204 protein-coding genes, 4 tRNA genes, 3 pseudogenes and 2 riboswitches are annotated in these 224,239 nt (G+C 72.5%); of the genes and pseudogenes, 89 read left to right on the forward strand and 122 right to left on the reverse strand.

Annotation, left to right across the window (positions count from 1 at the left end):
- Positions 1 to 274: 274 nt before the first annotated feature.
- Positions 275 to 448, forward strand: a pseudogene (locus tag CK485_RS29510) (DUF6274 family protein); the annotation flags it as partial.
- 307 nt (positions 449 to 755) lie between these two features.
- Here the strand turns inward: CK485_RS29510 and bldC are convergent.
- On the reverse strand, positions 756 to 962 hold the full coding sequence (bldC, locus tag CK485_RS09010; protein WP_109448844.1) for a developmental transcriptional regulator BldC: 207 nt from the start codon (positions 960 to 962) through the stop codon (positions 756 to 758).
- Between the two features lie 501 nt (positions 963 to 1,463).
- On the reverse strand, positions 1,464 to 2,399 hold the full coding sequence (locus CK485_RS09015) for a hypothetical protein (protein ID WP_109448846.1): 936 nt from the start codon (positions 2,397 to 2,399) through the stop codon (positions 1,464 to 1,466).
- Between the two features lie 177 nt (positions 2,400 to 2,576).
- On the opposite strand from CK485_RS09015, the gene CK485_RS09020 reads away from it, so the two are divergent.
- Together CK485_RS09020 and CK485_RS09025 are read left to right on the forward strand one after the other, a co-directional pair.
- Complete coding sequence (locus CK485_RS09020) at positions 2,577 to 3,689, forward strand: Glu/Leu/Phe/Val dehydrogenase dimerization domain-containing protein (RefSeq protein ID WP_241968242.1); 1,113 nt, start codon at positions 2,577 to 2,579, stop codon at positions 3,687 to 3,689.
- A gap of 502 nt (positions 3,690 to 4,191) precedes the next feature.
- Positions 4,192 to 4,443, forward strand: coding sequence for a DUF3073 domain-containing protein (locus tag CK485_RS09025; RefSeq protein WP_109448850.1), 252 nt, complete (start codon positions 4,192 to 4,194; stop codon positions 4,441 to 4,443).
- A gap of 82 nt (positions 4,444 to 4,525) precedes the next feature.
- Here the strand turns inward: CK485_RS09025 and purM are convergent, their stop codons facing one another.
- The 7 genes from purM to purS form a co-directional block, all read right to left on the reverse strand.
- A complete protein-coding gene (gene purM, locus CK485_RS09030; RefSeq protein WP_109448852.1) occupies positions 4,526 to 5,596 on the reverse strand; it encodes a phosphoribosylformylglycinamidine cyclo-ligase in 1,071 nt (356 codons plus the stop codon).
- An 86-nt stretch (positions 5,597 to 5,682) separates the two neighbouring features.
- Positions 5,683 to 7,200 (reverse strand): amidophosphoribosyltransferase, encoded by a 1,518-nt coding sequence (gene purF / locus CK485_RS09035; protein WP_109448854.1) that lies wholly within the window; start codon positions 7,198 to 7,200, stop codon positions 5,683 to 5,685.
- 225 nt (positions 7,201 to 7,425) lie between these two features.
- Positions 7,426 to 8,607 (reverse strand): amidohydrolase family protein, encoded by a 1,182-nt coding sequence (locus CK485_RS09040; protein WP_109448856.1) that lies wholly within the window; start codon positions 8,605 to 8,607, stop codon positions 7,426 to 7,428.
- A 105-nt stretch (positions 8,608 to 8,712) separates the two neighbouring features.
- A complete protein-coding gene (locus CK485_RS09045; RefSeq protein WP_109448858.1) occupies positions 8,713 to 9,516 on the reverse strand; it encodes a sterol carrier family protein in 804 nt (267 codons plus the stop codon).
- 61 nt (positions 9,517 to 9,577) lie between these two features.
- Positions 9,578 to 11,827, reverse strand: a complete 2,250-nt coding sequence (purL, locus tag CK485_RS09050) for a phosphoribosylformylglycinamidine synthase subunit PurL (protein ID WP_109448860.1) — start codon at positions 11,825 to 11,827, stop codon at positions 9,578 to 9,580.
- The gene (purQ, locus tag CK485_RS09055) at positions 11,824 to 12,492 is read right to left on the reverse strand and encodes a phosphoribosylformylglycinamidine synthase subunit PurQ (protein WP_241968425.1); all 669 of its coding nucleotides are present in this window, start codon (positions 12,490 to 12,492) and stop codon (positions 11,824 to 11,826) included. Before purQ ends, purL begins: the two co-directional genes overlap by 4 nt.
- A 62-nt stretch (positions 12,493 to 12,554) precedes the next feature.
- Complete coding sequence (gene purS / locus CK485_RS09060; RefSeq protein WP_109448864.1) at positions 12,555 to 12,800, reverse strand: phosphoribosylformylglycinamidine synthase subunit PurS; 246 nt, start codon at positions 12,798 to 12,800, stop codon at positions 12,555 to 12,557.
- Positions 12,801 to 13,136: 336 nt separating this feature from the next.
- On the opposite strand from purS, the gene CK485_RS09065 reads away from it, so the two are divergent.
- The 7 genes from CK485_RS09065 (at position 13,137) to CK485_RS09095 (ending at position 17,198) form a co-directional block, all read left to right on the forward strand.
- On the forward strand, positions 13,137 to 13,454 hold the full coding sequence (locus CK485_RS09065; protein ID WP_109448866.1) for an Lsr2 family protein: 318 nt from the start codon (positions 13,137 to 13,139) through the stop codon (positions 13,452 to 13,454).
- 221 nt (positions 13,455 to 13,675) lie between these two features.
- Positions 13,676 to 13,747 (forward strand) — tRNA-Gly (locus CK485_RS09070).
- A gap of 68 nt (positions 13,748 to 13,815) precedes the next feature.
- Positions 13,816 to 13,888 (forward strand) — tRNA-Gly (locus CK485_RS09075).
- A 966-nt stretch (positions 13,889 to 14,854) separates the two neighbouring features.
- Entirely contained in the window at positions 14,855 to 15,229 is a 375-nt protein-coding gene (locus CK485_RS09080) for an ATP-binding cassette domain-containing protein (protein ID WP_241968243.1), read from the forward strand.
- The gene (locus CK485_RS09085; RefSeq protein WP_241968244.1) at positions 15,178 to 15,723 is read left to right on the forward strand and encodes a response regulator transcription factor; all 546 of its coding nucleotides are present in this window, start codon (positions 15,178 to 15,180) and stop codon (positions 15,721 to 15,723) included. Before CK485_RS09080 ends, CK485_RS09085 begins: the two co-directional genes overlap by 52 nt.
- Positions 15,724 to 15,742: 19 nt before the next feature.
- Positions 15,743 to 15,815: transfer RNA gene (locus CK485_RS09090), tRNA-Gly, on the forward strand.
- 123 nt (positions 15,816 to 15,938) lie between these two features.
- Positions 15,939 to 17,198 carry an MFS transporter gene (locus CK485_RS09095; protein ID WP_109452667.1) on the forward strand — a complete coding sequence of 420 codons (1,260 nt, stop codon included), beginning with the start codon at positions 15,939 to 15,941 and terminating at the stop codon, positions 17,196 to 17,198.
- A 21-nt stretch (positions 17,199 to 17,219) separates the two neighbouring features.
- Here the strand turns inward: CK485_RS09095 and CK485_RS09100 are convergent, their stop codons facing one another.
- The 4 genes from CK485_RS09100 to purD all read right to left on the reverse strand — a co-directional run bounded on the left by CK485_RS09100 (position 17,220) and on the right by purD (position 23,465).
- Complete coding sequence (locus CK485_RS09100; protein ID WP_109448870.1) at positions 17,220 to 18,122, reverse strand: phosphoribosylaminoimidazolesuccinocarboxamide synthase; 903 nt, start codon at positions 18,120 to 18,122, stop codon at positions 17,220 to 17,222.
- An 83-nt stretch (positions 18,123 to 18,205) separates the two neighbouring features.
- Entirely contained in the window at positions 18,206 to 19,786 is a 1,581-nt protein-coding gene (locus CK485_RS09105) for a N,N-dimethylformamidase beta subunit family domain-containing protein (protein WP_109448872.1), read from the reverse strand.
- A 216-nt stretch (positions 19,787 to 20,002) separates the two neighbouring features.
- On the reverse strand, positions 20,003 to 21,892 hold the full coding sequence (locus CK485_RS09110) for a hypothetical protein (protein WP_241968245.1): 1,890 nt from the start codon (positions 21,890 to 21,892) through the stop codon (positions 20,003 to 20,005).
- Between the two features lie 322 nt (positions 21,893 to 22,214).
- Entirely contained in the window at positions 22,215 to 23,465 is a 1,251-nt protein-coding gene (gene purD, locus CK485_RS09115) for a phosphoribosylamine--glycine ligase (protein ID WP_109448876.1), read from the reverse strand.
- Positions 23,466 to 24,082: 617 nt separating this feature from the next.
- Between purD and CK485_RS09120 the strand changes: the two genes are divergently transcribed.
- On the forward strand, positions 24,083 to 24,787 hold the full coding sequence (locus tag CK485_RS09120; protein WP_241968426.1) for an SLATT domain-containing protein: 705 nt from the start codon (positions 24,083 to 24,085) through the stop codon (positions 24,785 to 24,787).
- A 106-nt stretch (positions 24,788 to 24,893) separates the two neighbouring features.
- Here CK485_RS09120 and CK485_RS09125 read toward each other — a convergent pair whose 3' ends face one another.
- From CK485_RS09125 to CK485_RS09140, 4 genes are all read right to left on the reverse strand, one after another.
- On the reverse strand, positions 24,894 to 25,541 hold the full coding sequence (locus CK485_RS09125) for a hypothetical protein (protein ID WP_109448880.1): 648 nt from the start codon (positions 25,539 to 25,541) through the stop codon (positions 24,894 to 24,896).
- Positions 25,542 to 25,653: 112 nt separating this feature from the next.
- Complete coding sequence (locus tag CK485_RS09130) at positions 25,654 to 26,367, reverse strand: GntR family transcriptional regulator (RefSeq protein ID WP_109448882.1); 714 nt, start codon at positions 26,365 to 26,367, stop codon at positions 25,654 to 25,656.
- A gap of 206 nt (positions 26,368 to 26,573) precedes the next feature.
- Complete coding sequence (locus CK485_RS09135; protein ID WP_109448884.1) at positions 26,574 to 27,935, reverse strand: aspartate aminotransferase family protein; 1,362 nt, start codon at positions 27,933 to 27,935, stop codon at positions 26,574 to 26,576.
- Between the two features lie 242 nt (positions 27,936 to 28,177).
- On the reverse strand, positions 28,178 to 29,461 hold the full coding sequence (locus CK485_RS09140) for an adenylosuccinate synthase (RefSeq protein WP_109448886.1): 1,284 nt from the start codon (positions 29,459 to 29,461) through the stop codon (positions 28,178 to 28,180).
- Between the two features lie 224 nt (positions 29,462 to 29,685).
- Between CK485_RS09140 and CK485_RS09145 the strand changes: the two genes are divergently transcribed.
- Positions 29,686 to 30,474, forward strand: a complete 789-nt coding sequence (locus tag CK485_RS09145; protein ID WP_241968427.1) for a diacylglycerol kinase — start codon at positions 29,686 to 29,688, stop codon at positions 30,472 to 30,474.
- A gap of 75 nt (positions 30,475 to 30,549) precedes the next feature.
- On the opposite strand, the gene CK485_RS09150 is transcribed toward CK485_RS09145, so the two are convergent.
- The 11 genes from CK485_RS09150 to CK485_RS09200 all read right to left on the reverse strand — a co-directional run bounded on the left by CK485_RS09150 (position 30,550) and on the right by CK485_RS09200 (position 40,117).
- Positions 30,550 to 31,782: a cytochrome P450 gene (locus CK485_RS09150; RefSeq protein ID WP_109448890.1), complete on the reverse strand. Its 1,233-nt coding sequence runs from the start codon at positions 31,780 to 31,782 to the stop codon at positions 30,550 to 30,552.
- Positions 31,766 to 32,509, reverse strand: coding sequence for an alpha/beta hydrolase (locus CK485_RS09155; RefSeq protein ID WP_109448892.1), 744 nt, complete (start codon positions 32,507 to 32,509; stop codon positions 31,766 to 31,768). Before CK485_RS09155 ends, CK485_RS09150 begins: the two co-directional genes overlap by 17 nt.
- Positions 32,506 to 33,756: a kynureninase gene (kynU, locus tag CK485_RS09160; RefSeq protein ID WP_109448894.1), complete on the reverse strand. Its 1,251-nt coding sequence runs from the start codon at positions 33,754 to 33,756 to the stop codon at positions 32,506 to 32,508. Before kynU ends, CK485_RS09155 begins: the two co-directional genes overlap by 4 nt.
- Positions 33,749 to 34,603: a tryptophan 2,3-dioxygenase family protein gene (locus CK485_RS09165; protein WP_109448896.1), complete on the reverse strand. Its 855-nt coding sequence runs from the start codon at positions 34,601 to 34,603 to the stop codon at positions 33,749 to 33,751. The genes kynU and CK485_RS09165 overlap by 8 nt, the downstream gene beginning before the upstream one ends.
- A 190-nt stretch (positions 34,604 to 34,793) precedes the next feature.
- Entirely contained in the window at positions 34,794 to 35,207 is a 414-nt protein-coding gene (locus tag CK485_RS09170) for a DUF3151 domain-containing protein (protein ID WP_109448898.1), read from the reverse strand.
- A 156-nt stretch (positions 35,208 to 35,363) separates the two neighbouring features.
- Positions 35,364 to 36,386, reverse strand: coding sequence for a class II fructose-bisphosphate aldolase (fbaA, locus tag CK485_RS09175; RefSeq protein WP_109448900.1), 1,023 nt, complete (start codon positions 36,384 to 36,386; stop codon positions 35,364 to 35,366).
- Positions 36,387 to 36,584: 198 nt separating this feature from the next.
- Positions 36,585 to 37,124 carry an orotate phosphoribosyltransferase gene (pyrE, locus tag CK485_RS09180; protein ID WP_109452669.1) on the reverse strand — a complete coding sequence of 180 codons (540 nt, stop codon included), beginning with the start codon at positions 37,122 to 37,124 and terminating at the stop codon, positions 36,585 to 36,587.
- 39 nt (positions 37,125 to 37,163) lie between these two features.
- Positions 37,164 to 37,979, reverse strand: a complete 816-nt coding sequence (locus CK485_RS09185; RefSeq protein WP_109448902.1) for an aldose epimerase — start codon at positions 37,977 to 37,979, stop codon at positions 37,164 to 37,166.
- A 9-nt stretch (positions 37,980 to 37,988) separates the two neighbouring features.
- The gene (locus CK485_RS09190; protein WP_109448904.1) at positions 37,989 to 38,810 is read right to left on the reverse strand and encodes an SRPBCC domain-containing protein; all 822 of its coding nucleotides are present in this window, start codon (positions 38,808 to 38,810) and stop codon (positions 37,989 to 37,991) included.
- Between the two features lie 119 nt (positions 38,811 to 38,929).
- Positions 38,930 to 39,472 (reverse strand): DUF2617 family protein, encoded by a 543-nt coding sequence (locus CK485_RS09195; protein WP_109448906.1) that lies wholly within the window; start codon positions 39,470 to 39,472, stop codon positions 38,930 to 38,932.
- Between the two features lie 372 nt (positions 39,473 to 39,844).
- A complete protein-coding gene (locus tag CK485_RS09200) occupies positions 39,845 to 40,117 on the reverse strand; it encodes a hypothetical protein (RefSeq protein WP_109448908.1) in 273 nt (90 codons plus the stop codon).
- A 223-nt stretch (positions 40,118 to 40,340) separates the two neighbouring features.
- On the opposite strand from CK485_RS09200, the gene CK485_RS09205 reads away from it, so the two are divergent.
- Together CK485_RS09205 and CK485_RS09210 are read left to right on the forward strand one after the other, a co-directional pair.
- On the forward strand, positions 40,341 to 41,501 hold the full coding sequence (locus CK485_RS09205; protein ID WP_109448910.1) for a pyridoxal phosphate-dependent aminotransferase: 1,161 nt from the start codon (positions 40,341 to 40,343) through the stop codon (positions 41,499 to 41,501).
- Positions 41,502 to 41,792: 291 nt separating this feature from the next.
- The gene (locus CK485_RS09210; RefSeq protein WP_109448912.1) at positions 41,793 to 43,016 is read left to right on the forward strand and encodes a hypothetical protein; all 1,224 of its coding nucleotides are present in this window, start codon (positions 41,793 to 41,795) and stop codon (positions 43,014 to 43,016) included.
- Between the two features lie 43 nt (positions 43,017 to 43,059).
- Here the strand turns inward: CK485_RS09210 and CK485_RS09215 are convergent, their stop codons facing one another.
- From CK485_RS09215 to CK485_RS09225, 3 genes are all read right to left on the reverse strand, one after another.
- On the reverse strand, positions 43,060 to 43,590 hold the full coding sequence (locus CK485_RS09215) for a YbjN domain-containing protein (protein WP_109448914.1): 531 nt from the start codon (positions 43,588 to 43,590) through the stop codon (positions 43,060 to 43,062).
- Between the two features lie 123 nt (positions 43,591 to 43,713).
- Positions 43,714 to 46,377, reverse strand: coding sequence for an AAA family ATPase (locus tag CK485_RS09220; RefSeq protein WP_109448916.1), 2,664 nt, complete (start codon positions 46,375 to 46,377; stop codon positions 43,714 to 43,716).
- Positions 46,378 to 46,516: 139 nt separating this feature from the next.
- Positions 46,517 to 46,882, reverse strand: a complete 366-nt coding sequence (locus tag CK485_RS09225; protein ID WP_199239296.1) for a PPOX class F420-dependent oxidoreductase — start codon at positions 46,880 to 46,882, stop codon at positions 46,517 to 46,519.
- Positions 46,883 to 46,940: 58 nt separating this feature from the next.
- On the opposite strand from CK485_RS09225, the gene CK485_RS09230 reads away from it, so the two are divergent.
- Entirely contained in the window at positions 46,941 to 47,372 is a 432-nt protein-coding gene (locus CK485_RS09230) for a pyridoxamine 5'-phosphate oxidase family protein (protein WP_109448920.1), read from the forward strand.
- Positions 47,373 to 47,443: 71 nt separating this feature from the next.
- Here CK485_RS09230 and CK485_RS09235 read toward each other — a convergent pair whose 3' ends face one another.
- The 5 genes from CK485_RS09235 to dnaK form a co-directional block, all read right to left on the reverse strand.
- Complete coding sequence (locus CK485_RS09235) at positions 47,444 to 48,898, reverse strand: hypothetical protein (protein WP_109448922.1); 1,455 nt, start codon at positions 48,896 to 48,898, stop codon at positions 47,444 to 47,446.
- Between the two features lie 207 nt (positions 48,899 to 49,105).
- Complete coding sequence (locus tag CK485_RS09240) at positions 49,106 to 49,558, reverse strand: helix-turn-helix domain-containing protein (protein ID WP_109448924.1); 453 nt, start codon at positions 49,556 to 49,558, stop codon at positions 49,106 to 49,108.
- Between the two features lies 1 nt (position 49,559).
- Positions 49,560 to 50,738: a molecular chaperone DnaJ gene (gene dnaJ / locus CK485_RS09245; RefSeq protein WP_109448927.1), complete on the reverse strand. Its 1,179-nt coding sequence runs from the start codon at positions 50,736 to 50,738 to the stop codon at positions 49,560 to 49,562.
- A 51-nt stretch (positions 50,739 to 50,789) separates the two neighbouring features.
- Complete coding sequence (grpE, locus tag CK485_RS09250; RefSeq protein WP_109448929.1) at positions 50,790 to 51,455, reverse strand: nucleotide exchange factor GrpE; 666 nt, start codon at positions 51,453 to 51,455, stop codon at positions 50,790 to 50,792.
- A complete protein-coding gene (dnaK, locus tag CK485_RS09255) occupies positions 51,452 to 53,317 on the reverse strand; it encodes a molecular chaperone DnaK (protein WP_109448930.1) in 1,866 nt (621 codons plus the stop codon). Before dnaK ends, grpE begins: the two co-directional genes overlap by 4 nt.
- A 327-nt stretch (positions 53,318 to 53,644) precedes the next feature.
- Here dnaK and CK485_RS09260 point away from each other — a divergent pair, with 327 nt between their 5' ends.
- Together CK485_RS09260 and CK485_RS09265 are read left to right on the forward strand one after the other, a co-directional pair.
- Complete coding sequence (locus tag CK485_RS09260; RefSeq protein ID WP_109448932.1) at positions 53,645 to 55,918, forward strand: (Fe-S)-binding protein; 2,274 nt, start codon at positions 53,645 to 53,647, stop codon at positions 55,916 to 55,918.
- Between the two features lie 149 nt (positions 55,919 to 56,067).
- On the forward strand, positions 56,068 to 56,640 hold the full coding sequence (locus CK485_RS09265; RefSeq protein WP_109448934.1) for a Uma2 family endonuclease: 573 nt from the start codon (positions 56,068 to 56,070) through the stop codon (positions 56,638 to 56,640).
- A 15-nt stretch (positions 56,641 to 56,655) separates the two neighbouring features.
- On the opposite strand, the gene CK485_RS09270 is transcribed toward CK485_RS09265, so the two are convergent.
- Positions 56,656 to 57,978 (reverse strand): MFS transporter, encoded by a 1,323-nt coding sequence (locus CK485_RS09270; protein WP_199239297.1) that lies wholly within the window; start codon positions 57,976 to 57,978, stop codon positions 56,656 to 56,658.
- A gap of 79 nt (positions 57,979 to 58,057) precedes the next feature.
- Between CK485_RS09270 and CK485_RS09275 the strand changes: the two genes are divergently transcribed.
- Positions 58,058 to 59,038, forward strand: a complete 981-nt coding sequence (locus CK485_RS09275) for a Yip1 family protein (protein WP_109448936.1) — start codon at positions 58,058 to 58,060, stop codon at positions 59,036 to 59,038.
- A 50-nt stretch (positions 59,039 to 59,088) separates the two neighbouring features.
- On the opposite strand, the gene CK485_RS09280 is transcribed toward CK485_RS09275, so the two are convergent.
- The 8 genes from CK485_RS09280 to CK485_RS09315 all read right to left on the reverse strand — a co-directional run bounded on the left by CK485_RS09280 (position 59,089) and on the right by CK485_RS09315 (position 68,585).
- Positions 59,089 to 60,132, reverse strand: a complete 1,044-nt coding sequence (locus CK485_RS09280; RefSeq protein WP_241968246.1) for a transketolase C-terminal domain-containing protein — start codon at positions 60,130 to 60,132, stop codon at positions 59,089 to 59,091.
- Positions 60,129 to 61,184 (reverse strand): thiamine pyrophosphate-dependent dehydrogenase E1 component subunit alpha, encoded by a 1,056-nt coding sequence (locus CK485_RS09285; RefSeq protein ID WP_109448938.1) that lies wholly within the window; start codon positions 61,182 to 61,184, stop codon positions 60,129 to 60,131. Before CK485_RS09285 ends, CK485_RS09280 begins: the two co-directional genes overlap by 4 nt.
- A gap of 97 nt (positions 61,185 to 61,281) precedes the next feature.
- Positions 61,282 to 62,211 (reverse strand): SRPBCC family protein, encoded by a 930-nt coding sequence (locus CK485_RS09290; RefSeq protein WP_109448940.1) that lies wholly within the window; start codon positions 62,209 to 62,211, stop codon positions 61,282 to 61,284.
- On the reverse strand, positions 62,208 to 63,428 hold the full coding sequence (locus tag CK485_RS09295) for a nucleotide disphospho-sugar-binding domain-containing protein (protein WP_146214512.1): 1,221 nt from the start codon (positions 63,426 to 63,428) through the stop codon (positions 62,208 to 62,210). Before CK485_RS09295 ends, CK485_RS09290 begins: the two co-directional genes overlap by 4 nt.
- Before the next feature lie 75 nt (positions 63,429 to 63,503).
- Positions 63,504 to 64,910 carry a DHA2 family efflux MFS transporter permease subunit gene (locus CK485_RS09300; RefSeq protein ID WP_109448944.1) on the reverse strand — a complete coding sequence of 469 codons (1,407 nt, stop codon included), beginning with the start codon at positions 64,908 to 64,910 and terminating at the stop codon, positions 63,504 to 63,506.
- Positions 64,911 to 65,010: 100 nt separating this feature from the next.
- Positions 65,011 to 65,985 (reverse strand): zinc-binding dehydrogenase, encoded by a 975-nt coding sequence (locus CK485_RS09305; RefSeq protein ID WP_109448946.1) that lies wholly within the window; start codon positions 65,983 to 65,985, stop codon positions 65,011 to 65,013.
- 206 nt (positions 65,986 to 66,191) lie between these two features.
- On the reverse strand, positions 66,192 to 67,085 hold the full coding sequence (mca, locus tag CK485_RS09310) for a mycothiol conjugate amidase Mca (protein WP_241968247.1): 894 nt from the start codon (positions 67,083 to 67,085) through the stop codon (positions 66,192 to 66,194).
- Positions 67,086 to 67,151: 66 nt separating this feature from the next.
- Positions 67,152 to 68,585 carry an MDR family MFS transporter gene (locus CK485_RS09315; protein ID WP_241968248.1) on the reverse strand — a complete coding sequence of 478 codons (1,434 nt, stop codon included), beginning with the start codon at positions 68,583 to 68,585 and terminating at the stop codon, positions 67,152 to 67,154.
- A 218-nt stretch (positions 68,586 to 68,803) separates the two neighbouring features.
- On the opposite strand from CK485_RS09315, the gene CK485_RS09320 reads away from it, so the two are divergent.
- Entirely contained in the window at positions 68,804 to 69,484 is a 681-nt protein-coding gene (locus CK485_RS09320; RefSeq protein WP_109448948.1) for a TetR/AcrR family transcriptional regulator, read from the forward strand.
- A gap of 130 nt (positions 69,485 to 69,614) precedes the next feature.
- The gene (locus CK485_RS09325; RefSeq protein ID WP_158288194.1) at positions 69,615 to 70,337 is read left to right on the forward strand and encodes a hemerythrin domain-containing protein; all 723 of its coding nucleotides are present in this window, start codon (positions 69,615 to 69,617) and stop codon (positions 70,335 to 70,337) included.
- A gap of 149 nt (positions 70,338 to 70,486) precedes the next feature.
- Here the strand turns inward: CK485_RS09325 and CK485_RS09330 are convergent, their stop codons facing one another.
- Positions 70,487 to 72,091 (reverse strand): FAD-dependent oxidoreductase, encoded by a 1,605-nt coding sequence (locus tag CK485_RS09330; protein WP_109448952.1) that lies wholly within the window; start codon positions 72,089 to 72,091, stop codon positions 70,487 to 70,489.
- Positions 72,092 to 72,343: 252 nt separating this feature from the next.
- Here CK485_RS09330 and CK485_RS09335 point away from each other — a divergent pair, with 252 nt between their 5' ends.
- The 3 genes from CK485_RS09335 to CK485_RS09345 all read left to right on the forward strand — a co-directional run bounded on the left by CK485_RS09335 (position 72,344) and on the right by CK485_RS09345 (position 75,645).
- Positions 72,344 to 73,162 carry a hypothetical protein gene (locus CK485_RS09335; RefSeq protein ID WP_109448954.1) on the forward strand — a complete coding sequence of 273 codons (819 nt, stop codon included), beginning with the start codon at positions 72,344 to 72,346 and terminating at the stop codon, positions 73,160 to 73,162.
- Positions 73,159 to 73,941 (forward strand): SDR family oxidoreductase, encoded by a 783-nt coding sequence (locus CK485_RS09340; protein WP_109448956.1) that lies wholly within the window; start codon positions 73,159 to 73,161, stop codon positions 73,939 to 73,941. Before CK485_RS09335 ends, CK485_RS09340 begins: the two co-directional genes overlap by 4 nt.
- A 159-nt stretch (positions 73,942 to 74,100) precedes the next feature.
- Positions 74,101 to 75,645, forward strand: coding sequence for an MFS transporter (locus CK485_RS09345; protein WP_109448958.1), 1,545 nt, complete (start codon positions 74,101 to 74,103; stop codon positions 75,643 to 75,645).
- 186 nt (positions 75,646 to 75,831) lie between these two features.
- Here the strand turns inward: CK485_RS09345 and CK485_RS09350 are convergent, their stop codons facing one another.
- The 5 genes from CK485_RS09350 to CK485_RS29015 form a co-directional block, all read right to left on the reverse strand.
- Positions 75,832 to 76,863, reverse strand: coding sequence for an aldo/keto reductase (locus CK485_RS09350; protein WP_109448960.1), 1,032 nt, complete (start codon positions 76,861 to 76,863; stop codon positions 75,832 to 75,834).
- Between the two features lie 84 nt (positions 76,864 to 76,947).
- The gene (locus CK485_RS09355) at positions 76,948 to 78,153 is read right to left on the reverse strand and encodes a cytochrome P450 (protein ID WP_109452679.1); all 1,206 of its coding nucleotides are present in this window, start codon (positions 78,151 to 78,153) and stop codon (positions 76,948 to 76,950) included.
- Between the two features lie 160 nt (positions 78,154 to 78,313).
- Positions 78,314 to 78,535 (reverse strand): ferredoxin, encoded by a 222-nt coding sequence (locus CK485_RS09360; RefSeq protein WP_109448962.1) that lies wholly within the window; start codon positions 78,533 to 78,535, stop codon positions 78,314 to 78,316.
- 406 nt (positions 78,536 to 78,941) lie between these two features.
- Complete coding sequence (gene dcd / locus CK485_RS09365; RefSeq protein ID WP_109448964.1) at positions 78,942 to 79,517, reverse strand: dCTP deaminase; 576 nt, start codon at positions 79,515 to 79,517, stop codon at positions 78,942 to 78,944.
- Positions 79,518 to 79,540: 23 nt separating this feature from the next.
- Positions 79,541 to 79,714, reverse strand: coding sequence for a hypothetical protein (locus tag CK485_RS29015; RefSeq protein ID WP_241968249.1), 174 nt, complete (start codon positions 79,712 to 79,714; stop codon positions 79,541 to 79,543).
- Between the two features lie 152 nt (positions 79,715 to 79,866).
- On the opposite strand from CK485_RS29015, the gene CK485_RS09370 reads away from it, so the two are divergent.
- A tRNA-Gly gene (locus CK485_RS09370) sits at positions 79,867 to 79,940 on the forward strand.
- A gap of 324 nt (positions 79,941 to 80,264) precedes the next feature.
- On the opposite strand, the gene CK485_RS09375 is transcribed toward CK485_RS09370, so the two are convergent.
- Together CK485_RS09375 and CK485_RS09380 are read right to left on the reverse strand one after the other, a co-directional pair.
- On the reverse strand, positions 80,265 to 80,828 hold the full coding sequence (locus CK485_RS09375) for a GNAT family N-acetyltransferase (protein ID WP_109448966.1): 564 nt from the start codon (positions 80,826 to 80,828) through the stop codon (positions 80,265 to 80,267).
- Between the two features lie 439 nt (positions 80,829 to 81,267).
- Positions 81,268 to 81,729, reverse strand: coding sequence for a GNAT family N-acetyltransferase (locus tag CK485_RS09380; protein ID WP_199239299.1), 462 nt, complete (start codon positions 81,727 to 81,729; stop codon positions 81,268 to 81,270).
- Between the two features lie 485 nt (positions 81,730 to 82,214).
- Here CK485_RS09380 and CK485_RS09385 point away from each other — a divergent pair, with 485 nt between their 5' ends.
- From CK485_RS09385 to CK485_RS09410, 6 genes are all read left to right on the forward strand, one after another.
- On the forward strand, positions 82,215 to 82,802 hold the full coding sequence (locus tag CK485_RS09385; protein WP_109448970.1) for a hypothetical protein: 588 nt from the start codon (positions 82,215 to 82,217) through the stop codon (positions 82,800 to 82,802).
- 90 nt (positions 82,803 to 82,892) lie between these two features.
- Complete coding sequence (locus tag CK485_RS09390) at positions 82,893 to 84,116, forward strand: histidine kinase (RefSeq protein ID WP_146214513.1); 1,224 nt, start codon at positions 82,893 to 82,895, stop codon at positions 84,114 to 84,116.
- Positions 84,113 to 84,802, forward strand: coding sequence for a response regulator transcription factor (locus tag CK485_RS09395; RefSeq protein WP_109448974.1), 690 nt, complete (start codon positions 84,113 to 84,115; stop codon positions 84,800 to 84,802). The genes CK485_RS09390 and CK485_RS09395 overlap by 4 nt, the downstream gene beginning before the upstream one ends.
- Positions 84,803 to 85,182: 380 nt before the next feature.
- On the forward strand, positions 85,183 to 85,734 hold the full coding sequence (locus tag CK485_RS09400) for a hypothetical protein (protein WP_109448976.1): 552 nt from the start codon (positions 85,183 to 85,185) through the stop codon (positions 85,732 to 85,734).
- A 331-nt stretch (positions 85,735 to 86,065) separates the two neighbouring features.
- Entirely contained in the window at positions 86,066 to 87,349 is a 1,284-nt protein-coding gene (locus tag CK485_RS09405) for a histidine kinase (protein ID WP_109448978.1), read from the forward strand.
- A 49-nt stretch (positions 87,350 to 87,398) separates the two neighbouring features.
- Complete coding sequence (locus CK485_RS09410) at positions 87,399 to 88,091, forward strand: response regulator transcription factor (protein WP_109448980.1); 693 nt, start codon at positions 87,399 to 87,401, stop codon at positions 88,089 to 88,091.
- A gap of 75 nt (positions 88,092 to 88,166) precedes the next feature.
- Here CK485_RS09410 and CK485_RS09415 read toward each other — a convergent pair whose 3' ends face one another.
- On the reverse strand, positions 88,167 to 88,478 hold the full coding sequence (locus CK485_RS09415; protein WP_109448982.1) for a helix-turn-helix domain-containing protein: 312 nt from the start codon (positions 88,476 to 88,478) through the stop codon (positions 88,167 to 88,169).
- A gap of 174 nt (positions 88,479 to 88,652) precedes the next feature.
- Between CK485_RS09415 and CK485_RS29515 the strand changes: the two genes are divergently transcribed.
- Entirely contained in the window at positions 88,653 to 89,450 is a 798-nt protein-coding gene (locus CK485_RS29515) for an STAS domain-containing protein (protein ID WP_241968250.1), read from the forward strand.
- A 30-nt stretch (positions 89,451 to 89,480) separates the two neighbouring features.
- Here the strand turns inward: CK485_RS29515 and CK485_RS09425 are convergent, their stop codons facing one another.
- On the reverse strand, positions 89,481 to 91,667 hold the full coding sequence (locus CK485_RS09425) for a UvrD-helicase domain-containing protein (protein ID WP_241968251.1): 2,187 nt from the start codon (positions 91,665 to 91,667) through the stop codon (positions 89,481 to 89,483).
- A 326-nt stretch (positions 91,668 to 91,993) separates the two neighbouring features.
- On the opposite strand from CK485_RS09425, the gene CK485_RS09430 reads away from it, so the two are divergent.
- From CK485_RS09430 to CK485_RS09445, 4 genes are all read left to right on the forward strand, one after another.
- Entirely contained in the window at positions 91,994 to 93,118 is a 1,125-nt protein-coding gene (locus tag CK485_RS09430) for an NADH:flavin oxidoreductase (RefSeq protein ID WP_109448984.1), read from the forward strand.
- A 357-nt stretch (positions 93,119 to 93,475) separates the two neighbouring features.
- Complete coding sequence (locus tag CK485_RS09435) at positions 93,476 to 93,685, forward strand: hypothetical protein (RefSeq protein ID WP_109448986.1); 210 nt, start codon at positions 93,476 to 93,478, stop codon at positions 93,683 to 93,685.
- 28 nt (positions 93,686 to 93,713) lie between these two features.
- Positions 93,714 to 94,205: a hypothetical protein gene (locus CK485_RS09440; protein WP_146214514.1), complete on the forward strand. Its 492-nt coding sequence runs from the start codon at positions 93,714 to 93,716 to the stop codon at positions 94,203 to 94,205.
- A 126-nt stretch (positions 94,206 to 94,331) separates the two neighbouring features.
- Positions 94,332 to 94,979, forward strand: a complete 648-nt coding sequence (locus CK485_RS09445) for a DUF998 domain-containing protein (RefSeq protein ID WP_109448989.1) — start codon at positions 94,332 to 94,334, stop codon at positions 94,977 to 94,979.
- A gap of 39 nt (positions 94,980 to 95,018) precedes the next feature.
- On the opposite strand, the gene CK485_RS09450 is transcribed toward CK485_RS09445, so the two are convergent.
- The 4 genes from CK485_RS09450 to CK485_RS09465 all read right to left on the reverse strand — a co-directional run bounded on the left by CK485_RS09450 (position 95,019) and on the right by CK485_RS09465 (position 98,051).
- Positions 95,019 to 95,867 (reverse strand): MIP family channel protein, encoded by an 849-nt coding sequence (locus tag CK485_RS09450; protein ID WP_241968428.1) that lies wholly within the window; start codon positions 95,865 to 95,867, stop codon positions 95,019 to 95,021.
- Between the two features lie 442 nt (positions 95,868 to 96,309).
- The gene (locus CK485_RS09455) at positions 96,310 to 96,864 is read right to left on the reverse strand and encodes a restriction endonuclease (protein WP_241968252.1); all 555 of its coding nucleotides are present in this window, start codon (positions 96,862 to 96,864) and stop codon (positions 96,310 to 96,312) included.
- A 226-nt stretch (positions 96,865 to 97,090) separates the two neighbouring features.
- Positions 97,091 to 97,549: a pyridoxamine 5'-phosphate oxidase family protein gene (locus CK485_RS09460; RefSeq protein WP_109448993.1), complete on the reverse strand. Its 459-nt coding sequence runs from the start codon at positions 97,547 to 97,549 to the stop codon at positions 97,091 to 97,093.
- A gap of 49 nt (positions 97,550 to 97,598) precedes the next feature.
- Positions 97,599 to 98,051 (reverse strand): nuclear transport factor 2 family protein, encoded by a 453-nt coding sequence (locus CK485_RS09465; RefSeq protein ID WP_109448995.1) that lies wholly within the window; start codon positions 98,049 to 98,051, stop codon positions 97,599 to 97,601.
- A 169-nt stretch (positions 98,052 to 98,220) separates the two neighbouring features.
- Here CK485_RS09465 and CK485_RS09470 point away from each other — a divergent pair, with 169 nt between their 5' ends.
- From CK485_RS09470 to CK485_RS09480, 3 genes are all read left to right on the forward strand, one after another.
- Positions 98,221 to 99,687 (forward strand): cellulase family glycosylhydrolase, encoded by a 1,467-nt coding sequence (locus tag CK485_RS09470; RefSeq protein WP_109448997.1) that lies wholly within the window; start codon positions 98,221 to 98,223, stop codon positions 99,685 to 99,687.
- Positions 99,688 to 99,765: 78 nt separating this feature from the next.
- Positions 99,766 to 101,715 carry an APC family permease gene (locus tag CK485_RS09475; RefSeq protein ID WP_109448999.1) on the forward strand — a complete coding sequence of 650 codons (1,950 nt, stop codon included), beginning with the start codon at positions 99,766 to 99,768 and terminating at the stop codon, positions 101,713 to 101,715.
- A 129-nt stretch (positions 101,716 to 101,844) separates the two neighbouring features.
- Positions 101,845 to 102,396, forward strand: coding sequence for a hypothetical protein (locus tag CK485_RS09480; protein WP_241968253.1), 552 nt, complete (start codon positions 101,845 to 101,847; stop codon positions 102,394 to 102,396).
- A gap of 513 nt (positions 102,397 to 102,909) precedes the next feature.
- Here the strand turns inward: CK485_RS09480 and CK485_RS09485 are convergent.
- Positions 102,910 to 104,841: pseudogene (locus tag CK485_RS09485) on the reverse strand (APC family permease); the annotation flags it as partial.
- 496 nt (positions 104,842 to 105,337) lie between these two features.
- Between CK485_RS09485 and CK485_RS09490 the strand changes: the two are divergent.
- Entirely contained in the window at positions 105,338 to 105,958 is a 621-nt protein-coding gene (locus CK485_RS09490; RefSeq protein ID WP_109449005.1) for a superoxide dismutase, read from the forward strand.
- A 122-nt stretch (positions 105,959 to 106,080) separates the two neighbouring features.
- Positions 106,081 to 106,839, forward strand: coding sequence for a precorrin-4 C(11)-methyltransferase (gene cobM, locus CK485_RS09495; protein ID WP_109449007.1), 759 nt, complete (start codon positions 106,081 to 106,083; stop codon positions 106,837 to 106,839).
- 81 nt (positions 106,840 to 106,920) lie between these two features.
- Here the strand turns inward: cobM and CK485_RS09500 are convergent, their stop codons facing one another.
- Positions 106,921 to 108,069, reverse strand: a complete 1,149-nt coding sequence (locus CK485_RS09500; protein WP_109449009.1) for a cobalt-precorrin-5B (C(1))-methyltransferase — start codon at positions 108,067 to 108,069, stop codon at positions 106,921 to 106,923.
- Positions 108,070 to 108,080: 11 nt separating this feature from the next.
- On the opposite strand from CK485_RS09500, the gene CK485_RS09505 reads away from it, so the two are divergent.
- Complete coding sequence (locus CK485_RS09505) at positions 108,081 to 108,848, forward strand: cobalt-precorrin-6A reductase (RefSeq protein WP_109449011.1); 768 nt, start codon at positions 108,081 to 108,083, stop codon at positions 108,846 to 108,848.
- 14 nt (positions 108,849 to 108,862) lie between these two features.
- On the opposite strand, the gene CK485_RS09510 is transcribed toward CK485_RS09505, so the two are convergent.
- The 7 genes from CK485_RS09510 to CK485_RS28470 all read right to left on the reverse strand — a co-directional run bounded on the left by CK485_RS09510 (position 108,863) and on the right by CK485_RS28470 (position 115,338).
- Positions 108,863 to 110,524 (reverse strand): precorrin-2 C(20)-methyltransferase, encoded by a 1,662-nt coding sequence (locus CK485_RS09510; protein ID WP_109452687.1) that lies wholly within the window; start codon positions 110,522 to 110,524, stop codon positions 108,863 to 108,865.
- 8 nt (positions 110,525 to 110,532) lie between these two features.
- Positions 110,533 to 111,159, reverse strand: a complete 627-nt coding sequence (locus CK485_RS09515) for a precorrin-8X methylmutase (protein ID WP_109449013.1) — start codon at positions 111,157 to 111,159, stop codon at positions 110,533 to 110,535.
- On the reverse strand, positions 111,156 to 112,376 hold the full coding sequence (locus tag CK485_RS09520; RefSeq protein ID WP_199239300.1) for a hypothetical protein: 1,221 nt from the start codon (positions 112,374 to 112,376) through the stop codon (positions 111,156 to 111,158). The genes CK485_RS09515 and CK485_RS09520 overlap by 4 nt, the downstream gene beginning before the upstream one ends.
- Before the next feature lie 131 nt (positions 112,377 to 112,507).
- The gene (locus CK485_RS09525) at positions 112,508 to 113,287 is read right to left on the reverse strand and encodes an aminotransferase class IV (RefSeq protein WP_109449017.1); all 780 of its coding nucleotides are present in this window, start codon (positions 113,285 to 113,287) and stop codon (positions 112,508 to 112,510) included.
- A 166-nt stretch (positions 113,288 to 113,453) separates the two neighbouring features.
- Positions 113,454 to 114,623 carry a methyltransferase domain-containing protein gene (locus CK485_RS09530; protein WP_342673471.1) on the reverse strand — a complete coding sequence of 390 codons (1,170 nt, stop codon included), beginning with the start codon at positions 114,621 to 114,623 and terminating at the stop codon, positions 113,454 to 113,456.
- Entirely contained in the window at positions 114,620 to 114,751 is a 132-nt protein-coding gene (locus CK485_RS30040) for a hypothetical protein (protein ID WP_275124597.1), read from the reverse strand. Before CK485_RS30040 ends, CK485_RS09530 begins: the two co-directional genes overlap by 4 nt.
- A gap of 305 nt (positions 114,752 to 115,056) precedes the next feature.
- Positions 115,057 to 115,338 (reverse strand): hypothetical protein, encoded by a 282-nt coding sequence (locus CK485_RS28470; protein ID WP_146214515.1) that lies wholly within the window; start codon positions 115,336 to 115,338, stop codon positions 115,057 to 115,059.
- Positions 115,339 to 115,658: 320 nt separating this feature from the next.
- Here CK485_RS28470 and CK485_RS09535 point away from each other — a divergent pair.
- Positions 115,659 to 116,138 (forward strand): annotated as a pseudogene (locus tag CK485_RS09535) (transposase); the annotation flags it as partial.
- Between the two features lie 188 nt (positions 116,139 to 116,326).
- Here the strand turns inward: CK485_RS09535 and CK485_RS09540 are convergent.
- Both CK485_RS09540 and CK485_RS29520 read right to left on the reverse strand, forming a co-directional pair.
- Positions 116,327 to 116,737 carry a recombinase family protein gene (locus tag CK485_RS09540; RefSeq protein WP_241968254.1) on the reverse strand — a complete coding sequence of 137 codons (411 nt, stop codon included), beginning with the start codon at positions 116,735 to 116,737 and terminating at the stop codon, positions 116,327 to 116,329.
- The gene (locus tag CK485_RS29520) at positions 116,731 to 116,961 is read right to left on the reverse strand and encodes a hypothetical protein (protein WP_109449021.1); all 231 of its coding nucleotides are present in this window, start codon (positions 116,959 to 116,961) and stop codon (positions 116,731 to 116,733) included. The genes CK485_RS09540 and CK485_RS29520 overlap by 7 nt, the downstream gene beginning before the upstream one ends.
- 172 nt (positions 116,962 to 117,133) lie before the next feature.
- Here CK485_RS29520 and CK485_RS09550 point away from each other — a divergent pair, with 172 nt between their 5' ends.
- Positions 117,134 to 117,889: a DUF6879 family protein gene (locus CK485_RS09550; RefSeq protein ID WP_109449023.1), complete on the forward strand. Its 756-nt coding sequence runs from the start codon at positions 117,134 to 117,136 to the stop codon at positions 117,887 to 117,889.
- 15 nt (positions 117,890 to 117,904) lie between these two features.
- Positions 117,905 to 118,765, forward strand: a complete 861-nt coding sequence (locus CK485_RS09555; protein ID WP_109449025.1) for a helix-turn-helix transcriptional regulator — start codon at positions 117,905 to 117,907, stop codon at positions 118,763 to 118,765.
- A 273-nt stretch (positions 118,766 to 119,038) separates the two neighbouring features.
- Here the strand turns inward: CK485_RS09555 and CK485_RS09560 are convergent, their stop codons facing one another.
- Positions 119,039 to 119,251 carry a DUF397 domain-containing protein gene (locus tag CK485_RS09560; RefSeq protein WP_109449027.1) on the reverse strand — a complete coding sequence of 71 codons (213 nt, stop codon included), beginning with the start codon at positions 119,249 to 119,251 and terminating at the stop codon, positions 119,039 to 119,041.
- Positions 119,235 to 120,065 (reverse strand): helix-turn-helix transcriptional regulator, encoded by an 831-nt coding sequence (locus tag CK485_RS09565; RefSeq protein ID WP_109449029.1) that lies wholly within the window; start codon positions 120,063 to 120,065, stop codon positions 119,235 to 119,237. Before CK485_RS09565 ends, CK485_RS09560 begins: the two co-directional genes overlap by 17 nt.
- 285 nt (positions 120,066 to 120,350) lie before the next feature.
- Here CK485_RS09565 and CK485_RS09570 point away from each other — a divergent pair, with 285 nt between their 5' ends.
- Positions 120,351 to 120,650, forward strand: coding sequence for a hypothetical protein (locus CK485_RS09570; RefSeq protein ID WP_109449031.1), 300 nt, complete (start codon positions 120,351 to 120,353; stop codon positions 120,648 to 120,650).
- A gap of 401 nt (positions 120,651 to 121,051) precedes the next feature.
- Positions 121,052 to 121,906: a phosphotransferase gene (locus CK485_RS09575; protein WP_109449033.1), complete on the forward strand. Its 855-nt coding sequence runs from the start codon at positions 121,052 to 121,054 to the stop codon at positions 121,904 to 121,906.
- 236 nt (positions 121,907 to 122,142) lie between these two features.
- Here the strand turns inward: CK485_RS09575 and CK485_RS09580 are convergent, their stop codons facing one another.
- From CK485_RS09580 to CK485_RS09590, 3 genes are all read right to left on the reverse strand, one after another.
- Positions 122,143 to 122,541, reverse strand: a complete 399-nt coding sequence (locus CK485_RS09580; RefSeq protein WP_109449035.1) for a nuclear transport factor 2 family protein — start codon at positions 122,539 to 122,541, stop codon at positions 122,143 to 122,145.
- A gap of 14 nt (positions 122,542 to 122,555) precedes the next feature.
- Positions 122,556 to 123,404 (reverse strand): alpha/beta fold hydrolase, encoded by an 849-nt coding sequence (locus CK485_RS09585; protein WP_109449037.1) that lies wholly within the window; start codon positions 123,402 to 123,404, stop codon positions 122,556 to 122,558.
- Positions 123,405 to 123,475: 71 nt separating this feature from the next.
- Entirely contained in the window at positions 123,476 to 123,946 is a 471-nt protein-coding gene (locus tag CK485_RS09590) for a helix-turn-helix domain-containing protein (protein WP_109449039.1), read from the reverse strand.
- A gap of 183 nt (positions 123,947 to 124,129) precedes the next feature.
- A riboswitch (cobalamin riboswitch) is annotated at positions 124,130 to 124,250 on the forward strand.
- Positions 124,251 to 124,278: 28 nt separating this feature from the next.
- Between CK485_RS09590 and cobN the strand changes: the two genes are divergently transcribed.
- The 4 genes from cobN (at position 124,279) to CK485_RS09610 (ending at position 133,381) form a co-directional block, all read left to right on the forward strand.
- Positions 124,279 to 127,884: a cobaltochelatase subunit CobN gene (cobN, locus tag CK485_RS09595; protein ID WP_109449041.1), complete on the forward strand. Its 3,606-nt coding sequence runs from the start codon at positions 124,279 to 124,281 to the stop codon at positions 127,882 to 127,884.
- A gap of 128 nt (positions 127,885 to 128,012) precedes the next feature.
- On the forward strand, positions 128,013 to 128,738 hold the full coding sequence (locus tag CK485_RS09600) for a hypothetical protein (RefSeq protein WP_109449043.1): 726 nt from the start codon (positions 128,013 to 128,015) through the stop codon (positions 128,736 to 128,738).
- 8 nt (positions 128,739 to 128,746) lie between these two features.
- Entirely contained in the window at positions 128,747 to 132,718 is a 3,972-nt protein-coding gene (locus tag CK485_RS09605; RefSeq protein WP_109449045.1) for a DUF6531 domain-containing protein, read from the forward strand.
- Between the two features lie 123 nt (positions 132,719 to 132,841).
- A complete protein-coding gene (locus CK485_RS09610) occupies positions 132,842 to 133,381 on the forward strand; it encodes an SMI1/KNR4 family protein (protein ID WP_241968255.1) in 540 nt (179 codons plus the stop codon).
- A 12-nt stretch (positions 133,382 to 133,393) separates the two neighbouring features.
- Here the strand turns inward: CK485_RS09610 and CK485_RS09615 are convergent, their stop codons facing one another.
- The 4 genes from CK485_RS09615 to CK485_RS09630 form a co-directional block, all read right to left on the reverse strand.
- Positions 133,394 to 134,155, reverse strand: coding sequence for a class I SAM-dependent methyltransferase (locus CK485_RS09615; protein WP_109449047.1), 762 nt, complete (start codon positions 134,153 to 134,155; stop codon positions 133,394 to 133,396).
- An 18-nt stretch (positions 134,156 to 134,173) separates the two neighbouring features.
- The gene (locus CK485_RS09620; protein ID WP_109449049.1) at positions 134,174 to 134,527 is read right to left on the reverse strand and encodes a DUF742 domain-containing protein; all 354 of its coding nucleotides are present in this window, start codon (positions 134,525 to 134,527) and stop codon (positions 134,174 to 134,176) included.
- A 58-nt stretch (positions 134,528 to 134,585) separates the two neighbouring features.
- Positions 134,586 to 135,008: a roadblock/LC7 domain-containing protein gene (locus tag CK485_RS09625; protein ID WP_109449051.1), complete on the reverse strand. Its 423-nt coding sequence runs from the start codon at positions 135,006 to 135,008 to the stop codon at positions 134,586 to 134,588.
- 279 nt (positions 135,009 to 135,287) lie between these two features.
- Complete coding sequence (locus CK485_RS09630; protein ID WP_146214516.1) at positions 135,288 to 138,077, reverse strand: nitrate- and nitrite sensing domain-containing protein; 2,790 nt, start codon at positions 138,075 to 138,077, stop codon at positions 135,288 to 135,290.
- Between the two features lie 529 nt (positions 138,078 to 138,606).
- Between CK485_RS09630 and CK485_RS09635 the strand changes: the two genes are divergently transcribed.
- The 4 genes from CK485_RS09635 to CK485_RS09650 all read left to right on the forward strand — a co-directional run bounded on the left by CK485_RS09635 (position 138,607) and on the right by CK485_RS09650 (position 142,222).
- The gene (locus tag CK485_RS09635; RefSeq protein ID WP_109449055.1) at positions 138,607 to 139,410 is read left to right on the forward strand and encodes an ABC transporter ATP-binding protein; all 804 of its coding nucleotides are present in this window, start codon (positions 138,607 to 138,609) and stop codon (positions 139,408 to 139,410) included.
- A gap of 11 nt (positions 139,411 to 139,421) precedes the next feature.
- The gene (locus tag CK485_RS09640) at positions 139,422 to 140,351 is read left to right on the forward strand and encodes an ABC transporter permease (protein WP_241968256.1); all 930 of its coding nucleotides are present in this window, start codon (positions 139,422 to 139,424) and stop codon (positions 140,349 to 140,351) included.
- A gap of 126 nt (positions 140,352 to 140,477) precedes the next feature.
- A complete protein-coding gene (locus tag CK485_RS09645) occupies positions 140,478 to 141,539 on the forward strand; it encodes an ABC transporter substrate-binding protein (protein ID WP_109449057.1) in 1,062 nt (353 codons plus the stop codon).
- A gap of 125 nt (positions 141,540 to 141,664) precedes the next feature.
- Positions 141,665 to 142,222, forward strand: a complete 558-nt coding sequence (locus tag CK485_RS09650; RefSeq protein WP_109449059.1) for a hypothetical protein — start codon at positions 141,665 to 141,667, stop codon at positions 142,220 to 142,222.
- Between the two features lie 48 nt (positions 142,223 to 142,270).
- Here CK485_RS09650 and CK485_RS09655 read toward each other — a convergent pair whose 3' ends face one another.
- Positions 142,271 to 143,530: a lipase family protein gene (locus tag CK485_RS09655; RefSeq protein ID WP_109449061.1), complete on the reverse strand. Its 1,260-nt coding sequence runs from the start codon at positions 143,528 to 143,530 to the stop codon at positions 142,271 to 142,273.
- A gap of 270 nt (positions 143,531 to 143,800) precedes the next feature.
- Between CK485_RS09655 and CK485_RS09660 the strand changes: the two genes are divergently transcribed.
- Positions 143,801 to 144,358 carry a DUF488 domain-containing protein gene (locus CK485_RS09660; protein WP_109449063.1) on the forward strand — a complete coding sequence of 186 codons (558 nt, stop codon included), beginning with the start codon at positions 143,801 to 143,803 and terminating at the stop codon, positions 144,356 to 144,358.
- A gap of 13 nt (positions 144,359 to 144,371) precedes the next feature.
- On the opposite strand, the gene CK485_RS09665 is transcribed toward CK485_RS09660, so the two are convergent.
- From CK485_RS09665 to CK485_RS09675, 3 genes are all read right to left on the reverse strand, one after another.
- Entirely contained in the window at positions 144,372 to 144,902 is a 531-nt protein-coding gene (locus CK485_RS09665) for a DUF309 domain-containing protein (RefSeq protein ID WP_109452697.1), read from the reverse strand.
- 105 nt (positions 144,903 to 145,007) lie between these two features.
- Positions 145,008 to 145,436 (reverse strand): hypothetical protein, encoded by a 429-nt coding sequence (locus CK485_RS09670; RefSeq protein ID WP_109449065.1) that lies wholly within the window; start codon positions 145,434 to 145,436, stop codon positions 145,008 to 145,010.
- A gap of 9 nt (positions 145,437 to 145,445) precedes the next feature.
- Positions 145,446 to 146,087, reverse strand: a complete 642-nt coding sequence (locus CK485_RS09675; RefSeq protein WP_109449067.1) for a helix-turn-helix domain-containing protein — start codon at positions 146,085 to 146,087, stop codon at positions 145,446 to 145,448.
- Positions 146,088 to 146,376: 289 nt separating this feature from the next.
- On the opposite strand from CK485_RS09675, the gene CK485_RS09680 reads away from it, so the two are divergent.
- On the forward strand, positions 146,377 to 146,748 hold the full coding sequence (locus tag CK485_RS09680; protein WP_109449069.1) for a hypothetical protein: 372 nt from the start codon (positions 146,377 to 146,379) through the stop codon (positions 146,746 to 146,748).
- On the opposite strand, the gene ssuE is transcribed toward CK485_RS09680, so the two are convergent.
- The 4 genes from ssuE to CK485_RS09700 form a co-directional block, all read right to left on the reverse strand.
- On the reverse strand, positions 146,743 to 147,300 hold the full coding sequence (ssuE, locus tag CK485_RS09685; protein ID WP_109449070.1) for an NADPH-dependent FMN reductase: 558 nt from the start codon (positions 147,298 to 147,300) through the stop codon (positions 146,743 to 146,745). The genes CK485_RS09680 and ssuE overlap by 6 nt on opposite strands.
- A 454-nt stretch (positions 147,301 to 147,754) precedes the next feature.
- Entirely contained in the window at positions 147,755 to 148,756 is a 1,002-nt protein-coding gene (locus CK485_RS09690; protein ID WP_109449071.1) for an NADPH:quinone reductase, read from the reverse strand.
- A gap of 131 nt (positions 148,757 to 148,887) precedes the next feature.
- The gene (locus tag CK485_RS09695; protein WP_109449072.1) at positions 148,888 to 150,411 is read right to left on the reverse strand and encodes an APC family permease; all 1,524 of its coding nucleotides are present in this window, start codon (positions 150,409 to 150,411) and stop codon (positions 148,888 to 148,890) included.
- A 111-nt stretch (positions 150,412 to 150,522) separates the two neighbouring features.
- Positions 150,523 to 151,008 carry a hypothetical protein gene (locus CK485_RS09700; protein ID WP_241968257.1) on the reverse strand — a complete coding sequence of 162 codons (486 nt, stop codon included), beginning with the start codon at positions 151,006 to 151,008 and terminating at the stop codon, positions 150,523 to 150,525.
- Positions 151,009 to 151,295: 287 nt separating this feature from the next.
- On the opposite strand from CK485_RS09700, the gene CK485_RS09705 reads away from it, so the two are divergent.
- Positions 151,296 to 151,559 carry a hypothetical protein gene (locus CK485_RS09705; protein WP_109449074.1) on the forward strand — a complete coding sequence of 88 codons (264 nt, stop codon included), beginning with the start codon at positions 151,296 to 151,298 and terminating at the stop codon, positions 151,557 to 151,559.
- 25 nt (positions 151,560 to 151,584) lie between these two features.
- On the opposite strand, the gene CK485_RS09710 is transcribed toward CK485_RS09705, so the two are convergent.
- Positions 151,585 to 152,085, reverse strand: a complete 501-nt coding sequence (locus CK485_RS09710) for a DUF6344 domain-containing protein (protein WP_109449075.1) — start codon at positions 152,083 to 152,085, stop codon at positions 151,585 to 151,587.
- Positions 152,086 to 152,665: 580 nt separating this feature from the next.
- Between CK485_RS09710 and CK485_RS09715 the strand changes: the two genes are divergently transcribed.
- The 3 genes from CK485_RS09715 to CK485_RS09725 all read left to right on the forward strand — a co-directional run bounded on the left by CK485_RS09715 (position 152,666) and on the right by CK485_RS09725 (position 155,735).
- Positions 152,666 to 153,547, forward strand: coding sequence for an LAETG motif-containing sortase-dependent surface protein (locus CK485_RS09715; protein ID WP_109449076.1), 882 nt, complete (start codon positions 152,666 to 152,668; stop codon positions 153,545 to 153,547).
- Positions 153,548 to 153,751: 204 nt separating this feature from the next.
- Entirely contained in the window at positions 153,752 to 154,195 is a 444-nt protein-coding gene (locus tag CK485_RS09720; RefSeq protein WP_241968258.1) for a hypothetical protein, read from the forward strand.
- Positions 154,196 to 154,199: 4 nt separating this feature from the next.
- Positions 154,200 to 155,735 carry an ATP-dependent DNA ligase gene (locus tag CK485_RS09725; RefSeq protein ID WP_109449077.1) on the forward strand — a complete coding sequence of 512 codons (1,536 nt, stop codon included), beginning with the start codon at positions 154,200 to 154,202 and terminating at the stop codon, positions 155,733 to 155,735.
- A 64-nt stretch (positions 155,736 to 155,799) separates the two neighbouring features.
- On the opposite strand, the gene CK485_RS09730 is transcribed toward CK485_RS09725, so the two are convergent.
- Positions 155,800 to 157,233: a hypothetical protein gene (locus CK485_RS09730; RefSeq protein WP_109449079.1), complete on the reverse strand. Its 1,434-nt coding sequence runs from the start codon at positions 157,231 to 157,233 to the stop codon at positions 155,800 to 155,802.
- A 228-nt stretch (positions 157,234 to 157,461) separates the two neighbouring features.
- Positions 157,462 to 157,758, reverse strand: a complete 297-nt coding sequence (tatA, locus tag CK485_RS09735) for a Sec-independent protein translocase subunit TatA (protein ID WP_109449081.1) — start codon at positions 157,756 to 157,758, stop codon at positions 157,462 to 157,464.
- 237 nt (positions 157,759 to 157,995) lie between these two features.
- On the opposite strand from tatA, the gene CK485_RS09740 reads away from it, so the two are divergent.
- The 4 genes from CK485_RS09740 (at position 157,996) to CK485_RS09755 (ending at position 163,182) form a co-directional block, all read left to right on the forward strand.
- Positions 157,996 to 159,729, forward strand: a complete 1,734-nt coding sequence (locus CK485_RS09740) for an ABC transporter ATP-binding protein (RefSeq protein WP_109449083.1) — start codon at positions 157,996 to 157,998, stop codon at positions 159,727 to 159,729.
- Positions 159,730 to 159,782: 53 nt separating this feature from the next.
- A complete protein-coding gene (locus tag CK485_RS09745; RefSeq protein ID WP_109449085.1) occupies positions 159,783 to 161,693 on the forward strand; it encodes an ABC transporter ATP-binding protein in 1,911 nt (636 codons plus the stop codon).
- Positions 161,694 to 162,037: 344 nt separating this feature from the next.
- Positions 162,038 to 162,289, forward strand: a complete 252-nt coding sequence (locus tag CK485_RS09750; RefSeq protein ID WP_146214517.1) for a hypothetical protein — start codon at positions 162,038 to 162,040, stop codon at positions 162,287 to 162,289.
- 65 nt (positions 162,290 to 162,354) lie between these two features.
- A complete protein-coding gene (locus CK485_RS09755; RefSeq protein ID WP_109449089.1) occupies positions 162,355 to 163,182 on the forward strand; it encodes a putative RNA methyltransferase in 828 nt (275 codons plus the stop codon).
- Here the strand turns inward: CK485_RS09755 and CK485_RS09760 are convergent.
- Together CK485_RS09760 and CK485_RS09765 are read right to left on the reverse strand one after the other, a co-directional pair.
- Positions 163,142 to 163,903, reverse strand: coding sequence for a rhomboid-like protein (locus CK485_RS09760; RefSeq protein ID WP_199239301.1), 762 nt, complete (start codon positions 163,901 to 163,903; stop codon positions 163,142 to 163,144). The two genes, CK485_RS09755 and CK485_RS09760, sit on opposite strands and share 41 nt — an antisense overlap.
- A gap of 98 nt (positions 163,904 to 164,001) precedes the next feature.
- A complete protein-coding gene (locus CK485_RS09765; protein WP_241968259.1) occupies positions 164,002 to 165,201 on the reverse strand; it encodes a putative sulfate exporter family transporter in 1,200 nt (399 codons plus the stop codon).
- A gap of 94 nt (positions 165,202 to 165,295) precedes the next feature.
- On the opposite strand from CK485_RS09765, the gene CK485_RS09770 reads away from it, so the two are divergent.
- The 3 genes from CK485_RS09770 to CK485_RS09780 all read left to right on the forward strand — a co-directional run bounded on the left by CK485_RS09770 (position 165,296) and on the right by CK485_RS09780 (position 168,458).
- On the forward strand, positions 165,296 to 166,255 hold the full coding sequence (locus tag CK485_RS09770; protein WP_241968260.1) for a LysR family transcriptional regulator: 960 nt from the start codon (positions 165,296 to 165,298) through the stop codon (positions 166,253 to 166,255).
- Between the two features lie 152 nt (positions 166,256 to 166,407).
- Positions 166,408 to 167,115, forward strand: a complete 708-nt coding sequence (locus CK485_RS09775) for a FadR/GntR family transcriptional regulator (RefSeq protein WP_109449093.1) — start codon at positions 166,408 to 166,410, stop codon at positions 167,113 to 167,115.
- 56 nt (positions 167,116 to 167,171) lie between these two features.
- Positions 167,172 to 168,458 carry an MFS transporter gene (locus tag CK485_RS09780; protein ID WP_241968261.1) on the forward strand — a complete coding sequence of 429 codons (1,287 nt, stop codon included), beginning with the start codon at positions 167,172 to 167,174 and terminating at the stop codon, positions 168,456 to 168,458.
- Between the two features lie 80 nt (positions 168,459 to 168,538).
- On the opposite strand, the gene CK485_RS09785 is transcribed toward CK485_RS09780, so the two are convergent.
- From CK485_RS09785 to CK485_RS09805, 5 genes are all read right to left on the reverse strand, one after another.
- Complete coding sequence (locus CK485_RS09785) at positions 168,539 to 169,258, reverse strand: ABC transporter permease subunit (RefSeq protein WP_109449103.1); 720 nt, start codon at positions 169,256 to 169,258, stop codon at positions 168,539 to 168,541.
- 13 nt (positions 169,259 to 169,271) lie between these two features.
- A complete protein-coding gene (locus CK485_RS09790) occupies positions 169,272 to 170,189 on the reverse strand; it encodes an ABC transporter ATP-binding protein (RefSeq protein WP_109449105.1) in 918 nt (305 codons plus the stop codon).
- On the reverse strand, positions 170,186 to 171,100 hold the full coding sequence (locus tag CK485_RS09795) for an ABC transporter permease subunit (RefSeq protein WP_109449107.1): 915 nt from the start codon (positions 171,098 to 171,100) through the stop codon (positions 170,186 to 170,188). Before CK485_RS09795 ends, CK485_RS09790 begins: the two co-directional genes overlap by 4 nt.
- A 17-nt stretch (positions 171,101 to 171,117) precedes the next feature.
- Positions 171,118 to 172,047, reverse strand: coding sequence for an ABC transporter ATP-binding protein (locus tag CK485_RS09800; RefSeq protein ID WP_109449109.1), 930 nt, complete (start codon positions 172,045 to 172,047; stop codon positions 171,118 to 171,120).
- A gap of 104 nt (positions 172,048 to 172,151) precedes the next feature.
- Complete coding sequence (locus CK485_RS09805) at positions 172,152 to 172,871, reverse strand: GNAT family N-acetyltransferase (RefSeq protein ID WP_109449111.1); 720 nt, start codon at positions 172,869 to 172,871, stop codon at positions 172,152 to 172,154.
- A gap of 706 nt (positions 172,872 to 173,577) precedes the next feature.
- Here CK485_RS09805 and CK485_RS09810 point away from each other — a divergent pair.
- Together CK485_RS09810 and CK485_RS09815 are read left to right on the forward strand one after the other, a co-directional pair.
- Entirely contained in the window at positions 173,578 to 174,474 is an 897-nt protein-coding gene (locus CK485_RS09810; protein ID WP_109449113.1) for an LLM class flavin-dependent oxidoreductase, read from the forward strand.
- Positions 174,475 to 174,975: 501 nt separating this feature from the next.
- Positions 174,976 to 175,833, forward strand: coding sequence for a Cof-type HAD-IIB family hydrolase (locus tag CK485_RS09815; RefSeq protein ID WP_109449115.1), 858 nt, complete (start codon positions 174,976 to 174,978; stop codon positions 175,831 to 175,833).
- 113 nt (positions 175,834 to 175,946) lie between these two features.
- On the opposite strand, the gene cydD is transcribed toward CK485_RS09815, so the two are convergent.
- The 4 genes from cydD to hisC form a co-directional block, all read right to left on the reverse strand.
- On the reverse strand, positions 175,947 to 179,648 hold the full coding sequence (cydD, locus tag CK485_RS09820; protein WP_109449117.1) for a thiol reductant ABC exporter subunit CydD: 3,702 nt from the start codon (positions 179,646 to 179,648) through the stop codon (positions 175,947 to 175,949).
- A 52-nt stretch (positions 179,649 to 179,700) separates the two neighbouring features.
- Positions 179,701 to 180,708, reverse strand: a complete 1,008-nt coding sequence (gene cydB, locus CK485_RS09825; RefSeq protein WP_109449119.1) for a cytochrome d ubiquinol oxidase subunit II — start codon at positions 180,706 to 180,708, stop codon at positions 179,701 to 179,703.
- A 61-nt stretch (positions 180,709 to 180,769) separates the two neighbouring features.
- The gene (locus CK485_RS09830) at positions 180,770 to 182,350 is read right to left on the reverse strand and encodes a cytochrome ubiquinol oxidase subunit I (protein ID WP_109449121.1); all 1,581 of its coding nucleotides are present in this window, start codon (positions 182,348 to 182,350) and stop codon (positions 180,770 to 180,772) included.
- A 380-nt stretch (positions 182,351 to 182,730) separates the two neighbouring features.
- Positions 182,731 to 183,828, reverse strand: coding sequence for a histidinol-phosphate transaminase (gene hisC / locus CK485_RS09835; protein WP_109449123.1), 1,098 nt, complete (start codon positions 183,826 to 183,828; stop codon positions 182,731 to 182,733).
- A 529-nt stretch (positions 183,829 to 184,357) separates the two neighbouring features.
- On the opposite strand from hisC, the gene CK485_RS09840 reads away from it, so the two are divergent.
- The 4 genes from CK485_RS09840 (at position 184,358) to CK485_RS09855 (ending at position 188,948) form a co-directional block, all read left to right on the forward strand.
- On the forward strand, positions 184,358 to 185,458 hold the full coding sequence (locus CK485_RS09840; RefSeq protein WP_109449125.1) for a LacI family DNA-binding transcriptional regulator: 1,101 nt from the start codon (positions 184,358 to 184,360) through the stop codon (positions 185,456 to 185,458).
- Between the two features lie 585 nt (positions 185,459 to 186,043).
- Positions 186,044 to 187,057: a metallophosphoesterase gene (locus tag CK485_RS09845; RefSeq protein WP_109452702.1), complete on the forward strand. Its 1,014-nt coding sequence runs from the start codon at positions 186,044 to 186,046 to the stop codon at positions 187,055 to 187,057.
- A gap of 216 nt (positions 187,058 to 187,273) precedes the next feature.
- Positions 187,274 to 188,335 carry a hypothetical protein gene (locus tag CK485_RS09850; RefSeq protein WP_342673472.1) on the forward strand — a complete coding sequence of 354 codons (1,062 nt, stop codon included), beginning with the start codon at positions 187,274 to 187,276 and terminating at the stop codon, positions 188,333 to 188,335.
- 271 nt (positions 188,336 to 188,606) lie between these two features.
- Entirely contained in the window at positions 188,607 to 188,948 is a 342-nt protein-coding gene (locus tag CK485_RS09855) for an SH3 domain-containing protein (RefSeq protein ID WP_109449129.1), read from the forward strand.
- A 253-nt stretch (positions 188,949 to 189,201) separates the two neighbouring features.
- Here CK485_RS09855 and CK485_RS09860 read toward each other — a convergent pair whose 3' ends face one another.
- The 6 genes from CK485_RS09860 to CK485_RS09880 form a co-directional block, all read right to left on the reverse strand.
- On the reverse strand, positions 189,202 to 189,852 hold the full coding sequence (locus tag CK485_RS09860) for a class F sortase (protein WP_109449131.1): 651 nt from the start codon (positions 189,850 to 189,852) through the stop codon (positions 189,202 to 189,204).
- 128 nt (positions 189,853 to 189,980) lie between these two features.
- On the reverse strand, positions 189,981 to 190,133 hold the full coding sequence (locus CK485_RS29525) for a hypothetical protein (RefSeq protein WP_241968263.1): 153 nt from the start codon (positions 190,131 to 190,133) through the stop codon (positions 189,981 to 189,983).
- 22 nt (positions 190,134 to 190,155) lie between these two features.
- Complete coding sequence (locus tag CK485_RS09865; RefSeq protein ID WP_241968264.1) at positions 190,156 to 190,944, reverse strand: hypothetical protein; 789 nt, start codon at positions 190,942 to 190,944, stop codon at positions 190,156 to 190,158.
- Between the two features lie 332 nt (positions 190,945 to 191,276).
- Positions 191,277 to 193,037 carry a phosphomethylpyrimidine synthase ThiC gene (gene thiC, locus CK485_RS09870; protein WP_109452704.1) on the reverse strand — a complete coding sequence of 587 codons (1,761 nt, stop codon included), beginning with the start codon at positions 193,035 to 193,037 and terminating at the stop codon, positions 191,277 to 191,279.
- A riboswitch (TPP riboswitch) is annotated at positions 193,032 to 193,169 on the reverse strand. (Overlaps the previous gene by 6 nt.)
- A gap of 133 nt (positions 193,170 to 193,302) precedes the next feature.
- On the reverse strand, positions 193,303 to 193,518 hold the full coding sequence (locus CK485_RS09875; protein WP_109449133.1) for a DUF5326 family protein: 216 nt from the start codon (positions 193,516 to 193,518) through the stop codon (positions 193,303 to 193,305).
- 183 nt (positions 193,519 to 193,701) lie between these two features.
- Entirely contained in the window at positions 193,702 to 194,019 is a 318-nt protein-coding gene (locus tag CK485_RS09880; RefSeq protein ID WP_109449135.1) for a cupin domain-containing protein, read from the reverse strand.
- A 46-nt stretch (positions 194,020 to 194,065) separates the two neighbouring features.
- On the opposite strand from CK485_RS09880, the gene CK485_RS09885 reads away from it, so the two are divergent.
- Positions 194,066 to 194,446, forward strand: a complete 381-nt coding sequence (locus CK485_RS09885; protein ID WP_109449137.1) for a phage holin family protein — start codon at positions 194,066 to 194,068, stop codon at positions 194,444 to 194,446.
- Between the two features lie 65 nt (positions 194,447 to 194,511).
- On the opposite strand, the gene CK485_RS09890 is transcribed toward CK485_RS09885, so the two are convergent.
- Genes CK485_RS09890 through CK485_RS09910 form a run of 5 tightly spaced genes read right to left on the reverse strand, consistent with a single transcriptional unit; the run spans position 194,512 to position 197,595 of the window.
- Positions 194,512 to 194,934 carry a hypothetical protein gene (locus CK485_RS09890; protein ID WP_109449139.1) on the reverse strand — a complete coding sequence of 141 codons (423 nt, stop codon included), beginning with the start codon at positions 194,932 to 194,934 and terminating at the stop codon, positions 194,512 to 194,514.
- Positions 194,935 to 195,720, reverse strand: a complete 786-nt coding sequence (locus CK485_RS09895) for a methyltransferase domain-containing protein (protein ID WP_199239302.1) — start codon at positions 195,718 to 195,720, stop codon at positions 194,935 to 194,937.
- Positions 195,717 to 196,490 carry a DUF2071 domain-containing protein gene (locus tag CK485_RS09900; protein WP_199239303.1) on the reverse strand — a complete coding sequence of 258 codons (774 nt, stop codon included), beginning with the start codon at positions 196,488 to 196,490 and terminating at the stop codon, positions 195,717 to 195,719. The genes CK485_RS09895 and CK485_RS09900 overlap by 4 nt, the downstream gene beginning before the upstream one ends.
- A 44-nt stretch (positions 196,491 to 196,534) precedes the next feature.
- On the reverse strand, positions 196,535 to 197,254 hold the full coding sequence (locus CK485_RS09905) for a DUF3419 domain-containing protein (protein ID WP_109449141.1): 720 nt from the start codon (positions 197,252 to 197,254) through the stop codon (positions 196,535 to 196,537).
- Positions 197,251 to 197,595 carry a DoxX-like family protein gene (locus CK485_RS09910; protein WP_158288196.1) on the reverse strand — a complete coding sequence of 115 codons (345 nt, stop codon included), beginning with the start codon at positions 197,593 to 197,595 and terminating at the stop codon, positions 197,251 to 197,253. Before CK485_RS09910 ends, CK485_RS09905 begins: the two co-directional genes overlap by 4 nt.
- 257 nt (positions 197,596 to 197,852) lie before the next feature.
- Between CK485_RS09910 and CK485_RS09915 the strand changes: the two genes are divergently transcribed.
- The 3 genes from CK485_RS09915 (at position 197,853) to CK485_RS09925 (ending at position 200,794) form a co-directional block, all read left to right on the forward strand.
- The gene (locus CK485_RS09915; protein WP_109449145.1) at positions 197,853 to 198,998 is read left to right on the forward strand and encodes a cystathionine gamma-lyase; all 1,146 of its coding nucleotides are present in this window, start codon (positions 197,853 to 197,855) and stop codon (positions 198,996 to 198,998) included.
- Between the two features lie 255 nt (positions 198,999 to 199,253).
- Complete coding sequence (locus CK485_RS09920; protein ID WP_109449147.1) at positions 199,254 to 200,189, forward strand: LysR family transcriptional regulator; 936 nt, start codon at positions 199,254 to 199,256, stop codon at positions 200,187 to 200,189.
- A 104-nt stretch (positions 200,190 to 200,293) separates the two neighbouring features.
- Positions 200,294 to 200,794, forward strand: a complete 501-nt coding sequence (locus CK485_RS09925) for an NUDIX hydrolase (protein ID WP_109449149.1) — start codon at positions 200,294 to 200,296, stop codon at positions 200,792 to 200,794.
- Positions 200,795 to 200,875: 81 nt separating this feature from the next.
- On the opposite strand, the gene CK485_RS09930 is transcribed toward CK485_RS09925, so the two are convergent.
- The 3 genes from CK485_RS09930 to CK485_RS09940 all read right to left on the reverse strand — a co-directional run bounded on the left by CK485_RS09930 (position 200,876) and on the right by CK485_RS09940 (position 205,065).
- Positions 200,876 to 201,862: a pyridoxamine 5'-phosphate oxidase family protein gene (locus tag CK485_RS09930; protein ID WP_342673473.1), complete on the reverse strand. Its 987-nt coding sequence runs from the start codon at positions 201,860 to 201,862 to the stop codon at positions 200,876 to 200,878.
- A gap of 48 nt (positions 201,863 to 201,910) precedes the next feature.
- A complete protein-coding gene (locus tag CK485_RS09935) occupies positions 201,911 to 203,620 on the reverse strand; it encodes a globin domain-containing protein (protein ID WP_199239304.1) in 1,710 nt (569 codons plus the stop codon).
- An 812-nt stretch (positions 203,621 to 204,432) separates the two neighbouring features.
- Entirely contained in the window at positions 204,433 to 205,065 is a 633-nt protein-coding gene (locus tag CK485_RS09940; RefSeq protein ID WP_109452714.1) for an HAD family phosphatase, read from the reverse strand.
- Positions 205,066 to 205,238: 173 nt separating this feature from the next.
- On the opposite strand from CK485_RS09940, the gene CK485_RS09945 reads away from it, so the two are divergent.
- From CK485_RS09945 to CK485_RS30050, 4 genes are all read left to right on the forward strand, one after another.
- The gene (locus CK485_RS09945) at positions 205,239 to 205,664 is read left to right on the forward strand and encodes a MerR family transcriptional regulator (protein WP_109449151.1); all 426 of its coding nucleotides are present in this window, start codon (positions 205,239 to 205,241) and stop codon (positions 205,662 to 205,664) included.
- Complete coding sequence (trxA, locus tag CK485_RS09950; RefSeq protein ID WP_275124599.1) at positions 205,661 to 206,062, forward strand: thioredoxin; 402 nt, start codon at positions 205,661 to 205,663, stop codon at positions 206,060 to 206,062. The genes CK485_RS09945 and trxA overlap by 4 nt, the downstream gene beginning before the upstream one ends.
- Before the next feature lie 339 nt (positions 206,063 to 206,401).
- A complete protein-coding gene (locus tag CK485_RS30045; protein WP_275124635.1) occupies positions 206,402 to 206,866 on the forward strand; it encodes a DUF2268 domain-containing putative Zn-dependent protease in 465 nt (154 codons plus the stop codon).
- Entirely contained in the window at positions 206,817 to 207,176 is a 360-nt protein-coding gene (locus tag CK485_RS30050; protein ID WP_275124600.1) for a DUF2268 domain-containing putative Zn-dependent protease, read from the forward strand. Before CK485_RS30045 ends, CK485_RS30050 begins: the two co-directional genes overlap by 50 nt.
- An 81-nt stretch (positions 207,177 to 207,257) precedes the next feature.
- Here CK485_RS30050 and dnaB read toward each other — a convergent pair whose 3' ends face one another.
- Positions 207,258 to 208,799: a replicative DNA helicase gene (gene dnaB, locus CK485_RS09960; RefSeq protein WP_109452716.1), complete on the reverse strand. Its 1,542-nt coding sequence runs from the start codon at positions 208,797 to 208,799 to the stop codon at positions 207,258 to 207,260.
- A 470-nt stretch (positions 208,800 to 209,269) separates the two neighbouring features.
- On the opposite strand from dnaB, the gene CK485_RS09965 reads away from it, so the two are divergent.
- Complete coding sequence (locus CK485_RS09965) at positions 209,270 to 210,646, forward strand: MATE family efflux transporter (protein ID WP_241968265.1); 1,377 nt, start codon at positions 209,270 to 209,272, stop codon at positions 210,644 to 210,646.
- Positions 210,647 to 210,896: 250 nt separating this feature from the next.
- On the opposite strand, the gene rplI is transcribed toward CK485_RS09965, so the two are convergent.
- From rplI to rpsF, 4 genes are all read right to left on the reverse strand, one after another.
- Positions 210,897 to 211,343, reverse strand: coding sequence for a 50S ribosomal protein L9 (gene rplI / locus CK485_RS09970; protein WP_109449157.1), 447 nt, complete (start codon positions 211,341 to 211,343; stop codon positions 210,897 to 210,899).
- Between the two features lie 17 nt (positions 211,344 to 211,360).
- Positions 211,361 to 211,597, reverse strand: a complete 237-nt coding sequence (gene rpsR / locus CK485_RS09975) for a 30S ribosomal protein S18 (RefSeq protein WP_014143881.1) — start codon at positions 211,595 to 211,597, stop codon at positions 211,361 to 211,363.
- A 41-nt stretch (positions 211,598 to 211,638) separates the two neighbouring features.
- Positions 211,639 to 212,214, reverse strand: a complete 576-nt coding sequence (locus CK485_RS09980) for a single-stranded DNA-binding protein (protein WP_109449159.1) — start codon at positions 212,212 to 212,214, stop codon at positions 211,639 to 211,641.
- 77 nt (positions 212,215 to 212,291) lie between these two features.
- Complete coding sequence (gene rpsF / locus CK485_RS09985; RefSeq protein WP_109449161.1) at positions 212,292 to 212,582, reverse strand: 30S ribosomal protein S6; 291 nt, start codon at positions 212,580 to 212,582, stop codon at positions 212,292 to 212,294.
- 334 nt (positions 212,583 to 212,916) lie between these two features.
- Between rpsF and CK485_RS09990 the strand changes: the two genes are divergently transcribed.
- The 3 genes from CK485_RS09990 to CK485_RS10000 all read left to right on the forward strand — a co-directional run bounded on the left by CK485_RS09990 (position 212,917) and on the right by CK485_RS10000 (position 215,520).
- Positions 212,917 to 213,225, forward strand: coding sequence for a hypothetical protein (locus tag CK485_RS09990; RefSeq protein ID WP_109449163.1), 309 nt, complete (start codon positions 212,917 to 212,919; stop codon positions 213,223 to 213,225).
- A 90-nt stretch (positions 213,226 to 213,315) separates the two neighbouring features.
- A complete protein-coding gene (locus CK485_RS09995) occupies positions 213,316 to 214,434 on the forward strand; it encodes a peptidoglycan bridge formation glycyltransferase FemA/FemB family protein (protein ID WP_109449165.1) in 1,119 nt (372 codons plus the stop codon).
- Between the two features lie 54 nt (positions 214,435 to 214,488).
- Positions 214,489 to 215,520 (forward strand): alanine racemase, encoded by a 1,032-nt coding sequence (locus tag CK485_RS10000; protein WP_109449167.1) that lies wholly within the window; start codon positions 214,489 to 214,491, stop codon positions 215,518 to 215,520.
- A 101-nt stretch (positions 215,521 to 215,621) separates the two neighbouring features.
- Here CK485_RS10000 and CK485_RS10005 read toward each other — a convergent pair whose 3' ends face one another.
- A complete protein-coding gene (locus CK485_RS10005) occupies positions 215,622 to 217,097 on the reverse strand; it encodes a glycosyltransferase 87 family protein (RefSeq protein WP_109449169.1) in 1,476 nt (491 codons plus the stop codon).
- Positions 217,098 to 217,230: 133 nt separating this feature from the next.
- Positions 217,231 to 219,975 carry a transglycosylase domain-containing protein gene (locus CK485_RS10010; protein WP_109449171.1) on the reverse strand — a complete coding sequence of 915 codons (2,745 nt, stop codon included), beginning with the start codon at positions 219,973 to 219,975 and terminating at the stop codon, positions 217,231 to 217,233.
- 484 nt (positions 219,976 to 220,459) lie between these two features.
- Between CK485_RS10010 and CK485_RS10015 the strand changes: the two genes are divergently transcribed.
- The 4 genes from CK485_RS10015 to CK485_RS28480 all read left to right on the forward strand — a co-directional run bounded on the left by CK485_RS10015 (position 220,460) and on the right by CK485_RS28480 (position 224,212).
- Entirely contained in the window at positions 220,460 to 221,086 is a 627-nt protein-coding gene (locus CK485_RS10015) for a PadR family transcriptional regulator (RefSeq protein ID WP_109449173.1), read from the forward strand.
- Positions 221,087 to 221,141: 55 nt separating this feature from the next.
- Entirely contained in the window at positions 221,142 to 222,224 is a 1,083-nt protein-coding gene (locus CK485_RS10020; protein WP_109449175.1) for an inositol-3-phosphate synthase, read from the forward strand.
- Between the two features lie 78 nt (positions 222,225 to 222,302).
- Positions 222,303 to 223,574 carry an MFS transporter gene (locus CK485_RS10025; RefSeq protein WP_109449177.1) on the forward strand — a complete coding sequence of 424 codons (1,272 nt, stop codon included), beginning with the start codon at positions 222,303 to 222,305 and terminating at the stop codon, positions 223,572 to 223,574.
- 119 nt (positions 223,575 to 223,693) lie between these two features.
- Positions 223,694 to 224,212 (forward strand): hypothetical protein, encoded by a 519-nt coding sequence (locus CK485_RS28480; protein ID WP_146214519.1) that lies wholly within the window; start codon positions 223,694 to 223,696, stop codon positions 224,210 to 224,212.
- Positions 224,213 to 224,239: the final 27 nt, after the last annotated feature.

Below are 224,239 nucleotides of genomic sequence, written 5' to 3' on the forward strand. Positions count from 1 at the left end.
CTAGACACAGCAACCCCGCCAGGACCCCCGGCGTCGCCCGCCTCCAAGGACCACGCCCTACAGCCGAGGCCGGAAGGCCCTCGGCGGACCGCTGAAGGCCCTCGCCCTACCCGGAATGACGGGCCGTGCCGTTTCCGGGCCCCCGCCCGCAGCCTTCTTTCCGGGGATCTCCCGTGCGGGCCCGTAGGAGCCGCCTCCCGCGTCCGTCTTGACGCTCTCCCCGGTCGGGGATTCCCTGGGGACAGGAAGCCGTGGCGGAAGGCTGTGGGGCCGTATGGCGGCTGCTGCGGGACGACGGGAGGCCGGGCGGACTCCCCCAACTCCCCCGCGCGCGCCCGCACATGACGTGCGGGCGCTGCTGCGGGCGCATCTGGCCGCCGCTGCCGGGCAGGGGCATCTGACGCGGCACTGCCCGGTCTGCCACCGGCTGCTGCGGCTGGCGATGGAGGCCTCCCGTGACGGGACGCGGGATCGCTGAACGCCATTACCGCACCCGTACGTCAGGGCGCAAGTACGCCTCACGTGACGGGAGTCACGTGAACTGCCCGGAACCGGGCGTACCGATCGCCCCTCCGAACCCCCGTCAATTTAATATGTGAAATTGCACTCTTGCGCACAAAAAGATCGCGTCGGACCCGGCGGAGTCCGACGCGATCAAGCGGCCGCCCTGTTGGGGACAGGGGCCGGGAAGTGCGATGGGTGCGCACCGGGCTGGGGGACCCGGATCACCCGACTTCGGGGCGTTCTACGGTGTCTCAGCTCTCGGTACGCTGCTGCGGGATACCCGCGAGCAGAGCCCTGACCTCCGCCTCGCGGTAGCGGCGGTGGCCGCCGAGCGTGCGGATCGACGTGAGCTTGCCGGCCTTGGCCCAGCGCGTGACCGTCTTCGGGTCCACGCGGAACATGGTGGCGACCTCAGCGGGGGTCAGCAGCGGCTCGGCATCAGGGGTGCGAGCGGTCATGAGCGGCCTCCTCGGGAGAACCGAACCATCACGGTTCTTTCCTCTAAATTCTGCACCTTGACCCGCGTTGCCCGAAATGGCAGACGCGAGCCGAGTCGGTAATAGGACGAACGGCTTGTCCTCGGCACTACAACTACACCATCTGTCCAGCCGTGTCGGCCAAACCGATGGAATTGCCCTCTCAGGTGTTCAAGCTCGGCGGATGCCGATGGACCGGGCCATAACGGACAGTCACACGTGCGTGACGATCAGTCACAGCGCGATCATGGAGCCCGAGAGCCCGCAAGAGAACGCAAGTTGTCCTATTTTGGCACGAGGGCTGGGTATGGAAGCAAGAGTCAGGAACGTGCTTTCCATCACGCTTTCCGGCCGCTTGTCCCGGGCTCGCCCCATTGACCCGGAACGGGATCAAGGACCCCGGTCCGGCAGGACTCCCGGGGCACCGCCCCGGATAAGCGTTCGGTAAGGGTACACATCCGCCCTGGGTGGTCGAACCCGGGTTCAGCTCGCGAACTGGAGCTCGCGGACGCTCCGCCAGAAGTCGGTGAGGAGGCCGTACGCCTCGCCCGCCCGCGCGCCGTCCCCCTCGCGCAGCGCCGCCAGGCCCTCCGCCACCCGCGCCGCGCTGCGGTCCGCGGCCAGCCGCTCGGGCGGGATGACGTGCACCAGACCGCCGTAGTCCAGTTCGACGAGCGAGCGGGGGTGGAACTCCTCCAGCCAGCGCCCGGTGTCGGTCAGCGCGTCGATCAGCGGGCTGTCGTCCAGGCTGTCGCGCAGCACCCGCAGGGCCCGCGCCACTCGCCGCCTGGCCTGCACCATCTGCGTGCGGTACCGCATGACCGGCGCGATGCGCTGCTTCTGCCCCGCGGCGCCCGCGGGCCGGTCCCCCTCCGCCGGGGGACCCGCCCCCTCCGGGCCCTCCGCCGCCGCGTCCGGCTCCGTGCCCGGGTCGTAGTGCCGTTCCGCGTCGTCGAACAGGGCGAACCACCGCACCGGCACGTGCCAGGTCGCCGTCCTGATCCACGGGCGGGCGTCCGGATTGCGCTCGCGCCAGCGCTGGTAGTCGGCGGCGGCCTGGTGGCGCACGACCTCCGGCAGCATCGCGTCCAGCGCGGGGCCGGGCAGCCGGTCCGCCAGATCCTCCAGCGCCATCCAGCCGCGCAGCCGGGTCCGCCAGGGGCACACGACCACCACGTCGTCCACCACGGCCACGAACGCCTCCCGGCTCTCGTGCACCGGGACGGCGACCGGCGGCACCGGCACGAGGCCCGCCAGCGACTGGCGCAACTCGTCCTGGGCGCTGGGGTGTCGACCGCCCGCCGCGTAGCGCTTCCAGTGGCCGCGTTCAGGCTCGGGGAAGGCCGCGAGCGGCTCGTAGACCCGCAGGTACGACGCGTACGGGACCGGAGCCCCGGAAAACCCTGACGACGCCGACAAGCCCTCTCACGCTCCCCTTCAGGTCGCGGTCACCCGCATCGTGTCACGCCCGTACCCCCCATGGGGGTGATCCATCACACCACGGGTTCCGGGGCGCGGAACTGGGCCTACCCTTGCGTCAACCGGCTCTCCCCTACCCTCCGGAGAGCCCTCTCACCGACCTCGGGAGTCACCACCGTGACCGACGTCCGTCCACCGCAGACCGTGGTCTCCAAGCTGTTCCGATCGGAGCAGGGGGGACACGAGCAGGTCGTGCTCTGCCAGGACCGCGCGAGCGGCCTCAAGGCCGTCATCGCCCTCCACTCCACCGCCCTCGGCCCGGCCCTCGGCGGCACCCGCTTCTTCCCGTACGCGAGCGACGAGGACGCCGTCGAGGACGCCCTCAACCTGGCCCGCGGCATGAGCTACAAGAACGCGCTCGCCGGGCTCGACCACGGCGGCGGCAAGGCCGTGATCATCGGTGACCCGGCCGTCGACAAGTCCCCCGAACTGCTGCGCGCCTACGGCAGGTTCGTCGCCTCGCTCGGCGGCCGCTACGTGACCGCCTGCGATGTCGGCACCTACGTGGCCGACATGGACGTCGTCGCCACCGAGAACCCGTGGACGACCGGCCGCTCCCCGGAGAACGGCGGCGCGGGCGACTCGTCGGTGCTGACCGCCTTCGGCGTCTTCCAGGGCATGCGGGCCTGCGCGAAGGCCAAGTGGGGCGAGCCGACGCTGCGCGGGCGCGCGGTGGGCGTGGCGGGCGTCGGCAAGGTCGGCCACCACCTGGTGGAACACCTGCTGGAGGACGGTGCGCGGGTCGTGATCACCGACGTGCGCGACGACGCGGTGGCCCGGGTGCGCGAGCGGCACCCCGAGGTCGAGGCCGCCGCCGACAACGCCTCGCTGATCCGCGCCGGTCTCGACGTCTACGCCCCCTGCGCGCTGGGCGGCGCCCTCAACGACGAGAGCGTGGCGGCCCTGACCGCGACGGTGGTCTGCGGCGCCGCCAACAACCAGCTGGCCCACCCCGGCGTCGAGAAGGACCTCGCCGACCGCGGCGTGCTGTACGCGCCGGACTACGTGGTGAACGCCGGCGGCGTCATCCAGGTCGCCGACGAGCTGCACGGCTTCGACTTCGACCGGGCGAAGGCCAAGGCGACGAAGATCTACGACACCACGCTGGCGATCTTCGAGCGGGCCGCCGCCGACGGCATCCCGCCGGCCGCCGCGGCCGACCGCCTGGCCGAGCAGCGGATCGCCGACCGCGCCCCGGCCGAGACCTGGCTGCGTCCCACGGTCGCCTGACGCCGTCCGTCCGGCCCGCGGCCGTCCACGGCCGGCCCACGCGCTCAACGCCCGCGTAGACCGGCCGTACGGAGGGCCTGAGGGCGGCCGGACGCGGGCCGGACGGACGACCTCCGTAGACCCGCGTAGACGGCCGTAGAACGCCGTAGAGCGCCGCGCGACGAGTGCTGGGCGTCCCTCCCGCGTCACCCGCCGTACACCCCGCGCGGCGGGTCGCGAAAGGGTGCGCGTGGTAGGGGTCACGCAGGGACGCGCGTGACCCGTACCACGCCCCGCCCGCGATCTCCGGGTGGAAGAAGGTAAAATCGCAGCTGACCAGCCAGGACGGGGCCCGTAACGGCCCCTGCTTCGACGCGCGTCGTGCGGGCGACGTACCGTGCGGGCGCGGAAGCAGGTACCGTTGAAGCCCTACGGTCCGGTCTTCGCCGAGAAGGCCGTTCCAGATCAGATACGCGTGTCAAGACTCGGGGCCGTCGAGCCCCGCCGTTGAGGGGGTCGAGCCATGGGGCGCGGCCGGGCCAAGGCCAAGCAGACAAAGGTCGCCCGCCAGCTGAAGTACAACAGCGGCGGAACGGATCTCTCACGTCTGGCCGAGGAGCTGGGCGCATCGTCGAGCCGGCCGGCGAAGCCGGAGCCGGTACAGGACGATGAGCTGGAAAACGACGACCCGTACGCACAGTACGCGGATCTCTACAACGACGAGGACGACGAGGACGAGAGCTCCGAGCACTCGTCGCAGCGCCGTCGCGCTTGACGCTCTCCACGTCTCGCTCACCCGGTCCGGGGCCTGCCCCGGACCGGGTTTCGTCGTCACCTGCCGCGCGGGGCACGGGGCGCTACGCCGCGTAGTCGCCGGTCAGTCCGACAGCCTCCCGGTGGTCGCCGCGTTCGGTGATCTCGCCGGCGACCCAGGCGCCGACTCCACGGTCACCGAGCGTGGCCAGCGCCGCGTCGGTGGAGTCGGCCGGTACGACCGCGATCATGCCGACGCCCATGTTCAGCGTCTTCTCCAGCTCCGGCCTTGCCACCTCGCCGAGCCTTCCGACCAGGTCGAAGACCGGCCCCGGGGCCCAGGTCGAACGGTCCACCACGGCGTGCAGGTGGTCGGGGATCACCCGGGCGAGGTTGTTGGCGAGGCCGCCGCCGGTGATGTGCGAGAACGCGTGCACTTCAGTGGTCCGGGTCAGCGCCAGGCAGTCCAGCGAGTAGATCCGGGTCGGCTCCAGCAGCTCCTCGCCCAGCGCGCGTCCGAGTTCCGGCACCTCGCGGTCCAGCTCCCAGCCCGCCCGGTCGAAGAGCACATGGCGGACGAGCGAGTACCCGTTCGAGTGAAGACCGGAGGACTCCAGTGCGATGACGACGTCACCCTTTCGGATGCGTTCGGCACCCAGCAGCCGGTCCGCTTCGACCACTCCGGTGCCCGCGCCCGCCACGTCGAACTCGTCCGCGCCCAGCAGCCCCGGGTGCTCCGCGGTCTCGCCGCCGACCAGCGCGCAGCCCGCGAGCGAACACCCTTCGGCGATGCCCTTGACGATGGCGGCGACCCGCTCGGGGTGCACCTTGCCGACGCAGATGTAGTCCGTCATGAACAGCGGTTCCGCGCCGCACACCACGAGGTCGTCCACGACCATGCCGACCAGGTCGTGCCCGATGGTGTCGTAGACGCCCATGCGGCGGGCGATGTCGACCTTGGTGCCGACGCCGTCGGTCGCCGAGGCCAGCAGCGGCCGCTCGTAGCCCTTGAGGGCGCTGGCGTCGAAGAGGCCGGCGAAGCCGCCGAGGCCGCCGACGACCTCCGGGCGGGTGGCCTTCCTGACCCATTCCTTCATCAGCTCGACGGCGTGGTCGCCCGCCTCGATGTCGACGCCCGCCGCGGCGTAGCTGGCACCCTGCGTGGTCTCTGACATGGCCAATGAGATCTTTCGTTTCGTGAAGGAAGTCGCGGTACGCGGCCGGTCGCGATCCGGTCCCGGCCGCGACCGGTCCGGGTCGGCTACGGGCGGCGCAGCGCGTCGGCCGCCGACGGACCGCCGGCCAGCTCGGTCTCCAGCAGCTGCTTGCCCAGCAGCTCCGGGTCGGGCAGCTCCATCGGGTACTCGCCGTCGAAGCAGGCGCGGCACAGGTCGGGCTTGGCGATGGTGGTCGCCTCGACCATGCCGTCGATGGAGATGTACGCCAGCGAGTCGGCGCCCAGCGACTTGCCGATCTCCTCGACCGACATGCCGTTGGCGATCAGCTCGGCGCGGGTGGCGAAGTCGATGCCGAAGAAGCACGGCCACTTCACCGGGGGCGACGATATGCGCACGTGGACCTCGGCGGCGCCCGCCTCGCGCAGCATCCGCACCAGGGCCCGCTGGGTGTTGCCGCGCACGATCGAGTCGTCCACGACGACCAGGCGCTTGCCCCGGATGACTTCCTTGAGCGGGTTGAGCTTGAGGCGGATGCCGAGCTGGCGGATGGTCTGCGAGGGCTGGATGAAGGTCCGGCCCACGTAGGAGTTCTTCACCAGGCCCGAGCCGTACGGGATGCCGCTCGCCTCGGCGTAGCCCACGGCGGCCGGGGTGCCGGACTCCGGCGTCGGTATCACCAGGTCGGCCTCGGCGGGCGCTTCCTTGGCGAGGCGGCGGCCCATCTCCACGCGGGAGAGGTAGACGTTGCGCCCTGCGATGTCGGTGTCGGGGCGGGCCAGGTAGACGTACTCGAAGACGCAGCCCTTCGGCCTCGCCTCGGCGAAGCGGGAGGAGCGCAGCCCGTTCTCGTCGATGGCGACCATCTCGCCGGGCTCGACCTCGCGCACGAAGGAGGCGCCGACGATGTCCAGGGCGGCGGACTCGGAGGCGACGACCCAGCCGCGCTCCAGACGGCCGAGGACCAGCGGGCGGATGCCCTGCGGGTCACGGGCCGCGTACAGCGTCTGCTCGTCCATGAAGACCAGGCAGAACGCGCCCTTGACCTGCGGCAGCACGCGGTGGGCGGCGTCCTCGACGGACAGCGGCCTGCCGTCGTCGTCCGCCTGCCCGGCGAGCAGCGCGGTCACCAGGTCGGTGTCGTTGGTGGCGGCCACCTTGGTGGCGCGGCCGTCGCCCTGCGGGAGCGCGGCGACCAGTTCGGCCAGCTCGGCGGTGTTGACCAGGTTGCCGTTGTGGCCCAGGGCGATCGAGCCGTGGGCGGTGGCCCGGAAGGTCGGCTGGGCGTTCTCCCACACGGAGGCACCGGTGGTCGAGTAACGGGCATGCCCGACCGCGATGTGTCCCTTGAGGGAGCCGAGGGAGGTCTCGTCGAAGACCTGGGAGACCAGGCCCATGTCCTTGAAGACCAGGATCTGGGAGCCGTTGCTCACTGCGATACCGGCGGATTCCTGTCCGCGGTGCTGCAGGGCGTACAGCCCGAAATAGGTGAGCTTGGCGACCTCTTCGCCCGGAGCCCAGACACCGAAGACGCCGCATGCGTCCTGGGGGCCCTTTTCGCCGGGAAGGAGATCGTGGTTGAGTCGTCCGTCACCACGTGGCACGTCACCGAGTCTAGGGCAGGTCGCGGATTCCCCAGAACCCACCGGCTGCGACCGGCTCGCGGCACGCTGTCGCCTTACCGCCCCCACCTGGGGTTTTGCGGGGTGGGCGGGGCGGGGTGCCGGGGCGGGGGGTGAGGCGAGGATCACGTCCGCGACGCCCCCGCGGTCCCGTCGGCACCGGGTCCTCCAGCGCAACCGGGCCCCGTCCCACCGCCCCTCGGCGCCTCAGACCTCGCGGCCGTGGGCCAGGACCAGGCGGACCCGGCCGAGCGCGGCGACGTCGGTGAGCGGGTCGCCGTCGACGGCCAGCACGTCGGCGCGGTGGCCCGCGGCCAGACGGCCGGTGACGTCGGCCACGCGCAGCGCGTCGGCCGCGTCGGCGGTGGCCATGTCCACCAGCCGGGGCGCGGGGACGCCGAGGTGCGCGTAGAAGGCGAGGCTGTCGGCGAGCCGGTCGAACTCCGCGCGCGGCACGCCCGCGTCGGTGCCCGCGATCAGCCGCACGCCGGAGTGCGCCATCCAGCGCACCGACGAGAACAGCTCGGCGGCCCGCTCGGGCCCGACGCGTTCGGCGAAGGCCCGCCAGTTGGGGCTGGCGGCGGTGCACACATGGATGCCGGCGGCCTTGATCCGCTCCAGCAGCTCCTCGCGGCGGTCGAAGCCGCCGTCCGGACCCATCCAGGTGCAGTGCTCGATGGTGGCCACCCCCGCCGCCACGGCCGCCTCGATGCCGGCGGTGCCGTGCGCGTGGACGGCGACCGGCAGCCCGGCGCGGTCCGCCTCCTCGACGACCACGCGCAGGTCGTCGGCGGTGAACTGGGCCTGCCAGATGGCGGGGCCGCCCTTGGTGAGGCCGCCGCCGGTGGCCATCACCTTGATGACCTCGGCGCCCGCGTCCGCGTTGCGCCGTACCAGGGCGCGCAGGGCGTCGGGGCCTTCCGCCTCGCCGCCGAGGAACCAGCAGTGGCCGCCCGGCGAGGTCAGCGGGGTGCCCGCGCTCACCACGCGGGGCCCGGGCAGCCGCCCCGAGTCGATCGCGGCGCGCAGCCGCAGCGCGAGGTGGCTGCGGTCGCCCAGGTCGCGCACGGTGGTGACGCCCGTGGCGACCGCCCGGGCGGCGCGCTCGGCCATGCCCTTGAAGACGGTCTCGTCGTCCGCGTCGCGCAGCGCGCCCACCGGGTCGGCGCTCGCGTCGAAGGCGAGGTGGACGTGGGCGTCGATGAGGCCGGGCAGCACGGTGCCGCCGGGGAACCGGCGCACCGGCGCGTCCGGCGCCGCCCGCTCGACCTCGGCCCGCGGTCCCACGGCGGCGATCAGGCCGTCCCGTACGAGGACCGCGCCGTCCGTCACGCACGCGCCGTTCCGGCCGGTGACGACCCGGTCGGCGGTGATCAGCAGTCCCCCCATGAGCCCCGTCCCTCCCTCACGCGGTGCGTGGCCACCAGCTTGCCACGGCGGCCGGACGCGTACGGGCGGAACGTCAGCCGAGTGGAACGTGAGCAGAGCGCGGGGTCAGGCCAGCACCGGCAGGTACTGCGACAGGTCGGCGCGTTCACCGCTCGCGGAGACCTCGGCGGCGTCCAGCGCGCCGTCCCACGTGGTGCGTCCGGTCGCCAGCCGCAGCCACGTCACCGGATCGGTCTCGACCACGTTGGGCGGCGTGCCGCGGGTGTGGCGGGGGCCGGCCACGCACTGCACGGCGGCGAACGGCGGCACCCGCAGCTCGACGGAGTTGCCCGGCGCCTTCTCGGCGAGCGCGTCCGCCAGCAGCCGGGTCACCGACGCCAGCGCCCGCCGTTCCAGCGGCACGTCGGCACCGGTGGCCGCCGCGAGGTCGTCGGCGTGCGCCACGAGTTCCACCAGCCGGGTCACCGCGAAGTCCGGCGCGGTCATCACCCCCGGCATCACGCGCACCGTGCGGTCCGGCACCGTGCCGTCCGCCAGGGCGGCGTGCAGGGCGCGTACGGCGTCCTCCAGCCGCGCGAGCGGATCGGCGGTCGCCGACGCCGCCGCCCGGGTCTCCTCGTCCAGCCGCGCCGCCAGCGGCCCGGTCGCGCCCGCCCACGCGACGAGCGTCAGCCCGGCCGGGCCGGCGGGCGGCTCCTCGCCCAGCACCCTGGGCAACGCCTCGGTCTCCAGGCAGAAGTGGACGACCAGGTCGCGCACGGTCCATCCGCCCAGCCGCGTCGGCAGGCCGTACGCCCCGGCGTCCAGCCCCCGTACCGCCGTCAGCACCGCGTCCGCCTGCGCCCGCAGCGCGGCGGCGGTCTTCACCGGATCGTGGACGCGGGCTCTGCGGCGGGAACGCGGTGGCATGCGGTGAGGGTACGCGAGAGGCGGCGGCCCTCGAAGGGACCGCCGCCTCCATGGCACATGACTACCGCAGCAGCCCCGGGATCGTTCCCTCGTAGGCCTCGCGCAGCTCCGCCAGCGGCAGGGTGAACTCGCCCTGCACGTCCAGCGCGTCGCCGTCCACCACGCCGATGCGCGTGGCGGGCAGGCCGCGCGCGCCGCACATGTCGGTGAACCGCAGTTCCTCGCTGCGCGGCACCGCGACGACCGCGCGGCCCGCCGACTCGGAGAACAGCAGGGTGAAGGCGTCCAGGCCGTCCGGCACCACGACACGGGCGCCGTTGCCACCGCGCAGGCAGGACTCGGTGAGCGCCTGCGCCAGGCCGCCGTCCGACAGGTCGTGCGCCGCGTCGATCATGCCGTCGCGCGAGGCGGCGATCAGGATCTCGCCGAGCAGCTTCTCCCGGTCCAGGTCGACCGCGGGCGGCAGGCCGCCGAGGTGGTCGTGGGCGATCTGCGCCCAGGCCGAGCCGCCGAACTCCTCGCGGGTGTCGCCCAGCAGGTACAGCAGCTGGCCTTCCTCCGCGAACGCGATCGGGGTGCGGCGGTTGACGTCGTCGATGACGCCGAGCACCGCGACGACCGGGGTCGGGTGGATCGCGGTCTCGCCGGTCTGGTTGTACAGCGAGACGTTGCCACCGGTGACCGGGGTGCCCAGCGCCAGGCAGCCGTCCGCGAGGCCGCGGGTGGCCTCGGCGAACTGCCACATGACCGCCGGGTCCTCGGGCGAGCCGAAGTTGAGGCAGTCGGAGACCGCGAGCGGCCTGGCGCCGGTCGCCGCCACGTTGCGGTACGCCTCCGCCAGCGCCAGCTGCGCGCCGGTGTACGGGTCGAGCTTGGCGTAGCGGCCGTTGCCGTCGGTGGCCACCGCGACGCCGAGGTCGGTCTCCTCGTCGATCCGGACCATGCCGGAGTCCTCGGGCTGGGCGAGGACCGTGTTGCCCAGCACGAACCGGTCGTACTGGGAGGTGATCCACTCCTTGGACGCCTGGTTGGGGCTGGAGACCAGCTTCAGGACCGTCTCGCGCAGCTCGGCGCCGGACGCCGGGCGCGGCAGCCTGCCCGCGTCGTCGGCCTGGAGCGCGTCCTGCCACTCGGGGCGGGCGTAGGGCCGCTCGTAGACCGGGCCCTCGTGAGCGACGGTGCGCGGCGGGACGTCCACGATCTGCTCGCCGTGCCAGTAGATCTCCAGCCGGTCGCCGTCGGTGACCTCACCGATGACGGTGGCGATGACGTCCCACTTCTCGCAGATCTCCAGGAAGCGGTCCACGTGGCGCGGCTCGACGATCGCGCACATCCGCTCCTGCGACTCGCTCATCAGGATCTCCTCGGGGGAGAGCGAGGAGTCGCGCAGCGGCACGCTGTCGAGGTCGACGCGCATGCCGCCGGAGCCCGCCGAGGCCAGCTCGCTGGTGGCGCAGGACAGCCCGGCGCCGCCGAGGTCCTGGATGCCGGTGACCAGCTTCTCGGCGAAGATCTCCAGGGTGCACTCGATGAGCAGCTTCTCCTGGAACGGGTCGCCGACCTGGACGGCGGGGCGCTTGGCGGGCCCCGTCGCGTCGAAGGTCTCCGAGGCAAGCACGGAGACACCGCCGATGCCGTCGCCGCCGGTGCGGGCGCCGTAGAGGATGACCTTGTTGCCGGTGCCGGACGCCTTGGCGAGGTGGATGTCCTCGTGCTTCATCACGCCCACGCACAACGCGTTGACCAGCGGGTTGCCCTGGTAGCAGGGGTCGAAGACGACCTCGCCGCCGATGTTGGGCAGGCCCAGGCAGTTGCCGTAGCCGCCGATGCCCGCCACGACGCCCGGCAGGACGCGCTTGGTGTCGGGGTGGTCGGCGGCGCCGAAGCGCAGCGGGTCCATGACGGCGACCGGGCGGGCGCCCATCGCCAGGATGTCGCGGACGATGCCGCCGACGCCGGTGGCCGCGCCCTGGTAGGGCTCGATGTACGAGGGGTGGTTGTGCGACTCGACCTTGAAGGTGACCGCGTAGCCCTGGCCGACGTCGACGACGCCCGCGTTCTCGCCGATGCCGACCAGCATGGCGTCCGACTGCGGGGCCTTCTCGCCGAACTGGCGCAGGTGCACCTTGCTCGACTTGTACGAGCAGTGCTCCGACCACATCACGGAGTACATGGCCAGCTCGGCGCCGGTCGGACGGCGGCCGAGGATGCCCACGATGCGCTCGTACTCGTCGGGCTTGAGGCCGAGTTCGGCCCACGGAAGCCGCGTGTCCGGGGTCTCGGCGGCGTGCTTGACGGTATCGAGAGTCATGCGCTGACCAGCTTCTTCAGGATCGAGGCGAAGAACCCGAGCCCGTCGGTGCCACCGGTGCCGACCAGCGGCTCGACGGCGTGCTCGGGATGCGGCATGAGGCCCACCACGTTGCCGGCCGCGTTGGTGATGCCCGCGATGTCGCGGAGCGAGCCGTTGGGGTTGCCGTCCACGTAGCGGAAGACGACCCGGCCCTCGGCCTCCAGTTCGTCGAGCGTGCGCTCGTCGGCGGTGTAGCGGCCGTCGATGTTCTTGAGCGGGATGCTGATCTCCTGGCCCGCGGTGTACGCGTTGGTCCAGGCGGTGTCCGCGTTCTCCACCCGCAGCCGCTGGTCGCGGCAGATGAAGTGCAGGTGGTTGTTGCGCAGCATCGCGCCGGGCAGCAGGTGGGTCTCGGTGAGGACCTGGAAGCCGTTGCAGATGCCGAGGACCGGCAGGCCCTCCTTGGCACCCTCGATGACCATGTCCATGATCGGCGAGAACCGGGAGATGGCCCCGGCGCGCAGGTAGTCCCCGTAGGAGAAGCCGCCCGGCAGCACGACCGCGTCGACCCGCTGGAGGTCGGGGTCGCGGTGCCACAGCGGCACCGCCTCGGCGCCCGCGAGGCGGACCGCGCGCAGGGCGTCGCGGTCGTCCAGGGAGCCGGGGAAGGTGATGACGCCGATCCGCGCACCGGCGAGGCCGCCCGTGGGGGCCGCGTCCGGGGTCGAGGCGGGTGACGTGCGGGTCACGATTCGACCTTCACGACGAAGTCCTCGATGACCGTATTGGCGAGGAACGATTCGGCGATCTTGTGAATGCGGGCGAGGGCGTCGTCGTCGACCGGCCCCTCCACCTCAAGTTCAAAGCGCTTGCCCTGTCGGACGTCCAAGATCCCCTCGAAGCCCAGGCGCGGAAGTGCGCGCTGCACCGCCTGGCCCTGGGGGTCGAGGATTTCCGGCTTGAGCATGACGTCGACTACGACGCGTGCCACTGGCACTCCCGGTGGTGTGGTGCTGCGTGAAGTGCCTTCAGCGTACCCGGCCGAAAAATCTACGCGCATAGATATCCTCGTGGGCCCATCACGGTTACGCATCGGCCGGGGTAACCTCTGGGGCATAACGAGGGGAAAACCGTAAGGTCCCGATTGCGGGGCGAGAGGCCGGGAGAATTCTTCACCGCTTCCGCACGCGATATCTCTTCGTGCCCAAATGAAAAGTATTGACGCCGACCCGTCGGCTGCGGTACATACCCGCACGTCAACGCGGGTACCGCTGGGGTCACAGGACTCCGGCGGCAAGCCGTTTGCCGAGCGAAAGGACCGATATCCATGGCGCAGCGCGTGGTGGTCACCCTCTCCGACGACATCGACGGCGGCGAGGCCGCGGAAACGGTTTCGTTCGGCCTCGACGGTAAGGCGTACGAGATCGACCTCTCCGCCGCCAATGCGGACAAGTTGCGCAATGCGCTGACGCCTTACCTGGAGGCCGGCCGCCGCCGCAGTCGCTCCGGCAAGACCTACCAGCGCACCTCCGTCGCGCCCGACCCCGCGGCGGTCCGCGCCTGGGCCCGGTCCAACGGCATGGAGGTCCCGCCGCGCGGGCGCATCCCCAAGCGGGTCTACGAGGCGTTCGACGAGGCGAGCTGAGGCCGCGCCACGAACGCGGCACGAACGCGGCACGAACGCGGCACGAACGCGGCAAGCACCGGACGGCCCCGGCGGCCAGCCGCCCCCGCGATGGGGCGAGTTGGGCCGCCGGGGCCCCGGGCGGGGCGCTGGGGAGGGCCGATTGGACAGCGGCCCCGGGTGATCCGCTAGAGTCTGGAGCACGCCAGGGGGCGAGGCCGGAAGGTCGAGCCACCGACAGTGCGGGTGTAGCTCAGTAGCAGAGCGCCCCTTTTCCAAAGGGGAGGCGCAGTGTGCAATTCCTGTCACCCGCTCCGACTGCCTCTCACCATCGGGTAGAGTGGGCAGCGCGCCGGGCGGTGAGAGCCGCTCGGAGGCGAATGCGGACGTAGCTCAGTTGGTAGAGCGCAACCTTGCCAAGGTTGAGGTCGCGAGTTCGAGCCTCGTCGTCCGCTCAAGGGAACGGCCCCGGTCCTTCGGACCGGGGCCGTTTGCGTAGGAGGCCGCCCGCCCCTGGCGGGCGACCCGCCGGGTGGCAGCTGATGCGGTCCGGGGACGTTCTGGTCCTGCGGGCGTTCCGGCCCGGCAGGCGTTCCGGCCCGGCGGACGTTCCGGCCCGGCGGACGATTCGATCCGGCGGGCGTTCCGGCCCGGCGGACGTTCTGGCCTGGCGGACGTTCTGGCCCGGCGGACGATTCGATCCGGGGACGTTTACGTTCTGACGGGCGCTTGATCGGATGACGTTTGGCTGGCCTTCGTCGGGGCTGTGAAGGGCGGGCGGCTGGGCGTATACCGGGGCGCGAGAGCAGCGCAGCAAGCAGGACGGCGGTTGCTTGCGGTCGTTCGCGACCTCCGAGGGGTCAACTCCCCCTACGAAGCGGCCTGTTGGGGGGTTACGGGTTCGGGTGGGCGGTGGCGGAGTGTCACGTCTGCGCCGCTGCGCGGCTTGGGGGCAGGAGGGGAGGGCCAGGCGCTGTGCGCCGTGCTGAAGGCCGTGCGCTGCGCCCCGGCACGTCCTCCGCGGAATCGCTTGTCACCCCGTTGCCGATGACAAGGTTTTTCGGCACGCCTGGTTGACGGAAACCCTTGTCACCGGCAAGGGGGTGACAACTAATCCGCAGACCCATCACCCGCGACCCGGCCCGGCCCCGAGTCGGGCGCGCAGCGCACGGCCGTCAAGCGGAGCGCGCAGCGCAGGAGCCCTCCCCTCCTGACCCTCAAGCCGCGCAGCGGCGCAGACGCGACACTCCGCAACACCACCCCGACCGCCCAGCACACGTCCACCACAGCGAGGCGCGCAGCGCCGGGCCCTCCGCCGCCGCGTCCACCGCCCGGCCGGTTTCACCCCCGATGACAAATGTCATCCGCATCGATGACACACCGCACCCCCCGCAGCCCCAAGCCGGCGGGACGCTGGACACATGGACGACGTGATCGAGGTCTCGGGGCTGCGGCGGCGGTACGGGGCCGGCGGGGGCGGCGGGCACGAGGCGGTGCGGGGGGTTTCCTTCGGCGTTCGGCGCGGGGAGGTGTTCGCGTTGCTGGGGACCAACGGGGCGGGCAAGACCTCCACCGCGGAAGTGCTGGAGGGGCTCGCGCCTCCCACCGCGGGGCGGGTGCGGGTGCTGGGCCACGATCCGTACCGCGAACGCGCCGCCGTACGGCCGCGGATCGGCGTGATGCTCCAGGAGGGCGGCTTCCCGGCGGAGTTGACCGTCGCCGAGACCGCCGCGATGTGGGCGGGGTGCGTGAGCCGGGCGCGGCCGTCAGGGAGGCACTGGAACTGTTCGGGTTGAGGGGGCGGGGCGCGGCGCGGGCGCACTGCCCGGACGTCGCCGTGCTCGACCTGGAGATGCCGGGCGGCGACGGTGTGACGATCGCCACTTCCCTGCGGGCCGAACTGCCCGGCTGCCGGGTCATGATCGTCACCGGTCACGGGCGCCCCGGGCACCTCAAGCGGGCGCTGGCCGCCGGGGTGCGGGCGTTCGTCCCCAAGACGGTCTCCGCCCAGCGGCTCGCCGAGATCATCCGCACCGTGCACGCCGGAGGCCGTTACGTGGACCCGGAGTTGGCGGCCGACGCGATCAGCGCCGGGGAGTCGCCGCTGACCGCGCGGGAGGCGCAGGTGCTGCGGCTGGCCGCCGACGGCGCGCCGGTCGCGGAGATCGCCGAGCGGGCCGCGCTGTCGCCCGGAACGGTCCGCAACTACCTGTCGTCGGCCGCCGCGAAGCTCGGCGCCGGCAACCGTCACGCGGCCGCGCGCATCGCACGCCGCAGAGGTTGGCTATGATGGTCCCGCAACACCGCCTGCGGACGTAGCTCAGTTGGTAGAGCGCAACCTTGCCAAGGTTGAGGTCGCGAGTTCGAGCCTCGTCGTCCGCTCTGGGAACGCAAGGCCCGGTCGGCTCCCGCCGCCGGGCCTTCGTCGTACGCGCGCCCGCCGACGGCCTCGGCGCACAAGATCAACCCGTTGACATGGGCCTGACGCCGGTCTACGTTCCGCAGATGCTGAGTACGGTACGGGAGCAAGCGCGCGGCCTGACCAAGGACCAGCGCAACGCGTTCCTCGCCGCCTATCTGGGCTGGACGATGGACGCCTTCGACTACTTCCTCGTGGTCCTCGTCTACAGCGAGATCGCCGACGACTTCCACGTGTCGCTGACAACGATGGCGTACCTGACGACGGCGACCCTCGTGATGCGCCCGGTCGGCGCGTTCGTCTTCGGCCTGTGGGCGGACAAGCGCGGGCGGCGCGTGCCGCTCATGGTCGACGTGGTGTTCTACTCCGTGGTCGGCTTCGCCTGCGCCTTCGCGCCCGACTACGCGGTCCTGCTGGTGCTGCGGCTGCTGTACGGGATCGGCATGGGCGGCGAGTGGGGGCTCGGCGCGGCGCTGGCGATGGAGAAGATCCCGCCCGCCAAGCGCGGCTTCTGGTCCGGCATGCTGCAAGGCGGTTACTCCTTCGGCTACTTGCTGGCCGCCGTCGCCTTCCTGTTCATCGAGCCGTCCTTCGGCTGGCGGGGGCTGTTCGCGTTCAGCCTGGTGCCGGCGCTGGTCGCGCTGTGGGTGCGGAGCAAGGTGGGCGAGTCCGAGGTGTGGCAGCGCAGCGCCCGGCTGACCACGACGCGGCCCGGCGAGGTCTTCCGCGACCCGGTCATCCTGCGGCGGTTCGTCTACCTGGTGCTGCTGATGACCGCGTTCAACCTGATGTCGCACGGCACCCAGGACATCTACCCGACCTTCGTCAAGAAGGGCCTGGGCATGTCCGCGGACACCTCGATCGTGATCGCCATCGTCTACAACGTCGGCGCGATGATCGGCGGCCCGCTGCTCGGCGCGTACTCCGAGCGCCTGGGCCGCCGCCGTACCGTGATGATCGCGGCGGCGGCCGGGGTGCTGGTCGTGCCGCTCTTCGCGCTGTCGACGACGGCCGGGTGGCTGGCGTTCAGCTCGTTCCTGATGCAGCTGTGCGTGCAGGGCGCGTGGGGTGTGATCCCGGCGCACCTGAGCGAGCTGAGCCCGGACGCCATCCGCGGCTTCTACCCCGGCGTGACCTACCAACTCGGCAACCTGATCGCCGCGTTGAACCTCCCGATCCAGGAGGCGCTGGCCACGCACTACAGCTACCCGACCGCGCTGATGCTCACCGTCTTCCCCACCCTCGCCCTGGTCATCGTGCTCAGCGCGATCGGCAAGGAGGCGCGGGGCATCGCCTTCGGCACGGCGGCGACCCGCGATCGGGCACCGGAGACCACGACGGGGTGACGCCCACGGCCGCGTGGGGCGTCACGTCCAGGGCGTGCCGGTGAGCCGCTCGTACGCCTCGACGTAGCGGGCGCGGGTCTGCTCGACGACCTCGTCCGGCAGGGGCGGCGGGGGAACGTCCGCCTCGCGGTCCCAGCCGGAGGCGTCCGAGGTGAGCCAGTCGCGGACGAACTGCTTGTCGAACGAGAGCTGCGGGCGGCCCGGCTCCCAGGAGTCGGCGGGCCAGAAGCGCGAGGAGTCGGGGGTGAGGACCTCGTCGCCGAGGACCAGGCGGCCGTCCGCGTCGCGCCCGAACTCGAACTTGGTGTCGGCCAGGATGATGCCGCGTTCGCGGGCGATGTCGCGGGCCCTGCCGTACACCGCGAGGGTCTGCTGGCGCAGCTCGGCCGCGGTCTCGGCGCCGACCCGGCGGGCGACCTCCTCGTAGCTGACGTTCTCGTCGTGCTCGCCGACCTCGGCCTTGGTGGCCGGGGTGAAGATCGGCGCGGGCAGCTCGGAGCCGTCCACCAGGCCCTCGGGCAGCGCGAGCCCGCAGACCGTGCGGTGGGCGTCGTACTCGGCGAGGCCTGAGCCGGTCAGGTAGCCGCGGGCGACGCACTCGACGGGGACCATCGCCAGGTCGAGGCAGACGGTGGTGCGGCCCTCCCAGTCGGCGGGGGCGCCGTCGGGGACCTCGGTGGAGATGACGTGGTGCGGGACGATGTCGGCGAGCTGCTCGAACCACCACAGCGACAGCCGGGTCAGCACCCGTCCCTTGTCCGGGATCGCCGTGGGCAGCACCCAGTCGTACGCCGACATCCGGTCGCTGGCGACCATGACCAGGCGGCCGTGCGCGTCCCGGTAGAGGTCGCGCACCTTGCCGGTGTGCAGATGCACCAGGCCCGGCACCTGTACGGGCTCGGGCTTCTCGACGAATCCGGACACGCTTCCTCCATGTGTGTTGCTCCCAACTGCCTCGATTCTCCGTCAACGGGTGGGCACCGGCGGCGGGCGGGGTGGCATACGGGTCAGTCGCGCTTGCAGATGCGGTCCAGCAGGTTCGCGGTGGCGCGCTGGACACGGGGGTCGACGTGGCCGGGGCGGTCGAGCGCCGGGGACCAGGCGAAGGTGCCGGAGGCGAAGACGTAGGCACCGCTGGGGGCGCGGTAGAGCGAGGTCTCCTGGTGGACCCGGTGTCCCGAGGTGTCCTCGTACGGGGAGTGCGCGAGCAGGATGCGGTCGGTGTAGCGGGGCAGCGGGGTGCGCGGGAAGTAGCGGTCGGCCTCACCGGCGACCAGCCCGGGCAGTTCGTCGCCCTCGCCGGTGCCCGCGGCCTGCCACAGCCAGTGCTCGGCGTTGCGCACCACCAGCGGGGACGGCTCGGGCACCCGGCCCGCGTACTGCACGCCCATCAGCAGCTGCTCGGGGTCGCCGGCGTCCCGCCACAGGGCCGTGCGGCCGCGGGCGTCGCTGCGGCGCTTGCGGCAGGTCAGCAGGTGGTCGGGCTCGCCGGTCGGCGCGGCGGACAGCTCGACCTGCCAGTACATGGTGTTGGCGGACAGGAAGACCAGCGAGGTCCCCCCGTCCCGGGCGCGCTGCGCGGCCTGGCGCATCGGCACCGACCAGTACTCGTCGTGTCCGGGGAAGACCAGCCCCCGGTAGGCGCCGGGGTCGACGCGTCCGGCGTGCAGGTCGCGGGTGTCGGCGTAGGCCAGGTCGTAGCCGTAGCGCTCGGCCCAGCGGATGAAGTCGTAGGCGTGCCCCACGTGCAGCGGCAGGCCCGCGCCCGCGTAGGGGCGGTCGAAGGAGACGGTGACCGCGGCCTCCTCCTCCCCCAGCAGCCGCCCGCGTTCGTCCCAGGCGTGGTAGAGGCTCGCGCCGGTGCGGCCGTCCTCGGGGTAGAGGTTGTACGCCTGCCAGGTGACGTCGGGCAGCAGGAGCAGCAGGTCCGCGGGTTGCGCGCTGCGCACGGTGAACGGGACGTGGCTGCGGTAGCCGTCCGCGGTGGTCAGCACGGCCACGTAGGCGCCGCTGTTCCAGTACGACGGGATCTGCAGCCGCCACGACAGCCACCAGTGGTGGCACGAGACGGTGCGCCCGGCGGCGAGCGGGGGCGGCTGGACGATGCCGGACAGTCTGGGGCTGGTGGTGATGTGGGCGGCGCCGTCCCCGCCGTAGTGCCCGATGCGGTAGACGTCGACGCTGAACTGCTGGGGCGGGTTGACGGTGACGTGGAAGTCGACCGAATCGCCGGGGACGACCGAGCCGGACGAGGTGAAGCCCTTGATCTGCAGACCCACGTCGTCGGCGGTGCGGGGCCCGGAGTGGTGGCGGCGCCCGGCGCGCTGGACCGGCAGCCCGCGCGCGTCGCGGACGACGGGCACGCCTCGCGCGCCGTGTGCTCCCGATGCGCCCTGCACACCACTTGCGGCGGGCACCGGGGAGTCGTCGATGGCGGCCAGGTCCACGTACCAGGGCAGCAGTTGCCCGCTGTCGTCGAGGTAGTGCTCCCGGCCGCGCAGCCAGGGAAGGGGGCCCTGCCCGAAGGGGTCGGTCACGGCATGCGCCAGCGCCCCTGAATCCCAGCGCCGGATCTGCTCCGTCTCCACGAATGTCCCCTCCTCCACGGAAGCTCCACACAACTGGCTGTACGCTCCCAGCACATCACACAACGCGCCGTGTCCGTCACCCTTCGTGGCTAATTATCGGAACACATTGGCGATCGAAGGGTGGTTTCCGGTCACTCGTCCGAGGCGACGCGAATCGTCTGACAACAGGATGAAACGACCGCGCGGGCCTGTCGTGCGGCAGGACGCGGTACGGCGTCAGGCCAGCCGGACGGGCTTCTCCAGCCGGACGCCGACCTCGCCGAGCCAGGCCCGCAACGGCCCCGCGTCGCCGTGCTCCACCAGCCGCAGCACCGGGTGTGACAGATCGGACCTGCGGGCACCGGCCACCATCAGCGTCGGCCCGTCCAGCCAGTCCATCCCGGGCAGCGCGCCCGCGGTGTCCACGGCGGCGCAGCAGATCATCGCGGTGACGTGGTCGGTGAGCAGCTCGCGGCCGGTGCGCGGCGGCAGCAGCCGCCAGACCGGGGTGAACGGCTCGCCGTCCGGGCCCGCGCCCGCCTCCCACTGCGGCGCGCCGTCCGGCACGTGCGCCGCGTCCGCCAGCTCGCGTATGCGCTCCTCGCGCTGCTGGTGGGCGCTGATGCGGGCCGCCAGCTCGTCGCTGCCGCCCTGCGCCAGCCGGTCCAGCACCCTGGCCAGCGTCGCCTTGCCGGGGCCCGGCCCGTCCCCCACCGGCCGATCCACCGCGAGCGAGGCCGCGAGGCCGGCCGGGCCGGGGAGCCCGCCGGGGCCGGCCGGGTCGGCGGACGCGGAACCGGGCGGCGACAGCTCGTCCAGGACGCGGTGCAGCCGGGCTGCGTCGGTGCGCCATATGCGGTCCACCACTTCTTCCGGGTAGGCCTCCCAGCCCACCGGCGACCAGTCGTGGCCGGTGGCGGCCGGGCCGCCGTGGAAGAGCCGGGCGGCCAGCAGCGAGGCCGCCTCGTCCACGGAACCGGGCTCTTCCAGCAGGTCACAGGCGGGGCGCTCGCCGAGCCTGGTCTCGAACCCCTCCGCCAGCCGGTCCCGCCGGGACAGCTCGGTCAGCGCCGCGACCACACCCGCGTCCAGCCGGGACGGCCAGCGGCCCATCCGCCAGGCGGGCAGCGCGACCCTGGTCAGCAGCCGGTCCCAGCCCGCGTACGCGAGGCCGACCTGCTCCTGGGCGACGATCCGCAGGCCGTAGTCGACGGCCTGCGCGGTCTCCGACGCGAAGGCGGCGACCGCGCGCTCCATCTCGGCGACGTGCCCGCGGCAGCGCCGCAGCAGCAACCGGGCGGTCCAGCCCGCGAAGGCGGCGGCCGGACCGCGCAGCGCCGCGGCCACGTGTCCCAGCGGGCCCGGCCGCCGGGGGCGGTCGGCGGCGCAGACCGCCACGGCCGCGTCCAGGCCGCGCACGAACCGGCGAGCCGCGGCTATGTCCGGGTCGGCGGCCGGGCCGGTGCCCGCCACGACGGGGGCGAGCAGGGCGCGCAGCTCGGCGACCCGCATCCACCACATGAACGGCGAGCCGATCACCAGCACCGGCGCGGGCGCCGACCGCCGGGCGGCCTCACCCTCCTGCCGGCCGCGGGCGCGATCGCCCTCCTGCCGGTCCCGGGCACGACCTCGCTCCTCAGGCGCGGCAGGGCCGCGTCCGGCGAGGGCCGAGCGATGGCTGCGGTCCTCCAGCCAGCTGTCGCAGTCGGGCGTCAGGGCTATCGAGGAGGGAACGGGCACGCCGAGCCGTCCGGCCAGGTCGCGCACCATGCGGTACAGCTCGGGGGCGGACTCCTCGGCCACCGGGACGGTGGGACTGACGGCGGGGGCCGACCGGGCGATCACGGCCGCCACACCGGCCGCCGCGGCCAGCGCGACCACCGCCAGCACGACGAACGCCCAGCTCACCGCGGCCCATCCGGCGCCGGAGACCCGCCCGCCGGCGGCCGCCACCAGCAGCACCACCGCGACCGCCGCGGGCAGCAGGGCGGCCGCCAGCGCGGCGCCCCGAATGCGGAGCACCGCGAGGGCGCGGGCACGCGCCGCGTCTTCACCGGACACCGAGCTGTTCACCCCCAAAGCGCAGACAGCTGAGTCGTCAGCGGACGCCGACTGGCGTTGCTTCATTCCCCCACTGTGGCACCGCCCACTGACATCGCAATGCCGGTGCGGCCAGTTGCCTTAAGCCCCGCGGTGAGGGCCGGGCAAGCGTCGCGGTGGTGGCCGGTCCGCTTGCCGGGCACCCTAGTTGGGCCCCGTGCCGCCGTCAGCCGGAAAGCCAAGACCTCACTCGATGGAATGGCTTTGGGGAGAGGAGGGCAACCGTGTGCGTTCGGGCCACGGCCGCGAAGTCCGCGTGCCGGGAACCTCGCGGCGCCCGCGCCGGGAACCCACGGTGCCCGGCCGACCCGTCGCGCGACCGGCGCCCGGGCCCGCGCACGACGCCGGTTCAGCCCTCCGCGGCGGCGCGTGCGATGTCCGTACGGTGGTGCGAGCCATCGAGACGGAGGCGGGCCACTCCGGCGTAGGCGCGCTCGCGAGCTTTGGCCAAATCCGATCCCGTCGCGGTGACGGAGAGTACCCGTCCGCCCGCGCTCACTACGCGCCCGTCGTCGTCCCGCCTCGTACCCGCGTGGAGTACCCAGGTACGCGAATCGTCGGAGGCGAACTCGTCAAGTCCCTCGATCACGTCACCCGTGCGGGGCGTGCCGGGGTAGTTGTGCGAGGCGATCACCACCGTGACGGCTGCGTCGGGGGACCAGCGCAGCGGGGGCTCGTCGGCGAGGCGGCCGGTGGCGGCGTTGTGCAGCACCCCCGCCAGCGGCGTCTTGAGGCGGGCCAGCACCACCTGGGTCTCCGGGTCGCCGAAGCGCGCGTTGAACTCGATCACCCGCACGCCGCGCGAGGTGATCGCGAGACCGGCGTACAGCAGGCCGGAGAACGGCGTGCCGCGACGGCGCAGTTCGTCGACGGTGGGCTGGAGCACGGTCTCCAAAACCTCGTCGACCAGCTTGGGATCGGCCCACGGCAGCGGCGAGTAGGCGCCCATGCCACCGGTGTTGGGGCCCTCGTCGGCGTCGTAGGCGCGCTTGAAGTCCTGCGCGGGCTGGAGCGGCAGCACCGTGTCGCCGTCCGTGATCGCGAACAGCGAGACCTCGGGGCCGTCGAGGAACTCCTCGATGACGACCCGGCCGCAGGCGAGCGCGTGCTCGCGGGCGGCGTCGAGGTCCTCGGTCACCAGGACGCCCTTGCCCGCGGCGAGGCCGTCGTCCTTGACCACGTACGGCGGGCCGAAGGCGGCCAGCGCGGTGTCGATCTCCTGCGGGCTCGCGCAGACGTAGGAGCGGGCGGTCGGCACGCCGGCGGCGGCCATCACGTCCTTGGCGAAGGCCTTGGAACCCTCCAGCCGGGCGGCCTCCTTCGACGGCCCGAAGCAGGCGATCCCCCGCTCGCGCACCGCGTCGGCGACCCCCGCCACGAGGGGGGCCTCGGGGCCGACGACGACGAGGTCGGCCTCGAGCCGGGCGGCGAGGTCCGCGACGGCGGCGCCGTCGAGCGCGTCCACCGGGTGGGACTGCGCGATCGGCTCGGTGCCTGCGTTGCCGGGGGCGCAGTGCAGCGCGGTGACGTGGGGGTCGAGGGACAGAGCGCGGCACAGGGCGTGTTCGCGGGCGCCGCTGCCGATTACCAGTACCTTCACGGGGGCCAGCCTACGGGCAGCGCGCCGCCCGGCCGCGCGCGGGCGCCGGTCCGTACCGCCCTCGGCGCCGCCGCCCCACGGCGCGCCGCACCCCTGCCGCCGCGCCCCCTTCTGTCCGCCCTCCTGTCCGCCCCCGCGTCCCGCGCCCCCTGCCCCCGCGTCCCCCTCCCCCTTGCCGCCGCGTCCCGCTTTCCCGCCCCGGCGTGGTCGCTCCTTCGGGTGATGCGGGGAGCCGGTCGCGGGCCTCGTGACGTCGTACGTTGCGGGCGGGCGGGGCGCTCGGCAGGACCGGGCGTCAGCCGTTCGGCGGTAGATCGACGGTAAGAAGAGGGATTCGTGTCCGTGGTGCGGGCGGTGACGGGGCCGCGCCGGCGGGAAGGCCGAGAGGGAGTTCGCGGGTGAGCCAACCGGACAAGCACCCCGAGGGAGCCCCCCGGGAACCGGGCCCGGACGGCGGCCCCGGCCTCGGCCACGGCACGGGCCACGGGACGGGCGACGGCGCGGCGCCCGACGGCGGAACGGGTCCCGGGACGCAAGCGGGCGCGGGCCCCGCGGTGAGGCCGGGCTCCGGGCCGGGACCCGGGTCCGGCGCGTGGCCGGGTGCGGGGCCGGGCGCCCTGTTCGGACGCGGTCTGACGCGCGGTCCCGGGGACCTGCGCGGCGCGCCGTTCCCGGTGGGCGACTGGGGCGATCCGGCGGCCCGGCTGGAGGAGCTGTACCGCTGGGCGGAGACCGGCGCCCTGCACACCGTCGACTGGTACCTCGCCGACCGGGTGTGGAAGCGCGCCGGAGCGCGCGCGGCGCGGGTGACGACGATCGTGGGCGCCGGCGCCACCGTGGTTCTGCCGCTGCTCCAGCTCGCCGGTGTAACCCGCGACGTGACCGCCTGGGGCTACCTCGGGCTGCTGGCGGCGGCCGTGAGCGCGGGGCTCGACCGCTGGTTCGGGCTGACCTCGGGCTGGATGCGGGACGTGGCGACCGCGCAGGCGGTGCAACGGCGGCTGGAGGCGCTGCGGTTCGACTGGGCCTCGGAGAGCGTACGGGAGGTGCTGGGGCCCGCCGAGGGCACCGCGAGCGAGGCGGCCGAGCGCTCCCTCGGGTTGCTGCGGCGGTTCTGCGAGGACGTCTCGGAACTCGTGCGGGGCGAGACGGCGGACTGGATGGTGGAGTTCCGCGCCGGAGCCGCTCCCTTGCACACGCAGTCCCTGGCCGGCTGGGGGCAGCGCGAGGCCGTCCGGCACCCCAGCCGTCTGCCGCCGCTGCCGGGCGGCCGCCCGAGCATGCCCCGCCAACGGCCGCCGGAGGGCCCGGGACGACCGTGAGCTGGCTCTCTCCACGGTGAACGCTCCACGGTGAACGGTGCACGCCGCGGGTGCCCACCTCGGCCCGAACGAGAGGGCCCCGCCTCGGCCGAGTCAGGTGCGCGCCTCAGCTGAAGACGATCATCGAGCTCTGCGCCAGGCTGCGGGTGGCCGCCGCGTGCAGGCCCAGCCACACGTGCCGCTCCCGCGCGAAGGGCCCGTCGTCGAACGGCACGGCGGCGGGCTCGTCCAGCCCGGTGGGGCGCTCCGGCGGCACCGGGGGCGCCGGGGGGTTCGCCGGGTCGATGCCGATCGACGGGGCGACCGCCTCCAGTTCGCGCAGCAGCCCGTGGCTGGAGCCCAGCGGCCCACCGCCCGCGAGCAGTTCGTCGTTGGCGACCGGGGCGGCGAAGTCCAGCGGCACGTAGGCGCCCGCGTGGTCGTAGTGCCAGACCAGGTGCGACTGCTGGGCGGCGGTCTCGAACATCTCCAGCAACTGCTCGTAGTCGCCGCCGAGTTCACCGACCGGGGTGACCTCAAGGCCGCACAGGCCGAGCATGTGGGCGCGGCGCAGGAAGTGCAGCGCCTCGTAGTCGAAGCCGGCGACGGGCGCGACGTCGCCGGAGAGCCCGGGCATGTAGCCGTGCACCGGAACCGGGGGCAGCCCCGCCTCGCCGAGCGCCTTGTCGTACGCCGCGATCTCCTCGGCGAACGGGTTGTCAGGACTGTGGCACAACACGTCCACCAGGGGAACCAGCCACAGGTCACAGGCCACGAGCGCTCCATCCGGTCGGTCCGGCGGCCTAGCGTAGCGTCGCGGTTCGCGCCGCGTCAGGCGGAACGGACACCAGGGATCACGGGGGACGCGTACCCGGGATCAGCGGAGATCAGGCGTCACGGCGCTGGGCTGCCGGGCCGGGACCCGAGCGCTCCACGAGGCCGTCCACGACGGTCAGCGAGTGCTCGTTGTAGGCGGCCATGATGCGCCGCGCGGCGCCGTGGTCGCCGTCGCGCACCGCGTCGGCCAGTTCCTCGTGACCGGTCCAGCACACGCCCGCCAGGTCCGGCACCCCGCGCAGGTAGGGGACGGCGAAGACCCAGGACTGCCCGCGCAGCCGGTCGAGGAACTCGCTGACGTGCACGTTCCCTGCGAGCATGCCCAGCTCCCGCCAGAACCTGAGGTCGCAGCCGACCAGCACGTCCAGCGTGCCGGCCCGGGCGGCGCCCGCGGCGGCCTGCGCCCGTCTGCGCACCGACTCCAGCGCCTCGGCGCGGCGGCACCAGGAGTCCGGGTCCTCGGCCATCGTGCGCAGCAGGCCGTCGGTGACCAGCGTCCTGGCCCGCACCAGGTCGCGGTAGTCGTCGTGGGTGAACCGCCGTACCTGGAAGCCGCGGTGGTGCTCGACGTCCAGCAGACCCTGCGCCGCGAGGTCGACCAGCGCCTCGCGCACCGGCGTCGCGGAGACCCCGTACAGGTCGGCGATCTCCTTGACGGTGAAGTGGCGTCCCGCGCCGAGGCGTCCGGTCAGCACCTCCTCGCGCAGGGCTTCGGCGATCTGCTGCCGCAAGCTGCTGCGCCGCAGCGGCCCGCTGCCGGGCATGCCGTCGTCTCCTCGGATAGGCGGTCGCGGGGGCGTTTCCCCGCCGCCGGACAACATACGGCACCCGGCCGCCGGTGAGCGGGCGCGCGCTCCGGGGCGCACGCCCGCTCACCGGCCTCGGACCGGTTCTGGGCGGTCGGTCGCGGTCGTCGGTCACGCGGCCGGTCGGTGGCCGTCGTGGCCGTCGTGACCGCCGCGGTCGCCGGCTACGCGGTCGTCGCCTCGTCGGCGACGGTCAGGGCCGCGTCCAGCGCCGCCAGGCCCTCCTTGACCTCCGCCTCCGTCACCGTGCACGGCGGCACGACGTGGGTGCGGTTCATGTTGACGAACGGCCACAGCCCGCGTTCCTTGCAGGCCGCCGCGAAGCGGGCCATCGGCGCGTTGTCGGCGCCGGAGGCGTTGTAGGGCACCAGCGGCTCCCGGGTCTCCTTGTCCTTGACCAGGTCGAGTGCCCAGAAGACGCCCATGCCGCGCACCTCGCCGACGCTCGGGTGGCGTTCTGCCAGGTCGCGCAGGGCGGGGCCGATGACGTTCTCGCCGATGGCGGCGGCGTTCTCCACGATGCGCTCCTCGCGCATGGCGTTGATCGTCGCGACGGCGGAGGCGCAGGCCAGCGGGTGGCCGGAGTAGGTGAGGCCGCCGGGGTAGGGACGCTTGGCGAAGGTGGCCGCGATCTTCTCGGAGATGGCGACGCCGCCCAGCGGCACGTAGCCGGAGTTGACGCCCTTGGCGAAGGTCATCAGGTCGGGGGTGACGCCCCAGTGGTCGGCGGCGAACCACTTGCCGGTGCGCCCGAACCCGGCCATGACCTCGTCGAGGATGAAGACGATGCCGTGGCGGTCGCACAGTTCGCGCACGCCCGCGAGGTAGCCGGCCGGCGGGACGAGGATGCCGGCGGTACCGACGACGGTCTCCAGGATGATCGCGGCGACGGACTGCGGTCCCTCGAAGGCGATCAGTTCCTCCAGGTGCGCCAGCGCGCGCTCGCACTCCTGCTCCTCGCTGTCCGCGTGGAACGGCGACCGGTACAGGAACGGGCCCCAGAAGTGCACGACGCCCGCCGACGCGGTGTCCGAGGGCCAGCGGCGCGGGTCACCGGTGAGGTTGATCGCGGTGGAGGTGGCGCCGTGGTACGAGCGGTACGCGGACAGCACCTTGGGGCGGCCGGTGTGCAGCCGGGCCATGCGCACCGCGTTCTCCACGGCCTCGGCGCCGCCGTTGGTGAAGAAGATCTTGTCCAGGTCGCCGGGGGTCAGCTCGGCGACCAGCCGGGCGGCCTCGGAGCGCACGTCGATGGCGAAGGCCGGCGCGAAGGTGGCCAGCCGGCCGGCCTGCTCCTGGATCGCGGCGACGACCTTGGGGTGCTGGTGGCCGATGTTGGTGTTGACCAGCTGGGAGGAGAAGTCCAGGTAGCGGTTGCCCTCGTAGTCCCAGAAGTACGAGCCTTCGGCACCGGCGACCGCGAGCGGATCGATCAGCTCCTGCGCCGACCAGGAGTGGAAGACGTGGGCGCGGTCAGCGGCCTTGACCGCCGCACCGGTGGCCGGATCTACGTGAGGGGTGGTCATGCCGACCAGCGTAAGGACACCGGCCCTGCCGGGGGAACGGTCACCTTGTATGGCCCGCGCCTCCTCCACCGACATGTTGTCAGCGCCGCGAGCCCCCGAGCTGCCCGCGGGCGGGGGCGGCGGCCAGGGTCCGGGGCGGACCGGAACGGCCGCCCGCGCGGGCGGGAACGTCCTCCCGCGCGCTCGCCAAGAGCGCGCGGGAGGAATCGTCCCCGCACGGGCGGACCCCGGCCTTCCGCTCCTTACAGGAACGAGTTGATCTCGATCGTCTCGTCGCGGCCCGGGCCGACGCCGATGGCCGAGATGGGGGCTCCGGACATCTCCTCCAGCGCCTTCACGTACGCCTTCGCGTTCTTCGGGAGGTCGTCGAAGGACTTGGCCTTCGTGATGTCCTCCGTCCAGCTGGGGAGGGTCTCGTAGATCGGCTTGGCGTGGTGGAAGTCGGTCTGGCTGTACGGGAGTTCCTCGACGCGCTCGCCGTCGATCTCGTACGCGACGCACACCGGGATGTTCTCCCAGCCGGTCAGGACGTCCAGCTTGGTGAGGAAGAAGTCGGTCAGGCCGTTGACGCGGGTCGCGTAACGGGCGATGACCGCGTCGAACCAGCCGCAGCGCCGGTCGCGGCCGGTGGTCACGCCGCGCTCGCCGCCGATCCGCCGCAGCGCCTCGCCGTCGTCGTCGAACAGCTCGGTCGGGAACGGGCCCGCGCCGACGCGCGTGGTGTACGCCTTGAGGATGCCGATGGTGCGGGTGATCCGGGTCGGGCCGATGCCGGAACCGGTGCAGGCGCCGCCCGCGGTCGGGTTGGAGGAGGTCACGAACGGGTACGTGCCGTGGTCCACGTCCAGCAGCGTGCCCTGGCCGCCCTCCAGCAGGACGACCTTCTCCTCGTCCAGCGCCCTGTTGAGCACCAGCGTGGTGTCCGCGACGAAGTCCTTGATCTGCTCCGCGTAGCCGAGGTACTCCTCGACGACCTGGTCGGCGGTGATCGCCCGGCGGTTGAAGATCTTGACCAGGATCTGGTTCTTGTCGTCGAGCGCGGCCTCGATCTTCTGGCGCAGGATCGACTCGTCGAACAGGTCCTGGACCCGCACGCCCACCCGGTTGATCTTGTCCGCGTAGGCCGGGCCGATGCCGCGGCCCGTGGTGCCGATGCGGCGCTTGCCGAGGAAGCGTTCCGTCACCTTGTCGATGGTCTGGTGGTACGGCGTGATCAGATGGGCGTTACCACTGATCAGCAACTTGGAGGTGTCCACGCCACGAGCCTGGAGCCCGCTCAGCTCGGAGAGCAGGACCGCCGGGTCGACGACGACTCCGTTGCCGATCACCGGGGTGCATCCCGGCGAGAGGATCCCGGAGGGGAGCAGGTGGAGCGCGTACTTCTGGTCGCCCACCACGACCGTGTGGCCGGCGTTGTTGCCGCCCTGGTAGCGCACCACGTAGTCGACGGAACCACCGAGCAGGTCGGTGGCCTTCCCCTTGCCCTCGTCACCCCACTGAGCACCGAGCAGCACAAGTGCGGGCACAGGCGTACACCCCTTCCGGGCGGGGCATGTCCAACGTGCGTAAGAGCCGTCGAACCGGTGCCCCGGAATAGACGAAGCCCCTGGCGCAAAGGCGCAAGGGGCTCTTGCACCGAGATTTTACCTGAGGAAGGACCAAGGTGTCGGCTCAAGCCTCGGCCGGGCAGTCTCCGCCAGCGCCACACGGGTGCCCCCTGCTCGTGGTCATCGACCCGGTGGCCCGCACGATGGACGGCGAATCGGTACGGATCGCGAAGGACGTCCTGCGCGCCGGGGCGCCTTCGCTGAAGTTCTGTTTCCCCGACTCCACCGGCGAACTGGCGAAAATCATCGAGCACCGGGGCCGCCGCAGGCCCGTGGTGATCGGTGACGACACCGCACTGCTGCGCACCGTACGGCTGCTGCACCGGGAGGGCGCGCTGGCCGAGGCGGCGCTGTCGCTGGTCCCGGTCGGCCAGCGGGCGGCGCTGTCGCTGGCCAGGTCACTGGGCGTGCCGCTGTCCGCGGTCGCGGCGGCCCGGGCGGCGCTGGACGGCGCGGAGCGCACCTTCGACGCCCTGGTGGACGACAGCGGCGGCATCGTGGTGGGAGCGTTGCGCATCCCGGGCGTGTCCGGGGCGCCGGCCGTCGCGCCGCCGGAGCACTCCGGGTGGCTGGAGCGCGGCGCCCGCACGCTGGTGCGGGCCCTGACCGCGCCGCTGCCGGGGGTGTCGGGCGGCGGGCACCGGCTGCGGGTGGAGGCGGACGGCGTGGTGCTGGCCGACCTGGACCGGCCGGTGCGCGAGGTGTCGGTGCGCTCGCCCGCGGGCGGGATGGCCGAGGTCGTGGTGCGCGGCACGGACCCGGCCTTCGACGACGAGGGACCGCTGCCGGTGCGGGCGCAGGCGGTCACGGTCTCCGGCCGCGACTTCCGCTACCGCGCCGACGAGGCGGCGGGCGGCCCGGTGCGCAGGCGGACCTGGACGGTGCGGGAGAACGCGTGGCGCCTGACCCTGCCGACGACCGCCGCCGGATAGCCCCCCGGGCCGGATGGCCTCCGGGCCGGCACCACGGTCGGCGGCCTCGTGGGGCCGGGCCCGCGCGCGACCCCCTCAGAGCTCGACCAGCAGCTCCCGCAGGCCCCTGATGACGTACCCCGGCTTCCACTCCGGCTCGCCCGCGAGCCTCAGGCCCGGCGCGCGGCGCAGCAACTCGCCGAAGGACGCCGCCAGTTCCACCCGGGCCAGCGGCGCGCCCAGGCAGTAGTGGATGCCCGCGCCGAACGTCACGTGCGGGTTGTCGGCCCGGGTGAGGTCCAGCGTGTCCGGGTCGGCGAACCGCGCCGGATCGCGGTTGGCGGAGCCGAAGAGCAGCGCGACCTCACTGCCGCGCGGCACGAGGGTCCCGCCGATCTCGATGTCGTCCAGCACCCAGCGTTCGAACATCTGCAACGGGGTGTCGTACCGCAGCAGTTCCTCTATCGCGGTCGGCAGCAGCGCGTGGTCCGCGCGCAGCGCCGCCAGCTGTTCCGGGTGGCGCAGCAGGGTCCACCAGCCGTTGGCCGTGGTGTTGACGGTGGCCTCGTGCCCGGCGTTGAGCAGCAGCACGCAGGTGGACACCATCTCCTGCTCCGACAGTGTCTCCCCTTCGTCGTACGCGGCGATCAGCGCGCTGATCAGATCCTGACCGGGGTCAAGGCGGCGGGCGGCGATCAACTCGCGCAGGTACGCGGAGAACTCGGCGCTCGCGGTGACCGCGGCCCGCGCGGTCGCCTCGTCCGGGTTCAGCTCGAACATCCCGCAGATCGCCGCCGACCAGGGCCGCAGCAGGTGCCGGTCGGGCTCGGGCACGCCCAGCATCTCGGCGATCACCGCGACCGGCAGCGGCTCGGCGACCCGGGCCAGCAGGTCGCCGCCGCCGTCCGCCACGAGTCCGTCCACCAACTCACGCGCCAGCCGCTCCACCACGGGACCCAGCTCGCGCACCGTGCGCGGGGTGAACGCCTTGGAGACCAGCCGCCGGATGCGGGTGTGGTCGGGCGCCTCCAGGTCCAGCAGCCCGTTGCCGTTGAGCACGTGGAACGGCTCGTGGGCGGCGGGCGGCGCCTCGCGGCCGAACTCCTCGTGGGTGAAGCGGTGCAGGTACGTCCGGCCGAGCCTCCGGTCCCGCAGCAGCGCGGCGACGTCCTCGTGGTGCGGGACCAGCCACTGGCGGCTGGGCTCGTAGTACAGCGCCCGGCCGCGTTCGCGCAGCCGGGCGTAGACCGGGTAGGGGTCGGCGACGAACGCCGGTGACCACGGGTCGAAGCCCGCGTCCGCGACGCCCTCGTCAGCGCGTGTGGCCATCTGCGTGCCCTCCTTGCGTCAGCTCCGCCAGCGCCGCCAGCAGTTGCGGGTACGACGCCGAGCCCGGCGTCAGCGGGCCGAAGTGCTCCGCGCCCGGCAGTTCCCGCAGCACGCCACCGCGCGCGGCGGCGTAGCGGCGCGAGACCTCCACCGGCACGTCCGTGTCCTCGGTGCCGTGCAGGATCACCACCGGCGCGGGCGGCGGCGGCAGCAGCGCCGGGTCGAAGGGGGCCGGATCGCCGTCGGGGCCGATCAGCTCGTCCACGGCGCCGTCGCTCAGCCGCGTTTGCCGCGCGTACGTGAGGTCGGCGAGGGGGGCCACCGCGAGGACCCCGGTGGTCCGCGCCGGATCGCGCCGGGCCGCCCACAGCGCGAGGTGGCCGCCTGCCGAGTGCCCCAGCAGGATCTGCGGCGCGCCGTCCCAGGCGGTCCGCACGACCTCCGCGACGTCGTCGAAGGTCCCGGGCACACCGCCGCCCCCGCCGACCCTGCGGTACTCCGCCAGCGCGACCGCGTACCCGCGCCCGGCCAGGTCGGTGGCGGCCGGCGTCAGGTACGAGCGGTCGTAGCGCTCGCGCCAGTAGCCGCCATGGAGCACGGTCAGCCGCCGCCCGGCGCCACCCGCGGGGCCGTAGTAGTCGATGACCTGCGAGGGGTGCGGTCCGTAGCGCAGCGAGCGCCGCGGCGCGACCGGTTCCGTCGCGAACGGCGGCGCGCTCTCGGTCATCGCACGACCTCCCCCAGCACCCGTGCCGCCCGCAGCACGTCCGCGTACCGCGTGTACAGCGGCGTGAAGCCGAAGCGCAGTATGTCGGGGCGGCGGTGGTCGCCGACCACGCCGCGCCGGATCAGCTCGGTCATCACCGCGCCCGCCCGCGGGTGCCGCAGCGATATCTGGCTGCCGCGCTCCGCGTGCGCCGCGGGCGTGACCGGCTCGACCTGCCCTGCGGGCACCAGCGCGGCCACGCAGTCGAGGAAGAAGTCGGTCAGGGCCAGGCTCTTGTCCCGCACCTGTTCGACCGCCACGCCGTCCCAGACGTCGAGCGCGGCGTCCAGCGCCATCATCGACAGGATGTCCGGGGTGCCGACCCGGCCGCGTGTCGCGCCGTCGGCGGGCGTGTAGCCGGCGGCCATGCCGAACGGGTCGGCGTGCGAGGTCCAGCCGGGCAGCGGCGAGTCGAAGCGCGGTTGCAGGTCGCGCCGCACGTACAGGTACGCGGGCGAGCCCGGGCCGCCGTTGAGGAACTTGTAGGTGCAGCCCACCGCGAGGTCGACGCCGTGCGCGTCCAGCCCGACGGGCAGGGCGCCCGCGCTGTGGCACAGGTCCCACACCGCGACGGCGCCCGCCGCGTGCGCGGCGGCGGTGGTGCCGGGCAGGTCGTGCAGCCTGCCGGTGCGGTAGTCGACGTGGTTGACCAGCGCGACCGCGGTGCGCGGGCCGACCGCGTCCGCCATCGCGGGGGCCGCGACGGGGCGCACGGTGTGGCCGGTGAGGCGGGCGGCGGCGGTCGCGATGTAGCCGTCGGTGGGGAAGGTCGCCTCGTCCACCAGGATCTCGTCGCGCTCGGGACCCGCGAGGCGGGCGGCGGCGACGACGGCTTTGAAGACGTTGACGCTGGTGGAGTCGCCGACCACGACCTGGCCGGGCGCGGCGCCGATCAGCGCCCCGACCCGGTCGCCGATCCGTTCTGGCGCCTGCCACCAGCCGCTCTGGTCCCAGGAGCGGATGCGCAGCGAGCCCCACTCGCGCTCGATGACGTCCAGCAGCCGGGGGCCGACGCCGGACGGCAGCGCGCCCAGGGAGTTGCCGTCCAGGTAGGTGACCTCGTCCAGGGTGAAGCGCTCGCGGACCTTCGCCAGCGGGTCGCGGGCGTCGAGATCCGCGGCGCGGGCGGTGAGGGCCGCTTGGTCGCCGCGAGCCGCCGCCGGCTCAGGAGTGGCCGCGGGCTCAGGAGTGGCTGCGGGCTCAGACATGGCTGCGCGCCGTCCACAGCTCGGGGAAGACGTTCTTCGAGGCGCGCTTCTCCAGCCACGCCACGCCCGCGGAGCCCCCGGTGCCGGTCTTGGCCCCCATCGCGCGCCGGGTCGCCACCAGGTGGTCGTTGCGCCAGCGCCAGACCAGCTCGGCGACCTCGGTCAGCACCTCGCCGAGCCGCACCAGGTCGCTGTCCTGGTCGCCGGTGTAGATCTCCTGCCAGGCGCGCTCGACCTCGGGGTCGTGCTCGTGGCGGGTGGTGAGGTCGGCGGGCACGGAGATCCGGTAACCGCGGCGGGCGAGGAAGCGCAGCACCTCGTCGTACAGGCTCGGCTGGTGCAGCGCCTTCTCCAGTTCGGCGTGCACGCGCGGCGCGCCCCGGTGCGGGACCAGCATCGACGCGGACTTCTCGCCCAGCAGGAACTCCAGCCTGCGGTACATCGCCGACTGGAAGCCCGAGCCCTCGCCGAGCGCGGCGCGGTAGGAGTTGAACTGGGCCGGGGTCAGGTGCGCCAGCGGCTGCCAGGAGGCGTTGAGCGACTGGAGTTCGTACACGCTGCGCCGCAGTGCGGCCATGGCGGTGGGCAGGTCGTCGGCGGCGAGCGCGGCCGACGCGGTCTCCCACTCGTGGACGAGCACGGTGAACCACAACTCCATGACCTGCGTGGTCACCAGGAAGACCATCTCGCCGGGGTCGTCGGAGAGCGGGTGCTGCAGATGGGTGAGGACGTCGGCCTTCACGTAGTCCTCGTACGGCGTGGTGCCCTGGAAGTCCAGGTTCGGGTCCACGGCTGCGCCCTGCGGGCCCTCCGGGCCGGTGGCGTCGGGCAAGGGACGATGGGACATCGCTGTCTCCTCGATCGTGCTACCGGGTAGCGGTCCGCCCCTTCCGTCGTCGGCATCGGAGCCCCGGTCCCCTCGGGCCACAGCGGCGTACCGGACGCTGCGCCGGGCCCACCCGCATCATTGTTCGATCTCCGCGCCACGGCAAGACCTGTCCGGTGAGCCGGTCACCGGACAGGTCGGCGAAGAACGCTCAGGTGAGCGTGTCCGCGGCGGTCGGCGAGGAGTCGCGCAGGAAGGCGGAGCAGCGCTCGTACTCCTCGTCCTCCCCGATCGCCTGCGCGGCACGGGCCAGCGCGTGCAGGGCGCGCAGGAAGCCCCGGTTCGGCTCGTGCTCGAACGGGACCGGGCCGTGGCCCTTCCAGCCGTTGCGCCGCAGCGCGTCGAGGCCGCGGTGGTAGCCGGTCCTGGCGTACGCGTAGGACTCGACGACGCGGCCCGCCTCGAAGGCGTCGTCGGCCAGCTGCGCCCAGGCGAGCGAGGACGCCGGGTACTTCGCGGCGACCTCGGAGGGCGCGGCCCCCGAGGCCAGCAGCTCGCGCGGCTCGGGGTCGTCGGGCAGGTGGGTCGGGGGCGGGCCCCCGAGCAGGTTCTCGTGAATCGACATGTGTTCCAGTCTGCCGCGTCCCGCCCGTCGCGTGTCACCCACCGGCCACATGGACCGGACCCCGGCGGGGACCTGCGGCGGCCCGGCCGCCGCATGCGCGGCGGTCCCGCCCCCGGCCTTGCCGGAAGCGGGACCGCCGCGGGGCGAACGCGGGCGTCAGCCGATCTTCTTGCCGGCCGAGCGCAGGTTCTCGGTGGCGGTGACCACGCGGGCGGCCATGCCGGCCTCCGCGGCCTTGCCCCAGGTGCGCGGGTCGTAGGTCTTCTTGTCGCCGACCTCGCCGTCGACCTTCAGCACACCGTCGTAGTGGGTGAACATGTGCGCCGCCACCGGGCGGGTGAAGGCGTACTGGGTGTCGGTGTCGAGGTTCATCTTGACGACGCCGTTCTCCAGCGCCTCGTTGATCTCCTCGATCGTGGAGCCGGAACCGCCGTGGAAGACGAAGTCGAACGGGCGCTGCTTGCCGTACTTCTCGCCCACCGCTTCCTGGAGCTCCTTGAGGATGGAGGGGCGCAGCACGACGTTGCCCGGCTTGTAGACGCCGTGGACGTTGCCGAACGAGGCGGCCAGCAGGTAACGGCCCTTCTCGCCCAGGCCGACCGCCTCGGCGGTGCGGAACGCGTCGTCGACCGAGGTGTACAGCTTGTCGTTGATCTCGTGGCTGACGCCGTCCTCCTCGCCGCCGGTCGGCGTGATCTCCATCTCCAGGACGATCTTCGCCTTGGCGGCCTCGGCCAGCAGCTCCTGGGCGATGGCGAGGTTGTCGGCGAGGTTCTCCGCCGAGCCGTCCCACATGTGCGACTGGAACAGCGGGTTGCGGCCCTTGGCGACCCGCTCCTGGGAGATCGCGATCAGCGGACGCACGTAGCCGTCCAGCTTGTCCTTCGGGCAGTGGTCGGTGTGCAGCGCGATGTTGACCGGGTACTTCTCGGCGACGACGTGCGCGAACTCCGCCAGCGCGACCGCGCCGGTGACCATGTCCTTCTTGTACTGACCGCCCAGGAACTCCGCGCCACCGGTGGAGATCTGCACGATGCCGTCGCTCTCCGCCTCGGCGAAACCGCGCAGGGCGGCGTGCAGCGTCTGGGACGACGTCACGTTGATGGCCGGGTAGGCGAACCCGCCTGTCTTCGCCCGGTCGAGCATCTCGTTGTAGACCTCGGGGGTTGCGATGGGCATGTGTCCGCTCCTTGAGGTGTGCGGGTACGTAGTGCAGACGTGACGTCGTCGTCGCCCACATCTTCCCAGACTCCCCACGATGGTCCACACAGCCTCTAGCACACAAACGAGGGTGCGGCCGCCGTTTCACGTGAAACAACGACCGCACCCTCGTTGACGCAGGTCAGCGCCGGTTGACGGTGACCCGCGGAGACCGGGTCAGCCCAGGCCGAGGTCGGCCAGGTCGTACGCCGTGACGTACGGCAGACCGGCCTTCTCGATCGCGGGGGCGGCGCCGCGCTCGACGATGACCGCGACGGCGACGACCTCGGCGCCCGCCTCGCGCGCCGCCTCGACGGCGGTGAGCGGGGAGCCGCCGGTGGTCGAGGTGTCCTCCACCACCAGCACGCGGCGGCCCTTGATGTCCGGGCCCTCGATGCGGCGCTGCATGCCGTGCGTCTTCTGGGCCTTGCGGACCACGAAGGCGTCCAGTCCGCGGCCCCGGGCGGCGGCGGCGTGCAGCATCGAGGTCGCGACCGGGTCGGCGCCGAGGGTGAGCCCGCCCACCGCGTCGTACTCCAGGTGGGCGGTCGCGTCCAGCATGACCTGCCCGACCAGCGGGGCGGCCTCGCCGTCGAGCGTGATGCGGCGCAGGTCGATGTAGTAGTCGGATTCCAGCCCCGAGGAGAGCGTCACCTTGCCGTGGACCACGGCCTTGTCCTTGATCTGCCGCAGCAGGGCGTCACGGGCGTCAGTCATGGTCACGAGGTTATCCGCTCCCGTGTCGCGGTCGCCGCGCTAGCCCAGCCGCTCCCAGGTGAACGACGCCGTGATCTCCAGCGGGTCGATCTTGGTGACCAGCCGGGGGCAGGTGTTGAGGCCGTTGGGCGGGCCGGACTGCGGCTCGACGCAGACCGCCTCGGGTTGCTCGTCGTAGACCACGACCCACGGCGTGGGGCTGGTGACCCGCAGGCGCAGCTGCTCGGGCCAGGTCAGCGCGACATCGACGCCGTCCGGCATGCCGAAGCAGTCGTCCCAGGGGCCGGGTCGCGGCTCGATGCGGTCACCGGTGGGCAGGTGGTCGGCGCCGCGCTCCTCCTGCCAGACCGGGGAGAAGTCCAGGGCGACGTCCTTCCCGCCGAGGTTGCGGCGGAACCACGGGTGCCAGCCCGCCTGCGCGGGGAAGGAGTCGTCGGCCGTCTCGACGCCCATCGTCAGGCGCAGGCTGTCGGGCGTCAGCTCGAAGGACTGCACGACGCGGCCGGGGTACGGCCACGGCTCGGCGAGTTCGTACGAGAAGGCGGCCTCGTTGTCCTCCAGGGTCGGCAGCCGGTCCCACGCGACGTCCCGGCCGGTGCCGTGGATGGCGTGGGGCGCGGCGTTGACGGGGAGCTGGTGGGTCACGCCGCCGTTGCGGAAGCGGCCCTGCGCGGTGCGGCCGCACCACGGCACCATGGGGAAGCAGCCGTAGTGGTCGCCCTGGCGCAGCAGTTCCAGGCCGCCGACCCGCAGGCTCGCGATGCGGCAGCCCGCGGCGGGCAGGATGGTCACCTCGGCGTCGCCCGCGGTGAGGCGGACGGAGGGCGCGCCGGACGCCCCGGGAGTCTCGGTCATACCGCGAATCTACCGGCGCCGCCGCAGCACCCGGCCCACCACGACCGCCGAGGCGAGCAGTGCCGCCGCGGCCGGGGCGGCCCAGCGCAGGGTGTCGGTCGCCGAACCGGTCTCCGGCGCGGGCACGGGGGCGTACCGCCCGCGCGGCGGCGCGTGGTCGACCTCTTCCGCGCTGCGGCCGATCATGGTGCGGCGGGCGTGCGCGGCCTCGGCGGGCGGCTCGTCGCCGTCGCCGCCGGTCGTGCGCAGGTCGTCCTCGATCTCGGCGACCGTCTCCGGTACCTCGACCCCGAGCACGGCGACCCCGTCGTCGTCCTCGCCGTCCGCCCCGTCCTCCGCCTCGCCCTCGCCGGAGGCGTCGGCCCCGGCCGGGTCCGCGGGCTCGGGCAGGGTGACCGGTTCGGCCTGGAGGTCGGTGGTCAGGTCGCTGACGAAACGGTCCAGCAGGCGCCGCCCGGAGGCCTCCGTCGTCGCCTCGTCGTACTCCGTCAGCCGGCCGTCGGCCTGCACGGCTCCCGAGAAGTCCATCCGGGTGCCGCCTTCGGCCGGGTCGAGTTCGATGACCAGGGCCACCTTGATCGCGCCGGTGCCGCGCGCCTCGGTGCCCTCGCCCTCGATCTCGAAGCCCCCGTCGCAGGCGGCGATGCGCAGCGAGCCGCGGTACGTGATCGTCGAACCGCCTATCCGCAGCCGCAGCCGCCCCGCGAGCGTGCCGGCCGAGGAGGCACCGTCGCGCTGCAACGCGGACACGCAGCGCGCCACCCGGTCCGGCTCGGTCAGCGCCTGCCGGACGACCTCCACCGGGAACGGAACGAACGCCTCATGCTCCATACCGGCTGAGCCTACCCACTGGTTCACGGCTCAGGCAGCGTCCGCGCCCCGCGTTCCGGCGTGCCGCGCCGCCGCCCCGTTCTGCGACCGCCGGCCGGCGCGGCGGCGGCCGGTCCGGCTCAGGCCAGCCCCGACACCCGGGTCCGGGTGGCGACCAGCCGTCTTTCCTGCGGGTAGGCGTGCCAGGTGCGCCACTGCACCTCGGCGCCGCCCTCGGGCCCGCGCTGTACGAGCATCGCGGTGAACGCGTTGGGGTCACCGGGGAAGCGTCCGGCCAGGCCGTTGGGGTGTTCGGCGACCAGCGCCAGCAGTTCCTGGGCCCGTCCGGCGAACGCGCCGCGCGGCAGGGTCTCGACGCGGGCGGCGAACTCGTACTCCCAGTCGCCCACGCGTTCGGCCACGCCGAGCGGCAGGGGTGTTCTGCTGCCCGGCAGGCAGGCGACGGTCTCGGAGCAGCCGCCGCCCGAGGCCTCGACGAGCACCTGGTGGGAGGCGCCGAGCAGCCGCATCTGCACCTGGACCCGGGAGGTGCGGGAGGCACCGAGGTCCAGGTCGAGGTCGAGGTCGACCACGGCGAGCGCCGGCAGCGGTTCCTTGCCCAGGCGCCAGGCCAGGTCCCCGGCGCGGGTATCGGTGTAGGCGGTCTGGAGGGTGGTGAGCATGGGTCGGCTCCGCAAGCACGCAGTGCAGTGGTGAGTGGGCCGGCCCGCCCCTGTTCCCTCGCTGTCGAGGGGGTGTGTGAACGGACCCAGGGAACGTCCGCCGGCTCGGTGTCCACGGGGGGTGAAGTCCACGGGGGTCTGGAGAACACGGAATCACGAAACCGGCCGTGCACACAGCTTCTTTACCCATTCACGCCCGGTTTTACATCCGCACGGGCACGTACCAGTTCACGTGTTCACCCGCGCGTCGGGCGCGATCGGCCGTGCCCCGGCGCGCGCATATGCGCGAGGCGATTCAACGGCGTTGCCGCGCAAGCGGTTTGTGCCCCCGACGGCCCTCGGGCCGACCCCCGCCGCCCCCTCGTTCGGCCCTCAGTGGTGGCCGCCTCCGCCGCCGCCGTGGCCGCCGGAGAAGCCGCCGCCGTGGTGGCCGCCGCCGAAGATCCCGCCCCCGTGGTGGTGGCCGTGGTGGTGCGTGCCGGTCCGCGTGCCGGCGTCGGCGCCGGGCAGCCAGGCGCCGTCGTCGAGGCCCGGGTCCGACGAACCGCGTCCGCCGCACCGCCGCTGGTCCGGCCGCCGCGCCGAGACCGCCGCCAGGATCACCGCGCACGCCACGCAGCCGATGATGACGAGTCCGAAGCCCATGGGGCACCCCCGTTCCGATCGCCGCCCGCCGCGCCCCCCTGGTGCAGGGGCGGGCGGTGTGTGCCGGACCACATTCCCCACCGGCCGCGGGGTAAAGCGGAGTTGAGCGGTTCCAGAGGTTCGGCGGGCGGTCCGGGCGCGGTGTGCCGTGGTTGTCCGGGGCCCGCCGGGTGCCGGAGGATGGCGCCGGATCCACGAGGACCCCAGGGACCAGGGAGCGGGCATGGCGGGCAGGCCGGTGTTGAATCGCAGGCTGGACGGGCACGGAACCACGATCTTCGCGGAGATGTCGGCGCTGGCGGTGGCGACCGGCGCGATCAACCTGGGCCAGGGCTTCCCGGACACCGACGGCCCCGAGGAGGTCCGGGAGGCGGCGGTGCGAGCGCTGCGCGAGGGACGCGGCAACCAGTACCCGCCGGGGCCCGGCGTCCCCGAACTGCGGGTCGCGGTCGCCGACCACCAACGCCGGTTCTACGGCCTGGAGTTCGACCCCGACCGCGAGGTGCTGGTGACCGCGGGCGCCACCGAGGCGATCGCCGCCGCGCTGCTCGCGCTGCTGGAGCCGGGCGACGAGGTGATCGCGTTCGAACCCTTCTACGACTCCTACGCCGCGTGCATCGCGATGGCGGGCGCGGTACGGGTGCCGCTGACGCTGCGCGCGCCGGACTTCCGGCCCGACCTGGACGCGCTGCGCGACGCGGTCACCCCGCGCACCCGGCTGCTGCTGCTCAACTCCCCGCACAACCCCACCGGCATGGTGCTCACCCGCGACGAGCTGACCGCCATCGCCGCACTCGCCGTCGAGCGGGACCTGCTGGTGGTCACCGACGAGGTCTACGAGCACCTGGTCTACGACGGCGAGCACGTCCCGCTGATCTCGCTGCCGGGGATGCGCGAGCGCACGGTGTCGATCTCGTCGTCCGGCAAGACCTTCTCGTTCACCGGCTGGAAGGTCGGCTGGGTCACCGGCAGCGCCGAGCTGGTCGCCGCCGTGCGGACGGCCAAGCAGTACCTGACCTTCGTCAGCTCCGGGCCCTTCCAGTACGCGATCGCCGAGGCGCTGCGGCTGCCGGACGGCTACTTCGGCACCTTCCGCGAGCAGCTGCGCGGCAAGCGCGACCTGCTGACCGCCGGGCTGGCCGACGCTGGCCTCGAGGTCCACCGCCCGCAGGGCACGTACTTCGTCACGGCCGACATCGCCCCGCTGGGCGAGAAGGACGGCATCGCCTTCTGCCGGCAGCTGCCCGAGCGCTGCGGCGTGGTCGCGGTGCCCAACGCGGTCTTCTACGACGACCCCGACGCGGGCCGCAGCCAGGTGCGCTTCGCGTTCTGCAAGCGCGAGGAGGTGCTGCGGGAGGCCGTGGCACGGCTGCGCGGGTGCTGACGCGCGCCGGCTACGGACAGGCAGCAGCGGTTCACCCTGTGTTCGCCCGGCGTTCGCGAACCGGGGGATGACTTGCAGGAAGCTGTGAACAGGCCCGGGCGACGGCAGACCTGACGCAACCCGTTCCCGTTTTCCACCGTCCTTCACCTTTGGTGGTGGATACGCGGATCCCGGCGCGCCGACGACAGCCGGTCGGTGATGCGTCCGGGCCCGATATCCGTCAGGCTTTGTCAGAGGCTTGTCGTCAGCACGGTGCCGCGAGGCGGTCGCCCCGGGAGGAGCGAGAACAAGGTGTATACGGCCGAGCCGGTCCCGACGCAGGCTCCTCCCGCACCCGGGGGCCCGCCCGGCCTGGGCCCCTCGGTCCGCTCCCGGGCCGGCCGGGTGAGGGCGTCACTGCGCAGGTCGGCGCCCGCGCTCGCGGTCTACGCGGCGGTGCGCGCCGCGGGGCTGCTGTTCCTGACGGCCTACGCCTGGTACTCCGGCGCACATCCGCGCACCCTGCTGGGCACCTCCTGGGACGCCCGCTGGTACCTGCGGATCGCCCAGTACGGCTACGGGACGGTCATCCCGTCCGGTACCCAGCACGCCGTGATCTACAACGACCTGGCGTTCTTCCCGCTCTACCCGATGACCGTGCGGGCGGTGCACACCGTGCTGCCGATCGGCCTGGTCAACGTCGCGCTGCTGGTCGCCTGGGCGGCGGCGGGACTGACCGCCTGGGCGGTCTACCTGATCGGCGAGCGGCTGTACGGCCACCGCGTCGGCATGGCGCTGGTCCTGCTGTACGGGCTGCTGCCGCACGCGATCATCCAGACGATGGCGTACACCGAGCCGGTGCTGACCGCCCTTTCGGCCTGGGCGCTGTACGCGGTGCTGACCCGGCGGTGGATCGCCGCGGGCGTCCTGGCGGCGCTGGCGGGCTGCGCGCGACCCAACGGCTGCGCGGTGGCCGCGGCGGTGTGCGCGGGCGTGCTGGTCGACGCCTGGCGCAAGCGGAAGGCCGGCAGACCCTGGTTCGAGCCGCGGGCCTGGGCGGGGGCGCTGATCGCGCCGCTGGGGTGGTTCGGCTACGTGCTGTGGGTGGGCCTGCAGACCGATGACCTCAAGGGGTACTTCACCGTGCAGGCGGGCTGGGGGTCGCGCTACGACTTCGGGTGGAGCGCGCTGCGCTACTTCAAGCACCTGCTGACGCACCCCAGCTACTTCACGTACTACGTGGCGGCCTTCATCGTCGCCGGGTTCGTGATCCTCTTCGTGCTGTGCGTGACCGACCGCATCCCGGTCGCACTGCTGGTGTACAGCGCGGTGCTGCTGCTGATCGGCATCGGCGGCGCCGGCTTCTTCCAGTGCAAGCCGCGCTTCCTGATGCCCGCCTTCCCGGTGCTGATCCCGGCGGCCATCGCGCTGGCGAAGGCCCGGCCGCGGACGGCCGCGGTGGCGGTCGTCTCGCTGGCCGGGTTCTCGTTCTGCTACGGCACCTACCTGCTGACGGTCTCCCCGCTCGCGCTGTAGCGGCGGCGGGTCCGGACCGGGCGGAGGGCGGGGACGGCCGGGGTCACTCCCCCGGCTCGTCGCCCTCCTCGGCGTCCTGCTCCAGGCCGAGCTGCTCCACGACCCACTTGTCGAAGTCGATCGAGGCGCGCACCCAGCTGACGGTGGAGGAGACGAAGTGCTCCAGGCCGACGCCGAGGCCCAGCAGCAGCTGCGCCTCGCCGATCAGCCGCACCGTGCCGTCGTCGTGGGTGTGGGTGTAGACCTTCGGCCACAGCGTCTGGCGGTTCCAGCCGTCGATGACCTCCAGCAGCCTGCCCTTGTCGTCCAGGCTGTAGGGGCGGTCGTAGAACGTGCGGACCGCGAAGACCTCCTGCTCGCCCTCGCCCCGGAACATGAAGTACGTCCGGAAGTCCTCCCAGGGAGCGGCGAGGTCGCCCTCGTCGTCCACGACGTACTTCAGCTCCATCTGGTCCAGCAGTTGCTTGACCAGATCCTGGTCCGGCCTGATCACGCCGCCTCCGGGCGGTCCGGCGGGCGGCTCGTTGGCGGGCCGGCCGCCGAAGTTCGGAATCGAGGACGGGTCAATGCTCACCGCGGGTTTCCCTTCGTACGCCGATTGCGCCATCCTCCCGCACTCCGGCGGGGGCGTGGCAACCCCCACCGGCAGCGGGTCGCCGGTGCCCCCGAGGCACCGGCCGGGCGGCGCCGCGAGGGGTCACCGCACGGGCGCTACCTCCAAGTGTCCCTCTCCGTCACCGGAGGCCACGGTCACCTTGACCGTGTCGCCGTCGCGGACCTGACCGCCCAGGATCTCCCTGGCCAGCCGGTCGCCGATGGCGGTCTGCACCAGCCGGCGCAGCGGCCGGGCGCCGTAGGCCGGGTCGTTGCCCTCGCGGGCCAGCCAGCCCAGCGCCTCGTCGCTGACGTCCAGCTCCAGGCGCCGGTCCTTGAGCCGGTCGCGCAGCCGGTCCACCTGGAGCCCGGCGATCCGCTTCAGCTCCTCCTCGTCCAGGGCGGAGAACACCACGATGTCGTCCAGCCGGTTGAGGAACTCCGGCTTGAAGGCCTCGCGGACCGTCTGCATCACGCTCTCGCGCTTCTGCTCCTCGGTCAGCACGGTGTTGACCAGGTAGTGCGAGCCCAGGTTGGACGTGAGGATCAGGATGGTGTTGCGGAAGTCCACCGTGCGGCCCTGGCCGTCGGTCAGGCGGCCGTCGTCGAGCACCTGGAGCAGCACGTCGAAGACCTCCGGGTGGGCCTTCTCCACCTCGTCCAGCAGCACCACGGTGTACGGCCGCCGCCGCACCGCCTCGGTGAGCTGGCCGCCCTCCTCGTAGCCGACGTAGCCGGGCGGGGCGCCGACCAGCCGGGCCACCGAGTGCTTCTCGCCGTACTCGCTCATGTCGATGCGGACCATCGCCCGCTCGTCGTCGAAGAGGAAGTCGGCGAGCGCCTTGGCCAGCTCGGTCTTGCCGACGCCGGTCGGGCCGAGGAAGAGGAACGACCCGGTGGGCCGGTCCGGGTCGGCGACGCCGCTGCGGGAGCGCCGCACCGCGTCGGAGACCGCCCGCACCGCCTCGGTCTGGCCGATCAGCCGGTGGCCCAGCTCCTCCTCCATGCGCAGCAGCTTGCGGGTCTCGGCCTCCAGCAGGCGCCCGGCCGGGATGCCGGTCCAGGAGGCGACGACCTGGGCGATGTCGTCCGGGGTGACCTCCTCCCCGACCATGCCCTCCAGCTCGCGCTGCGCCTCGATCGCCTCGGCCAGCTCCTTCTCGGCGGCCGGGATCTGCTCGGTGCGGATGCGGCCGGGGGTGACCCAGTCGCCGGTCTCGGGAGCGCGCAGCTCGGCGCGCTGGAACTCGCTCTCCAGCTCGTCCAGCCGCTTCTTCAGCTCACCGACGCGGTTGTGGACCTCACGCTCCTTGTTCCACCGCGCGGTCAGCCCGCGCAGCTCCTCCTCCTTCTCCGCGCGGTCCCTGCGCAGGGCCTCCAGGCGCTCGCGGGCGTCCGGGGCGAGGCTCTCCTCGGCCTGCTCGCGGCCGTCCGCCTTCTTGAGCTTCTTCTCCTTCACGCCCGAGGTGGCCAGCAGCGACTCCTCCTCCATGCGCAGCCGGTCCACGGCGCGCTGGAGTTCGTCGATCTCGACCGGGGAGGAGTCGACCTCCATGTGCAGCCGGGAGGCCGCCTCGTCGACCAGGTCGATCGCTTTGTCGGGCAGGAAGCGGGAGGTGATGTAGCGGTTGGAGAGGTTGGCGGCGGCCACCAGCGCGGAGTCGGCGATGCGCACCTCGTGGTGGGCCTCGTAGCGCGGCTTGAGCCCGCGCAGGATCGCCACCGTGTCCTCGACCGAGGGCTCGGCGACCAGCACCCGCTGGAAGCGGCGCTCCAGCGCCGGGTCCTTCTCGATGTGCTCGCGGTACTCGTCCAGTGTGGTCGCGCCGACCATGCGCAGCTCGCCGCGGGCCAGCATCGGCTTGAGCATGTTGCCCGCGTCCATCGAGGAGTCGCCGCCGGCGCCCGCGCCGACGACGGTGTGCAGCTCGTCGATGAACGTGATGATGCGGCCGTCGGACTCCTTGATCTCGGCCAGCACCGCCTTCAGGCGCTCCTCGAACTCGCCGCGGTACTTCGCGCCCGCGACCATCGCGCCCAGGTCGAGCGCGACCAGCCGCTTGTCCTTCAGCGAGCCGGGCACGTCGCCCTTGACGATGCGCTGGGCCAGGCCCTCGACGACGGCGGTCTTGCCGACGCCGGGCTCGCCGATGAGCACCGGGTTGTTCTTGGTGCGCCGGGAGAGCACCTGCACGACGCGGCGGATCTCGTTGTCCCGGCCGATGACCGGGTCGAGCTTGCCCTCGCGGGCGATGGCGGTGAAGTCGGTGCCGTACTTCTCCAGGGCCTTGTAGGTGGCCTCGGGGTCGGGCGTGGTCACGCGCGTGCCTCCGCGGGCGGTCTCGAAGGCGTCCAGCAGCGCGGCGGCCGTGGCGCCCTGGCGGTCCATCGACTCGGCGACCGTACCGCCCTTGGCGGCCAGGCCGATCAGCAGGTGTTCGGTGGAGACGTAGGCGTCGCCCAGCTCCTTGGCGCGCTGCTGGGCGTCGGCGATCACCGCGAGCAGGTCACGGGTGGCCTGTGGCGGGGCGACGGTGGCGCCCTGCACGGTGGGCTGGGCGGCGAGCGCGGCGTCGGCGGCGGTCAGCAGGCTCTTCGGGTCGGCGCCGACGGCGGCGAGCAGGTCCTTGACGTTGTCGTTGTCGGGCTGCTCCAGCAGCGCGACGAGCAGGTGGGCGGGGGTCAGGTCCGGGTGGCCCGCGGACACCGCCCGGCTGTTGGCGCCGCTGAGCGCCTCCTGGCTCTTGTTGGTCAGCTCTGCGTTCACGTGTGGGTGGACCTCCTCGGCGCGTCCCGTGGTTCCTGCCATGTCAAGTGTAAGGCAACTTGAGTCGAGTGTGCTCAACTTTGGCGGACGAGATGAGCCGGACCGCCTCGCGGTGCGCCGGCCCCCTCCCCGCCCGGGGTCACAGGCCCCAGCTGCGGACCGAGCGGGGGTGGACGCGTATCACCTCGGGGCTGAAGTGCGGGCCCAGGCCGTGCGAGCCGGTGAGCAGCTCCGCCTCGCCGCGGATGTCCACGCCGCGCACGGTCCACGGCTCGACGCTCACCACGTCGTCGACGACGAGCGCGATCCGCGGATTGTGGGTGAGGTTGCGCCACTTCTTGGTGGTCCCCATGGCCAGGCCGCCGATCAGGATCGTGCCGTCGTCCTGGAGGAAGAAGCCGACCGGGTTGGCCTGCGGCTGGCCGTGCCGGTCGACGGTCGCCATGCGGCCGATGCGCTGCCCCGCCAGGTAGGCGCGCTCGGCCTCGCTGAAGAAGGTGGTCATACCGCCATCGTCACGCGCCGCCCGCCCGGGCGCATCGGCCGCCGGTAGCGTCTGGCCCATGTCGATCGACCTCGGCCGTCCCGGGCCCGACTTCCTGGCCTTCTGGCGCACCCCGCTCTACAGCGCGCTGACCACCCCGCGCCCCGACGGCACCCCGCACGTCGCCCCCGTCGGCGCGACCTACGACCCCGAGGCGCGGCTGGCGAGGGTCACCGCGCGCCGCACCAGCGTCAAGGTGCGCAACGTCCTGGCGGCGGGCGCGCCCGGCCTGCGCGCCGCGCTCTGCCAGGTCGACGGGGGCCACTGGGCCACGCTGGAGGGCGTGGCCCGGGTCAGCGAGGCCCCGGAGGCGATCGCCGAGGCGGTCCACCGCTACGAGGAGCGTTACGGCAGGAAGGTCAACCCGAACCCGGACCGCGTCGTCATCGAGATCGCCCTCACCCGGGCCATGGGCCGCATCCCTGCGGCGACCACCGCACAGCGGCCCTGAAGCCGGCGGGCCCGAAGCGCCGGCCGGGCTGAAGGGCCCCTGCCCCGGCCACGCCCCGCCTGCCCCGTGCCTCAGGCCGCGCGGTCGAAGCGCCGGCGCGCGTCGTACGAGGCGAGCGCCCTGGCCAGTTCCGCGCGGCCGGGGGCCAGCAGGTGCGTGGAGGTGCCGATGGCCGGGGCGCGCCGCACCCGGGCGCGGAACTGCGCGTCGTCGAAGACCTGCTCGCGCGTGCGCAGGCCCATCAGCATCCGGGTCAGCCCCCGCCAGACCTCCCCGTCGCTCGCCGCCGCCGCGCACGCCTCCGACAGCAGCGGCCGGCCGCCGAGCGCGGTGGGCACCGACGGCGCCGGGCGTCCGGCGATCGCGGCCCGCCACTGGGCGATCCGGATCCGGTCGTCGTCCACCGACTGCCGGAACCACGGCCCGTACAGCGCCTCGTTGGACCGGGCGACGCGGCGGCTGAGCGCGATGTCCACGGCGGGCGCCGAGGCCAGCAGGTCCGCCAGCCGGAACGCGCCCGCCAGCGCCAGCGACACCCCGCGACCGTAGAGCGGATCGGTGACGCACACCGCGTCGCCCACCGCGAACAGCCCCGCGACCGGCCGCTGCCGGGTGGTGGCCGGGCCGCGCAGCGCGTTGTGCGGCGCGGTCATGGTGTGCACCGGCGAGACGGGGTCGGCCTGCTCCAGCCACGGCGCGAGGCCGGGCGTCAGGCGGGCCACCGCTGCGAACCGCTCCGGGTCGCCGAGTGCCGCCAGCGTCTGGTCGCCGGGCAGCGCGCCGATCAGCACGCCGAACGTGCCGTGCTCCCCCGGATGCAGCAGCCCGGCGTAGTGGCGTCCCAGGATCCCCGCCGCGTTGCCCCGGCCCAGCGGTCCCGGACGGGCGCCGGGACGCAGGCGGTGGAAGCGGGAGAAGACGCTCAGGCCCGAGGGCGCGGTCTCGTCGTCGGCGACCGGCACGCCCGCGGCCGTCAGCCAGCGCCGGGACTCGGCGCGCCGGCCGGTGGCGTCGATCACGACGTCGGCGCGGAGCGGACCGCCCGCGGTGACGACGGCGGCCACCCGGCGGCCGTCCGGATCAAGGCGCAGCGCCCGCACCCCGTCGCCGTACGCGATCCGCACGTCGGGCAGCGCCCGCACCGTGCGTTCGAGCACCAGGTCCAGCGTGCCGCGGCGGCAGCCCAGGGCGGTCAACTCCGCGTCGTCCGCGCGTGGTTCGCGGTCCGCGACGGTCGGCGGCAGCGCGGCGGTGAGGTCCAGCTCGACCGCGCCCGCCTCGCGCAACGCGGCCAGCACCCGCGGCGCCCGCTCCCGCAGGACCTTCACGCCGAGCGCGGCCAGTGTGTGGGAGTGCGCGGCCTGCGGCACCAGCGGGCGGTGCCAGTCGCCGACCACCTCCCCGTACGGCCCCTCGGGTGGGCGCGGCCCGCGTTCCAGGACCACGATGTCGTGCCCCTGCCCGGACAGCGCCAGCGCGCTGGCGAGTCCGGCGACGCTGGCTCCGGCGATGACGACGGCGGCCATGGCTTCCTCCTGGTGTCCTCATGCGGCGTGTCCCGTGCTCGGGTCTCCTCGTGCGGGGGTGAGCCCGGTCACTGTCAACCCGGCTTCTCGATTCCCGCTCGCGCGGACGTGCGGGCACGACCGCCCGGGCCGCCCGGACACGCCGAAGGGGGCGGACCGCCTCCTCGACGGTCCGCCCCCTTCCGGGAAGCGCCTGCGCGAACGCCCCTACTCGTGCGTCCGCTTGGGCCGCCACACCACCAGCGCGCTCGCCTGCCGCACGTCCTCGTAGGGCACGAGGTCGCGCCGGTAGGAGGCGTGCACCGCGGCCTCGCGCTGCCGCATCGCCGCCGCCGCGCTCTCCAGGCCCGACTGGAGTTCTGCGACCCGGGCCTTGAGCGCGGCGACCTGGTTCTCCAGCTCGATGATGCGCTTGATCCCGGCGAGGTTGATGCCCTCGTCCTGGCTCAACTGCTGCACCTGACGCAGCAGTTCGATGTCACGCGCGGAGTAGCGGCGGCCGCGGCCCGCGGTGCGGTCGGGGGAGACCAGGCCCAGCCGGTCGTACTGCCGCAGGGTCTGCGGGTGCAGCCCGGAGAGCTGGGCCGCCACCGAGATCACGTACACCGGTGACTCGTCCGTCAGCTCGTAGGGGTTGCGCCGTACGCTCCGGCCGTCCATCTCATGCTCCCTTCGCGGCCTTGAACAGCTCCGCCCGCGGATCCTCACCCGCGGTCGCCTTGCGGTACGACTCCAGCGCCTGCAAGGCCTCGCCGTCAACCGTCGCGGGCACCGCGACCTCGACGGTCACCAGCAGGTCGCCGCGGGTGCCGTCCTTGCGGGCGGCACCCTTGCCGCGCGCCCGCAGGGTGCGGCCGTTGGGCGTGCCGGGCGGGAGCCGCAGCGTCACGGCGGGGCCGTGCAGCGTCGGCACCTTGATCTCGCCGCCCAGCGCCGCCTCCGGGAAGGAGACCGGCACGGTGACGGTGAGGTTGTCGCCCTTGCGCCCGAAGACGGCGTGGGTGCCGACGTGGACCACCACGTACAGGTCTCCCGCGGGGCCGCCTCGTTCGCCCGGGGCACCCTTGCCGCGCAGCCGGATGCGCTGCCCGTCGCTGACGCCCGCCGGGATGCGCACCTGCATGGTGCGGGCGCTCTTGGCCCGTCCGCTGCCCTTGCAGACGTCGCACGGGTCCTGGGCGATCATGCCGCGGCCCTTGCACTCCATGCAGGGGTCGGTCAGCGAGAAGCCGCCGCCCGCGCCCCGGGAGACCTGACCGGTGCCCACGCAGGTCGGGCAGACCCGCGGGGTGCCGTTCTTGTCCCCGGTGCCGGCGCACGCCTTGCACGGCGCCGACGAGGACATGCGCAGCGGCACGGTGGCGCCGTCGACGGCCTCGGTGAAGCTCAACGTGACCTCGGACTCGATGTCCTGGCCGCGCCGCGGCTGGGTACGGGTGCCCGCGCCGCGGTTGAACAGCCCGCCGAACACGTCGCCCAGGCCGCCGCCGAAGCCGCCCGCGTTGCCGGTCCCGCCGGGCTGGCCGCCGCCGAACAGGTCGCCCAGGTCGAAGCCGAAGCCACCGGCCCCGCCCGCGCCGCCCGGCGCGCGGAAGCCCCCGCTGCCGAACAGCGTGCGCGCCTCGTCGTACTCCTTGCGGCGCTTGGGGTCGGACAGCACGTCGTTGGCCTCGGAGATCTCCTTGAAGCGCTCCTCGGCCTTGGCGTCGCCCTTGTTGGCGTCCGGGTGGAACTCGCGGGCGAGCTTCCGGTACGCCTTCTTGATCTCCGCCTCGGTCGCGTCCTTGGGGACGCCGAGGACCTTGTAGTAGTCCTTCTCGACGAAGTCCTTGGTGCTCATCCCCGGCGTCCCTCCTTCCCCGCTTCCGGTCCGGCCTGCCCGTACCGCGCGTCAGCCCTCGTCCGGGCCACCGCTCTCCTCGTCATGTGCGTCCGCCGTGTCCTCGGCCTTGCCCTGCGCCCCGGGCTGCGGTTCAGCGACCGCCACCCGGGCCGGGCGGATCGTCCGTTCGCCGATCCGATACCCCGGCTGGAGAATCTGCACGCACGTGGTCTCCGAGACGTCCGGCGAGTAACTGTGCATCAACGCCTCGTGGACCAGCGGGTCGAAGGGCTCGCCCTCCTTGCCGAACTGCTGCAGGCCCATCTTCGCTACGACCGTCTCCACCGACTCGCCGACCGACTTGAAGCCGCCGACCAGCTCGCCGTGCTCCCGGGCGCGCCCGATGTCGTCGAGCACCGGCAGCAGTTCGGTCAGCAGGTTGGCGATGGCGACCTCGCGGACCGCGATGCGGTCCCGCTCCACCCGGCGGCGGTAGTTCTGGTACTCCGCCTGGAGGCGTTGCAGGTCCGCGGTGCGCTCGGCCAACTGGCCGCGTACCGACTCCAGTTCCTTGTCCGCTCCCGAAGACGCCGGGCCCCGGCCGTCCCCGGCCGGGGCGCCCGGGCCCGCCTGTTCGGCGGACCCGGCGCCCTGCGCCGCGTTCTCGGCGGTGGCGTCCGCGTCGACGGGGGCGTCGGCGGGCTCCTTCGGGAAGCCCTGCGACTCCTCCGTCACGCGGCACCACCCTCGCGCTTGTCGTCGTCCACGATCTCGGCGTCCACGACGTCCTCGGCGCTCTCGTCCTTGGACATGTTGACGTTCTCGCCGCCCTCGGCGCCGGCACCGGCCGTCGCACCCTCGGCCTGGGCGTTGGCGTACATCGCCTGGCCCAGCTTCTGCGAGGTGGCCGCGACCTTCTCGGTGGCCTCGCGGATCGCCGCGACGTCCTCGCCCTTGAGCTTCTCCTTCAGCTCACCGACCGCGCCCTCGACCTCGGTCTTGACCTCGGCCGGGACCTTGTCCTCGTTGTCCTTGAGGAACTTCTCGGTCTGGTAGACGAGCTGCTCGGCCTGGTTGCGGGTCTCGGCGGCCTCGCGGCGCTTGTGGTCCTCCTCCGCGTACTGCTCGGCCTCGCGCATCATGCGGTCGATGTCGTCCTTCGGCAGCGCGGAGCCGCCGGTGACCGTCATGCGCTGTTCCTTGCCGGTGCCCAGGTCCTTGGCGGCCACGTGCATGATGCCGTTGGCGTCGATGTCGAAGGTGACCTCGACCTGCGGCACGCCGCGCGGGGCCGGCGGCAGGCCGGTCAGCTCGAACATGCCGAGCTTCTTGTTGTACGCCGCGATCTCGCGCTCGCCCTGGTAGACCTGGATCTGCACGGACGGCTGGTTGTCCTCGGCCGTCGTGAAGATCTCGGAGCGCTTCGTCGGGATCGTGGTGTTGCGCTCGATCAGCTTGGTCATGATGCCGCCCTTGGTCTCGATGCCGAGGGACAGCGGGGTGACGTCCAGCAGGAGGACGTCCTTGACCTCGCCCTTGAGGACACCGGCCTGGAGCGAGGCGCCGATGGCGACGACCTCGTCCGGGTTGACGCCCTTGTTGGCCTCCTTGCCGCCGGTCAGCTCGCGCACCAGCTCGGCGACGGCCGGCATACGGGTGGAACCGCCGACCAGGACCACGTGGTCGATCTCGGACAGCTGGATGCCGGCGTCCTTGATGACGTTGTGGAACGGGGTCTTGCAGCGCTCCAGCAGGTCGGAGGTGAGCTGCTGGAACTGCGCCCGGGTCAGCTTCTCGTCCAGGTGCAGCGGGCCCTCGGCGGACGCCGTGATGTAGGGCAGGTTGATCGAGGTCTCGGTGGACGAGGACAGCTCGATCTTGGCCTTCTCCGCCGCCTCGCGCAGGCGCTGGAGCGCCATCTTGTCCTTGGACAGGTCCACGCCGTGACCGGACTGGAACTGCTTGACCAGGTAGTCGACGATCCGCTGGTCCCAGTCGTCGCCGCCGAGGTGGTTGTCACCGTTGGTGGCCTTCACCTCGACCACGCCGTCGCCGATCTCCAGCAGCGAGACGTCGAAGGTGCCGCCGCCGAGGTCGAAGACGAGAATGGTCTGGTCGTCCTTGTCGAGCCCGTACGCCAGCGCGGCGGCCGTCGGCTCGTTGACAATGCGCAGAACGTTCAGACCCGCGATCTCACCGGCCTCCTTGGTGGCCTGGCGCTCGGAGTCGTTGAAGTACGCCGGGACGGTGATCACCGCGTCGGTGACCTTCTCGCCCAGGTACGACTCGGCGTCCCGCTTGAGCTTCTGCAGGATGAAGGCCGAGATCTGCTGCGGCGTGAAGTCCTTGCCGTCGATCGCGATCTTCCAGTCGGTGCCCATGTGGCGCTTGACCGACCGGATGGTCCGCTCGACGTTGGTGACGGCCTGGCGCTTGGCGACCTCGCCGACCAGCACCTCGCCGTTCTTCGCGAAGGCGACGACGGACGGCGTGGTCCTGGCGCCCTCGGCGTTGGTGATGACGGTGGGCTCACCGCCTTCGAGAACACTGACGACGGAGTTCGTCGTGCCCAGGTCGATGCCGACCGCACGTGCCATGGTGGATTCCTCCAGCGACTTGAGTGGAACTGACTCAAGAGTGCCGGACGGCTCGCCCGCTGTCAACAGACATGAGTCGAGGCGGCTCAACTCTTGTGCGGGTAAGCAACGCATAAGCGCGTGCGCGACTCGCACCCAGGCGTGATCACGCAGGGTCGCCTCAGCGATGCAGATCACCGGCCGGGCGGCTGTATGAGGCGGTGTTTAGCGGGTAGTCTCGGAAGACCACGTAAGTTACCGCTTAGTAAGAACGTCGTTCCCCGCCGTAGCGAGCAGCACGAGCGCTACCGCTGGCACAACGTCCGCGCAGGTACGAGGAGCCCCTCCATGCAACTCGCCGCGATCATCGTGTCGCTGGTACTCGCCGCGGTCGGCGTGGCGTTGTTCGGCCGAGCCATCGCCCAGATCTACCGGTTCACCCGGCTGGGACAGGACGTGCCCGCCGGCACCCGCACCGACGAGCCGGTCGCGCGTACCGTCACCGTCGCCAAGGAGTTCCTCGGCCACACGCGGATGAACCGCTGGGGCGTGGTGGGCGTGGCCCACTGGTTCGTCGCGGTCGGCTTCTTCACCCTGGTGCTCACCCTGGTCAACGCCTTCGGCCAGCTGTTCAAGGCCGACTGGCTGCTGCCGGTCATCGGTGACTGGACGATCTACGGCGTCTTCGTGGACTTCGTCGGCGTGATGACCACCCTCGGCATCCTCACCCTGATGGTCGTCCGCCAGCTGAGCCACCCGCGCCGCCCCGGCCGCAAGTCGCGCTTCGCGGGCTCCAACTTCGGCCAGGCGTACTTCGTCGAGTACGTCATCCTGATCATCGGCGTCTGCATCTACTCGCTGCACGGCCTCGACGGCGTGCTGCACGGCGCGACCCACTACCAGGCGACGTACTTCCTGTCGTACCCGCTGGTCGCCGCCTTCCGCGGGCTGTCCACCGCGACGCTGCAGAACCTCGTCTACCTCTTCGCCACGATCAAGATCGCCACCTCGTTCATCTGGATGATCACGGTCTCGCTCAAGACCGACATGGGCGTCGCCTGGCACCGCTTCCTGGCGTTCCCCAACATCTGGTTCAAGCGCGAGGCGGACGGCGACGTGGCGCTCGGCGCGCTGCAGCCGATGGTCTCCGGCGGCAAGCCGATCGACTTCGATGACCCGGGCGAGGACGACCAGTTCGGCGTCTCCCAGATCGAGCACTTCTCCTGGAAGGGCATCCTCGACTTCTCCACCTGCACCGAGTGCGGCCGCTGCCAGTCGCAGTGCCCGGCCTGGAACACCGGCAAGCCGCTCTCCCCGAAGCTGCTGATCATGTCCCTGCGCGACCACGCGCACGCCAAGGCCCCGTACCTGCTGGCCGGCGGCGGCAAGGACGCCGAGGGCGAGGAGAAGGGCACCGAGGAGCAGCTCGCCGGTGTCCCGGCGGCCGCGCTGGCCGAGGCCGAGCGCCCGCTGATCGGCACCGCCGAGGAGAACGGCGTCATCGACCCCGACGTGCTGTGGTCGTGCACCACCTGCGGCGCCTGCGTCGAGCAGTGCCCGGTGGACATCGAGCACGTCGACCACATCGTGGACATGCGCCGCTACCAGGTGATGATCGAGTCCGCGTTCCCGTCCGAGGCGGGGACGATGCTCAAGAACCTGGAGAAGAAGGGCAACCCGTGGGGCCTGCCGAAGAAGCAGCGCCTCGCGTGGGTCAAGGAGGTCGACTTCGAGGTCCCGATCGTCGGCGAGGACGTCGAGGACCTGACCGAGGTCGAGTACCTGTACTGGGTCGGCTGCGCCGGCGCGCTGGAGGACCGGGCGAAGAAGACCACCAAGGCCTTCGCCGAGCTGCTGAACATCGCGGGCGTCAAGTTCGCGATCATGGGCGGCGAGGAGAACTGCACCGGTGACTCGGCCCGCCGCCTGGGCAACGAGTTCCTCTTCCAGCAGTTGGGCGCGGAGAACGTCGCCACGCTGAACATGGCGTTCGGCGAGGACGACGAGGACGAGTCGACGAAGAAGCCCGCGTCGAAGAAGAAGATCGTCGCGACCTGCCCGCACTGCTTCAACACGATCGCCAACGAGTACCCGCAGCTCGGCGGACACTACGAGGTCATCCACCACACCCAGCTGCTCCAGCACCTGGTGGACGAGGGCAGGCTGGTGCCGGTGACCCCGGTCGAGGGCATCATCACCTACCACGACCCGTGCTACCTGGGCCGCCACAACAAGGTCTACACGCCGCCGCGCGAGATCATCGCGAAGGTGCCGGGCCTGCGCAACGAGGAGATGCACCGCCACAAGGAGCGCGGCTTCTGTTGCGGCGCGGGCGGCGCGCGGATGTGGATGGAAGAGCGCATCGGCAAGCGCATCAACAACGAGCGCGTCGACGAGGCGCTGTCCCTCAACCCGGACATCGTCTCCACCGCCTGCCCGTTCTGCCTGGTCATGCTGACCGACTCGGTCAACGGCAAGAAGAACGACGGCGTGGCCAAGGAGTCCATCCAGGTCGTGGACGTCGCCCAGCTCCTGCTGGACTCGGTGAAGACCCCCAACGACGGCACGGGCGAGCCGGAACCGTCCAGCGCGCCGGAGCCGGAACCGGAACCGGCGAAGTAGCGGCGGACGAACGCCCACCACGGCAGACGGCCGGTGCCCCGGGTCGGGGGGCGCCGGCCGTCGGCGTGGGGGGGCGGCGCGAAGGCGGAGGTGTCGTACGTCGGTGGGACGATGAGAACGTTCGCCGATGACGACAGGAGAGCATCGCCATGGACTATGCCCGGATGCGTGCGATCGCCGAGGAACTGCTGCGGCATGCGCCCGATCCCGTCATAGGAGCCGAGATCGGCGGCAGCGGGATCGTCATGATGATGTCCCCGTCCAGGCCGCACGAACTCATCGCCATGCGGCTGCGCAGACAGCTGGACGCACAGCTGGCGGAAGGCCTGGTGGCCCACACCGGTGGTGAGGTCGAGGATCCGGCACTCGGCAGGCTGCGCCGCCCCGACCTGATCGTCGTCCCCGAATCCGTCTTCGCCGAGGAGACGATGGCGCCCTTCCGCCCCGGTGACCTGGCCATGGTGGCCGAGATCGTCTCGCCGTCCAACCACGTCAACGACTACGAGCAGAAGACCCACGACTACCCCGCCATGGGCATCCCGCTCTACCTCCTCGTCGACCCCCGCAAGGGAACGGTCACCGTCTTCTCCGACCCCGGAGGCGTGGACGCCGACGGGCGGGCCTGCTACCGGGCCCGGCACGACTACGTCTTCGGCGACAAGGCTGCGGTCGGGGACTGGACGATCGACACGAGCGAACTGCCCACGTACAAGCTCCCGTAGGCAGCCCCGGAGGGCTCAGGCCCTCGGGGTCGGCTCGCGGCGGGGGCGTACTGCCGCCGCCAGGAGGGCTATCGCGGCGGCCAGGGCGGCCGGGATCGCCAGGGCGCCGCGCAGGCCCGCCGCCTGGGCGGTGAAGCCGATCACCGGGGGGCCGGCCAGGAAGCCCAGGTAGCCGATGCCGGTGACGCGGGAGATGGCGGAGGCGGACGGGGTTCCGGGGAGGTTGCCCGCGGCGCTGAACGTCACCGGGGCCACGAGCGCCACACCCGCGCCGAACAGCGTGAACCCCGCGATCGCGGCGGGCTGGGCGACGCCCGTGGACGCGGCCTGCGACGGCAGCGCCAGCCCCGCGCCCAGGCCGAACGCGGCGACCAGCGCGCCCGTGCGCAGCACCGCGACCGGGCCGAAGCGGGCGACCAGGCGGTCCCCGGCGAGCCGTACGACGGTCATCGCCGCCGAGCACCCCGCGAACCCCAGGCCCGCCGTGCCCGCGGCGGCGTGCAGCCCGTCGCGCAGGTAGACCGCGCTCCAGTCCTCGACCGCGCCTTCGCCGGTGAAGGAGCACAGGCCGATCAGGCCGAGGAGGAGGACGGCCAGGGGCCAGCGGGCGGGGCGGGGCCTCGCCGCGGCGGCGGTCGCCGGAGAGCTTGGCGCGGCCGGGTCCGGCTCGTCGGCGGGCAGGAGGTGCCGCGATCCGCACCACACCGTCGCGGCGCTCACGACCGCGATCACGGTGAAGTGCGTGAGCGGGGCGACGTTCAGGTGCGCCGCCGTCGAGCCCAGCAGCGCGCCGAGCAGACCGCCCAGGCTGTACGCGCCGTGCAGGCCCGACATCACGGGGCGGCGCAGGGCGCGTTCGACGGCGACGCCCTGGGCGTTCATGGCCACGTCCGTGAGTCCGAGCGCGGCGCCCAGGAGCAGCAGTGCGGCGGTCAGCGTCACGGCGTTCCACGCGACCGCGACCAGCGGCAGCACCGCGCTCAGCACGACCGCGCCGCACCGGGTCACCCGGCGGCTCCCCCAGCGGCCGACCGCCCAGGACGCCAGCCGCACCGCGCAGACGGTCCCCACCGGCGCCCCCAGCAGCGCCACCCCCAGGCCGCCGTCGCTCAGCCCGAGCGCGTGCTTGATCTGCGGAACGCGCGGCACCCAGTTCGCGTAGACCGCGCCGAAGCACAGGAAGACCGCGAAGACCGACCGCCGCGCGGCCACCGCCTCCCGGGGGACGGCGTCACCCGGTTGCGGGACATGCCGTGACGCGGTGGCGCAGTCGCCCTCGGGGGCTTGCGCGGCGGCCGGGACTTCGGCGGCGTCTGGTGCTTCGAAGGCGTCGGGCACGTGTCACAGCTTCGCAGCAAACCCGCCTCCCGATCAGCCCCCGGCGTCGCCCTCCGCCCGTTACGGGTACGTTCGTGGGGTGGCAGGATTCAGGATCGGACGCGGCCGAGCCGCCCAGCAGCCCCCGCAGCGGGCGCCCCGCCCCCAGCCGGGCGGTGCTCCGCAGTGGCAGCAGCCTCCCGCGCAGCCCCCGACGGGCCGCCCGGAGTACTTCGGCGAGCCCACGTCGTACGGCCGCACTCGCGACGACGCCCCGGGCCACACCCAGTCCTTCGCGGTCAGCGGCGAGGACCCGTACGGCGGTTACGGCAACGCGCCCTACGGTGCGAGTGGCGCGGGCCCGTACGGCTCCCACGGCAACGAGCCGTACCCGGGCAACGGGCCGTACGCCGACACCGGTTACGCCGACGGCTCTTACGCGGGCGCCCCTTACGCGGACGGTCCCTACGGTGGCGGTCCGGGCGAGGGCGGCGCCGCGGCGACGTACCGCGCCGGCACGCCGAGCGGCCCGCCCCCGGGCCCGCGTCTGCACTGGCGCGACCTGCTGAGCGGCATCGTGATGCGTCCGGGCCGCACGTTCTGGCAGATGCGCGACTACCAGGTGTGGGGCCCCGCGCTGCTGGTCACGTTCGTCTACGGCCTGGTCGCGGTCTTCGGCTTCGACTCCGCCCGGCAGGACGTCCTCAGCTCCAGCACCTCGCAGAGCGTGCCGTGGGTGCTGTGCACGGCGGTCGCGGTGGTCTTCAGCGGCCTGATGACGGGCGCGGTGACGCACACCCTGGCCCGTCAGTTCGGCGGCGACGGCGGCTGGGCACCGACGATCGGCCTGTCGATGCTGATCACGTCGCTCACCGACGCCCCGCGTCTGCTGTTCGCCGTCTTCCTGGGCGGCGCCAACGGCTTCGTGCAGCTGCTGGGCTGGCTGACCTGGCTGGCGTGCGCGGCGCTGCTGACGTCGATGGTGAGCAAGTCGCACGACCTGCCGTGGCCGAAGGCGCTGGGCGCTGCGTCCATCCAACTGGTCGCCCTGCTGGTCCTGTTCAAGCTGCCGACGCTGTAACCGCGGGCCGCGGGCGCTGCGAGCCCCCGGCCCGCGGCGGACGGCCTCCGTCAGTACGGACCGACGAAGCCCGCCGTCACGTTCTCCAGCTGCCGCAACGGGGTGCGGGGGGAGTCGTCGAGGAGGTCGAGGCAGGCCGCGGCGATGGTGTCCGCGTTGGGGTGGAACGCCTCGTCCAGGGGGTGCGAGACCGGGGCCGGGCAGTCCGGCGGGGTGACCCGGCGGACCGGGCGGCGCAGCGCCTCGGGCACGTTCTCCGCGACCACGGCGGCGACCTCGGCGGCGAAGCCGTACCGCTCCCAACTGGTGTCCGCGACCACCAACCGGCCGGTCCTGCCGACGGATTCGCAGATGATCCCGGTGTCCAGCGGGCGGATGCTGCGGACGTCCACCACCTCGACACTGACCCCCTGCCCGGCCAGCAGTTCCGCCGCGCGTTCCGCCTCGTGGACCATCAAGGAGGCGGCGACCACCGTGACGTCGCCGCCCGCGCGGGCGATCCGCCCCTTGCCGAACGGCACCGCCACCGGTTCCTCCGGCACCTCGCCGGTGAGCTGGTAGAGGCTGCGGTTCTCCAGCAGCACCACCGGGTCACCGCCGCGCAGCGCCTGGGTCAGCAGGCCCTTGGCGTCGGCGGGTGAGGCGGGGGCCGCGACGTGCAGGCCGGGGAAGTGGCCGAAGACCGCGTGCGGGCTCTGCGAGTGCGTCGCGCCCTGCCCCCAGCCCCGGCCGACGACAGCCCGGGTGACCACCGGCACACCCCCCTGCCCGCCGTACATGTAGCGCCACTTGGCGGCGAGGTTGATCAGCCCGTCCATCGCCAGGAACATGAAGTCGGCGCGGGAGTGCACCACCAGGGGCCGCCGGCCCATCGCGGCGGCGCCGACGGCGATGCCCGCGCAGGCGTTCTCGGAGTTGGGCACGTCGATGACCCGGGAGCGGCCGAAGCGTTCGAATGCGGCGCGGGTGGTGCCCTGGATGCCGCTCACGTCGTCGACGCCCTCCCCGACGACGAAGACGGACGGATCGGCCTCCATGCACTGGACGGTGGCCTCGCTGATCGCCTGCCAGTAGGTGAGCGTGCGTGTGGTCACTGGTTCCTCCCGCTGTACGCGATCTGCGGTTCGTGGCACGAGCCGCCGCCGGCCGGCCCGTCGGCGCTCGCGGCCGGGGCGTACGCACCGTCCAGGAGGGTGCGCACGTCGGGGAACGGATCGGCCTCCGCCTGCGCGACGGCCTGCCGGGCCTCGTCGCGGAACCGCTCGGTCCACGCCGCGATCCGCCCGTCGATCCCGGCGTCCTCGGGGCGCAGCGCGTCCGCCGCGCGGCGCACCGGGCAGCGCTCCAGCCAGCCGTCCACTTCCGCCTTGGGCCGGTAGCCGCGCGGCTCACCGTCGTGGTCCCATCCGGGCCCGACGTGTTCGCGCCAGCGGTACGTGGCCAGTTCCAGGAAGTACGGGCCCCGGCCCGTCCGGCACCACTCCACGGCGTCCCGCGCGGCGTCGTGCACGGCGAACACGTCGTTGCCGTCCACCAGCCGGGCCGGCATGCCGTAGGAGCGGGCCCGCTCGCGGATGCTGCTGTCGGCCGGCTGCCGGGCCGAGAGCGGGGAGGCGATGGAGTAGCCGTTGTTCTCGCAGACGAACACCACCGGAAGCCGGCGCACCTGGGCGAAGTTGAGCGCCTCGTGGCAGGCGCCCTCCTCGGAGGCGCCGTCGCCGAAGAAGGTCAGCGCCACCCGCGGCTCGCCGTCCAGGGCGAACGCCCAGGCGGCACCGACCGCCACCGGGATCATCTCGGCCAGGATCGCCGCCGAGCCGCCGAACCCGGCGGCGTGGTCGACGAGGTGGACCGAGCCGCCGCGGCCGGCCGCGCAGCCGGTGCGCTTGCCGTGCAGTTCCGCGACCATCGCCCGCAGGTCACCGCCCTTGGCGAGGTAGGGGGCGTGCGACCGGTGGCCGCTGTAGACGACGTCGGTGGGGCGGGTGGCGGCACACACCCCCACCGAGGCGGCCTCCTGGCCGATGGAGAAGTGCACGGGGGTGCGCATGCGCTGGTCGCGGTACGCGTCCGCCAGGGTCTCCTCGACGCAGCGGACGCGGACCATGTCGCGCACCAGCCGGTGCCGGAGCGTGGGTGGTGTCATGGGGATTCCTCTCAACAACGATGACGGCTGCCGCCGCGTGCGTACGGGTGCGTGGGGGCCGCGTACGCACGACCGCGAACGCCGCGCGGGTACACGGCTACGAGTGCGGCTCGCCGGCGAGACCCAGGTCCGCGGTGGCCCGGTCGTCCAGCCAGGCCAGCAGTGCCGGCCGGCGGGAGTCGTCGGCCGCGGACTGCGGGTCCAGGACGGCGAGCCGCTGCGCGGTCACCCGCACGCCGCCGGCGGCCGACCGCAGCCGCCACACCCGCCGGTGCAACGCGAACGGCGCCCCGGGGTCGAGGTACTTGAGGACGACGGTGTGCGGGGCCCGCACGATGCGCACCGCGCGCCCCTCGGCCACCGTGCCGTCCGGCCGGTCGACGGGCGTGTCGACGAACTCGGCGGCCTCGGTGGCCACCGGCTCCGCGCGGCCGAGCGCCCGCGTCAGCCGGGCCTGGACCTCGTGCGGGGTGCCGGGCAGGACCGCGCTGCGCTCGGCGCGCAGCACACGCCGCTCCTGGTGCTCGCGCTGCTCCACGGCCTCCTTGAGGGTGCGCATCTGGAGGGCGCCGTGCCGGTCGAGTTCGGCCGCGGTGAGCGCCGGGTCCTCGCCGGAGGTGAACCAGTGGTGCGACTCGACGCGGCAGCCGTCGCGGCCGTCGGGCAGGAAGCGCCACTCGCCGCCGAGCCGCCGAATCGCGCCGACCGTGCCCTGCTGCTCGAACTCCATCCGCAGGTCGGCGTCGTGCAGGCGGCGGGCCGACTGCCAGATGCGCAGACCGCCTTCGGGGCCGGGGCGTACCGCCCAGAAGCGGGCGAGGTCCTCGGCCCCGCGTCGCTCCAGCACCTCGGTGTGGGTGATCCACGGGTACAGCAGCGGCCAGCCCGCGACGTCGGTGAGGGTGCGGTAGACCAGGGCGGCGGGGGCCGCCACGGTGATGGCGGCCTCGGTGCGCCCGGCGCGTTCGGCCGTGCCGTCGGCGGCGTGGAGGGCGTCGGCGTGGACCGGGTGGACGGTGGTGGTCATGCTGCTCCTCGCAGTGTGCGCGGGCGGACGTCGCCGGGGCGGGCTTCCTCGACCCTGCGCTCCAGGTAGCGGACGGCTTCGGAGACCGGCGGCATGGCGTCGATCTCGGCGCGGATCTCCCGGGCGCGGTCGCGGTGTTCGCGCTCGCCGAGGACCCTCGTGACGGCGGCGGCCAGGGCTCCGGGCTCGCGGCGCCGATCGGGGGCCAGGTTGATCCCGGCCCCCGCGGTCTCGATCAGGTGGCCCCACAGCCACTGGGTGTCGTCGTCGCCCTGCGGCACGACGACCTGCGGCAGACCCTGGGCGAGCCCGGTGAGACCGCTTCCGGCGCCACCGTGGTGAACCAGGGCGTCGCCGCGGTCCAGCAGCGCGCGCAGCGGAACCCACCCGGTGACCCGGATGTTGGACGGCAGGGTGCGCCCGTCGACCTCGGCGTCGTTGACGGCCAGCAGCACGGAGGCGTCGACCTGGGACAGCTCGTCGATCAACTGGGGCAGCCGGTCGTTGAAGTTGGTCGTGGTGATGCCGCCGGTGACGCACACCCGCGGCCGGTCGGACGGCCCCCACAGCCACTCGGGTGCGGTGCCCGGGCCGTTGTACGGGATGTGGCGCATGGGGACGCGCGGCACCCGGGAGGGACGGCGCAGGGCGGGTGGGCAGGGGTCGAGCCAGACGTCGGTGCCCAACCGCGGCTCCAGGCCGAAGCGTTCGAACATCCGCAGGTAGGCGGGCGGGACCTCGTCGCGGTCCAGGAAGTACGCGCCGATCGGCTGGCACCAGCCGTAGCCGACGGCGGGCACGCCGACCGCGGCCGCCGCGACCAGGCCGCAGACCGCGCCGATGTCGTAGACCACCAACTCGGGCTGCCAGGCCCGGGCGAACTCCACCAGGTCGTCGGCGAGCGAGTCGCCCAGCCCGATCAGCTGCGCGCCCCAGTTGAGCCTGCGCTCCTCGGACCACGGCAGCGGCCCCATCGGCCAGTCCGCGGGCAGGCGGCGCGGGCGTGCGGCGGAGCCGGGCAGCCGGCCCTTGGCGAACGCGTCCCCGGCGTCGCGGGACCCGATCCGCACCGCGATCAGACCGGCCGAGGCGACCCGGTCGGCGGCCTGCGGCCGGGCCGCCACCCGTACCTCGTGCCCGGCGAGCTGCGTGGCCCAGGCCAGGGGCACGGCCCACGGGACGTGACTCGCCCCGTGGGCTACGAAGAGAACGCGCATTCAGTCCTCACCTGCTTCGAGTGGATGGGGGGTGCGGGGTGTGTGCCGGTGCGCCCGGGGCGCCAGGAGTGGCGCTCAGTCACGCGGGCGGCCCGGGAGGGCCAGTGCCGGCAGCAGGGTGACCGCGCTGATGCCGAAGGCCCACCAGAAGGCCGTGCCGAACGCGGAGGCCGCACCGTGCCGGGTCAGCGCCTCCTGCACCACGATCACCTGGGCCGCGGTGCCGAGCGAGCCGCCGACCCGGTTGACCACGTTGTTGATGCCGGCGGCCTGCGGCATCTGGTGCCGCTCGACGCTCTGGAAGACCGCGGTCACCATCGGGTTCATCGCCGCGCCCAGCCCCAGCCCGCGGACGAACAGCGCGGCGGTGAGCAGGAGTTCGGAGGGCGCGGCGCCGACCTGGGTGAACTCCAGCGTGCCGGCCATCGACAGCAGGATGCCGCAGGTCATGACCGCGCGCAGGCCGAACCGGGCGGTGAGCCGTCCGGCGAAGTACATGGCCACGGCGATGCCCAGGTCCTGCGGGATCAGCAACAGGCCCGCGTGCAGGGCGTCCTGGGCACGCGCTTGCTGGTAGTAGAGCGGCAGCAGGAACATCGAGCTGAACAGCGCCGCGCCCAGCAGGAACGAGCTGAGGATCGAGGTGCGGAACGCGCGGCCCGCCAGCAGCCGCAGGTCCAGCACCGGCGTGACGCCGGGCCGCAGCGCGTGCGCCACGTAACCGGCGAGCAGTACCAGGCCCGCCACGACCGGTCCGTAGACCACCGCGTCGCCGAAGCCGTGCCCGTCACCGGACTCGGAGAAGCCGTAGATGACCGCGGCGACGCCCGGACAGATCAGCAACAGGCTCAGGACGTCGAGCCGTCCCGCGCCGCGCGGTTCGTCGCGGGGCATGACGCGCGCGGCGGCGATCAGGGTGAGGGCGCCGAGGGGGACGTTGATGTAGAAGATCCAGTGCCAGTTGAGCAGGCCGATCAGCACGCCGCCGATGACCGGCCCGAGGGCAGGCGCGAAGGTCAGCGGGATGATCAGCAGGCTCATCACCCGGCCGATGCGCTTGGGGCCCGCGGTCTGCGCGAGGACCGACTGCCCGATGGGCTGGATGAGGCCGCCGCCGAGGCCCTGGAGCACCCGGAAGACGATGAGGGAGGGCGCGGACCAGGCCAGTCCGCACAGCGCGGAGGCGAGGACGAAGCAGGCGACGGACCCCATCCAGGTGCGGCGGGCGCCGAACCGGTCGGTGGCGTAGCCGCTCAGCGGGGCGACCAGCGCGAAGGACAGCAGATAGCCGACGCTGATCCACTGCACGGTCGCGAGCGAGCTGTGGAAGTCGGAACGGATGGCGTCCACGCCGATGTTGACGACCGTTGAGTCGAGTACGGCGAGGATCGCCCCGAGTACCAGGACGATGCCGAGCTTGAGCAGGGCGGGTTCGAGACGGCCGGCCTGGGGCGCCGCCGTCGCACGCACAGTGGTGGACATGGTTGGCTTCCTGGACGTCAGGGTGGGTGGTGGCGGCCACCGCCGCGCGGCGGGGCGTGTCGGGCGGACTTCCGCCCTTCGCGGGGGAACCGTTGTCCGGTCAGGGGATCAGCACGATGCGGCCGAGCTGGGCGCGGGCCTCCATGATGCGGTGCGCCTCGGCGGCCTCCTCCAGCGGCAGCCTGGCGTGCACCACGGGGCGCACCGAGCCGCCGAGCAGCAGGGAGCAGACCTGGGCGGCGATGCCGTCGTAGTTGTCGACCGTGCGGTCCATGACGCCCATCGAGAAGTGCGTGAGGTACTTGCCCGCCAGGTCCTCGAGGGAGACCTTCGGAAGGTCGAGGCCACCGCCCGCCGAGCCGTAGAAGACCAGCCGGCCGAACGGCTTGAGCAGCGCGAGGCTCTTGTGGGTGACGTCCGCGCCGACGCTGTCGAGCACGACGTCCACGCCGCCCCCGGTGGCCTCGCGGATCTCGTCCTCCCAGCCCTCCAGGCTGTAGTCGACGGCCACGTCGGCGCCCAGTTCGCGCGCGAAGGCGAGTTTGCGCTCGCCCTTGGCGGTGGCGACGACCTGCCGGGCGCCCAGCGCCCTGGCCATCTGCACGGCCAGGTGGCCGATGGCCCCGGCGGCGGCGTGCACCAGGACGGTCTCGCCCTCCTTGAGGAACGACGCCTGGATGACCTCGAGGCCGACCTGCGCCGGCGAGCTGAGCATGGTGGCCTCGGCGGCGTCCAGTTCGGCCGGTACCCGGACCAGGTCCTTGGCCCGGGCGAGCGAGTACTCGGCGAAGGCGTCCTGGAAGATGATGCTCGCCACCCGCTCGCCGACCTCGAAGCCGGTGACCCCGGGGCCGAGGGCGTCGATGAAACCGACCGCGTCACCGCCGGGGCAGCCGGGCAGCGGGCGGGCGTCCTCGTAGTAGAACTCCCCCGCGCGCTCCTGGATGCCGGCGAAATTGACGCCGATCGCCTCGGCGCGGACCCGGACCTGTCCCGGGCCGGGCTCCGGCTTGTCGATCTCGTCGACCTGGAACACCTCCGGGGTGCCGAACTGGTGGTAGCGGACGATGCGCATCGATGGGCCTTCCTCTAGCTGCCGGGGACCGCGCGGGCCGGTGGCGGGTCCGTCCACTGTGGTGGCGGGAGCTAGAGCGCACGCCGAGCCGGGATTGATCTCCCGGCCCGGCCGCGAAGGAGGTTTCCGCTGCCCAGGAACCCGTGTGGCAGTTCGGGCAGCACCTGATGGGCCGTCGAACGCCTGAGGGGGTAAGGGCTTACCGGTCAGGCGGCGGGCGCGTCGGGAGTGATCCCGGCGAACAGGTCGTCCTCCGGGAGTTCGGTCTCCACCACGCTGCGAGCGAGGTGGTAGTCCTCGGTGGGCCAGGCGCTCTGCTCGATCTCCAGCGGGCAGGACCGCTCCGGGCCGTCCGGGTTGACCTGGGTCTCGTGGGCCAGCAGCGCGGCCAGCCGACGGGGGAACCACTCGGCGCACTCGACCTGGGTGGTGATCTCCCACTTCTCCTCGACGTCCGCGAGTTCCTTGAGCACCTCACCGTGCGGCGACTCCAGCCCCGCCGCGGTCATCGCCTCGTAGATCGCGCGGAAGTACGCCTTGCTGAACGCCAGCGTGTAGTAGAGCTTCAGCGGGCGCCACGGCTCGCCGGCGTCCGGGTAGCGCTCCGGGTCGGCGGCCGCGGTGAAGGCCTCGACGGCCACCTGGTGGGTCCTGATGTGGTCGGGGTGCGGGTAGCCGCCGTTCTCGTCGTACGTCACCACCACGTGCGGACGGAAGCTCCTGATCGCCTCGACCAGCGGCCGGGCCGCCGTCTCCAGCGGCACCAGCGCGAAGCACCCCTCGGGCAGCGGCTCGCCGTTCTTGGGCAGCCCGGAGTCGGTGAACCCCATGAAGCTCTGCCGCACGCCGAGGATCTGGCGGGCGCGTTCCATCTCCAGCTTGCGCAGCCGGGGCAGGTCGGCCCACACCTCGGGCCGGTCCATGGCCGGGTTGAGCACGTCACCGCGTTCGCCGCCGGTCATGGTGCAGACCAGGACGTCGGCGCCCTCGTCGGCGTAACGGGTCAAGGTGGCGGCGCCCTTGCTCGACTCGTCGTCGGGGTGCGCGTGCACGGCCATCAGCCGCAGTCCGGCGCGGGGGCGGGCGGTGGACTTGGTCATACGGTCTTCCTCCTCGGGGGGGCGGGGTCGGGGTCAGGTCAGGTCGGGTGATGCCAGGGCACGGGATCAGCGCGCCGCCGGGGAGCGACGCGGGTAGAGCGCGGCGGGGACCAGGGTCAGGGCGCTGAAGACGAGGGCCCACCAGAAGGTGTGGGCGTAGGCGGCGCGCGGGGCGGCGTGCGTCCCGGCGTGGTGCAGGGAGTTCTGGAGGATGAGCGCGAGCACGGCGGTGCCCACGGAGCCGCCGATCCGGTTGAGCACCGTACGGGCGCTGGTGGCCGCAGGCGCCTGGGAGCGGTCGACGGAGGTGTAGGTGGCCGCGACGTTCGGCGGGACGACGGCGCCGAGGCCGAGCCCGCGGACGAACAGCGCGACGGCCAGCAGCAGTTCGGGCGGCCGGGCGCTGGTGGCCATGGCGAAGGGCAGGGTGCCGCAGAGGGTCAGCGCGATGCCGGCCAGCACCACCTTGCGCGGTCCGTGGCGGTCGGTCCAGCCGCCCGCCTTGGGGGTGGCCAGCGCGCTGCCCAGGGCCTGCGGGGCGAGCAGCAGTCCGGCGTCCAGCGCGCTGACGTGGTCCAGGTCCATGAAGTACAGCGGGAACAGCATCATCGAGGAGTACAGCGCGGCGCCCAGCAGGAAGGTGTTGATCCCGGCGAGGGCGAACCCGCGCCCCGCGAACAGCCGCACGTCCAGCAGCGGGGGCCGCCGGGTGCGCAGCGCGTGGACGACATACGCGGTCAGCAGCGCCGCACCCGCCGCAGGGACCAGTATCCGCGGTCCGGCCGCACCGCCGGTGGCGGCCTCTCCGAGTCCGTAGACCACCGCGGCCAGGCCGGTGGGCAGCAGGGCCAGGCCCAGCAGGTCCGGCCGGGCACCGCTGTCCCGCTCCGCGCCGTCGGCCGGCACGACGCGGGCGGCCAGCAGCAGCGCGACCGCCCCGACGGGGACGTTGACCAGGAACAGCCAGCGCCAGTCGGCGCATTGCAGCAGTGCCCCGCCGATGACCGGCCCCAGGACGGGGGCGACCGAGACCGGCACGGTGATGACCCCGATCAGCCTGCCGATCCTGCGGGGTCCCGCGTGCCGGGCCACCAGCGCTTGACCGACCGGCTGCATCAGACCGCCGCCCACGCCCTGGAGCAGCCGGAACGCGATCAGCGAACCGCCGGACCACGCGACGGCACTGAGGGCGGAGGCGACGACGAACAGCGCGACCGCCGAGAGCCACACCCGCTTGCCGCCGAACCTGCGGTGCAGCCAGCCGGACAGCGGGGCGGTGAAGGCGACGGTGAGCAGATAGCCGGTGCTGACCCACTGCACCGTGGTGACCGGAACCCGCAGGTCCCGGGCCATCGGCCCCATGCCGACGCCGACGATCGTGGTGTCCAGCTGGGCCAGCACCGCGCCAAGGATCAGCACCGCGCCGATGCGCAGCAGAGCGGGGTCGAGCCGTGTCTCCTCGGTCGGGGCGGCGTCGGGCGCGACGAGGGGCTGCTGCACATGACCTCCCTGGGCGGACGGCGGCGGGGTTTCCACCTGATAGAAAATTAGGCCGAGGATTAACTTATGTCAAACCAAAATATTGGTCCGACAAAACCTACCGGGTGGCATCGTCGGTACGCGTGCGACGACAATCCGGTACGCGCACGACGAGAATGTGTGCGCGGCCAGGAAGGCGGCCACGGGGACGCCGACGCCGCAAGAGGAGCGAGGAGCCGATGGAACGGGGAGCAGCGGCCGTCACCGGCAGGCCCGCCGGGCGGGCCGAGGTCGGACTGCGGGACCGCAAGAAGCAGGAGACCCGCGACCGGCTGGCGCACGTCGCGACGCTGATGTTCATCGAGCGCGGCTTCGAGGCCGTCACGATCGCGGAGATCGCCGAGGCCGCCGACGTGTCGAAGATGACCGTGACGAACTACTTCCCGCTCAAGGAGGACCTGGTCTTCGACGCCTTCGAGGGCGTCGTGGACAGCCTCGCGCGGGTGGTCCGCGAAAGGCGCCCCGGCGAGCCCGTGCTGCACGCACTGCGCCACGCGTTCCTCACCTCCCTCGACGAGCCGCATCCGCTCAACGGCCGCTGCACCCCCGGGTTCGCCCGCCTCGTCCACGACAGCCCGCGGCTGCGGGCGCGGGAGCGCGAGATCGACGAGCAGCGCGAGGAAGCCCTCGCCGCCGCGCTCACCGAGGCCACCGGGTCGTCTCCCGACGATCCCGTGCCCGGCTTGAACGCGGCTCAACTCGCCGCCGTCCACCGCTTCCTGGTGCGCCGGGTGCGGAAGACGATCCGCGACGGGCTGCGTGAGGAGGAGGTCCGCGACCGCGCGGAACGCCTCGCCCGGACCGCCTTCGACGCGCTGGAGCCGGTGCTCGGCACGTACTGCCCGGGGCCGGCGGCCTGAACGGGACGGCCCGCGCGGGGTCGAGCGGCAGTCCATCGGGGGCGCCAACACTACGGGCGGGACCGCGCGAGCCGGGCCGCGCGACGGCCGGCCGGGCGGTCCCGCTCCAGCGACCCGAAAGGAGAGCGCGTTGACCGCGCCGACCCTGCCAGGCACTCCGCCGGCCTCGACCACCCCCGCCGCGAACAACCTCACCGGCTTCACCATCACCCACGACCTGATCCGCCGGGTCATCCCCGAACTGGGCCGCCGCCTGGCGGCCGGCGCCGCCACCGGGACGCTGGACGACGCGGCGGTGGCACGGCTGACGCGCTGGTGGGAGATGTTCACCGCGATCCTGGGAGGCCACCACACCAGCGAGGACAGCCACGTGTGGCCCGTCGTGCTGGCCACCGAACCGACGCTGGGCGAGGTCTCCGACGCGCTGGAGGCGCAGCACGCCACCCTCGACGAGCGGCTCGCGGAGATCGAACGCGGCCTGCGCGGCCTGCCCGCCACCGGCCTCGGCGACGCGTCGGACCCGTCGGGGCTGCTCGCCCGGATCGCCGCGTTCTCCCGGATGATGGACGACCATCTGCGACTGGAGGAGGAGACCATGGTGCCGGTCCTGCGCGACCGGGTGCCGCCGCAGGAGTACGCGGGGATGCTGCGCGCGCTCGCCGAGGGCCACGACCCGGCCGACTTCGTACCCACCATGCCACTGCTGCTGGAGCGGGCGTCCGCGTCGGCCAGGGAGTTCATGCTGGGCGGGATGCCCGCGCCCCTGCGGGAGCGTTACGAACGCGAATGGGAGCCGGCGTACCGGGAGTTGGCCGCATCGCTGCCCCCGGACGGCTCACCGGCAGCCGCCTGACGTGTCGTCAGCGGTGCCCGCGCGGGCGGTAGGGGGATTCCCGGGAGGATTCCCGTACCGTCCGCGCGGGCGCCGGACCAGGAGCCCGCGAGCCGGGCGCCTGCGAGGAGTTCGCGGCGGGGCCTGCGGCACGGGGCCGTCCGCCACGCTCAGTCCGCCGCGTCCACCAGCGCCGGCCGCGCACCCCTGGCGTGCAGGCGGCGCAGGAGGTCCGGCAGTGTCCGGGCCCGCGCGGGTTCCCACGAGCGGGTCCGCCAGCCGATGAAGCCGTCCGGCCTGACCAGCACCGCGCCGTCCCGGCCGACGCCGTGCGCCGGGGCCCAGCCGTCCGCCGGATCGGTCGCGTCCACGCCCAGCCGCACGACGTCCAGTCCGCCGGCCACGCCCGTCCTGGTCGCGTCGGCGCCGGGGCCGAGGACCAGGGTGAAGCCGTGGCCGTACAGGTCGAGGCTGGAGCAGGGCACGCCGTCGCGCTCCAGCGGTACGTGCGGGGCACGGGTGCCGGGCGCGCCACACGCCTGCGTCGCCGCGTCGTCGTCGGCCGCCACCGCGTCCGACGCGTACCGGAAACCCTGGCCGAGCGCGAGCAGAGCGACCCGCTCGCCCACGTCGCCCGCGCCACCGGGGGCGTTGCGGGCCTGCTGCAGCCGGGTCGACAACGCGCAGGTGACCTCGGCGACCGGGCGGCGTTCGGCCTCGTAGGTGTCGAGCAGCGCGTCGTCCGCGCGGCCCGCCAGCACGGCGGCGAGCTTCCAGGCGAGGTTGTGCGCGTCCTGGACACCGGTGTTGGCCCCGAGCCCGCCGGACGGCGGCACGACGTGCGCCGCGTCCCCGGCGAGCAGCACCCGGCCGCGCCGGTAGCCGTCGGCGACCCAGGAGGCCAGCTCCCAGGTGTGCACCGTGTGGTCGCCGCCCGGCACCGCGGGCAGCAGCCGGACCGGCAGGCCGGGATCCCCGACCGCCTCGCGCACCGCCCTCACACTGCGCTCCGCGGTGAACGACGCCGCGCTCTCGCCGCGATCCGGCTCGTACGGGACCATCAGCACCCAGCGGTGATCGGCGTCCAGCCGGGCCAGCAGGGTTCCGGGCACCGGGCGGCCCAGGTAGGCCAGGCCGACGGGACGCTCACGCAGCGCCCCGTCGAGGTTCGCCTCGAAGGCGATGTTGACGACGTGGGCGAGGCGTTCGCCGCGTGTGCCGATGCCCAGCGCCCGGCGCACCGGGGAGCGGTGCCCGTCGGCCGCGATCAGATACCCGGCCCGCACGGTGCGGCGGGTGCCGTCACGGCGGTCGGTGAGGGTCGCGGTGACCCCGTCGGCGTCCTGCCGGACACCGCCCACCTCGGTGTCGAAGCGCACGTCGGCGCCGAGTTCCACCGCCCTGGCGCGCACCAGCGGCTCCACGACGCTCTGTTCGACCAGCGCGGGCGGACAGGGGCTGAACGGGGCCACCGACTCGCTCGGGGGGCGCTGCTCGCGGTAGTCCTCCGGGCTGCTCAGGGTGGCGGCCCGCACCACGTCCGTGGCGGTGAGGAAGACCGACGGAGGGGCCGCGCGCACCGGCTCCTCCAGGCCGTGCGCCCGGAAGACCTCCATCGTGCGCGGGCTGAGGACCCGGGCTCTGGCCAGCATCGAGGGCCCGGGGTGCCGTTCCGCCAGCAGGACCCGGACCCCCTGAGTGCGCAGGAAGACCGCCGCCGACAGGCCGACGACGCCTCCCCCTACCACCAGGACCTCGACGTTCTCCTCGCTCATCGGCTCCCCGTTCTTCCGCGGGCTCGGCCGCGGGCTCTTCGCCGGATGGCTCCGCACCGGTGCGGCGGACCGGCAGCCAGCCTCAAGGTCAGGAATGGGACGTTGCTCGAACCCGAGCGGAGGCACGCCCTCCGCACGCGCCCGCTCCGGCGGCGCTCCACCGGCGCGCGGCACGCTCGTACTTACCGGGCCGGCGACGGCGCGACCCCGACGGCCCGGCCGGAACGCGGTCTTCGACGGACAGGTGGAGCGATGGATGCGGTGACCGGGACGAGGGACGTCACGGCGACGACGACGCGAACGGACGCGGGCACGGGCGCGGTTGGGGACACCGGCTCGCACACCGCGGTGCCGGACGGTGGACCGCTGGTGCTGCTGACACTCGCGCTGCTGCTCGAACGCCCCATGGATGCCGACGAGTTGGCCGCGACCGCCGCCGAGCGGGCCGCCGACAGCCCGATCGGCGCCCTCACGCCCACCAGCGCGCAGTTCGCCGTGGCGCTGACGCGCCTGCTGCACGCCGCCCTGACCGAGAGCCACCCTGAACGCGGCCGTGCGGCCCACGCGTTGACCGCGCGCGGCCGGGAAGCCTTCACCACCGCGGTGCGCGACCTGCTCGGCGCCGACGACACCGACCGGCCGCCGTTCCACACGGCCGTCGGCTACCTCGGCGCGCTGGCGCCCGAGGCGGCGCTGGCCGGACTGCGCGAGCGGGCGGCGGCGCTGCGGGCCCGGGCCGCGCGCATCGCGGCGGCCGAGCGGGGCTCGGAGGGCGTCCCCCGGCTGTATGTGATCGAGAACGAGTACGCGGGCTGGATGTGCCGCGCCGAACTGGAGTGGGCGCAGCGCACCGCCGCCGAGATCGAACGCGGCACGCTCGCCTGGCCCGCCGAAGCGGACTCCTCCGAAGCGGACTCCCCCGCCGCCGACGCACCCGACGCCCGGGCACCGCGGCCGGAGCGCCCGAACCCGCCGGTCCAGGAGGCGCGAGAGGCCACGGAAACCGCGGCGGCCGGCTCCTTCGCACCTCAAGCGGAGGTCGAAGCGGCTTCCCTAGCGTCGGCGTCATGACTCAACTCCCACTCCAAGGCAGGACGGCCCTCGTCACCGGAGCCAGCCGGGGCATCGGCGCCGCCATCGCCACCGAACTCGCCCGGCGCGGCGCCGCCGTGGCCGTCAACTACCTCAACTCCGAGGACGACGCGCAGAAGGTGATCGCGGGCATCGAGGAACTCGGCGGCCGGGCCGTCGCCGCCCGCGCCGACATCTCCGACGGCGAGGAGACCCGCGCCATGGTCGCCGAGGTGGAGCGCACGCTCGGCCCCATCGACATCCTGGTGCTCAACAGCAGTGGCTTCCGTGAGGTGTTGCGCGGTCCCGCGCTGAACCTGCGGGTCGACGCACTGGTCGACAAGATGGCCACCCAGGCCCGTGCCACCCTCGGCCCGGCCTACGCGGTACTGCCCGGGATGGCCGAGCGGGAACGCGGGACCGTGATCCTCATCTCCGACGGCTTCTCCAGGCAGGCGTCCGCGGGAGCCATCGGGCACGCCGTCGCCAAGGCGCCGATGGAGGCGGCGATGAAGCACCTGGCCATCGAGCTGGGCCCGAAGAACATCCGGATCAACACCGTCATCCCCGGCCCCACCCGCAGCGAGAACCTGATGAAGAAGTGGCACGCCAAGGACGAGTGGGGCCGCACCCTGGCCTCCGTGGTCGACGAGATCCCGCTGCGCCGGGTCGGCGAGCCGGAGGACGTCGCCCGCGCGGTCGCGCTGCTGGCCGGCGACGAACTCTCCTACGTGACCGGCGCGTTCCTGCCGGTCAGCGGAGGCCAGCTGATCCTCTGAGCACCCTCTCGCGACGGCCCCCGCACGCGCCTGCCCGTCCGCCCGGTACCTCCGGGCGGACGGGCGCGCCGCGTGCCCGTGGGGCCGGCACGTCACGCAACGGCACGCGAGAGCACCCGGGACGGCCATGACCAGGCCGCGACGAGAAGGAAGAACCGTATGCAGACCGAAAGCCCCACCCCGGCCGCGACACCGGGCCGGACGATCGCCGTGGTGGCCTGCGCCGCCCAGTTCATGGTCGTCCTCGACGCCACCATCGTGAACGTGGCGCTGCCGTCACTCCGCACCGACCTGGGGCTGGGCCCGGCGGCGCAGCAGTGGGTGATCAACGCCTATCTGCTGACGTTCGCCGGGTTCCTGATGCTCGGCGGGCGCACCGCCGACCTGTTGGGCAGACGCCGGGTGCTCATCGCGGGGCTGGGGCTGTTCACCCTGGCCAGCCTGGCGGGCGGGCTGGCGCCGGACGGCGGGACGCTGATCGCGGCGCGCGCGGCGCAGGGACTCGGCGCCGCCTTCCTCGCCCCGGCTCCACTGGCTCTGATCAACGCCGGCTACCCCGACCTGCGCACCCGCACCAAGGCGATGGCCGCGTGGAGCGCGACCGCGACCGCGGCGGGTTCGTGCGGGATCCTGCTCGGCGGCGTGCTCACCGACGAGCTCGGCTGGCGGTGGGTGCTGTTCGTCAACGTGCCGGTGGGCGCCGTGCTCGCCGTGGTGGCGCTGCGGCTGCCCGCCTTCCGCGGCACCGGCGGCCGTTCGCTGGACGCGCCCGGCGCCGTGCTGGTGACGGCCGCGCTCGCCGTGGCCTCGTACGGGCTGTCGGAGCTGGAGGGGCACTCCCTGCTGCGCCCGGCGACCGGGGGCGCCATCGCGGTGTCCGTGGTGCTGCTGGCCGCCTTCGTCGCCGTGGAGGCACGTGGCAGCCGCCCGCTGGTTCCGTTGCGGCTGCTGCGGGACCGTCCGCTGGTGCTGGGCAACGCCGCGGCCCTGGTCATCGGTGCCGTCACCACCTCGGTGATGTACTTCGTGACGCTCTACGTCCAGCGGGTGCTGGGGTACTCGCCGTTGCGGGCCGGGCTGGCGATGCTGCCGCTGACGCTCGCCATCGCGCTCGCCTCGCTGCTGGTGCGGCGCGCGGTGCAGGCGGCCGGGCCGCGGGTGCCGCTGGTCGTGGGGTGGCTGCTGACGGCGGGCGGGCTGGCGTGGCAGTCCCGGTTCACCGCGCACGGCTCGTTCGCCGTGGACGTGCTCGGGCCCGGCGTGCTGCTGGGCCTCGGCCTGGGCACCGTGGTGCTGCCGATGACGCTGGCCGCGACCGCCGGGGCACCGGCGCAGGACGCGGGGCTGGCGTCGGCGCTGATGAACACCGCACGCCAGATGGGCGGCGGGCTGGGCCTGGCCGCGCTGAACGCGGTCGCGGGCGCGGCCATCGGCTCGGCCGCCGCCTCCGCCACGGCGACCGCCACGGTGCACGGCTACGCGGTGGCCCTGCTCGTCGGTGCGGCCCTGGCACTGGCCGCCGCCGGCCTCGCCCTGCTGATTCCGGCACCGGCCCCGGCGGCTCGGGCCGAGCCCGCGCCGAAGGAGGCGGCCACGCACGCCCCCGCGAGCGGCGCCGACGCGGCGGACGCGTCCCCCGGGAGCCCTGCCGCGGGTGGCGCTTCCGCCGACGACGCCTCCGCCGTGCGAACTCCCGCCCGGTAGACCGCCGTAGCGCTGTGCACCGGGGAACCGGGACACCGGTGCACAGCGACCGCGGGCCGGAGCCCCGGCGGACGAACACGCACAACGCTCCGCCGCGGGCGACCCGTCAAGCGGTCGCCCGCGCCGGAGCGTTCGTTCCCGCGGCTGCCCGAGGGCGCCGCCGGCACGCTTACGCGGCAGGCCCGTTCACGCCGCGGCGGCCGCCGCACGGCGGGCCCGGAGCATCACGCTGAGGGTGAGCGCAGGGTCACGTACCACGACGTCGCCGAGCACGTCGTCGATACGGGCGAGCAACTCGGGTTCCAAGGCGACGTCGAGCGCCGCGAGGTTGCGGCCGATCTGCTCGGGGCGGGAGGCGCCGATGACGGCGCAGGTGACGCGCGGGGCGTGCAGCACCCAGGCCAGCGCGAGCTGAGGCAGTGTCAGACCGGCGGCCGCGGCCAGCCTTTCGACCCCTCGGACCCGCTCCAGCACCTCGTCGCGCAGAAAGTCCCAGCGGCGCAGCGACACACCGCCGCCCTCGGCCGCCACCGCCCGCGAGCCCGCCGGCAGGGCCCCGCCCGGCGCGTACTTGCCGGTGAGCACACCGCCGGCCAGCGGGGACCACACCATCTGCCCGATGCCCAGCTCGGCGCAGGCCGGGAAGACCTCCGGCTCCGGCACCCGCCACAGCAGGTTGTACTGCGGCTGGTTGGAGACGAGCGGCACACCGAGCTCACCGGCGAGCCGGGCGGCCTCGGTGATCTCACCCGCGCTCCACTCCGAGACGCCCACGTAGCGCACCTTGCCCGCTTCGACCGCGTCGGCGAAACCACGCATGGTCTCTTCCAACGGCGTCGCGTCGTCGTGGAGATGGGCCTGGTACAGGTCCACGTGATCGGTGCCCAGGCGGCGCAGCGAGGCGTCCAGCCGCTCCCGGATGCGGTTCCGGGCCAGGCCACCGGGGCCGCCGGACTGCCCGCCCGCGCCCCTGCCGACCTTGGTGCAGATCACCACCTGGTCGCGCGGCGTGCTGGCGAGGGCGGCGCCGAGCAGTTCCTCGGCGCGCCCGTCGGCATAGACGTCGGCGGTGTCGAAGGTGGTGATCCCCGCCTCCAGAGCGGCCCGCACGCAGGCGGTCGCGGCCTCGTCGTCGAGCTGGTTGCCCGCGGTGAGCGAGTTGCCGAACGCGATGCGGCTCACGGCGGGCCCGGCGGTGCCGAGCGGTCGACGGTCCACGGTGCACTCCTTCTTGGTGACCCCGGCGGCGGATGTCTCCCACGTGCCCGGCCCGCCGGGACCTCCGGAGCCGCGGGGCGGAGATCACCAGGCGACCGGCAGCTCCCGGACGCCGTAGACCGCCTTGTCGGTGCGGTAGGACAACTCCTCGTAAGGAACCGCCAGGCGCAGTTCGGGCAGTCGGCGCAGCAGCGTGCCGAGCGCGATCTGCATCTCCGCGCGGGCCAGCGGCTGCCCGATGCACTGGTGCACGCCGAAGCCGAAGGCCAGGTGGCGGCGGGCGTCCCGGCCGATGTCCAGCCGGGCCGGGTCCTCGAAGACGGTGCCGTCGCGGTTGGCGGCGGACAGCATGCACAGCACGCCCTCGCCCGCGCGGATCACGGTCCCGTCGATCTCCACGTCCTCCAGCGCGGCACGCGGCAGCCCGAAGTGAACGACGCTCAGGTAACGCAGCAGTTCCTCGACGGCGCCCTTGATGCGGGACGGGTCCTCGCGCAGCCGGGCCGCCTGCTCGGGGTGGCGCAGCAGGGCGAGGGTGCCGAACGAGATCATGTTCGCGGTCGTCTCGTGGCCCGCGACCAGCAGCACCATGCCCATCGCCGCGCACTCGGCCTCGTTCAGCTCGCCGCGCGCCACCAGCCGGCTGAGCAGACTGTCGTCCGGCTTCCGGCGCTTGTCCTCGGCGAGCCGGGTCAGGTACGCGTTCAGCACACCCATCGACTCCTTGACCCGCTCGGGCGCGGTGCCCAGGTCCACCAGGAGCGTGGTGTGGCTCTCGAAGAACTCGTGGTCCTCGTACGGCACCCCGAGCAGCAGGCAGATCACCCGCGAGGGCACCGGCAGCGCGAACTGCCGCACCAGATCGGCCGGTGAGCCGGAGGCGATCATCCGGTCCAGCGCCTCGTCGACGATGTGCTGGAGCTGCGGACGCTGCGCCTCGGCGCGCTTGACGATGAAGTCACCGGTGAGCATGCGGCGCAGCCGGGCGTGCTCGGGGTCGTCCAGCCTCAGGAAGCTCGGCGTGCTCTTGGTCAGCAACTGCTTGCGGCCGGGCGACAGGAAGGGGAAGCCGGGCACCCGGGCGTCCGCGCTGAACCGCTTGTCGAGCAGCACCTCCCGCATGCGCGCGTGGCCGGTGACCAGCCACACCGCGGTCCCGTCCCACAACCGCACCCGCGACAGCGGCGCGTGTTCCCGCTCCGCCTCGTACGCGGGCGGCGGTGCGAACGGGCACGCGCCGCGGGGGGCGGGCAGCGTGAGCGCGGACTCTTCGACGTACGCGGTGTTCATGCGGACGGACACTCCCTCTTTCTCGTGACTCCCTCGTGGGACCGATGCGCGTCGCGGGACGGCCGAATGCCGACGGCGTCGGTGCCGGCCTCGGCGGGGCCGTCCCCGGTGACCGTGGGGGCGCGGCGCGCGGCGGCGCCGTCCTGTGGCGGCGCGGGGGTCAGGCGTCCGCCGTGTCGGCGGCGCTCTCCTCGGTGACCGTGATGGCTCCGGCCGGACACAGATGTGCCGCCAGCCGCACGTCGGCGGCCGACGCGTCGGAGGGGCGCTCGTTCAGCAGGACGACCATGCCGTCGTCCTCGCTCTGGTCGAAGACGTCCGGCGCGTGCACCACGCACTGCCCGGCGCCGCAGCACCGCTCCCGATCAACGGACACCCGCATGCGGACTCCCCTCACGCCTGCCTGTGACGACGCACCGTCGCCGTGGTCCACCGAGCGTTCCGGCCAGCGCTAGTGATCGCGTCGAGCGGGAGCGGAAGAGGGGGAGACGAAGGAGGGGCGGGCCGGGGGCCCGCCCCTCCTGCAAGAAGCGAAGCTGGCGGTGAAGGGCGGGGCGTGAAGAAGGAGCCCTGAGGGGCAGGACTGTGAAGAAAAGGGAGGAAGGGGGACGAAGAAGAGGTGGGATGCCGAGGGTCGTACGCCGCTACGCGGCCGAAGGTCCCCGCCCCCAGTCCGTGTCAGCCGTCATCGTCATCGGTCATCGGCCGTTGCCGTTGCCGTTGCCGTTGGCCGCCGCTGACCGTTGACCATTGACCATTGACCGTCGTCGGCTGGCTGGCGCCGGCCTTCAGACCCGGGTCCGGTGGAAGTTCTGGAAGGAGCGCGACGGCGTCGGTCCGCGCTGCCCCTGGTAGCGCGACCCGTACTTGCCGCTGCCGTACGGGAATTCGGCCGCGGAGGTGAGCCGGAACAGGCACAGCTGCCCGATCTTCATCCCCGGCCAGAGCTTGATCGGCAGGGTGGCGACGTTGGACAGCTCAAGGGTCACATGCCCGGAGAACCCGGGGTCGATGAAGCCGGCCGTCGAGTGCGTGAGCAGCCCGAGCCGCCCGAGCGAGGACTTCCCCTCCAGGCGGGAGGCGACGTCGTCGGGCAGCGTGATCACTTCGTACGTCGACGCGAGCACGAATTCACCCGGGTGAAGGATGAACGCGTCGTCCCCCTCGGGCTCGACCAGCCGCGTCAGGTCGGGCTGCTCGACCGCGGGGTCGATGTGCGGGTAGCGGTGGTTCTCGAACACCCGGAAGAACCGGTCGAGTCGTACGTCGATGCTCGACGGCTGGATCATCGACTCGTCGAACGGGTCGATGCGCACCCGCCCGGCGTCGATCTGGGCCCGGATGTCCTTGTCTGAGAGAAGCACGCCACGAGGATACGTGGCGTGGCCTACCCCCGGCCCTCCCGCACCGCCTCGACGGGCACGGCGTGACGCAGCCGCCCGCACTGCGGGCACCGGATGAGCCGCCCGGGCCCGATACGGTCGGCGCCGAGGTTCTGCAGGGGGAAGGTGCTGGTCCTGAACAGATGGCCTTCGGCACACCGCACGACGGTACGTTGCATCGCTGTCCCTCTTCCCATGAGACCCCGGCACGGACGAAGGCCACATTAGGGGATCAACCACCCCGCACCGCGCAAGCACCCCGTGACGAATGCACCGGGGGCGGACGATGGGGTACAGTGAGCGACGCTGGGACAGCGAAAGCCTGTCTTACGCGGGTGTAGTTTAATGGTAGAACATGAGCTTCCCAAGCTCAGAGCGCGGGTTCGATTCCCGTCACCCGCTCCAGAGTTGAGGCCCAGGTCGGAGACCTGGGCCTTGTGCGTTGTCTGGGCAGGGTGGCCATCCCGCAGCAGGCTGGCTGCCACCTTTCAGCCGCCGGTGGATCAGTGCACCTGGGGCCCGGCCGCCCCGCACGGCAGACGGGGTCGAACGTCGGGCGCCGAAGGGCCACGCAGGATGGATCACCGACGCACCGGAGGCCGGAGGCAGCATCCTGACTGCCTCCGGTGCGGGCATGCGAGCGCGGACCTCCTCATCGAAGACCGGCCCCGGACCGCACGTCTCCGGGCGGGTGCCCGCCGCCCCAGCCTCAACGGTGAAAAAGCGGCGCTACCGCCGCTCCCACTGCTCCTTGGTGATCTCGTACCGAACGCCCCCGTGCTCGGAGCCCTCGACGGCCTCCATGCCGGGGGGAGTCGGGATGTTCCCCGCGAACGTCATTGCGAGCTTCTCCATGACATTGCGCGAACCGCGGTTCACGGTCATCGTCTCTGCCCGCACCCTGCGCACCCCCAGCTCCGTGAACGCCTTGCCCAGCAGCGCCCTCGAGCCCTCAGTGGCATAGCCCTTGCCCCAGGCCGCCTGCCGCAGCCGGTAACCGAGTTCGACCTCGTCCAGCGGGCCCTCCGGCTCCGGGCGCAGGATGAACCAGCCGATGAACGCTCCGCCGTCCTTCTCCTCCGCGGCGAACAGCCCGAGGTCGCCGCCCCACTTCTCGTAGTTGGCGAGGATGTTCGGCAGGTAGCGGCCGCGAACGACCTCCGGAGCGGTGGGAGCGCCGCCGGTCAGGTAGCGCATCACCGCCGGGTCGCTGTCCAGCTCGATCAGCAGGTCCGCGTCACCGGCGGTGAAACGGCGCAGGGTCAGGCGCTCGGTCTCCAGGTAGGTGTCCACCGGCCGATCATGTCCGAAGGGCGATGGTGAGCCCAACGGTTTTTCTGGGATCGCGCGGACACACGCCGCCGACCCAGCCACGGCTGACGGTAGGGGGCGTGCCGACTGCGGCCGCTGGACCGCTGACGGACTCGCGCGGGCCAGACGGGCCTGGCCTGGTCAGGGAGTGCAACGCCACTCAAGGGGCGTGCAACGCGGAATCCCAGGGCAGCGGCCGGTCGACGACCCCGTTCAAGTCCGCCGCGGATCAGCGTCTCGGAGCGCAGGCCGCCCCCGCTCCGATCCTCGCTCTCCGGCTCTTCGGCTCTTCGGCTCCTCGGCTCCTCGGCTCCTCGGCTCGTCGGCTCCTCGGCTCCTCGGCTCCTCGGCTCCTCGGCTCCTCGGCTCACAGCTTCCCAGCACCTTCGGCCCGGTCGAGACCGCCCCTCCTGGCCGCCCTTCAGCGCGGTGCGGTGCCCCGGTGCACGTCCCGCCGGTAGCTGTAGTGGATGAACCCCTCGTGGAGCGTGCCCACTTTGTCGTACAGCGCACGAGCCGGGGCGTCTTCCAGCGTGTTCCAGTAGAGGCCTGGAAAGCCTTGCGCCTTGGCGTCTCGCGCCACCCACTCGATCACCGCCGTCGCGACACCCCGTCGCCGGAACCCCGGGTCCACGAACAGGTCGGCCAGATAGCACTTCCCGGAATACCAGATGCTGGCGTGGAAGAGGTAGTGCGCGATGCCGACCACCTCACCGTCCACCCGGGCGGCGATCCCGCGTAGCCGCTCGTCGGCGAGAAGGCGTCGCCGGGTCCGTTCGTAATCGTCTGCGCTGCGTTCGACCCCGAAGTACGTGTCTTTCCCTCGGGCCAGCGCTTCCCAGCCGAAGCGGTCGGACTCGGTCACCGGGCTGATCTCCAGCATGTCGCCCATCCTGCCGCACGGTCGGATCGGCGAATGAGGGGACTTCAGGCGCCGGTTCACGCGGCCTTCTGCGGGCAAGGACCGGCGCGGCAGCTCGACTCGGCGCATCGACCCGCCATTTCGACTTGGCGCATCCGCTCGCTAGGGCTGTGACCAGGAAAGTTCACCGGGTTGGTGGTTCAGTGGTGTGGCGAGCGCGGCGGTCTGGGTGGTGCTTGAACGAAAGGGGATCTTGAGGGGTATGGCCCTGTTTCATGGGCGGTTGTCACTGATCGTTAGCCAGGAGGGGACATACGGCAGGACGTGGAGCCCGAGGACCTGATCTAGGTTTGGACGCAAACGCGATGACCGGGTGGATCGATGGCAGAGACGGCCGTCGGCAGAAGGGGGTGGACCGTGGTCTCCACCCCCCGCCCCCGCATCTCCACCCGGTGACCGGCCCGGAGGCCGATGGCAGGGTCGGCCAGCGCGGCGAGGGTGGGTGCATGACAGCGAACATCGTGATCATGCAGCTGGCGATCCTGGCCGTGGTACTCGAATCCGATCTCGGCCGCCGCAAGATCGGCTGGCTCCGGGTGGGACGGCCGCTCATCGGCGTCGCCCTCATCGTTCCGTTTTTCTTCACGTCGCTGCCCGCCGGCGGCAACGACCTGCTGCTGCAAGGCGTCAGCGCGCTGGCCGGGGCGGCACTCGGGCTGTTCTCGGTCTGCCCGCTGCTGGTGTCCGTCGACTACCACCCGGATTGGCGACGCCGTTGGCCGCGCACCTCGCCCACCCCAGGCAGCCCCGCCGCGGTCAGCCGTTCGGGAGCTGGTTACGCGGCGGTCTGGATCGCCGTGACCGCCGCCCGGCTCGGCTTCGCCTACGGCGCCCAGCACGTCTTTCCGGTGGGGCTCGGTGTGTTCCTGACCAACCACCACCTGAGCGCCACCGGTCTGACGAACGGCTTCATCTTCCTGTCCGTGAGCATGAGTCTGTTCCGCAGCCTGGGGCTGTGGGTGCGAGGCCGCGCGCGCCTGTCCCAGGCCGGCCCGGTCATGGGCGCTGCGCCTGCGACGGGAGGCGCACGGTGATCCTCCTACCGCTGCTCACCCTGATCGTCTGCGCTGTCCGTGCGCTGCGGGCCGCTCTTCAGGCGCACCGTCCTGGGATAATCCGGACCGATGAGCATCACCAGTAGATTCAACCCGGCGGCGGACCATCCTGGGATCGGGTTGAGTGGCGTGATCCCCGACCCGCGGGCGCGTGCCGCGGCCATGCTGGTGGGGCTGGGCGTGTCGGTCTGGATCAACGTCGTCACGCTCCCCGCCGACCCGGGGGTCGTGGTGCCCGTCGCCCTGGCCGTCGCCGCGCTGGCCTGGCTCGTCCTGATCGCCGGCACCCTGCTGACCGCCGGTACCCGGGGTGTGCACGTGGCTGCGGTCGCCGCGGTGATGTGCGCGGCCGGGGCGGTGCTCGCGGTCACCGACGCCAATGGGCTGATCTTCACCGGCGTGGCGGCGAGCCTGGCCGCCGTCGCGTTCGATCCGCTTGCCGCCCTCGTGCTGTCCACCGCCGGTCCCGTCGCCTACTGCCTCGCGGCGATCCCTCATGGGCCGTTTCCGGGGCGCCTGCTGAGCACCGCTGCCGTGGCCCTCGCCGGACTGGTGGCCGGTGCGAGCCGACGCGAGACCGACCAGCGTGCCCGGCACAGCACGCTGGTCGCCACGGAGCGCCGGCGTACCGAGCTCGCCCGGGCCGAGGCGGAACTCGCCGGTGAACGCAACCGTCTCGGCCGTGAGCTCCACGACGTGCTCGCCCACACCCTCGGCGCCCTGTCTATCCAGCTCACCGCTATCGACACCCTCGCCCGCACCGACGCACCGCGCGAGAAGCTCATCACACAGATCGAGCTCGGCCACGAGCTGGTCAGCACGGGCCTGGACGAGGCACGCCAAGCCGTCCGGGCGCTGCGCGGGGAGGCCGCGCCGCTGGCCACGCAGCTCGAACGGCTCTGCGAACTCCACCAGGCAGAACTCGAACTGGACGGTGGCCGGCAGGAGCTGGAGGCCGACACCACGCTCGCGCTCTACCGGCTCGTCCAGGAAGCACTGACCAACGCCGCCAAACACGCCCCCGGCACGCAGGTGAACGTCCGAGTCGGCTTCGGTTTGCAGGACGTGACCGTACAGGTCGGCAACACCAGACCCGCCCCGGCCCCGGAGACACCCGCGGCACTGCGCGCGAGCGGCGGCGGGTTCGGGCTCCGGGGCATGAGGGAACGCGTCGAGCAGGCGGGCGGCGATCTCCAGGCCGGCCCCACATCCGACGGTGGATGGCAGGTCGCAGCACGCATCCCCTACCGACGGGGCACCCTGGGCAACGGCAGCGACGGGAGCGACCGATGAGCCCCACACCGATCTCGGTGATCATCGCGGATGACCATCGGGTCGTCCGCGAGGGCTTGGCCACCATCCTCGGCGCCGTCGACGGGGTGCACGTCGCCGGATTGGCCGCGGACGGCGCGCAGGCCGTCGATCTCGCCGCCCGGCACGAGGCCGACGTTGTCCTGATGGACCTTCACATGCCCGGCACCGACGGCGTCGAGGCCACACGCCGACTGAAAACCGAGCGTCCGGCCACGGCCGTGGTGGTCCTCACCACCTATACCGACGACGACTCCATCCTCGCCGCACTCGAAGCCGGCGCCACCGGCTACCTGACAAAGAACGCCTCCGCCGCGGACATCCACCGCGCCATCGAGGCCGCCGCCAGCGGCCATACCATGCTCGACCCGCTCGCCGCCGCCCGCCTGATCCACGCAAGCCGCCGCACCGACCCGGAACACACCGCGAAGAACGCAGCCCTCCCCGACGGCCTCACCGAACGCGAGGCCCAGGTACTCGGCCTGATCGCACAGGGCCTGTCCAACGCGGAAATCGCCGCCAGGCTGTACCTGAGCCGCTCCACGGTGAAGACCCACATCCATCAGATCTTCGCCAAGACCGGCAGCCGCGACCGGCCACAGGCCATCGTGTACGCACACCGGCACGGGATCCGCGCCGAGGAGGATCCAACCCAGCTGAACGGGTGACGGGCCGGGCCCTTCAGAGCTTCAAGACCAACCCATGGCCCCCTGCGGCAGCTTCGCCCGTCCGGGAGGCATTTCGCCGGGTTCTTCGGGCCGCGGCGGCGAGGGTGCGCCCGCCCCAGCGGACATCCTTCTCGCTGCGGATGCGGGCACGTTCGCGACGCTGAGCGTCGGGCCGTTCTCCTACCGGTCAGGAGCGCACCGGCTCATCCCCGGCGCGGGGCGAAGCCCTGGCGCAGTCCCACCCTGGATGAACCCACCCCAGGGTGGAGGGGACTCTCCCAGGTGGAGAAGTCCTCCCGCTCAGGGTGGAGACGGAGTTCCACCCTGGCTCCACCCGTGGGTTGAAGTGCTGAGGCCGCTGCGAGCGGATGCTCTTACACATGACGACCACCGACTGGATCATCGACATCGCGCTCCTCCTCATCGTCTTCCGGCAGATGCGCGAGGAGCGGCTCACCGCCCGCACGATCCTGCTGCCCCTCGGCATCATCGGCTGGGCTGCCACCACCTACCTGCACCACATACCGACCGCGGGCAACGACCTCGTGCTGGCCGTCGTGTTCGCCGGCGTCGGCGTCGCCTTCGGGCTCTTCGGCGGGCTGCTCACCCACGTGCGGTACGCCGGCGGCCACGTGCGGATCAAGGCCTCCCTCAGCGCCGCCGCCCTGTGGGTGATCAGCATGGGGTTCCGGCTGGGCTTCGCCGTGTGGTCCTCGCACCCGTCCGGCGGTGCCCACGTCGCCCACTTCTCCGCCACGCACGACATCACCACCGCGCAGGCGTGGGTGGTGGCCCTGATACTCATGGCCTTCGGCGAGGTCGTCGTCCGCCTCGGCACGATCGTCGTACGCGGCCAGCTGCTCCTCGCCCGGGCCAACCGCAAGCAGTCTGCCTCCCCCGTCCCTGCGCCCCGCCCCGGCGCCTACGTCTGACGAACGGCACGCCCGGCGCGGCGCGGCGCAAGGACGGTCCCCCACGGACCGGACACGCCCACAGCAGGTCCGGTCCCCGCGTGGGCGCCGGGCCTCGTGCCGTTCGGCCGGCGGGCGGCGGGCCCGCGGCCAGCGGCCAGCGGCCAGACCTGACCGCCGCCGACGGAGCCACCCGGGCGCCGACGACAGCGGGGGAACGACAGCGGCAGCCATCAACGGCGAGCGCCGACCGAAGACGCGCGCCTCCCGCCCGCCTCGCACCCGACGAGAATGGCGACACCGGCACGGCACCGGGACCTCCACCGGCGCCGAAGGCGAAACGGAGCACGACATGGTGAGCACATGGCTGGGGACCGGCCCGGCGCGGCGGCGTACGTTCGACCGCCGTGACCTGGTCGGGGCGACGGCCATGGTGATCTGCGTGGCGGTGTCGGTGGTCGCCGCCCACGGGGTCGCCGTCAAGGTGGTCGTCGGTGTCCTGGGGGCCTCCGCCGAACTCGGCCTGCTGCTGAACCGCCGCTTCCTGCCGCCCCGCGTGGCCGTCCTCGGCGTGGCGCTGACCATCGGCGCCGGCTACGCCATCACCCTTCTGGCGCCGAACGGCCTGGGCGAGGTCCCGGTGCTGGCCGGCGCCGCCGTCCTGCCGATGGCCGTTCCCCCCGGCCCGGTGCGCAACGCGTGCGTGGCCGTGGCCGCGGTCGCCTTCGGGGTCACGATCGCGGTGATCTCCCGCAGCCCGGCCGGACTGCTGGCGGGCGTCGGTGCCTGGTTCATCTCCGACCGCTCGATAGAGCACGCCGCCCTGCAGGCCGAACGCGACCGCGCCGTCGCGCTGCTGGCCGAGGTCGAGGCGTCCCGGCAGGCGTTGCAGGAGGCGGCGGCCGTCGAGGAACGCGGCCGGATCGCCCGGGAGATGCACGACGTGCTGGCGCACAGCCTCGCCGGGCTGTCGGTGCAGTTGCAGGCGGTGCGGGTGATCGCCGCCCGGGAGAGCGCCCCGCCGGCGCTGACCGAACCGCTCGACCGGGCCGCCGAGTTGGCCCGCGACGGTGTGCAGGAGGCGCGGGCCGCGGTGGGCGCGCTGCGGGCCGCGCCGCGACGGGGGGTGGACGATCTCGGGAGCCTGGTCGGCGGCTTCCCCGGTGAGGCACGGCTGCGGGTCACGGGCCGGGCGGGACGGCTCTCGCCCGAGGCGGGCCACGCGATGTACCGGGCGGTGCAGGAGGCCATGACGAACGCGGCCCGCTACGCGACCGGCAGTCCCATCGAGGTCGACGTGGCGTGGGAGGGCCGCACGGCGCGGGTCACCGTCCGGGACCACGGGCTGCCCGCAGGCCGGGGCCCCTCGGGCGTGCAGGGCAGCGGTACCGGGTTGCGCAGCATGGCCGAGCGGCTCGAGGCGGCCGGGGGCTCGCTGGACGCGGGACCCGCGCCCACGGGCCCGGGCTGGCGGATCGTGGTGGAGTTGCCGGTGGCGGAGGCGCCGGAGGCCCACGGCACCGCGGGTGGGGCCGCCGCGGGCCGCCCGACGGCGCCTTCCGGCGAAAGCACGACCGCGCCTTCCGGCGGAAGCACGACCGCGCGGGAGAACGGCGGCGGGGAGGCGAGGGCGTGAGAGGATCGGCGCGCCGAGGGGCGCCCAGGATCTGCGGAAGGGCGGACGTGTGACGATTCGGGTGCTGGTCGCCGACGACCAGGCGGTGGTACGGGACGGCGTCGTGCTGCTGCTGTCCTCCGCCGACGACATCGAGGTGGTCGGCCAGGCCGGAGACGGTCACGAGGCCGTGCGGCTCGCCGTCGAGCAGCGGCCCGACGTCGCGCTGGTCGACCTGCGCATGCCCGGGCTCGACGGCGCGCAGGTGACGGCGGAGGTGCTCGGCGCGGACCTCGGGGTGCGGGTGCTGATCCTGACGACGTACGCCGACGACGACGCGGTGATACCGGCGCTGCGGGCGGGCGCGGTGGGCTACCTGACCAAGGACGTCACCGGTGAGGCGCTGCTGGCCGCGGTACGCGACGTGGCCGCCGACCGCACGGTCCTGGACCCGGCGGTCCAGCGTCGCCTGGTCCAACTGGTCGTCAGCGAACCGGAACCGCGCCCCGCCGCCCATGCCACCGCCGCTTCCACCCCCGCGCCGCCGCCCGAGGCGGAGGGTCTGACGCGGCGGGAGATCGACGTCGTACGGCTCGTGGCGGGCGGCCTCAACAACCGCCAGGTCGCACGGGAGTTGGTACTCAGCCAGGCCACCGTGAAGACGCACCTCAACCACATCCTGGCCAAGCTGGCCCTGGAGGACCGGGGCGCGCTGATCGCCTGGGCGTGGCGCTATGGCCTGGTCGCGCCCACGGACCACTAGCCGCCGAGGCGAAGTCCCGGGCCGGTCGGCCCGGCCTCACCCCCGACACGCGGGCCCCGGCTCCAGGGCCCGCGGTCAGCCCTCCGCGCGGCCCAGGCCGGAGCCCAGGAGGACCAGGAGGTCGTCGACGGTGCCCTGGTCGGCGGGGTGGCGCAGGGGCGCGCCGAGGATGACGCGGTAGTGGTTGGCGCGGCCCTGTCTGGTGTGCGTCAGGTAGCCACCGCTCTCCAGGTCGACGATGATTTTCTGCACCGCACGCTCGGTGAGCAGGCAGCCCGCGGCGATGTCGCGGATGCGCGCGCCGGGGTTGCGGGCGATGTGGGCCAGCACCCGCGCGTGGTTCGTCAGGAACGTCCAGGTGCCTCGCGCGTCTCGCCTGTCTTCCATGACATCAGATGGTACGAGACTCACGAAGCACAATACACGAACTGTGTTTCATGAATTTGTTGACAGGTTGATTCCCTATGCCCATCATGAAACTGCCCCCGAGCGGGGGGCGACCGCCTTGCCCAGGCCCGGCGCCGCTCCGAAAGCGGCGGAAACCCGACTGGAGAGCACCCCGTGGAACGCCTCACCAAGGATGGCCTCGACGAGCTGACCGCCGTCCTGACGGCGCGGATCGGCGATCCACGGGTCGTGCCGTCCACCACGGACGGTTACTCGTTGCGGCACACCGTCGCCCACGCCATCCACGGCATCGAGGCGTACCTCGACCTGTCCGCCGAGGAGCCGGCGCATCCGCGGCTGGCGCATTCCCGGGCGCAGGCGGAGGAGCTGTGGAGGGTCCTGGAACGCGCCACCGACCTGCTGGCCGGCGAGCCCACGACGCCCGAGCCTCCCGCGGCCTCCGTCGCCCCCCGGCCGGCCATCCCGCCACCCATCGGGCCAACGCCTTCAGAAGGAGTGATCGGCGCCCGCCGCGCCGTACCGGCCCCTGCCGAGGCGCCCGACGACCGCCCCGACGAGCGAGAGAACCGACCGATGACGCAGATCAGCCCCTCCCACATCGACCCGTCCTCGCGCGCCACCCTCACCACCGCTCGCATCGGTTCCGTCCTCGTGCTGCGCCTGGCCGGCGAGCTCGACCTCGCGAGCGGCACGATCCTCGACGAGGCCTCGGCCACCGACGCGTCCATGATCGTCTTCGACCTGTCCCGCCTCGACTTCTGCGACTCCACGGGCCTGAACATCCTGCTGAGGCTGCGCCTCGACGCCGAGCGCCGGGGCATCCCCGTGCACGTGGCGGCGGCCCCCCGCCAAGTGGCCCGCCTGCTGGAGATCACCGGAGCCGCACAGATCTTCCCCATGCACGACAGCGTGGAGACGGCGATGAGCACCTTGAGCGGCGAACAGGGCTGAGAGCCGCCCCCCTCTCGCGAGCGCGTCCCGCTACGCCCCGGTCTCCCGCACGCTGCCCAGCCACAGCACGTCGCGCGCCCTGGTCATCGCGACGAACAGCTGGCTGCGCTCGAGCTCCCGGCGTTCGCGCGCCGCGTCGGACGGCTGGTCCCCGGCATCCGGGACGGCCGTGTCGTACCGGGGCAGGTAAACGCGCTTGAACTCCAGCCCCTTCGCCCGCCGGTAGCTGCCCAGCTTCACGTCCGGCGTGGGATGGCCGTCGTACCGCTCCAGCGGGCACACTCCCACCCCGGCCCGCGTCAGCAGTCGCTGGTAGTGGCCTATCGCCCGCAGCGAAGGGCACAGCACCGCGGAGGACGCCCGCTGTTCCTCGTCGAGTGCGAGCAGTGCCTCGACCAGGGCTTGGTCGTGCTCCCGCGGTGTCCTTCGGTCGACGTGCTCGACCACACCGTCGTGGTGGGTGAGATCGACCTCGCGCTTGCCGGACAGCCGCAAGCCGTCGATCTCCTCGAAGGAGTCCGAGGCGACGACGTCGAGCGCCGCGTCCAGGATCGGCTTCCGATTGCGGTAGTTGGTGCGCAGCACCTGTCCCCGGTCACCACGGATGTCGATACCGGCGTCGGAGAGGCGGAAGCCGCCCGGGTAGACGGCCTGCTGGCCGTCGCCGATCAGCAGCAGGCCGTTGGGGGCCTCGCCGACGAGAGCGTGCAGCAGTTTGACGCCGACCAGGGTGAGGTCCTGGACCTCGTCGACCACGACGGCGGCGTACGGCCGGTCGCCGGTTCGGCGGACTTCCGCCAGCGCGAGGGAGAGCAGGTCGTCGAAGTCGTGCACGCCGCGTTCCTCGCGGATCGCCTCGTACGTCTCGTAGAGCGTCCAGACGGCTTCGCGGTGGACGCGGCGCAGGTTGGTGCGGCGGCGCCTGCGCGGGACGACGGCGTACTGCGCGAACGAGGTGAGGCCGCGGCCCTTGATGACGTGGGCGATCTCCTCCCGCCAGTAGTGGGAGTCCGGGCCGAGTTCCGGCAGCACGGTGTCGCGGCCGGCCCGCTTCCAGGCCAGGCTGAACGCGGTCTCCGCCTTGTCCTTGTGGAGGTTGACCCGCACGCCCTGCCTGCGCAGGTAGTCGGCGGCCCAGGCGTGCACACTGTGGAACTCGACCCGGCTCGCCACCCGCGGTGCCATCGACGCCAGGAACGTCGCCTGGACCCGAGGGAGGTTGCTGGCGAACGTGGCGTACAGGACGCGCCCCGCCGTCCGTTCCGCCAGGTACGCCGCCCGGTGCAGGCCGACGACCGTCTTGCCGGTCCCGGCCGGACCGCTGATCCGCGCGGGCCCGGCCCAGTCGCGGCGCACGAGGGAGAGCTGGTCGGGGTGGAGAAAGGTCATCCACTGCTCGATGGGTGCGCGCATGGCGTCGTCGAGCGCGGCGTCGCGCATGGCATCGAGGTCGAACAGGCCGAGGTTCTCCACCGGTCGCGCAGCCGGGGAGACGGCGGCGGGGACTTCGCGGGAGGCGGTGGGTCCGTTCGCCCTGCCAAGTGCCCGCTTCCGCGTCCCGCTCTCCGTGCCCGTGTCCGTGTCCGTGTCCGTCGGCTCCGGTGCCACGGACGTCCCCTCGTACTCAGGGAAGACCCGTGCGAGATGGGCGGTCATGGCGCGTATCGAGGCGTCCGTGATCCGGGCGCGGCCGCGGAGCAGACGCGGGCCGACCTCGCGTTCGCCGAGAAGGTGGACGCGGCCCAGCGGGATGTCGAGCGTTTTGCCCGCGAAGACCATCAAGGGCTGGACGGCGACCGGTGACATGCCCAGATCCGCGAGGGCGTCCTCAGCGGCGCGTGTCACCGCGAGGAGTTTGCGGACGTGCTCCTCGCGGGACTCCCCGGAGGACCGCAGGACTCCGTCGACGACTTCCGGGTCGGCGCGCCAGTTCTTGACGTCGATGACGAAGACGCCGGCCGGGCCGACGAGCAGCATGTCGACGTTGGCGGCGCGCGTGCCGGGCCAGCGGCGGTCCACCAGCAGACGCCAGCCGCGTTCGGTCAGCACCAAGAGCTGGGCGGCGATCCGGCGCTCACCCTGGTCGGCCCGCTCCCACCGCTCGGCCTCCCGGGTGGCGGCCCGCCACTGCTCCCGAAGTAATCGCTCCTGCCGACGGGCTTCCTGCGCCCGCCGAGCCGCCGACCCTCCCGCCACCACGACGTCCACCCCCTTCACGCCAGATGCCGATCATAGGCCGACACGCGGTCGGCGAGCCGGGTGTCACGGGGAAGGCGCGGCGGCTCAACGCCCAAGAAAGGGAGGGCACTTGCCTGAGCGGACGGGCCACGAGGCCGACAGGACGCAGGGCCCACGGGACGCGTACGTCCTACGTCCCGGCCGGCGCCCGCGGGCCGAGGTCGCTCTGCCCCCACCCCCCGGGCCCGGGTATCGCGGATCACACCACCCCCGTGGAATGACGCGGCCCCCGGCCCGGTTGGGGAGTGTCAGCGCGGCGCGCGTGGTGTGCGTCGTGGACCGGATCGTTCTCGCGAGGAGTACCCGTGACCCTCACCGCCTCCGCCGGCCGTGCCGCAGACGTACTGTCCCGGCCGGTCTCGATCAACGGCCTCCAGGTCGGCAACCGCGTCGTGATGGCCCCGATGACGCGGCAGTTCTCCCCGGGCGGCGTTCCCGGCGAGGACGTGGTCTCGTACTACGCGCGCCGGGCCGCGGCCGGTGTCGGCCTGATCGTCACCGAGGGCACCTACGTGGACCACGCCTCGGCGGGCGACAGCGACCGCGTGCCGCGCTTCCACGGCGAGGAGCAGCTCGCGGGCTGGGCGAAGGTCGCCGAGGCGGTACGGGCCGCGGGCGGCGCGATCATGCCGCAGCTGTGGCACATCGGGATGGTCCGCGCGCCGGGCCGCCCGCCGTTCGCGGACGCCGCCCCGGTCGGGCCGTCGGGCCTGCGCGTGGACGGCACCGAGGGCGAGGGGCGGGCGATGACACGCCAGGACCTCGACGACGTGATCGCCGCGTTCGCCCGGGCTGCCGCCGACGCGGAGCGCATCGGCTTCCACGGAGTCGAACTGCACGGCGCGCACGGCTACCTGATCGACCAGTTCCTGTGGTCGCGCACCAACCGCCGCACCGACGCGTACGGCGGCGACCCGGTCGCCCGCACCCGCTTCGCGGCCGAGGTGGTGGCGGCCGTGCGGGAGGCGGTGTCGCCCTCGTTCCCGGTGGTCTTCCGCTACTCGCAGTGGAAGATGAACGCCTACGACACGCGCCTCGCGGACACCCCGGAGCAGCTGGAGGCCATCCTCGCCCCGCTGTCCGAGGCCGGGGTGGACGCCTTCCACGCCTCGACCCGCCGCTACTGGGACCCGGCCTTCGACGGCTCGGACCTCAACCTGGCGGGCTGGACGAAGAAGCTCACCGGCAAGCCGGTCATCACCGTGGGATCGGTCGGCCTGGACGGGGAGTTCATCCGCACCTTCCAGGGCGAGGGCTCTTCCGTCCGCGCCCTGGACGACCTCCTCGACCGGTTGGAGCGCGACGAGTTCGACCTGGTCGCGGTGGGCCGCGCGCTCCTCCAGGACCCCGAGTGGGCCGCGAAGGTCCTGGCGGGCCGCTTCGAGGACCTGGCGCCGTACGACGTGGCGTCGCTGAAGACGCTGAGCTGAGGCCTCGTCGCGCCGAAGTCGGCCCCCGTGTGACCGCTCATCCCACTTGTCACCGGGGGCCATTGGCATCTGCCGCGTCCCGGTAGCATCGCGAACCGAATCCGTCGGAGGGGGAAGGGGCGGAAGGCATGCCATCGACGAGGCGCGGACTCAGTTACTGGGCGTACGGGGACTACGAGACCCCAGTGGAATCCGGCGTCCCCAGGCCCGGACGGTCGGCAACCGGAAGTGAGGGCCTGCTCTTCGTACCCGCGCACCCGCAGCGGTCAGCCGACGGGAGCGTTGCCACCGGCCACGTGGTCTTCGAGCTGCTCGATGGCCCCGACGGACCGGTCCCTGTGGTTGGGAGGTGCCGCCGTGGCGACCGGTGCCGCCGTGGCCGGGGGCGTGATGCTGGTGACCGTGGGCGTCGACAAGGCGTTCCACGAGCACTGGAGCGAGGACATCCATGACCACGGCGTCCCGGGCGGGATCGCCCACGGCACGGCCGACGTCGCCTCGGGATCGTGCAAGACCGTGTGGGGCGCCATGAAGGGACTGGGCAGTGGCATCGCGAGTGTCTTCTGAACGGCTCGCCCGGAACCGCGTGCTCGGCGTGGAACCACAGCGAGTGCGGGGTCTCGGGACGACCTGGGTCGAGCGGGGCACGGCCTACTGGGTCCGCCGGGGCTGGCTTCTCCTCGTCCGCCTGATCATGGTGCTGGGCATCGCCCTCCTGGCCGGTGCGGGGTGGCGGTGGCTGGTCGGGGCCTCGTGGGCGGCCGGGTGGCGGGGTGCGCTGGACGTCGCGACCGGTCTGATCGTCGTCGTGGGGATGCTGGCCGCCGCCCGGGACGTCCTCACCGCCTACAGGCTGCGGCTGACGCCGCAGGAGTGGCGGGCGCGCAACGCCGAGCGCCGGGCCAGGCACCCGTTCCTGACCGCCCCGGCCGTGGTCAACACGCTCGTCCTGGTGTGCCTCCCGGTCTCCGGGCCGCTTCTCCTCGGCTACCTGGCTGTCTATCTGATCGGCGTCTCGTGCGGGCGTGAACTGCCTGCGGAACGCGGGGCGCGGGCGGATCTCGAACGGCAGGCCGGGATGTCCTGAGCGTCGCGGACCACGCGCGGCCGACGCCGGGGGGCGCTTCCGGCAGGCGCGTTCCGACCGTTCCGGTCGGGTGAACGTTCGGGTGGCTTCGAGTGGGGCGGCGATGGGGGCGTTTACGGTGGTTCGGTGCTGTTCGTTCCCTGGTGGGCCCTCGTCTCGTCCGGGATCGCGCCCGTGGCGCTGGTCGCGGGGTGGTGGGTCGCCGAGGCGCTCCAGGGGCCCGCGTACGACCCCGTGACGCAGACGATCAGCGTGCTGGCGGCGGTGGGGGCTCCCGGGTACTGGGTGATGACCTCGACCCTCGTCACCCTCGGCGTCTGCCACCTGCTGACGGCGCGCGGGCTGCGTCCGGCCGCGCTCGCCGGGCGGCTGACGCTCGCGGGGGGCGGGTTGGCGGCGATCGCGCTCACGCTGGTGCCCGCGCCGGTCAGCGGGGGCTCGCTGCGGCACGGTGCCGTCGTCGTGATCGGGTTCTCGCTGCTCGCCGTGTGGCCGGTGCTGGCGGCGGGCCGCGGCGCGGGCGTGCCGTGGGGGCTCAGGCCCGTACCGGCGGTGCTGGTGAGCGCGCTGATGTGCGCGGGGGCGGGGTGGTTCGTGCTGACGCTGATGGACCACGGCCCGACGGGCGTGGCGGAACGCGTGCTGACGGAGGCGCAGACGCTCTGGCCGCTGATCGTCGTCGTGTCGTGCTCCCGCGGCGGCCCCGCGCACGCGCACGCCACGTCGCGTTCCCCGAAGCAGCCTCAGGGCGACTCCGGGGAACGCGAGGGGTGACCTGCCGTCGCGGACGGGTGCCGCTCAGGCCGCCGCGACTCAGGCCTCCAGGTCCTCCTCGTCCGCGCCCGCGCGACCCGGCTCCGGAGTGACCGTGCGCGCGTTGAGCACGTGGCCGACGAACAGGTCGTACACCACCGCGCCGACCAGGCCGCCGACCAGCGGGCCGACGATCGGGATCCAGAAGTAGTGGTCGAACCACTGGTAGTGGCCGGGCAACGCGATGCTTCCCCAGCCCATGATGTACGTCCACAGCCTCGGCCCGAAGTCACGCGCCGGGTTGATCGCGTACCCGGCGTTGGTGCCGATGCTCAGGCCGATCGCCACGACGACCATGCCGATGAGGAACGGGCCGAGGTTCCCGGCCGGTGCCGTGTTGCGGGTGTCGATCAGCGCGCAGATCAGCATCAGCAGGACAGCGGTGCCGATGATCTGGTCGAGGAACGGACCCCACCACGAGTGCCCGAAGTACTGCGCCGGGAACGTGGCGAAGATGGAGTACGTACTGAGTGACTTGTCTCTGGGCAGCCCCGCCTTCTGGTTGAACGCGTTGATCGCCCAGCTGTACGCGGAGAACACCACCGCCGCGCCCAGGAACGCCCCGACCAGCTGTGCGAGCCAGTAGGGGCCGACCTTCCGCCAGGGGAACCCGCGCCGGGCGGCGAACGCCAGGGTCACCGCCGGATTGAGGTGCGCACCGCTGACGCCACCGGCCACGTAGACACCGAACACCACCGCGAAGCCCCAACCGAAGGCGATGATCAGCCAGTTGGCCGGTCCGAACGCGGTCACCTGCCGCCCGGAGCCGGGAAGGCCGACCACCGCCACGGCCACGGAGCCGGTACCCAGGACGATCAGGGTGAAGGTCCCCAGGAGTTCCGCGAGCAGCTCGCCGCCGAGGCCCTCCCGATAACCACGACGCCGTGGAGTGCTCACTTCCGCCGCTTGTGCCATCACTCCTCCAGACCTCGACAGTCCAGATCAACCCTTTATCTAGGGTTTACCACGGTTCCTGGTGTCCCGCGATGGGAGCAATGCGGGGTGCGGCCTGGTCGGCACTGTGCAAGAGCGCTGGTCAGCGCCGTGGTGAGGGGAACCGGTCAGCGCGTGGGGAGGGAGGAGCCGGTCCGCGTGGGGAGGGAGGAGCCGGTCAGCGCCGTGATGGGGAAAGCCGGTCGGCACCGCGGCAGGGAGGCGGTCCGCGCCGCGGCAGGAGGGCGGCGCGCCGCGTGCCGCACGGACAGCCCCGCCCAGGCGGCCCTACGGGCGGCCCGCCACCTTGCCGGCCGTCCACGCGACGTCGTGCGGTCGCCCCGCCGCGTGGCCCCTCTCACGCCCAGGGGGCGGGCCCGGTGCCGGAGGCCCAGGCGGCGAGGGCGGCCTCGTCGAAGGGCCGGATGCCGACGCGGAGCGCGAAGTCCCTCGCCGGGCCGGTGAAGCGGCTGGTGGTGACGATGGCCGCGAGGTGGGCGCCGTGCGCGTCGCGGTATGTGCCGTTGACCTTCTGGACGTCGCCGCTGCCGACACTGCTCGCGGGCCCGTAGCGCTTGCACTGGACGACGATCCGCCGGCCGTCCGGCGTGGTCGCGATCACGTCGGCCCCGAGGTCCCCGGCTCCGCCGACCACGCGCACGTCGCGGCATCCGTCGCGGGTGCACAGGTAGGCGATGGCCTCTTCGAACTGCCGCGGTGACATGGCGTGGTAGGCGGCGATCTCCCGGGCCCGCACGTCCCGCAGGGCGGCGGCCCGGCGTTGCTCGCGCTGGCGGCGGCGCAGGAAGAGCGTGGTCCCGGCGCCGCCGCCCGCGAGCAGCAGCACGAGGACCACGGGATGCGCCGCGAGCCACGACATGACGAGCAGGACGCCGCCGAGGGCGACGAGCACGCCCAAGGCGATCGGCGACTCACCCCGACGCCGGCGACGCCCAACCCACTTCCTGCGCACGGCAGTTGTCACGACGTACCCCCCGGTGATCGCCTGTGCGTGGGAGCGTAGCCCGCCCGGACCGCTCGGCGTGGGCGGTTACGGGAACGCGACGCGGGCGAACGAAGCGGCTCCCCCGGCGCCCCCGCTCCTGCGTTACGCGGGGCTCGCCCCTACTGCCCGCTGCTCAGCGGCGCTTGAAGACCCTCACCGGGTGCCCCGGTTTCCACAGGTGGATGACGAGGAGTTGGTTCTCCTCGTCGACCGTGGTCAGAACCGCTTCCGTCAGCGTCAGGCGGAAGGCGTGGAAGTCGCCGGGGGGTTCCTTGCCTGTGGCCGTCGCGCGCTTCTCGGCGGGGTCGAGGACCTCAACCGCCACACCCGCCACCTTGGCGTCGCCGTCGGACGACGGATGCGCGTGGATCGCGCAGCGGCCGTCCCGGCGCAGGTCGCGCGCCTTCATCGCGTTCAGCATCGAGCCGAACGTCAACCCGCCCCCGGTGAAGTCGACTTCGCTGCCACTGACCCGGGGCGAGCCGTCCTCGCGGATCGTCGCGAGCACATGCGTCTCATGGGCCTCGAACCTCGCCCTGACCTCGGCGGCCAGGTCGGGCGCCTCCTGCTCGAACGTCTTCCACGTCGCCATCCGCCCAGCATCGCACCCGGGTCGGACACGCGCGTCCGCGTTTCGCGCCTCAGCGGTCCAGCAGGGCGCGCTCCCAGTGCTGGGTGTCGGCGTACTCGCGCATCGCCGTGATGCGGCCGTCACGCACCACGAAGACACCGGTGTTCTTCTCGTTGTACGCCCTGCCGGTCTTCCCCGTCGCCCACGAGTCCCACTCGACGAGCACCTGCTCGCCCTCGCCGAAGACGTTGGTGACCCGCAGGCCGATCTCCCGGGTCTCGTCGAGATGGGCGAACGCCGTGGCGAGGAAGCCGTCGATCACCTGGTCGCGGCCCTCCCACAAACCGGAGACGGGCAGGTCACCGCCGTACCAGCACGTCCCGTCCTCGGCCCAGGAGTTGACGACCGCCTCCTGGTCGCCGTCCCGCAGCGCGGCGAAGTAGCGCAGGACCACCTGCTTCGGGTCGTCGCCGGTGGTGCCGTGGTCCGCTTCCGCCGCTGCCGATGCCGCCTTCGTGGTCATGTCCGCTCCCGCTGCCGTCGTTCCCGGGAGGTCCGCCCTCCCTGACGTCCTCCAGTCAACTCGCCTCCCTCGCACCGGCCAACGCCCATCCGCGAACCGCTGCCATCATCCGGAGTGATCGACGCACGGGTCTTGTCTCTTCACGCGACCGGCGGGACCATCCGCTGCCATGCCCCTGCCACTGCGCACATCGCGTCCGCGAACGCGCCTGCCACGCGCCCGCGCCGCCCTCCTCCTCGCCACCGCCTTCCTCGCCACGACCGCGGCGCCGCTCCCGACCGCCTCCGCCGCGCAGGCCTCCGCCGCGCAGGCCTCCGTCTCGCCCCCTCGCCTCACCGACGCCCTCGGGCGCGTTCTCCAGCTGCGCGGGCTCAACCTCGGCAAGGACGACACCGTCACCGCCGCCCGCCTCGCGCAGGTCGCCCGCTCCGGGTTCGACCTCGTACGGCTGGACGTCCAGTGGTCGAAGGTGGAGTCCGCGCCGGGGCGGTTCGACACCGGCTACCTGCGCTACCTCGACCGCGTCCTCGGCTGGGCCGACCGCGACGGGCTGCGCGTCCTCGTCGACTGGCACCAGGACGTCTTCGGGCCCGCGTTCGGCTTCGACGGCGCCCCCGCGTGGGCGACCAGGACCGACGGGCTGCCGTTCGCCCCGGACCCGTCGGGCGACTGGTTCGACGACTACTTCCAGCCCGCCGTGCAGGCCGCCTTCCGCCACCTCTACGACGACGCCGACCTGCGCGCCGCCCAGGCCGCCGCGTACACGAGGGTCGCAAGGACCCTGCGCGGGCACCGCTCGCTCCTGGGGTACGACCTGTTCAACGAGCCGTTCGGCCCGGTCCCCGACCCCGACGACCTGCCGGCCGCCTCCGCCGCGCTGGAACGCGGGCGGCTCGCGGCGATGTACCGGCGGCTGATCGGCGCGGTGCGCGCCGCCGACCCGGACGCCTGGCTGTTCGTCGAGCCCACCGTCCTCGTCGGCCAGGGCGTGCCCACCCAGCTGCCCGGCTTCCGCGATCCACGCTCCGGCGCGCCCAGGATCGGCTACGCGCCGCACTCCTACGACACCTCCGTCGAGGACGGCGCCGACTGGAACCCGCAGGACGGCTTCATCACCGCCTACGAGAACGCCGTCCGCGCCTACCCGGTCGCCCACCGCATGCCGGTGCTGGTCGGCGAGTGGGGTCCGCCGCAGGCCGTCACGCCGGGCAACGCCGAGCTGGTGCGGCGTCAGGTGGCCTCCATGGCGGGCTTCGCCACCGGATGGGCGATGTGGTACGACTGCGCGGCGCCGGACGGCGGCGGCTACTGCGCCTACACGCCGGACGGCGCGCCCGCGCCGGGCAGGGCCCCGGCCTTCGCGCCGTACGCGCGGGCGGTCGCGGGGACGCCGGACACCGAGTCGTACGACCCGGGCAGCGGCACGTACACCCTGACCCTGACGGCGAACGCTGTCAGCCGCCGCGCCCCGACCGTCCTCAGCACCCCCGCGACCGCCTGGCCCACGGCCCCGCGCATCACGGTGAGCGGTGCGCCGCGCGCCGAAGTGCGGTCCGGCGGCGGCCAGTCGCTGATCACGCTGCGCGGGGTGCGGGACGGGACCCGGGTGACGGTGACGGTCCGCCCGCGCGGGTGAGCCCGCGGGCAGGGTGGACGCCCGCCGCTTACGCTGGGCCCAGGGGGCCGCTGGAGCGACGACGGGAGCGGGACAGGGATGGCCACCTCCCCCGGGGCCGGGGCCGGGCGCCTTCGGGCGTGGCTGCTGGAAGGGCTGGCCGACATGGCCAGGAACCAGCAGGGCCCGCACGCCGTGCCGCAGCCCGCCCACAAGGGCCAGCGGTGGTGGCGCGTGATGTGCCTGACCGGTGTGGACTACTTCTCCACCCTGGGCTACCAGCCGGGCATCGCCGCGCTCGCGGCCGGGCTGCTGTCTCCGGTGGCGACGATCGTGCTGGTCGTCGTGACGCTGGCGGGCGCGCTGCCGGTCTACCGCCGGGTGGCCGTGGAGAGCCCGCACGGCGAGGGCTCGATCGCGATGCTGGAGCGGCTGCTGTCGTTCTGGCAGGGGAAGCTGTTCGTGCTGGCGCTGCTGGGGTTCGCCGCGACCGACTTCCTGATCACCATCACCCTGTCGGCCGCCGACGCCGCGACCCACCTGGTGGAGAACCCGCACTTCACCAACGCCCTGCACGGCGAGCAGATGCTCATCACCCTCGTGCTGATCGCGCTGCTCGGCGCGGTCTTCCTCAAGGGCTTCCTGGAGGCCATCGGCGTCGCCGTCGTCCTGGTCGGCGTCTACCTCGCGCTCAACGTCGTCGTGGTCGGGGACGGCCTGTGGCACGTCATCACCGCGGCCCACCTGGTCACCGACTGGACGCACGGCCTGACCGCCGCGCACGGCAACGTCGCCGCGATGATCGGCGTCTCCCTGGTGATCTTCCCGAAGCTGGCGCTGGGCATGTCCGGCTTCGAGACCGGCGTGGCGGTGATGCCGCACGTCAAGGGCGATCCCAGCGACACCGAGGAACGCCCGACCGGCCGCATCCGCGACACCCGCAAGCTGCTGACCACGGCCGCGGCGATCATGAGCGCCTTCCTGATCGTCACCAGCTTCATCACCACCGTGCTGATCCCGCAGTCCGAGTTCAAGCCGGGCGGCCCCGCCAACGGCCGCGCGCTGGCCTACCTCGCGCACCAGAACCTCGGCTCGCCCTTCGGCACGGTCTACGACTTCTCCACCATCGCCATCCTGTGGTTCGCCGGCGCCTCGGCGATGGCCGGGCTGCTCAACCTGATGCCGCGCTACCTGCCGCGTTACGGCATGGCACCGCAGTGGGCGCGGGCGGTGCGGCCGATGGTGCTGGTCTTCACGCTCGTCGCGTTCCTGGTCACCTGGCTGTTCGACGCCAGCGTGGACAAGCAGGGCGGCGCGTACGCCACCGGTGTGCTGGTGCTGATGAGCTCGGCGGCGATCGCGGTCACCATCGCCGCCCGCAAGGCGGGGCAGCGGCGGTGGACGGCCGGTTTCGCGGTGATCGCGCTGGTCTTCCTCTACACCACGGTCGTCAACGTCGCCGAGCGCCCGGACGGTGTGAAGATCGGTGCCTGCTTCATCGCCGGGATCATCCTGGTCTCGCTGCTGTCCCGGCTGGCCCGCGCCTTCGAACTGCGGGTCACGGGCGTCGACATGGACGACATGGCGCAGCGCTTCGTGCGGGACGCGGCCAGCCGCGACATCCGCTTCATCGCCAACGAGCCGGGCGCGCGGGACGCCGCCGAGTACCGCGACAAGCTGCGCCAGATCCGGGACGACAACGACCTGCCCGGAGCCGACGACCTGATCTTCGTCGAGGTGACCGTCACCGACCCCTCGGAGTTCGAGGCGGCGCTCGTGGTGCGCGGGCAGGTGCTGCACGGGCGCTACCGGGTGCTGTCGCTGGAGAGCGCGTCGATCGCCAACTCGCTGGCCGCGCTGCTGCTGCACGTACGGGACGAGACCGGCCGGGTGCCGCACATCTACTTCGAGTGGACCGAGGGCGGCCCGTTCCGCAACTTCCTGCGCTTCTTCCTCTTCGGATACGGCGAGGTCGCGCCGGTGACCCGGGAGGTGCTGCGCGAGGCGGAACCGGACCGCGCCAGGCGGCCACGCGTCCATGTCGGATGACGTCGGGTGACCCCGGTGAACGGGCGGTCCGCACGAGGGGTGAGGGGCGCGTCAAGACGATGGCCGTACGCGTCAGGAGCGCGTCAACGCGGCCGTCCGCGCCGGGCCGCCGGGCCTAGCGTCAGCGGTATGCGATGCGCGTGCGGCCTCCCCCGGCACGCTGCCCGGACCGTCGTCGTCCACGACGGGCAGTGGGCCGGCGCGCTGCGCACCGCACTGGCCGTGGCGGTGGGCGAGCTCGCGGCGGCGCTCGCGCTGGACGCCGCCGCGGGCACCCTCACCCCGGCACGCGCCGCGCTGTGGACGGCGCTCGCGGTCGCGCTGTTCGCGGTGGTCTGCCCCGCCCGCACCAGTTGCGCGCACGGCGTGCTCACGGTGCGCGGGCCGGGACGCGGGCGGCGGGTGCGGCTGGACCGGCTGGTGCGGGTCAGGATCGACGGCGTGGTCGAGCGGACGCTGACGCTGGTCGACGCGGACGGCCGCTCGGCACGCCTCGACCCCGCGGTGCTCGTCGCCAACCCGCTGCTGTGGCACGAAATCGACCACGGCGCCCGCCTGGCGCGCGCCGCGGGCCTGCTCACCGACGGCGACCCGCGCACCCGTGAGGCGCTGCGGTGGCTCGGCGGCGAGATCGACGACCGGATCGCGCGGGAACTGCTGGAGGCGGGCGGCCTGCGCTGAGCCGCCGCGCCCGGCCCCGCGGCGAACGCGGCGCGGGCGGGCGGCCCGGACTCAGTCCACCGCGCCCGCGGTCTCCTCGGAACCGGCGGGCAGCAGCGCGTACGTGGGGTTGGCCATCGACAGGTAGCCGTCCGTCGCTCCGACCATGCCGTCGGCGCGCAGTTCGGTGCCCGCCTCGATGCCCGGGACCGAGCGGCGCCCGTAGAAGACCAGGACCACGCCGCCGGTCTCGTCGTACAGCTCGCACTCCAGCCGGGGCGAGCCGGACACCGGCGTCACCTGCACCGACCGCACCCGGCCGCGTACGACGGCCCGGTGCCGCCAGGCCAGTTCCCCGATCGCGGTCGTCCCGTCCGCACGGCCGGCCGGCGGCACGGCGGGCGGTTCGGCGTGGGTCAGCAGGGCGGACGCGGCACGGCGCACGGCGGGGTGCCGGTTGCCCTCGGCGGGCGCCGTGTTCTCCCCCGTGCGCTCCGGGCCGCGCCGTACGCCCGCGACCTCCTCGGCCTCCTCGATGGCGGTGGCCACGTCGAACGGCACGATGGTGGCCGCCACGTGCGGCAGTCCGCTCACGGCCTGGGCGATCGAGTCGCCGAAGCGGCTGTGCAGCAGGCGGCCGACGACCGGGCCGTAGGTGCGGCGCGGGATCAGCAGCGTCACCTCGGTGTCGCCCTCGGCGACCGTGCGGGCGGCGAGTTCGGCGGCGGCCCGGCGGATGCGGCGGTCCGGGCACTCGATGATCTCCAGGGAGACGTCGGCGGCCCGGCTGGCCTCCCACTCGGCGCGCAGCCGCTCCGCGTTGTGGTCGTCGACCATGAAGTACACCGCGCGCAGTTCGGTCGGGCGCAGGGCGTGGGCGTAGCGCAGGGCCTTGATGACGGCCAGGTCGAGCCGGTCGACAAGCACGTAGACGACGCTGCGGGTCCAGGTGGGCACCGAGGAGGCGGCGGGCGCGGCGCGCAGCACCTCGCTCTCGGCCCGGTAGCGGCTGTTGGTGCGGATCAGCGCGGCGACGCCGATGGGGAAGATGACGACGACCAGCCAGGCGCCCTCGGTGAACTTGGTGATGGCGAAGATCAGCACGACCGCGCCCGACGCGATCGCCGCGGCGCCGTTGATGACCAGCCGCGCGGTGCGGTGCCTCTCGCGGCGGTTCCAGTGATAGCGGAACAGGCCGGAGGCGGCCATCACGAAGCCGGTGAAGACGCCGATCGCGTAGAGCGAGACGAGCTTGGTGAGGTTGCCGCCGGTCGCGATGAGCAGCGCCAGCGACACCACGGTCAGCACGATGATGCCGTTGGAGAACGCCAGCCGGTGGCCGCGGATGGTCAGCTGCCGGGGCAGGAAGGAGTCCTCGGCGACGAAACTGGCCAGGAACGGGAAGCCGTTGAACGAGGTGTTGCCGCCGGTGTAGAGGATGAGCGCGGTCGCGATCTGCACGAACGCGAACATCACGTTGCCGAACCCGCTCTGGCCGAAGACCAGGTGGGCCTCCTGGGCGAGCACGGTCGGGCTGCCCGAGGAGTACGGCATGGCGTGGGTCTGCCAGGCCAGCGTGGAGACGCCCAGCACCAGCACGCCGAGGATGCAGCTCATCACGACCAGCGTGCGGCGGGCGTTGGGACCCTGCGGGCTCTTGAACGCGCTGACGCCGTTGGAGATCGCCTCCAGGCCGGTCAGCGAGGAGCCGCCGTTGGCGAAGGCCCGCATCATGATGAAGACCGAGGCGCCCATCAGCAGGCCGCCGCCGGGGTGGCCCAGTCCGATGGTGCCGGGCGCGTGCAACTGGGCGTCGGTGAGCCGGGGCAGGTCTCCGAGCGCCAGCCGGACCAGGCCGACCACCACGGTCAGCCCGGTGGCCAGCACGAACAGGTAGGTCGGCACCGAGAACGCCCGGCCCGCCTCGCGGATGCCACGCAGGTTGCCGTAGCACAGCAGGCACACCACGCCGACGGTGATCCACAGCTTGTCGTGGTCGATGTCGACGTGCAGCAGCAGCTGGAGCATCGAGGCGACCGCGTCGGTGCCGGCCGCGGTCTGCACGGCGACCGTGACGATGTAGTCGATGAGCAGTGCGACCGCGGCGATCTGGGCTATTCGGGGCCCGAAGTTCTCCCGCGCCACGATGTAGGAGCCGCCGGCCTTGGTGTACGTCATCACGACGTCCCGGTAGGCCAGCGTCAGCAGGAGCAGCAGCGCCAGGATGACGCCGGTGACCGGCATGACCAGGGCGAACCCGGCGACGCCGACGTACGGCAGCAGCTGGGTGAGCATCTGCTCGGTGCCGTACGCGCTGGAGCTGATGCAGTCGGGGGCCAGCACGCCGAGGGCGATGGGCTTGGACAGCTTCTCGTTGTGCAGCTCCGAGGTGACCAGCGGCGGACCGAGGAAGGTCTTCTTCAGCCGGTAGCCGAGGCTCTCGGGGAGATCGACGGCAGGGGACAGCGCCTCGGGGCGCTGGGCGGCGGTGTCGGCCGACTGGGTCGGCGTCGCGGTTGCCATGAGGGTTCCGTTTCGGCTGAGCAAGGTCCGTTGGAGGTTTCTTAACGCAGCCCGAACCCCCGAATCGGACGTTTCACGTGAAACCGCAGCCGGTCTTAACGCCCTCTTGTCGCCGGAAAGCGGTCCGAACAGGAAAAAGAGACGGCCGCCACACACCGGGCGTGTGGCGGCCGTCGACACGGAGGGGGTGCGGGGCCGGTCGGACCGGCGGGCGCCGGCTGCAAAGACGATCAGCGACTGGAAGGGCACCTCACCGGCTGGCTCACCAGCGGTTCACCAAGGGTGACGTTCCCCGGCAGAAGTTGACGGACCGGACCCCGCACTCAACATGCTGGAGCAGCGGAGTAGTAATTGCAAGTAGTGCGCAATAGTGTGGCGGGGGCGTACGAACGCCACCGCATCGATCGCACGCTGAACGTTGAAAGGGGCTGTGTCCCGCATGGGCACGTACTCGCTTCCCGACCTGCCGTACGACTACGCCGCGCTGGAGCCGGCGATCACCGGGCAGATCCTGGAGCTGCACCACGCCAAGCACCACGCCGCCTACGTCAAGGGCGCCAACGACACGCTGGAGCAGATCGCCGAGGTCCGCGACAAGGACCGGATCACCCCCACCGGGCTGGTCGGCCTGGAGAAGACCTACGCCTTCAACCTCTCCGGCCACGTGCTGCACTCGATCTTCTGGCAGAACCTCTCCCCCGACGGCGGCGACCGCCCCGACGGCCCGCTGGCCGACGCCATCGACGAACACCTCGGCGGCTTCGAGGCGTTCAGGAAGCAGCTCACCGTGGCCACCTCCTCCGTGCAGGGCTCCGGCTGGGGCGTGCTCGCCTGGGAACCGCTGGGCAAGCGGCTGATCGTCGAGCAGGTCTACGACCACCACGGCAACGTCGGCCAGAACACCACCCCGCTGCTGGTCTTCGACGCCTGGGAGCACGCGTACTACCTCCAGTACAAGAACGTGCGCCCCGACTACGTGACCAAGCTGTGGGACCTCGTCAACTGGACGGACGTCTCCGACCGCTTCGCCAAGGCCACCGCGGCCTCCGCCGCCGCCTGATTCCGGGCACCCTGGCACGGCCCGGCCGCAGCCGCCCCACCGGGGCCACGGCCGGGCCGTCGTCGTGCGGCAACCGTCAGGCCAGTAGAGTCACGGACCGGCGACCCCAGGGAGGCATTGAGTTGACGGTCCACTTCATCGGCGCGGGACCGGGCGCCGCCGACCTGATCACCGTGCGCGGGCAGCGGCTGCTGGGCAGCTGCCGGGTCTGCCTGTACGCGGGCAGCCTGGTCCCGCGTGAACTGCTCGACGCCTGCCCGCCGGACGCCCGCCTGGTCGACACCGCGCGGATGACGCTGGAGGAGATCACCGAAGAACTGGTCGCCGCGCACCGCGCGGGGCACGACGTGGCGCGGCTGCACTCCGGCGACCCCTCGGTCTACAGCGCGGTCGCCGAGCAGATGCGGCGGCTGGACGCGGCGGGCGTGCCGTACGAGGTCGTGCCCGGCGTGCCCGCGTTCGCCGCCGCCGCGGCCACCCTGAAGCGTGAGCTGACCGTGCCCACGGTCGGCCAGACCGTCATCCTGACCCGGGTCGCCGAGCGGGCCACCGCCATGCCGGACGGCGAGGACCTGGCCACGCTGGGCCGCAGCCGCGCGCTGCTCGTCGTCCACCTCGCGGCCCGCCACGCCGACCGTGTAGTCGCCGAACTGCTGCCGCACTACGGGCCCGACTGCCCGGCGGCGGTCGTGGCGTTCGCCAGCAGGCCGGACGAGGTCGTGCTGCGCGGGCCGCTGGAGGGCATCGCGCGGCAGCTGAAGGACGCGGGCATCACACGGACCGCGGTCATCATGGTCGGGGCGACGCTGGGCGCCGAGCAGTTCGGCGACAGCTATCTGTACTCGGCGGGACGCGACCGCTGCCAGGTGCCGGAGGCGTAGCGGCGGGGCGGCGGCGCCGGAGCCGGAGGCCTGATGGCGGGGCGGGGGTGCCGGGGCGGCTCGCAGGGATCGGTGACGGCGTCAGCGGTTCGCCAGCGGGTCCGCGCGGCCGACGACCGTTCCCGCGCGGTCGACGCAGATGACGTCCACCGCGACCGGTGCCTCGCGCAGGACGTCCAGCGCGGCGGTCCTGGCCGCCCGGGCCACCAGGTCGCCCAGCGGCACGCCCCGCGCGGCGCACGACTGGAGCGCCTCCAGCGCCGTGTTGGCGCCGGCGACGGCGGCCGCCAGCGCCTCGTCCGCACCGCCGAGGCGGGCCAGGTCCGCCAGGAACGCCTTGTCCACCTGCGAACGCGAGGAGTGGAGGTCGAGATGGCCCGCGGCCAGCTTGGACAGCTTGGCGAAGCCGCCGCAGACGGTCAGCCGGGGCACCGGGTGCCTGCGCAGGTACTTCAGCACCGCGCCGGCGAAGTCGCCCATGTCCAGCAGCGCGTCCTGCGGCAGCCCGTGCACCTCGACCGCGACGCGTTCCGAGGTGGACCCGGTGCAGCCCGCGACATGGGTGCGCCCGGCCGCGCGCGCCACGTCCACCCCGCGCCGGATCGAGTCGATCCACGCCGAGCACGAGTACGGCACGACGACGCCGGTGGTGCCCAGGATGGACAGGCCGCCCAGGATGCCCAGGCGCGGGTTCCAGGTGGAGCGCGCGATCTGTTCGCCGCCGTCCACCGCGACCTCGACCACCACGTCACCGGTGCCGCCGTGCGCCGCGGCGACCTCGGCGACGTGCTCGCGCATCAGCCGCCGGGGCACCGGGTTGATCGCGGGCTCGCCGACGTCCAGCGGCAGGCCCGGCTTGGTGACCGTGCCCACGCCGGGACCGGCGCGGAAGACGACCCCGCGGCCGGGCGCGCCGTGGGTGACGGTCACCCGGACCAGCGCGCCGTGGGTGACGTCCGGGTCGTCGCCCGCGTCCTTGACCACGCCCGCCGTCGCCCGTCCGTCGGCAAGTCGCTCGACGGCGAGCGCGAACGCGGGACGCTGACCGCGCGGCAGCGTGATCGTCACCGGATCGGGGAAGCCGCCGGTCAGCAGCGCGGTGTACGCGGCGGTGGTGGCCGCGGTCGCGCAGGCGCCGGTCGTCCAGCCGGGGCGCAGGCCGGTGTGCTTCAGCTGCGCGACCCGGCCGCCCGACGCCTGAGCGGTCGACTTCTCGTACGCCTCAGCCATGGGAGGGCCCGATGACCGTACGGCACCTGCTGATCCTCGGCGGCACCACCGAGGCCCGCCGCCTCGCCGCCGCGCTGCACGGCGACCCCGCGCTGCGCGTCACCAGCTCGCTCGCCGGACGCGTCGCGCGGCCCTCACTGCCGCCGGGCGAGGTGCGGGTGGGCGGCTTCGGCGGGGTGGACGGGCTGGCGCGGTGGCTGCGTGAACACGAGGCGGACGCGGTCATCGACGCCACCCATCCCTTCGCCCGGCGGATCAGTTTCAACGCGGCGCGGGCCGCCGCCGCCACCCATGTTCCCCTGCTCGCCCTGCGCCGTCCCGGCTGGGTGGCCGCGCAGGGCGACCGCTGGCACGACGCCGCCTCGCTGGAGGAGGCGGCGGCGCTGCTGCCCCGGCTGGGCCGCCGGGTCTTCCTCACCACCGGCCGCCTGGGCCTGGCCGCCTTCGCCGGGCCCGAGCTGCGCGGCCTGTCGTTCCTCGTACGCTCAGTCGACGCGCCGCAGCCGCCGCACCCGGAGCGGATGACCGTCGTGCTGGACCGGGGCCCGTTCACCCTGGAGGGGGAATGGGCGCTGCTGCGCGAGCACCGGATCGACGTGCTGGTCACCAAGGACAGCGGGGGCGACGCCACGGCCGCCAAACTGACGGCCGCCCGCGAGGCCGGCGTCCCCGTGGTCGTGGTGCGCCGCCCGCCGGTGCCGGAGGGCGTCGCGGTCGCCACCGACGTGCCGGGGGCGCTCGCCTGGCTGGCGGAGCGCCGGGCCGGCCGCCTCACGTAGCCGCGCGGCGCGGATCAGTCCGGATAGCGGCGCGAGGTCCACGCCACCGTCGTGCCGTCGCCGCGTTCCGCCACGTGGGTCTGCGACGAGCCGATCAGCAGCACGCAGCGCATGTCCACCGTCGCCGGGTCCAGCGCGGCCAGCGTGGTGATCCGCACCGCCTGCTCCGGGCCGCCGACGTCGCGCGCGACGACGACCGGGGTGCCCGGCGAACGCCGCTCAAGCAGCACCTTCAGCGCGGTCTCCAGCTGCGTCCTGCGGCTGTTGGACGCCGGGTTGTAGAGGGCGAGCACCAGGTCGGCCTCGGACGTGGCCCGCAGCCGCGCCTCGATGATCCGCCACGGCTTGAGGCGGTCGGAGAGCGAGACCACGGCGAAGTCGTGGCCCAGCGGCGCGCCCGCGAGCGCGGCGGCGGACTGGGCGGCGGTGATGCCGGGCACGACGCGGACCGCGACGTCCTTGTACGGCTCGGCGCAGGCGGCCTCCAGTACGGCGGTCGCCATCGCGAACACGCCCGGGTCGCCGGAGGAGACCACCGCGACCCGCCGACCGCGCCGGGCCAACTCCAGCGCGAACTCGGCCCGTTCGGCCTCGACGCGGTTGTCTGAGGCGTGCCTGCGCTGGCCCGGCCGGACCGGGACGCGGTCCATGTACGTGGTGTAGCCGACGAGTTCGTCGGCGGCGGCCAGCGCGGAACGCGCCTGCGGCGTCAGCCACAGGGGTCCGGCGGGCCCGAGCCCGACGACGACGACCTCACCGGGGGTGGCGTCCCGCGCCGGGGCCGCGTCCTGTGCCCCCTCGACGTCCGCCGGGGCCGCGTCCTGAACCGCCCCAAAATCCGCCGCCACGCCCGGTGTTGCCGCCGCGACGCCCACCGACGCGTTGCCCGGGGCACGGCTCGGCAGGACGGCGACCGCGAAGTACGGCACCGTCGACGGGTCCACGTCCGCCAGCCGCCCGACGCGTTCGCCGCTCATCGTGGCCCGCTCGACGTACAGCGCCTCGTCCAGCCGCCCCGCCGTCTCCAGCGCCGAGCGCACCGCCGGGAAGGTGCGGCCCAGCTTCATCACGGCCGCCGAGTCCGCGCAGGCCAGCCGCGCGGCGAGTTCGTCCTCCGGCAGGGTGCCGGGCAGCACGGTGAGCGTCTCCTCGCCCTCCACCAGCGGCCTGCCCAGGCGGGCGGAGGCGGCCTGCACGGAGGTCACGCCGGGGACCACCTCGGCCTCGTACCGTCCGGCCAGCCGCTTGTGCATGTGCATGTAGCTGCCGTAGAAGAGCGGATCGCCCTCGGCGAGCACCGCGACGCTGCGCCCGGCCTCCAGGTGCGCGGCGAGCCGGGCCGCCGCCTGCTCGTAGAACTCCTCCATCGCGCCCGCGTAGCCGCCCGGGTGGTCGGTGGTCTCGGTGGTGACCGGGTAGACCAGCGGCTCCTCGACGTGGTCGGCGCGCAGGTGGCGTTCTGCGATGGAACGCGCGATGGAACGGCCGTGCCGGGCGCTGTGGTACGCGACGACGTCGGCGGCGGCGATGACCTCGACCGCGCGCACGGTCATCAACGACGGGTCGCCGGGGCCGAGTCCGACGCCGTAGAGCTTGCCGGGCGTGGAAACGGCCGGTGCGGGGGAGGCGGTCGCCGGTTCGGGGGAGGCGTTCGTCGGCTCAGGGGAGGCGTTCATCGGGGTGCTCACTCCTCCTCGCTGGCGATCGCGTTGATCGCGGCGGCGGCGATCGCACTGCCGCCGCGCCGCCCGCGTACCACGAGGTGCTCCAGCCCCGACGGGTGCGCGGCCAGCGCGTCCTTGGACTCGGCCGCGCCGACGAAGCCCACCGGCACGCCGATGACCGCGGCCGGGCGGGGCGCGCCCGCCTCGACCATCTCCAGCAGCCGGAACAGCGAGGTCGGCGCGTTGCCCACGGCGACCACCGCGCCGTCGAGCCGGTCGCGCCACAGCTCCATCGCGGCGGCCGACCGCGTGGTGCCGAGTTCGGCGGCGAGCGCGGGCACGGAGGGGTCGGACAGCGTGCACACCACGTCGTTGTCCGCGGGCAGCCGCTTGCGGGTGACGCCGGAGGCGACCATCTGGACGTCGCACAGGATGGGCGCCCCGGCGCGCAGCGCGGCGCGCGCGTCGCGGACGACCGCGGGGCTGAACGCGAGGTCGGCGACGAGGTCGGTCATCCCGCACGCGTGGATCATGCGCACGGCCACCTGGGCCACGTCCGCGGGCAGGCCGTCGAGGTCCGCCTCGGCCCGTATGGTGGCGAACGACTGGCGGTAGATCGCCGGTCCGTCCTTCTCGTACTCGATCACGTCAGTCCCGTCTGTGTGGTTGCGCGAGCCGCCGCGACGACGGCGGACGTGCGGTCACCCGTGAGCCCCGTGATCGTACGGGGCGCTCCTGCGGTGCCGTGCACGGTGACCCGGTAGCCGTCCGGTGCCGCGGTCACCTCGACCCGGCGGCCGCCGGGGTGCCCGCAGCGGCGTTCGCAGCCCGACCAGTGCACCGGCAGCGGTTGCGGCCCGGTCGTGGCGGCGAGCGCGGCGCGGGCGTCGTCGCGCACGTCGGCAAGGGACTTGGCGCAACCGGGCCGTCCCGCGCAGGCGGTGGCGCCGTGCCAGGGGGAGTCGTCGCAGGTGACGAATCCGGCGGCGGCGAGTTCGCCGAGGACGCGGTCGTCGGCGACCCCGGGCAGCACCGCGCCGCGCCAGGGCGTGAGGCGGATCTCACCGGCCGCGCTCCTCGCGAGCGCCCGCCACTGCGCCGTGGTGGCCCGCCCCAGCGGGAAGCCGACGCTGAGCGCGCCGCCGGTGAGCCCGAAGGCGCGGGGCGTGCCGTGCGGCAGGGGCGGGCCCGTCGGCCGGCCGCCGAGGAGCGTCCCGTCGGGGTCGAGATCGCGCACCCGCCACGCGCGGACGCCCTCACCGGCGGCATCGGCCAGATCGAGGAAGGCGTGGGCGGCGCGCAGGGCGCGGCCGGCCGCGTCGGCGACAGGCACGGCGCCTACGGGGGTGTCGGCGACGTAGAGGGTGACGTCGTGCCGCGAGACGACGAGCGTGACGTCGGCGCGCAGGGCGGCGACGTCCCCGCTCCCGTCGTCGATCGCGAACAGGAACCGCCCCGACAGCCGCGCGGCGCGCTCGTCGGCGCAGAGAGCGGCGTCGAGCGCGCGGGTGAGGGCGCGCACGGTGTCCGGGCCGAGCGGCGAGGCGACGATGTTGCGCACGCGTTCGTGCGCGGCCGACGGCAACAGCCCGGCGCGGCCCAGCCGTTCGGCGAGCACGGCCCCGGCGTCGTGTGGCAGGCCGCGCAACTGGACGTTGCCGCGCGAGGTCAGGTCGAGGTGCCCGTCGCCCAACTCGTCCGCGATGGCGGCCAGTTGGTCGGCCTGTCCGACGGAGAGCAGCCCGCCGGGCACCCGTACCCGGGCCAGCGCGCCGTCGTCGGCGGAGTGCAGGCGCAGCGCCCCCGGGCAGGCGTCGTCCCGTTGCCGCCCCCGGCCGGAGGGCACGCCGCAGGCGCTGGTCACGGTGGCTCCCGGTGGCGTGAGGGGACGAATCGGGTGGGGGCGCGGTCCCAGCCTGGACGACGGCCGTGTCCCGGCGCAACCCTACGACGCCGTGACCTGGAGCTTCTGTGGTTGCCACCACATCGGTGCCCTCAGACGGCCTCGGCCGCGATCCCGGTGTAGGCCGCGCGCAGGGCGTCGAGCACCGGGTGGCCGGCGTCCAGTTCCACGTCGTCGACGCGGTTGAGGGCGCGGACGCCGACGGCGGCGTTGGTGGCGAAGGCGGCACGCATGCCCCGCAGGTCCTCCGGCGTGACGCGGGCGATGAGATGCGGGTGCGCGCGCTGGAGCAGCAACATGGTCACACCCGGCAGTACGCGGGCGTCCGGCCAGATCACGTCGTGGCCGTCGAAGAAGCCGATGTTCCAGGTGCCGCCCTCGCTGACGGCGCCGCTCGCGTCCACGAAGAGCGCGTCGTCGTACCCCTCGAGCCGCGCGGCCCTGCGGTGCCGTAGCACACCGAACAGCCCGACGCCCTTGACCTCCGGCAGGTCCCGCTCGTACGCGACGGTCCTGGCGGACATGGGCGGCGAGGGCAGCGCGGCGGCGGCACGGCGGGTGATCAGGATGCGCGGTTCGTTCGCGCGATCGGGCGCGCCGAGATCCGTGGCGGGGTCGAAGACGGTGACCCGAACCGTGGCGGCCCCCCGCTCGGGCATCGCCCGCCGCACCAACTCCCGTACGCTCGAGGCGTCCACGCCCGCCCCGAACAGCGCGAGCGAGTCCCGCCGCAGCCGCTCCAGATGCAGCCCGAGCCCCCGCACGCGCCCGTCCTCCACCCGCAGGGTCGTGAAGCACCCGTAGGTGGTGAGCGCGAGGGCCTGAAGCTCATCGAGTGAGACAGGACGCCCGTCGAGTTCGGCGTCGGACATGCGATCAGCATGCCAGGCGCACCCGCCGCTCGGCGGTCATACCGGATCGACCAGCATGACGGTGTGAGGTGCCACCCCGGAACACGGCTGCGCGACGCCGGCCGCGCCACAGCCCCAGGCCCGGTACCTCCCGGGTGGGGCACGTCCCTGGGGCTACTGACGGCCCTCACAGCGACCAGTGGGCACCCGGCTCGTCGAGCCACGCCTGCAAACCGCCCGCGGTGACGGTGAGGCCGAACCGGTCGACGTCCGGGGAGCCCTGGGCCTGCCACCACGCGTAGGCGGTCTCAACCTCGTCCCAGAGACGGCGCCCACCAGCCTGGTACGCCTTCGTGACCGACTGGCCGGGCTCGTACAGCGCGGCTGCCCACGACCTGTCCGTGAGGCTGTACAGCCACACGTTCCGGGCGCCGTCACGGACGGCCGTCATCAGCTCGCAACCCGGCACACGCAACCCCGCGGTGAACTCGAACGACGTGAACGGCTCGAACGCGTCCGCGGGCAACCGAGTCTCCAAGGCGTCAGCGCCTCCGGGCCAGCCGTCCGGCAGATACTCCTCATGCCCTGGCCGCGTCGCCCGCCGCCCGCGGTCCTTCATGAACTCGACCAGCCGCAAGAACCGGCCCGACGCCGCCCGACCGTCGCCGTCCACGCGGAGCTCGACCACGACGTCCCGGTGGGTGAAGTGCGTGCCCCACGGGGCCACGATCACGCCGCCGGGCCGTACCTGCCGCACCCAGGCACGTGGGAAGTCGCGGACTCCGAACGTGGCCATCAGCCGGTCGAAGGGCGCGGCTCCCGGCCGGCCCACGCACCCGTCGCCTTCCCTCACACCGACGCGAAACCCGTTGCGGTCGAGGGCACCCCTGGCGGTCTCGGCGACCTGCGGGTCGATCTCGACGGTGACCACGTTGGCCGCGCCCGCCCGGTGAGCGAGCAGGGCGGCGTTCCAGCCGGTGCCGGTGCCTATCTCCAACACGCGCATGCCGTCAGCGAGGTCGAGGTCATCGAGCATGCGGAACACCACGGATGGTGCGGAGCACGATGACGTCGGCACGGTGCCCGGCTGGCCGTCGGGGCGGCCGCCGTCCCACTGGGTGGTGATCGGTTCGTCGCTGTCGGCGTACTCGTACCAGGCATCTGGATCGGTCGCCTTGTCGACGCGGGTGCTGGATCCGTCGGCCATCCGGTGCGGCCACATCACGGTGGGCAGGAAGGCGGCACGGTCCACGGTCTCGAACGCTGCTTCCCAGCCGGGGGTCAGGGCGCCCTTGTCGCGGAGCAAGCGGCCCAACTCCGTCCGGGTGGCCCGCTCCTTGCGTGGCCTGATGGTCACTTGCGGTGTTTCCCGTCGCCGTCGGGGGTCGGCCCGTCGGGAGAGGGCGGCGTCGGCGGCAGCGGCCACGGCTGGCCGGGCAGCTTGTCGTCGTCGCCTCCGTACACGACCGGTTCGTTCCTCATCATGATCTCTCCTTCGGTTGGTTGCGGCGCGGGGCCGACCCCGTGACCGGGCAGGCCGGTGACCGGCGCCCGAGCCGGCAGCGGCCTTGAGGGCCTTTGGTTGGCCGGTGCCCTTGCCACCCGCTTCGGCGGATTGGGCACCGGCCGCTTTCGTCGCTCGACGTCATCGCCGAGCACCCGCAGCGGCGCCGGTCCGCACGTCCGGGACGGGCAGCCGGCGCCGTGCCCACGGCAGACTCCGCCCTCCTCAGCACCCGACCAGCGAAAACAGCCAGCTCTGATGTGCCGCCACTGAGTGCCTCAGGTACTCAGAGGGCCACGAGAAGTTTCAGCACCGGGTCTTCTGCACCTCCGCAGCTCTGGTGGGGATCGCTGATCGGGAGCTGAGCGGTGTTGTTCAGGAGTCCTGAAGCGTGCACGGTTTCGGCGACAGCCTTGTTTGTGTGGTCGACGGTGACACACGTGTTGTCGAATGCCGGGCTGCCGATGGTCCCGATACCGCCGGCGCTGGCTGGTGCCGCGGACAGCATCCCCGTCCCGGCAACCACACTAACCAAGCCTGCGAACCGCACAATGTTATAGATGCGCATGTGTAACAAACGAGGCAACCGGCACTTCAGTCACCGAAGCCCCCGGCCTGCCATCCTCCTCCCTGACAAGATGAAACCGGGCTTGCTTCAAAGGCATGGGGGACCTGGATGAGCAGAGCAGGGGCGGGACCAGCCGGTCGCCTGCACCGCCTCGCCCCGTCCGTCCAGCAGCGCGGCACCCGCGAGGCAAGCTGCGTGTGCCGGTCCGGTGTCAGCGGGTGAGTGTCAAGTGATGTGGGGCAGAGCCGAGGTTCGTGTCGTCTGCGCCGGGCGGTGCGGTGCGGCTTCAGCGACGGCGGTGCCCCTGGCCGGTCCGGGTGATCGTGGACTCGCAGTCCGTCAAAGGCGCGGAGACCGTGTCGAAGGCAACGCGCGGCTACGACGCGAACAAACACATAAATGGGAGGAAGCGGCACCTCCTGGTGGACCAGGACGGCCTGCTCGTCGACCTGCTCGTCACGCCGGCCGACATCCAGGACCGCGACGCCGCCCGCATCCTGCTGACCCGCCTCCACGCCGAACACCCCGAGATCGTCCTGGTCTGGGCCGACAACGGCTACGGCGGAGACGAGTTCGCCACCTGGGCCCAGACCGCCCTAGGCATCACCATCAAGGTCGTCTCCCGGCCCAAGGACGCCAAGGGCTTCGTCTTGTTGCCCAAGCGCTGGGTGGTTGAACGGTCGAATTCGTGGACGATGCGAGCCCGCCGCAACGCCAGGGACTACGAACGCCTCATGTCCCACGCCGAAGCCCACATCCAGTGGGCCTTCATCACCCTCATGACCCGCCGCCTCACCCGACGAAACCGCCGGACCGACGCGATCCCAACTCCCTTTGCCGCAGCCGCCTGACGACCCCTCCGCTGCCGTTCGCCTCGGCGTCCATCGACGCTCATCCGAACGGCAAACCCGATCACCACTCAGATTCAGGGCACCGTGACCTGCGGAAAGAGGATGTGACACAGGCACTTACGGCCACACTGCGGCGCTCATGCCGTGGTGGGAGCGTGGTTGCGGCGGGCGCGCTCGGTCCACGGCACCTCAGCGCGGACCCGCTCGCCGAGCGTCGTCTCGACCCAGGCGCCCAGCAGCAGGACGCGGCGGGTCAGCAGGCCGCAGGCGTGGCCGTCGCGGGAGAGGCGGTCCCAGTCGTGGACGAGGACGACGCGTTGGACCGCGCCCCCGGCGGCGTGGACGGTGCGCAGCATCGCGTCGAACGCCGGGCGCCGGTCGTCGCTGAGGGCGTCGTCGCCGACATCGAGCCAACGCCCGCCCCCATCCCAGCCCTTCACCCCCATGTACGCGGTGCAGGCATCCATGCGGGCCCGCAGCATGCCCGTCGCGATCGTCGCGTGACGGTCGTAGACGAACGCCAGTGTGGGCTGCTGGACATTCAGCATGTGGCGCCCCCCAGAAGGCTTCCACGCGGTGCAGCGGCCAGTCGCATGGCTACGCCCGCGCGGGCGCGTCCCGACTCCACCAGGGCGAGGTCGGGCGAGGCGCTGTCAGCCTTCAGCGAGGGCGGCACGATCCCCGCATCATCGAGAGCCGCCCTCAATGTCTCTACCGCGACGTAGGGGTCGATGGCCGGTACCCGGGAGCTGTCTGTGTTCCTGGTGCCCATGACCTGGACGCTAGGGGCGAGGAACTGTAGGCCGCCACGACAGTTCCTCGAAGTTGCTTGAGTACTGCGCGAAGTTGCGGGATGTTCCTCAAGGAGGTCTGCGAAGCTCTCTCCACGGAGCCTCGGCCCGGCGGAGACTTGGCAGATCAGTCCCCTATGGAAGGAACTGGTCATGCCACGACGACTGCGCTTCAACGGTACTGGCAGCGGCGATACCGGATGCCCCGCGGTACACGAAGACCTCGACACGCATGAAGTGATCGTGCATGGTCCGCCGCTCACCGACCCCGACGACCTCGCGCGGCTTCAGCACCTGGGCCCTGGTGAGGTACCGATCGTGGTGCCGCGGGAACTTCTCGTTGACTGGGGGCCGAAGGACCTGACGCGCAAAGCAAAGGTCGTTGACCTGGACACGTTCAACAGCCTCTTCGAGACGTTCAATCATTCGGCATGGCGACTGGAAACGCGGCGCCGCTACGCCTCCGATGAGGCCACGGACACCTACGCCCAGTTCGTCGAATCGGGTGTCGTTGCGTGGGACACGGGCTCCTGGTACTGCCGCACGATCCGCACCCAGGTCGCGGCCGGCAAGTCCGTCGGCCGCGTGCGCATCGTCGACAACCCCCCGACAGTCGGTCAGCTTTACCTCATGGCCAACGCACAGCGCAACGCCGAACTCGGCGAGGACGTACGGAACCTGTGGCGCGAGGACGCGGAGCAGCTACCGCTCGGGGCCGAAGACTTCTGGATCTTTGACTCCCGTCTCGTCGCGCTGCTGAACTTCGACGACACCGACAGCCTGATCGACGTCGAACTCATCACGGAGCCGGCCGAAGTCGTCCGGTACTCCGTCCTGCGCGACGCCGCACTGCATCACGCCATCCCGCACACGCGCTTCGCGGCCCTGCTGCCCGTGAAGAAGGAGTAAGCAGGTGAAGTACCGGTGAGCACGGACTACCGGAAGGCACGCCAAGACCTCGGCGCTCGACTCCGAGAGCTGCGGCTGTGGGCACCTGGTGGACGGCTCACCGGTACGCAGCTCGCCCACCAGTGCGGCTGGCACAAGTCCAAGGTCAGCAAGTTGGAGAACGGCCTGCAGACGGCGACGCCCGAAGACCTGAAGCTATGGGCGGAAGCCACCGGGCAGCCAGAGGCGTATGACGAACTACTCACCAGATTGCGGGGGTTCGAGTCTCATGTGCGATCGTGGCGGCGCCAACTCGCAGCCGGCCACGAGCCGGTACAGCGGACCATTGCTGCCGAGTACGCCCGTTCTGCTGTGATCCACGGATTCGAGAGCGCCACGATCCCCGGCATCCTGCAGAACCCGGACTACGCCAGGTCGATCTTCCGGCGTTATGCCGAACTTCAACGCTCCAAGCAGGACACCGAAGAGGCCGTGCGCGCCCGCATGCAGCGACAGGACATGCTCTACACGTCGCACAAGCGGTTCCGCATCATTGTCGGTTACGCCGCCCTGCGCGCGCTCATCTGCACACCCGCTGTGCTGGCCGCCCAGCTGAACCGACTTGACGGGTTCATCGGGGCGGACACTGTGCAGTTGGGCATTATTCCGCCGGACGCCTCACTCAAACTACCCCCGACCGGTGGGTTTTGGATTCATGACGAGCGCCTGGTCACCGTCGAGACGTGGCACGCCGAGCTGTGGATCGATGACGCGGACAGCATCGCTACTTACCTGCGCGTCTGGAAGACCCTGCAAGAGTCCGCTGTCTACGGGAACGATGCTCACAACGTGATCAACGCGGCGCGGCGCGCGCTGAACCTGCCGGAGAGGTCCTGACGCGGCGCACCGGAACGCCAGGAGGCCCAAGCGGCACGCCCCGCTGGGCAGAGGCTTTCGCGAGCACGAGCGGGCGAGCCGGGCGGCCCAGCGGGGGACGGCGAGCCGCGTGAAGACCTCGCGGGCGTCGGCACAGTTCCCCGGTCTCGCGTGGGATCACCGTGCGCGGCGGTCGAGCGGGCGAACGGGTGCAGGCCCGCCCGTGCGGCGCGGGAACTTTGAAACGGCCCCGCCCGGCGTGCCGGACGGGGCCGCAGTACGGCTCAGCAGACGCTAGGCGGCACCTATCTCCCCGCGCTTCACCGCGTCCGTGAACGACGCCCACGCGGCCGGAGAGAAGGCCAGGGCGGGACCGTGCGGATCCTTGCTGTCACGGACCGGCACGACACCGGACAGGCCCGTCCCCATCTCGACGCAGTTACCGCCATTCGGGCCGCTGTAACTGCTCTTGCGCCACGTCACGGGCAAATCACTTGCTCTGCTCATGGCTGAGTCCTTCCAGGTGCTCGCGGATCAGGTCGGCAGACGCCTCAGGCGATTTGGCGACGGCCCTCAACAGATCATAGGTTCGAGCGCCTTCGACGACTTCCTGAGCGTCCAGCGCCGCCCGGCCCTGGGAGAAGCCGTCCACCCACAGGACGTCCGCCCCCTCCGCGAAGCTCATCATGCTGAACGGCCCGTTCAGTCCCGGATGGGCGGCGCACTTCCTCTCGATCAACTGAATGACCGTGCGGGGGTGCTGCCCCGCCTCCAGAAGCTTCTCTAGTTGCGCCCGCATGACGGCCGGGCCCCCGATGTGGCGTTCCAGGACGTATTCATCGATCACGAACCACGTGCGCGGCCGGTCCTCACGCGTGAGGATGTCCTGCCTGGTCATCCGGGCCGCGACGAGGTCGTCAAGGTTGTCCGGTCGTACGACGCTGAGCACCGCTCGCGCGTACCCCTCGGTCTGGAGAAGGCCCGGAATGACCTGCCCCTCAAAGGACCGGATGGACGTGGCTGCCCGCTCAAGCTCCACGTACGGCAGGAACCAGCCAGGGTAGGCGTAACGGATCACCAGTGGGAGCAGCCTCCCGAAGTGGCCGTCCGTGTCGAACGCGAGGTCCAGGTCCCTGGCCAGGTCGGCCGACGGGACGCGTTCCCCGGACTCGATGTAGCTGATCATCGCCTGCGTGGTGTGCGCCGCCTTGGCCGTCTTCGACTGCGACCAGCCCGCCTTGTTGCGGACGCGCTGTAACTCGGTGCCGAAGAACGCCAGCAGCGATGGCGCCGCTTCCGTAGCTTTGGCCTCAACTGTCATGTGTGCGACCTCCGTTCATAACTTCCCGGCAGTTATGGATCAGGCTCTGTTCAGCGTAGGCACACACCCGTCACCGTTGAAGGGAAGTCGTTAATCCTCATCGGATCGAGGTACGTACGTGAGCACGCTTTCCGGAACCATCGCGCCGTCACCCCGCCGGCCGTTCCGCATAGACGGTCGTCTCGCGGGCGTTCGGGAGGCAGCACGGCTCGAGCGGGATTGGCCGGTGGCGCCGGTCCGCCTTGATCGGACTCAGGCTGGGCAGGTCGCAAAGGAAGTAGAACGGTGAACGACTGGATGCCCGCTGTCGGGCAACCGGTGAAGGACACGGCTCATGACCGCGTGGGCGAGTTCCAGGCCTTCGAGCAAGGTCGGGTCTTCCTACGCCCCATCGGTGGCGGCCGCGAATGGACCACGAGTCCGGACGGTATCGAGCCGATGAGCAGAAGCGAGATCCTCAACGCCCGCGTCGCCGTCGCGAACAGGCGGAGCCGAAAGGAGTCGCCCACCGTGAAGCTTCTGGAGATCGGTGACCGTATGGGACAGCAGGCGGGGAGTGGGAAGGGCGGTGGCATCGATGGCTGATTGGGGCGACCGGTTGTTCGGGACCACGTTTCTGGCGGTCGCGTTCGGCACGTCCGGCCTTCTGGCCGGGTGGTTCCTCCACCGGCTCTAGAAGACTCCCGCCCCTCACCGGATGGGCTTCCCGGACTCCCCTGACGGGTTGGACCCGGTGAGGGGCGGGGCATCGGAATCCGCCTCAGGAACCACACCGGTTCCGCGACAGGGCGAGCACTCAGAAGACGGATCTCCAGGAAGGGAAAGCCATGAAGCCGTGGGTTCTGGGAGAGTGTGACCACGACTGGGTGGGGTGGAGCGGGAAGGTCCGCTGTCGCAAGTGCGGGGCGACCCAGTAGTCAGCAGGTGGGAGCGGTGGGAGGGGCTGGAGCGGTCCGGCTCCTCCCACCGGCGAAGGGGAGGGTGGAGTGGTCACGCGAGTCACCTGGGACGAGTTGCCGCCAGGACTGCGCGAATGCGTCGAACGGCGCACGGGGAAGGTGACGCGGGCTGAGGTGGTCGGCACGGGGCTGAATTGTTCGGTCGCGCTGACTCTGGTCACCAAACGAAACGGGACCCTCTTCCTCAAGGGTGTGCACGAATCCGACGCGACGGGCCTTGAGGGTCTGAACAACGAGGAGATCGTCAACCAGACGGTGGCCGGCATCGGCCCGATGATTCGCCACACATTCGACGTCGACGGCTGGCACTGCCTGGCATTCGTCTACATTCGGGGGAACCACGCGGACCTCGGACCTGGTTCCCCGGACCTGGATTCCGTGCGCTCGACCATCAACCGGATGCGGTCTCTGAGCGGAGACAGTTTGTGGCTGGCCCGCTCGGGGGCCCGGATTCCCCAGCTCTCCGAAAGGCTGGCCGCATACCTGTCGGCTGAAGAGGCGGCACACTTACGGGGAAACACCCTTCTGCACACCGACACGAACCCGCACAACATCATTGTCTCCAGGCCGGGCGGAGAGGTGTACGTCATCGACTGGGCCATGCCCGCGCTCGGCCCCGCCTGGGTGGACGCGGCTTGTACGGCGGTGCGGTTGATGGAATGCGGCCATGAACCCGCGAGTGCGGTCGAATGGTTGGCGCCGTTGCCCCATTGGAGGCGGGCGAACCCGAAGGCGGTGGAAGCGTTCGTGAACGCGACCTGCCGCCAGTGGTCGGCCACCGTAGGGGAAAAGGACGCGGAACCGAGCAACAACCGCTTCCGCGCGCTGCTGGGATTTCCTCATGAGCCCCCGAATGCCTTGGGGCCCAGGGGCCGCGCTTGATATACACGCGGAGGCGATGTGTCGTGAGTCGCCCGCATGCAGAAGGCCGGTGAGCAGCCGGCTCCTCGGGCCCACCGGCGGCCCCGCCGCATGCCTGCCGGTGACGACGCACAGCACGGAGACGACGGCCGCGGCGGACACCAGGACCCAGCGGACCCGGCAGGTCCCCCCACCACGACAGGCCCACCTCGCGGCGCGAACCCTGCGCGGCGGTCGGCGCCGCGCGCCGGGGGTGGTCACATCACCGCGTCGGTCCGGAGCGGGCCCGCGGTGACGCGGAGGGTCCGTACGCGGACCGGGTCCTCCCGGTCGAGAGTGAAGATGTGCGTGAACGGTGCGACCACCACCCGGTCCGGCTCGCTCTTCCTCGCCATGGTCGCCTCGCCGCGCAGCAACCGGACGCCGTGGTCGGCGGTCCAGTACTCCAGGACCTCATGGGTGATGTCCAGCGGCGCGTCGATCTTCACGAAGAACGCCTTGATGGCCTCGGCACCGTGTACGTGCGCGGTGCCGAAGTACATATCGGTGTCCTCGGTCAGGGGCGCGAACCCCTCGCCGAAGTCCAGGGTGTCGATGGCGTCCATGAACCTCAGGACCCAGTCGGGTACGGCTCTCGAATGTGCGGTGCCTGTCATGGGGGGCCTCCTGGTCAGGCCGCGGCGGGCAGGGCGGCGAGGAAGGCGTCGATCTCGGCGTTGACGGCCTGGGGGTTCTCCCGCGCGGCGAGGTGCGCCGTGTGCCGCAGTACGCGGAAGGTGCTGCCCTCGATGGCGTCGGCCATCTTCCGCACCACGTGCACGGGGAACTGGCTGTCCTCCTCGCCCGCGATGATCAGGACGGGCACGTTCCGGATGGTGCCCAGGCGGCGGTGCTCGTCCTTGCGGCCGATCAGGATGCCGCGCAGCGCCCAGGCGACCGACTTCGGATCGTCCCGCAGCACGAAGTCGATGAACTCGGTGAACTCGGCGTTGCCGGCCTCGGCCGTGGGACCGGCGAACGCGGCGCGAGCGGCCTTTGCGGCCAGCGGCGGCATCTTCGCGTGCAACGAGAGATAGGCGGACAGCGCGGTGGCCCAGACGCTCTCGAACGTCGTGGGCAGCGAGGCGGTGCAGTTGATGCCGATCGCCGCGGTGGTGCGTTCCGGGTGGTAGGCGGGGAAGACCCCGGCGAGCATGCCGCCCCAGCTGTTGCCCACCAGGACGCACCTGTCGATGCCGAGCGCGTCGAGGATCTCCACGAGCACGTCGGCGCAGTCCTTGAGGTCGATGAGCTTGCGCAGAGCGTCGGACTTGCCGTGCCCGGGGCTGTCGACGAGGACGACGCGGTGGGTGGGGGCGAAGTGCTCGTACTGGTACCGCCACATGGTGCCGTCCATCATCAGGCTGGGCCAGCACACCATGGCCGGGCCCTCGGGACGGCCGCCGACGCGTACGTTGACGAGGCCGAGCGAGGTGGGGATCAGTGCTTCGGTGAGCTCTTCGAGCCAGTTCGCGTTCATGGTCATTCCCTTCGGGAGGGAGCATGCCTTGCGGTCACTGGTACCGTAACACTACTAGTTTCAATTCACTACTACTCACCTGATTCAGCATCACCCTCGCCGGTCGGCACCGGCCGCAGTGCCGAGGCGTCGATGGGGCGGTGGCAGTTGCTGCACGCGAGGTAGGGGTCGGTCGGCGCACCGCAGGCGGTGTGCATCAACTGGTGACGGGCGGTGCCGCCGCCCGCCGCATGCGTCTCGGCCCACCGCGTGATGGTCACGATCGCGGGGACGACGAGTTCGCGGGCGCTGCCGGTGAGCCGGTACTCGTACCACGGCTTGTCCGGCCGATAGGCGTGCTTCGTGAGCAGGCCCAGCTCGGTCAGGCTGTTCAGGCGCGCGGTGAGGATGTTCGCCGAGATGCCCAGGGCCCGCTTGAGCTCGCCGAACCGCCCTACGCCGAAGAACACCTCCCGCAGGATCTGGTAGTTCCAGCGCTCGGAGATCGCGGCCAGGAACTCCTGCCCGTTCTGAAAGGTGACGTGACTCCCGCGATCGGACACGGCTTCTCCGTTTCCCGTGAGGTGGGGGCGTGGACGGTGTGGTTCCGGAATGCAAGTAGTTGCCTGGTGCCACTGTAGGCCGGGTCCGCGGCGGGAGCCCGGTGAGTCGCCTCACGACGAGAGCGGCCCCGCGAGGAGGCCCGCCTCCGGTGCCCCGCCGTGCCCGCGCCGCCCCGTCGTTAAGATGCTCGTGCCCAGGACGGCTCTGGGGGAGGAAACCGGTGCGAGTCCGGTGCGGTCCCGCCACTGTCACCCCGTTCGACCGGGGGAGCCAGGAACTCCCGCCGTCCCTCTCCCACCCGGGGCGCGGACCCCGAGGAAGGCACGCCGCCGTGATCCTGCTGCTGTCCACCTCCGACACCGACCTGCTGAGCGCGCGCGCCGCCGAGGGGCCGGTTTCCTACCGGTGGGCCAACCCGGCGCGGCTGGACCTGGACGCGCTACCGGGACTGCTGGAGGGCACCGACCTCGTCGTCGTGCGTCTGCTGGGCGGGGTGCGGGCCTGGCAGGAGGGGCTCGACCTGCTGCTGGCCGGGCCGCGCCCGGTCGTCGTGCTCACCGGCGAACAGGCCCCCGACGCCCAGCTGATGGCGGCGTCCACGGTGCCGGTGGGCATCGCCGCCGAGGCGCACGCCTACCTCGCACACGGCGGCCCGGGCAACCTCGGGCAGCTCGCCCGCTTCCTGTCCGACACCGTGCTGCTGACCGGCCACGGCTTCGAACCGCCGAGCCCCGCGCCGAGTTGGGGCGCGCTGGAGCGCGAAGCGCGCGGCGCCGAAGGCCCCGAGGTCGCCGTCCTGTACTACCGCGCCCATCACATGAGCGGCAACACCGGCTTCGTGGACGCCCTGTGCCGCGCGATCGAGGACGCGGGCGGGCGGCCCAAGCCCCTGTACGTCGCCTCGCTGCGCGCGCCCGAGCCGGAGTTGCTGGCCGCGCTCGGCACCGCCGACGCGATCGTGACCACCGTGCTTGCGGCCGGCGGCACACGGCCCGCCGACGCCTCGGCCGGCGGCGACGAGGAAGCGTGGGACGCGGGCGCGCTGGCCTCCCTCGACGTGCCCGTGCTCCAGGCGCTGTGCCTGACCGGGCCGCGTACCGCGTGGGAGGAGAACGACGAGGGGCTCTCCCCGCTGGACGCGGCGACCCAGGTCGCGGTGCCGGAGTTCGACGGACGGCTGATCACCGTGCCGTTCTCCTTCAAGGAGATCGACGCCGACGGCCTGCCCTCCTACGTCGCCGACCCCGAACGCGCCGCCCGCGTCGCCGGGATCGCGGTGCGCCACGCCCGCCTGCGCCACATCCCGGTGGCCGCCAGGCGCCTCGCCCTCGTGCTGTCCGCGTACCCCACGAAGCACTCGCGCATCGGCAACGCGGTCGGTCTGGACACCCCTGCCAGCGCGGTGGCGCTGCTGCGCAGGCTGCGGGCGGACGGCTGGGACTTCGGCGGCGACGACATCCCCGGGCTCGTCTCGGGCGACGGCGACGAGCTGATCCGCGAGCTGATCGAGGCCGGCGGCCACGACCAGGAGTGGCTGACCGAGGAGCAGCTCGCCCGCAACCCGGTGCGCGTCCCGGCCGCCGACTACCGCCGCTGGTTCGCCCAACTGCCCCGGGAGTTGCGGGAGTCGGTGGAGGAACACTGGGGGCCCGCGCCCGGCGAGATGTTCGTGGACCGCAGCCGCAACCCCGAGGGCGACATCGTGCTGGCCGCGCTGCGGTACGGCAACCTGCTCGTGCTCATCCAGCCCCCGCGCGGTTTCGGCGAGAATCCCATCGCCATCTACCACGACCCCGACCTGCCGCCGTCCCACCACTACCTGGCCGCCTACCGCTGGATCGCCGCGCGGCGCGAGGAGGGCGGCTTCGGCGCCGACGCGATGGTGCACCTGGGCAAGCACGGCAACCTGGAGTGGCTGCCGGGCAAGAACGCGGGCCTGTCCGCCGCCTGCGGTCCCGACGCGGCCCTCGGCGACCTGCCGCTGGTCTACCCGTTCCTGGTCAACGATCCCGGCGAGGGCACGCAGGCCAAGCGCCGCGCGCACGCCACGCTCGTGGACCACCTGGTGCCGCCGATGGCCCGCGCCGACTCCTACGGCGACATCGCGCGCCTGGAGCAACTCCTCGACGAGCACGCCTCGATCGCCGCGATGGACCCGGCCAAGCTGCCCGCGATCCGCTCGCAGATCTGGACGCTGATCCAGGCCGCCAAGCTCGACCACGACCTCGGGCTGGACGACCGGCCGCACGACGCGGAGTTCGACGACTTCCTGCTGCACGTCGACGGCTGGCTGTGCGAGATCAAGGACGCCCAGATCCGCGACGGCCTGCACGTGCTGGGCCAGGCGCCGACCGGCCCGGAGCGGGTCAACCTCGTGCTGGCCATCCTGCGCGCCCGCCAGATCTGGGGCGGCAGCGCGGCGCTGCCCGGCCTGCGCGAGGCGCTCGGCCTGGACGAGTCGGCCGCCACGCGCACCGACGCCGACGACGCGGAGGCCCGCGCCCGCGAGCTGGTCGAGGCGATGGAGGCGGCGGGCTGGGACCCGGCCGCCGTCGAACGCGTCGCCGCCGGGCAGCCGGAGGCGGCCGGCCGCGTGCTGGACTTCGCCGCCCGGCAGGTCGTCCCGCGCCTGGATCGCACCGGCGACGAGATCGAGGCGGCCGTGCACGCGCTCAACGGCGGCTTCGTGCCCGCCGGTCCGTCCGGCTCGCCGCTTCGCGGTCTGGTCAACGTGCTGCCGACCGGCCGCAACTTCTACTCCGTCGACCCCAAGGCGATCCCCAGCCGCCTCGCCTGGGACACCGGGCAGGCGCTCGCCGACTCCCTGCTGGAGCGCTACCGCACCGACAACGGCGACTGGCCGCGCTCGGTCGGCCTGTCGCTGTGGGGGACGAGCGCGATGCGCACCGCCGGTGACGACGTCGCCGAGGCGCTGGCGCTGCTGGGCGTGCGGCCGGTGTGGGACGACGCCTCCCGGCGTGTGACGGGCGTGGAGGCCATCCCGGCGAAGGAGCTGGGCCGCCCGCGCGTGGACGTCACGTTGCGCATCTCCGGCTTCTTCCGGGACGCCTTCCCGCACGTCGTCGCGCTGCTGGACGACGCGGTGCGGCTGGTCGCGGCGCTGGAGGAGCCGGACGACGCCAACTTCCTGCGCGCGCACGCCCGGGCGGACCTCGCCGCCCACGGCGACGAACGCCGCGCGACCACCCGCATCTTCGGCTCCCGGCCCGGCACGTACGGGGCGGGCCTGCTCCAGCTCATCGACAGCCGCGACTGGCGCACCGACGCCGACCTCGCGGAGGTCTACACGGCGTGGGGCGGCTACGCCTACGGCCGCGACCTGGCCGGACGCCCGGCCCGCGAGGAGATGGAGAGCGCGTACAGGCGGATCGCGGTGGCCGCGAAGAACACCGACACCCGCGAGCACGACATCGCCGACTCCGACGACTACTTCCAGTACCACGGCGGCATGGTCGCCACCGTCCGCGCGCTGTCCGGCCGCGCGCCGCAGGCGTACATCGGCGACAGCACCCGCCCGGAGACGGTGCGCACCCGCACGCTCGTCGAGGAGACCTCGCGGGTCTTCCGGGCCCGGGTGGTCAACCCCCGCTGGATCGAGGCGATGAAGCGCCACGGCTACAAGGGCGCCTTCGAACTGGCCGCGACCGTGGACTACTTGTTCGGCTACGACGCGACGACCGGCGTGGTCGCCGACTGGATGTACGACAAGCTCGCCCAGACCTACGTCCTGGACGAGGACAACCGTGCCTTCCTCCAGGACGCCAACCCCTGGGCCCTGCACGGCATGGCGGAACGCCTCCTGGAGGCGGAGTCCCGCGGCATGTGGGCCAAGCCCGACCCGTCGACGCTGGAGGCGCTGCGGCAGGTCTTCCTGGAGACGGAGGGCGAGTTGGAGGGCGGCGAGGACGCCTCGTGAGCCGTGGTGCCGGCCCCAACCGTGCCGTCTTGCAACGAAACTGACGCGACGCCAGGACATTCCCCCCGCCCCCGGCAGTGCGATAATCACTAAGTCATGCGCGCTGTAGGGGAACGGGGGACGGACGCATGTCGATCAACCTGCCGCACTGGCTCGCCGAGGTCGTCAACATCCTGGGCTTCAACTGGCCGGAGATAGACGAGGACCAACTGCGCGAGGCGGCGAAGAACCTGCGCTCGTACGCGCAGGACTGCGAGTCCTCGCACAACGTCACGCACGGTGTCGTCACCGGCGACCTGCCGCAGGTCTACGCCGCCCAGTCGTACACCGCGCTGGCCGAGCTGTGGGGCGGCAGGACGCAGAACCACATGAAGGACCTCATCGAGGTGTGCCGGCTGCTCGCCGACGCACTCGACGTGGCCGCGCTCGGCGTCGAGGGCATGAAGGACGAATGCCTGGTCCAGCTCGGGGTGGCCGCGGGCGAGCTGATCGGCGACCAGATCGGCGCGGTCTTCACCCTGGGCCTGTCCGAGGCGGCGGCCGCCGCCGAGATCGAGCTGCAGAACCGGCTGCTCGACGGAATACTCCAACGCTTCGAGCAGGAGGTCGTCGGCGTGCTGGTCGGCAAGATGACCGGCCCGCTCAAGGAGCAGGTCGACCGGGCCGTGGAGAAGCTGCTGTTCGAGGAGGTCGCCCACCTCGCGGTCGGCGGCCCGCCGCCGGGCCTGAAGCTCGACACCGGCGCGATGCGCGTCCACGCGGGGACCATCGGCGACCAGGTGGACGCCAACCTCAGCGGCGGCCGGACGTTCGCCTCGAAGATGTCCGCCCTGTCCTTCACCACCGGAGGCTGACCGCCGCCGTGAGCGACTTCGTCAGCAAACTGGTCAAGCCCACCGTCGAGTTCATCGACCACATCGCCACCAAGGTCCCGCAGGCGCTGGCCAAGGGCCACCACCGCATCTCCCAGTACGTGCACAAGGCCGCCGACGACTTCGACAAGGCGGAGGACGACCTGGCCGGCGAGGCCGGGTCGCTGGACCACCACACGCCCGGCACCCATCGGGACCCCGAGGACGTCGGGGGCGTCGGCTCGTCGGCCGCCTCCCGGGCCGCGAGCGGCGAGCGGTCCGCGTCGGACGCCGCCAGGAACGCGGGGCGCACCGCGGACGGCGAGCACCCCGGCGAGCCCGGCGGGCTGCGTTCGGGGGCGGACGGCAGGCGAGCCATCCCCGGCGACGAGAAGCACTGCGAGACCGACCCGGTCGACGTCGTCACCGGCGAGATGCTGATGCCCGCGGTGGACGTCCGGCTGCCCGGCGCGCTGGAGCTGGTGCTGGAACGCACCCATCTGTCGTCCTACCGGCACGGCACCTGGTTCGGTCCCACCTGGGCCTCCACGCTCGACCAGCGGCTCCAGCTCGACGCCGACGGGGTGGTGTTCGCCTGCGCCGACGGCATGCTCCTGGAGTACCCGCCGCCCGGCCCCGGCCGGCCGGTCCTGCCGGTGCGCGGGCCCCGGATGCCGCTGGCCTGGAGCGGGGTGCCCGGCGACCCGATGCGGGTGGGCGACCCGCGCACCGGCCGCACCCTGGTCTTCGGCGACCCCCGCCCGGCCCCCGGCGTGCCCGGCGGTGTGGTCCTCAGGCTCACCGGCGTCGAGGACCGCAACGACCGCGGCATCGACGTCACCTGGGCCCCGGACGACACCCCGGCCCTGATATCCCACCACGGCGGCTACCGGGTCGCCGTGGACCGGCACCCCACGCTGCCGCGCGTCACCGGCTTCCGGCTGCTGGACACCGAGGGGCCCGGCACCGAGACCGTGCTGGCCCGCTTCGGCTACGACGCCGCGGGCGACCTCACCGAGATCGTCAACTCCTCCGGCCTGCCGGCCCGTCTGGCCTACGACGAACGCCACCGCGTCACCGGGTGGACCGACCGCAACGGCACGCGCTACACCTACGCCTACGACGACGCGGGCCGGGTCGTGCGGACCGAGGGCAGCGAGGGCCGCATGTCGGGCACCTTCGCGTACGAGGCCCGCACCACGCGCTTCACCGACTCGCTGGGCGCCACCACCACCTACGAGTGCAACGACGCCCACCGCCTGGTGCGGACGACCGACCCGCTCGGCAACGCCACCGTGCGGGAGTGGGACGAGGAGAACCGGGCGACCACCGCGATCACCGACGCCCTGGGCCACACCACGCGCTTCACCTACGACGCCGCGGGCAACCTCACCGCCGTCGTCCACCCCGACGGCTCCCGCGCCGAAGTGGCGTACAACGAACTGCGTCTGCCGGTGGCGGTCACCGACGCGGGCGGCGGGGTGTGGCGCACCGAGTACGACGAGCGTGGCAACCGGACGGCCTCGGTCGATCCCACGGGCGCCCGGGCGGAGTTCGAGCGCGACGCGCACGGCTGCCTGGTCGCCGCCACCGACCCGCTGGGGGCGCGCTACGAGGTGGTCAACAACGCCGCCGGGCTCCCGGTGGCGTTCACCGACGCCCTCGGCCGCCGCACCACCGCCCGCCGGGACGCCTTCGGCCGGGTGGTCGAGGCGACCGACGCCCTCGGCCATGTCGTCCGCTTCGGCTGGAGGGTCGAGGGGCAGGTCACGTGGTGCGAACGGGCCGACGGGCGCCGGGAGACCTGGGAGCACGACGCCGAGGGCAACGTGGTGGCCCACACCGACAGCGCGGGCCACACCACCACCTACGCCGCCTCGCACTTCGACGTGCCCTCCGCGACCACCGGCCCGGACGGGGCCACGTACACCTTCGGCCACGACACCGAACTGCGGCTGACCGACGTCACCAACCCCGAAGGTCAGGTGTGGCGCTACGACTACGACGCCCGCGGGCTGCTGGTGCGCGAGTCCGACTTCTCCGGGCGGGTCCTCCAGTACGCCTACGACGCGGTCGGCAACCTCGTCTCGCGCACCGACTCCGCGGGCGCCACAGTCGGCTTCTCCCGTGACGCGCTCGGCCGGCTCGTCGAGCACCGGCACGGGGACGAGTGGACCACCTACGGCTACGACTCGGCGGGCAACCTGTGCCGTTCGGCCACCGCACACGCCGAAGTGGTGCGCGAGTTCGACGCGTTGGGCCGCGTCACCGCCGAGACCGTCAACGGCCGCACCATGCGCTACGCCTACGACGCGCTCGGCCGCCCCGTGGAACGCCGCACCCCTTCCGGTGTGGTCTCCACCTGGTCGTACGACGCCGTGGGGTTCCCGAACAGGATGGACCTCGCCGGGAACACCACCGCCTTCACCCTGGACGGACTCGGTCGGGAGACGGCGCGTTCCTTCGGCTCCGGGGTCACCGTCGAGCAGACCTGGGACCGCACCGGACGCCTCACCGGCCAGGTGCTCAGCGCGGGCGGGGCCGGCGCCCGGCGCGTCGTGCAGCAGCGCGAGTTCTCCTACCGGGCGGACGACCTGCTGACCGAGATTCGGGAACTGGTCGGCGCATCACGCGAGTTCGGCCTCGACCGGGCAGGCCGTGTCACGGCGGTGCGCGCACGCGGCTGGAGGGAGTCGTACGCGTACGACGCGCTCGGCAACCTCACCGGCGCCACCACCCCGCTGGAGCCGGCGGGCGAGGCGCCGGACGCGCCGGAGGGCGCCACCACCCGTCGCTTCGGGCGCACCCGCTACACCTACGACGCCCGTGGCCGGGTGGTGCGCGCCGCCAAACGGCTGCTCGACGGCCGCACCCGGACCCGCACCTACGCCTGGAACGCCCTGGACCAGCTGGTCGAGACCGTGACGGAGCGGGGCGAGCGATGGCGGTACGCCTACGACCCATGGGGGCGGCGCACCGCCAAGCAGCGGGTCGGCGCCGACGGAACGGTGCTGGAGAGCACCGAGTTCGCCTGGTCCGGCAGTGTGCTCGCGGAACGCACGAGCCGCGACGGGGCGACGACGACCTGGGAGTACAAGCCCGGCACCCACCGCCCCGTCGCCCAGCTCGACCGGCGCCCCGGCCAGGAGGGCACCGACGCGCGCTTCCACGCCATCGTCACCGACCTGGTCGGCACACCGACCGAACTGGTCGCCCCGGACGGCGAGATCGCCTGGCAGCGGCGCACCACCCTGTGGGGTGTCCCCGTCACCGGCCCGGACTCGGAGGCCGTCGAGTGCCCGCTGCGCTTCCCCGGCCAGTACGCGGACGACGAGACCGGCTGGAACTACAACCACTTCCGCCACTACGACCCGCAGACGGCCCAGTACACGAGCCAGGACCCGCTCGGCCTCGGCCCCGCGCCGAACCCCTCGGCCTACGTGGACAACCCGTTCGCGTCCGCCGACCCGTTCGGCCTCAAGGCCGGCTGGGAGCCGGACGACATCACCTGGGGCGGCCGGGTCACCTACGGGGCGCTCGACAGCCGCCGGGGCAACCGGGCGACCGGTGTCGAGGCCGTCATCCACAAGGACATGCTCGGCGGACACACCGACGCCCAGCCGGACCCGGCGGGCTGGGGCGACACCGGCGCGGGCTGGGACCCCGACAGGAAGTACAACCGCGGTCACCTGCTCGGCTCGCTCCTGGGCGGGTCCAACGAGGACCCCCGCAACTTCGCCACCATGCACGAGTTCGCCAACTCCCCCGTGATGCGCCACTACGAGCTGCAGATTCAGCAGGCGGTCAAGAACGGCCACATCGTGCACTACAAGGTGACGCCGGTGTACGCCAGCGACAAGGACGTCATCCCCGTCGGCCTCACCCTGGAGGCACGCAGCTCGGACGGCTTCACGTTCAAGGGTACTCCCGGGATCCCAAGACCCGGCGGGCCCTGCGCGCGGGTGAGGGCACCAACTCCGTGACCATCATGAACATCCCGAAGGACTGCTCCGGGTGACCGCGGCCGCCTCGGGCGGCGGACGGTACGATGCGGGCCGTCCGCCGTGCCCCCGACGACGCCGACCGACGACCCCAGGAGCCGCCCCGTGGACGCGTCCCTCGCCGAGCTGATCCGCCTGTACGCGCCGGCCGCCCCCGGCCGGGCCCCCGACTGGGCCGCGGCGCGGGAGGCGCTGGGCACCGCGCTGCCGGCCGACTACCGGGACCTGGTCGAGGCGTTCGGCGCGGGCCTGTTCGACGGGCACGTGTGGCTGCTGGAGCCGGGCTGCCCCGACGCCTCCCACGACCTCGTCGCGGACAACGAGGGCCGGATGGAGGATTTCGAGGACTTCTGGGAGATGGGCGAGGACAAGCCGGAGCAACTGGAGGAGGAGGGCAGCCGCCTCGTCGCCTGGGGGTCCACCTACAGCGGCGAGGTGCTGTACTGGCTGGTGCGGCCCGGCGTGGCACCGGACGCCTGGACCGTGATGGTCAACGAGTCGCGCGGCCCGCGCTGGGAACACCACGACCTGACCTGCACCGCGTTCCTCGCCGGAGTGCTGACCGGCAGGGTGCGCTCCGAAATCCTCGCCTCCCGCCTCCCGGCCCCCGGCCACTCCTTCCGCCCGGTCGGCGCGCGGGCCTGAGGCGGGCGGCCGTCAGCTTCGGGCCGCGCGCAGGCGCCAGCAGTGGCAGCTCATGGGCAACGCGAGCGTGCCGGTGTCGGTGAGCGTGCGGAAGCGGGTGCGGATCGCCTCGGCGAACTCCTCGCGGCGGTCCGGCGGTTGGGTCAGGTAGCCGCTGTACGTGGTGAACATGCCGACCAGTTCGTCGGCCGTCACCCGCGTCCGCCAGCGCACCGTGTGCGACTCCACGCCCGTGAACGGCGCGCCCTCAGGGAGCCACAGGTGCTCCGTCATGTGCTGGATCGCGCGGCCCACCCGGTCGCCGGTGCCGAGGAACTCGGCCACGAAGGCGTCGAGTTCGGCGACCCACGCGACGCCGCGGTCGCGCCGGGTCCACAGGATGCCGAGCGTGCCGCCGGGGCGCAGGACGCGGGCGATCTCCGGCAGGGCGCGCGCGGGGTCCATCCAGTGCCAGGCCGCCGAGACCAGCACCGCGTCCACCCGCGCGTCCGGCAGCGGCACCGCCTCCGCCGTGCCCTCCAGCGCGACCGCCCGCGGACAGGCCTGCGCCAGCACCTCGCGCATCCGCGGGTCCGGGTCGACCGCCACCACGTCCGCCACGCGCTCGACCAGCACCCGGGTCAGCAGGCCGGTGCCCGCGCCCAGGTCCAGCACCGCCCCGCAGCCGTCCGGCAGCAGCCAGTCGACCGCCTCGGGCGGCGGGCCCGGCCGGTAGCGGTCGTAGGCGCGGGCCGCCGCCCCGAAGGACGTGGCCAGGCCGGTGCTCTCGTTCATCGCGCTCCCCTCGGGGGCCTACAGCCCGCGTAATCCGACCAGGACCCGTTCCAGCAGCGTGATGTCCGGGACGCCCTCGGCGTGACCGGGCTGCATCACGTGGACCAGGCCGCTCTCCGCCATGTCGCCCACCAGGACCCGGGCCACGCCCAGCGGCATCTTCAGCAGCGCGGCGATCTCCGCGACCGACTTCAGTTCCACGCACAGCCGGCAGATCGCGCGCTTCTCCGGCGCGAGCCGCGCCCCGCCGTACGGCACGTGCGGGCTGGTGCTGACCAGAGCCTCGATCGCCAACTGGTAACGCGCCTGCGTCCGCCCGCCGGTGACGGCGTACGGTCGCACGAACGGTGACGACCTGTGGTCTCCACTCACGAGTGCCCATCCTTCCCCACGTGGCCGGGGCGATCGGCCATTCCCACGTTCATCCCGTTCATCCGGCCAGCGCGCCCTGCAACTCGGCGCGCACCTTCGGCGTCAGCACCTCGCCGGTGCGCTCCACCATCAGGGTCATCTCGTAACCCACCAGCTTCAGGTCGCAGTTGGGCGAGGACAGGACCGCCAGCACCGAGCCGTCGCTGATCGCCGCCACGAACAGGTAGCCGTGCTGCATCTCCACCACGGTCCTGGTCACGGACCCGGCGTCGAAGACGTTCGCCGCCCCCGTCGTCAGCCCGGCGAGCCCGGAGGCCACCGCCGCCAGCTGGTCGCCGCGCTCCTTCGGCAGCGCCTGCGACGCGGCGAGCTGGACCCCGTCCGAGGAGACCACCACCGCGTGCGCGACTCCGGGGACGCGGTCCACGAACCTGGCGATCAGCCAGTTCAGGTTCTGCGCCGCCTCGCTCAGCTCGGCCATGGGGACTCCTAGGTATCGACGTGGTCAGCGTCTCGCACGTGCCGGGCCACCGAGGGCCCGACGACGCGGGGGCGCGGGCCGCCGGCCGGCGGCCCGGCGGTGCGGCGGGCGGACGGCCCGGGTCAACGGCACGGCGCGCCGGGCCCGCGCGGCTCGCCGCGCGTCCGATACGGCTCACCGCACGTTGGATACGGCTCGCCGCGCGTCCGATACGGCTCGCCGCACGTTGGATACGGCTCGCCGTTCGTCTGATACGGCTCACCGCACGTTGGATACGGCTCACCGGGCGTCCGATTCGTCCGGGCGTCCGCCCGTGCCACGGCCACCCGCCTCGTCGAGGCCGTGCCGCACGCCCTGCCGGAAGTTCGACAGGCGCTGCTTGAGCCGTTCTGCGGCCTCCGGCGAACGCAGGGGCTGCGGTTGGGGCTGCGGCCGTGGTGCCCTCGCCGCGGGCGGCGTCTGCTGCCGCTGGGCGGGCGGGACCCCCCGGACCCGGCGCGGCAGCTGCGGGCGCCCGGGGTCGGAGGGCCGCGGCGGTCCCGCCGGGGGCTGCGCGGGCCTGCTGTGCTCGGGCGCCGAGCCGTGCCCCGGCCGCCGTCGTGGCAGCGTTCCGGCGCCGTCGCGCTGCTCGTGGCCGTACCACTCCGACTCGATCGCCTCGAAGATCGGCAGACGGGGGGAGGGCTGCCCGCCGGACGGCGGTGGCGGCGGGTCGGTGAAGGCGTGGACGCCGTCCGGCCCGGTGCCCTGCGGCTGCTCCTCGAACCACGTGAAGTCGGCGCCCGGGTAGGCGTCCTGGGGCGACGGCGCCTGCGAATCCTGCTCCGGATCCTCCTCGTGGAACCAGCCGAAGCCCTCGTTCGCCGGCGCCCCGCGGTGCTCGCGCACCAGCCGCTCGAACGCCGCGTCGTCCTCCGGCTCGTCGGAGAAGGGCCGCTCGGGGAAGGCCTCGCCGCCGAGCATCCCGCCCAGGCCGGTCGGCGCGTCGTACGTGCCCGGCCGCATCGCCAGGTCGAACGCCGTGCCCGCGTCGCTGTCCACCTCGCTCGCCGCCTTCAGCAGCGACATGGGCAGCGTCACCAGCGCGCTGACGCCACCGGTCGCCGCGTGCTCCAGCCGCACCCGCACGCGGTACTTGGCCGCCAGCCGTCCGACGACGAACAGCCCCATCCGGCGCGAGATGGCCACGTCGACCACCGGCGGCTCGGCCAGGCGGGCGTTGACCTCCGCCAGTTCCTCGGGCGGCATGCCCAGGCCCGCGTCGGTGATCTCCAGCAGGACCGCGCCGTATCCCAGCGTCGTCGCGCCCACGACCACCTCGGTGTCGGGGGCGGAGAACTCGGCCGCGTTCTCGATGAGTTCGGCGATCAGGTGGACCACGTCGGTCGCGGCGTGGCCGGCCAGCGCGATGTCCGGCAGCTCGGTGACCGTGACGCGTTCGTACTGCTCGACCTCGGCGGTGGCGGCGCGGACCACGTCCAGCAGCAGCACCGGGCGGTTCCAGCGGCGGCCCTGCTCCTCGCCCGCGAGGACGAGCAGGTTCTCGTTGTTGCGGCGCATGCGGGTGGCGAGGTGGTCGAGCTTGAAGAGGCTCTCAAGCCGCCCCGGGTGCTGCTCGCCGCCCTCCAGCTCGTCGATCAGGCGCAGTTGGCGCTGCACGAGGCTCTCGCTGCGACGCGAGAGGTTGGTGAACATGGCGTTGACGTTGCCGCGCATCATCGCCTGCTCGGCGGCGAGCCGCACCGCCTCGGAGTGCACCCGGTCGAAGGCCCGCGCCACCTGGCCGACCTCGTCGCGCGAGCGCACCCCGATCGGCCGCACCCGCATCAGGTCCTCGGCCTCGTCCGGGTCGGAGAGCCTGGCGTCGCCGAGCCTGCGCACGACGTCCGGCAGCCGCTTGTCCGCGATCTCCAGCGCCGAGCCGCGCAGCGCCCGCAGTGGCCGGACCACCGAGCGGGCCAGGACGGCGGCGCCGAGGAACGACAGGAGCACCACGGCGACGATGATCGCGACGTTCTCGTACAGTTCCTCGCGGCCCGCGTCCAGCAGGTGCGAGGCGCGCTGCGTCATGGCGGCGATGACGCGGTCCTGAATGCTCTGGATCGCCTCCAGCTTGACGGTCATCGCCTGGTAGGCGGTCTGCTCGCTCGTGCCGAGGCTGCTGAGCGGGGTGCCTTCCTGCGCCGCGTCGGTGACCGCCTGGAGGGTGCCGTCCGCCGCGCCGATCTCGTTGCCGCTGACCGTGGACTGGTAGAGGTTGGCGATCCCGGCCGGGGCGTCGTTGGCGATGGCGTCGTAGGCGCTGGTGAACTGCGCCTGGGCCTGCTCCAGTTCCTGCTTCTGCTCCAGGGTGAAGCCGCCGCTGCGCAGCACGCCGACCAGGTAGCCGCGTTCGACGGAGGTCTGCTCCTCGGCCTGCTCGACCTGCGCGAGGGTGGCGACGAGGTTGCCGAGGGTGTGGTCGGTGGTGTTGACGGACAGCTGATCGCCGAAGTCCATCAGGTCGTCGATGATCGTGGTGTACGCGGTGAAGGTGGGGGCGACCGTTCCCAGCCGGATCACCGAGGCCCGCAGGGGCGCCAGGTCCCCGAGCCTGGCCTCGGCGCGGTCGCCCAGCAGCCGGGTGGCGGGCGGCAGGTCGGCGACGGCGCGGTGGTGGCGGTCCAGCGCGGTGGACAGCGCACCGGCGGCGGTGTCGGTGGCCTGCCGGGCGCGGGCGAGCGAGGCGTCGCCGTGGACGCCGGTGCCGGTGAGCGCGACCTCGGTCAGGTCGCGTTCCTCGCCGACCTGGTTGACCAGGGTGGAGATGCGCTGGGCCAGCAGCGCCTGGTCGCGCAGATCGGCGACGGCGCGCAGGGTCCCCAGGTCGGTCACGACGCGGACGCCGGCCAGCGGGATGATGGCGATCAGGGGGACGAGGACGAGCAGCAGCATGCGGTTGCGCAGCCGCCAGTCGCTCAGCTTCCATCCGCCGCCGCGCCGCCGCGTTAATCGGCCGTGCGGTGCCGGGCGGGGCCGGTGGTCGTCCAGGGGTGCCCGGCCCGGGGAGGTCGCCGGTCGTCCGTCCACTGACCCTCGCTACGTCGTCGCCCTGGCACCATGGCCTCGGTTCGGTGCCTCGGTTGTGGTGCGACGCCCGCGGTCGGTGTGCCACGGCGGTACGTCCGTCGGTGCCGACGTCGGTACGTGCTGTGCGCTGTGTCGTCGCGGAGACGCATTCCAACACACCCCGCAGCCGCCGTAAAGCGTGCGCACAGCAAGGGATCCGGCGTATCCGGACGCGTCCGCCGCCGCCGGGCGCGCCCCGGTTCCGGACCGCGCGGCCGGGATGCGGCCCTGACGTCGGATATCGGACGGGTGAGTCACAGGACACCCGTTCGTGCCACGGGCATACGACGGCCGATGTGATTTTTCATTCAACTAGCCTGGCGCCGCAGGGCGGAATCACTCCCGTGATGCGAACGGCGCCCAGCCGGACGCCTGTTCGCCCTGGGAACAGGGAGGCTGTTGCGCACGCCCGGGATCTGGCAGCCTCACGCGGGTGAGGACTGAATTACGGCAGGACCCCGACCCGGAACCGGACGCCGCCCGGCAGCCGGTGACACCCGTCCCGATCGTGCTGGACGGCGTCACCAAGTGCTTCGCCTCCCCGCGCGGTGAGCGCCGTCAGGCCGTGCGCGACGTGTCGTTCCGGGTGGAGCCCGGCTCGTTCACGGCCGTCATCGGGCCCACCGGCTGCGGCAAGTCGACGCTGCTGTCCCTGATCTGCGGCACCGAACGCCCCGAAAGTGGAACGGTGTCGGTGGACGGCCGGACGGTCGACGGCATCGGGGACGACATCGGCTTCGTCTTCCAGACCGACGCGGTCTTCCCCTGGAAGACGGTGCTGGGGAACGTCGCGGCCGGCCCCCGCTTCCGGGGCGTGCCGCGTGCCCGTGCCCAGGCGCTGGCGGCGGACTGGGTGCGCCGGGTGGGGCTCGCCGGGTTCGAGCGCTACCACCCGCACCAGCTCTCCGGCGGCATGCGCAAGCGGGTCGCACTCGCCCAGACGCTGGTCAACCGGCCGCGGGTGCTGCTGATGGACGAGCCGTTCTCCGGCCTCGACGTGCAGACCCGGCAGATCATGTCGGACGAACTGCTCTCCCTGTGGGAACTGACCCGCCCCTCGGTCGTGTTCGTCACCCACGACCTGGAGGAGGCGATCACGCTCGCCGACAAGGTCGTCGTGCTCACCGCGGGCCCGGCCACGGTCAAGGAGGAGTTCGTCATCGACCTGCCCCGGCCGCGCGACGCCCGGGAGATCCGCCACCACCCCGACTTCGTCCGCCTGCACGAGCTGGTGTGGAAGGCGCTGCGCGACGAGGTACGGGTGGCGTACGAACGCGGCCTGGGGGCGGCGTGAACGGCGAGAGCGTGAGCACGGAAGGCGTGGACGCCGAGAGCGCCGGGGGCGTGAGCGCTGAGGGCGTGAGTACGAGGACGGTGCCGGGCGTGGCGGGGGCGCGGGCCCGAGCGGGCCTTCCCGGCGGCGCCGCCGGCGTCCGCCGGGCCCGGTTACGCGGGCGGCCCCTGGTCGTCGCCGCCGGGCGCGTCGCGGTGCTCGTGGTCTTCCTCGGCGCGTGGCAGCTGCTCGCGGCCACCCACACCATCGACACCTTCTACTTCGGTGAACCCACCGGCATCTGGGACCGGTTGGAGACCTGGGTGCGGCACGGCACCTCCCAGGGCCCGCTGCTCACCCAGGTCTGGGTGACCCTCCAGGAGACCCTGCTCGGCTTCGGCATCGGCACCACGCTCGGCGTGGCCTGCGGGATCGCGCTCGGCAGGCTGCGGCTGGCGGCCGACATCCTCGCGCCGTACATCAAGACCGCCAACTCCGTCCCGCGCATCGTGTTCGGCTCGGTCTTCGCGATCTGGTTCGGCCTCGGCATCGGCTCGAAGGTCGCGCTCGCGGTGGTGCTGGTCTTCTTCGGCGTCTTCTTCAACGCCTTCCAGGGCGCGCGCGAGGTGGACCGCGCCCTGATCGCCAACGCCCGGGTGCTGGGCGCCGGCCCGGTGCAGGTGACCTGGCAGGTGGTCGTGCCGTCCGCGCTCAGCTGGATCACCACCAGCCTGCACGTCGCCTTCGGGTTCGCCGTCACCGGCGCGATCGTCGGCGAACTGCTGGGCGCGCAGCAGGGACTGGGCCTGCTGATCTCGCAGGCGCAGGCCAACTTCGACCCCGACGGCGTCTACGCGGGCCTGGTCATCACCGCGCTGCTCGCACTGACCGCCGAGGGCCTGATCACGCTGCTGGAACGGCGGTTGCTGCGCTGGAGACCGCGTACCGGCTCCAACCGCTAGGCGCTCAGCCGCATTTCGCGGTGCCGACAGCCGAACAACCCGGGCCCGCGGTACGCACACCCGCGTGGCCCGAGTCCGACGAGCCCCATACGCACGACCCCCCATAAGAAGGAGAAGACGCATCCCATGTGGCGCAAGAAGATCGTCGTCGCGGCCGCCGCCCTCGCCCTGACCACCACGGTCTCGGGCTGTTCCGGCTCGGGCGGCGACGGCCAGGACGGCAAGGACGCGAGCGGGCTGACGACGGCGACCATCGCCCTGTCCAACCAGCAGAACCAGAGCTACCTGCCGCTGATCCTCGCCCAGCGCCTGGGCTTCTTCAAGAAGCAGGGCCTGGACGTCAAGATCGACAACCTCCAGTCCACCAGCCAGGTCACCGACGCCCTGCTGGCGGGCCAGGTCCAGGGGATGATCGGCTTCTTCGACCACAACCTCGACCTCCAGGCCAAGGGCAAGCGGACCGAGTCGGTGATCCAGCTGCTCCAGGCCCCCGGCATGGTGGAGATGGCCCGCACCGACGAGTCCATCGGCTCCCCCGCCGACCTGCGCGGCAAGACCGTCGGCGTGACGGCCCTCGGCTCCTCGACCTCCTACCTGGGCGACTACCTGTCGCTGCACGACGGCGTCCCGCTGGACCAGACCCACCTGGTGGCCGTCGCCGCGGGCCCGACGTTCGTCGCCGCTTTCCAGCACCACCGCGTCGACGCGGGCGTGACCACCGAGCCGACCATCTCCACCCTGCTCCAGAAGCACCTGGCGAAGATCACCACCGACATGCGCACGCTCGCGGGCACCAAGGCCGCGCTCGGCGGCCCGTACCCCGGCACCTGCCTGACCGTGCAGGCCTCCTGGGCCGCGAGCCACAAGGACGTCGTGCAGAAGATGGTCAACGCGCTCTACGCGTCGTTGCAGTGGATCGAGACGCACTCCGCGACCCAGGTCACCGACCAGGTCCCGGCGGACTTCTACGCGGGCTCCGGCAAGCAGAACTACATCCAGGCGCTCGCCAACGAGATGGGCATGTACGACCCCACCGGTCAGATGCCCACCGACGCGCCGCAGACCGTCCTGCGCGTGCTCTCCGCCATCGACCCGGTGGTCAAGGGCCACTCCATCGACCTGTCGAAGACCTACACGGACACCTACGTGCAGCAGGCGTCCCAGGAGGCGGGACACGCGGCGAAGTGACCCACCGCGCACCGGAGGCCGCCCGCACCGCGCGGCGGCCTCCGGCGCGCCGGGTCCGGCCGGACGGCGGTTCGCCCGCCCACCGCACTGTTGACCGCACAGCCTGATCGGAGATACTGCCCGCCGTGGAGCAGCGCAACGGCCCGAAGATCCCTCCCGTGCACGCCGCCGGGCTCGACCCGGCGTTCGTCCCCGGTCTGACCCTGCCACTTCAGGCGGGGGCGGACCGCGCGCCCTCGTCCCCCGACGACCCGACGCCGCAGGCAGCTGACGACGCGCCGGCCGCCCCGGCCGCCGGCGATGCTGCCGACGCCGACGAGGCCGGGACGCGGGACGCCTCCCCGGAGAACGCCGACGCCGCGGAGGCGGACGAAGAGGAAGTCTCCGACGAAGTGGACGCCGCGGGCGGGCCCTCGTTCGAGGCGTCCGACCACTGCGGCGGTGTCACCGCCGACCGCCGGGGCGTGCGCTTCACGCTGGACGGCGAGGAGGCGGACTTCACCTGGGACGAGATCGGCGCCGTCGAGATCGGCACCCCGCGCTTCGGCCGCATCCTGATCGTCACGGTCCACACGACGAGCCGTCACACGTACGAGGCCTACGTGGACGCGCCCAACCGGTCCCAGCCCAAGCGGTGGGCGACACAGCTCGACGCGGTCCTGGACGAGTACTTCGAGGGCTGAGGCTCCGCTTCGAGGCGGCCGGAACCCGAAGCGGCCTCAGGCCCGCGGTCAGCAGCCGCTGTCCGCGCTCCTGCCCGCGAAGCGGTCGGAGAGGAAGTCCAGGACGGACAGCCTGCGGGCCACCGCCTCCTCGACGTGCTCGCCGACCGGGTCGCGCACCTCGTCCACGGTCGCGCCCTTGGCGCACCAGTCCTTGACGAGGCTGTCGTCCTGGCCCACCGGCACGATCTCGTCGGTGTCCGCGTGGTAGTCGTAGACCGGCGTCGCGGGGGCCTGGGCGCCGAGCTTGTTCTCGTTCAGGACGGCGGCGACGGACGGCACGCTCAGCGGGTCGGGCACGGTGGTGTCCGACGCCAGCTTCTTGAACGGGTAGGCCGCGAGCAGTTGGGTCATGCACTTGCCGCCGGTGTCGGCGAAGTCCTGGCGCCCCTGGGCGTTGAGCAGGGACGGGATCTTCGCCTCGGGGAACTCGGTGCTGATGCTCCACGCCGCCGCCATCTCGAACCCGGCCGCCGCGCCGCCGTCCAGGGAGCGCGCGACCGCGGTCGGGTCGGCGGGCACGCCGCCCATCGCGGCACCGGCCAGCCGCACGTCGGGGGCGTAGGACGGCTGGAGCTGCGCCGCCCAGCCCGTCGCCTCCGCGCCGCCCGAGTAACCGTCCAGCGCCCAGGGGCTGCCCGCGCCGATGCCGGTGTCCTCGGCGGGCCGGAAGTTCCTCACCGCGCGGATGCCGTCGAGCACCGCGTGCCCGGCCTGCGGGCCCGCCATGAACACCGACCTGGGCCCCTCGAAGTCGGGCACCGCGACCGCCCAGCCCTTCAGCAGCAGCGTCGCCGCGTCGGCCAGGTCGGCCACGTCGGTGCCTGACGCGAGGGTGTAGGAGGGCGCGCACTGCGACCCGGTGCTGTCCTCCGGCGCCTGGAGCGAGACCACCGGCCGGTCGCTCCCCGAGGCCGCGCCGCCGGGCACCATCAGGGTGGTGACCGTCAACTCCGGTTGCCCGTGCGAGTCGTTGGTGCGGTACGAGATCTGCCAGGCGTCCGTTCCGGTGGGCAGCCCGAGCAGCGTCACCGACACCGGCCGGGTCGCGACGATCTGGCCGGGGGCGTACGAGCCGATGTCCGCGGGGGCGCTGTAGAAGGGGTCCTGCGCGGGCGCGACGGCCCCGGCGCTCGGGACGTCCGAAGCCCGGGCGGTCGTGGCCGTGGCGGTGGCGGGAGCGGTGGCCGCGGTGGCGGGTCCGGCGGCGGCGAGCACGAGCGCGCAGCAGGCGGCGGTCGCGGCCAGGGTCGTGATGCGTGAAGCCATGGTGGGGGTCCTCAACTGGTCGTGGTGGGCGGCACGTCGGGCTGCGGCGGGGCGCGTGCGGGGTGGGGCGGAGTGCGGGGGCGCGGAACGCAGGGGGCGCGGTGGTGCGGGCGTGCGGCTCGGTGCGCGTACTCGGGGCTGCGGTGCGGCTCAGCCGGCCATCCGGCCATCCGGCCAAATCTGACAACGAGGATTTTCAGAGTGGGCCCGAGAGGTGTCAAGGAGTCGCGCACCGTGCGCGTGCGTCGGATTCGGTGAAGACTCGAAGGCATGGGTACGCCCTCCCCCGGCGTGCGGGAGCCCGGTACGGCGCTGCTGACCTTCGGCCACGGCACGCTGCCGCCCGAGGCGATCACGGAGCTGCTGCGCGGCGCCGGGGTCGGGGCGGTGGTGGACGTGCGGACCGCGCCGGGCAGCAGGCGCAACCCGGACACCCTGCGCGCCGCCATGCAGGAGTGGCTGCCGCGCGAGGGCGTCGCGTACCGCTGGGAGCCCCGCCTCGGCGGCTTCCGCAAGCCCGCCGCCGACTCGCCGGACGTCTTCTGGGAGAACGACTCGTTCCGGGGCTACGCGGGCCACACCCGCGAGCCCGACTTCCTCGCCGCCATGGACGACCTGCTCGCCCAGGCGGCCGGCACGACCACGGCCGTGATGTGCGGGGAGACGGTCTGGTGGCGCTGCCACCGCAGGATCATCGCCGACTACGCGGTGCTGGCCAGGGGCGCGCGGGTGGTGCACCTCGCGCACGACGGACGCCTCACCGAGCACCCGCCCACCCGGGGCGCCCGCCTGCGCGCCGACGGGCTGCTCGTCTACGACCTGCTGTGACCGCGGGCGTCCCTCACCGCGCGGGCCCGCGCAACGCCGGCGGGACCGGGTCCGGCCCGGGCGCGGTCGAGCGGGCCCAGGCGATCAGACCCGGCACGTCGATCCCGTACGGCGTGGGAGGCGCCGCGTAGGGGGCGAGGCCGTCCGCCGCACGCGACAGGAGGGCCGCCGCGCCCTTGGCGTTGCCCCGCGCGGCGTGCGTCAGCCCCACCGCGAACTGCGCGAGCGCCCGCCACAGCCCCCGCTCCCCGGGCGGCGCCGTCTTCCAGGCGTCCTCCAGGACCTCGTGGGCATGGAACGGCATCCCGGCGTCCAGCAACCGCTGCGCCTCGGCGAGCGTCTCGTCGGGCGTGCGCCGCACCCCCTCGGGCTGGCGGGCGACGCCCTCTGTCCCGTACGGCAGCGGCCTGCCGAGCCCGTCGCGCGGCCTGGCGTTGCGCGCCCGCCCGTCCGCGTCACGGTCCCGGTCGGGCTCCGGCTCCCCGGTGTCGTCACAGCGGGCGCCGCAGTGCTCGCAGGCCCCGTCGTCCGGACGCTCCCGCATCCGGCCGCACTGCGGGCAGACCGCGTTCAGCCAGCAGGCCGGGTCGCCGCCCTCCCGCCACGGCTCGTCGTTCCCGCGTCGTTCCTCGTCCACGGTCGCATCCTCTCAGGCCGCCAGCGCGCAGGCGCCCAGGGCGAGCAGGACGACGGCCTTGGCCGTCTCCAGCGCGATGTACGCCAAGTGCCCGCGCGAGCGCGGCAGTTCCTCACCGGCCAGCACGCGGTCCGAGCGCCGGTTCAGCGCGGGCCGCACCGCGGCGAGCTGGACGGCGAGCACGACGCCCGCGGCGGCGGTGAGCGCGGCGACCGCCGTGGTCGGGCCACCGGTCGCCACGGCCACGATCACCACGAGGGCGAACAGCGCCTCGACCGCGTTGAGGGCGCGGAAGACCAGCCGCCCGATGCCCAGCCCGACGCGCACCGTCACCCCGGGCGCCCGGAACTTCAGCGGCGCCTCCAGGAAGGAGATGGCCGCGACCATGCCCAGCCAGACGAAGGCCACCGCGCCGGTGACGGATGCGGCGGTGTGGTTCATCCGCGTCGCCTACCTCTCCGCGAGGCGGGCCAGGCAGGCGTCCGGCTCGGCGAACGGCTCCAGTCCGGTCGCCGTCACCTCGTCCCCCAGCTCGTCCAGCGCACCCTGCATCATGCCGAGGTGGACCGAGCAGACGACCTGCCCGTACTCCTCGGCGAGTTCGAGGAACGGGCAGTGGCGCAGCCGCACCACGTCCGGCCCCGCCCGTTCCGGTTCGAAGCCCAGATCGGCCAGAAGGCCGGTGAGCCGGTCGGCCGCCTGGCCTGCCGTCAGCCGCTGCCCCGGCGGCGGACGCTCGATCAGGAATCCGCCCCACGCCAGCCCCGCCCGCCGGGCCTCCTCCGGTGCCGTCTCGCCCGCGGCGGACAGCCGCCCGAGCAGGATCCGCGACAGCAGCCGGTACTCGCGCACCCCGCCGCGGTCCATGCCGGGGCGCGGGGCGTAGACGGTACGGGGGCGGCCGGGCCCCGACGGCTCCTGCACGGTGCGGTGCGCGGCGCCCTCGGCGACCAGCGCGTCCAGGTGGAAGCGGGCGGTGTTGGGGTGGACGCCGAGCCGGCCGGCGATCTCGGCGACACCGAGCGGGCCGTCCGCCGCGCGCAGCGCGTCCAGCACCGCACGACGGCGCGGGCCCTGCGGTGTCCGCTCCACGGCTGCCGCCCCTTCCTGGCGCTCCGGAGGCTGCCCGCGGGCGCGCCCGGAGGCGCTCGCGGGTGGTCCGCCGACGCTCCGGAGTGCGCCCCCGCGTGGGCTCCGGGAGGTGCCGCGCTGCCGCGCGCCCGTGACGCCGGAGCCCTTCCGACGTTTTCACGAATGCTACCTGTAATAATCGGCGCGACACCGCCGGGGTGCCCGTTCCCGTTCCGCGAGCGAGGGCCGCCGTGGCGAGGAAGGGGAGCGTGTGGCACCGACCCACGAGCCGTCCCAGCGAGAAGGGGCCATGCCACCGGTACCGCGCACGCTGTGCGACGTGCGGGCGGTCACCGCGCCGGACGCCGTCGCGGACGCGTCCGCCGGGGCGCTGTGGCGGCTGGCCGAACCAGGGCGTCAGCTCGACGCCAACGTCGTCCACCTGCCCGCGCGGCAGCGCGTGGACCCGCACACCGAACCCGACCTGGACGTCCTGCTGCTGGTCGTGGCGGGCGACGGAACCCTCGCCACCGCCGAGGGCGCCCAACCCCTCGCCGAGGGAGCCCTGTTGTGGCTGCCGCACGGCGCGGCGCGCGGCCTCACCGCCGGCGCGGGCGGCCTGTCGTACCTGACCGTCCACCGCAGGAGGCCGGGCCTGCGCATCGGGCCGCCGCCGTCATGACGCGGCGGGCAGCAGCGCGGGGCGCCCGCCGAGCGCCGCGCAGAAGCGGTCGACGAGTTCCCCCAGCGTCCGCGCCGCCGCGGGCGCGACGGTGACCGCGCCGCACTCGGCGAGCGCGATCTCCTTGTCGAGGGTGAACCACCCGGGCAGGATGTGTGCCGCGCCCATCGAGCTGAGCACCGGCCGCAGCGCGTAGTCGATCGCCAGCACGTGCGCGGTGCTGCCTCCGGTCGCCAGCGGCAGCACGGTCTTGCCGGTCAGCGCGTACTGCGGCAGCAGGTCGAGCAGCGTCTTCAACAGGCCCGAGTACGCGGCCTTGTAGACCGGGGTGCCGACCACCACGCCGTCCGCCCGGGCGAACAGCTCGGCCGCGCGTACGATCGCCGGGTGCCCGAAGTCGGCGCCGAGCAGCGCCTGCGCGGGCAGCGTGCGCACGTCCAGCGGCACGACCTCGTGGCCCTGCGCCGCGATCCTGGCGTCGAGGTGGCGCAGCAGCCCCGCGGTGCGCGAGGTGGCGGAGGGACTTCCGGAGACGGACAGGACGACGGCCATGACGGGGACCTTTCCGGCACGGTTGAGGAGACGGACCGACCATTCCGGGCGAACGCCCAACGGAACAGCGAGCCGGCAGGTGAAAAGAGGGCGAAGGGCGAAGGGTGCACGGCGAATTCCGGATCACCGGTCACGGGTTCATGGTCATGGCCATGGTTCACCCGCGCTACGGGAATGCGGAATGCGGGCGGGGTGAATTCGCGCCCTGCCGACGCCAGTCGAGCCAGGCGGGAGCAGGGGCGCGCGGCGTGGTGAGGGACCGCGATGGGGCGGGCGGCGCTTCGGCCGTCAGGCCCGGAAGGAGGGCGGACAGAAAGCACTGGAGACACGCGCGAGATCGACGTGGCGTCGTCGCGTGAGATCCGGTCGCTTCATGCCGTCGATCAAATCAGCCGGAAATCGGGGCGGTCAAGAAGCCGGAAAGGGATTTCACATCCCGGACACGGCCGCCCCGTCATCCCACCACGCCCCCCGCGTCGAGACCGGGCAGCAACACCAGCCGCCTGCCGCGCGTGGCACCGCCCTCCACCATGCGGTGCGCCTCGGCGGTGGCGGACAGCGGCAGCGTCTCGACGGAGCGGGTGCGCACCCGGCCGTCCGCCAGCAGCCGGTTGACGGTCCCGGCCGCCTCGGCCAACTGGGCTGCCGTGGCATGGGAGATGACGAAACCGGTGATCGTGCAGCCCTTCATGTAGAGCGGACCGGCCGGGAGTTCGGGGCGGGCCCTGGCGCCCGCGAACAGCACGACGCGGCCACCGCGCGCCAGCAGGTCCACCGACGTGCCCAGATCGTTGCGGCCCGAGGTGTCCAGGTGCAGGTCGACGCCGTCAGGACAGGCCGCGCGCAGCCGCTCCCCGACGTCCTCGGCGCGGTAGTCCAGTACCTCGGCGGCGCCCAGCGCCCGCACGTACTCCGCGTCGCGCGCGGCGGCGGTGGCCACGACCCGCGCGCCCGCCTCGGCGGCGAGCGCCACCAGTACCGTGCCGACGTTGCCCGCCGCGCCCTCGACCAGCACGGTCCGCCCGAGCGCGGCGCGGCCGTGGGCGAACAGCGCGAGGTGGGCGGTGGCGGCGGGGTGGAGCAGGGCGACCGCGGTGGCCGGGTCCACGCCGGGCGGCAGGTGGTAGAGCCGGTCGGCGGCGACCACGGCGCGTTCGGCGGCGGCGCCCTGGCGGCCGTCGTGGCCGAGGCTGTTGCACCACACCATGTCCCCGGGCGAGAAGTCCGCCGCGCCGGGGCCGGCCTGGAGCACCCGGCCGACCAGGTCCCGCCCGACGACGAACGGGAACGGCACCGGCGTGGCGAACAGGCCGGACCGCACGAAGGCGTCCACCGGGTTGACGGTGGTCGCGATCACCTCGACCAGCACGTCGGTGGGTCCGGGGCGGGGGGTGGGGAGTTCGCCGTAGACGATCTCCTCGGGCGGTCCCAGGCGTTCGACGAAGGCTGCGCGCATGGGCTCGACGGTAGGCGGGACGGCGGGGGCGGCGCGGCGCGACCGGCCGGGGCGGGCACCGGATGTCACCGGCACGGAGGCGCGGGGCAGGGCGCCGCGTCCCGGACCGCCTCCGGCAGCGGGCACGGGGTTCAGGCCTCGCCGCCCCCCGGCGCGGACTCGGACGCAGGGCCGGGATCGGTCCCTGGGGCGGGCTCCGGTGTGGTCCGGCCCGGCAGGCGGCCTTGGACCGCCGCCACCGTGTACGCCGCCAGCGCGAGGGCGGCGACGCCCAGCGCCACCGCCAGGTCGCGGCCGTCCTGCCGGGACAGGGCCAGCGCCGCCCCGACCACGGCCACCAGCGGCGGCAGCGGCCACCACGGCATGCGGAACACCCCGCGCAGCCCCCGCCCGCGCACCCGGCCGACCAGCGCGGAGACCGCCACCAGCAGGTACACCACGACGATCATGACCCCGGTGAAGGTCACCAGGTCGTCGAGCGAACTGAACACGCACAGCAGCCCGTTGCCCAGGAAGAGGAACGCGAACGCCCGCACCGGCACCCGCGAGCGCGCCGACGTCCGTGCGAAGAAGCCGTTCAGCGGCCCGGGCAGCATCCCGTCGCGCGCGGTCGCGTAACAGACGCGCGCGTAGCCGAGGTTGGCGGCGAGACCGGTGTCGAACATCGCCACCACGACGCCCGCGATCAGCGCCCTGGCGCCGTCCGCCCCCATCACCTGGCGCGCGATGAGCGACAGCGGTGAGGCGTCGGAGGAGGTGCGGCCCAGGTCCCCGACGGCCGAGGTCGCGGCGACGACCGCGAGCAGTTCGACGACGACGGCGACGACCGCGGCCACCACGACGGCGCGCGGGCCCGCGCGGCGCGATCCCCTGGACTCCTCCACGAAGTACAGCGGCCAGTCGTACCCGTTGAAGGCGAACAGCGCGGGCACGACGGCGGTCAGCAGCGCGCCGAGGCCGACCGCGTGCGGCAGCGCGCCCGACCCCTGCGCCGCCCTCGGATGCCCGAACGGGTGCGCGCCCGGCGCGGCGTGGGCGAAGGCGAACGCGGTGAAGACCAGGATGACGGCGAGTTCGAGCACCAGCATCGCGGCGGCCACCCAACTCGCCGGTGACACGCGGCCGATGGACAACGCGGTCACCAGCGTCATCATCCCCAGCGCCACCCACCCCGTCGGCAGCCCGCCGGGTACCAGCGAGGACAGATAGGTGGCAGAGGCGACCAGGATCGAGGCGGTCGAGACCAGCCCCAGCAGCAGGAAGAGCACCGCCGTCACGCCGCCGGCGACCGGTCCGAGCGCACCGCGCACGATCGCGTAGCAGCCCCCGGCCGACGGGAAGCGCCCGCCGGCCTCCGCGTAACACAGCGCCATGCACAGCGCGATGACCGCGCCGATCACGAACGCCCACACCACACCGGTGCCTGCGGTGCCCAGGCCCGAGCCGTAGACGAGGAAGACGGAGGTGGTCGGCGAGATCGCGGCGACCGCGATGGCCAGCACGTTCAGCGGGCCGAGTGCGGCGCGTTCCAGACCTACGTCCGCCCGCCCCTCGTCAGCGCGTCCCTCGTCCGCCCGTCCCTCGTCGCCGTCCGGCCGCCCGGGCGCGGTGCCGCTGTCGTCCGCCGGTCCACCGGCACGTGTCGCGTCAGCCATGTTCTTGGTTCTCGCCCGCCGGACCCACCGGCCAAACCAGCGCCGACGCGTGAGGGCCGCCCCGGCGGGACGGCCCTCACACGTCGTACGCGTCGTACGTCTTCGTCCGCGTCACACCAGCTTCGGCGTCCCCAGGCCGAGGGCGCGGAAGGTGATCCGCTGGTCCACCCACAGCAGCGTCACCGTGGCGCCCGCCATCGCGACGGCGAAGACCAGGTGCCCGGCCGCCGACGTCACCTGCGTACCGGCCGCGCCGAGCAGCAGGTGGGCGCCGAGGCGCGCGGCGATCAGCCCGATGGCGATCATCCGCGTCCTGGAGTTCTTCAGCATCGCGCGGACCAGCTTGCGCCGCCTGCCCATCACGGTCAGGCCCACCACGATGTTCACGGCGGCCAGCGCGACCAGCACCACCCAGGCGCCCTTCCACACGTGCATCAGGTCGTACGCGGCACCGATGACGCCCTCGAACCCGAAGAACCAGACCGGCAGCGGCTTGACCTTCGACAGGTCCACGCCCTTCGCCCCGCCCGCCACGTCGCTGCCGGCGGCCTGAGCCTGCGCCTGCCCCTGCGCCTGCTCCCGCGATCCCCGCGTCATGATCCCGTTCATCTCGTCCCCCTCGGGCCCCGCTCGTGTCACCGCCCTGATGACACCACTCATCCTGCCGCCCGCACCGGCGCCACGGCAGAGCCGCCTGTCACCATCCCCGCAGGACAAATGTCACCCCCGCCGGCCCCCACGCTCACGCCCGCCCGCGCGATCACGCGCCCACACACGACCGCGCCCGCGGAACGAACGGTTCCGGGGCGTGCGAGGAAGCCTATGCTGGTGGGGCGAGGGGGTCAGCGCGGAGGTGCGCCATGGGTCGTTGCCGTCATTTCCACATGGACCACGCCAGCCACTCGATCACCGTCAACCTGCGCTCGGCAGCGCCGCACGAGCTGGAGCTGCTGATCGACGGCAAGGAGGTCTCCCGGGAGCGTCTGCACGGCTCCGGGACCTACCGGCTGACCGGGGTCCTGCCCGACGAACCCACTCATCCGTTCCACGTACGCGTGAGAGAGTCGCGCATGGGGTTCGCGACGCCGACCTGCGTCATCGAGATCGACGGCACGGAACTGCTGATGCAGGAGCGTCCGGTGGTCTGAGGCGGCGGCCGGAGCACGCCCGAGCTCAGCGGCTCAGCGGCAACGGCACGGGGGCGGCGTGCCGCGCGTTCGGCTTCGGCTCGGCGGAGGCCTGCGCCCGCGCTCCCGGCTCCACGGCGGCCTGCGCCCGCGATCCCGTTCCCGACGACGCGGTTTCCACCGCCGCGGTCGCCTCGCGCTGCGCCGGGACCGTGATCGGCATCGCCATCGGGTCGTCGACGGCGGCCAGACGCCGTACCGCGGGGGAGGAGCCGTGCGCCTCCGCGTGGATGCGCTGCTTGATGGTGGGCGGCAGCGAACCGGGCTTGCGCGGCCTCCTCACCATCTCCAGCGGCGGCACGCACAACGCCGGGGCGACGGCGGCCCGGCGGCGGGCGGCGGTCTGCTGAGTGGGGATGACGACGGCCGGGAGGGGGGCGGCGGCGCCTTCGCGCTTGACGCCGAGGGCGGTCAGCAGGCGGGCGAAGACGGAGACGACGGCGGTCAGGCAGGCGGTCCAGAAGGTCGTGACGCGGGTGGTGGCCACGGCTCCTCACTTTCGGTCGATCCAGGCGGTCAGGCGCGGTGCGGACTGGGCGATCAGGGGGCGGACAAGGGACGGCAAGGCGATATGGGCGGTCTGTGTACAGCAGAGCCGCTTTACATACCTTCCTCATGATGTGGACGCACCCCGAAGAACGTGGGATCTGAGCATGCGATTCGCGGATCTTCCGATGAACAGCACCCGGACGGAGCAGCGCCGCCCTCGCCCGGCGCCGCCCCGCGTCGCCGCACTTCCCTCCCGCTGACAGCGAACACACAGGTCAGGGCCGTTCCACATCACGGATGCATAAGGTTCGCTGTGAATACGGCGTCACCAACCGCCCATAGCAGCCCGATTGACGCCAACCGGCTGACCACGCCTCTGTACAGGGGGGAAGCGGGCGCGGCATACTCGCCGCCCGGCCACCTCCGGCCGCGACACCAGACTTCGGCGACGAGGCCCCCTTCGCAGGCGGCGGAGTTCGAGCTGTGCCCTGGCAGCCCCACCTGACAGGTGGCCCCCGCACCCCGTCATCCCTGCCCCCGCCCGTCCGCCGGCCCGGCACGTTCAGCAGGGAGCAGCAGTGCAACGGACCATCGGCTCAGCAGTCGTCGGCGCCCTGGGCATCGGCGCGATGGCAGTGGCGGTATCGGTCGCGGGCGTCACCTCCGCGCAGGCCGCGGAACGCCACCACGCGAACAACGGGCAGTGCGGTCAGGTCGGCGTGGCCTACTCGCTGGACGGCGGCGCCAGTTGGACGACCTCGGGGCGCATCAACGGCTCGGCGCCCGGCACGATCGAGGTCAAGCTCACGCACGACGTCGCGCAGGGCTGCCAGTACCCGGTCTCGCTCGCCTCGTACAGCGCGCAGGGGCCGACCTGGCAGACCTCCGGTGAGCAGGCGTTCCTCGGCTGGGACACCACCGTCCTCAAGCAAGGCCACCTCCAGGCGACGCTGGACGTCAGCACGCACCTGCCGTCCTGCTTCGGCCAGATCGACCTGTACGGCAACGGGAACAAGTACGACGGTGTGGCCAATCCGCTGCCGCACTACCCGGACTCGGCGACGCCCACCGATCTGATCACGGCGTGGAACGGGTCGGCGCCGTGCTCCTCGGCGAGCCCGTCGCCGTCGTCCCCCGGCGGTTCCACGGCTCCAGCGCCCGGGGGCTCCGGGACGCCGTCCCCGGTGGCTTCCGGCAGCCCGTCCTCCGGCGCCGGGTCGCCGAGCTCCGCGCCGTCCGCCTCGGCGTCCGCCTCCGCCCCGGCGACGGCCACCGCGGCGCCCAGCGGGACCCCCTCGGTGCCGCCCAGCTCGACCACGCCGACCGGCGGCGGCCTCGCCGAGACCGGTGGCAACGGCACCCAGACCGCGGCCTTCGCGGGCGGCGGCGCGGTGCTGCTGCTGGTCGGCGCGGGCGCGGTCATCGTCGGCCGCCGTCGCCGCACCACGGGCGCCCGCTGACGGGCCAGGCGGTACGACGCGGCCGCTGAGGAGGCGGGCGGGGCACACGGTCCCCGCCCGCCTCCCCGCACGAGGGCCGCCCCTGCTCCGCCGTGCGGGTGATCGTGCCGGTTGCTAACGTGAAATGTGCCATTTGCCTGATTCATGCGCACCGCGCGGCACACCACGTGCCCGGCGCGCATCACGCGACAACGGGAGGCAGCCATGGCGCAGACAACGGGAGCCACCTCGCACGCCCCACCCCCACCCGCCGCGCGCGGCTCGTCCGGCGGCGGCTGGGCCTCGGGGCTCGTGCTCTTCGCCGGCGTGATGATGGTGGCCAACGGCATCCTCGGCCTCTTCGAGGGCGTCGTCGCCGTCGCCAAGCAGCACGTCTACGTGTCCACCCCGAACTACGTCTTCAGGTTCACCCTCTACTCGTGGGGCTGGGTGCACATCGTCGTCAGCGCGCTCGTGCTGATCGTCGGTCTCGGGGTGATCGCGGGACAGGCCTGGGCCCGCGCGACGGGCATCTTCATCGTCGCGCTCAGCCTGCTCGCCAACTTCATGTTCCTGCCGTACTACCCCTTCTGGTCGCTGATCGTCCTCGCGATCGACGTCTTCGTGCTGTGGGCCCTGTGCACGTACCACCCGCAGCCGCGACGATGAGGTCATGCTGCTGGCCGACGTAGCCCGGGTGTCCCGCGAGGTGGCGGCCACCCGGGCCCGCACCGCCAAGACGGCCGCCCTCGCCCGGCTCTTCGGCTCCGCCGGGCCCAGCGAGGCGCCGGTGGTCATCACCTACCTCGCCGGCCGCCTGCCGCAACGCCGCATCGGCGTCGGCTGGAGCACGCTGAGCGAACCGCACCCTGCGGCTCGGCTGCCGTCGCTGACGGTGCTCCAGACGCACGAGGCGCTCGACCGGATCGCCTCCGTCTCCGGGGCCGGCGCGCAGGGCGAACGCAAGCGCCGGCTGGGCGAGTTGATGCGCGCGGCGACCGAGGAGGAGCAGCGATTCCTGCGCGCCCTGATCGCCGGGGAACTGCGCCAGGGCGCGCTGGACGCCCTCGCGGTGGAGGGCCTGGCCGCCGCGGTCGGCGCCGCGCCGGACGACGTACGGCGGGCGGTCATGCTGGGCGGCTCGCTGGGCGCGGTCGCCCAGGCCCTGCTGGCACGCGGCGCCGAGGCGCTGGAGGACTTCCGGCTCCAGGTCGGCCGCCCGGTGCTGCCGATGCTCGCCCGCAGCGCCCCGGACGTGGACGACGCGATCGACCGCCTCGGCCCGTGCGCCCTGGAGGAGAAGCTGGACGGCATCCGCGTCCAGGTGCACCGCGACGGCGACGCGGTGCGGGTCTTCACCCGCACCCTGGAGGACATCACCGACCGCCTCCCCGAAGTGGTGGACGCGGCACGGGAGTTGGAGGTCGGCCGGGCGATCCTGGACGGCGAGGTCATCACGCTGGACGAACACGGCCGCCCGCGCCCGTTCCAGGAGACCTCCTCGCGCGTCGGTTCACGCCTGGAGGTCGGCGAGCGCCAGGCGCGGCTGCCCGTCTCGCCGGTCTTCTTCGACCTGCTCGCGGTCGACGGCGACGACCTGCTCCAACTCCCCACCGGCGAGCGCAACGCCCGGCTGGCCGCGATCACCCCCGAGCCGCGCCGGGTGCGCCGGGTCACCGTCGAGGACCCGGCCGACCCCCGACTGCGCGAGGCCGCCCGGCGGTTCGCCGCCGACGTGCTGGAACGGGGGCACGAGGGCGTGATGGCCAAGGCGCTGGACGCGCCGTACGTGGCCGGGCGGCGCGGCGCGTCCTGGCTGAAGGTGAAGCCGGTGCACACCCTCGACCTGGTGGTGATGGCCGCCGAGTGGGGCCACGGACGGCGCACCGGCAAGCTGTCCAACCTGCACCTGGGCGCGCGGCGGCCGGACGGGACGTTCGCGATGCTCGGAAAGACGTTCAAGGGTCTGACCGACGCCATGCTGGAGTGGCAGACGCGGGAACTGCTTGGGCTGGCCATCCACGACGACGGGCTCGTGGTGCGGGTCAGGCCCGAACTGGTCGTCGAGATCGCCTTCGACGGCCTGCAACGCTCCACGCGCTACCCGGCGGGCGTGACGCTGCGGTTCGCCCGGGTCGTGCGCTACCGCGAGGACAAGCGGGCGGACGACGCCGACACGGTGGAGACGGTGCTCGCCCTCCAGCGCTGACCGTCCCGGCACCCCGGCCCCTCGGGCGGCCGGACCCGGACTCCGACCGCCTGCGCGGGTGCTCTCACCAGTCCCCGCCGCCGAAGCCCCCGCCGTCGTCGCCCGAGTCGTCCCCGCCGCCGAAGCCGCCCCCGAAGTCCCCGCCGAAGTCGGTGGCGTCGAAGTTCGAGCCCGAGTAGTCGCCGCCCTGCGAGCCGTCGTCGCCCCCGCCGCCGTTGCCCACTCCCGCGTCGTAACCGGCGTCGTACCCCGCGTCGTAGCCCCCGTAGCCGTACCCCGGGCCGCTGAACGCGCTGCCCAGCAGCGTGCCCACCAGCAGGCCGGGCAGCATCCCGCCGCCGAAGTAGCCGCCCGCCCACGGCGCGTACGCCGAGCCCGCGTCCCAGTACGGCTGCGGGCCGTGCGCGGTCTCGACCGTGCGGCTCATCGGCTCGCGCCCGTCCGCCAGCCGCGCCGCGTCCGCCGCGCAGGCCGGCACCGTGCGGTGCGTCCCGGCGGGCGGCGCCCAGTCGACGTCGGTCACCGAGGGGCCGTGGCGCGGGTCGAAGAAGCACGGCACCCTGCGTTCCGGCAGCGGCTCGCCCGCCCGGCGCGCCGCCAGCGTCGCCAGCGCGAACCGGCCGTCCTGGAGCGCCTCGGTGACCGCCCGCACGTCATCCGGCCGCCGCGCGGCGTCCATCAGCGCCTTCGCCCGGTCGTACGCGTCCAGCGCGTGGGTGTAGTCCTCGCGCATCGCGTCGTCCGCGTGGGGGTCGCCCGGAGTGAAGTCGAGCCGGTCCAGTTCCTCGCCGAACGCGGTGATGTCCTCGTCGACCACCCGGCGCAGCCGCTCCAGCTGCTCGCGGTCGCGCTCGGCACGGCGCCTGCGGCTGCGCCGGTAGACCAGGTAGCCGCCACCGCCCGCCACGACCACCAGCGCGCCCACCGCGACGGCGCCCGCCACGCCCGCGCCGCTGCCGCCCTGCCCGCCCCAGGAGCCGGGGGCGTGGCCGTGGGCCTGCGCGTCGGCCTGGTCCACGAACGCGTCGAGCTGCTTGCTCGCGTCGCCCGCGTAGGAACGCTGGACCTCGCCGACCAGGTTGCGCACCGCCGTGTGCGGCATCACCTGCGGGTCCGCGCCCGCGTTGAACCCGTTGCCCAGCCGCACCGCGTAGACGCCGGTGATGCCGACCTTGGCCCGCAGGTCCTGGAGCAGGAACTGCTTGGGGTACGCCGTGGTCGCGGGCAGGACGGCGACGAAGACCGGCTTGTCGTCGGAGCGGATCTTGTCGCTCAGCGCGGTCGCGTCGGACGGCGAGACCTGACCGTTCATCGACGGGTCGACGTAGACCGGGTTCTTCTTCAGCGCGTCGGCGACCGCGTCGATCCCGGAGGCGGCCCGCGCCTGCGGGGCCAGCGCCCCGCCGAGGGCGAGCAGCAGGGCGAACAGTCCGGACAGGGCGGCGAGCAGCGGACCGGCCGGCCTGCCGCCCGCCCGCGATACGAAGCCGAGGCGCATGGCCGCGCGTCTCCTAGCTGGTGTCTCGAAGTGGTGCGTACGGTCGCCCGCGTGCGGCGAGGTGCCGTCGCGCGGTCGGTCGTCCCATGGTGCGTCACACAACCGCCCGGCACCGGGTCGCGCCGCGCCGGAGCGGGCGACGAGCCGCCGGTGCCGGGCGGCATGGCCCGGCGGGGCGCCGGTCGGTACGTGGCCGGCGCCCCGCTCGGTGCCCGGTCAGTGAATGGGTCAGTGCTTGGTCATGTCCGGGCCGCTCGCCGGGACCTGCCGGGCGCCGGCCGTGTCGCCGGGGGCGGACTTGATGGTGCGCTGCGCCGGGGCCTGCGCGTCCGCCGGGGCGGCCTCGTCGGCACCGGAGGCGCCTTCCTTGAAGTCCTCCTTGAGCGCCCTGGTCTCGCTCTTGAGGATGCGCAGCGACTTGCCGAGCGCCCGTGCCCCCTCCGGCAGGCGCTTGGCTCCGAACAGCAGGAACACCGCGACGAGGACGATGATCAGGTGCCAGGGTTCGAGACCGTTGCGCAGCATCGCGGCGCCTCCTGCCTATTGGTACGTATCCCGCGGGCTCTCCAGCAGTATCCAGGAAAGCCGGCCGGAGCGCGGAGGAGGGGGCGATCCGCGCCGCTGCGGACGGGGCGGCCCGGGCTGTACGGACGGGGCGGTCCGGGCCGCGACGGGCCCGGCGGGTCGCCCGGCGTTCGGTCCGGGCTCCGCTCAAGCGAAATGCGAGCGCCGTGCGGCACCGGCTGACGTACTCTGCGCGGTGTGCTGGTCCGACTTTTGCGGGCGTATCTCAGGCCCTACACCACATCCATAGCGCTCATCGTGCTTCTCCAGCTGGTCTCCACGCTGGCGACGCTCTACCTGCCCACGCTCAACGCCAACATCATCGACAAGGGGGTCGTGAAGGGGGACACCGGTTACATCGTGGGCACCGGTGGCTTCATGCTCGCGGTCACCCTCGTCCAGATCGTCTGCGCCATCGGCGCGGTGTTCTTCGGCGCGCGCACCTCGATGGCGCTCGGCCGGGACGTGCGGGCGGCCGTCTTCGACCGCGTGCAGTCCTTCTCGGCCCGTGAGGTCGGCCGGTTCGGCGCCCCCTCGCTGATCACCCGGACCACCAACGACGTCCAGCAGGTCCAGATGCTGACCCTGATGACGTTCACCCTGATGGTGTCGGCGCCGATCATGTGCGTCGGCGGCATCGTGATGGCGCTCAACCAGGACGTGCCGCTCTCCTCCCTGCTGCTGATCATCGTGCCCGTGCTGGGCATCGTGGTCTCGCTGATCGTGCGCCGGATGCGTCCGCTGTTCCGCAGCATGCAGGCCCGCATCGACAACGTGAACCGGATCCTGCGCGAGCAGATCACCGGTATCCGGGTCATCCGCGCCTTCGTCCGCGACACCCACGAGCGGCAGCGCTTCGGCAGGGCCAACACCGACCTGATGGACGTGGCGGTGCGCTCCGGCCGCCTGATGTCGATGATGTTCCCGGTCGTCATGCTGGTCGTGAACGTCTCCAGCGTCGCCGTGCTGTGGTTCGGCGGCCACCGCATCGACTCCGGCGGGATGCAGGTCGGCGCGCTGACCGCGTTCCTCAGCTACCTGATGCAGATCCTCATGAGCGTCATGATGGCGACGTTCATGTTCATGATGATCCCGCGCGCCGAGGTCTGCGCCGAGCGGATCCAGGAGGTGCTGGGCACCGACAGCAGCGTCGTGCCGCCCATCGCCCCGGTCACCTCGCTGAGCCGCCACGGTGAGCTGGAGCTGCGCGGCGTGGAGTTCCGCTACCCCGGTGCCGAGGCCCCCGTGCTGCGGGACATCTCCTTCACCGCCCGCCCCGGCGAGACGACCGCCGTCATCGGCTCCACCGGCAGCGGCAAGTCGACCCTGATCGGCCTGGTGCCGCGGCTGTTCGACGCCACCGACGGCGCCGTGCTGGTGGACGGCGCCGACGTGCGCGACCTGGCCCCCGAGACGCTGGCCGAGCTGATCGGCCTCGTGCCGCAGAAGCCGTACCTGTTCAGCGGCACCGTGGCCTCCAACCTGCGCTACGGCAGGCCCGAGGCGACCGACGAGGAGCTGTGGCAGGCGCTGGAGATCGCGCAGGCCAAGGACTTCGTGGAGCGGATGCCCGAGGGGCTGGAGTCCCCGATCGCGCAGGGCGGCGGCAACGTCTCCGGCGGTCAGCGCCAGCGCCTGGCCATCGCCCGCGCACTCGTGCGGCGCCCGGAGATCTACCTGTTCGACGACTCCTTCTCGGCCCTGGACTACGCGACCGACGCCCGCCTTCGCGCCGCGCTCGCCCGCGAGACCCGGGACGCCACGGTGGTCATCGTCGCCCAGCGGGTCAGCACCATCCGCGACGCGGACCGCATCGTCGTCCTGGACGAGGGCCGGGTCGTCGGCATCGGCACCCACCACGAACTGATGGCGGACAACGAGACGTACCGGGAGATCGTTCTCTCCCAGCTCACCGAGCAGGAGGCAGCGTGACCACCCCCGCCCCGAGGAGGGGCCCCGCCCCGGCGGCCGGCCCCGCGCGGTTCATGGGCGGCCAGCCCACCGAGCGGTCGATGGACTTCAAGGGCTCCGGCCGCAGGCTGCTGAGCATGCTCAAGCCCGAGCGGGCCATCATCGCCGTCGCCGTCGCCATGGCGGTCGGCAGCGTCGCGCTGAGCGTCATCGGCCCCAAGATCCTCGGCCACGCCACCGACCTGATCTTCGCCGGCGTCATCGGCCGCCAGCTGCCCAAGGGCGTCAGCCAGGCCCAGGCGGTCGCCGGGATGCGCGCGCACGGCCAGGGCAAGGTGGCCGACATCGTCGCCTCGATGCACGGCGTGCGGCCCGGTCACGGCATCGACTTCCCAGCGGTCGGCACCGTCCTGCTGTGGGTGCTGCTGATCTACGTCGGCGCCGCGATATGCGGCTTCGTGCAGGCCCGCATCGCCACCCGCGTCGTGCAGTCGGCCGTCTACCGGATGCGCGAGCAGGTCGAGGCGAAGCTCGGACGGCTGCCGCTGAGCTACTTCGACGGCCAGCCGCGCGGCGAGGTGCTCTCCCGCGCGACCAACGACATCGACAACGTCGCCCAGACCCTCCAGCAGACCCTCAGCCAGATCACCCAGTCGCTGCTGACCATCGTCGGCGTGCTGGTCATGATGTTCTGGATCTCCTGGCTGCTCGCGCTGGTCGCGCTGCTGACCGTGCCGCTGACCGTCCTGGTCGCCCAGCGCGTCGGCAAGCGGGCGCAGCCGCAGTTCATCGCGCAGTGGGCCTCGACCGGCAAGCTCAACGCGCACATCGAGGAGATGTACACCGGCCACTCCCTGGTGAAGGTCTTCGGCCGCCAGAAGGAGTCCGCCGAGACCTTCCGCGAGCACAACGACAAGCTCTACGAGGCCGGTTTCAAGGCGCAGTTCATCTCCGGCACGATGCAGCCCGCGATGATGTTCGTCGGCAACCTCAACTACGTGCTGGTCGCCGTCATCGGCGGCCTGCGGGTGGCGTCGGGCGCGCTGTCCATCGGCGACGTGCAGGCGTTCGTGCAGTACTCGCGGCAGTTCAGCCAGCCGCTCACCCAGGTGGCGAGCATGGCCAACCTGATCCAGTCCGGTGTCGCCTCGGCCGAGCGGGTCTTCGAACTCCTCGACGCGCCCGAGCAGGACGCGGACCCGGCCAACCCGCTCCGCCCGCAGAAGGTGACCGGCAAGGTCGAGTTCCAGGACGTCTCGTTCTCCTACTCCCCCGACAAGCCGCTCATCGAGGACCTGTCGCTGTCGGTGCGCCCGGGCCAGACGGTCGCCATCGTCGGCCCGACCGGCGCGGGCAAGACCACCCTGGTCAACCTGCTCATGCGGTTCTACGAGGTGACCGGCGGCCGGATCACCCTGGACGGCGTGGACATCGCCGCGATGTCGCGGGAGGAACTGCGCGGCAACATCGGCATGGTCCTCCAGGACACCTGGCTGTTCGGCGGCACCATCGCGGACAACATCGCGTACGGGAGCGAGGGCGCGACGCAGGAGAAGATCGTCGAGGCGGCGAAGGCCACCCACGTCGACCGCTTCGTGCGCACCCTGCCGGACGGCTACGACACAGTGATCGACGACGAGGGCGGCAACGTCAGCACGGGTGAGAAGCAGCTGATCACCATCGCCCGCGCGTTCCTCGCCGAGCCCGCGATCCTGGTGCTGGACGAGGCGACCAGCTCGGTGGACACCCGTACCGAGGTGCTCATCCAGCAGGCGATGGCCCAACTGCGGTCCGGCCGGACCAGTTTCGTCATCGCGCACCGCCTGTCCACGATCCGCGACGCGGACGTGATCCTGGTGATGGAGTCCGGCAGCATCGTGGAGAAGGGCACCCACGACGAACTGCTGGCGGCGGACGGCGCGTACGCGAAGCTGTACGCGGCGCAGTTCGCCGAGCCGGTCGCGGAGACGGTGGAGTCCAGCTGAGCCGTCCCGTCCGTCGACCGTCCGACGCCGCTCCGGGCTTCCGGAGCGGCGTCGGGCTTTCGGGGTCTGGAGCGGCGTCGGGCTTTCCCCCGGGGTTTTCGGGGCCGGTGCGTCCTCGGGCTGTCCGTCGGGCCGTGCGCGGCCCGGTGCGTCCTCGGGCTGTCCGTCGGGCCGTGCGCGGCCCGAGGATCGCTCTTCGGCGAACGCTTGTCACCCCGTTGCCGGTGACACGCTTTTCGTCAATTCCGCCTTGACGAAGGGGGCTTCGACAGTCCAGTCGATCCGGTGACGGCAGGCACGACGCCGCCCCGCGAGGGCCGGCACCGGGAAGGATGGAGGGCACCATGCCCGCGTCTCCCCGCCGGGGCCGTCACCGGCGCACCTGCTCGTTCTGCTCACTGCACCCCGCCGTCGTCCGCGACCTGGAGACGGACCTCGTGTGGTGCGAGGGGTGCGCCACCGACCTCATCCACGCGGGCGACCCCATCGAGGACTACCGGGAACTCGACGACGACCTGTACGCCGGGCTCCTCCAGACGCACGGCAGGGGCCGCTTCACGGGCCTGCGCCCGCACCCGCGTCCGCCGCGCACCTGACCCGCCCCACCCCTGCGCACCGCCGCGCGCCGAGAGTGCGCAGGCCACCGGTACGCTGGCGGACCATGTCCCCCGACGCGCCCGACGCCTTCGGCCTGCTGGTCTGCCCCGTGTGCGGGGACGGCCTCGCGCGGCGGGCCGGCGGACTCGGCTGCCCGGCCGGCCACTCCTTCGACCTCGCCCGCCAGGGCTACGTCAACCTGCTCACCGGCAACGCCCGTTCCGGGACCGCGGACACCCCGGACATGGTCGCCGCCCGCGCCGCGTTCCTCGCCGCCGGCCACTACGCGCCGCTGACCGGCGCTGTCGCCCGCGCCGCCGCCGAGGAGGCCCCCGGCACGGTGCTGGACGCGGGCACCGGCACCGGCCACTACCTGGCCGCGGTCCTGGACGCGCTGCCCGGCGCGACCGGACTCGGGCTCGACGTCTCGAAGTTCGCCCTGCGCAGGGCGGCCCGGGCGCACCCCAGGGCGCGGGCGGCGGTGTGGGACTTGTGGCGCCCGCTTCCGGTGCGCACCGGCGCGGTGGACCTCGTGCTCAACGTCTTCGCGCCGCGCAACGCCGCCGAGTTCCACCGCGTACTGCGGCCGGGGGGCACGCTGCTGGTCGTCACGCCGGGACCCGACCACCTCGCCGAACTGCGCGCCGGGATGCTGGAGGTCGACGCCGACAAGGACGAACGGCTCGACCGCGCGCTGTCCGGCCACTTCCGGCAGGTCGACCGGGTGCCTCTGGAGTATCCGATGACGCTCACTCCGGCCGAGGCCGCCGACGCCGTCGGGATGGGGCCGTCCGCCCACCACGCCGAACGGCGCGCGAGCACGGGGGCGTCGCCCGCGGAACCGGTGCGGGTCACGGCGTCGTTCCGGCTGAGCCGCTACCGTCCGGCGTGACCAGTGCCCTGCCGTCCCGCCCGGACGGAGGCCGCCGCCCGCCGCGCCCGCGCCCGGCGGCCGGGGTGAGCGCGTAGCAGGCGAACCCCAGCAGCAGCGCGGTGAAGTGGCCCAGGTCGGTGAAGGTGCGGCCGGTCACCACCGACCAGCCGAAGAACGCGAGCACCCCGGCCGCGTACCCCCAGCGCCACGGCCTGGGCACCAGGTACGTCAGCACTCCGGCCGCCCCGGCGAGCCCGTAGCTCACCCCGATGTCCACGGTGTGCGCCATCGACCGGGGCAGCCGCTCGTAGCGGATGCCGAGCCGTACCGCCTGCTGGCTGACCAGCGTCGCCCCGACGTGCGCCACGGCCACCGCGGTCAGCCAGCGCCAGGTGCCCAGCCATCGTTCCGCGGTGGCGTGGACGAGTTCGAAGAGCACGAAGTAGACCAGGAAGCCCGAGGGGGTCTCGATCCACAGCGCGCTGACCACCAGCACCCGGACCGGATGCTCCCGCAGTTGCACGAGGTTGGTGCTGTTGTGGTGCAGCAGGAACGCGCGCACCCCGGGTGAGACGACCGCGATGACGCCGCTGGTGACGGCCAGCACCAGCAGCCACACGTGCGTGCCGGGCGAGCGCACGACCCAGTCGGAGACCGCCCGGCGGGCGTGATCGAGCGTACGGCGCGCACGGCCGACCGACGGGCGCGGCCGGTCGCGCGTACGGTCGGGGGACGTCAACCGGTGGCCTTTCCCGCGTGCTTCACGGTGATCACGTCATTATCCACCGGTACGCGGTGCCCGCCCGGGTCGCCGTCCCCGGCGACGGCTTTCTCCGGTCAGCCGCTTGCGGTGAGGAACTGCGTGCCCAGGCTGGTCGCCGAGACCACCACCCACAGGCAGCCGCCGAGCAGCAGCGGCGCGGGACCGGTGCGGCGCAGCCCGGCCAGGTCGGTGGAGAGCCCGATCGCGGACAGCGCCACGGTGATGAGGAAGACGGAGGCGGTGCTGAGCGGGTGGTGCGCGGCGGCCGGGACCAGGCCGACCGTGTTGGCGGCGGCCAGCACGACGAACCCGACGAGGAACCACGGCACCAGCCGCCCGACCCGCACCCGTTCGGCGTTGCGTGCGGTGCCCTGTCCGCCGGGCGCGGCGGCGCGGCGGCGGGTGAGGGCGGCGAGACCGAGGCAGACGGGGATGATCAGCAGCGTGCGGGTGAGCTTCACGACGACCGCGTGGTTGGCGGCGGCCGAGCCGTACGTGCCGGCCGCGGCGACCACGGAGGACATGTCGTTGACGGCGGTCCCGGCGAAGAGCCCGAAGGTGTGCTGGCTCATCCCGAGCAGATGGCCGAGCGCGGGGAAGGTCAGGACGGCGGCGATGTTGAAGACGAAGATCGTGGAGACCGCGTAGGCGACCTCGGCCTCGGCGGCGCCGATGACCGGGGTGACGGCGGCGATCGCGGAGGCGCCGCAGATGCCGGTGCCGACGCCGATCAGGGTGCGCAGGTCGCGCACGATGCCCAGCCGCCTGCCCAGCCAGTACGCGGCGGCCAGGCAGACCCCCAGGGTGACCACCATGACGGGCAGCGACCCCACGCCGACCCGCAGCACCTGACCCAGCGACAACTGCGTGCCCAGCACGACGACGGCCAGCTGGAGCACGCCGCGGCTCGCGAACCGGACGCCCGGCCGCAGGCGTTCGCCGGGCCGTGCGAACAGCGCCACGACCACGCCCAGCACGATCCCGGTCACCGGCCCGCCGACCACGGGCACCAGCCCGCCCAGCACGGTCGCCACGACCGCGATGCCGAGGGCGAGGGCGAGCCCGGGGACCAGGGAGGGGAGGGCGGCCGTGCGGCCGCGGTCGGGGGACGGCGGGGCGGGGTCCGCCGAACCGCCGTTCGTCCGGGTGTGCGGCGCCTGAGCGTGGTCCGCCGCCGGGTCGCGGGGGAGGACCGTGGGTGCCGTGGGGGCGGAGTGCGCCGGTGGGCGGTCCGCCAGGGCCTTGTGGGCCGTACAGCCACTGTCGTCGTTCATGCTTCAACTCTGAGCGTCGCGGCCGGGCCGCTGTAGCCCCCGATCGCGTAGCAGCTCATAGCGGAACGCTATGACCCGGTCATACGCTGAGGCTGTGACCAGCCTCCCGCCCACCGGCCCCGCGCCCCGCTCCGACCTCCGCGTTCCCTCGCGCACGCCCGACCTGGAGTCCCTGCGGCTGCTCGTGCTCGTCGCCGACCTCGGCAGCCTCGGCCGGGCCGCCGCGCGGCTGGGCATCTCGCAGCCGTCCGCCAGCCGCAGGCTCTCCACCCTGGAACGCGGCCTCGGCCTGGTGCTGGTCGACCGCTCCCGGCGCGGCTCCCGCCTGACCTCCTCCGGCCAGGTCGTCGCGGGCTGGGCGCACCGCGTGCTGGAAGACCTCGACGGCCTGCTCACCGGCGCCGAGGCGCTGCGCACCAAACGCGACGCGGAACTGCGGGTCGCCGCCAGCCTGACGGTGGCCGAATACCTGATCCCCGACTGGATCAGTGAACTGCGCAGGCAGCAGCCCGAGTTGTACGTGGGCCTCCAGGTGACCAACAGCGAGCACGTCTCCGGGCTGGTCGACTCCTCGTCGGCGGACCTCGGTTTCATCGAGTCGCCGCAGGTGCCGAAGGGGATGTCCGCCCGCCAGGTGGCGACCGACCGCCTGGTGACGGTGGTGGCGCCGGACCACCCCTGGGCCCGGCGGCGGCGCCCGGTCACCGCCGCGGAGCTCTCGGGCACGCCGCTGGTCCTGCGCGAACGCGGTTCCGGCACCCGGCAGACGCTCGACCGGGCGCTGGGCCTGGCCGGTCTCGACCTGGTACGCCCGCTTCTGGAGCTGGGCTCGACGGCCGCCGTGCGCGGCGCGGTCATCGCGGGCACCGGCCCCGCGGTGCTCAGCGATCTGGCGGTACGCGGCGACATCGCCGACGGCAGGCTGCGCGCGGTCGAGGTGGAGGGCCTGGAGCTGCGCCGCAGCCTCCGCGCGATCTGGCCCTCCGGCCACCGCCTCATCGGTCCGGCGGCGGACCTGGTGGCGGTGGCGCGGCGCCTGGGCGGGCGGGGGTAGGTGGGGGGCCCGGGGGCGGGGGGTCCGGGGCGCGGACGCGGGCGGGGCTGGGGGGCGGGGGCGCCGGGCGGATTTTGTTGTAACCTGCATGAAAATTGTAGGATGACCGGGCAACCTTGCCGACCGTCCCGGAGCGAAAGGGCGTCCCTGAGATGACCGCACTGCGGGCGGCCGACCGGCGCAGCCTCGTCGACACCGTGGTCGACGCCCTGCGCGCCCAGCTCACCGAACGCGCCTGGAAGGTCGGCGACCGCATCCCGACCGAACACGTCCTCGCCGAGCAACTCGGCGTCGGCCGCAACACCGTCCGCGAGGCGGTCCGGGTCCTGGTGCACGCCGGACTGCTGGAGTCGCGCCAGGGCCAGGGCACCTTCGTACGGTCCACCGCCGACCCGTCCGCCGTCCTGCGCGGCATGAAGCAGGCCGGCGTGCGCGACGTCCTGGAACTGCGGATCGCACTGGAGACCGAGGCGGCCCGGCTCGCCGCCGTCCGCCGCACACCGGAGGACCTGAGCGCGCTGCGGGCCGCCCTCGACGCGTTGCGCTCCCACGGCGAGGACCCGCGAGAGGAGGGGGCGCGGACCGCGCAGGCGGAGGACGACATCGACTTCCACACCCGGGTGGTGACCGCCGCCCACAACGGCGCGCTGACCGAGGTCTACGGCTACTTCAGCTCCTCGGTGCGCGAAGCCCTGCACTCCTCCCTCGGACGGCTGGGCATGCCGCCCATCGACCTGGCCGCACACGCCGCAGTCGTCGACGCCATCGAGTCCGGCGACCCGCAGGCGGCGGAGACGGCCGCCCGGGAGCTGCTGACCACACCGCTGCGCGCGGTCGAGGCCCAGCTGCCGCAGCCATGACCCCCGCCCCCGTCCTCGGCCTACGTACGACCGGCTCACGAAGAAAGGCGCACCGCTTGTCCCGCCCGCTGCCCGACCATGCCCCGTCCGACCGCGCCACCATCCCCCGTGTCCTCGTCGACGCCGAGGACGGCCTGCCCACCCGCGCCGGAACGGCCGCCCGCCGGGCCCTGCTCGCGCACCCCGTCGTCCTGCTGGTCGGCGTCGTCCTGGCCTCGGTCAACATGCGCGCCGCCCTCGCCAGCATGTCCCCGCTGGTCAGCGAGGTCAGCGCGCACTTCGGGCTGTCCTCGACGGCGAGCAGCCTGGTCACCTCGGTGCCCGTGCTCTTCCTCGGCCTCGGCGCCGCGATCGCGCCGGGCCTCGCCCGCCGCTTCGGCGCCGAACTGGTCCTCTTCTGCGCACTGTTGCTGCTGGGTGTCGGCATCCTGGTGCGGGTGCTGCCCTCGGTCGGCGCGCTGTACGGCGGAAGCCTCCTGGCCGGCACCGCGATAGCGCTGCTCAACGTGCTGATGCCGGGCCTGATCAAGCGCGACTTCCCGGACCGCGCGGCGGCGATGACGTCGGTCTACACCGGCGCGATGATCGCGGGTGCGACGGTGGCCGCGGCGGCGTCGGTGCCGCTGGAGAAGGCGCTGGGCGGCAGCTGGCAGGGTTCGCTGGCGGCCTGGTCGCTGCTGGCCGCGGTGGCGGCGGTGGCCTGGCTGCCGCAGGTGCTGATCGCCCGCGGCCGCACCGGCCGCGAGACGGCCGCGCCCGCCCCGTCGCCCGCCCGCAGCGTGTGGCGCAGCGGCCTCGCCTGGCAGGTCACCCTGTTCATGGGCCTGCAGTCGCTGTGGACGTACGTGCTGATCGCGTGGATGCCGACCATGCTCACCGACCACGGCATGAGCCGCTCCACCGCGGGCGTGGTCTTCGCGTTCAACAACCTCGTCCAGGTCGTCGGCGCGTTCGTCGTACCGCTGCTGGCCGGCCGGATGCGGGGGCAACGCCCGCTGGTCGTCCTGGTCAGCGTCATGGTCGCGATCGGCTACGCGGGTCTGCTCGTCGACCCCGCCTCCGGCGCGTGGCTGTGGGCGGCGATCCTCGGCGTGGGCCAGGGCGGCGGCATCGGTCTCGCGCTCACCCTGATCGTGCTGCGCTCCGGCGACGCGCACACCGCGGCCAGGCTGTCGGGCATGGCCCAGACCGTCGGCTACCTGCTCGCCGCGGTCGGCCCGTTCGCGGCCGGCGCCCTCTACCAGTCGACGGGCAGCTGGACCGCCCCGATCCTGACCATGCTCTGCGTCTGCGCCGCCGCCCTGCTGGTCGGCTGGGCGGCGGCCCGCACCCGCACGATCTGACGGACCGCACCGGGTGTCCGCGACCCTGAGGCGGACGGGTGTGAGCGCGCGAGCCCGCGCGCTCACACCTCACCGGCCGGTCACTCCTCTCCGGCGAGGGTCAGCCTGCGCAGCTTGCCGGCCGCTCCCCACGTGGCTCCCAGCGTGACGACGACCAGCAGGACGACCGCCGCCGGCAGGCCGACCTGGGCGTTGATCGCGCCGCCGTCCGCGATGTACGACGCCGACGCGAGCGCCCACTGCTGGACGCTGAGCGTCTTCGCCCCGGGCACGAGGCTGCCGATCAGCGACTCCCACACCAGCGCGTACACCAGCCCCGCGACCACCGCGTGCCGGGTGACGACGCCCAGCAGCAGGAAGATCGCGCTGTAGGCGAGCGACGCCACCGCTGCGGCGACCCCGTAGGCGACGGCGAGGTGCCTGCTGTTGCCGTCGAGTACCAGCCCGGCGAAGAACGTCGGTATCGCCGAGAAGAAGACCGAGACCCCCATCGCCACCAGCAGCTTGGTGAGGATCACCACCGGCCTGCGCACCGGCTTGGACAGCAGGTAGACGATCGACCCGTCGTCGATCTCCGGGGCTATCGCGCCGGTGCCCGCGATGACGCCGATCAACGGCACCATCGTGGCCAGCGCGAACCCGCCCAGCAGGTCCCCCGTCGTGCCGTCGTCCGCCCCGGCCAGCAGCCGCACCGCCACCGAGATGACCAGCAGCAGCATCGGCAGCGCGAACAGCAGCGCCGCCCGCTTCCTTCCCAGCAGCGCCCGGTAGGTGAGCCGGGCGACCGTCGCGTTGTACATGTACGGGCTCCCTTCAGGCCGCTACGAGATAGGAGAAGACGCTTTCCAGCGACTCGTCGGAGGGCGTGACCTCGAACAGCCGCACACCGCGCTCCCGCGCCACGCGAGGCAGCAGTTCGGTGAACCGCGCGAAGTCCACCGCCTCGACGCGCAACGCCCCCTCTTTGACGTCCAGTTCGAGGCCGCTTGTCGAGTCGTCGGCTATCAGTGCGGCCGCCAGCGCCCGGTCGTCGCTGGAGCGCACCACGTAACGGTGCGGCCGGTCGGTCATCAGCCGCCTGATCTTCCGGAAGTCACCCGACGCCGCGTGCCGCCCAGCCACCATCACCTCGATGTGGCGGGCGAGTTGCTCGACCTCCTCCAGGATGTGCGAGGAGAACAGCACCGTGCGTCCCTCGGCGCCCATCCGCCGCAGCAACTCCATCAACTGGAGCCGCTGCCTTGGATCCATGCCGTTGAACGGCTCGTCCAGCAGCAGCACCGACGGGTCGTGCACCAACGCGGAGGCCATCTTGACCCGCTGCCGCATGCCCTTGCTGTAGGTCTCGACGCGCCGCCCGGCGGCGTGGTCCATCTCGACCGTGGCCAGCGCCCGCCGCGTCGCCGCGCCGGGATCGGGCAGCCCGTGCAACTCGGCGTTGGCCCGCACGAACTCCTCCCCCGTGAGGAAGTCGTACATCGCCTCCCGCTCCGGCACGATCCCCAACTTCCGGTAGGCCTCCTCGTTGCGCCAGACCACTTCACCGTCGAGGGTGACCGAGCCGGTCGAGGGCGCGAGGAACCCGGCCATCATGTTGATCAGCGTCGACTTGCCCGCGCCGTTCGGCCCGAGCAGGCCGGTGACGCCCGGCCCGATCGTCATCGTGACGTCGTTGACCGCCACCACGTTGCCGAACCAGCGCGAGACGCCGTCGATGGAGAGCGTGGTCATCCCAGTCCCACCTTCCGGTAGCGGCGCATCAGCAGGGCGAACGAGCCGCCGATCAGGCCGAGCGCGACAAGCAGGTACACGATGCCCGCGCCGAGCCCGGGCGGTCCGTATCCTCCGACGGCCGCGGAGTGCGCACCGAGCCACCAGGTCTGCACCCCGTCGATCAGCGTGATCGGCGAGAACAGCCCGAGCCACCCGATGGCCCCGGTGTTGCCCCTGCTGTACGCGATCGCCTCGACGCTGGAGACCGCCCCGTACGAGATGGTCAGCACAGCGATCACCGCCGCGACACCGAACCCGCGGCGCGGGGTGGCCGCGGCCAGCACCAGACCGATACCGGCCAGCACCAGCGACAGCAGCGCCGCCGCCAGCAGCCCCTTGCCGAACCCCGCGGTCTGCGTGCCGAACGGCAGCTTCGCCAGCAACGCCCCCGCGTAGAGCAGCACCAGCGGCGCGGCCGTGAGGACGAACAACGCGGCCGCCATCGCCCCGAACTTGGCTATGACGTAGTCGACACGCTCCATCGGCCGGGAGAAGTAGAGCGGGACGGTCTTGAAGCGCAGGTCGCGCGAGACGGACTGCGGGGCCTGCGCGGCCAGGTACAGACCGATGACCGCTTGGAGGTAGATCGCGTAACGCGTGTACTCCACCGGCAGCTTGGTCAGGTGCACGTAGACCGTCACCGCGTCGATGATCGCCGCGGGCAGGCACATCACCGCGAACAGGATCATCGGCAGCACCTTGGACCGCCCCGACCGCCCCAGGCCGTAGGCGCCGCGCAGGCTCTGCGAGAACAGGGCCCGGCGGATGGAGGCACGGCCGAGGCGCTCGCCGTCGTAGTGCCGGTATCCGATGTTGTGGATGCGCGAGTCGTCGCGGGAACCGTCCCGCAGCGCGGATTCGCTGGGCATGAAGTGTGCCTCCTTTCTCACTTCTCGTCGTGGCCGGTCGGCCGGTTGTCGAAGACCTCGGCTATGCGGTGGCGGCGCTGCTCCATCCGCACCAGGCCGACGCCCAGCTCCGCCACCGCGTCCCGCACCGTGTCGTAGGTGTCCTCGTCACGGATGTCCACCAAGAGCAGCCGGCCGTCCGCCCGTGTGGTCAGCCCCGCCTCGGCGAAGGCGCTCAACGCGGCGCCGGTGCCGTCCGGGTGGCGGTCGGTGTCGGTGACCTCCACCGCGAGTGAGGCGGTGGCCTGCGTGAAGTCCCGGGTCGAGGAGGAACGCAGCAGGCTTCCGCCGTCGATGACCACGATGTGGTCGCTCGTGCGCTCCAGCTCACCCAGCAGGTGCGAGGTGACCAGGACCGAGATCCCGAAGTCGGCGTGGACGCGCCGGATCAGGCCGAGCATCTCGTCCCGCCCCACCGGGTCGAGGCCGTTGGTCGGCTCGTCCAGCAGCACCAGCCGAGGGTCGTGGACCAGCGCCTGGGCGAGCTTGACCCGCTGCTTCATACCGGTCGAGTAGCCGCCGATCGCGCGGTACCGCTCCTCGTACAGCCCGACGTGGCGCAGCGTGTCGGCGGTCCGCTCCCGGGCCGCGGTCGGCGCCAGCCCCGACATGCGGGCCATGTGCACGACGAACTCGGTCGCCGAGACGTCGGGCGGCAGGCAGTCGTGCTCCGGCATGTAGCCGACGTTGGCCCGGATGCGCGGGCCGTCGGTGGCCACGTCCATGCCGAGCACCGCCGCCGTGCCCTCGGTCGCGGGTGCGAGCCCCAGCAGGATCTTGATCAACGTCGACTTGCCGGCCCCGTTGGCACCCACCAGCCCCGTCACGCCCGGCTCGATGCGCATGGTCAGCCGGTCCAGGGCGGTAACCCGTGGATACCGCTTGGTCAGGCCCTCGGTCACGATCACAGTCACGCTTCGACGGTAGGTGCCGTCACCGGCACCCGTCGTCAGTCCGTGGTCGACACCGTGCCTACTCCTCAGGTCTGACAGCCCGTAGGGGGGCGGCGCCGTCAGCCCTGGGGTATTCGCCACATCGCCCAGGTCGTGGGACCGCCGTGCGGGATGGTGATCTCACCGGTGACGCGGAACCCGAAGCGTTCGTAGTACGGGACGTTGCGGTCCTTGCTGGACTCCAGGTAGGCGGGCGTCCCCTCGCGGTCGCAGACCTCCAGCCGGGAGCGCAGCAGGACCGCGCCGACGCCCCGGCCCTGCGCGGCCGGTTCGGTGCCCAGCACCGCCAGGTACCAGTGCGGCTCCTCGGGGTGGGCGGCGGCCAGCGTGGCCACCGTCTCGCCCGCCACGGCCAGCCTCCGCCCGAAGAGCCTCGCGTACCCGGGCAGCGCGAGCAGCTCGCGCCAGGCCGGGTTCCTCCACTGGCCGGGCGGGTCCCACAGGGCGGCACCTTGTATCGGCGGGCGGCTTCTCTTGTTCCGGCGTGTGGCCGGCCCCTTGTCGCGGCGGGCGGAGAGGGAGTCCGCGGCGGTGCTGTGTGCCGAGAAAGCCCGCGCCCCGGCGCCGTCCACGCCCAGCCGCACGGCTCCGTGGCGCAGGTGCTGATGGCGCAGCAGCACCGAGAACAGACCCGGCAGCCTGCGCGGGCGTTCCTCGGCGTCGGGGAACATCCACGCCATCACCGGGTCGTCGTCGAAGGCGCGGGCCAGCACCGCCGCGGTCTCCCGCACGTCGGAGCGCCCGGCCGTCCTCACGTCGATTCCCGTTACCTGATTCATACCGCGATGGTAGGAACGGTCCCCTCCCCGGCACCTCAACCCACGGGTGGAGGCTCGGGTGGAGATCGCGGGAGGGGGTTCACCCGCCGGGTGGAGAACGGGGCAGGGGCACCCGCCGGATGGGTCTCGACGGCGGCCCCGCCCGCGGGCCCTCTACCCTCTCCGCTCCCCACGCGGGTCCGGCCCGGGCCCCGAGCCCGGAAGCGGGCTCAGACCGGGGCCCCCGGCAGGGCCGGGCCTGGGCATGGGCCCGGCCCCGAACTCGTCCCGGGAAGCCGGTCTCAGGCCCCGGCGCCAGAGCCCGGGTCGAGGCCCAGGATTCAAGCCCAGGGCCCAGCCCGGGGGCCCTTCCCGGGGACCCGGCCCCCGCCGGAGTCCGGTCCTCGCCGGGGTGCGGTCCTCGCCGGGGTGCGGTCGTCGCCGGGGTGCGGTCGTCGCCGGGGTCCGGCCCCCGCCGGAGTCCGGCCGTCGCCGGGGTCCGGTCCTCCCGGGCCCGGCAGCGGCCCGCCCGAAACCACGCCCTGCGCGGCCACCGCGGACTCAGCCCGGCGCGGCCACCACCCGGAACCCGCCCGGCACGTGGCTGGCCGCGCAGTTCCCCGCGCCCCTACCCCGCGCGGCCACCGCCCAGACCCAAGCCCCGCGCGGCCACCGCCCGCACCCTGGCCCGGCGCGGCCACCGCGCCGTCCCCAGTAGAGTCGCCCCATGCGCCTGAGCACCGTGATCCTTCCCGTCCGCCGCTGGCACGAGGGCGGCCGTGACGAGTGGACGGCGGCCGAGAGCCTGGGGTTCCACGCCGCGTACACCTACGACCACCTGTCCTGGCGCAGCTTCCGCGACAAGACGTGGTTCGGGGCGGTCCCGACGCTCACCGCCGCCGCGGCGGCCACGGAGCGCGTGCGCCTGGGCACGCTGGTCACCTCGCCCAACTTCCGCCACCCGGTCACGCTGGCCAAGGAACTCATCTCGCTGGACGACGTCTCGGGTGGCCGGGTGACGTTGGGGATCGGCGCCGGCGGCACCGGTTTCGACGCCACCGCGCTCGGTCAGGACCCCTGGTCGCCGCGCGAACGGGCCGACCGCTTCGGTGAGTTCGTGCCGCTGCTCGACCGGCTGCTGACCGAGGACGCGGTGACCCACGAGGGCACCTACTACTCCGCCGACGAGGCCCGCGGCATCCCCGGGTGCGTCCAGCGTCCGCGGCTGCCGTTCGCCGTGGCCGCCACGGGTCCGCGCGGGCTGGCGATCGCCGCTCGCCACGGGCAGGCGTGGGTGACCACGGGAGACCCGAAGATCGCGTCCACCGGCACGTCCGAGGAGTCCCTGAAGGCGATCCGCGGGCAGATCGACCGCCTCGGGAAGGCTTGCGCAGCGGCCGGCCGGGACGTCGCGGAGATGGACAAGATCATGCTCGCCGGGTTCACGCCGGACGGGGACGCCCCGATGCGTTCCCTCGACGCGTTCGTCGACTTCGCGGGCCGGCACGCCGAACTCGGCATCACCGAGATCGCCATCCACGCCCCCATCCCGGACTCCGTCTTCGCGGGCGACCGTACGGTCTTCGAACGCATCGCCACGGAAGCCCCGGCCCAACTGGGCTGAGGCGGTCGTCGTCCTTCGGTACGCCCATAGGCGGTTGAGGCGAGCGCAGGCAGACGCAGGCAGACGCAGGCAGACGGCTGACGATCCCGTAGGTGGCGCGGTTGCCGGCGCGACAAGCCTCGGCCTTGCGTGGGCGATGGGCGCGGCCTTTCGTATGCGACGGGCTTCGACGCTTCGTGCGCGACCGGCCCCGTCCTCCTCCAGACCGGCTCGCCGCCCCGCCACCCGCCACCTGCCGACTCCTCGTACCCGCAGCCAGGCCGGCGGCCCCACCAAGCGCACCGGGCCTCTCCCGGCATCCACCGCAGCATCCCGTTCATCCACGCTTACATGGATGCCCCGACCTGCGGATCCCGTGGGCATTCAGGGCAGGCGACGTGGCGGATTGGGGCGTTCCAGAGCGTCGGGTGCCGCGGGAGCGCGAGGCACGAACCGCGTGCGGGCGCGCCTCCGCACGCCCCTTCGCCACATCCACGCGCCGGTGTGCGCCACTATGGAGCCGTGACCTCGACCTATCGGACCCCCGCCACCCCCGAGCCGCACGCCGTGGGGCCCGCGCCCCGGCTGATCGCCACCGACCTGGACGGCACTCTGCTGCGCGACGACAAGACGGTCTCCGACCGCACCATCGCCGCGCTCGTAGCGGCCGAGGAGGCGGGCGTCGAGGTGTTCTTCGTCACCGGCCGGCCGGCCCGCTGGATGAGCGTCGTCGCCGAGCACGTCGCCGGTCACGCCACCGCCATCTGCGCGAACGGCGCGGGCGTCTACGACCTGCGCCGCAACGTACTGCTCGCCGCCTATCCGCTGGCCGAGGCCGACGCGCTCACCGTCGTCGGTACGCTGCGCGCAGCCGTTCCCGGCACGGCCTTCGCGGTCGAGCGCACGCACGGATTCCACTACGAGCCGGGTTACTCGGCGCCCTGGGCCGAACCGGACTCGATGGTCGCCCCGGTCGAGGAACTACTCGTGGCGGACCCCGCGCAGCCCCTGCTGAAGCTGCTGGCCAAACACCCTTCGGCGGATCCGGACGAGTTCCTGGCGACGGCACGGGCGGCGGCCGGTGAGCACGCGGAGTTCACCCGTTCCAGTCCGTCCGCACTGCTGGAGATCAGCGGCGTCGGCGTGAGCAAGGCGACGACGCTGGCCCGTTGCTGCGCGGAGCGCGGCATCACCGCGGCCGAGGTCGTCGCCATCGGTGACATGCCGAACGACCTGGAGATGCTCGGCTGGGCGGGCACCTCCTACGCGGTCGCCAACGCGCACCCCGACGTCCTGGCCGCCACCACCCTGCGCACGGCGGCCAACGAGGACGACGGCGTGGCCCGCGTCATCGAGTCGGTCCTCGCGGCCCGCGCGTAGTCGTCCGGCGTCGGCAAGGCCCGGACGAGTCCCGCAGCCAGCGCAGCCCCGCACCCGCGCTGCCCCCGTAGCTCCCCCGAACGCCGGTTCGGCGGTGTCCGTACGGGTAACGCTCAGCCCACCGGCAACGGTTCCGCCGCCCGCTCGCGTTCCAGCAGTCGGCGGAACGGGCCGGAGACGCAGGCCAGTTCGTCGTACGTGCCGCGCTGTACGGCGCGCCCTTCGTCGAGCACCACGATCTCGTCGACCGCTCCCGGCGCCGCGAGCCCGGCCAGCCGGTGCGTGATCAGCACCGTCGTCCGGCCCTCGGTCGCCCGCAGCAGATCAGCGGTGAGGGCGTCCGCCGTGGCCAGGTCGAGGTGTTCCGCGGGCTCGTCCAGGACGAGGACGGGGAAGTCCGCGAGCAGGGCCCGGGCCAGCGCGAGCCGTTGCCGCTGGCCGCCCGACATCCGGGCACCGTGCTCACCGACGAGGGTGTCGAGGCCGTCGGGGAGCGAGTCCACCCAGTCGAGCAGGCGCGCGGAGGCGAGCACGGCGCGCAGGTCGTCGTCGGTGGCGCCGGCACGCGCCAGGCGCAGGTTCTCGCGCACCGAGCTGTCGAAGACGTGTGCGTCCTGGGCGGACAGCCCCACCAGCCGCCGTACGTCGTCCCCGTCCAGCATGGCGGCGTCCACTCCTCCCAACGTATACGTGCCGGATTCGCGGTCCACGAAGCGCAGCAGCGTCTGCGCGAGAGTCGTCTTGCCGGCACCGGACGCCCCGACCACCGCGATACGCCGGCCGGCGGTCAGCGTTAGCGACAGCCCGTCGAGCGCGGGGCCTGCCCCACCCGGGTGGCGCACCGTCAGGTCGCGGACGACCAGCGGGTACGGGGACGCGGGCGGCGCGGCCGGCGCCTCCGGCTCGCGTACGGGCACGGGGGCGTCCAGCACGTCCTGCACCCGCCCCGCCGCACGCCCGGCTCGCTGCCGGTGCTGCACCGCGAGCGGGATACCGGTGACCGCCTCGAAAGCGGCGAGCGGCAGCAGGACGACCACCGCGAGGTCCACCCCGTGCAGCCGTCCGGCCGCGACGGCTGCCACGCCCACGCAGGCGCTGCCCACGACCGTGATCCCGGTGACCAGGCTCACCAGTCCGGCGCCCAGCGCGGTCGCGGCGGACGAACGGGCGGCCAGCCGGGTCAGCACCGCGTCGGCCCTGGCCGCCCGCGCCAGCCGCTCCGGCAGCGCACCGGCGACTGTCAACTCCGCGGTGCCGGAGAGCACGTCGACCACCTGGGTGGACAACTCGCCGCGTGAAGGGGCGAGTCCGGCCTCCGTACGACGCGAGAGCGACGAGGACAGCAGCGGCACGACGACACCCGCCGCCAGCAGTCCGGCGGCCAGCACGGCCCCCGCCGACGGCAGCATCCACGCGTCGAACCCGATCGCACCCACGCTCACCAGCACCGCGGTCGCGGCGGGCAGCAGCCAGCGCAGGAAGTAGTCCTGGAGGGAGTCGACGTCGGCGACCAGCCGGGAGAGCAGGTCGCCGCGGCGGGTGTCGCGCAGTCCGGCGGGCGCCAGGCGCTCCAACCTGCGGTAGACGGCCGCGCGCAGGTCGGCCAGGGCCCGGAAGACGGCGTCGTGGGAGATCAGGCGTTCCGCGTAACGGAAGACGGCCCGGCCGATGCCGAAGGTGCGGGTCGCCGTCGTGGCGACCAGCAGGTAGAGCACCGGGGGTTGCTGGGACGCGCGGGAGATCAGCCAGCCCGAGGTGGCCATCAGCCCGATGGCGCTGCCGAGCGCGAGCGCGCCCATCAGCAGCGCGAGCGCGAACCAGGGGCGCAGGGGGCGCGCCATCCGCCGCACGCGCCCCAACGCGCCCCGATTGACGCAGGGTTGAACATCCTGGGCGGCGGGTCGCTCCGGGTGAGCGCACGAAGAGGGCAGGCTCTCATGACCGTCCGACGCAGGCAGCTCATGGAGACCGCAAGCGGCCCGAGCGGAGACCTCCCGCCCCCGGAAGCCCTGCTCGGCCCCGCCCACGACAACGCCATGCGCCCCGCCCGCGCCGGCGCCGCTGCCCTCCCCCGAATCCATGATCGCCGCACCCGCGAAACCCGCATCTGAGAAGCCCGCACGCGCGAAGCCCGCGTCCGCGTAGCCCCCGCAGCCCGCACCCGCGCCCGCGAAGCCCCCCTCCCCGATCCGCACGACCCGGTCCGCCACCGCCAGCAGCGCCGGCCGGTGTACGACGAGGATCACCGTGCGGCCGCGCGCCAGCCGCCGCACCGCCTCGACGACCGAGGCCTCCGTTTCCCCGTCGAGTCCCGCGGTCGGCTCGTCGAGCAGCAGCAACGGCCGGTCGGCCAGGAACGCCCGGGCCAGCGCGAGGCGTTGCCGCTGCCCCGCGGACAGGCCCGCGCCGCCTTCGCCGAGCCGGGTGTCAGTGCCCCGTGGCAGGCTGTTCACGAAGGCGAGGGCGTCCGCGTCGCGCAGGGCCTGGCGCACCTCGTCGTCGCTCGCGTCGGGCCGGGCGAGGCGGACGTTCTCCGCGACCGACCCGGCGAAGAGGTAGGGGTGCTGGGGGACCCAGGCGATCCGGGCCCGCCAGCTGTCGGGGTCGAGGGAGGTGAGATCGGTGGAGCCGATACGAATACGGCCGGAGGCGGGCCGGGCGAAGCCCAGCAGCGCGGCCAGCAGCGTTGTCTTCCCCGCGCCGGAGGGGCCGACGAGCGCGACGGTCTCGCCGGGCCGGACCTGGAGGCTGGTCTCCGGCAGGGACGCCCTCGTACGGCCCTCGTGACGTACCGTCACCCGCTCCAGGGTGATCGGGCTGGTGCGCGGGTCGGGCGCGGGCAGGGAGCCCGCGGCGGGCGGTTCGGTCTCCAGGACGGCGAAGACCTCGTCGGCCGCGGCAAGTCCCTCCGCCGCCGCGTGGTACTGCGCGCCGACCTGGCGCAGCGGAAGGTACGCCTCGGGCGCGAGCACCAGCACCAGCAGCCCGGTGGACAGGTCCAGGCTGCCGTCCACCAGCCGGAAGCCGATGCCGACCGCGACGAGGGCGACCGAGATGGTGGACAGCAGTTCCAGCGCGAAGGAGGAGAGGAAGGCGATCCGCAGGGTCTTGAGGGTGGCCCGGCGGTAGTCGTCGGTGATCCGGCGGATGGAGGCGGCCTGGGCCTTGGCCCGGCCGAAGACCTTGAGCGTCGGCAGCCCGGCCACCACGTCGAGGAAGTGGCCGGACAGCCGGGACAGGAGGCGCCACTGGCGCTTCATGCGAGCGTCGGTGTACCAGCCGATCAGTGCCATGAACACCGGGATCAGCGGCAGCGTCAGCACGATGATCAGCGCCGATTCCCAGTCGGCGGTGACGATCCTGGCCAGCACGACCACGGGGACGACGACGGCCAGCCCGAGCTGCGGCAGATAGCGCGCGAAGTAGTCGTCGAGCGCGTCGGTGCCACGCAGAGCGAGGGTGGTCAGCTCGCCGGTGCGCCGTGAGCCGGGCCGGGTGGGGGCGAGCCGGGTCGCGCGCTCCAGCAGCCCGCGCCGCAGCTGCGACTTGACCGTGGCGCTGGTGCGGTGAGCGGCGAGTTCGGTGAGCCAGCTGACCGTCGCCCGGCCGGCCGAGACCGCCACGAGCAGGCCGATCGCGGGGAGGAGCCCGCCCAGGCCCTGGTGGTGCTGGAACGCGCCGACGACGACGTGGACCAGCAGCGTCGCCTGGGCGACGACCAGTCCCGCCCCGGCCAGGCCGAGCGCCACCGTGGCGGCGAGGAAGACGCGGGTGCTCCTGGCGTACCGGAGCAGTCGCGGGTCGACGGGTCGCACGGCTGCCGTCACCTCCTTGGGCTGAGCCCTGTCCGTGGGCGGGGTCGCGCGCTCAGTGGTGCGCGGGGCCGGGGATGTGGTGGGTTCCGATGCGCTTGCGGAAGACCCAGTAGGTCCATGCCTGGTAGGCGATGACCATCGGAGTGGCGATGCCGGCCACCCAGGTCATGATCCGCAGCGTGTACGGGCTGGAGGAGGCGTTGGAGACCGTCAGGCTCCAGGCCGGGTTGGTGCTGGACGGCATCACGTCGGGGAACAGCGCGAGGAAGAGCGTCGCGACGGCCGCCGCGATGGTCACCCCGGACAGGGCGAACGCCCAGCCCTCGCGCCCGGAGCGGTTGCACAGCAGCGCCACGATCAGCGCGGCGACCGCCACCGCGAGGGCGACGAGGCTGCGCGGGTTGCCGCTGTGCACCTGCGTCCAGGCCAGGAAGGCCGAGGCGAGCACGGCCGTGAGGAGCCCGAGCCGGCCGGCCGTCCTGCGGGCCCGCTCGCGGATGTCGCCGAGCGTCTTGAGGGCGGCGAACACCGCGCCGTGGAAGGTGAACAGGGTGAAGGTCACCGCGCCGCCCAGCAGCGCGTAGGGGTTGAGCAGGTCGAGCACGCCGCCGGTGAAGTTCTTGGCGGCGTCGATCGGCACGCCCCGCACGATGTCGGCGAAGGCGACGCCCCACAGGAAGGCGGGCAGCACGGAGGCGTAGAAGATCGCGTGCTCCCAGTTGCGCTTCCAGCGCTCGTCGTCGCGCTTGGCCCGGTACTCGAAGGCCACACCGCGCACGATCAGGCAGACCAGGATGACCAGCAGCGGCAGGTAGAAGCCGCTGAAGAGGGTGGCGTACCAGTCGGGGAACGCGGCGAAGGTGGCGCCGCCCGCGGTGAGCAGCCAGACCTCGTTGCCGTCCCAGACCGGGCCGATCGTGTTGATCAGCACCCGGCGTTCGGTCTCGTCCCGGGCCAGCAGCTTGGTCAGCACGCCGATCCCGAAGTCGAAACCCTCCAGGAAGAAGTAGCCCGTCCACAGGACGGCGATCAGCACGAACCAGACGTCGTGGAGATGCATGGTGTTACCTCGTTTTCCGAGTCTTGCGGGCCCTGGCTCGCCGAGCTCCCGGTCCGTCGCGTCAGTAGGCGAAGGCGAGCGGCTTGTCCGCCTCGGCGCCGGTGTCGTCGCCGTCACCGCCGGAGGGGCCGCGCAGCCGGGGGTCGCGGGTCGGCGGTTCCTCGTCGACGACCGGGCCGGCCTTGGCGTACCGGATCATCAGCCGCACCTCGACGAGTGCCAGGACCGCGTACAGCACGGTGAAGACGGCGATGGAGGTGATGACCTCGGCCTGGCCGACGCCGGGGGAGACCGCGTCGCGGGTCTTCATCAGCCCGTAGACCACCCAGGGCTGACGGCCCATCTCGGTGAAGATCCAGCCGAAGGAGTTGGCCAGCAGCGGGAAGCCCATGGTCAGGATGCCGACGCGCCACGACCACTTGGTGAAGAACGTCGACATCTCGCGGTTGGGCGTGACCATCAGCCGCGGCACCTCGTCCTCGCCCGTGCGCATCTCAGGCGCGAGCCAGCGCTTGCGGCGGGTCGTCCACAGCCCGATCGCCCCGGCGGCGAAGGACGTCATGCCGAAGCCGATCATCAGCCGGAATCCCCAGAAGGTGACGAAGATGTTGGGGATGTAGTCCTTGGGTTGGCCGCCGTACTTGGCCGCCTCCGCCTTGGCGACGTTGTTGATGCCGGGCACGGACTGCGAGAAGTCGTCGTGCGCGAGGAAGGACAGCAGGCCCGGGACCGACAACTCCACCGAGTTGTGGCCCTTGGCGACGTCGCCGACGGCGAACACCGAGAACGGCGCCGGGGTCTGGGTGTCCCACAGCGCCTCGGCGGACGCCATCTTCATGGGCTGCTGCTCGAACATCACCTTGCCGAGGGTGTCGCCGCTGATCGCGGTGCCCAGGCCGGCGATCACGGCGAGGACCAGGCCGGTCCGCAGCGAGGTGCGCATCGCGCCGGTCTTCTTGCGTTCCCGGGTGTCCGGGGTGCGCCCGGCGGCCTGCGCCCGCTTGGCCCGCCACAGGTGGTACGAGGCGATGCCGACGACGAAGGCGGCGCCGGTGAGGAAGGAGGCGGTGAGGGTGTGGAAGGCCTGCACCAGCGTGGTGTTCTGGGTCAGCACGGTCCAGATGCTGGTCAGACGGGCGCGGTGGGTGTGCGGGTCGATGGTGTAGCCGTTGGGGTGCTGCATCCAGGAGTTGGCGGCCAGGATGAAGTACGCCGACAGCAGGGTGCCGACCGCCACGATCCAGATGCAGGCGCAGTGGATCCTCTTCGGCAGCCGGTCCCAGCCGAAGATCCACAGCCCGATGAAGGTGGACTCGAAGAAGAAGGCCAGCAGCGCCTCCATCGCCAGGGGGGCGCCGAAGACGTCGCCGACGAAGCGGGAGTAGGCCGACCAGTTCATGCCGAACTGGAACTCCTGGACGATGCCGGTGACCACGCCCATCGCAATGTTGATCAGGAAGAGCTTTCCCCAGAACTTCGTGGCGTGGAAGTACTTCTCCTTGCCCGTGCGCACCCAGGCCGTCTGTAGGCCGGCGGTGACGGCCGAGAGGCTGATGGTGAGGGGGACGAACAGGAAGTGGTAGACCGTCGTGATGCCGAACTGCCAGCGCGCCAGAGTCTCCGGTGCCAGTGCGAGGTCCACGTCGCGTCTCCTTACCTCGGCGCGGATGGTGCGGGCGTCCCGTCGATCCGTTTCGCGCCGATCCGTCCGCATGTCACGGCCGGATCAACAGGACATTGTGCGCGCTTGTGAAAGCGTTCACATTCACAAGCATTATTACCCAGGGCTTGACGCAGGGTGCAGCCGGGGGTACGTGAGCCCGTTCACATGTGTTCGCCGGGCCCCTTTCCGTAACCGTAGGGGCGCGGGAACGGCGTAGGGGCGCGCCGGATTGGCGCGCCCCTACGTGCTGAATACGACACTTCGTCGCTGGCCGACGGCGCGGTCGGCAGTCGTGTCCGCTGAGCGGTGTCCCGCGTTACGCGGTCGCCTTCGTCACGACTTCTCGCGGTACGCAGTCGTCACGACTTCTCGCGGTACGCGGCCGCCGCGGTCAGGAAGATGTCGTTCGCCTCGGTCTCCCCGATCGTGACCCGCACGCCCTCACCGGCGAACGGCCGCACCACGACCCCCGCCTTCTCGCAGAAAGCGGCGAAGTCGGTGGTCTCGTCGCCCAGCCTCAGCCAGACGAAGTTGGCCTGCGTCTCCGGCACCTTCCAGCCCTGCGAGGTCAGTCCCGCGACCACCCGCGTGCGCTCCGCCACCAGCGCGTCCACCCGCTCCAGCAGCGCCTCCTCCGAACGCAGCGAGGCGACGGCGGCGTCTTGCGCCAGCTGGCTCACGCCGAACGGCACCGCCGTCTTGCGCAGCGCGGCGGCGACCGGTTCGTGCGCGACCGCGAAGCCGACCCGCAGGCCCGCCAGGCCGTACGCCTTGGAGAAGGTGCGCAGCACGCAGACGTTCGGCCGGTCCCGGTACAGCTCGATGCCGTCCGGCACCTCGGCGTCCCGGATGAACTCGCGGTACGCCTCGTCCAGGACGACCAGCACGTCGGACGGCACGCGGTCGAGGAACCGTTCCAGCTCCGCGCGGCGCACCACGGTGCCGGTCGGGTTGTTCGGGTTGCAGACGAAGATCAGCCGGGTGCGGTCGGTGATCGCGGCGGCCATCGCGTCCAGGTCGTGCGTCTCGTCGGCGTCCAGCGGCACCTGTACGGACGTCGCGCCGGAGATCTGCGTGATGATCGGATACGCCTCGAAGGAGCGCCAGGGGTAGATCACCTCGTCGCCCGGGCCGGCGGTCGCCTGGAGCAGCTGCTGCGCCACGCCGACCGAGCCGGTACCGGTCGCCACGTGCGACTCCGGCACGTCGAAGCGCTTGGCCAGTTCGGCGGTCAGGCCCGAGCAGGCCAGGTCCGGGTAGCGGTGGAAGGTGCCGGCCGCGGTCACCGCCGCCTCCAGCACGCCGGGCAGCGGCGGATAGGGGTTCTCGTTGGAGGACAGCTTGTACGCGGGCTCGCCGGTGGCGGAGACCGCGGGCCTGCCCGGCTTGTACAGCGGTACGCCGTCCAGCACGGCGCGCAGCCGGGGGGCGCCCGGTCGTTTCGTCGAATCCGTCACCGTAGGTCCTCCTTGACCCTTTCAGTGGAGCACACCCCGCACGGTGGGCGGGAGTCCCCGTCCGCGCCGCCGGAGCACGCTCGCGACACCCGTCCCGGCCGCCTCGCGGGGCGTACCGGGGCCGACGCATCACGCAGGCGATTCCGCGTGAGGCGACCTCGTCCCGTATACCGCGAACCACCGCGCGGGCGCCGTGACGGGGCACACGCCGCCCGACCGTTCGGACGCGTACGCCTGGTCACACCTTATGAGGGGGCGCACGCCCAGCGGGAGGGGTTACTTCGCGCGGTGTGCGCCGGTGGCGTGCGCCCTGGCGCGCATCCCTCGTACAGGTGAGGTGCGCGAGGTCCACAATCTGGACCACACGGCGACTCGACCGGATGCTGAGGCTCACGAGGCCTGCATAAGGGTGCTGTTCGCCTGGGTTTGCAAGGGGAACACCCGCCTTCCGGCATGCAGAAACGTCACAGCTCACCGCCATACGAAGGCCCATGTCACCGGACCACCCGAGCCCTACTATCGGCCTGCCATGACAGCAGCAGGTAACCACCAGGCGAGCCGGTCCACCGGACGCCGTCTGGAGCGGGCAGGGATCCGGGACGTGGCCGCCGCGGCCGGGGTCTCGATCACGACTGTCTCCGACGCACTCAACGGCAAGGGGAGGCTCCCCGACGCCACCCGGCGCCATGTCCGCGAGGTCGCCAACCGGCTGGGCTACCGCCCCTCCGCGGCGGCCCGCACTCTGCGCACGGGCCGGTCAGGGCTGATCGGCCTGACGGTGACCACGTACGGGGAAGAACCTTTCACCTTCACGGAGTTCGCCTACTTCGCCGAGATGGCCAGGGCCGCCACCTCCGCGGCGCTGGCCCGCGGCTACGCGCTGGTCATCCTGCCCGCCTCGTCCCGCCACGACGTATGGAGCAACGTGGCGCTGGACGGCACCGTGGTCATCGACCCCTCCGACCACGACCCGGTCGTCGCCGACCTGGTGCGGCAGGGCATCCCGGTGGTCAGCGACGGCCGCCCGGCGGGCAACCTGCCGGTGCACGCCTGGGTCGACAACGACCACGAGCAGGCCGTCATCGGCATCCTCGACCACCTCGCCGCGGCCGGCGCCCGCCGCATCGGCCTGCTCACCGGCACCAGCACCGACACGTACACCCGGCTGTCCACCAGCGCCTACCTCACGTGGTGCGAACGCGTCGGCCAGGAACCGGTGTACGAGGCCTACCCGGCGCACGACCCGTGCGCGGGCGCGGTCGCCGCCGACCGGCTGCTGGCCAGGCCGGACCGCCCGGACGCGGTCTACGGGCTGTTCGACCCCAACGGCACCGACCTGCTCGCCGCCGCCCGGCGCTACGGCCTGCGCGTCCCGGACGACCTGCTGCTGGTCTGCTGCAGCGAACGTGCGGCGTACGCCACGACCGAGCCGCCCATCAGCACCCTGTCGCTGAAGCCGGGACGGATCGGCACGGCCGTCGTGCAGCTGCTGATCGACGCGATCGAGGGGGTCGGACCGGGCCAGCCGGTCTCCCAGGTGATGCCCACCGACCTGATCGTGCGGGCCTCGTCGCAACGGCGCCCGCCCCGCACGACGGTGAGCCCGCCACGGACGCCGGAGGAGGACTGACCGCGGGGCTCCCGAACGCCGGGGCATCACCGGACGCGGCCGCGGAGGCCGCGCCGGTGCACGGATCGTGGGGAGGCGACCATGAAACGGCGACAATTTCGCGGAGATTGACGGAGATTTGTCTGTCGCGCCCCAATTGGCAGGCGGCAGGTGCGTCGCAAGGCGGGAGTGTCATTCCTATGATGGGCGGATGACACCGCGGGACGCGTCGGCGCAGGCCGCGCCGGGCGTGACTCGGTGGACGGCGGCGCGATGGTGGAGGGGTCGATGACTCAGGGGGCCGGTCAGGGACCCGTAACGCCGGTGACGGGTGCGTCCGTGAGCTGGCGGCCCCCCGAGCGCTCCCTGCGCGACCAGCCGCTTGCCGACCAGCAGCCGGGCCACGACGACACTCTCGTCGACCACCGTGCGGTCACGCCGCCCGAGCCTCACGCGGTCACGCCGCCCGGCCCTCACACGGTCACGCCGCCCGAGCACGCCGCCCCCGAACACTCCTTCACGGGCGGAGTCCACCAGGTCCCGCAGACTCCGCAGGCCGCCGTCCCGCTCCCGCACCCCGACGGCCCGGCCGCGGACGCGGGGGCCGTGGCCCCGCCCGCGCCCCCGGTCGGGCAACCGCCGGCGCAGCCGCCCGCGCAGCCCGCACCGCCCGTCGTGCCCCCGGCCGCTCCGCCCGCCGTGGAGTACACCCCGACCGCGCACGACCTCCCGATACTGCGGCGTCCCGTCGACCAGCCCACCGTGCGCCTCGGCACCATGGGCGATCCGGAGGACGGCCCGCACGGGCCGCTCTACGTGGTCGGCGACGTCCACGGCTACCTCGACGAACTACGCGCCGCCCTGCACGCCGAGGGCCTGGTCGACGCCGAGGGCCACTGGTCCGCGGGCACGGCCCGGCTGTGGTTCCTGGGCGACTTCACCGACCGCGGGCCCGACGGCATCGGTGTCATCGACCTGGTGATGCAGCTCTCCGCGGAGGCCGCGGCGGCCGGCGGCTACACCAAGGCGCTGATGGGCAATCACGAACTGCTGCTGATCGGTGCGAAGCGGTTCGGCGACACCCCCGTCAACTCGGTGGCCGGAACCGCCTCCTTCCTCGCCGCCTGGCGGCTCAACGGCGGTCAGCCCAGCGACATGGAACGCCTCCAGGACCACCACCTGGCCTGGATGTCCCGCCTGGACGCGGTCGCCCTGGAGGACGGCCACCTGCTGCTGCACTCCGACACGACCGCGTACCTGGAGTACGGCACCAGCATCGACGCCGTCAACGACGCGGTGACCGGCATCCTGCAACGGGGTGACGCCGACGAGTGCTGGGAGCTGTTCCGCAAGTTCACCAAGCGCTTCGCCTTCCGCGGCGACTCCGGGACGTCCGCGGTGCGCGACCTGCTCGACGCGTACGGCGGCGGGCGGGTCGTGCACGGTCACAGCCCGATCCCGTACCTGCTGGGTGAGGTGGGCGCGGAGGACGACGGCGAGGAGCTGGCGCACGTCGTCGAGGGTCCGCACGTGTACGCCGACGAGCTGGCCGTCGCGATGGACGGCGGCGTCACGATGGACGGCAAGCTGCTGGTGGCGCAACTCCCGCTGCGGGAATAGCAGTTCGCTACTGGGTCGGGCGTGCGGTTCCGGACGGAACCGGGCGCTCACCCCGCCCCCGGCACGGTCAATTTCCGGAAACACTCTGTCACCGTGTCAGTCCCGCGCTCTACCATCGGGTTATCCGTCACAGGCTCGCCTCCGCTTCCGACCGGCCGCCCCGGGAACAGGACGGACTCGGGCTGGTCGGAGGGAACGGAGCATCGGGGGATGTACATGGACAGCGCTCCGCACCTGCTGACCGAGGACCGCCCGGAGTTCGAGCGCGTCCTCGACCAGGCGCTGCGGGCCGCGGCCGAGGAGTCGACGGCCCGCGGAAGCAGGCTCAACGCCGAGCAGTTGCGCACCATGGCGCTCAGTGCGGTCGCCGCGATATCCGCCTGCGCCGCCCCGGAGTACGACGCCTACCAGCACGCCCGCGAACGCCTGGGCGTCCCGTCGTCAACCGCCGCGTCCGCAAACGCGTCGTACGGCGACGGGACGGACGCCGGGGGGCGGGGGTCGGAGGGTCCGGCTGCCTTGGCCGGTTCGTCGAGGTCGCCGGGCTGGGCGGGACGCGGTGGCGGCAGGCGGGCGGACCCGACTCGCCGGACGGACGGCGCTCATCGGCCGGACGACGCGACGGCGGGCGGTGGGTTCGGGGACGCCATGTCGGGCGCCGGGCTCTTCGCCGTGGTGGCCGTGCTGACACCGATCCTGGCCGGGACCGCCGCGATCATCTTCCTGATCGTCGGCTACGTGCTGGCCGCGATGAGCCCGCAGCCCGCGATCGCGGCGCCGCTGCGCACGGCGGGCTGGCTCTTCCTGGCGATCGCGGGGGCGGGGATCCTGTTCGGCATGGTGGGCCTGGTGCTGACCGCGCTGCGCGACGGTTCCGCCGCGATCCACGCCGAGCACGAGGGCGAGCCCGCGGAGGTCACCGCCGCCCGTGAGGTGTGGCTGACGGCACTCAGGGAGCGGGGTGTGCTGCCGTTCCTGCGCGAGGCGATGGAGTCCGGCGCGGGAACGGATTCCGGTTCCTCGCCGGGTTCCGCTGCCGGGCCGGGGTCCGGTGCGGCGCCCGTCGAGCCGTTCTCCTACGACGGGGATGCGGCGGGTGGGCGGCGCCGGGGCGGGCCACGGCCGCCGAGCACCCTCGGCTACTCCCGGCCCGGCTTCTCCAGTCCCGGTGGCGAGCACGACGACTCCGGGCGACCGCGCTTCTCCAGCCCGGACTTCAGCAGTCCCGACTTCTCCAGCCCGGACTTCGGCGGTTCCGAGCAGGGCCGCGACGCCTGAGCCGTTCCCCGCGACCCGCGTGCCGAGGCACTGCCGCGAACTGACCGAAACAGTCCGGAAGAGGACCGCTACCCGAACGGACGAGCACATAGAGCGACAAGTTGCGCACGCTATGTGGCGCTCTTAGCGTCAGTGATGCGAACCGGGGGACGACCTGTAACGGGTCGTCACAACGGGCCGTAACGAGCGCTGCCACCGGGCGACGAAGCCCGGCACGCACCGCACTCCACACCGGGCCCCTCCAGGGCCTTCCCTCCACAGGAGTGAGCAGATGGTTCTGCAGTCGAAGCTCAGCAAGGTCGCTCTCGCCGCCGCCGCCGGCACCATGATCGCGGGCACCGTCGCCGGCACCGCCGTCGCCGCCGACAGCGCCTGGGGCCCCTACAAGGGCCGCGTCATCGCCAACGGTGGGCTGTTCGTGCGTGAGCGCCCGACCACCAACAGCCGCGTCGTCGGCTGGCACGCCAAGGGTGCCGTCGTCGGTATCAAGTGCAAGGTCAACGGCCAGAACGTCAACGGCAACCCCCGTTGGTACAAGCTGACCGACGGCACCTACGGCTGGTCCGCCGCCCGCTACATCGTCAACATCGGCCCGGCGCCGCGCTGGTGCTGACGTAGCGCTCGCATCGCCCCAACGACAAGGCCCCCCAAGCCCTCCGGCTCACGGGGGCCTTGCCGTCTTCGACCTGGCCCGGGTGGTTCGGCGCGAACGACTCGGTGCGACCGGCTCAGTACCACGGACTTCCCACCCGGTCGGCCGACGCCCCGCCACGGAAGGCCCAGTGGACGCCGAAACACCCGGTTGCCGCAGTCAGGCGGCTTTGCCGTGAGTGCCGACTCCTCGTCAGGACCGCACCATCTTCTCGTCACATTCGTTCGGCCGTCAGATCCGCGTAGATGATGATGTTGTCGGGGTGGTGGCCGCCGACGATGGGGCCGCCGCAGGTGATCAGACGCAGTTCGGGACGGTCGGTGTTGCCGTAGACCGCCTGAGTGGGGAAGTCGGACTTGCTGACCTCCTGAAGCCTCTGGACGGTGAAGGTCAGGACGGAGCCGTCGGCACGGGTGACGGTGATCGGATCACCCACATGGATGTGCGAGACATCGCGCATCACGGCGGGCCCGTCGATGGTGTCGAAGTGGCCGATGAGGACGGCGGGCCCGGTCTGGCCGGGCGTGACGCCACCGGTGTACCAGCCGATGTCGGCGGCTTGGGCGACGGTGGGCACCTGCACGGTGCCGTCGGATGCCAGCCCCAGGCCGAGCAGCGGGCCGGTGTCCACACCGGCGGACGGGATCCGCACCCGCACCGGCTTCGAGGCCCCGAGGGCGTGGAGCGGAGTCGTCGTCACGGCCCTGGTGGGGGCGGCCGAGGAGGGCGCGACGGTGGCCCGGTAGCGGCCGTCGGTGCCGCCATCGGTGAGCCCGTGGACCAGTGTCCAGGCGCCGAACACGAGTGCCGCCGAAGAGAGCGCGACCGCCACCGGGAACCTGCGGGAACGGACGGATCGGGGCACGGCACGGCTCCTGGACTCGGTGACGGACAAGAGGGTGAACGGTCGGGAATGACGCCCGTCCGAACGGTCGCACGGGGAGCCGTCCCGGCCGGACGCCGGTCGCTCGGCGTCCGGCACGGACGGCTTCGTCAGCCGCCGACGCGGGCGGCGCGGCGGCGACGCGCCACTCCGAGGCCCAGGCCGACCGCACCGATCGCGGCCACCACGCCGCCGAGCAGCGCGGTCGTGTCGTCGTGGTTCGAGGCGTTCTCGACCCCCGCGGCGACAGCACCGGTCGGCACGACCTTCGTCTGTGCTGCGGTGTCAGTGGTGCCCGTGCCGGAGCCGGTGGTACCCGTCGTCGTGCCGGTCGCGCACTTCTTCGGCAGCGACGGGAACGCATGTGCCCCACGGCGTCGAGCCGCCCTGGGTGCGCTGGAAGAACTCCGGTACCCCGCCCACGTTCTGGATCTTCATGCCCATCGACAGGTTCACCGGGTGGGTGCGGTCGACGACGGCGAGGGTCCGGCCGGAGCCCTCCAGCGCCGCCCGCGGGCCCGCGGGGCCGTTGCTGAGCAGCACCTCGTAAGGAGGGAAGTCGGAGGGGATCGTCTCGGTGGCGGTGCAGGCGCTGGGCTCGGGCGTGGTGCTGCTCAGCCACCAGGACGCGACGTCACCGTCGGACGCATACAACACGACGCGCATGCCGTGCAGGTCGATGGCGTCGTCCTTGCCGTGCGTCTCCAGGATACCGGCCAGCGGCTGTCCCTTCTTGCCCGCGATCTCGGCCCGGTACGCATGGGGCCCCACCATGCCCACCTTCGCCTGCTCACCGTCGACGAGGGTGAACTCCCTGACCGGCACGGTGGCTCGACCGGCCGGGGCCGGCGTCGAGGCGGACGGCGCGGACTTGGCGGACGGCGCGGCGCTCGGCGTGCCGCCGGCAGCCGGCGTGGAGGGGGCGGTGGCGCTCGGATCGGTAGCGCTTGGGGCGGCGCCGTCGGCGGCGAAGGCACCGGCGGCCGGGCCGAGGACGGAGGCGGCGACTGCGGCACCGAGCAAGGTGGCGCGGACCATGCCGCGACGGCCCTTGCGCACGACAGAAGTGGACATCAAAGGCTCCCGTTGGAAAAGCGTGGTCGAAGTTGGCGACCGCTCCTCGTACACGTGTGGGGCCGGACTGTCGGCGCGGTAGGACAAATCTAGGGAAGATCTGTGACAGGAGTTTCCATGAAATGTCACAGAGAGGCGACGGGCGTCCGTAAGGGCCGCGAGCAGGAAGCGGCTTGACGGCGCGTCGCCGCTCGCGTGCGAACCCGGCCCGCACAGGCGAAGCACGCCGCCGCCGCGGGGACGGTCCGACCGCTACGAAGAGGCCGGCAGCCGCAGGTACTGGCTGCCCCGGAGGGGCCGGGCCCGCGTGGCCCGGCCCCTCCGCGTCGTCGCTACTCCGCCATCGGCAGATACACCCGGTTGCCCGACTCCGCGAACTCCCTCGACTTGGCGGCCATGCCCGCCTCGATCTCCTCGGCCGTGCCGCCGTGTTCGCGGCGGATGTCCTGGGAGATCTTCATCGAGCAGAACTTCGGCCCGCACATCGAGCAGAAGTGGGCGGTCTTCGCCGGCTCCGCCGGGAGGGTGGCGTCGTGGAACGAGCGGGCCGTGTCCGGGTCGAGGGCCAGGTTGAACTGGTCCTCCCAGCGGAACTCGAACCGCGCGTCCGACAGCGCGTCGTCCCATTCCTGGGCGCCCGGGTGCCCCTTCGCCAGGTCCGCGGCGTGCGCCGCGATCTTGTACGTGATGACGCCGGTCTTCACGTCGTCACGGTCCGGCAGACCCAGGTGCTCCTTGGGGGTGACGTAGCAGAGCATCGCGGTACCCCACCAGGCGATCATCGCCGCGCCGATGCCGGAGGTGATGTGGTCGTACGCGGGCGCGACGTCCGTGGTCAGCGGGCCGAGGGTGTAGAACGGCGCCTCGTCGCAGATCTCCTGCTGGAGGTCGACGTTCTCCTTGATCTTGTGCATCGGGACGTGACCCGGGCCCTCGATCATCGTCTGCACGTCGTGCGCCTTGGCGATCCGGTTCAGCTCGCCCAGCGTGCGCAACTCCGCGAACTGCGCCTCGTCGTTGGCGTCGGCGATCGATCCCGGCCGCAGCCCGTCACCCAACGAGAAGGTGACGTCGTACGTCTTGAGGATGTCGCACAGTTCCTCGAAGTTCTCGTACAGGAAGCTCTCCTTGTGGTGCGCCAGGCACCACGCCGCCATGATCGAACCGCCGCGCGAGACGATGCCGGTCTTGCGCCGGGCGGTCAGCGGCACGTACCGCAGCAGCACGCCCGCGTGGACCGTCATGTAGTCGACGCCCTGTTCGGCCTGCTCGATGACGGTGTCCTTGTAGATCTCCCAGGTCAGTTCCTCTGCCTTGCCGTCGACCTTCTCCAGCGCCTGGTAGAGCGGCACGGTGCCGATCGGAACGGGGGAGTTGCGCAGCACCCACTCGCGCGTGGTGTGGATGTTGCGGCCGGTGGACAGGTCCATCACGGTGTCCGCGCCCCACCGGGTGGCCCACGTCATCTTCTCCACCTCCTCCTCGATGGAGGAAGTGACCGCGGAGTTGCCGATGTTGGCGTTGACCTTCACCAGGAACCGCTTGCCGATGATCATCGGCTCGATCTCCGGGTGGTTGACGTTGGCGGGCAGCACGGCCCGGCCCGCCGCGATCTCCTCGCGGACCACCTCGGGGCTGACGCCCTCGCGCACCGCCACGTACTCCATCTCGGCGGTGACCTCGCCGCGCTTGGCGTAGGCGAGCTGGCTGACCGCCCGGCCGTCGCGGCCCCGGCGCGGCAGCCGGGGGCGGCCGGGGAAGACCGCGTCGAGGTTGCGCAGCCCACCGCGCGGCGAGGTGTGCTTGAGGCCGTCGTCCTCGGGCCGCATCTCGCGGCCCGGGTACTCCTCGGTGTCGCCGCGGCCGACGATCCAGTTCTCGCGCAGTGTCGCGAGCCCACGTCGCACGTCGGTCTCGATGGTGGGGTCGGTGTACGGACCGGAGGTGTCGTAGAGCGTCACGTCGCGGCCGTTGGTGAGGTGCACCCTGCGCACCGGGACCCGCAGGTCCGGACGGGACCCCTCGAGGTAGCCCTTGTGCCACCCGATCTCGACCGCGTCGGATCCGGGCGTGCGTGCATCCTGCATGGTCATGAGACCCACTCTCCCTACGCCGGCATTACCCGGTAACAGGTTCAGCGGTCGACGCGGCAGTTCCCGTACGTCCCTGCGTACGAAGATCAGCGCCCTCTCAGCCCGGTGCCCCGAGCTCCCGCGATTGCAAAGGTAGCCACCAAGCTAGCGGGTCGTCCTCACCGGACGCCAGAGGGGCGTGGGGACGCGGGGAGTGGGGCACGCGTCCCGGCCGAACCGCACCGCGGCGGCCCGCCCGAGCGGGCACTGCCGACGCGGGAGGGGTTTACCAGTCGTCGCGCGACGAGGAGGACGACGAAGTGAACTTCTTCACCACGAAGACCAGGCCGCCGACCAGTGCCGCGAAGAGAACCACCTTGAACAGCAGACCGACCACGAAGCCGATGAGGCTGGCGATCAGACCGCCGAAGACCACGATCGCCAGCACCGGCACGGCGATCCACTTGACCCACCACGGCACACCGTTCAGGAGCCCGTTCATTTCGCTTCTCCGTCCACCCGTTCGTTGAGACCTTGTGCTCATGAGCTTACGGGCGACGGCCCCCCGGGCGGAGGGTTCCGGCACCCCATCCAGCCCTGAACGAACCCCTAGGCGACCCTGATGTCCCAGGTCGTCCCGGAGGCTCAGGGGCGGCCGGCGGCCGGAGCCGCCATTACCGGCCGCTCATGACTCGGGCGGGGAGAAGACCACGAGGACGCGCAGGTCCTCGGTGATGTGGTGGAACCGGTGCGATGTCCCCGCGGGGACGTAGACGACGCTGCCGCGCGCCACGTACGTGGTTTCCTCGCCGACCGTGACCGACGCCCGCCCGCTGACCACGAGATAGATCTCGTCCTGCCGGTGCGGGCCCTGCGGATCGGTGCCGCCCGCCGGAAGCGCGTACAATCCCGCTGACATGTTGCGTTCGCGGAGGAACTGGAGATAGGCGCCGTCGTGCGCGGCCCTCTCAGCGTCCAGGTCGTCGAGCCGGAACACCTTCATACATCTGTTCCCTTGTCCTGGGGATCAACTCTGCGACGATCCCACCATGAAGAAATTCGTAGTCAAGACACTCGCCAACGCGGTGGCGCTGGGAGTGGCGGTCTGGCTGGTGAGCGGCATCACCCTCACCGGAAGCAGCACCGGGCGCAAGGCACTCGCCCTGATCGTCGTCGCGCTGATCTTCGGTGTGGTGAACTGGCTGGTCAAGCCGGTGGTGAAGCTACTCTCCCTGCCGCTGTACATCCTGACCCTGGGCCTGTTCACGCTGGTCGTGAACGCGCTGATGTTGCTGCTCACGTCGTTCGTCTCCTCCAGGCTCAAGGTCGATTTCCACGTGCAGAGCTTCTGGTCGGCCGTGATCGGCGGCCTGATCGTCTCGATCGTGGCCTGGGCTATGCACCTGGTCCTTCCGGACGAGGGCGAGTGAACCTCCGTGTTTCACGTGAAACGGCTGTTTCACGTGAAACACACTGGCGAGGGGTGGCGGCCGGGTCAGACCGTGACTGCCAAGGCGTAGCCGAAGACCGCGGCCACCCAGGTCCACAGCACGGCGAGCCCGATGTGGGCGGTGGTGCGCAGCCGGTCCCCGCGCCACAGCCGGGCGGGGAAGACCGTGAACTGGAACGCCCAGCGCAGCCCCCAGAAGAGCGTCTGTCCCAGCAGTAGCGCCGTGCCCAGCCGGGTACCGGCCAGCAGGTCCGGCGCCAGGGCAAGCGGCAGGAGACCGAGCAGGACGCAGGTCAGGCCGATGAAGAACACGTGCGCGTAAGAGACCTGGCGGGTCAGCAGGCTGGTTCCCGCCAGGTCTCGCGGCCAGTCGATCAGCCGGGGCAGTATGACGTGCACGCCACCCATCACGACCAGGGCGAGGCCGACCAGCCGCAACTGCCCGACCAGGGTGAAAAGGGCGTTCATTTACCCGGCACCGCCGCTCGCGCGGAGCACGAACACCGTCACCAGCCCGGCGATCCGTCGTTCCTCCACCACGTCCAAGCCGCTGAGCGCCGCCAGGCGCAGCCACTCGGAGCGCGGCATGAAGTGCCAGGCTCCGGGACCGTAGGAAACCACGTTGGCCACGTTCCTGCAGTGCTCGACCAGCACCAGGGCGCCGCCGGGTCGCAGGACACGAGCGCATTCGGTGAACAGCGCCTCCCGATCGGCGTCCGCGCGCAACTCGTGGACGGCGAACGGCGCGATGACAGTGTCGTACGAACCGTCGCCGCCCGGCAGCCGGTCGGCCCGTGCCGGGATCGATCCCGGCCGGGCGGGCACCCTGCGCCGCGCACGGCGTAGCGACGACTCGGTCGCCGGCAGGGCGTCGTAGAGATCGGCGACGGTCTGCGGCCGGCTCGGGTGGCGCGTGCGCAGCGGTGCGCTCGCCTCGTCCAGTCCCGCCGACACCACGAGGTGGCGCCCCGGGCCCTCAGGCAGCACGGCTTCCAGCCATCCCCAGCCGTGCAGCGGCGACCGGTCGTAGACAAGGTGGCTGGCCAGCAGACTCGCCCCGAGCCACCAGCCCGCCGCGGCCGCGCCGGCCCACGCCACCGGCCGACGCCGCCCGAGCAGCGCACCCGCCACGGTCGCCGCAGAACCCGCCACGTACATCGGCCAGTTGTAGGCCACGACGTGCCTGGCCCCGGAGGGCGCGGGCGTCGTCCCCTCGTGCGGCGCGGTCCGCCCAACGCGTTCCTTCTTCGTCACGCGAGGCTCCCGTCGGTCCGATGCCGTACACCCGCGTGCCATCCGTAGTCGAGGTCGCCCACGTGGAAGGCGTTGGCGAGGATCCGCGGTTCCCGGGCCAGTATGCCGTCCCGGAAGTGGTCGAAGAAGGTCAGGCTGCGCACGTCCACCGTGACCGGTCGGGGCTCCCACTCGGTGCGGTAGGCCTTGACAACGACCATCGTGCCGTCGTGCGGCTCGTACTCGAAGGTGTACGGCAGCGGACCCGCGTAGCGGCGCGCGTCACGGGACGAGGCGAAGGGGCTGCCCTGCGGAAGCGGTGCGGGCTGCGAGAGGTCGGCGCTCACCCGTACGTCGGCCCGCCCGTCGCGGGAGCGCACCGCGAACTCGACGCGGTCCCCCATGGTGCGGCAGCCCAGCTGGGCCATGCGGTAGTGGTACCGGGTCAGCAGGTTCCCTCCCAGCGCGAGGACGGTGCTGGAGGTGTCGCTGCGCAGGATGCGCAGACCCCGCATGGTCTTGCCGCCGGGCGTACGGAAGCGTGTGAAGACCCGGTAGCCCGTCATCACCTGGTCTGTTCCGAGCACCGCGGGCAGCCAAGGCGGTCGCAGCCCTCGCTGGTCGACGAGGGCAACGGCGACGAATCCGTACTCGGTGTCGCCGGCGCTGTAGGTGTCCAGCTCCAGCCCGGGATCCAGCAGCGGCTCCAGGGTCTCGGCGGAAAACGCGTAGGTGAGCACGAGCGAGTGCGCGAAGTGGGTGCGCAGCGCCAGGGGATGGCGCCGCAGCAAGGCCGTCGAGGATATGGGCAGGAGTGATCGTGGTCGAACCGCCATCAGGGGTTTCCTCCGGTGTTCAGGGCGCGGACCGTGCCCCACAGCGGGCAGCGCTCCAGGGGTGGGGCCGACGTGCCTCGGCGGGAGTCGCCGTCCCGGCACGCGCGTTCTCGTCGGCCCTCGGGGCCGGCCGGGCGCTCACGCGGTCCTCCCGCACGCTTCGCAGCACCGCGAAGCCGCCCGGACGCACCGCGCGTTCGACCGCGGCCGCAGCCTGCGACGTTGGGGTACGAGGCGACCACTCGCGCGGCGCGGGCCCTAAGTACGGCGTCGAATCGCGGCGGGACCACTCGGAAGCCCGGCCGCAGCAGGACGGCCAGCGGTCCGGCGGAGCGCAGCGCGGATGCCATGAGCAGCCGCGGTCCGACGCCGTCGAGGTGTTCGTGCCACCAGCGCAGTTGGCGCGCCGGATCGTCGAGCCGCAGGAAGGCACGCACGGCGGTCGGCTGCCAGCCGGGCAGCAACGTGGCGGCCGTGTGGCGGCCGACAGCCGTCAGGCGTTCGGCGGTGCCCGAGCAGGCGGGCATGCCGTCCACCACCCGCGCGCGGGCGTAGTCGAGTTGGCGGGGATCGACATCGACAGCGGTGACCTCGGGCGCCGCGCGGAAGGCCGCCGGCTCGACCCCGAGGTCCTGGTACGTGCGGCCGAACAGCAGGCGGGCACAGCCGGATTGACCGGTAAGGATCCTGCCGTGCGACCACGGGGTGCCCTCGTTCACCGTGTCGTCGCCCGCCTTTCGGCGACCAGCCGGATCAGCGCGATGAGAGCGAGATCGGTGATGATGAGCCTGCCCGGCTCATGGAACCTTCCCGCAGCGAAGATCAGACCTCCGGCGTTGAACGAGACGATGAGCCATGTCTGCACCACTGCCGCCAGGCAGGGTCGCTTGCCGCTGAGGGCCCAGATCCCCACCGCGGCCTCCACGATGCCGATCGAGCCCATCAGCGGAGTCACCGCCCGTCCCGGCAGACAGGGGATGTCCGCGATGATCGCGCGCTGGTCGACCCGGCCGGGGAAGACCTTGCACCACAGCCCCTCGTAGTACCACACGGGTGCCACAGATGCGGCCGGTAACCAGGAGCGCCAACCTCTGTCCGTAGAAGGCACACGGGCATCCAAGCATCCGCTGGGTCGGCACCTGTCGGCGGGATGGCGTGACGATCGGGTTGACTGACCCGGGAGATCGCCGTTTCACGTGAAACAGCCGTGCGGCGGGTTGGCGTTTCACGTGAAACAGCGGTTTCACGTGAAACGGAGGCCCTGAGTTCGCGTGAAACCCACGATCCCGCATCCCATCAGTAGCGACAGGAGGCACGATGCCCGAGCAGCCGGAACGTCTGGGAGACGGCACGCGGAGTGTGCACGCGGGACGGCCTCCGGCCACCGCGCACACCCCCTCACTGCCCGGCCCGGTGTTCGTCTCGCACTACCACCTCCCCGGCGACGTGACCGGCCCCTACACCTACGGCCGCGACCAGAACCCGACCTGGACACGGCTGGAAGAGGCCATCACCCTGCTGGAATCGCCTACCGAGCCCGCCGAGACCGTCGTCTTCTCCTCCGGCATGGGTGCGATCTCCTCGGTGGTGCTGGCGCAGGCGCGCAGCGGGGACACCGTGGTGCTGCCCTCCGACTGCTACCAGACCACCCGAGCGCTCCAGCAGCGTCTGGAGTCCTACGGCGTCCACGTACGCCTCGCGCCCACCCGTGGGGACGGGCAACTCGACGCGCTCGACGGGGCGAAGTTGCTGTGGATCGAGACGCCGTCCAATCCGGAACTCGACGTGTGCGACATCCAGCGGCTGGCCGACGCGGCGCACGAGGTGGGCGCCCTGGTCGCGGTGGACAACACGCTCGCCACCCCCCTCGGGCAGCGGCCGCTCGACTTGGGGGCCGACTTCAGCGTGGCCAGCGGCACCAAGGCGCTCACCGGGCACGGTGACCTGTTGCTGGGCTACGTGACGGCACGCGATCCCGCACTGGCCGAGTCGGTGCGACTGTGGCGCAAGACGGTCGGGGCGATCCCGGGGCCCATGGAAGCGTGGCTGGCCCATCGCTCGCTGGCGACCCTGGAGCTGCGCGTCGACCGCCAAGCGGCCAACGCGCTCGCGCTGGCTGATGCGTTGGCACGGCGTGAAGAGGTCACCGGGCTGCGGCATCCCGGGCTGCCGACCGACGCCTCGCACCCGGTCGCACGTCGTCAGATGCGCCGGTTCGGCTCCGTCGTCTCCTTCGTGCTGCCTGACAAGGCGCACGCGGAGCGCTTCCTCGGCGCGCTGCGGCTGACCGGCGAGGCGACGAGCTTCGGGTCCGTGCTGAGCACCGCCGAACGGCGCGCCCGCTGGGGCGGTGACGCGGTGCCGGAAGGCTTCATCCGCTTCTCGGTGGGGATCGAGAACCCGGACGACATCGTGGCGGACGTCGTGGCCGCGTTGGACACCGCGCTCCAGAACGGGGCGTGAACCGGGGCCGCTCCCAGAAGGGAGACGAACAGGCGGCCGGAGTCTCCCCCCTCGTGACTCCGACCGCCCGTCCGGCGCTCCGCTCGACGATGAACGCCAAGAAGCGCCTGAACAAGGCTAGTTGACTCTGTGTCAGTGTCCAATCACAGTTGGAGGGCGGAGGTATCGACATATTTATGGTTGCCGATGCCCCGGGCGCGGGCCAGCCGCATACCCAGGCGGCCCATGCCCGGTGCGAACGGCTGAGGAGCACGCATGGACCTGGCCTTGTTGCGCACGTTCGTCGCGGTGCACCGGGCCGGCTCGTTCACCAGGGCGGCCCAACTCCTCGGCCTCTCTCAGCCCGCCGTCACGGGACAGATTCGCAGCCTTGAACGCCAGGTCGGCCGGCCGTTGTTCCGCAGGCTGCCTCGCGGCGTCGCCGCCACCACGGCGGGCGACGAGCTGGCCTGGAAGGTCGCCCCGCACCTCGACGCGCTGCGGGAGATCGCCGAGGGCGAACTGGACGACGAGTCGGGCGGCCGCACACTTCACCTGGCCGGGCCCGCCGAGTTCACCGCGCTGCGCGTCCTGCCCGCCCTCGCGCCGCTGGCCGGGGCCACGATGGCGCTGCGGGTGGCGCTGGGCGCACCGGACGAGGCGCTGGCCGGGCTCGCCGACGGACGCCACGACCTGGTCATCGGCACCACCCGCCCGCGGACGCGGCTGCTGCACGCCACACCGCTGTACGACGAGGAGCAGGTGCTGGTCGCCGCCCCCCGCTGGGCCGAGCGGATCGGGGCCCTGCCGGACGTCTCGGAACGGGACACCACCGATCCCGGACCCGGACCAGGTCCGGCTCCGGTCCCTGGGCCACTGACGGGCGTGCCGATCGTCGGTTACGAGGAGGATCTGACGCTGCTCAACGGCTTCTGGACGGAGGTCTTCGGCGGCGGGCCACGGACTTCCGCCTCCATCGTCGTGCCCGACATGCGGGCGGTGCTGGGATGTGTGCGTTCAGGCGCCGGAATGGCCGTGCTCCCCCGGTACCTGTGCGCGGAGGCGCTGGCCTCCGGCGAGGTCGTCCCGCTGGTCGATCCCCTCGTGCCGCCGCTGCGCACCTACTACCTCGTGGTGCGCGCCGGAACCCTCGCGCTGCCGTACCTGGCGCGGGCACACGCCCGGCTGCTGAGCGCCGCCGAGAGCTGGTAGCGCCCCGCTCCGGCCTGCCGGAAGCACCCACCGCGCGGCGCCGGGCTTCCGATTCGCCGCGTCCGGGGCGTTTCACGACGCCCCCGGTGCGGCATGGTCCCTGCATGCCAGTGGAGCCTCCTGATACCTCGCCCCGGCAGGTGGTCAAGCGCACCGCCCGCGCGATCCTGCTGGACGGGGACCAGATGCTGCTGATCAAACGCACCAAGCCCGGCCAGCCGCCGTACTGGATCACCCCCGGCGGCGGGGTCGAACCCGAGGACGCCACCGTGGTCGACGCGCTCCACCGCGAGCTGGACGAGGAACTCGGTGCCAAGGTCAGCGACGTGGTCCCGGCGTTCGTCGACACCGTCGAGCACGTCCGGGAGGACGGTGCGATCGGCGTGAAGGTGCAGCACTTCTTCGTCTGCCGCCTCGACTCGATGGACCTCTCCCGGCGCCACGGCCCCGAGGTGGACGAGCCGTGCGGGACGTACGAGTTCGTGCGCGTGCCGTTCACCCGTGAGGGCGTCGCGTCGGTGGGCGTGGTACCGCCATCGCTGCGCGCCTACCTGGATGCGAACATCGAAGGCGTCACCGCGCTGCTGGCGTCCGACCTCGGCTGAGGCGACGTACGGAGCGGACGCCCTCCTCGGACCCGGCCGCCTCCGTCGCGCGAGCCGGTTTCCGGCACGCAGGACGGATGGCTACGCGAACCAGCCGCGGAAGCCGCCGGTCGAGCCGCCCACCCCGCCCCCCGCCGCCCGCGCCGCGCTGCGGCGTGCCCGTGCCAGCGCCCGTTCCGCCTCCAGCTGCCACAGCTCCCGATCGGGCGGGACGACGGACGTGGAGCTTTCCGGCGGTGCGGCGGGCGCGGAGGGTCCGGACAGGGCGACACCAGCACGTTCCGAGAGGGCAACGGCGTCGGCGCGCTCAGGCAGGCCGACCAAACCCGGCGGCGTGGCGTCGAGTTCCGGGGGCGCCGCGGCCCCGGCGCGTTCGGCCGCGACGCCGAAGTAGTCGCCGCCCTTGCGCTTGACGTCGTCGGTCCCCCACGCCTGCTCGCCGTCACGGGTCCCCGCGGCGCTCGGCGGCGGGACCAGCCGGGGAATGTGCTTGGAGCAGTGGATGTACGCCTCCTCCACCGTCACCTCGACCCACGTCTGCGGGCGCCGCCCCGGCACCTCGTCGGTCGGCAGATCCGGCTGGACGATGCGCATCAGCTCGTCGGAGACCAACCGAGCCTGGCCGTTGACGTGCAGACCGATGCGGTCGCGCGAGAAATCGATCATCAGCAGGGCGATGTGCGGGTTCTCGCGGATGTTGCCGAGTGAGGCCATCACGCCGTTTCCCCGGTACTCGGGGTACGCGATCGTGCGGTCGTCCAGCACCTGGACGAAGCCGGGCGGGCCGGCGCGGAACGAGTTGTCGCAGACCCCGGCGCCGTCCGCGGTGGCCAGGAAGAACATCTCCTGCCGCGCCACGAACTCCCGCATACGGTCGTTGAGCCGGTCGCTCATCTGGTCGCGGTAGAAGCGGTCGGCCCGGGCCGTGGTGCCCAGTTCGCGCTGGACGCGTCGCTCGGCGGCGGCGCCCGGCCGCGACAGGTCCGGTGCGGACGGCCGGTCGGCCGGGGCGACGGCGGGAGCGGTGCCGCCGTGGGTGTCCGAGGTGCGCGGATCGTGATGGTTCAACGTTTCTCCCGACGCCGTGGATGACGGAAGGGGCCGCGTGCCGAACGGTCAGGCACGTGCCGAGGCGAGTTCATCGAGTGAGTCGTGGCGTATCCGGTGCGTGGGCATGCCGGCGCCGATCAGAGCGTCCACGCTGCTGCGGATCATCCCGGGCGGACCCGACAGGTACGCGTCGTAGGCGTCCCACGGGCCGTGTCGCCGCACGATCTCCGGCAGGGCGCCCGCGAACAGGCCGTGCGCCACCGCGGGTCCCTCGGCGACGACCGGCCGGACCGAGAGCCAGGAGTGCTCGCGTTCCATCCGCAGCATGGTGTCGAGGTCGTAGAGGTCGTGATCGTTGCGAGCCGCGTAGAAGACTTCCATCGGGCGTCTGCGACCACGGTCGGCGACATCCTCGACCAGGGCCTTGATCGGCGCGATGCCGGTCCCACCGCCCAGGCAGAGCAGCCCGTTGTCAGTGCCGTGGTCCACAATCATGGAACCAGCCGGAGGACCGAGCCGGATCACGTCCCCCGGGCCGGCCCTGTTGACCATGGCCGTGCTCACCCAGCCCGCCGGCACGGCCTTGATGTGGAAGGAGAGCAGTCCGTCCGGGCGCGGGGCGGAGGCGAAGGAGTAGTGCCGCCAGACACGCGGCCACCACGGCGTCTCGATACTGGTGTACTGCCCGGCCAGGAACGGGTACGGCTGGTCGGGGCGCACGGTGACGACGGCGACGTCCGGCGTACGCCGCTCGTGGGAGACGATCTCGGCCTGCCACCAGGCCGGCGACGTCATTTCGTCCTCGGCTGCGGCGTCGATCATGATCTGCGAGATGGCGGTGTAGGCGCGTACCCAGGCGGCTTCCACCTCGTCGTTCCAGATCTCCGAGGCGTACTTGGTCAGCGCGCCGATCAGGCACTCGCCGACCGCCGGGTAGTGCTCCGGCCGCGTGCCGTACTTGCGGTGCCCCCGGCCGAGGCGGGAGAGGTAGTCGGTGAGCCGGGCGGGGTCGTCGACTGCCTGTGCGGCGTCCAGCAGCGCCTGGAAGAGCCGGTCGCGCTGCACGTTCATGGCCACCGGGAACAGGTCGCGCAGTTCCGGGTGGCGCAGGAAGAGCAGGGCGTAGAAGTACGAGGTCGTGCGGTCGGCGACCGGCTCCACCAGCGCCAGCGTCCGGCGGATCAGGACCGCGTCGGTGGAGGGGGCGCAGCCGGAGGAGGCGGTATCGCCGGACGTCGAAGCGGCGGCGGGCCCGGTCGGATTCGGCGCGGCATCGTGCCCGGCCGGAGCCGACGCGGCGTCGGAAGGCGCGGAGTCCGAGGGCGTGGAGCTCGACCAACCAGGGGCCGACGGAGCGGAATTCGACGAATCGGAGTGCGACGGGGCAGGCCCGAAGCGGTCTGGCCGGGCAGGCGAGGCGTCGGGCGTCGCGGCGCGTTCGGGCGCGGAACCGTTTTCGCCGGGTGCTGACGGGCTGAACCAGTCCCACTCCTGCGCGGCGGCGGTCGCGTGTCCCGGCCCCGCCTGGCCCACGCGGCCCCCCGGGACCGCATGGGCCGTGCCCGGTGACGGCGCGCCGTGGCGGCCGGCGCCGAACGAGGCGCCCTCACCGAGGGAGGCGCCCGTGCCGGAAGAGTTGCCTGCGCGGGAAGAGTTGCCTGCGCCGGAGGAGGTGCCGGCACCGGCACCCGGCCGGTCGACGCCCCGGGCGGCGCCTTCCGCGCCGTAGGCGTCCTCCCCCGCATCGCCACGCCCGGCGGCCGTTCCCGCCGCCATCGCTCCCGCCTCCGAAATCCCCTGGTCGAAAGCCTGATTACCAGAAGCCCAGTTGCCCGAACCCCCGTCGCCGAATCCGGTCTCCCGGTCGGCCGGACTGGTGGTCGCAGCGTCCATCGTCTGCCTCGCCTCGAACGTCTCCCGGTCGGTTTCCATACGTCCGCCATCGGAACGGGCCGGTGATGCAGCCGTCTTCCCCCGAGCGGGCCCAGGAATCCCCGTCCGCCGAATCCCGGCCCTCAGTCCCGGCCCCCTTTGAGCCCTCAAGCCCGCGGTCCGTGGGGGAACCCGTTCGGCGCAGGACAGGAGCGTGGCACAGCGCGTCGCGCACCAGGACGAAATGCCGGAACTGTGGGTGAGGGAAGGCCCGTTCACGTTAGGGTGGCTCGCTCAGGGACCTGCTCGGCCCTCCCCGCGGCCCTCCACACGCATGCGCTCCACCTGACGGACCCCTCCGGCTCCGCGACGGACGCGCCGCGGACGAACGCACTCGACCATACCGGGCGGCCGTGAATGCACAAGTCCTTCTCTCCGCTCGGAGCAGGCACTCCTGCCGATTCGTACGCTTCGCTCAGGCAATATTCCGGGATTCCCGCCTCAGTCGCCTTCAACCACCTTCAGTAGCAGGAATCCGGTTATAACGGACGTTCCACGGGAATAACGGACGGCTCGTCGGGATTTGGGCTGCCGGCGCTGCCGTCCGTGTGCCGGCGGCAGCCTCGGGGCGGCGCGGAGGCCAACGCACGCACTCCGAACGGCTTCCACCGCGATCGCGCGCACCGTCGCCCCACGCGGATCGAATCCCCGCCGCCTCAGGCCCCCAGCACGAGTTCGTACGCGTCCCGCAGATCGCGCCCCTCGTACGACAGCGTGGCGATATCGCTGACGTTGTGGTCGCCATTGACGGCGACGGAGGTGGCGACCACCTGGAAGAGCGCGGCGTCCGACATGGAATCGCCGTAGGCCACGCAGTCCGCGCGCGTCACCCCGTAATCGGCGCACAACTGGTCCGCGATACGCACCTTCGACTCCGGATGCAGAATGCCGGACACATCCAGCGGGGCTCCACGGAAAGGCAGTTCGGGAAAGCGTCCGCCGAACGCGGCGTGCGCACCCCACGGCAGCAGGTGCCGTACGAAGAACTCCGGCGACAGCGAGATGACCGCGCAGTACTCGCCGCGCGCGCGGATGTCGGCCCACACCTCGTGGATGCCGACCAGCCAGGGCGAGGCGGCGAAGGCCTCCGCGACCAGTTCGGCGGTGAGGTCCTGCCACAGTTCGTACGCCTGTCGCGCGTAGTGCGGCGAATCGATCCTGCCGGCCGCGAAGGCCGCGTCAAGGGCGCGGAACTCCTCGACCAGGCCCAGTTTCCTGGCCAGTTCGACGTTGGCGGACGAACCGTGCAGCAGCGTCCCGTCCATGTCGAACAGATGAAGTCTTCCCATCGTGCCCCCTCCGGCGTCCGCCCGGCCCCTCCCGAAGGCCGGGCGGCTCTCGTCCCCACGTCCGGCGTGCTTCTCGGCGTGCTTCTGGCGCACCTTATCCACACCTCTGGTCCGGGTTATCCACAGGGCTGGCCTTGACGTCGGCGGCAAGGTCTACGGTCGAGGACATGAGCATGCGCATCGGTGAACTGGCCGAACGCGCGGGCACGACCACCCGCGCGCTGCGGCACTACGAGGCGCTGGGGCTGCTGCCCGCGCGGCGCGGCGGCAACGGCTACCGGCACTACGGAGAGGAGGACTTGCGTCTCCTGCGGCAGATACAGGCGCTGCGGGACGTCGGCTTCGGGCTCGAGGACACCCGGCCGTTCGTCGAGTGCCTGCGCGCAGGCCATCCGGCGGGCGACGCGTGCCCGGCCTCGCTGGAGGTCTACCGGCGCAAGCTCGCCGAGCTCGACGTCTGTATAGCGCGGCTGCGCGAGTCGCGTGCCGAGGTCGCGGAACAGCTGGCCCGGGCCGAGCTGGCGGCGTCCGCCGGCGCACCTCCGCGCTGCGAACTGACCCCGTATGACGAGCCCTGCACAGGGAAGGAACGACGATGACAACGACGACGCGGTCGAAGAGGGACGGCACGGGGGTCACAGGCGGCGAGGACTCCGCAGACCGGGTGGTGACGGTCACCGACGAGACGTTCGCCGAAGAGGTGCTCGCCAGTGATCTGCCGGTGCTGGTGGACTTCACGGCAGCGTGGTGCGGGCCCTGCCGCATGATCGTGCCGGTGCTGGCCACACTCTCCGGGGAGATGGCGGACCGGTTGAAGGTGGTGCGCCTCGACGTGGACTCCAATCCGGCGACCACGGCGGCGTACGGAGTGCTGTCGATGCCCACGCTCATGGTCTTCCGAGCGGGCGAGCCGGTGAAGTCGCTGATAGGCGCGCGATCCAGGCACCGGTTGCTGCGCGACCTGTCCGATGTGCTGCCCGAGGCGCTGCCCGCGTAACGGGCCGTCCGAGAGGGGCGCGGCTCGGCCGGTGGCGCTTCCGCGTTGTGGACATGCGCAAGTGGCCCCCAACCCTCGTGCCTCAACGATCACTTGGATCGTCCGGTGGCACGCCGGTAGCGGGCCACGATGCCGCCCGCATGACCACGCGGCGGGTCTGGGCCACGGCCCGGGTAGGGCCACCGAGCGATCCTTATCGCCCGCGCCGCTTCCCGCACACCGCCGCGGCTCCCTCTGGACGACGACGCGGTGCCGACTCACGCCGACGGCGGTGGACCACTGCCCCTCGCGCGACGGCCCGACGTCCTGCGCCGGTGGCTCGCGCCGGCGCAGGACGTGATGCCTGCGAACCCCGGCCTCGACTGGGTGGCGCCCACAGCGGCGGGCAGCGACTTCCGCGTCGACCGCGAGGACCCCCGCTACCTGCCGGCGCTGGACCGGAGGCGCGAGGCGGGCGTGGGGGAAGCCTCGAGGCCTGCCTCGCCGCATGGAGGCGGATCGCCGACGCCGTCCCCGGGAATCCGCCGCACCGGCACCGTGCACGTCGCCTTGGTGCTCGGCGACCTTGACCTGGTAGAGAGCAGCGCGGGCTACTTCGGCCTGGGCGGCGTCCCCGGCGGGGTCCCGCTGGTCGTGTTGCCCACTGGCACGAGTCTGCGCCACATCGGCCGCGCCGCCGCACACGAACTGCACCACAACGTGCGCTACGCCAACGTGCGCTGGAACCCGGCGAAAAGTCAGGGTCGGCGAACACGTGGTCGCGGAGGGCCTGGCCGAGGCGTTCGTGCGCGAGCTGGCGGGTGAGCAGCCCATGGGCCCGTGGTCGAGAAATCCGACCGGGGGCGGGCTCGACCGCGCCTGCGAGAGGGTCACCACCGACATCACCAACACCGACGTGGCGGGGATGCGGAACCTCACCGCGTGCGTCCTGAGCGACACGACAGCGCACCGCACGGGGCAGCCGACGGTGGGTCTACCAGACTTCGCGGATCACCCGGGCGGCCCGCGCATCGTGGACCCCCACCTAGCCACCATCGGACCGACCGCCGCCGCGAGCACGGCCCTGCCGGCCCAGGAGATCCTGCCCAACGCGGTCACCAGGTCCGAGGCCTGACGCCTGACGACGCCTCGGGCATCCGCGGCCTCAGGCCCCACAGCCGCACCGCCCGAGTCGTGCCCGCTTCCGCGTCCTGCGTCAGACGTTCGCCGCCATGTCGACGAAGCGCGAGTAGTGGCCCTGGAAGGCGACGGTGATCGTGGCGGTCGGGCCGTTGCGGTGCTTGGCGACGATGAGGTCGGCCTCGCCCGCACGGGGCGACTCCTTCTCGTAGGCGTCCTCGCGGTGCAGCAGGATGACCATGTCGGCGTCCTGCTCGATGGAACCGGACTCACGCAGGTCGGAGACCATGGGCTTCTTGTCGGTGCGCTGTTCGGGGCCACGGTTGAGCTGGGAGAGCGCGATGACCGGCAGCTCCAGCTCCTTGGCGAGCAGCTTGAGGTTCCGGGACATCTCGGAAACCTCCTGCTGGCGGCTCTCCGGACGGCGCGAGCCGCCGGTCTGCATCAGCTGGAGGTAGTCGATGACGACCAGGCGCAGGTCGTTGCGCTGCTTGAGGCGGCGGCACTTGGCGCGGATCTCCATCATCGACAGGTTCGGTGAGTCGTCGATGTAGAGGGGACCGGCTGAGACCTCCGGCATGCGGCGGGCCAGCCGCGTCCAGTCGTCGTCGGTCATGTTGCCGGAACGCATGTGGTGCAGCGCGACCCGGGCCTCCGCCGACAGCAGCCGCATCGCGATCTCGTTGCGGCCCATTTCCAGGGAGAAGAAGACGCTGGGCAGGCCGTGGGTGATGGACGCCGAGCGGGCGAAGTCCAGGGCGAGCGTGGACTTGCCCATCGCGGGACGGGCGGCGACGACGATCATCTGGCCGGGGTGCAGGCCGTTGGTCAGCGCGTCGAGGTCGGTGAAGCCGGTGGGCACGCCGGTCATCTGGCCGCTGCGCGAGCCGATCGCCTCGATCTCGTCGAGCGCGCCCTCCATGATGTCGCTGAGCGGCAGGTAGTCCTCTGACGTGCGCTGCTCGGTGACCGCGTAGATCTCGGCCTGCGCGGAATTGACGATCTCGTCCACGTCGCCGTCGGCCGCGTAACCCATCTGGGTGATACGGGTACCGGCTTCCACCAGGCGGCGCAGGACGGCACGCTCGTGGACGATCTCCGCGTAGTACTCGGCGTTGGCGGCCGTGGGAACGGCGTTGACCAGGGTGTGCAGGTACGGTGCCCCGCCGACTCGGGTGATCTCGCCGCGCTTGGTCAGCTCGGCGGCGACGGTGATGGGGTCGGCCGGCTCGCCCCGGGCGTACAGATCGAGGATCGCGGTGTAGATCGTCTCGTGTGCGGGGCGGTAGAAGTCCTGGCCCTTGAGTACCTCGACGACGTCCGCGATGGCGTCCTTGGACAGCAGCATGCCGCCGAGCACGGACTGCTCGGCGTCCAGGTCCTGCGGAGGTACGCGCTCGAAGCCGCCCTCGGCCCAGCCGCCACGGCTGTCGCCGTCGCGACCGCCGTCCCGGCCCTCGCGGCCACCGCTTCGCCCTCCGCGACCGCCTCCCTCCCGACCGTCCCGGCGGAAGGGCGTGACCGGCCGCCGGTCGTCGAGGGCGGGGCCCTCGGGGTACGGCGGCTCGGCGGGCGGCGCCTCGTCCCAGTGGTCTTCCGCGGTCTCGGGTCGGCTCACCCCCGCCACCTCCCTCCCGGTCCTTCGGACCCCGTTCCGTGTCCTCTTTCTACGGCACGGCTCTGACAACCAACGAGCACCCGGCCCGGGTTCCGGCGCGTCGAATTCGGGAGCCGCGCGGGGCGGTTCCGAGGCCGGAGGCGAGGGCGGGTGCCGGACTACGGTAGGCCTGCGGACTCCGTCAGCCAAGATGGTTATCCACAGGCCATGTGGATGAACGGCCGCAGCCTGTGGAGAAGCCCGCGAAACCTGTGTACAGGGCGGGGGACAGTCCTGTGGACAACCCGCTAGAGCCTTCGCCGCATACGCCTTGAGCTGCGGTTTCATCGTCCACTGGCTGTGCAGGAGAAAAAGTTTCCCGGACGGCGCAAGATCACGACGAACGGCGCGGAGGCGATCACTGAGCGCCACCGCTTGTAATGATCATTCGCGGCTTGCACCTATTACCTGTGGAAGATTATCCTAAGCCGGTGACTCCCGCGCCCGTCAGACCCGCCAACGCCGCCGAGGGAGCTTCCGGTCGGCTGTCCCGGGAGGTCCGTCGGCGCCACGACCGCGAGATCATCGCGCTCGCCGTGCCCGCCTTCGGAGCACTGGTCGCCGAGCCGCTCTTCCTCATGGCCGACAGCGCCATCGTCGGCCACCTCGGCACCCCGCAGTTGGCCGGACTGGGGGTGGCCGCGACGCTGCTCACCACCGCCGTCAACGTCTTCGTCTTCCTCGCCTACGCCACCACGGCCGCCGTGGCCCGGCGCGTGGGCGCCGCCGACCTCCCGTCCGCCATCCGGCAGGGCATCGACGGCGTCTGGCTCGCCCTGCTGCTCGGCGCCCTGCTCGTCGCAGCGGTGATTCCGGGCGCTCCCGCGCTGGCCGACGTCTTCGGCGCCTCCGGCCGCGCCACCGAGTACGCCGTCACCTATCTGCGCATCAGCGCTCTCGGCATTCCGGCCATGCTCGTCGTCCTGGCGGCCACCGGTGTGCTGCGAGGCCTGCAGAACACCAGGACCCCACTGGTTGTCGCGATCGTGGGTTTCGCCGTCAACGCCGGACTCAACGCCACCCTGGTCTACGGCGCGGGCCTGGGCATCGCGGGCTCCGCCTGGGGCACCGTGATCGCCCAGTGCGGCATGGCGGCGGCCTACCTCACCGTCGTCGTACGCGGGGCCCGCCGTCACGCCGCCTCGTTGCGCCCGGACCTCGCCGGAATCAGGGCCTGCGCGACCGCGGGCGTCCCACTACTGGTGCGCACCTTGAGCCTGCGCGCCGTCCTGGTGATCGCGACCGCGGTGGCCGCCCGGCTTGGCACCGCCCAAGTCGCCGCACACCAGATCCTGGTGACCCTTTGGAGCCTGCTGGCCTTCGCGCTGGACGCCATAGCCATCGCCGGACAGGCGATCATCGGCCGCTACCTGGGCGCGGAAGACGCTCCCGGTGCGCGGGCCGCGTGCCGCCGCATGGTCCAGTGGGGCATCGCGGCCGGTGTGCTGCTCGGCATCCTGGTGGCCGTCTCCCGGCCGCTGTTCATCCCCCTGTTCACCAGCGACCCCGCCGTACGCGACCAGTTGTTGCCCGCCCTGCTGGTGGTCGCGATCAGCCAGCCGGTGTGCGGGCCCGTGTTCGTCCTGGATGGGGTGCTCATGGGCGCCGGTGACGGCCCCTACCTCGCCTGGGCCATGCTCGGCACCCTCGCCGTCTTCGCACCCGCCGCGTTCGCGGTACCGGCGCTGGGCGGGGCGCTGACCGCTCTGTGGTGGGCGATGGTGCTCTTCATGCTGACCCGTCTGGCGTTCCTGTGGAGCCGAGCCCGGTCCGGCCGCTGGGTGGTCACGGGGGCGGTTCGCGCCTGAGCGCCGCAGAGCGGACCGGTTTTCGTCCAGCGGAAACCGCCCGCGCCCTGGCCCAGACCCCACCTTGGAGCCCCGCCCGAGGCCCGTGGGCACGCGTTTCACGTGAAACGTCATGCGCATGTTTCACGTGAAACAGGATGAAACAGGTCCACTCCGGGCACTCTCGGCGGCCCAGCGAGCGGCTTCCAGGCAAGGCGAAGGGCCGACACCCCGAGGGTGTCGGCCCTTCTCAGACCTCGCGTGGAACGCGTCAGGCGGCCACGACCTCCAGGTCGAGCCTGACCGTGACCTCCGGGTGGAGGTTGACGGTCACCTGGTGCGACCCGACGGTCTTGATCGGCGAGACCAGCGCGACACGGCGCTTGTCCACCTGCGGACCGCCGGCGGCCTTGATCGCCGAGGCGATGTCGGCCGGGGTGACCGAGCCGAAGAGCCGACCGGTGTCACCGGCGCGGGTCGACAGCTTGATCTTGACGTTCTCCAGCTGGCCCTTGACCTCGTTGGCCTGCTCCAGCGTGGCGATCTCGCGGATCCGGCGCGCACGGCGGATCTGCTCAACGTCCTTCTCGCCACCCTTGGTCCAGCGGATGGCGAAGCCACGCGGGACCAGGTAGTTGCGGGCGTAGCCGTCCTTGACCTCGACGACGTCGCCGGCGGCACCGAGGCCGCTGACCTCGTTGGTGAGGATGATCTTCATGCTTAGGTCACCCTCTCTCAGCGAGCAGTCGAGGTGTAGGGCAGCAGCGCCATCTCACGGCTGTTCTTGACGGCCGTGGCGACGTCGCGCTGGTGCTGCGTGCAGTTGCCGGTCACGCGACGGGCACGGATCTTGCCGCGGTCGGAAATGAACTTCCGCAGCAGGTTGGTGTCCTTGTAGTCGACGTAGGTGACCTTGTCCTTGCAGAAAGCGCAGACCTTCTTCTTCGGCTTGCGCGGAGGCGGCTTAGCCATTGTCTCTCTCCAGTGTGATCAAGAAGTGTGTTGCTCCGCCCTTAGAAGGGCGGTTCGTCCGAGTAGCCGCCGCCGGAGCTCCCGCCCCAGTTGCCACCGCCACCGCTGCCACCCTGGCCGCCTGCCGGGGCACTGCTGGCCCACGGGTCATCGGCCGGAGCGCCGCCGCCGGACTGGCCACCGGGACCGCCGCCCCAGTTGCCGCCGCCCTGACCGCCACCGCCGTAGCCGCCCTGGCCGCCGCGACCGCCGCCGCTGGTCTTGGTGACCTTGGCCGTCGCGTTGCGCAGGGAGGCGCCGACCTCGTCGACGTCCAGTTCGTAGACCGTCCGCTTGACGCCCTCGCGGTCCTCGTAGGACCGCTGCTTCAAGCGGCCCTGGACGATGACACGCATGCCGCGCTGGAGCGACTCGGCCACGTTCTCCGCCGCCTGACGCCAGACCGAGCAGGTCAGGAACAGGCTCTCGCCGTCCTTCCACTCATTGGTCTGCCGGTCGAAGGTGCGGGGGGTGGACGCGACGCGGAACTTCGCGACCGCCGCACCGGAGGGGGTGAAGCGCAGCTCGGGATCGTCGACAAGGTTGCCGACGACCGTGATGACGGTCTCGCCTGCCATGGTGGGTGACCTCTCGGCGGGTTTGCTCTGCTGCTGGCTGCTCGGAAGCCGTACTCAGCTCTGGGCGCTCAGCGCGCTCAGTGCATTTCCGGACGGAGGACCTTGGTCCGGAGGACCGACTCGTTCAGGTTGAGCTGACGGTCGAGCTCCTTGACGACCTCAGGAGTCGCGTTGAGGTCGATGACCGAGTAGATGCCCTCGGGCTTCTTCTTGATCTCGTAGGAGAGACGACGACGGCCCCAGGTGTCGACCTTCTCAACCTTGCCGCCGCCGTTGCGGACGACGGCGAGGAAGCTCTCGATCAGCGGGGAGACAGCACGCTCCTCGAGATCGGGGTCGAGGATGACCATTACCTCGTAGTGACGCATGGTGGAACCCACCTCCTTCGGACTCAGCGGCCACGGCGTTTCCGTGGCAGGAGGGTTTGCATCGCGTCGCAACGGTAACGCGGGCCACCGACAACGCGGCGAGGCGTGGACGGAGCGGGCCCCGACGAGAGCCGCTGACAGGAACTGGCAGGGGATCGACGGTGCACGTCGGCCGGCTGGGAGACCGGCTCATAGCCGCGCGTAGACCATTGCAGACGGTACAGACTACCCGCCTCGTCCTTCCGCTTGAAATCCGCAGGTTAACCGGGACAATCTGTACACAAGGGCTCGCTCGGCGCTACGCCGGGCGGCCTTCCCGTCACGGAGGTGCCCGATGGCCACGACCTTCCGGCCGCAGAACGTAATCGCGATCCTCAACTCCGACGGCAAGGCTCATCCGAAGGAGAACTCCCTGATCGCCGTCTCGGTGGTGCTCGGGGCGATCGCGATCATCTCCTCGATCTTCAACAACCTCCATCTGCTCAGCTCGTGGACCGGCCTGTTCGGAATCATCACCGCGGGCTACGGCCAGTTCATCTCGGCCACCACCAGCGAACGCTTCGTCCTCATCCTGGCCCTCGGCGCCTCGGCGATCGGATTCTTCATCGGCGTCGCGCACGGCGGTCTGTGGGGCGGGCTGTGAGACCGCGGGCTTGAAGACGGGGCGTTTCCCACGCGCTATAGGCTTCGGCGGGTAGTCCGGTAGAACCCGCAAGCGTGGGGAGCGCCCCGAATGAGCCTGACCCTGAGGACCATCAGCCGCGAGCAGCATCTGGCGTACATCCAGAGCCTGCCCGCGGCGAGCCACATGCAGGTTCCCGCCTGGGCGGACGTCAAGGCGGAGTGGCGTTCGGAGAGCCTCGGGTGGTTCGACAAGAACGGCGAGCTGGTCGGCGTCGGCCTCGTGCTGTACCGCCAGCTGCCCAAGATCAAGCGGTACCTGGCCTACCTCCCCGAGGGCCCGGTCATCAACTGGTACGCGCCCAACCTGGAGGAATGGCTCCAGCCGATGCTGGCGCACCTGAAGCAGCAAGGCGCGTTCTCGGTGAAGATGGGCCCGCCGGTGGTCATCCGCCGCTGGGACGCCAACGCCATCAAGACCGGCATCTCCGACCCCGACGTCAAGCGGCTGCGTGACGTCGAGGCCACGTTCATCGAGCCGCGCGCCTTCGAGGTCGCCGACCGGCTGCGCCGCATGGGCTGGCAGCAGGGCGAGGACGGCGGCGCGGGCTTCGGCGACGTCCAGCCGCGCTATGTCTTCCAGGTCCCGCTGGAGGGCCGCAGCCTGGAGGACGTCCACAAGGGCTTCAACCAGCTGTGGCGTCGCAACATCAAGAAGGCCGAGAAGGCCGGCGTCGAGGTGGTCCAGGGCGGCTACGAGCAGTTGCCCATCTGGCAGCAGCTGTACGAGATCACCGCCGAGCGCGACCACTTCCGTCCCCGGCCGCTGTCGTACTTCCAGCGCATGTGGACCGCCCTCAACTCCGAGGACCCCAACCGGATGCGGCTGTACTTCGCCACGCACGAGGGCGAAGCCGTCGCGGCGGCCACCATGCTCATCGTCGGCGGCCACGTCTGGTACTCCTACGGCGCCTCTGCCAACCACAAGCGCGAGGTGCGTCCCAGCAACGCCATGCAGTGGCGGATGCTGCGCGACGCGTACGCGCTCGGTGCGACCGTGTACGACCTGCGCGGCATCAGCGACTCGCTGGACGAGAACGACCACCTCTTCGGCCTGATCCAGTTCAAGGTGGGAACAGGCGGCCAGGCCGCGGAGTACCTGGGCGAGTGGGACTTCCCGCTCAACAAACTGCTGCACAAGGCGCTCGACATCTACATGTCGCGGCGCTGACGGCCCCCTCCCCTGCCCCTGTTCGACCGAAGACAGAAAGGTCCTGACCCGGCCATGGCGCTCACCCTGTACGTCGACACCGCGCGCTGGCGTGCGCACCAGAAGACCGTGGTGGACCAGTTCCCCGACCTGATCCCGGTCTGCAAGGGCAACGGCTACGGCTTCGGCCACGAGCGGCTCGCGGAGGAGGCGACGCGGCTGGGCAGCGACATGCTGGCGGTCGGCACCACCTACGAGGCGGCCCGGATCAAGGACTGGTTCGGGGGCGACCTGCTGGTGCTGACCCCGTACCGGGTCGGCGAGGAGCCGGTGCCGCTGCCGGACCGGGTGGTGCGGTCGGTCTCCTCCGTCGAGGGGGTGCGGGGTCTGGTGGGCGCCCGGGTCGTCATCGAGGTGATGAGCACCATGCGCCGCCACGGCGTGTCGGAGGACGACCTGGTCAAGCTGCACAGCGCGATCGACAACGTGCGGCTCGAGGGTTTCGCCATCCACCTGCCGCTGGACCGCACCGACGGTTCCGACGCGGTGGAAGAGGTCTTCGCCTGGATGGAACGGCTGCGCGCGGCCGGGCTTCCGCTGCACACCATGCTGGTCAGCCACGTGAAGCCGAACGAACTGGCACAGCTGCGTCAGCAGTTCCCGCAGACCCGCTTCCGCGCCCGGATCGGCACCCGGCTGTGGCTGGGCGACCACCAGGCGACCGAGTACCGCGGCTCCGTGCTGGACGTCACCCGGATCGCCAAGGGCGAGCGCTACGGCTACCGCCAACAGCGCGCCGCGGGTGACGGCCATCTGGTGGTCGTGGCGGGTGGCACGTCACACGGCGTGGGCCTGGAGGCCCCCAAGGCGGTGCACGGCGTGATGCCGCGGGCCAAGGGCGTGGCGCGGGCGGGCCTGGCGACGGTCAACCGCAATCTGTCGCCGTTCGTGTGGGCGGGCAAGCAGCGGTGGTTCGCCGAGCCGCCGCACATGCAGGTCTCGCTGCTCTTCCTGCCGGGCGACGTGGCGCCGCCGGCGGTCGGCGACGAGTTGGTGGCGCACCTGCGGCACACCACAACGCAGTTCGACCGCGTCCTCGACCGCTGAGCGTCGAGGGGAACGACAGGCCGACGCAAGAGAGGGGTCTGTTTCACGTGAAACAGCGTGTTTCACGTGAAACAGACCCCTCTCTTGCGTGTGCGGGACGCTCAGCTCCGCAGGGCGGCCGAGGTCTTCTCCTCACGCGCCGCCCGCGCGCGACGACCCAGCACGAAGACGTCCCCAGCACCGTCCAGCACGCCGCCGGACGGGTCGTCCGAGCCGTCCAGCCGTACCGGGTCGTGCTCCGGCCTGAGCATGTCGCGCAGCACCATGGAGCACAGGTAGGCGGTGCCGAGCAGGTGGACCAGGATGGCGAAGTCGTAGCCGCCCTCAGGCAGCCCCTTCTCGTTGCCACCGGTGGTGTACGCGAGGTACATCCAGATGCCGAGGAAGTAGACCACCTCGCACGCCTGCCAGATCAGGAAGTCACGCCAGCGCGGCCGGGCCAGCGCGGCGAGCGGCACCAGCCAGAGCACGTACTGCGGTGAGTAGACCTTGTTGGTCAGGATGAACGCGGCGATCGCCAGGAAGGCGACCTGGACGAACCGGGGTCGCACCGGCGCGTAGAGGATCACGGCGGCGATCCCGACGCACAGCAGCAGCATCAGGGCCGTCGCGTAGGTGTTGGCACCGTTCAGCGGGTTGCCGGTCTGCTGGGAGATCATCAGCCACACCGAGCCGAAGTCGATGCCGCGGGTATGGCTGTAGCCGTAGAACTGCTTCCAGCCCTTCCAGGCGAAGGCCATCACCGGCACGTTGACCACCAGCCAGGCGACCACCGCGCCCGCCAGGGCCTTGCCGAACTCCCGCAGCCGTCCGGCCCGCAGGCACAGCAGCAGCAGCGGACCCAGCACCAGGGCCGGGTAGAACTTGGCGGCCGTCGCCAGCCCGATCAGCACCCCGGCGGCGACCGGCCGCTCGCGCGCCCACATCAACATGCCGACCGCGAGCAGGGCGACCGCCAGCAGGTCCCAGTTGATGGTGGCGGTCAGGGCGGCGGCCGGCGCGAGCGCCACCAGGAGGGCGTCCCAGGGGCGACGGCGGTGGGTGCGCGCCACGGCGACCGCGGTGACGGCGGCGCAGACCAGCAGCATCCCGGCGTTGACCAGCCAGTACACCTGTTCGCGCTGCACCAGGTCGGAGCCGTGAGGGGTGACCCAGGAGGCGACCTCCATGAACAGCCCGGTCAGCACCGGGTACTCCAGGTACCCCATGCCGCCGGAGACGGCGTCCGGGATGTGGTCGAAGTACGGGACCAGGTCGCTGGAGAAGCCGCGGGCGTAGAACAGGTGCGGGATGTCGGAGTAACAGGCGTGCGAGTACTGGGCGTTGGCACCGAAGAACCAGCCGCTGTCGTAGCACGGCACCTTCTGGACCATGCCGAGGGCGAACATCCCGATGGCGACCAGCACGATGATCCGCACCGGGTTCCACCAGCCGCCGCGTTCGGTGGTGGCGCGCCGACCGAGCCTGCCGCCGATCACTTCGCTGCCCGCGTCGGCCACCGGATCCTCGGCGGTCGGCGGCACGGTCGCGGGCGCCTGCGGGGCGCCGCTCTCGTCGTTCTCGCGCACGGTCGTCATGGGGCACATCCTGCCTCACGCGGCTCGGCGCCGGGGCCGTCAGGTCCGGACCCGGCGCCGAGCGACGCGGTGGCGGCCGGAGGCGCCGGTGCACGACCGGCCACCACCGACGGTGTCCCCTTATGGGGCCGCGCTAGTTGCCTCCGATGAAACCTCCGCCGTCGGTTCCTCTGGCGCCGCCGTCCGTGGTGCCGGGGCCGCCCGTCGTACCACCGTCGGTCCCGGCGGTCGTCCCGCCGTTGCCGGTGGTGCCGCCGTCGCCGCCCGGGCCCCCGGTGGTGTCACCACCGGTGCCTCCAGTGCCCGTGCCGCCGTCCTGGCAGCCCCAGAAGCCGCAGGACGAGGTGGACGGCGACGGGGACGGGCGGTGCGACCGGCTGGGCCTGGCGGACGGGGTGGTGGAGGGCGTCGCCGAGGGGGCGGGCGCCGAAGGTGAGGGGGACGGAGCCGCGCCGTCGCCGTAGACGACCGTGCCGATCTTCTCCGGCGGACTGAACTGCTCGACCTGCTGCCCGTCCAGGGCCGCCTTCATGTAAGCGGTCCAGATCTGCGTCGGGAAGGAGGCACCGTAGATCTTGGCGTTGCCGCCGAGGCCGTACATCGGCAGGAACTTCTGCGCCTTGGCCTGGTCGTCCATCCGGTACATGCCGATGGAGGTGGCCAGTTGCGGGGTGTAGCCGGTGAACCAGGCGGACTTGTTGTCGTCCGTGGTGCCGGTCTTGCCCGCGGCCGGGCGCCCGAGAGCCTTCGCGGCGGTGCCGGTGCCCTCCTCGACGACGCCGCGCAGCACGCCGGTGACGTTGTCCGCGACGGCCGGGGAGAAGGCCTTCACCGTCGTCGTGCGGTGCTGGTAGACGGTGCTGCCCTCCTTGATCACCTTGCTCACCGAGTACGGTTCGGCGCGCAGTCCGCCGTCCGCGAAGGTCGCGTACGCGTCGGCCATCCGGATCGCGCTGGGCGAGGAGGTGCCGATGGAGAAGGACGGGCCGTTGGTGCTGGCCAGACTGTCACTGGTGACACCCGCATCCAGCGCGGCCTGCTTGACCTTGTCCAGGCCCACGTTCATGCCGAGCTGCACGTAGGTGGAGTTGACCGACTCCTCCATCGCCTTCTTCAGGGTGATGGACCTGAACGAGTCGTGGTCGTCGTTCTCCTGGAGCCACTGCCGGCCGTCCTTGTCCTGCCAGACGGACCCGTCGTAGTTGAGGACCTTCCAGTCGTTGACGCCGGGGTAGACGCTGCTCGGGGAGACCGGGGTGCGCTGGGAGTCCGACTGGTCGGCCGGTCCGTGCGGGTCGCGCACCCCGTCGCGCATGGCAGCCGCCAGCACGAACGGCTTGAACGTCGAGCCGACCTGGGCGCCGGTGTAGTCGGCGTTGTCGGTGAAGTGCTTGAGGTAGTCCTCGCCGCCGTAGATCGCCTTGATCGCGCCGTCACCCGGCACCACCGAGGCACCGCCGAACTGCACGTAGGTGTCGGTGCTCGGGCGCAGCTTCGGCTTGATGTTCGCGCTGCGCACGTCGTCGACGGCCTTCTCCATCGCGGCCACGTCCTTCTTGTCGAAGGTCGTGTAAATCTGGTAGCCGCCCTTGTCCAGCTGCTGCTTGGTGATCTTGGTGTCGGCCAGGACGTTGTTGTCCGCGAGGTCGGTGAGATAGCCGATCTGACCCGCCTTGTCGGTGGACGGCCTGGGCTTGTTCGGCACCGGGAAGGTCCGGTACCGCCCCCGTTTCGCGGGCGTCATGCTCTTGGTGTCGACCTCGCGGTCGAGGATCCAGCTCCAGCGGTCGGTGGCCCGCTTGAGGTTCTCGGCCGGTGTCGCCCCTGGGCCGACACCGCCGGCCGGGTCGTAGAGGTTGGGGCCGTTGAGCAGCGCGGCCAGGAACGCCGACTGGTCGGGCCTGAGTTGGTCGCAGTTGACCCCGTAGTAAGCCTGCGCCGCCGCCTGGATGCCGTACGCGCCGCGCCCGTAGTAGCCGGTGTTGAGGTAGCCCGCCAGGATGTCCTGCTTGGAGTCGTTGGCGCCGACCTTGATGGAGATCAGCAACTCCTTGAGCTTGCGGGTGACCGTCTGACTCTGGTCCAGGTAGGTGTTCTTGACGTACTGCTGGGTGATGGTGGATCCGCTCTGGGTCTCCCCGCCCTGCGCCATCCTCAGCACGGCACGGGCGATGCCCTGCGGGTCGACGCCCTTGTCGTGCCAGAACGAGGCGTTCTCCGCCGAGACCACGGCGTTCTGCATCGACGTGGGGATCTGGTCCAGCTTGACGATCTGACGATTGAGGTCGCCGCCGCCGGAGACCACCATCCGGCTGCCGTCCGCCCAGTAGTACACGTTCTTCTGGGTCTGCGCGGCGAGGTTCGGATTCGGGACGCTCACCATCGCGTAGGCGATGCCGACCAGAGCGACCAGCGTGCCGCAGAACGCGACGCAGATGCCGAGGGTCTGACGCCATGACGGCATCCAACGGCGCCAGCCGCTCCTGCCCCAGCGGGGGTAGTCGATGAACCGCCGTGGCCGGGGACCGCCCTGTCCGCGGCCGCCCTCGCCCGTACGGCCCGCCCCTGCGCGACCACCCGCACCGGCCCCTACCGCGCCCGTCGTCGGCGCCGCACGCCTACGGCCGCCGCGCTGAGCGGCCCGCCGGGCTTCCGCCCGGCCTCCGTAGGGCCGCTCCGGCGCGCCCCGTCCCGGCGGCTGGGCGCCGTTCGAGACTCCGGGCGGGGTGCCGAACGCGTCACCGGTCCCGTACGACCCCCGGCCGGTCGGCGGCCCGGGGCGCCGGGCGGGGGAGGACTCGGGCGGCTGCTGGGCTCCGCGCCGGGCGGCGGCGCGTCCGCCACCGTTCGGCGGCGGCTTTCGGCGGTGCTCGCTCATGCTTGCGGCTACTCCTCGGACAGGCGATCTCGCCTGTAGGCGGCAGTTGACTTCCGGTTCCTCCGGACTGCGACCCCGCCGGGCCGCATGGCGGACCGCGGGAGAACGGCACGCGACGAAGTCACCACGCTGGGTGACACACCGGCGCCCGGCGACGACGCGGCACATGGCGACGTCACAGGAATCCCACTGGTTCGCATGGCGAACAGAGTACGCACCGTCAAAACCTGAACTACTTCAACCATCAGCCCATAACGGACAGTTGGCGCTCGGCCATCCACGGATGTGACGGCGTTCACCGTGGGGCGCCTTGCGAGATCCACACGGTCGTTCTATCGTCACGATGTATCGACTCGATACATCAGAACGACATAAAGAAACGGCACAGAGATCGGCCCGGGGGACTCCCCGCGGGTGAGCGCACAGCGCGGCACAGCGAACCGCCCGGCCTTGGGCGGCCCGTACGAGAGCCGAGGAGGCGGACATGAGCAGGCGCTCCGGCGTCCTCGAGTTCGCGGTCCTGGGCCTGCTGCGTGAGTCGCCGATGCACGGCTACGAGCTGCGCAAGCGGCTCAACACCTCACTCGGCGTCTTCCGTGCCTTCAGTTACGGGACCCTCTACCCGTGCCTGAAGACGCTGGTCGCCCAGGGCTGGCTGACCGAGGAGGCCGCGCCCGAGGATCCGCTCGCGGCCGCCTCGCTGGGCGGGCGCCGGGCGAAGATCGTCTACCGGCTGACCCCGGAGGGCAAGGAGCACTTCGAGGACCTCCTCGCCCAGACCGGCCCGGACGCCTGGGAGGACGAGCAGTTCGGCGTGCGCTTCGCCTTCTTCGGCCACACCGAACGCGACGTGCGGATGCGGGTCCTCGAAGGCCGCCGCAGCCGCCTGGAGGAACGGCTGGAGAGGATGCGCGCCTCGCTGGCACGTACCCGCGAGCGGCTCGACGACTACACGCTCGAGCTGCAACGGCACGGCATGGAGTCGGTGGAGCGCGAGGTCCGCTGGCTCAACGAGCTGATCGAGACGGAGCGGGCGGGCCGAGGCCGTGCCAAGGGCCGCCCCGCCGAGACAGGTCGCGACGACACGGATCCGTCCGACACCACCAAGTGAGGGCCCCGCACCCGTAGGGCCCGTCGAACAACCGAGTACACAGGGAGCAACCGGAATGGGTTCGGTTCGCGTAGCCATTGTCGGCGTGGGCAACTGCGCCACGTCGCTGGTGCAGGGCGTCGAGTACTACAAGGACGCCGACCCGGACAGCCGCGTGCCGGGCCTGATGCACGTGCAGTTCGGCGACTACCACGTGCGTGACGTGGAGTTCGTGGCGGCCTTCGACGTCGACGCGAAGAAGGTCGGCCTGGACCTCGCGGACGCCATCGGCGCCAGCGAGAACAACACCATCAAGATCTGCGACGTCCCGCAGACCGGTGTCACCGTCCAGCGCGGCCACACCCTCGACGGCCTGGGCAAGTACTACCGCGAGACCATCGAGGAGTCCGCCGAGGCCCCGGTCGACGTGGTCAAGGTCCTCAAGGACCAGCAGGTCGACGTCCTGGTCTGCTACCTGCCGGTGGGCTCCGAGGACGCCGCCAAGTTCTACGCGCAGTGCGCCATCGACGCCAAGGTCGCGTTCGTCAACGCGCTGCCGGTCTTCATCGCCGGCACCAAGGAGTGGGCGGACAAGTTCACCGAGGCCGGCGTCCCGATCGTCGGTGACGACATCAAGTCCCAGGTCGGCGCCACCATCACGCACCGCGTGCTGGCGAAGCTCTTCGAGGACCGCGGTGTGGTCCTGGAGCGCACCATGCAGCTGAACGTCGGCGGCAACATGGACTTCAAGAACATGCTCGAGCGCGAGCGCCTGGAGTCCAAGAAGATCTCCAAGACGCAGGCCGTCACCTCCCAGATCCCCGACCGCGACCTGGGCGCCAAGAACGTCCACATCGGCCCGTCGGACTACGTGGCCTGGCTGGACGACCGCAAGTGGGCGTACGTGCGCCTCGAGGGCCGCGCCTTCGGCGACGTCCCGCTGAACCTGGAGTACAAGCTCGAGGTCTGGGACTCCCCGAACTCCGCCGGCGTCATCATCGACGCGCTGCGCGCCGCGAAGATCGCCAAGGACCGCGGCATCGGCGGTCCGATCCTGTCGGCGTCCTCGTACTTCATGAAGTCCCCGCCGGTCCAGTACTTCGACGACGAGGCCCGCAACAACGTCGAGAAGTTCATCAAGGGCGAGGTCGAGCGCTGACGACCGCGTCGGTGGTTTGATCGCCGAGGTCCCCGGGCAATCCGCCCGGGGACCTCGTTTTTGTGTGAGGCTGTGCGCATGGCCGTCGTATGGGATCTCCGCGTACTGCTGCGGTTCCGCGACTTCCGGCGGCTGCTCGTCGTCCGGCTGCTGTCGCAACTGTCCGACGGCGTCTACCAGGTGGCACTCGCCACGTACGTCGTCTTCACCCCGGAGAAGCAGGCCTCCGCCGGCTCCATCGCGGCCGCACTCGCGGTGCTGCTGCTGCCCTACTCCCTGCTCGGCCCGTTCACCGGCGTCCTGCTCGACCGCTGGCGGCGCAGGCAGGTGCTGCTCTACTGCAACCTGCTGCGCGCGGTGCTCGCTGCCGGTACCGCCGCGCTGGTGCTGGCCCGGGTGCCGGACTGGCTCTTCTACCTCTCCGCCCTGTCCGTCACCGCTGTCAACCGCTTCGTCCTGTCCGGCCTGTCGGCCGCGCTGCCCCGGGTGGTGGACGGCGAACGATTGGTCGTCGCCAACTCCCTGTCCCCCACGGCCGGAACGATCGCGGCCACGGTCGGCGGCGGTGCGGCGTTCATCGTCCACCTGGGAATGACCCCGGGGACCGGCTCCGACGCCGTGGTGGTCGCGCTCGGCGCCGTGCTCTACCTGTGCGCGGGGCTGTCCGCCCGGACCATGGGCCCTGACCGCCTCGGGCCCGACCCGGGGGTGCTCCAGCCGCGGATATGGGCGGCGGTGGCGAGTACCGTGCGCGGGCTTCGCGCCGGACTGCGGCATCTGGCCGGTCGGCGGCCCGCAGTGCGCGCCCTCGCCGCGATGACCGCGCTGCGCTTCTGCTACGGGGCGCTGACGGTCACACTGCTCATGCTCTGCCGTTACTCCTGGGCCTCGCCGAGCGACACCTCCGGCGGGCTGGCGCTGCTGGGACTGGCCGTCGGGCTGTCGGGGGCCGGGTTCTTCGTCGCCGCCGTCGTCACACCGTGGGGGACCGGCCGCTTCGGCACCCCGGGCTGGATCGTGGTGTGCGCGGCCGCGTCCACCGTTCTGGAGCCCGCACTCGGCCTGCCGTTCTCCCCGGCGCCGATGCTGCTGGCCGCGTTCGTCCTGGGCGTCACCACGCAAGGCGCGAAGATCGCCACCGACACCGTCGTCCAGACCCACGTCGACGACGCCTACCGTGGCCGGGTCTTCTCGCTCTACGACGTCCTGTTCAACGTCGCGTATGTTGGTTCGGCCGCGGTGGCCGCCGGGGTGTTGCCTCATGACGGCCGCTCAGCAGCACTGATCATCACCATCGCCGTGATCTACGGGGCAACTGCGGCCGGAATGGCCTGGTTCAGCGGCAGTTGACGGTCACATCAAGGCCACAGTCCGTCAATCGGTTACGGCTGCCCGATCGAGAAGCATTACCGTACGGACGGGCTGGAATCAGCCACACCACAACTCATGCCACACCTAGGGGGAACCCTGTGACCACTCCGCCGCCGCAGGGAACAAATCCATATGCCCAGCCGCCGCAGCAGGGCGCTTATCCGCCGCCTCCGCAGCCCGGGTCGTACCCGCCGCCGCAGGGCCAGTTCCCGCAGCAGGGCGGCTTCCCGCAGCAGCCCGGACCCGGCTACCCGGCACCCACGGTCGGCTTCCCGCCGTCGGCACCGGCACCCAAGAAGCGAATAGGCCGACTCGGCATCCGGCTCATCATCGTGGCGGTCCTCCTGGTCATCGGCGGTGGCATCGCCTACTTCAACCACGACGACTCGCAGACGCTGAAGGCCGGCGACTGCGCCAAGAACGCGGGCAGCGACAGCGACCCGAAGCTGGACAAGCTCGCCTGCTCCGACAGCAACGCGACGTACAAGGTCCTCAAGAAGGTCGCCGGCAGTGACGACCCCGAGATCGCTTGCGCGGGTGTGGCCGGGACGGACACCGGCTTCTACGAGACGGAGAACGGCAGCTCGTTCGTCCTCTGCCTCGCCCACAACCACTGACCTGACGCTCTGACGCTTACGGCGGGG

It is taken from the genome of Streptomyces sp. ICBB 8177 (assembly GCF_003144095.1).
Lineage (GTDB): Bacteria > Actinomycetota > Actinomycetes > Streptomycetales > Streptomycetaceae > Streptantibioticus_D.

Bases quoted from the DNA above. Each gene is read 5' to 3' on its own strand.
- CK485_RS09390 (WP_146214513.1), top strand. From the start codon at position 82,893: ATGAGCATCACCAGTAGATTCAACCCGGCGGCGGACCATCCTGGGATC.
- CK485_RS09155 (WP_109448892.1), bottom strand. From the start codon at position 32,509: ATGACCGAGAGCGCGCCGCCGTTCGCGACGGAACCGGTCGCGCCGCGG.
- CK485_RS09065 (WP_109448866.1), top strand. From the start codon at position 13,137: ATGGCGCAGCGCGTGGTGGTCACCCTCTCCGACGACATCGACGGCGGC.
- CK485_RS09805 (WP_109449111.1), bottom strand. From the start codon at position 172,871: ATGAATCAGGTAACGGGAATCGACGTGAGGACGGCCGGGCGCTCCGAC.
- CK485_RS09990 (WP_109449163.1), top strand. From the start codon at position 212,917: ATGGCCACGACCTTCCGGCCGCAGAACGTAATCGCGATCCTCAACTCC.
- CK485_RS09040 (WP_109448856.1), bottom strand. From the start codon at position 8,607: ATGGGGGGACTGCTGATCACCGCCGACCGGGTCGTCACCGGCCGGAAC.
- purM (WP_109448852.1), bottom strand. From the start codon at position 5,596: ATGTCAGAGACCACGCAGGGTGCCAGCTACGCCGCGGCGGGCGTCGAC.
- CK485_RS09475 (WP_109448999.1), top strand. From the start codon at position 99,766: ATGGCCACCTCCCCCGGGGCCGGGGCCGGGCGCCTTCGGGCGTGGCTG.
- CK485_RS09395 (WP_109448974.1), top strand. From the start codon at position 84,113: ATGAGCCCCACACCGATCTCGGTGATCATCGCGGATGACCATCGGGTC.
- CK485_RS09890 (WP_109449139.1), bottom strand. From the start codon at position 194,934: ATGAACGCCCTTTTCACCCTGGTCGGGCAGTTGCGGCTGGTCGGCCTC.
- CK485_RS09295 (WP_146214512.1), bottom strand. From the start codon at position 63,428: ATGCGCGTTCTCTTCGTAGCCCACGGGGCGAGTCACGTCCCGTGGGCC.
- CK485_RS09795 (WP_109449107.1), bottom strand. From the start codon at position 171,100: ATGCCCAGCGAATCCGCGCTGCGGGACGGTTCCCGCGACGACTCGCGC.
- cydB (WP_109449119.1), bottom strand. From the start codon at position 180,708: ATGCATCTCCACGACGTCTGGTTCGTGCTGATCGCCGTCCTGTGGACG.
- mca (WP_241968247.1), bottom strand. From the start codon at position 67,085: ATGACCAAGTCCACCGCCCGCCCCCGCGCCGGACTGCGGCTGATGGCC.
- CK485_RS09415 (WP_109448982.1), bottom strand. From the start codon at position 88,478: ATGGAAGACAGGCGAGACGCGCGAGGCACCTGGACGTTCCTGACGAAC.
- CK485_RS09300 (WP_109448944.1), bottom strand. From the start codon at position 64,910: ATGTCCACCACTGTGCGTGCGACGGCGGCGCCCCAGGCCGGCCGTCTC.
- CK485_RS09565 (WP_109449029.1), bottom strand. From the start codon at position 120,065: ATGACAGTTGAGGCCAAAGCTACGGAAGCGGCGCCATCGCTGCTGGCG.
- CK485_RS09460 (WP_109448993.1), bottom strand. From the start codon at position 97,549: ATGGCGACGTGGAAGACGTTCGAGCAGGAGGCGCCCGACCTGGCCGCC.
- CK485_RS09580 (WP_109449035.1), bottom strand. From the start codon at position 122,541: ATGACAGGCACCGCACATTCGAGAGCCGTACCCGACTGGGTCCTGAGG.
- CK485_RS09785 (WP_109449103.1), bottom strand. From the start codon at position 169,258: ATGTACAACGCGACGGTCGCCCGGCTCACCTACCGGGCGCTGCTGGGA.
- CK485_RS09490 (WP_109449005.1), top strand. From the start codon at position 105,338: ATGGGCACGTACTCGCTTCCCGACCTGCCGTACGACTACGCCGCGCTG.
- CK485_RS09765 (WP_241968259.1), bottom strand. From the start codon at position 165,201: ATGAACGACGACAGTGGCTGTACGGCCCACAAGGCCCTGGCGGACCGC.
- CK485_RS09360 (WP_109448962.1), bottom strand. From the start codon at position 78,535: ATGCGGGTGTCCGTTGATCGGGAGCGGTGCTGCGGCGCCGGGCAGTGC.
- kynU (WP_109448894.1), bottom strand. From the start codon at position 33,756: ATGTCTGAGCCCGCAGCCACTCCTGAGCCCGCGGCCACTCCTGAGCCG.
- CK485_RS09720 (WP_241968258.1), top strand. From the start codon at position 153,752: ATGGCGCAGACAACGGGAGCCACCTCGCACGCCCCACCCCCACCCGCC.
- CK485_RS09775 (WP_109449093.1), top strand. From the start codon at position 166,408: ATGACCGCACTGCGGGCGGCCGACCGGCGCAGCCTCGTCGACACCGTG.
- CK485_RS09645 (WP_109449057.1), top strand. From the start codon at position 140,478: ATGTGGCGCAAGAAGATCGTCGTCGCGGCCGCCGCCCTCGCCCTGACC.
- CK485_RS09260 (WP_109448932.1), top strand. From the start codon at position 53,645: ATGCAACTCGCCGCGATCATCGTGTCGCTGGTACTCGCCGCGGTCGGC.
- CK485_RS09915 (WP_109449145.1), top strand. From the start codon at position 197,853: ATGCCCGAGCAGCCGGAACGTCTGGGAGACGGCACGCGGAGTGTGCAC.
- CK485_RS09240 (WP_109448924.1), bottom strand. From the start codon at position 49,558: ATGGACGGCCGGAGCGTACGGCGCAACCCCTACGAGCTGACGGACGAG.
- CK485_RS09725 (WP_109449077.1), top strand. From the start codon at position 154,200: ATGCTGCTGGCCGACGTAGCCCGGGTGTCCCGCGAGGTGGCGGCCACC.
- CK485_RS09135 (WP_109448884.1), bottom strand. From the start codon at position 27,935: ATGACCACCCCTCACGTAGATCCGGCCACCGGTGCGGCGGTCAAGGCC.
- CK485_RS09190 (WP_109448904.1), bottom strand. From the start codon at position 38,810: ATGGAGCATGAGGCGTTCGTTCCGTTCCCGGTGGAGGTCGTCCGGCAG.
- CK485_RS09505 (WP_109449011.1), top strand. From the start codon at position 108,081: ATGACCGTACGGCACCTGCTGATCCTCGGCGGCACCACCGAGGCCCGC.
- CK485_RS09225 (WP_199239296.1), bottom strand. From the start codon at position 46,882: ATGACCACCTTCTTCAGCGAGGCCGAGCGCGCCTACCTGGCGGGGCAG.
- CK485_RS09080 (WP_241968243.1), top strand. From the start codon at position 14,855: ATGGACGACGTGATCGAGGTCTCGGGGCTGCGGCGGCGGTACGGGGCC.
- CK485_RS09230 (WP_109448920.1), top strand. From the start codon at position 46,941: ATGTCGATCGACCTCGGCCGTCCCGGGCCCGACTTCCTGGCCTTCTGG.
- CK485_RS09875 (WP_109449133.1), bottom strand. From the start codon at position 193,518: ATGAACGGGCTCCTGAACGGTGTGCCGTGGTGGGTCAAGTGGATCGCC.
- dnaJ (WP_109448927.1), bottom strand. From the start codon at position 50,738: ATGAGCACCAAGGACTTCGTCGAGAAGGACTACTACAAGGTCCTCGGC.
- CK485_RS09750 (WP_146214517.1), top strand. From the start codon at position 162,038: ATGCCCGCGTCTCCCCGCCGGGGCCGTCACCGGCGCACCTGCTCGTTC.
- CK485_RS09730 (WP_109449079.1), bottom strand. From the start codon at position 157,233: ATGCGCCTCGGCTTCGTATCGCGGGCGGGCGGCAGGCCGGCCGGTCCG.
- rpsR (WP_014143881.1), bottom strand. From the start codon at position 211,597: ATGGCTAAGCCGCCTCCGCGCAAGCCGAAGAAGAAGGTCTGCGCTTTC.
- CK485_RS10005 (WP_109449169.1), bottom strand. From the start codon at position 217,097: ATGACGACCGTGCGCGAGAACGACGAGAGCGGCGCCCCGCAGGCGCCC.
- CK485_RS09330 (WP_109448952.1), bottom strand. From the start codon at position 72,091: ATGAGCGAGGAGAACGTCGAGGTCCTGGTGGTAGGGGGAGGCGTCGTC.
- tatA (WP_109449081.1), bottom strand. From the start codon at position 157,758: ATGCTGCGCAACGGTCTCGAACCCTGGCACCTGATCATCGTCCTCGTC.
- CK485_RS09405 (WP_109448978.1), top strand. From the start codon at position 86,066: ATGGTGAGCACATGGCTGGGGACCGGCCCGGCGCGGCGGCGTACGTTC.
- rplI (WP_109449157.1), bottom strand. From the start codon at position 211,343: ATGAAGATCATCCTCACCAACGAGGTCAGCGGCCTCGGTGCCGCCGGC.
- rpsF (WP_109449161.1), bottom strand. From the start codon at position 212,582: ATGCGTCACTACGAGGTAATGGTCATCCTCGACCCCGATCTCGAGGAG.
- bldC (WP_109448844.1), bottom strand. From the start codon at position 962: ATGACCGCTCGCACCCCTGATGCCGAGCCGCTGCTGACCCCCGCTGAG.
- CK485_RS10000 (WP_109449167.1), top strand. From the start codon at position 214,489: ATGGCGCTCACCCTGTACGTCGACACCGCGCGCTGGCGTGCGCACCAG.
- CK485_RS09980 (WP_109449159.1), bottom strand. From the start codon at position 212,214: ATGGCAGGCGAGACCGTCATCACGGTCGTCGGCAACCTTGTCGACGAT.
- CK485_RS10010 (WP_109449171.1), bottom strand. From the start codon at position 219,975: ATGAGCGAGCACCGCCGAAAGCCGCCGCCGAACGGTGGCGGACGCGCC.
- CK485_RS09465 (WP_109448995.1), bottom strand. From the start codon at position 98,051: ATGACCACGAAGGCGGCATCGGCAGCGGCGGAAGCGGACCACGGCACC.
- CK485_RS09095 (WP_109452667.1), top strand. From the start codon at position 15,939: ATGCTGAGTACGGTACGGGAGCAAGCGCGCGGCCTGACCAAGGACCAG.
- CK485_RS09320 (WP_109448948.1), top strand. From the start codon at position 68,804: ATGGAACGGGGAGCAGCGGCCGTCACCGGCAGGCCCGCCGGGCGGGCC.
- CK485_RS10025 (WP_109449177.1), top strand. From the start codon at position 222,303: ATGGCCGTCGTATGGGATCTCCGCGTACTGCTGCGGTTCCGCGACTTC.
- pyrE (WP_109452669.1), bottom strand. From the start codon at position 37,124: ATGACTGACGCCCGTGACGCCCTGCTGCGGCAGATCAAGGACAAGGCC.
- CK485_RS09665 (WP_109452697.1), bottom strand. From the start codon at position 144,902: ATGCGGGAGCGTCCGGACGACGGGGCCTGCGAGCACTGCGGCGCCCGC.
- thiC (WP_109452704.1), bottom strand. From the start codon at position 193,037: ATGACCATGCAGGATGCACGCACGCCCGGATCCGACGCGGTCGAGATC.
- CK485_RS09945 (WP_109449151.1), top strand. From the start codon at position 205,239: ATGCGCATCGGTGAACTGGCCGAACGCGCGGGCACGACCACCCGCGCG.
- purL (WP_109448860.1), bottom strand. From the start codon at position 11,827: ATGACTCTCGATACCGTCAAGCACGCCGCCGAGACCCCGGACACGCGG.
- CK485_RS09745 (WP_109449085.1), top strand. From the start codon at position 159,783: ATGGGCGGCCAGCCCACCGAGCGGTCGATGGACTTCAAGGGCTCCGGC.
- CK485_RS09345 (WP_109448958.1), top strand. From the start codon at position 74,101: ATGCAGACCGAAAGCCCCACCCCGGCCGCGACACCGGGCCGGACGATC.
- CK485_RS09285 (WP_109448938.1), bottom strand. From the start codon at position 61,184: ATGACACCACCCACGCTCCGGCACCGGCTGGTGCGCGACATGGTCCGC.
- CK485_RS09290 (WP_109448940.1), bottom strand. From the start codon at position 62,211: ATGACCACCACCGTCCACCCGGTCCACGCCGACGCCCTCCACGCCGCC.
- CK485_RS09625 (WP_109449051.1), bottom strand. From the start codon at position 135,008: ATGGCCGAGCTGAGCGAGGCGGCGCAGAACCTGAACTGGCTGATCGCC.
- CK485_RS09680 (WP_109449069.1), top strand. From the start codon at position 146,377: ATGCCACCGGTACCGCGCACGCTGTGCGACGTGCGGGCGGTCACCGCG.
- CK485_RS09305 (WP_109448946.1), bottom strand. From the start codon at position 65,985: ATGCGCATCGTCCGCTACCACCAGTTCGGCACCCCGGAGGTGTTCCAG.
- CK485_RS09560 (WP_109449027.1), bottom strand. From the start codon at position 119,251: ATGAGCAGAGCAAGTGATTTGCCCGTGACGTGGCGCAAGAGCAGTTAC.
- CK485_RS09935 (WP_199239304.1), bottom strand. From the start codon at position 203,620: ATGGCGGCGGGAACGGCCGCCGGGCGTGGCGATGCGGGGGAGGACGCC.
- CK485_RS09110 (WP_241968245.1), bottom strand. From the start codon at position 21,892: ATGAAGCAACGCCAGTCGGCGTCCGCTGACGACTCAGCTGTCTGCGCT.
- CK485_RS30040 (WP_275124597.1), bottom strand. From the start codon at position 114,751: ATGATGAGGAACGAACCGGTCGTGTACGGAGGCGACGACGACAAGCTG.
- trxA (WP_275124599.1), top strand. From the start codon at position 205,661: ATGACAACGACGACGCGGTCGAAGAGGGACGGCACGGGGGTCACAGGC.
- CK485_RS09670 (WP_109449065.1), bottom strand. From the start codon at position 145,436: ATGAACCACACCGCCGCATCCGTCACCGGCGCGGTGGCCTTCGTCTGG.
- CK485_RS09195 (WP_109448906.1), bottom strand. From the start codon at position 39,472: ATGCTCACCACCCTCCAGACCGCCTACACCGATACCCGCGCCGGGGAC.
- CK485_RS09995 (WP_109449165.1), top strand. From the start codon at position 213,316: ATGAGCCTGACCCTGAGGACCATCAGCCGCGAGCAGCATCTGGCGTAC.
- CK485_RS09235 (WP_109448922.1), bottom strand. From the start codon at position 48,898: ATGGCCGCCGTCGTCATCGCCGGAGCCAGCGTCGCCGGACTCGCCAGC.
- CK485_RS09755 (WP_109449089.1), top strand. From the start codon at position 162,355: ATGTCCCCCGACGCGCCCGACGCCTTCGGCCTGCTGGTCTGCCCCGTG.
- CK485_RS29520 (WP_109449021.1), bottom strand. From the start codon at position 116,961: ATGGGCACCAGGAACACAGACAGCTCCCGGGTACCGGCCATCGACCCC.
- CK485_RS09525 (WP_109449017.1), bottom strand. From the start codon at position 113,287: ATGTCCGACGCCGAACTCGACGGGCGTCCTGTCTCACTCGATGAGCTT.
- CK485_RS09925 (WP_109449149.1), top strand. From the start codon at position 200,294: ATGCCAGTGGAGCCTCCTGATACCTCGCCCCGGCAGGTGGTCAAGCGC.
- CK485_RS09170 (WP_109448898.1), bottom strand. From the start codon at position 35,207: ATGTCGATTCACGAGAACCTGCTCGGGGGCCCGCCCCCGACCCACCTG.
- CK485_RS09850 (WP_342673472.1), top strand. From the start codon at position 187,274: ATGGACAGCGCTCCGCACCTGCTGACCGAGGACCGCCCGGAGTTCGAG.
- CK485_RS09840 (WP_109449125.1), top strand. From the start codon at position 184,358: ATGACAGCAGCAGGTAACCACCAGGCGAGCCGGTCCACCGGACGCCGT.
- CK485_RS09885 (WP_109449137.1), top strand. From the start codon at position 194,066: ATGAAGAAATTCGTAGTCAAGACACTCGCCAACGCGGTGGCGCTGGGA.
- CK485_RS09470 (WP_109448997.1), top strand. From the start codon at position 98,221: ATGCCCCTGCCACTGCGCACATCGCGTCCGCGAACGCGCCTGCCACGC.
- CK485_RS09500 (WP_109449009.1), bottom strand. From the start codon at position 108,069: ATGGCTGAGGCGTACGAGAAGTCGACCGCTCAGGCGTCGGGCGGCCGG.
- CK485_RS09340 (WP_109448956.1), top strand. From the start codon at position 73,159: ATGACTCAACTCCCACTCCAAGGCAGGACGGCCCTCGTCACCGGAGCC.
- CK485_RS09655 (WP_109449061.1), bottom strand. From the start codon at position 143,530: ATGGCTTCACGCATCACGACCCTGGCCGCGACCGCCGCCTGCTGCGCG.
- CK485_RS09695 (WP_109449072.1), bottom strand. From the start codon at position 150,411: ATGGCTGACGCGACACGTGCCGGTGGACCGGCGGACGACAGCGGCACC.
- CK485_RS09200 (WP_109448908.1), bottom strand. From the start codon at position 40,117: ATGGGCTTCGGACTCGTCATCATCGGCTGCGTGGCGTGCGCGGTGATC.
- CK485_RS09150 (WP_109448890.1), bottom strand. From the start codon at position 31,782: ATGGCCACACGCGCTGACGAGGGCGTCGCGGACGCGGGCTTCGACCCG.
- CK485_RS28470 (WP_146214515.1), bottom strand. From the start codon at position 115,338: ATGCGCATCTATAACATTGTGCGGTTCGCAGGCTTGGTTAGTGTGGTT.
- CK485_RS09705 (WP_109449074.1), top strand. From the start codon at position 151,296: ATGGACCACGCCAGCCACTCGATCACCGTCAACCTGCGCTCGGCAGCG.
- CK485_RS09615 (WP_109449047.1), bottom strand. From the start codon at position 134,155: ATGAACGAGAGCACCGGCCTGGCCACGTCCTTCGGGGCGGCGGCCCGC.
- fbaA (WP_109448900.1), bottom strand. From the start codon at position 36,386: ATGCCCATCGCAACCCCCGAGGTCTACAACGAGATGCTCGACCGGGCG.
- CK485_RS09600 (WP_109449043.1), top strand. From the start codon at position 128,013: ATGTCGATCAACCTGCCGCACTGGCTCGCCGAGGTCGTCAACATCCTG.
- CK485_RS09855 (WP_109449129.1), top strand. From the start codon at position 188,607: ATGGTTCTGCAGTCGAAGCTCAGCAAGGTCGCTCTCGCCGCCGCCGCC.
- CK485_RS09790 (WP_109449105.1), bottom strand. From the start codon at position 170,189: ATGACCACGCTCTCCATCGACGGCGTCTCGCGCTGGTTCGGCAACGTG.
- CK485_RS09510 (WP_109452687.1), bottom strand. From the start codon at position 110,524: ATGAACGCCTCCCCTGAGCCGACGAACGCCTCCCCCGAACCGGCGACC.
- CK485_RS09165 (WP_109448896.1), bottom strand. From the start codon at position 34,603: ATGTCCCATCGTCCCTTGCCCGACGCCACCGGCCCGGAGGGCCCGCAG.
- CK485_RS09540 (WP_241968254.1), bottom strand. From the start codon at position 116,737: ATGCTGAATGTCCAGCAGCCCACACTGGCGTTCGTCTACGACCGTCAC.
- CK485_RS09265 (WP_109448934.1), top strand. From the start codon at position 56,068: ATGGACTATGCCCGGATGCGTGCGATCGCCGAGGAACTGCTGCGGCAT.
- CK485_RS09130 (WP_109448882.1), bottom strand. From the start codon at position 26,367: ATGCCCGGCAGCGGGCCGCTGCGGCGCAGCAGCTTGCGGCAGCAGATC.
- CK485_RS09185 (WP_109448902.1), bottom strand. From the start codon at position 37,979: ATGACCGAGACTCCCGGGGCGTCCGGCGCGCCCTCCGTCCGCCTCACC.
- CK485_RS09205 (WP_109448910.1), top strand. From the start codon at position 40,341: ATGGCGGGCAGGCCGGTGTTGAATCGCAGGCTGGACGGGCACGGAACC.
- CK485_RS09335 (WP_109448954.1), top strand. From the start codon at position 72,344: ATGGATGCGGTGACCGGGACGAGGGACGTCACGGCGACGACGACGCGA.
- CK485_RS09385 (WP_109448970.1), top strand. From the start codon at position 82,215: ATGACAGCGAACATCGTGATCATGCAGCTGGCGATCCTGGCCGTGGTA.
- CK485_RS09585 (WP_109449037.1), bottom strand. From the start codon at position 123,404: ATGAACGCGAACTGGCTCGAAGAGCTCACCGAAGCACTGATCCCCACC.
- CK485_RS09550 (WP_109449023.1), top strand. From the start codon at position 117,134: ATGCCACGACGACTGCGCTTCAACGGTACTGGCAGCGGCGATACCGGA.
- CK485_RS09355 (WP_109452679.1), bottom strand. From the start codon at position 78,153: ATGAACACCGCGTACGTCGAAGAGTCCGCGCTCACGCTGCCCGCCCCC.
- CK485_RS09660 (WP_109449063.1), top strand. From the start codon at position 143,801: ATGGGTACGCCCTCCCCCGGCGTGCGGGAGCCCGGTACGGCGCTGCTG.
- CK485_RS09145 (WP_241968427.1), top strand. From the start codon at position 29,686: ATGGACGGCGAATCGGTACGGATCGCGAAGGACGTCCTGCGCGCCGGG.
- CK485_RS10020 (WP_109449175.1), top strand. From the start codon at position 221,142: ATGGGTTCGGTTCGCGTAGCCATTGTCGGCGTGGGCAACTGCGCCACG.
- CK485_RS09700 (WP_241968257.1), bottom strand. From the start codon at position 151,008: ATGACGCGGGGATCGCGGGAGCAGGCGCAGGGGCAGGCGCAGGCTCAG.
- CK485_RS09025 (WP_109448850.1), top strand. From the start codon at position 4,192: ATGGGGCGCGGCCGGGCCAAGGCCAAGCAGACAAAGGTCGCCCGCCAG.
- CK485_RS10015 (WP_109449173.1), top strand. From the start codon at position 220,460: ATGAGCAGGCGCTCCGGCGTCCTCGAGTTCGCGGTCCTGGGCCTGCTG.
- CK485_RS09690 (WP_109449071.1), bottom strand. From the start codon at position 148,756: ATGCGCGCAGCCTTCGTCGAACGCCTGGGACCGCCCGAGGAGATCGTC.
- CK485_RS09880 (WP_109449135.1), bottom strand. From the start codon at position 194,019: ATGAAGGTGTTCCGGCTCGACGACCTGGACGCTGAGAGGGCCGCGCAC.
- CK485_RS09045 (WP_109448858.1), bottom strand. From the start codon at position 9,516: ATGCCACCGCGTTCCCGCCGCAGAGCCCGCGTCCACGATCCGGTGAAG.
- CK485_RS29015 (WP_241968249.1), bottom strand. From the start codon at position 79,714: ATGCAACGTACCGTCGTGCGGTGTGCCGAAGGCCATCTGTTCAGGACC.
- CK485_RS09940 (WP_109452714.1), bottom strand. From the start codon at position 205,065: ATGGGAAGACTTCATCTGTTCGACATGGACGGGACGCTGCTGCACGGT.
- dnaK (WP_109448930.1), bottom strand. From the start codon at position 53,317: ATGGCACGTGCGGTCGGCATCGACCTGGGCACGACGAACTCCGTCGTC.
- CK485_RS09810 (WP_109449113.1), top strand. From the start codon at position 173,578: ATGCGCCTGAGCACCGTGATCCTTCCCGTCCGCCGCTGGCACGAGGGC.
- CK485_RS09400 (WP_109448976.1), top strand. From the start codon at position 85,183: ATGACGACCACCGACTGGATCATCGACATCGCGCTCCTCCTCATCGTC.
- CK485_RS30045 (WP_275124635.1), top strand. From the start codon at position 206,402: ATGCCTGCGAACCCCGGCCTCGACTGGGTGGCGCCCACAGCGGCGGGC.
- CK485_RS09865 (WP_241968264.1), bottom strand. From the start codon at position 190,944: ATGTCCACTTCTGTCGTGCGCAAGGGCCGTCGCGGCATGGTCCGCGCC.
- CK485_RS09920 (WP_109449147.1), top strand. From the start codon at position 199,254: ATGGACCTGGCCTTGTTGCGCACGTTCGTCGCGGTGCACCGGGCCGGC.
- CK485_RS09380 (WP_199239299.1), bottom strand. From the start codon at position 81,729: ATGCTGGAGATCAGCCCGGTGACCGAGTCCGACCGCTTCGGCTGGGAA.
- ssuE (WP_109449070.1), bottom strand. From the start codon at position 147,300: ATGGCCGTCGTCCTGTCCGTCTCCGGAAGTCCCTCCGCCACCTCGCGC.
- CK485_RS09480 (WP_241968253.1), top strand. From the start codon at position 101,845: ATGCGATGCGCGTGCGGCCTCCCCCGGCACGCTGCCCGGACCGTCGTC.